Raw genomic sequence first — 224,400 nt, 5'->3', positions numbered from 1 at the left:
CGGCTCGTCGCGCAGCGACGGCCACCCCCCTTCCACCAGAGGGGATCGCGGGTCCTGGCGGGGTGAGCTGCAAGGCGGAGGAGGGCGCGATACCAGCGGTATCGCAACCGACGACAACGCCGCAGATCACCCCGCCAGGGCCCGCGATCATGCGTCGAAGCGGTAGCCGAGGCCGCGGACAGTAACCAAAAGCACCGGCTCCTTCGGTGTCTTCTCGATTTTGGAGCGGATGCGTTTCACGTGGACGTCGAGCGTCTTCGTGTCGCCGAAGTAGTCGCTGCCCCAGACCCGGTCGATGAGTTGGCCGCGGGTGAGGACACGGCCGGCGTTGCGGAGCAGCATTTCGAGGAGCTCGAACTCCTTGAGCGGCATCGGGGTTTCGGTGCCGTCGACTTCAACCGTGTGGCGTTCGATGTCCATGCGGACGGGGCCGGCGACGACGATCCGTTCCTCTCCGGGTTCTTCCGTGCGGCGGCGGAGGACGGCGCGGATGCGGGCGAGCAGCTCGCGGGTCGAGTAGGGCTTGGTGACGTAGTCGTCCGCGCCGAGTTCGAGGCCGACGACGATGTCCACTTCGGAGTCCTTCGCGGTGACCATGATGATCGGGACGGAGGAGCGGGTGCGGATCTCGCGGCAGACCTCCGTGCCGGGCATGCCGGGCAGCATGAGGTCGAGGAGGATCAGGTCGTAGTCGCCGTCGTCGAAGGCCGCGACGGCGCGGTTGCCGTCCTCGGCGACCGTGACGTCGTAGCCCTCGCGTTCGAGCAGGTAGCTGAGGGGCTCGCTGAGGGCGCTCTCGTCCTCGACGAGCAGGATGCTGGTCACGCGTGTTCTCCTATCGGGGCGGCCGCCGCGAGGGGCGTTCTGGTCGGGTCTGTTTCGGGGAGTCGGATAGTGAAGGTGGAGCCGCGTCCGGGCTTGGACCAGACGCGGACATCTCCTCCGTGGTTCTGCACAGCGTGCTTGACGATGCTGAGCCCCAGGCCGGTGCCGCCCGTGTGGCGAGAGCGGGCCTGGTCGACGCGGTAGAAGCGCTCGAAGACGCGGTCGAGGTCCTCCTCAGGAATGCCTATGCCCTGGTCGGTGACGGCGATCTCGACGACGCCGCCGGTTGAACGCACGCCGATTCCCACCCGGGAGCCGGCGGGCGAGTACTGAATGGCGTTCGCGAGGAGGTTGTGCAGCGCCGAGACGAGCATCTTCTCCTGACCGACGACGTATGCCTTCTTCATTCCGCCCTTGACCAGGGTGACGTTGTGCGACTCCGCCAGCACATGGGTGGTCTCGAGCGCCGCGGTCACGATGTCGTCGACGCGGAGGACGTCGGCCGAACCGGCCACGTCGGCGGCCTGGAGGCGGGAGAGCTCGATGATCTCCCGGGTGATCTTCGCGAGGCGGTGCGACTCCTGGGTCAGCCGGTGGGCGAAGCGGCGCACCTGCTGGGGGTCCTCGGCGGCGGAGTCGAGGGCTTCGGCGAGCAGGCCGACCGCGCCGATCGGGGTTTTCAGCTCGTGGGAGATGTTGGCGACGAAGTCGCGTCGAACGGCCTCGAGTCGGCGTGCCTCAGTGTGGTCCTCGGCGATGACGAGGACGTAGCGGGAGCCGAGGCGGGTCGCGTGCACGACGAGGGTCACGGCGGCGTCGGACAGGGGGCTGGTGACGAGCTCCAGGTCCTGGACGATGTCGTCGCCGAAGCGACGGACGCGGTCGACGATAGCGACGAGGTCCGGGTGCAGCAGAGTGTCCTGCGAGACGAGGCCGAGGGCGAGCGCCCGGGTTGAGGCTTTGAGCACGTTGTGCGACGGATCCGTCACGAATGCGGGCGAGCCGACGGCGTCGATGATCGCCTCGATCCCCTCGGGGAGCCCGACCGTGATCACGTCCTGCGCGATGCGGCCTTGACGGGCGGCGAGGGTGAGCACGGTCGTCAGAAGAATCCCGATCGCGACACCGAGAACGAGCGACAGAACCACGATCAAGCCCGAATCCACGGACCCAGGCTAACCATCCACCGGCCGTCCCCTTACCGGGCACCTGCCGATCCTCCGGGGGTCGAGTACTGTTCAAGCGCCCGGCACCGTCCGTTAACCTGCCGTGGTCATCATGACTGCGCCTGCGCCTACCGAGTGCAGTCGCAGCGGCGTGCGAGGTGCTCGCCGCAGATCCGGCGCCGTCGTCCTCGTCGCCGTAGAGAGGGTCGAACACAGATGCGCGAAGTTTTCCAGCAGGAGCTGGCCGAGGTCCAGGAACGACTCGTCGAGATCTCCGGGCTCGTCGAGATCGCCATCGAGAAGGCGACGCAGGCGTTCAACCACTCCGATGTGACCCTCGCCGAGGAGGTCATCGCGAGCGACGCGCGCATCGACGAGCTGGCCATCAGCCTGGACGAGCTCGCCATCGACATCCTCGCCCGGCAGAACCCGGTTGCACGCGACCTGCGGATCGTCGTCTCGGCGCTGCGGATCAGCGCGTCGCTCGAGCGGATGGGCGACATCGCCGAGCACATCGCTCAGCTCTCGCGCTACCGCTTCCCGGACAAGGTGGTCCCAAAGAGCCTGCGCCCGACCTTCGTCGAGATGGGCCGGCTCGACGTGGTCGTTGCGCACAAGCTGACGGAGCTGCTGCGCTCGCAGGACCCCCGCATTGCGGAGGAGATCCGCGACGAGGACGACAAGATCGACGAACTACACGTCAGCGTCTTCGACAAGGTGCTCAGCGAGGCATGGAAGGGCCAGGCCGCCGACACCGTGGACGCGACTCTCGCCAGCCGCTACCACGAACGCTTCGCCGACCACGCCGTGTCGATCGCGAAGAAGGTCCAGTACCTGATCTCGGGCGACTGGGGCTGAGTTCGCCTGCCTGAACTTCGGCTCGTGAAAAGGGCTTCGGCTCGCAGGAATCATCTGATCCTGCGAGCCGAAGGTGTTTTTGCGAGCCGGAGATTGGGGGACGCGGACGGGGACGGCTACTTCGTGGCGCCCTGGGCGGCGACGGCGGCAGCACCGGCGGCGGCGGCCTCGGGGTCGAGGTAGCGCGCTTCGCCGACCGGCTCGAAGTTCTCGTCGAGCGTGTAGACGAGCGGGATCCCCGTCGGGATGTTGAGCTGGGCGATGTCCGAGTCCGAAATGCCGTCGAGAGTCTTCACCAGGGCGCGGAGCGAGTTGCCGTGCGCGGTGATCATGACGGTCTTGCCCGAGGCGAGGTCCGGCTTGATCTCGGACTCCCAGTAGGGCAGCATCCGCTCGATCACGAGCTTGAGCGACTCGGTGCGCGGCAGGGCGTCACCGAGCTCGGCGTAGCGCTCATCGTGCGCCTGCGAGTACTGGTCGTCGTCGGCGATCGGCGGCGGCGGGACGTCGAAGGAGCGGCGCCAGGTCTGGAACTGCTCGGCGCCGTACTCGGCGAGGGTCTGCGCCTTGTCCTTGCCCTGCAGCGCACCGTAGTGGCGCTCGTTGAGGCGCCAGGAACGCTTGACATCGATCCACAGACGGTCGGCGACCTCGAGGGCAATGTTCGCGGTCTGGATCGCACGGGTCTGACGCGAGGTGTAGACGATATCGGGGTGCAGACCCGCCTCGATCAGCAGCTCGCCGGCACGGGTCGCCTCCGCGACTCCCTGCTCGGTCAGCCGTACGTCGACCCAGCCGGTGAACAGGTTTTTCTGATTCCACTCGCTGTTGCCGTGGCGCACGAGGATGAGGGTGTAGGTCTCGGACATGCGTCCAGCTTAGAGGCGGCCCCCTCGCCGGCGAATACGCTGAAGGGCATGCCCATCGGAGCCGTCACCCGCGGAACGACGGGCACGAACCGCCTCCGCCGAGTCGACCGCCGGCTCGCCGAACTCCCCGTCCTGCAGAGCTCCCCCACGCCGCTCGTCGTCGACCTCGGCTTTGGTGCCAGCGCGGTCACCACCCTCGAGCTGCACCGACGCCTGGTCAGCACGGTGCCGGACGTGGAGGTGCTCGGCCTCGAGATCGAGCCGGCCCGTGTCGACACCGCCCGAAAGCAGCTCGCCCGGGTCCGGGAGGGAGGCACGGCCTTCCCCGCCGACGCGCGGGTGCACTTCGAGCGCGGCGGGTTCGAGGTCCCCCTGCCCGCGGGCCGGCGCGCGAGCATCATCCGCGCCTTCAACGTGCTGCGGCAGTATGACGAGGACGCGGTGGCCGCCGCCTGGGAAACGATGACCGTCAGGCTGCAGCCGGACGGCGTGCTGGTCGAGGGCACCTGCGACGAGATCGGGCGCATCTGCACCTGGATCGAGATCGGCCGGGAGGGTCCTCGCTCGCTGACCCTGTCACTCCGGCTCGCAGCGATCCCCTCGCCGATGACGGCAGCCGAGCGTCTGCCCAAGGCGCTCATCCACCGCAACGTCGCCGGCGAGGGGGTGCACGCCTTCCTCTCGGCTCTCGAGCGCGCGTGGACCCTCCACGCGCCGCTCGGTGTCTACGGTCCGAGTCAGCGTTGGATCGCGGCGATCCGCGATCTGCGCCGAGACTGGCCGATCCTCGACGGCCCGCGGCGCTGGCGCCTGGGTGAAGTGACGGTCGCCTGGGAGGCGGTCGCCCCCTCCTCCTGAACGCTAGGCGAGCGGCGGCAGTGCAGCGCGGGCCTCGGCCGGATCGGTGCCCGACGCTATGAGCAGGTCGACGACGAGCGGGCGGAGCAGGACCAGCACCGTCTTCTCGGCGAGCCGCGCCTCCGGGATCAACCGTTGAGGGTCGAGCGTGGTCGCGAGCAGCACGAGGTCTTGACGTGCGAGGGCGAGCAGTGACGGATCAGCGATTGCTCGGCCGAGCAGGGCGATGCCCGGTGCACACGCGGCGACCGCTCCGGCAAGCGCCGGCCGCGGGGCGGTATCGCCGACGAGGAAGTCGGTGCGGCGCGCGACGATGCGCAGATTCCGGGTCGCCAGATCGAGCGCGGCGAGCATGGTGGCCTGCCGGGCGAGCTCGCCGCGGTGCCGGCGAACGAACGGCGAGATCCGCGCGACCCCGATCGCCGAGTCGAGTGCTGCGGCCCAGCCGTCGATCAGGGGCTGCGTCCCTCGGACCCGGTCCAGGGCGACGGCGGAGGCGGAGGAGTCGCCCCGTCGGAGCGCGTCGGCCAGCTCCTCGACGGTGCGGCTGAGTGCGCTCATCAACCGGTGCGCCTCCGCCCGCGCCGTGCGCAGGGGCGGGCGGGGCACGATCGCCGTGCAGAGCAGCGCTGCGAGCCCGCCGATCAGGCCGTCGACACTGCGGGTGAACACTCCGCCATCCGGCTCGGGGAGGATCATCACCAGCATCGCCTGGGTGCCGGCGGCGACCGCGAACCCCGGCGAGGGCGAGAGCGCGCGTCCGAGGGTAAAGACAATGGCGAGCACCACCGCGAGCTGCCAGATCCCGCTCCCCCATACGAGCAGCAGGACCTCGCTCGCGGTAATACCGATCACCATCCCCGTCGCGGTCTCGGCCACCTGCTTGGGCCTCGTGTCGCGGGCCATGCCCAGGCTCGAGATCGTGACGGTCAGCGCCAGGACGGGCGAGGGATGCCCGAGCAGAACGTGCGCGACGGAGTAGGCGAGGGTCGCCGCGACCACGATCTGCAGCACCGCGGGCAGCGAGGCACCCGCGCGGGCGAGAGCCCGGGCCGGATTCAACCCGGGGGTGCGGAGGAGCGCGCGAAGCCGGCCGGCCGCTCGGCCCCGCTCGGCGGGTCCTGCGGCCACCATGCCGCGACCTACCTGGTCGTCGCCCCGAGGCGGGGCAGACGGGGCACGCCGGCCTCCGCTCCGGCGCCGGGTGGGACCACGACCTCCTGAGCCGCGGCGACCCGGGTCTCCCCCACGAGCACCGTCAGCTCGAGGTCGACGGGGACGCTCCGCTTGACGAGGGCGAGGGCGATGGGCCCGTCCTCGTAATGCCAGGCGCTGGAGGTGACGGTGCCGACCTCGACCGGCTCACCGCCCTTCACGGCCGTGACGACGTCTCCGTGCGCAGGCAACACCGAATCGGAGCCGTCGAGCTGCAGCAGCACCAGGCGGCGAGGCGGGTGGCCGAGGTTGTGCACCTTCGCCACCGTCTCCTGGCCCCGGTAGCAGCCCTTGGCGAGGTGCACGCTGGAACGGAGGAGGTCGAGCTCGTGCGGGATGGACCGCTCGTCGACCTCGGTCGCGTGGCGCGGACGCCAGGCGGCGATGCGCAGGGCCTCGAGGGCGTCCACTCCGGCGAGTGAGACCCCGGTGTCGGCGGCCGCGCCGAGTTGGTCGAGTGACGCCCTCGGCACCAGCACCTCACGGAGCGTCCACGCCGCTCCCGGGTGCTCGGCGGTGAGCGCGTACTGCCACCCTCCCGGCTGGACCTGCGACCACGGGTCGCTCCAGACGAGGGGAGTCTCGGCCAGGGACAGCGCGAGCGCGAGAGCCGTGCCGTCGCCGAGCGCCGCGAGTGTCGCGTACTCCGCGGTGCGATCGGCGACCTCGACGCGCAGCATGAAGCGCATCCGGTCGAGCCAGGCTGCCAGGCCCGCGGTCTCGTCGCGGTCGAGCAGAAGCCAGGCGGTCTCCCCGTCGTCGACGAGGCGGATGACGTGCTCGATTCGGCCCGTCGGATCGAGCAGAAGGGTTTCGGCGCTGGCGCGGGGGGCCAGGCGGGAGACGGCTTGGCTGGTGAGCGAGTCGATCCAGGTCAAACGGTCCGGGCCGGTGACCGTCACGACTCCGCGGCCGGAGAGATCGACGAGGGCGGTGCCGGCCGCGAAAGCCCGCTGTTCCCGGAAGGGCTCGCCGTAGTGGGCGGCGACCCCGGGTTCGGCGGCGCTGGTCGTGGCCACGGCGCCCGCGGCCGCGAGGAGCGGGGAGAAGGCGTCAGTCGACACGGGCGAGCCGTCCGGAGGAGTGGGTCCGCAGACCCTGCCCGAGGGCGGCGATGTCCCACGCCCAGAGCAGGTGATCATCGACCAGGCCGTAGAGCCGGGTCGCCGCGGCGTAGTCCTTCGCGGCGGCCGTGCGCATTACCGCATCGGTCGCCAGGTCGATCCGCGGCCCCTTGACCTGGCCGAGGTAGAGCTCGCTCACTCCGTCCGGGTGCACGAGCGAGACCTCGATGTCGAAGCCGCCGGCGGCGTTGCGCAGCGTCTCGACCGACTCCGCGTCCGGGAAGGCGGGAGCGCCGCGGCCGGGCAGCATCGCCGGGCCGGCGTCCGCGTCGGTGAGCGCGCGGCTGAGGCGCCAGTAGCCCATCTCGCTGACCAGAGGACGAGGCGCCTCGTCGGCGCCGTCCTCGATCAGCCAGGTGTACGAGCTGTAGTTGAGGTAGGGCAGCCCGTCGTAGCTGAAGCTGATGCGGTGGCCGAATTCGGCCTGCACGGAGTCGCCGCCGACGGCGTAATCGAGGACGCCGGAGCCCTCCCAGACACCGAGCAGCCAGGAGAGCGGGACGAGCTCGGGCGGGAGGCCCGATGGAAGCGAGATCACTCCGGCTCCGGGGCGGCTAGCTCTGGCCGCGGTAGAGCTTGTACACGATTACGCCGGAGACCCACGCGATGGCGAGGGAGGCGAGCCCGAGCAGACCGAGATAGAAGAGTTCCAGGGCGAGAAGCATGACTCCACCCTACCCGCCGGGTCCGACACCGGGGCGGGAGAGAGCGAGTGCCAGGCGGGCAGGAGGTGTTCAGGCGGGCAGGAGGAGAGCGATCCCGCTCGCAACCGCGATGAGGGCCATCGCCCCGACGATGCTCGTCATCGCGCGCAGCAGGTACCCCTCGGCGCGGGCCACGGCCAGCTGCACGGCGAAGGTCGCGAGCACACAGCCACCGAAGGTCAGCGCGAGCCAGAGCTGACGGGACTCCGCAGCGGAGACGGTCAACGTGACCGCGGAGCCCAGGAGCGCGAGCACCCAGACGACCCCGATGCCCACCCGATCCCTGCCCATCCCTCAATTGTGCCCCAGGGGGCCGCCTCTTCCAGCCCGCCGCTAGTATGGCGGGCAGACCAGTTCTGGAGGATCAGTGGCGCAGTTGTTGATACTGACCTCGGCGGGAGGCGCCGAGGTGCTCCCCGCGCTGGGGCTCCTCAGCCACCGGACCCGGCAGATCCCCGCGGAACCAGCCCAGCTCGTGAATGCTCCGAGCTGCGATCTGATCCTGGTCGACGCGCGGCAGGACCTCGCCAGCGCGAAGTCGCTCTGCAAGATCCTCACCACGACGGGCATCACCGTCCCCCTCATCCTGATCCTCACCGAGGGCGGTCTTACCGCGGTCTCGGCCGACTGGGGCGTCAACGACGTCATCCTTGACTCGGCCGGCCCCGCCGAGGTCGACGCCCGCATCCGCCTGGTGATCGGCCGCCTGGCGCAGGAGCAGTCGACCTCGCGCATCCAGGCCTCCGGCGTCGTGATCGACGAGGCCAGCTACTCCGCCAAAGTGCACGGGCGCCCGCTCGACCTCACCTTCAAGGAGTTCGAGCTCCTCCGCTTCTTCGCCACGCACCCCTCGCGCGTCTTCACCCGCGAGCAGCTGCTGAGCGAGGTCTGGGGCTACGACTACTTCGGTGGCACCCGCACGGTCGACGTGCACGTGCGCCGACTGCGCGCGAAGCTCGGCGATCTGGAGTCGCTGATCGGCACGGTCCGCAACGTCGGATACCGCTTCAACGTGTACGAAGAGGACAATGAGCGAGTCGCTCAACCTGTCCGTTGAGGACCTGGCCGATCCCGCCGTCTCGGCCGGCCTGCAGCACCTGATCGGCCGCGCCGCCTGGTTCGACCACCAGCCCCCGTTCAGCGATCAGACCCTCGTCGATGCCCGGACCGGCTCGCGCACTCTGCTCGTGGGCCTGCGCGCCGACGTGGTGGTGGCGGCCGCGATCCTCGGGCAAGGCGAGCTGGAGTTCGTCGTCGATCCGGAGTGGCGCGGGGTGGGCTTCGGTACCGCGACCCTCGAGCAGGTGCTCGCGAGCGGCCGCACCGGCCTGCTCGCGTGGGCGCACGGCGACCATCCGGTCGCCCGCGCGCTGGCGGCCTCGCACGGATTCGCTGCGGTGCGCACTCTCCTGCACCTTGAACTCGAGCCGCTCGCTGCACCAAAGGTCCGGGTCCCCGAGGGCGTCGTCCTCGCCGACGCGCGCGACCTCGATCCGGCCGAGTGGGTCGCTCTGAACGCGCGGGTCTTCGCCGCCCACCCTGAGCAGGGGCGGCTGACGGAGCAGGACCTGGCGGCCCGGCGCGCGGAGCCCTGGTTCGACGAGGGCGACTTCCTGCTGCTGCGCGATGCGGACGGGTCGCTGATCGGCTACGACTGGCTCAAGATCGAGCCCGGGTCCACGACCGGCGAGATCTACGTGCTGGGAGTCGCTCCGGAGGCGGCCGGCCGTGGACTCGGTCGCACGCTGCTCTCCGCGGGACTCGCGCGGATGCTGGAACGGGGCTGCACAACGGCAGACCTCTACGTCGAGGCCGAGAACCGCTCGGCGGTGGCGCTCTACCGCTCGCTCGGGTTCACGGATGCCTCCGTCGACGTGCAGTACCTGCAGCGGGCCGCGCCCGTGCGCTGAACCGGTGTGCGGAGCAAACACTCCTCCACAGGCCCTCCCCGGCCGTCGTTCATCCGGCATTCACGGCCCGCGGCGCGCAGTGGGCGGACGCGATGCCAGGATGGTCGCATGGACGGCGACAACCTGCTTCTCGAAGACGGCCTGAGCGATGACCTCGACGACGACTTCGACGACGAGGAGGAGCACTCGGACCCGCTCCTTCCCGACAATCGCTACCTCGACCGCGAGCTGAGCTGGCTCGCGTTCAACCAGCGTGTGCTCGAGCTGGCCGAGGACCCGCTGGTGCCGGCGCTCGAGCGGGCCAACTTCCTCGCGATCTTCTCGTCGAACCTCGACGAGTTCTTCATGGTCCGCGTCGCCGGCCTCAAGCGCCGCATCCTGACGGGTCTGGCCCTGCCGACCAACATCGGCCGCGTCCCCGTCGACGTACTGACCGACATCTCCGAGAAGGCGCATCTGCTTCAGCAGCGCCATTCCCGGGCGTTCAAGGAACTCGTCGAGCCCGCGCTGCGCGAGGGCGGCATCGACCTCGTCCGCTGGGACGAGCTGAGCGATGCCGAGCGGACGGTGCTCGACGACTACTTCTCGGCGCAGGTGTTCCCGGTGTTGATGCCCCTCGCGGTCGACCCGGCTCACCCGTTCCCCTACATCTCCGGCCTGTCGCTCAACCTCTCGGTGCGTGTTCGCAATCCCAAGACGCAGAAGGTCGAGTTCGCACGCCTCAAGGTTCCGCAGATGCTCCCGCGCTTCGTGCGGATCGCGGGGGTCGCGGCGCCGGGCGAGCCGATGCGGTTCATCTCCCTCGAGGACCTGATCGCCAACCAGCTGGACGACCTGTTCCCCGGCATGGAGATCCTCGACCACCACGTGTTCCGGGTGACCCGCAACGAGGACGTCGAGGTCGACGAGGACGAGACCGAGAACCTCATCAAGGCCCTCGAGAAAGAGCTGCTGCGTCGCCGGTTCGGCCCGCCCATCCGCCTCGAGGTGACCGACGACATGGACGACGAGACGCTGGGCCTGCTGGTGCGCGAGCTCGACATCACGACCCAGGAGGTCTACAAGCTCCCGGCTCCTCTCGATCTCAGCGGGCTCTTCAGCCTGCAGAAGATCGATCGGCCCGATCTGAAGTACCCCAACCACGTTCCGACGACGGCGGTGCAGCTCTCGCCGAGTGAGCCGAACCAGCGCCAGGACGTCTTCAAGGCCGTGTCGCGCGGTGACGTGCTGCTGCACCACCCCTATGAGTCCTTCGCGACCAGCGTGCAGTCCTTCCTCGAGCAAGCGGCCGCGGATCCGGACGTCCTCGCGATCAAGCAGACGCTGTACCGCACCTCGGGCGACTCCCCCATCGTGGAGGCGCTGATCGACGCGGCCGAGTCCGGCAAGCAGGTGCTCGCGCTGGTCGAGATCAAGGCGCGCTTCGACGAGCAGGCCAACATTTCGTGGGCGCGCAAGCTCGAGAAGGCGGGCGTGCACGTGGTCTACGGGCTCGTCGGGCTGAAGACGCACTGCAAGCTCGCGCTCGTCATCCGCCAGGAGAAGGGCGGGGTGCTCCGCCACTACTCCCACATCGGCACCGGCAACTACAACCCGAAGACCTCGCGCATCTACGAGGACCTCGGCCTGCTCACCGCCGACCCGGAGGTCGGCAAGGACCTCACCCGCCTGTTCAACGAGCTCTCGGGCTACGCGATCGAGAAGAAGTTCAAGCGTCTGCTCGTCGCGCCGCGGCACCTGCGCAAGGGGCTGCTGAAGCGGATCGCGGTCGAGACCGAGCACGCGCGCGCCGGGCGGCCCTCGGGCATCCGAATCAAGGTGAACTCGATCGTCGACGAGGCAGTGATCGACGCGCTCTACCGCGCCAGCCAGGCCGGCGTGCCGGTCGACGTCTGGGTCCGCGGCATCTGTGGCCTCAAGCCTGGGCAGGAGGGGCTCTCCGAGACCATCCGTGTGCGCTCGATCCTCGGCCGCTATCTGGAGCACTCCCGGATCTTCAGCTTCGTCAACGGCGGCGAGCCCGATGTCTTCATCGGCAGCGCCGACATGATGCACCGCAACCTCGACCGCCGCGTCGAGGCGCTGGTGCGGATCGTCGAGCCGGCGCACCTCAGCGAGATCGACGACATGTTCGAGCGGGCGATGGACGAGCGGACCGCCTCCTGGTGGCTCGGCTCGGACGGCGACTGGACGCGGCACCACCTGGACGCGGACGGCGCTCCGCTCGCCGACCTGCAGAACCAGCTGATGCAGCACATCAGCCATCGCAAGCGTGCGGCGACACGCTCCGCCAACCGGGCCTCCAGCCGCTGACACCGTGACGGCAACCGTCTACGCAGCAGGAGCGGTGTGCTGGCGGATCATCGAGGGTCGGCCGCACGTCCTCGTGATCCACCGGCCGCACCGCCGGGACGTGAGTCTTCCCAAGGGCAAGGTCGACGCGGGCGAGTCCCTCCCCGAGACGGCGGTGCGCGAGATCCGCGAAGAGACCGGCCTCACCGTGGCGCTCGGAGTACCGCTCGGCTGCACCGAGTACACGCTGCCGAGCGGGCGCCCGAAGGTGGTCTACTACTGGGCCGCGCAGGTGACCGAGAAGGCGGTCCTCGCCTCGGACTTCCTCCCCAATGACGAGGTCGAGGCGCTCGAGTGGGTCACCCTCAAGCGGGCGCGGACCTACCTCACCTATCCCCACGACGTCACGATCGTCGACGAGTTCGCCCGGATCGCCGCGAGCGGAGCACTCGAGACCTTCGCGATCCTGGTGCTGCGGCACGCGAAGGCCGTGCCCGCCTCATCGTGGGACGGGCGCGACTCCACTCGCCGCCTCACCGGGCGCGGCCGGATCGAGGCGGCTGCGGTCGCCCGGGCCCTCGCCGCCTGGCGGCCGCGCCGACTCGTCTCCAGCACCGCCAAACGCTGCCGGTCGACCATCGCCCCTCTCTCCGCTCTCGTGAAGAAACCGGTCACATTGCGCGACGACCTGAGCCAGGAGTCGCACGAGCACGGCACCGCCGATCTCCGGGCCCTTGTCGGCAAACGGGTCCGCGCGCGCCGCACCGCCGTGCTGTGCAGCCATCGGCCCGTCCTTCCCGAGATCCTGCGCGAGATCGCCCTCGCCACGGCGACTCCGCTCGGCGCCTACCTCGACGAGGCGGCCGCGCTGCCCACGGGCGGCTTCGCCGTCGTGCACCTCGCGACCAGCCACCCCGGCTCCGGCATCATCGCGATCGAGATGCACACGCCGCTGGGCTGACTCGCTCGGCCGGGCCGCGCTCGACGCTCCGCACCGGAGCCGCCGTCCCGTCACTCCGCGCTGCGTGACGCAGCCCCGTTCACCGCGCGTTCACCGAGCGGACGGTGCTAAGACACGACGTCTCCGTACTCTCGCTCGCGGGCTGCACCAGGCCCTGTTCTGTTGTCCACGCTTTCCTACCCCGAAAGGGATACTTGTGAGATTCTCGCGTCTCGGCCAGGCGGCCGTCGTCGCCGCCGTCGCAGCGATCACGCTGACCTCCTGCGCTGCCAACGAGGCACCGGCCGCAGGCGGCGGCTCCGGCTCCGGCTCCGCCACAACCTCCACGCTCTCAGGCACTATCACCGGCATCGGCTCGTCCGCTCAGGGCACCGCGCAGACCACCTGGGCCGCCGCGTTCCAGACCGCGAACCCCGACGTGACTGTCAACTACGACCCGCAGGGTTCAGGCGCCGGCCGGACCAACTTCATCAACGGCGCCGCTGACTACGCCGGCTCCGACTCCGCGCTCAAGGACGAGGAGCTCGCGGGCACCTTCGCCGCCTGCGCCCCCGACACCAAGGGAATCGACCTCCCGGTATACATCTCGCCGATTGCGGTCATCTTCAACGTGGAGGGTGTCGACGAGCTCAAGCTCGACGCGGCCACCATCGCAGGAATTTTCAAGGGCACCATCACGTCCTGGGACGCCCCGGAGATCAAGGCCCTGAACCCCGACGCGACCCTCCCGTCGGCGACCATCACCTCCGTGCACCGCTCGGACGACTCGGGCACAACACAGAACTTCACCGACTACCTCGCGGCCACCGCGAAGGACGTCTGGGACGCTCCTGCCGCCCAGACCTTCCCGTACTCCAGCGGTGACGGCGCCAAGGGCACCTCAGGTGTCGTCGACGCGGTCAAGAACGGGACCAACACGATCGGCTACGCCGACGAGTCCGGCGCCAAGGGCATGGACATGGCACAGCTGAAGGTGGGCAACGCGTTCTCGACCATCTCGGCCGACGGCGCCGCGGCAGTCGTCGCCGCCTCCCCCATCGCGGAGGGCCGCGAGGACAACGACCTCGCGATCACGATCGACCGCACCGGCACCGAGGCAGACGCCTGGCCGCTGGTTCTGGTCAGCTACCTCCTCGTCTGCCAGGAGTACGCGGACGCCGACAAGGGCGAGGTCGTCAAGGCCTACGCCGCCTACGTCGCGAGTGAGGACGGCCAGAAGGCCGCCGCCACTCAGGCCGGTTCCGCTCCTCTGAGTTCGGAGCTCGCCGGCACGGTCGCCACCGCGATCGAGTCGATCAAGTAATTCCACTGGCAGGGCCCGTCTCGCAGCACGATCCGCGGGACGGGCCCCGCCTGTGCCGGGCTCGACCCACCCGGACGCTCCCCTTCGCGCCTTAGCATCTCCCTGTGCGCCCCGCCGAATCACCTCGTCTGAAGAGAGTCCCCTGGAATGGCAACTGAGACCGTCGTCCGCCCGAAGGCGAAGGTGCGTGTCGGAGATCGGATCTTCTCGATCTCGACCGTCGCCGCCGGCTCCCTCATCCTCCTCGTCCTCGCAGCCGTCGCGATCTTCCTCATCGCGCAGTCGATCCCCGCGTTCACTGCGCCTGCCGACAGCCTCCCGGGCGACGCGACGAGCTTCTGGGCCTATGTCGGTCCCCTGGTCTTCGGCACAGTGTGGTCGGCGGTGATCGCCCTGGTGATCGCTCTGCCGCTCTCGATCGCGATCGCCCTGTTCATCTCGCACTACGCACCGCGCCGCGTGGCGATGGCCCTCGGCTACGTGGTCGACCTCCTCGCCGCCGTCCCCTCGGTGGTCTTCGGCCTCTGGGGCGCGACCGTGCTGGCTCCGATGGTGCAGCCGTTCTACCTCTTCCTGAACGTGAACATCGGCTGGTTCCCGCTCTTCGGTGGCCAGGCCTCGGGCACCGGCAAGACGATCCTCACCGCCTCCGTCGTGCTGGCCGTGATGGTCATCCCGATTATCACGGCGGTGTGCCGCGAGATCTTCCTCCAGGCCCCCCGCCTGCACGAAGAAGCGGCGCTCGCGCTCGGCGCGACTCGCTGGGAGATGATCCGGATGGCCGTCCTCCCCTTCGGCGCCCCGGGCATCGTCTCGGCGGCCATGCTCGGCCTCGGCCGGGCCCTGGGCGAGACGCTCGCCGTCGCGATGGTGCTCTCGCCCGCGACGGTCGTCTCCTTCCTCCTGCTCACCTCGCAGAACTCCAACACCATCGCCGCGAACATCGCGCTGCAGTTCCCGGAGGCGAGCGGAGTCGGCGTGAACGTGCTCGTCGCCTCCGGCCTGATCCTCTTCGTCATCACCCTCGTCGTGAACTCGGTCGCGCGGTTCATCGTCAACCGCCGCAAGGCCTTCTCGGGAGCCAACTGATGTCCGCCGCCACCACCTCGATGCCCTTCTCGCTGCAGGCGGGCAAGCTGCCCAAGGGCACCCCCTGGATGCTGCTTGTCGGCAGCTGGGTCGTCTTCGCCGCCGTCTTCCTGGTCCTCCAGGCCGCGGGGACGATGAACGATTTCAGTCTCGTCGGCGCGATCTTCTGGGGCACCGTCCTCTTCGACATCGCCATCTACGTGGTCTCGCGTCTCGTCGAGGGCGGCCGCAAGGCGATCGACCGCCTGGTGACCTCACTGGTCGCGACGGCCTTCATCATCGCGCTGCTCCCGCTGATCTCTCTGCTGTACACGGTCGTCTCCAACGGAGTCGCGCGCTTCGACCCACTGTTCTTCTCCTCCTCGATGCGCAACGTGATCGACGCAGGCGGCGGCGCCCTGCATGCGATCATCGGCACACTCGAGATCACGGCGATGGCCGCCCTGATCTCGGTGCCGATCGGCCTGCTCACCTCGATCTATCTCGTCGAGTACGGGCGCGGTCACCTCGCCCGCGCGATCACCTTCTTCGTCGACGTCATGACGGGCATCCCCTCCATCGTCGCGGGCCTGTTCGCCTACGCGCTCTTCGCGCTCGTCCTCGGCCCCGGCGTGCGGATGGGCTTCGCCGGCTCGATCGCCCTCGCCGTACTGATGATCCCCGTGGTCGTCCGCTCGTCGGAGGAGATGCTGAAGCTGGTTCCGAATGAGCTGCGCGAGGCCTCCTACGCGCTCGGCGTGCCGAAGTGGCTGACCATCGTCAAGATCGTGCTGCCGACCTCCATCGCCGGCATCACGACGGGCATCACCCTGGCGATCGCCCGCGTGATCGGCGAGACCGCGCCGCTGCTGATCGTCGCCGGCTTCACCGCCTCGATGAACTACGACCTCTTCAGCGAGCGGATGATGACCCTCCCGGTCTTCGTCTACACGCAGTACGCGAACCAGGGCCCCGACGCCGAGGCGTTCCTCAACCGCGCCTGGACCGGCGCGCTCGCTCTCATCCTGATCGTCATGGCACTGAACCTGATCGCCCGCCTGATCGCGAAGATTTTCGCCCCCAAGCTCGGCCGCTGACACCCACCACTCGGCTCCGGCCGGAATCCCCGAAGGAAGCAATGTCCAAGCGCATCGAGGTCAACGACCTCAACGTCTACTACAGCCAGTTCCTCGCGGTGGAGGGCGTCTCGCTCGCCATCGAGCCCCGCACGGTGACGGCCTTCATCGGCCCCTCCGGCTGCGGCAAATCCACCTTCCTGCGCACGCTCAACCGGATGCACGAGGTCATCCCCGGCGCGCACGTCGAGGGCGAGGTGCTGATCGACGGCAACAACCTCTACGGCCCGGGTGTGGACCCGGTGCAGGTCCGCCGCCAGGTCGGCATGGTCTTCCAGCGCCCGAACCCGTTCCCGACGATGTCCATCCGCGACAACGTGCTGGCCGGCGTCAAGCTCAACAACCGCCGCATCTCGAAGTCGGACGCGGATGCGCTCGTCGAGCGCTCGCTTCAGGGCGCGAACCTCTGGAACGAGGTGAAGGATCGATTGGACAAGCCCGGCTCCGGTCTCTCCGGCGGGCAGCAGCAGCGCCTGTGCATCGCTCGCGCGATTGCCGTCTCCCCTGATGTCCTGCTGATGGACGAGCCCTGCTCCGCCCTGGACCCGATCTCGACGCTTGCGATCGAGGACCTGATCGAGGAGCTCAAGAACGACTACACGATCGTGATCGTGACCCACAACATGCAGCAGGCTTCGCGCGTCTCCGACCGCACCGCGTTCTTCACCATTGCGGGCACCGGCAAGCCGGGCAAGCTGATCGAGTACGACGACACGGCGACGATGTTCTCCCGCCCCTCCGTCCAGGCGACGGAGGACTACGTCTCGGGGCGCTTCGGCTGATCCGCCGCACCGCCGACGAGCCGGATCCCTCCGGGTGCGGCTCGCCCCCAGGAACACGAAGAGCCGCACCCCGCGAAGGAGTGCGGCTCTTCTCGTCCTGATCGTCAGGCGATGTCGATATCGATCGCCAATATCGGGTCGGTGGTCGGAGTCGGCGATCCGCCGACGTCCTCGACTGTCACCGCGACCACTCCAGACTCGGTGAGGCTGCCCTCGAGCGGGGCGACCGTGCTCCCCGCTCCCCCGTCGAATGTGCCCGCAGCGACCGGACCGGATGAGCCGATGTACCAGAGCTCGTACGTCTTGTCCTTCGGCAGCGGAGCCAAATCGTCCACCACGAGGGCGGAACGGCCGAGCGAACTCGACCAGACCACCGTGGCCCGCTCACCGGTGGCGACCGTTCCCGTCGTCTCCTGCGCGTCGGGGGCCCTGCGGATCTGCTCGAGAGCCGACAGCTGCTGGGTCTGGCCGGGGCCGGAGGAGAGCAGGGGCGGGAGGGTCACCCCGCCGACCACAAGCACCGCGGCAGCTGCTGCCGCCGAGAGGTAGATCGCGGGCCGACCGAACCAGCGGCTCTGGGCCCGATTCGAGGCGCTGCCGCCGCTCTCCCCGCGAGCCGTCGGAGTACTCCGCTCGCCACCGCCGGCGACCGGGATCGCGCGCGGCGTGGCGGGCACCTCGTGGTCGTCGTCCGGCTCCTGGAGGGGCAGTTGCGGGGTCACGGCGATGAGCGCCATCAGGTCGGCCTTGAAGCCCGGCGAGGGCTCCACGGCGGGTGCGTTGGCGACGAGCGCCTCCGCCACCTCGGCGAACGCGTCGGCCTCGCCGCGCGCCTCCGGGTGCTCGGACAGGAAGCGCCCGTAGCGCTCCTGCTCCTCGGGCGTCAGGATGCCCAGTGCGTGACCCGCCGCGAGATCACGCGGGTCATCCGTCCCCTCAGGGAGTCGCACATCGTTCACAGGGCCACCCCCATTTCTTCTCGAAGTCTGATCATTCCGTCGCGCAGGCGTGTCTTGACGGTTCCCACGGGGCACTGCAGGATCCCCGCGATCTCGCTGTGCGAGTAACCGCCGTAGTAAGCGAGCTGCAGCGCCTGCCGCTGAAGCTCCGTCAGGCGGCCCAAGGCGGCCGCGACCTTCTCGTGCTCGAGGGACACCTCCGCCTGCTCGGAGACCTGGTCGTAGTCGCGTCCCAGGTCTCGGATTCCGATGCGCATGTCCCGGTCGCGGCCCGCCTGGGCCGCGCGAACCCGATCGATGGCCCTGCGGTGTGCCATCGTGAGGATCCAGGTCGTTGCGCTTCCTTTATTCGGAGCGAAACGTGCAGCGGTTTGCCAGATCTCGAGGAAGACCTCCTGGGCCACCTCCTCGGACTGGGAGCGGTCGACGAGGACGCGGGTGATCAGTCCGAGGACCCGGCCGGCCATCTGGTCGTAGAGCTCGGAGAAGGCGACCTGCTCTCCTCCGGCGATGCGCTCGAGAAGGACAGCCGCCTCCGCTGTGGTGTCATCCGTCATAAGCCCCGCCTCGCCCGCGCCCGGGCAGAAAGATTCCGCGTCATCCAGAAGGCTGTCACGGCGAGACCTGCTACGACGACCGACACCTCGATCGGATGCGTCACGAATCGGACATCCAGCGCCACGGTGCCCACCGGCACCAGGGCCGGATCACCCAGCCGAGGCGCCAGCCAGAGGGAGATGACGGCGACGGCCGCCGCGGTGATGCCCGGGTAGCTCCGCGGGCGGATGAGGACCCAGAGCCCCGCGAGCACGTCGAGACCCGCAAGGACGCGCATCACGGTGCCCTGCGAGAGGGAGACTCCGGCGGCGAACTGCGCCCCCTCGGCAGCATCGACGCTCGGGGCCGCGAGGAAGTAGAGCGCGGCGACCACGAGCAGGCCGGCCCCCGCCCAGACGCGCGCGCCGATCCGGAGAGCCCTGCTGTTCGTCATTCCGCTGGCGCCTGTCTGTGTCATTCCGCTGACGCCTGTCTGTGGGGACTCGGTCGAGGATGTCTCCTCCTGGGCCCTCACCTCGCGCACCGCGGCCGCGATGCGAGCAGAAGAGGGGCCGGACCGCAGAAACGCCTCTCGGCGCGAGGCCGCTCGAAGCGGCTATAAGTGGAGCCCGGGGTTACTGCGATCCGGCCATGCTGAGTCTATCAAAGGCCTCCGCGGAGCCGGCGAACCGCGGTCGCAGCGGAGGAACGCCGGGTGCGCGTCACTCCAGGGAGTCGCTGCGCCACAGCCGCGCGCAGCTCACGAGTTCGGACGCCGTGGTCGAGAGACGTAGAGCCCGCGTGGTCAGCTCGCTCGCGCGGACTGCGTTCACGGGCTCCAGGTCATCGGCGACGGAGACGGCTCCGGAGGCGCTCACCCGGCAGAACGCAGCAGCGCGGTCCAGCGCCACCGCGAAGTCGCCGTCGAAGACGCCGCGAAGAATGCGGTCGGCCAGCTCGGTGATCTCGGCCGGCCCTGTGGGGGTGCTCGCTCCCGCGACGACCGGGTCGATGGTGGCCGAGAGCTCGACTCCGCGCTGATAGAGGAAGCTTGTGCTCTCCGGGTCCTGCCGGATCACCAGCCGGAGCAGGTACAGCCGCCAGAGCGCACCCGGAAGACTCACAGCACTCGATCGCGCCCAGAGTTCGGCGAGCGCGTCGATGCCGTTGTGGTCGGTGTACTCGACCAGGCGGTCGATGATCACCGGGTCGGGGTCGTTGCGGACGCGGCTCAGCAGCGCGACAGCGGTCTCGTGGGCGACGCGGCTGATCTGCGCCGGGTCCTCTCCTCCCTGGAACGCCTCGAAGACGTGGGAGGGGAACTTCGTCGGCTTGTGGAAGCCGTCTGTCATGGCGCCGCCTTCCGCGGTCGTGGGCGCACGTGCTCTCAGGCTCGCGCTTCGATGGGGTCCGAGGAGGGTAACGTCCGCGCCTGGGCGGGTATGCCCGCTCCGGGGAGGTCCTCGGGCCGCTACCCTGGAGCACGCGGGCCTCTAGCTCAGTTGGCAGAGCAGCGGACTTTTAATCCGCGGGTCGTCGGTTCGAGCCCGACGGGGCCCACCACCCGATGATGTGGTCGCGCATTCCGGACGCGCGTTCCAGACCGTGCTAAGGCTCAGCCAGGCCGAGCCAGTACCTTGGGAGGAGTGCTGACTTTTCTCCGCGGTCTCCTGCGGCGGCCGCGGCTGTGCGAGGCGTGCCGTCTTCGGCCCGCTCGTCTTCGCGACCCGTTCTGCTCGACGGACTGCGCGAGGACCTACTACCTCTACCTCTGACGCGCTCTGTGCGCTCGTTGGTCATTCGTGGCAGAGCGACCACACGACGTCCGGGTAGTCGCGGACCTTCTCACCGACGAGGAGGCGCCAGCGGCCCTCCTGATGCTCGAGCAGGCGACCGGTGACCACCTCCGAGAGCCAGTCGGAGTCGAGTCGGTACCAGCGGACCAGGCGGACGGTCGTGGCGGTGTGCGAGACGCGAGTCGTCATCGCGGGGTCCCTTCTCGAGGAGGCAGGGAGGGCCGGGTCGCGGCGAGACGTTCGAGCATCGAACGGGTGGTGATCCGAACCGGAGCGACTGTCATTGCCGACCGGCCCGGAGTGCGGCGGGCATCCGGCCTACCGGATGCCAGGAACTCTCGACGACCGCGCGGACACTGTCTGTCCCGGCGGTGGTCACAGCGGACGGGTGGTCGGCAAGCGGCTCGCCCATCGACGCAGCAGCGGGTCGAGCGGGATGCGGTCGTGGCGCGCCGGCGGGAGCGGAGGCACCTCCCGTGACTCCGGCGCAGTCGTTCGCGCGGGCCGACGGTGCCGGAGTCACTGAGCCGTTGGAAGAACAGACTCACCCGCCGACCCTGTGCCCCGGACGGGGCGCGATGGAGGACTGGTACTCAGCCTCCGAGCGCGTGCTACGGGGCGCTGCCGGCTCCACCCGGAGTGATGACCGACTCGCCGCCCTTGCCCCCGCACCAGTAACACAGGTATCGGCGGGCAGGAGGCGCGTCCGGCGATCTTTGAATTGTCCGAGACGACCTGAAATTCTCTTGAAACTAACGAATTGCGGCCTCGGCCGTGGGAGATTAACCATCGCCATCAAGAAGGGCGACACAGCGATACTGAACCCCGCTCAACAATGATAGGAGAAGTAATTTGAGAATCAGTGCGAGAGCTCGTGTAGCTCTTGGCGTCGTAGGCTGTTGCCTTCTGACGACCGTGCTTTCTCCCGCGACGGCGGCCCAAGCGGACGAGCCCGTCTGCGACTTTTCGATGTCCACATCCAAGTACTCCTGCTCAGGCAGCTCCGCGGTACGAAAGCCGACGGACGTCATCGGGGCGCGGATCTTCAGTGGGGAGGGTTTTCAGGGCAGAGAACTGACGATCTGGGTGCCGACACAGTGCCCCAAGGACAATCGGGTGAACTGGTTCCTGGTCCTGGGTGACGAGCTGAAGATGCACGTCGGTTCCGTTCAGGGCTGGGCGGACTGCTGGGTCTGGTTGTACCGCAGAGACGGGTCACGCGAAGGCCCGTTCCGCTCCGACGTCCCTGATGTGTCCCAAGATGGAGGCGACCAGGCCGTCCGGGTCGGGCTGAGCTGATGATGAAACGACTTCTACGAACATTCCTGGTCATCGTTCTCGCCGTGCCGGCGACCCTCGTGGTCGCCCCATCGGCGAGCGCAGACGGCGGGCCGTCCAGCGCGGAGCTCCTCGAGCTCTGCAATAGGGGCGTACCTGATTCCTGCGTCTTCCACTCGAGCCGCCTTGAGACCGTCGATGACGAGCCACGCGTGGCCGGGTCGGACACGAATTGCACCGCCTTCGAATCGACTCGAGTGATTCGTTTCGACGCCGTCAGCGGAACAACCAACAGCTGGGGCGTCGACGTGAATGCCGGAACAAAACTCGGCGCAGCGTTCGAGGCAGGATTATCGGGCTCGATCCAACATCAATGGTTGTGGAGCGACGGCACCGGCGACGAGGTCAGACAGGATGTCGGACCGCACTCGGCTGTGAGAATCTGGGCCTCGAAGGAATCCACCCGAGTGACCGGTACGTGGGAAATTCACTTCGGCTACCGCTATCAAGGCCACTACATCCGGTATGTCAACGGTTTTGTCACGGGGCAAGTCGCCGGCCAGGGCTGGGACTTCCGCAGTGAGCAGACACCGGCTAAGTGCTAAGGCCGCGGTGGGCTGCACGTCGTCCGTGGCAATGACCACGCGCGACTGAGAACGATGGTCTGGTGGCGCGTCCTCTCTAGGACGCGTCACCGGACCATTACTCACTCACCGGAAACTCCCAGGGAATCAGTCGTGACCATTGCTGCCGTCGCCGCGGCCCGTGGCGGACTGCAGACGATCGATGTGCTCGGAGGCCTGGGCCTTGGTGAGATCGGCGGGGAGGGTCTCGCCCGCTTCGCGCGCAAGGGTGTCGAGGTAGCTGCGCTGCGGGCCGGTCATCGGCTCATCGCCGGTCACCCAGTCGGACGGGTCTTTGCTGGCGCTGGTGTCGCTGCCGTCGTCGGCACGTGCGCCGAGGACATCGCCCTCGGTTTTGACATCGGGGTCGGTGGTGTTGTCATCGCTCATGCTGCGACGGTACGCCCGACCACCGACACCGACGAGGGCTTGCGGAGCGGCCCCCTGCACTCCGGTTCACGCGACGAGCAGCGCGTGCGCGAGGGTGAAGATGACCAGGCCGGCCAGGGAGCCGACAACGGTGCCGTTGATTCGAATGAACTGGAGGTCCTTGCCAACCTGCAGCTCGAGCTTCTCGGACGTCTCGCGCGGGTCCCAGCGGTGGATCGTGTCGCCGATGATGCTGGCGATGTCGGTGCGGTAGCGGTCGACGAGGTTCGCCGCGACGGATCCGATCCAGGCATCGACGGTTGCGGCGAGGCCGGCATCGGTCGAGAGACGCCGGCCGAGGTCGACCACGATGGACTCGATGCTGCCGCGGAGCGGGCTCGCCGGGTCGTCCATCGCACCGAGGAGAGAGGCCTTCGTCGCCTCCCAGGCGTCGCCGGCGAGTTCGCGCACGCGCGGGCTGTCGAACGCGCGGTTCTTGATCTCCTCGACACGGGCGATCAGATCGGGATCGGTGCCCAGATCCTCCGCCAGCGTGGCGAGGTAGCCGTCGATGGCGATCCGCAACGGGTGGCCCTGCTCGTCGCGTACCGCTGCGATGAAGACGAGGGCCTCGTGATACAGCCGCTCGTCCACCGCTCGACTGACCGCGGACGGCAACCAGCTCGGCAGGCGTCCGCTGACCATCCGGGTGAAGCTCTGCGGGTTCGCGGCGAGCCAGGCCTCCGCTTGCTCGACCAGCGTGTCGACAAGGCGCCGGTGGTGCCCGGCCTCGACCACACTGCCCACCAGCGAGCCCAGCGGCGGCCCCCACTGCGGGTCGAGAAGGTGGCGTCGCGCGAGCGCTTCGATCACGCGCTGCACGTCGGAGTCGTCCAGCAGCGCGATCGCGGACCGGACGGCGGCCGCGCTCTCGCCACCGACCCGCTGCGCGTTCTCGGGCTCGGCAAGCCAGAGCCCCGCCCGTCGGGCGACCCCGAAGGAGTCGAGCTTCTCGCGCACGATGGCGCCGCGGAGGAAGTTCTCCTCGACGAACTGCGCGAGGCTCGCGCCGATCTCATCCTTCTTGGTCGGGATGATCGCGGTGTGCGGAATCGGTAGTCCGAGCGGACGGCGGAACAGCGCCGTCACGGCAAACCAGTCGGCGAGCGCGCCGACCATTCCGCCCTCGCTCGCGGCCCGCACCCACTGCAGCCACGGATACCGGTCCTGAAGGGCGAACGAGACGGCGAACACGACAGCCATCACCACGAGCAGGCCCGTAGCGAGCCGTTTCATCCGGACCAGGGCGACGCGCTTGGCCTCGTCGTCGCGCCCGACCGCCGCGAGGGTGGTCATGATGCGGTGGGGAACCCCTCGTGGCGGATGCCCCACGCGAGCGTCCACTCCTCGCCCGGCTCGAGCCAGCGCAGGCCTTGCCCGCTGGTGAACGCCTCGGCAGGAGCGGTCATCGGCTCGACCGCGATCGCTGTCTTCACGTCGTCGCCGTCCGGGAAGATCCGGGTGATGAAGACCTGGATGAAGTTGTGCGCGGCGTCGGCCCAGAGGAGCACGCGGCGCCCGTCGGCGGCGCGCAGCCCGTGCACGCTCTCGCCGTCGACCACGCGGACATCGGCCCAGGCGTCGTCGAGCTCGAGGTCGCCGATGCGACGGCCCGAGCGGAGATCCCACTCGGTGCCCTCGACCGGGCTCTGGCCGGTGGGGATGAGGCGCTCGTCGACCTCGATGTGTACCGCCGCGTCGACGGTGATCTCGAGCTCGTCGGTGGGGACGTCGCCGATGGCGAGGAAGGGGTGCGTGCCGATCGCGACCGGCGCCTCGTCGGCTCCGACGTTGATGACACGGTGGACGACCTTCAAGCCATCGGCCTGCAGCTCGTAGCGGACCGACGTCTCGAGGTGGAACGGGTAGCCCGCCTGCGGCACGACCGGCGCGGCCAGCTCGACGAAGGAGGGCCCCTGATCGACCAGGCGGTAGGGAACGCTGACCAGCAGGCCGTGGATGGCGTTGTGATACTTCGGCTCGGTGATGGCGAGCTGGAGCGTCTCGCCGCGGTGGTGCCAGCGCCCGTCCTTCACCCGATTGGGCCAGGGCACCAGCACAGTGCCCGAGCCGAACGGCGGAACAGTGCTCTCCGGGTAGGAGGCGGTGATCTCCACTGCGTCGACGGAGAGGTGGCGCAACGCCGCGGCCACCTCCGTCACGACGGCGTGCAGGGTGCGTCCCTCGGCAGTGAGGTCGAGCGAGAACTGGCGCCCGGTGGCGGGAGCGGGGGTGAAGTCGGCCATTCCTCGATCCTACGGACTGACGCGCTGCCCGAGCGCGCGGCAGCGGGTGACTGCGAGCCCCGCCTCCTCCAGGGCGGCGACAAGCCCGTCGGCGGCGGCGGCTCCGGTGAGCAGGCGGTCGAACTCGTCGGCGGACGCGACCCGGCCGAGATCGACGACGCCGAGCTTGGAGGAGTCGGCAACCACGATCCGCCGGGTCGCCGCGTGCAGCATCCGGCGCTTCAGAGCGGCCTCGGGCAGGTTGACGTTGGTGACGCCGGCCTCGGGGTGAACACCGGTGCAGCCGATGAAGGCAACATCGGCGCGGATGCGCTCGAGCATCTCGGAGGCGAGCGGTTCGACCAGCGAGTGCTGAAGCGGGCGCAGGGTGCCCCCGGTGACGACAACAGTGAAGCGGGGGATGGCCGGTTCGAGCGCCAGCGCGGTGGAGAGCCCGTTGGTGATCACGGTGACGTCGCGCAGGTCATCCCGCTCCACGAGCGCGCGCGCAATGGCGAGCGGAGTCGTGCCCACGTCGAGCACGATGCTCTGCCCGGAGGAGACGGAGGCGGCGGCCTCGCGCCCGATTGCGGCCTTTTCGTCGGACGCGGCGCTCAAGCCCTCCTCGAGCGAGCGCTCGCCGGAGCGAGCGGGTACCGGGATCGCTCCTCCGCGCACGCGCTGCAGGACGCCCTGGCCCGCGAGCACCGCGAGATCGGAGCGGACGGTGACGACAGAGACGCCCAGCAGATCGGCCATCTGAGCGACCGCGACGAAGCCCGAGTTCTCGGCGGTCAGCCGCAACCGCAGCCGGCGCTCGATCGCCGACGTCGACTCCTGCTCGCCGTCTCTCCTCATCCGCTCATCGTGCCGCGACCGGGAGGACTTGTCAAAGAGAAAATCACCTTTCTTTTTCGAAGGTTCGGCCCTAGTGTGGCTCCTGTCATGAACGAAGCGATCACTCTCTCCGGCGGCGTCGTCAAGCGCCCGCACACGCTGGCCGACGGCCGCGAACTCCTCTACTTCGACGACGCCGACACGACGCTCCCCCCGGAGCGCGCCGCCGACGCCCGCCACCTCGACCCGCGCCCCGCCACCGCGAAGATGCGCCAGGACGTGCTGACCGGCGAGTGGGTGTCGATCGCCGCCTCGCGCCAGAACCGCGTGTTTCTCCCCCCTGCCGAACTCGACCCGCTCGCCCCCGCCTCACCGACGAACCCGTCCGAGGTGCCCAGCCACTACGACGTGGCCGTGTTCGAGAACCGCTCCCCCTCCTTCGGCCCGCTCGTCGAGGACGCGAACGCGCCCGCCTCGCTCGAGGACCTCCGCGCCCTGGGGCTCGGTCGGACTTTGACCAGCGTCGGTCGCTGCGAGGTCGTCTGCTTCAGCCCCGAGCACGAGGGCTCATTCGCCACGCTGAGCGCCTCCCGCGCCCGAACCGTCGTCGAGGCCTGGGCCGACCGCGTGGGTGCCCTCTCGGCCCTGCCCGGCGTGCAGCAGGTCTTCCCGTTCGAGAATCGCGGCGAGGCGATCGGAGTCACGCTGCACCACCCTCACGGCCAGATCTACTCCTACCCCTACGTCACCCCCCGCACGACCCGCCTGCTCGCCTCGCTCGACAGCTACGGCCCTTCGATGTTCGCCGACGTCCTCGCCTTCGAGCAGGCCGGGGAGCGGGTCCTGATCCGCGGCGAGCATGTCACTGCGTTCGTGCCGTTCGCCGCGCGCTGGCCCGTCGAGATCCACCTGCTGCCGCACCGCCACGTTCCCGACCTGGCCGCGACGACCGCGGAGGAGCGCGACGAGCTCGCGACGATCTATCAGCGCCTGCTCCGCGGCATCGACGCGCTCTACGACACCCCGACTCCCTACATCGCCGCCTGGCACCAGGCGCCGGTACACGAGCGCCGCGACGAGGTTCGCTTGATGCTCCAGATCACCTCGCCCCGCCGGGCGGAGACGAAGCTCAAGTACCTCGCGGGCAGCGAAGCGGCGATGGGCGCCTGGATCGGCGACATCCCCCCCGAGACGAGCGCCGCGAACCTCCGCGCAGCCATCGAGCGGGCCGACGCCGCCGTTCTCGAGGCCGGGCTCGCCAGGTACCCCGACGCCGCTCTGCCGACCGCCGCGCACGCAGACGGCTCCCTACCCGATGGCGCCACCACCGCCGCCGCCATCGCCGGCACCGTCGCCGAGGAAAACCGATGACCGCCGCTCCCGCGTCCCTCACCGCCGTCGCCGAGAGCGCGGCCGCCGCGTTCCAGCGCAGCTACGGGCGCGTCGCCGCGGGGGTCTGGGCAGGCCCCGGCCGCGTCAACCTGATCGGCGAGCACACCGACTACAACGACGGCTTCGTGTTCCCCTTCGCGATCGACCGCGCCACGGCGGTGGCCGTCGCCCCGCGGGAGGACCGCAGGATCCGGATCAGCAGTGCCTTCTCCCCCGGGATCGTCGAGGTCGCTCTCGACGAGCTCGGCCCCGGCGCCGTCACCGGCTGGTCGGCGTACCCGCTCGGCGTGGTCTGGGCGCTCACCGAGTACGGCGTCGACCTCGGTTCCCACGCGGGCTTCGACGCGTACGTCGACTCCGACGTGCCGGTCGGCGCGGGGCTCTCGAGCTCGGCCGCGCTGATGTGCGCCATGGCCGTCGCCCTCGACGAACTCTGGGGTCTCGGCTTCGACCTCGCCACGATGGCTCGCGTCGGCCGCCGAGCCGAAAACGTCGCGGTCGGCGCTCCCACCGGGATCATGGACGAGTCGGCGTCCCTCTTCGGGAAGCGCGACGCCGCGGTGTTCCTGGACTGCCGCAGCCTCGACACCGAGGTCATCCCGCTGGGTTTCGAGGAGGCGGGACTCGTCCTGCTCGTCGTCGACACCCGCGTCGAGCATGCGCATGCCACCGGCGGCTACGCCGAGCGGCGCGCCTCCTGCGAGCTCGGCGCTGCGGCGCTCGGGGTGCCGTCGCTGCGCGAGCTGTCGATCCACGATCTGCCGCGTGCCGAGGAACTCCTCGACGATGTCACCTTCCGTCGCGTGAGGCACGTGGTGACCGAGGACACTCGCGTCCTCGAGACCGTCCGCACGCTGCGCGAGCACGGCCCGAGGGCGATCGGCGACCTGCTCGACGCCGGCCACGTCTCCCTCCGCGACGACTTCGAGATCTCGGTTCCCGAGCTCGACACCGCCGTCGAGGCCGCCCGCGGCGCCGGAGCGATCGGTGCGCGGATGACCGGCGGCGGCTTCGGCGGCTCGGCCATCGCGCTTACTCCGGTCGAGAAGGAGGAGCAGGTCCGCGGCGCCGTCCTCGCCGCCTTCGCCCAGAAGGGCTTCGCGACGCCTGAACTGTTCCTGGTCACGGCCGCCGACGGCGCGGGCCGGGTGCTCTGACGGATGATCCGGAAACGCCCTCCGTGGCCGAGCATCACACAGGGCGTCTCTCCTCCTGAGGGCGCTACTGCCGCGCATCCGGCGGGACGACCGCGCGCGCCTCGCCCCCGGTGACCCGCACGAACTCGTCGAAGCTCGTCGGGTAGACCGTCTGCGGGTGCCCGGCCGCCGCCCAGACCGCCGGAGAGGAGGCCAACGCCGTGTCGACCACCGTCCGGAGCGGCGCAGGATGACCGACCGGCGCGACTCCCCCGATGACCTGACCGGTCGCCGCTCTCACGTCACTGGCAGAGGCACGACCGATCACTCCGCCCAGCTGCTCGCCCAGCCACTCGGTCTCGACGCGGTGGCCGCCGCTGGTCAGCACCAGCGACGGCGCACCGTCGAGCAGGAACACGAGCGAGTTCGCGATCTGACCGACCTCGACGTCCAGCGCCGCGGCTGCCAGCGCGGCCGTCGACGCGGCCTCGTCGAGCCAGCGCACGCACAGCTGCACGCCGCGCCGGTCGAGATCGGCGAGGACGCGGTCGACGGCCGGGTGGCTCCGACCGCTCATGCCGCTGAGGCTAGCCCCAGGACCGCACTCACTTCTCGAACGTGGCGGCGTCGATCACGAAGCGATACCGCACGTCCGAGGCGAGCACGCGCTCGTAGGCCTCGTTGATCTGCGAGGCCGATACAACCTCGACGTCGCTCGCGATGCCCTTTTCCGCGCAGAAATCGAGCATCTCCTGGGTCTCGCGAATGCCTCCGATGCCGGAGCCCGCGAAGGAGCGACGGGCGCCGAACAGGGTGAAGACGTGCAGAGGGAGCGCCTCTGCCGGGGCGCCGACGTTGACCATCGTCCCGTTGCGGCGGAGGAGTCCCAGGTAGGCGTCGAGATCCAGCGGGGCGCTGACCGTGTTGATGATCAGGTCGAAGGTGTTCGCGAGGTCGGTGAAGGTCGCCTCGTCCTTTGTCGCGTAGTAGTGGTCGGCGCCCAGGCGCAGGCCGTCCTCCTTCTTGCTGAGGGTCTGCGAGAGCACGGTGACCTCGGCGCCCATTGCGTGAGCGAACTTCACGGCCATATGGCCGAGGCCACCGAGTCCGACCACGGCGACGCGCTTGCCCGGGCCCGCCCCCCAGTGCGAGAGCGGCGAGTAGGTGGTGATGCCCGCGCACAGCAGAGGCGCGGCGGCCTCGTAGGGAATCGACTCCGGCACGCGGAGCACGAAGTCTTCGACGACCACGACGTGGGTCGAGTACCCGCCCTGCGTGACGGTTCCGTCGCGGTCGACGGAGGCGTAGGTGCCGGTGTTGCCCCTGAGGCAGTACTGCTCCTCGCCGGCGAGGCAGTTCTCGCACTCGCGGCAGGAGTTCACCATGCAGCCGACACCGACGCGGTCGCCCACCGAGTGCTTGGTGACCTCGGAGCCGACCTCGGCGACGACGCCGACGATCTCGTGGCCGACGGTCAGTGGGTACTGGACCTGTCCCCAGTCGCCTCGGACAGTGTGGATGTCGGAGTGGCAGATACCGGAGTAGGCGATCTCGATCAGCACGTCATTCGGTCCGACGTCGCGGCGCTCGATGGTCGTGGGGACGAGCGGCTCGGTCGCAGAGGGGGCGGCGTAAGCGGTGACGGTGAGCATGGATTCTCCTCGTGGGGCGGGGCGCGCTCCGAGGACGTGTCCGACGGGGTGGGGGACGCGAGAGCGCCGACCTACGCTACCGGGAGGCGACCGGGCATCTCCCCCAAACGCGGGTCGGCGCAGGGCGCTCAGCGCAGGGCTCGCTCCGCGGCAGTCACCACGTTGTGGATGAGCATCGCGCGGGTCATCGGGCCGACACCGCCGGGAACGGGCGAGAGCCAGCCCGCGACCTCCGCCACCGACGGAGCGACGTCGCCGGTCAGCTTCGCGCGCCCCGTCTCCGGGTTCTCGACCCGGGTGATGCCCACATCCAGGACCGCGGCACCGGGCTTCACCCAGTCGGCCTGGATCAATCCGGGCACACCGACGGCAGCCACGACGATATCGGCGCGGCGTACCTCCGCGGCGAGGTCGGCGGTGCGGGAGTGGGTCAGGGTCACCGTGGCGTCCACACCCTTCCGTGTGAGCAAAAGGCCGAGCGGACGGCCGACGGTGAGGCCGCGGCCGACGACGACGACGTGCTTGCCCGAGGTAGGGATGCCGTGGCGCTGCAGCATCTCCACGATCCCGTTCGGCGTGCAGGGCAGCGGACTGTCCAGTTCGCCCTCGACGCCGAGAACAAGCCGCCCGAGGTTGGTGGGATGCAGGCCGTCGGCATCTTTGTCCGGATCCATCAGCTCGAGCATCGAGTTCTCGTCGATGCCCCTGGGCAGCGGCAGCTGGATGATGTACCCGGTCACGGCCGCCGACTCGTTCAGCCGCCGGATGGCGGCGCGGATATCCTCCGCCGACGCGGTCGCGGGCAGGTCCACGCGGATCGACTCGATCCCCACCTCCGCGCAATCGCGGTGCTTGCCGGCGACGTACGAGCGCGAGGCCGGGTCGTCCCCCACCAGGAGCGTGCCCAGCCCGGGCACGACACCCCGCTCGCGCAGAGCGGCGACCCGCTCGGCGATCTCCGTTTTGACCGCCGTCGCCGTCGCGACGCCGTCGAGTACCTGTGCCGTCATCTCGGACTCCTCGTTCGGGGCGCGGCGGAGAGGGGGCGACGCCCCGCCTCCGCCGTGCGAGTGGTGTAGCGGGTCGACTACAGCCCGGGGTAGAGCGGGAAGTCGTCGGTGAGGCGGGCGACGCGGCCGCGCAGCGCCTCGAGGTCGGCCGAGGGCTTGAGCGCCTCGGCGATGACGTCGGCGACCTCGCCGAACTCCGTGTCGCCGAAGCCGCGGGTGGCGAGCGCCGGGGTGCCGATGCGCAGACCCGAGGTCACCATCGGCGGGCGGGGGTCGAACGGCACGGCATTGCGGTTGACGGTGATACCGACCTCGTGGAGGCGGTCCTCGGCCTGCTTGCCGTCCAGCGGCGAATCGCGCAGGTCCGCGAGGACGAGGTGCACGTCAGTGCCCCCGGTGAGAACGTCGATGCCCTCGGCCTTCGAGTCGGCCGCCGTGAGGCGCTCGGCGAGGATCTGCGCGCCGCGGATGGTGCGCGCCTGGCGGTCGGCGAACTCCGGCTCGCCTGCGAGCTTGAATGCTGTCGCCTTCGCGGCGATCACGTGCATCAGCGGTCCGCCCTGCTGACCGGGGAAGACGGCCGAGTTCAGCTTCTTGGCGTACTCCTGCTTGGCGAGGATGAGGCCCGAGCGCGGGCCGGCCAGCGTCTTGTGGACGGTGGTCGTCACGACGTCGGCGTGGGGCACCGGGGAGGGATGCAGGCCTGCGGCCACCAGACCGGCGAAGTGGGCCATGTCGACCCAGAGCTTCGCGCCGACCTCGTCCGCGATGGCGCGGAACGCCTCGAAGTCGAGCTGGCGGGGGTAGGCGGACCAGCCGGCGATGAGCACCTGCGGGCGGACCTCCAGGGCCTTCTCGCGCACCGCGTCCATGTCGATCCGGAAGGTCGTCGGATCGACGCCGTACGCGGTCGCGTTGTAGAGCTTGCCCGAGAAGTTGAGCTTCATGCCGTGAGTCAGATGCCCGCCGTGCGCCAGCTCGAGGCCGAGGATGGTGTCGCCGGGCTGAACCAGAGCGGCGAGTGCCGCCGCGTTGGCGGACGCGCCGGAGTGGGGCTGGACGTTGGCGAACTCGGCGCCGAAAAGCGCCTTGGCCCGGTCGATCGCGAGCTGCTCGGCGACGTCGACGTACTCGCAGCCGCCGTAGTAACGGCGGCCGGGGTAGCCCTCCGCGTACTTGTTCGTCAGGACGGAGCCCTGGGATTCGAGGACCGCGCGCGGCACGAAGTTCTCGCTCGCGATCATCTCGAGGTAGCTGCGCTGGCGATCGAGCTCCTGCTGAAGCACGGCGGCGATCTCGGGGTCGACCACCGAGACGGGCTCGTCGAACGAGGCGGCGACGCCGGGGCGCGCGGAGGCGGGGGATGAGGACACGGACGCTCCTTGGCTGGGAAACGGAAGGGGCCCGGCAGGTCGCGGCGGCGCGACACGGCTCGTTCGGGCGACCCGATCTACGGTATCCGTTCCAGCCCAGGCGTGCGGCGGGAAAAGTGTCCGGGACGCTGCCCCGGAGGAGGTGCCGCTCCCTGATGGTCACCCATCCAAACGCCAGTCGCGGCGCGCCCACTCTAGCAAGCGAGACGGGTGGCGCGGGAGCCGTGCCACCCAGCGACGGCACGTCGCCGCCGTGCGACGATCGCTCGGGCAGCTCCGGCGCGGGGCTGGTGAGGGGGCGTGGCTGTGGGTCTTCGACGCGGCTCCGAGAGCGTCGATGGTCTGGGCGATCCCGAACTGCTCGCGCTCGTGCGCAGCGGACGCACCGACGCCGTCTCCGAGCTGTGGCGCCGTCATTCCGGCGCCGGACGTACGGTCGCCCGTGCCTGGTCGAGCAGCTCGGACCCCGATGACCTGGTCTCGGAGGCGTTCCTTCGCGTGCTGCGGGTGGTCGAGGGCGGAGGCGGCCCCGAGGGCGCCTTCCGCCCTTACTTCTTCACCGCGATCCGCAACGTCGCCGGCTCCTGGGCGCGCCGGAGCCGGCGGGAGCGACCGTTCGACGAGGACGACCATTCCCTCCTCGCTGCCGGCCCGGACCCGGAGGAGCGCGCACTCGCGGCGCTGGAGCGCGATCTCGGCGCCCGCGCATTCCGGGCGCTGCCGGCGCGCTGGCAGGAGGTGCTCTGGTACACGGAGGTCGAGGGCCTGGCTCCCGCCGACGCCGCGCCGCTGCTCGGTCTCCGTCCCAACGCGGTCGCGGCGCTCGGGATGCGCGCGCGGGAGGGCCTGCGGGCGGCCTGGATCCGAGAGCACGTCCTCGACTCCTCCGCAACCGGCGAATGCGAGTGGGTACTGGAGCGAGCGGGGGCGCACGCTCGCGGCAGGCTGCCCGCTCGGGACAGGCTGCGCCTGAACGGCCACCTGACCGAGTGCCTTTCCTGCCGCGAGGCACTGGCCGAAGCCGAGCACGCAAGCCGACGACTCGCGACGGTGCTGCTGCCGCTCGTCGCGGGGTTGAGCGGGGCCGCGGCGTGGGGTGCTGCGGGCGGCGCGTCGGCGTCAAGCGGAGCCTCGGCGTCCGGCGCCAGTGCGCTGCGGAGCGGCGTCCAGGCGTCGCGGGCCGGGAGTGGAGCGGGCGTGGTTGTCACCGTGGCCGTCGTGGCGGGGCTCGCGATCGCAGGAGTCGGCGGGGGCGCAGTGCTGCTGTCCGCAGGGACGGTCCAGTCGGTCGTTGCGTCGGAGGAGGCGCTCCCGCAGGAGGCGCTTCCCCAGGAGGCGCTCCCCCACAAGGAGGACCACGAGACGGGACGCACCCCGAATCCGGAATCGACCCTCGAGGCGGCCACCGCACCCAGCGCGAGCACCGACGGGCAGGAGCCCGAGCGGGTCGCATCGTCCGATGCAGCCGGAGGGACGGACAGCACGCAGAACCGGAGCAGAGCAGTTGAGGCCGACCGGCCCGGCACCGCTCCGCCAGCGGACGCCGAGGCGACGCCGAACAGCAGCTCTTTCGCAGCTGTTTCGGCTCCGCGCACCGGCGATCGCGCACCGCAGGAGGAGACCACGGCCGTCCCCGCTCCCTCCGGCGGACCGGCGCCGGCACCCGTCGCCTCCGAGCGGAACGGCACTGCGACGTCGACAGCGACGCCCGCACCGGGATCGATACCGGCGCCCGCACCCGCACCCGCACCTGCGCCGGACCCGACCCCAGCACCCGCACCCGCACCTGCACCTGCACCTGCACCGGCACCTGCACCCGAACCGGCACCTGCACCGGCACCCGAACCGGCACCTGCGCCGGACCCGACTCCGACGCCCGAACCAGCACCGGAACCGGCACCGGCACCGGCACCGGACCCAGCACCAGCACCGGAGCCGGACCCCGCACCCGCACCCGCACCCGAGACGGCGACCCCTGCGCCCGAGCCGGCGACGACTCCCGCGCCGTCGGCTCCGACTCCGGCTGCTGATGCGCCGACCGCCGCCGCGCCCACTCTCGTGCTCGACACCGACGGCCGGCTCCTCCCCGACGCCGCGGGAACCGCTGAGCCCGGAGCCACGGTCCTCCTCGTCGATGCAGCCGACGACCGCCGCTACGGTGCGGCCACGGCCGACGCCACCGGCCGCTGGACCGCCACCGCCCTACCCCTCCCCCTCGGCAGGACGACCGTACTCGCCCGCTCCGCGTCCGGAGCGAGCGCACCGGCGAGCGTCGATCTGCGCGCACCGACGCTCATCGCTCCGGACTCGGCGAGCGCCGGCGACGTCCGCGTGCTCGTCCTCGCCGACTCGGACGCCGACGGACTGGAGCTCCTGGTCGACGGCGAGCCGGTGCAGGCCCTCGCTCCCGGAGCCCCCGTCCTCACCACGACCATCGACCTACCCGCAGGGACGCACGTGGTGGGCGTCCGATACTCCGCTCCGGGCGGCCGCGTCGGAGCCATCGCCACCAGCGCCGTGACGGTCGAGTGAGCGGCGCGGACCGGCCCACCCGCCCCCGTTATCCTGGGCGGATGCAGCCCGAACCCGCCGCGCCCGCGACCCACCTGCCCGCCCCAGCGGGCACCCCGTCGACGGGCAGCGACGCCGCCTGGGCCGGCGACCGGTCCGCGGGTAACCACTGGACCCTCACCTTCGCGTGCCCGGACCAGCCCGGCATCGTGCACGCCGTGTCCGGAGCCGTCGTCCAGGCCCGCGGCAACATCACCGAGAGCCAGCAGTTCTCGAGTGCCGACACCGGCCGCTTCTTCATGCGCCTGCAGGTGGAGTCGCCGATCACCCGCGAGGAGTTCGCCGCGGCACTACTGCCGATCACCGAGCACTACGGGATGACCTGGCGCCTCGACGTCGTCGGTCGGCCGCTGCGCACCCTCGTGCTTGCCTCCACCGCCGCGCACTGCGTCAACGACCTGCTCTTTCGTCAGCGCGCCGGGCAGCTCGCGGTGGAGATCCCGCTGATCCTGTCCAATCACGGGAGCCTGCGCGACCTCGCCGAGTTCTATGGCGTGCCGTTCGAGTCCCGCCCCGTCGTCTCGCCGCAGACCAAGCGCGAGTTCGAGGCGCGCGTGCTCGCGGTCGTCGAGGAGCACGACGTCGAGCTCGTGGTCCTGGCGCGCTACATGCAGATCCTCTCGCCCGAGCTCTGCGCCAGCCTCGCCGGGCGGGCCATCAACATCCATCACTCGTTCCTGCCGGGCTTCAAGGGCGCCAATCCTTACAAGCAGGCGCACGCCCGCGGAGTCAAGCTGATCGGTGCGACGGCCCACTTCGTCACCAGCGACCTCGACGAAGGGCCGATCATCGAGCAGAACGTGGTGCGCGTGGACCACTCGCACTCGGTGGCGCAGCTCGTCGCGATCGGCCAGGACGAGGAGAGCCGCACGCTCACGCAGGCGGTCAAGTGGTTCACGGAGGATCGGGTACTGCTCGACGGCGCCCGCACGATCATCTTCCGCTGACCTCCGGCCGTTAGCATGGTCGGCGTGAATCGAGCAGGAGCGGACGCCGAGACCAGGGTCGGGCCGAACGCGATCCTCCGCTTCCTCCTGGAGCTCGTCGCCCTGGTGACCTTCGCCATCTGGGGCTTCTCCTCGTGGGACCTGCCGTGGAGCATCGTCGTCGGCCTCGGCGCACCCGTGCTCGCCGCACTGATCTGGGCGCTCTTCCTGTCGCCGCGTGCGGTCCTCGCGATCGACGTCTACGGCCGTTCGCTGATCGAGCTGCTGGTGATGGGCGCCGCCGCGGTGGCGTGGCTGGACCTCGGGCACCCGGTCGTCGCGATCGTGTTCGGCAGCGCGGCGGTCGTCTCCGGTGTCATCGCGGGGCGCCGCTCCCTCTGAGGACCGCGCAGCCCTGGTCGGGAGCAGGGGTCGTCTCGGGCTCTCGCTCGCGCCGCCGCTCCGCCCTCGCCCCCGCACGACGCCCGACACCCGATACAGGACCCACGACGCACAGCGAACGGCCGCCCCCACCGCTCCGGGAGGAGCAGGGGGACGGCCGTTCGCGGCAATCGCGGAGGGCTACTCCGCGGCGGCCACCTCATGCCGCGCCAGGGCACGGCGTCGGAGGCCGATGAGCACAGCACCCGCACCGACGAGGGCGAGAGCAACGGCTCCGAGGAGACCGCCGTCGAAGCCCGTCGATGCAAGGCCGCCACCACCGTGTTCGGGCGCGCCCGGTTCGGTGGGCTCCCCCGGAGCGACGATCGGGCCGACCGCCGGTGGCATCGTCGGCTCCGAGGGGCCCTCGGGCTCCGGAGCGGCGGTCGGCGTCGGAGTGGGCGAGACCGCCTCGGCGACGTCGACGCTCACGAGCGTCGAGAGTCCTGATCCGGCATACACGACGCGGCCGAGGTAGCGGGCCGGGCCGGCCAGGTTCGACCACGAGACGGCGTAGGCCGTCGGCTCGCCCTGCACCGCATCGATCACGGCCGGATCGGTGCTGAGCGATCCGAGTCCGTTCTCCGGAGTGATGACGAAGCTGCGGAAATCGAACGTCGAGGTCGAGGACCCGGGAGCGGTCGAGTAGACATCGGCCTGGACCGTGTACTCGCCCGGGGCGGGGTCGGCGATGTCGACGCGCTCGTCGGCCGTACCGGTCGCCGAGGTGAAGACCTTCTTCGTGCTCAGGCTCGTGACGGTCAGGTCGAGGTCGGCCGTATCGTCGACCGAGTCGAGGTCGAAGCGGGCGAATTCGGCGCCCTCGGGCACCACCACGGTGGTCGTCAGCGACTTCCCCTTGGGGAGGGACGCCGAGTGCCCGTCGGTGGCTGTCGCATCCTCGGCGAGGACGCCCTGCGTGAGGCCGCTCGCAGCCAGCGGCAGCGGACCCGTGATGCCGGGCGCGATCGTCACCGAGCCGGTGCCGGTGGAGCCGGTGCCGGACACCTCGTACGGCGCGTCCAGCAGGACCGGGCGCACCGCGATCGGGCTACGGACGTCGTGCTCCGCGCTCGCCCAGGTCAGATAGCCGGTGGCGAACTGACTGAGCGGTGCCGACCCGGTGGTGAAGGACACCGTGTACTGCGCCGTCTGGCCCGCACCCGTGAAGGAGAGGGTCGAGGGCGAGACGACGGCGTCGACCCCGGCGAGGCCGTCGACCGAGGCGGTGTACGTGCCCGCGCCGGTCGAGGTCACCGTGCGAGTGACGGTCTGCGCGCCCGCCAGGGAACCGATCGCGATCGAGGCCTGGTTGAGGTCGGACGGGTCGATCGCCGTGATGCCGTTGATCGCGTCGTTCGGTGTGAAGGAGTAGCCCGCGCCCTTGAGGTACGCGATCCAGTCCGCCGTCCCGCTGTCGTAGATCAGGCCGGGGTCCAGGAATGCGGCCGGGTCGACGTGTCCGGCACCCTGCGCGAAGACGTCCTTGGACACAGCTCCGGACTGGTCGACGCTGTCATACGCGGAGGTCATCATCGCCGACTTCACCGCGGACGGCGAGGCCTTGGGTGTCGCTCCGAGGATCAGCGCGCCGAGTCCGGCGACGTGCGGCGACGACATCGATGTGCCCGACTCGAACGCGAAGGCGGGGTCATCGCCCTGGGCGTTCAAGCTGTCGGCCAGGATCCCGACGCCGGGCGCCGTGAGGTCGGGCTTGAGCACGTCGGAGCCGTCCGCCTCCGCCGGTCCGCGCGACGAGAAGCCGGCGACCTGAGGGACGGGGATGACAGCGCCGGACGCGTTGCCCTCGGAGAGGTTCACCGTCGCACCGGCGGTGCCGGCGTAGGCGGTGATGGCCTGGTAGGCCTGCGAGTCGATCTGGATGCTCGGGACCGAGTGGTCATCGACGTGCAGAGCGTTCGGGGTCGGGTTGAGCAGCAGCATGCCGATGCCGCCGGCCCGCTCGACCTCGACCGACTTCGACAGGCGCGCGGTGACACCCGCCGTGCAGGCGACTACCTTGCCCTTCACTTTGTCGGGGTCGAGCGTGCCGCTCTCGCAAAGAGTGGGGTTCTCGGTGCCGGGCCGGACGACATCGGCGCTGGTGACCAGCGGTCCGGTGACGTCGTCGTGGACCGAGATGGATCCTCCGACGAACTTCTGGCCGTCACCGAGGGTGGCGGTCGCGGTGTAGGTCGGGATGGAGGATGCGGCGACCGTGGTGTACCAGGGCGACGCGTGGTCGAGGGTGGAGGCGCCCGCACCGGCATTGCCGGCCGAGGCCGCGACGAACACACCCGCGGCGGCGGCGTTGAGGAACGCCTCGTCGATCGTGGTCAGGGTCGAGATGGCCGCGCCGCCGCCGATCGAGAAGTTGATGACATCGACGCCGTCCTTGGTCGCGGCGTCGATGGCGGCGAGGATGCCCGACCCGGAGCAGAAGTCGTCGTCGTTGGGTCCGTTCCAGCAGACCTTGTAGGCGGCGACCTTCGCGGCCGGCGCGACGCCGGAAATCCGCCCGTAGTCGTAGCCGTCGACGCTGGCCTCGACGCCGTTGTTGCCGGCGGCAGTGCTCGCAGTGTGCGAGCCGTGTCCGCCGCCGTCGCGCGGGGAGCGATACTCGGGGTGGTCCTTCGAGCCGACCTTCTCGTCCCCGAGGAACCAGCGGGCGCTGATCAGCTTCTGGTTGCACTCGTCGCCGTTCCACTGCTCGGAGGCGGGAAGCCCCGGCGAGCAGGAGCCGACGAAGGTTCCGCCGTCCGACTTCACGAAGGAGGTGGTGGTGCCGTCCGTCGAGGGGGCCGCTCCGGGCGAGGTCGCCAGGGGCGGGCCCGCGAAGGAGGGGTTCTCGGGTGCGATGCCGGAGTCGATGACGCCGACGACGACGCCTGCGCCCGCCTTGTCGACGCCGCCCAGCTTCTGCCAGACGCCGTTCTCGCCCTCGAGGCCGAGGAAATCGGTCGAGCGCTGCTGTCCGGTGTCGGGCACCGGGATGCCGGCGGCGGTCTCGGCGGGCGGCGCCGTCTGCGCGGCACGATCGAGCTTCAGATTCTCGACCTTGCGGACCTGAGCGACGTCGCGGCGGCTCGCGAGCTCGCCCGCCTGCTCGCCGGAGAGGCTCGCCGAGAAGCCGTTGAGGGCGACGGTGTAGTGGTAGCCGATGGCAGCGTCGACCGCGGAGGCCACATCCTGCTGGCGTTGCTCGAGGTGAGCGGAGTAGTCCTCCACTGGTGCGGAGGCGGCCTGCAGCTGCGCGCCCTCCGCGGGGGCGGTGCGGGCGAAGCGGGCGTCCGTGCCCTGGTAGGTAGCCGCGGAGGGCTCGACCAGGGTGACGACGTAATCGCCGTCATCGAAGCTCTGGCCGGTGGAGAGCCCGCCGACGAGTGATGCGGTTCCGGCGAGAGGGGCGGCGCTGGCGCCGGTGCTGGCGAAGGCCGCCGTCGCGGCGACTCCAAGGACGGCGAAGCCCGCGAGGATGCGCCTTCCAGCGCGGCGGACGGGTGGACGATGGGACAGGTGGATCGGCAAACGATGTCCTTACTCACAGTCGCTGGAAACCGGATCGGTTTCCACGCAGAACCGACCCTACGAACTCAATTGCCCAGCTTTGTTACGAGTAGGTAACGAAGTGACCGATTCGGGGACATCGCAACTTGGCACTCTCCCGGGTGGAGTGCTAAATTTTGTGGTGTTGAGCCGGATCGGCTCAACTCTTGAAACTCTTCGTTGCACGACCGAATGGAGTGATCTCAATGGCTCTCACCTACGACCCCGCCCGCGAACTCGACCGCCTTGCCAGCGCGCTCCTCGGCTCCGGCCAGGGGCCCCGCCGGATGCCGATCGACCTCTACCGCGACGGCGACCACTACGTCCTCACCGCCGACCTGCCCGGCATCGACCCGGGTTCGGTCGACGTCGACGTCGACGGTCAGCTCCTGACCATCCGCGCTCAGCGCACCGTCGCGAGCGCTGACGACGTCACCTGGATCACCCGCGAGCGCCAATCGGCAACGTTCGTCCGCCAGCTGAGCCTCGGCCAGGGCGTCGACACCGAGCGCATCGCGGCGTCCTACGACAACGGCGTGCTCTCGGTGACGATCCCCGTCAGCGAGAAGGCGCGCCCGCGCCGCATCGAAGTCGTCTCGAGCGCCCGCCCCGAGCAGGTGCGGATCGGCGAGGCGAGCGCCGAGTAGCAGACATCATTCGGGGGCCCGTGCGCGTCAGAGCGCGCGGGCCCTCCTCGTGCCCGCAGGCCCTACGCTGGCCGGATGCGCGCCCCATCCTTCGACACCGCTGTCGGTGTCCTGCTCCCCCGTGATCTGCCCGCCGCCGAGGTGCTCGACTACGCCCGCCGCGCCGAGGAGCTCGGGTTCGACGAACTCTGGCTCGTCGAGGACCTCGGCTTCCGCGGCGGTATCGCCCAGGCCGGCGCCGTTCTCGCGGCGACCGAGAGGATCGTCGTCGGCATCGGCATCCTGCCCGCAGCCGTCCGCACCGCTGCCTTCACCGCGATGGAGCTCGGCACCCTCGCCGAACTGTTCCCCGGCCGGATCCACGCCGGCATCGGTCACGGCATGCCGCAGTGGATGCGCGGCATCGGCGTCTGGCCGCAGAGCCCGCTCACTCTGCTCGAGGAGCAGTTCGACGCGATCCGCTCGCTGCTCAGCGGCGAGCGGACCACTCGGTCCGGTCGCTACGTCCACGTGGACGACCTCGCGCTGGAGTCACCGCCCGCTGTGGTGCCACCGCTGCTCGCCGGCGTCCGCGGGCCGAAGTCGCTCGCGCTGGCGGGCCGGATCGCCGACGGGGCCGTCTTGGCCGAGCCCGTCACTCCGGAGTATCTGGCGGTGGCCCGCCACCACCTCGGCACCGCCGGTCGGATCGTCGCCTACTCCGTCGCCGCCGTGGATGACGACCCCGCCGCCGCCCGCGACGCGGTGCGGCCAGGACTGGAGTGGATCGGCGAGCCCGACTGGGCTCCGCACATCGAGCCGCTCCCCTTCGCCGACGAGTTCGCACGGCTGCGCGCGAGAAGCATCGATCGAGCCGCCTTTGTCCGCGACCTGCCCGAGGCCTGGCTGGACCAGCTGTCCGTCGTGGGCGCCCCCGATGACGCCCGGCGACGCATCGCCCAGCTGCACGATGCGGGAGCGTCGAGCGTGGTGCTGATGCCGTCCGGTCCGGATCCGCTGCGCGCGATGCAGCAGCTCGCCCGAGCACTCTGAGGTGCCCGCGCCCCGAGACCTGACTGCGGCGACGTGCCCGGCTCGCTGGATCCGTGCGAGCCGGGCACTCTCGTGAGAACCGGCGGTCAGGCCGACATGCGCACCTTCAGGTTCTCGTCGAGGGTCGCGAGGAACTCCTCGGTCGTCTGCCAGCCCTGCTCGGGGCCGACGAGCAGGGCGAGGTCCTTCGTCATCTTTCCGGACTCGACCGTCGTGATGACCACGTCCTCGAGCGTGAGCGAGAAGTCGATGAGCTCCTGGTTGCCGTCCAGCGTGCCGCGGTGCGCGAGGCCGCGCGTCCAGGCGTAGATCGAGGCGATCGGGTTGGTCGAGGTGGGCTTTCCCGCCTGGTGCTGGCGATAGTGGCGCGTGACCGTGCCGTGCGCCGCCTCCGCCTCGACGACGCTTCCGTCGGGAGTGGAGAGCACCGAGGTCATCAGGCCGAGCGATCCGAAGCCCTGGGCGACGGTGTCGGACTGGACGTCGCCGTCGTAGTTCTTGCAGGCCCAGACGTAGCCGCCCTCCCACTTCATGGCCGAGGCGACCATGTCGTCGATGAGGCGGTGCTCGTACGTGAGACCGGCGGCGTCGAAGCGCTCCTTGAACTCGGTCTCGAAGATCTCCTCGAAGATGTCCTTGAAGCGCCCGTCGTAGGCCTTGAGGATCGTGTTCTTGGTCGAGAGGTAGACCGGGTAGTTGCGCGAGAGGCCGTAGTTCAGGGACGAGCGAGCGAAGTCGCGGATCGAGGCGTCCTGGTTGTACTGGACCTGCGCGATGCCGTCGTCGGGGGCCTTGTAGACCTCGAACTTCATCGGCTCGGAGCCGTCCTCGGGCGTGAACTCGACGGTGAGCGTGCCCTTGCCCTTGAAGACGAAGTCGGTGGCGCGGTACTGGTCGCCGAATGCGTGGCGCCCGATGATGATCGGCTTGTTCCAGCCCGGAACCAGGCGCGGAATGTTCGAGATGATGATCGGCTCGCGGAAGATCACGCCGCCGAGAATGTTGCGGATCGTGCCGTTGGGCGACTTCCACATCTTCTTCAGGCCGAACTCCTCGACGCGGGCCTCATCGGGCGTGATGGTCGCGCACTTCACGCCGACCCCGTGCTTCTGGATGGCGTGCGCCGCGTCGATCGTGACCTGGTCGTCCGTCTCGTCGCGGTGCTCGATGCCGAGGTCGTAGTACTCGAGGTTCACATCGAGGTACGGGTGGATGAGGGTGTCCTTGATCTTCTGCCAGATGATGCGTGTCATCTCGTCGCCGTCGAGCTCGACGACTGTTCCCTCAACCTTGATCTTGGACATTGCTCTCCCATGATGTCGATGACCCCGCACCTGTGCGGGACGTGCGGCTCTGCACCGCTCCGGATGGCCTCCGCCAGCCTACCCGAGGCTCCAACTGTCTCGATGTCGAGACACTTCTCCGCCATCGGCTCAGGGAACTACATGCGTCGCCCGCCAGGAGGATGCCCCCCATGCGGCCCGCCGCTACAGTGACGGCATGAGTGACCTTCGCTTGGAAGAGCTGTCCGCCTCGAACATCTCCGCCGTGAACGGGCTGAGCCTCAAACCCGGCCAGGAGCAGTTCATCGCGCCGGTCTCCTACTCCGCCGCCGCCGCTGTGATCGACCCCGGCGCCTCCTGGCAACGCGCCGTGATGGACGGCGACGAGCTGGTCGGCTTCATCCACGCGCACTTCGATCCGGAGGCGGCGGAGGAGTTCCGCAGCTGCATCTGGCGCATCAACATCGACGCCGCGAAGCAGGGCCGCGGCGTCGGCACGTTCGCCGTCCGCGCCACCGCCGAGGAGGCCCGCGCCCGCGGCTTCGGCACCCTCACCGTGATCTGGGAGTCGGGCGAGGACGGCCCGGAGCAGTTCTTCCGCTGGATCGGCTTCGAGGTGGTCGGCGAGACGCAGTACGGCGAGAACATCGGGGCGCTGACGCTCTGAGTGATCAGGTCGACGCAGATCGGCCGGAGTTCATCGCGGCAGTTCTGGGCGTCGTCGAGTCGATCCCGCCCGGGCACGTGATGGCGTACGGCGAGATCGCCGCGGTGCTCGGCAGTCGAGCGGCGCGGGTCGTCGGCATGGTGATGGCGCACTACGGCTCGGACGTCGCATGGTGGCGTGTCGTGCGCTCGGGCGGTGCGCCACCACGAGGACACGAGGAGCGGGCTCGCCACGAGTACGAGCGCGAGGGCACGCCTCTGGTCGTCACTCCGGGCGGCTACCGCGTCGACATGCGCGCCGGCCGCTGGCGTCCCTGACTCGTCCGGCACGCGGGGCCGCCGCCCGCCGCCGTCCGCCGCCGTCCGCTGTGCAGGGGACCGTCCGATGTGCAGGAAACCGTCCGATCCGCAGCAAGCCGTCCGATTCGCAGGAAGCCGTCCGATCCGCAGGAAACCGTCCGATTCGCAGGGGATCCGCCTCTCGTCGGCTCATTCTCGCGGCAGGATCGCCCTCTTCACGAGGATCCCCTGCACATCGCACGCGTCCCTGCACATCGCACGCACGCACGTCAGCGCGCCGCGCCTCACACGAGGGAGTCGCGCCAGGCCGCGTGCAGGGTGGCGAAGCGGCCGTCGCCGGCGATGAGCGCCTCCGGAGCGCCGTCCTCGACGATGCGGCCGTGCTCCATCACCAGCACGCGGTCGGCGATCGCGACCGTCGAGAGGCGGTGCGCGATGATCACCGCGGTGCGGTCGGCCAGCAGCGTCTGGAGCCCCTGCTGCACCAGGCGCTCGCTCGGGATGTCGAGCGATGAGGTCGCTTCGTCGAGGATCAGCACGGCGGGATCCGCCAAGAACGCGCGCGCGAACGAGATCAGCTGCCGCTGCCCCGCCGAGACGCGGCCCCCTCGCTTGTTCACGTCCGTGTCGTAGCCGTCCGGTAGCGCCTGGATGAACTCGTGCGCGCCCACAGCCTGCGCCGCGCGCACGATCTCGTCGTAGGACGCGGTCGGCCGACCGATCGCGATGTTGTCGGCGACCGACCCGGAGAAGAGGTACGCCTCCTGCGTCACCATCACGATCGCGCGCCGCAGGTCCTTCGGATGCAGCTGCCGCAGATCCACGCCGTCGAGGGTCACCACGCCGTCGCTCGGGTCGTAGAAGCGCGAGATCAGCTTGGCGAGCGTCGTCTTGCCGGCACCCGTCGATCCGACAAGCGCGATGGTCTGCCCCGCGGGGATGTCGAGATCGAAGCGCGGCAGCACCTCGCGGTCGGCGGTGTAGGCGAAGCGGACGCCCTCGAAGCCGAGCCTGCCGCGCGCCTGGCGCAGATCGATCGGGCGGGTCGGATCCGGGACGCTCGGCTCCTCGGCCAGCACGCCCGAGATCTTCTCGAGCGCGGCCGCCGCCGATTGGTAGGAGTTGTAGAACATCGCCATCTCCTGCACCGGGTCGAAGAAGCGCCGGGTGTAGAGCAGGACCGCCAGCAGCGCGCCGATCTCGAGCCCGCCGTCGAGCACGCGGACGCCGCCGATGAACAACACCACGGCGACCGTGATGTTGCCGATCAGCACGAGCCCGGGATCGAAGGTGCCGAAGACGCCGAAGACGCGCTTGTATGCGAGCCGGTACTGCTCGACGACTCCCCCGAACACCGTCTCGTTGCGCTTCTGAGTACGGAACGTCTGCACCGCGCGGATGCCGGTCATCGACTCCACGAACTGCACGATCAGCCGCGACGAGGCGACTCGGGTGCCGCGGAACAGCGCCTGCGAGCGCTTCTGGAACCAGCGGGTCAGCAGCGCGAGCGGTACGAGGGCGCAGGCGAGCACGATGCCGCTCACTCCGTCGAGCGAGACGAGCGCGATCGCGACGAAGCCCATGTAGAGCGCGCCCTGCACCAACTGGTTGATTCCGGAGTCGAGCAGCTCACGGATGGAGTCCAGGTCGCTGGTCTGCCGCGAGATGATTCGGCCGGAGGTGTAGTTCTCGTGGAACTCCAGGCTCAGCTTCTGCGTGTGCAGGAAGACGCGCTTGCGCAGGTCGATCAGGATCGCTTGGCTGACCCGCGCCGACAGCACCGTGTACCAGGCGACCAGGAGCGCGCCGATCAGCCCGGTCAGGATGTAGGCGCCGACGGTCACGGCCAGCGGAACGGCGTTCCCCGCGAGCACCGCGGGCAAGCCGTTGTCGATGCCCGCGGCGATCAGCGCTGGACCCGCGACCTGCGCCGCCGTCGCGACGACCACGACGACCGCCGTCAGCACCAGTCTGAGCCGCAGCGGCCGCAGCAGCGACCCGAGGAGCCGCAGCGAACGTCGGCGCAGCGACGCCGACTCCGCGCGCGAGAGGTCGTCGCGCTCCTCGGAGGAACCGAGCGTGCTCATGATCGCGTCTCCTGGCGGGTCGTCGCGGGGCGGGAGCCGATGCGCTCGATCCCCGCGGGCCGGGTCAGCTCGTCCTCCTCGAGGCTCGAAATGACGAAGCGGTAGTGCGGGCTGCTCGCGAGCAGCTCGCTGTGGGTGCCGACCGCGGTGATGCGCCCCTCTTCGATCAGCGCCACACGGTCGGCGAGCGCCACCGTCGACGGACGGTGCGCGACGATGATCGCGGTGGTGTCGCCGAGCACCCGGCGCAGGCCCGCCTCGACCCGCGCCTCCGTGTCGACGTCGAGCGCCGAGAGCGGGTCGTCGAGCACGAGCACGGCCGGGCGGGCGGCGACGGCCCGGGCGAGGGCCAGGCGCTGGCGCTGGCCGCCGGAGAGACTCATCCCCTCCTCGCCGACCGTCGTGTCCAGGCCGTCGGGGAGCCGGTGCACGAAGTCCGCCTGCGCGATCTCGAGCGCCTCGAGCAGCTCCTCCTCGCTCGCCTCGGGGCGGCCGAGCAGGACGTTCTCGCGCACGCTGGTGGAGAAGAGCGTCGCGTCCTCGAACGCCATGCCGATGTGCGTGCGCAGCTCCTCCCGCCGGAGCCGGCGGATGTCTACTCCGTCGAGCTCGATCGCTCCGCCGGTCACGTCGTAGAGCCGCGGGAGCAGCGCGGTGAGCGTGGTCTTCCCGGAGCCGGTGATGCCGACCAGCGCCATCGTCTCGCCGGGCTCCACCTCGAGGTCGACCCCGTCGAGCAGATCCCGGTAGCGCTCGGGCGCGTCCTGGTAGCGGAAGTGGACGTCGCGGAAGCGCACGCGACCGCGCGGGTCGGCGATCGTCTCGGGCTCCTCCGGGTCGGTGATCGTGTTCCGGCTGTCCATGACCTCGAAGTAGCGGTCGACAGCAGTGCGGGTGTCGAAGGTCATCGAGAGCAGGAACCCGATCGACTCGACCGGCCAGCGCAGTACGGTCGCGGTGGCGAAGAAGGCGAAGAGCTCGCCGACGCTCAGCTGGCCGTCCGCGGCGAGCCAGACCCCGCCGAGCAGGCAGAGTGCGAAGGCGATGTCCGGCACCAGCAGCAGGACGAGCCAAATCCCGGCGATGGCGCGGGCCTTGTCGATCTCGGTACCGCGGAGCTTCTCGGCCTGCCCGGCGAAGTTCTCGAGCGCGTGCTGGTGGCGCCCGAACGCCTTCAACACACGGATGCCGTGCACCGACTGCTCGACGGTCGTCGCCAGATCGCCGGCCTGGTCCTGGCTGCGGCGCGCGATGCTCGAGTAGCGCTTCTCGAAGGCGAATCCGTAGATCCAGACCGGGATCGAGCACACGACGAAGAGCGCGCCGAGGATCGGGTTCCAGTAGACGAGGACGCCAAAGCCGACGACGATCGTCACCGCGTTGACCACGAGCAGCACGAAGCCGAAGGCGATCCACCGGCGGATGAGGCTGAGATCGCTCATCGCCCGCGAGAGCAGCTGACCGCTCTGCCAGCGATCATGGAACGACACCGGCAGGTCTTGGAGGCGGCTGTAGAGGGCCGAGCGCAGGCGCGCCTCGATGCGCGTGCTGGGGGTGAGGACCATCCGGCGCCGCAGCGCGATAGCACCGGCCTCGACGACGCCGAGCACCAGGATGATGGTGACGGGGCCGATCAGCGGGCCGAGGTCGCCGGAGCCGGCGGCCGTCGCTCCGTCGCCCAGCGGACCGTCGACGAGCTGCTGCAGGACGAGCGGGATGGCCAGCGACACCAGGCTCGCCACGAGAGCGACCCCGATGCCGCTCACCAGGCGGGGCAGGGCATCACCGACGAAGGGTACGAGGCGCAGCAGCGTCCGCCGGGTGCTGGGGCGCTTCTGCTCGGCGGCGCCGGGTGACGGGAGGACGGGTGCGGACACGGTGCAGTGCTTTCGGGACGAGGACGGAGCCTTCCCCGAGCCGGGAGGAGTGGGGAGACAGGAATGCCACCGGGACGGGGGCCCGGGCAGCCTTGAAGGCTATACCCGGACGACGTGTCCCGTCCAGCGGCCGTCGCGCACTCGCGCCCGCTCGCCTCCGCCGTCAGCGCACGAGAACCGAGAGGCAGGTCACGCAGCCCTCGAGCTTTTCGAACTCCGAGATGTCGACGGTGAGCACGCGGTAGCCGAGGCTCCTCAGCAGCTCGGCACTGCGCGGAGCGGAGGCAGCCATCAGCAGGGTGTCGTCGTCGAGGACGACCACGTGGGCGCCGGGCTCCTCCGGCATCGGCAGGAAGGAGGGGAACAGGCGGGGCTCGTCGACGGCCGGCTCCCAGCCGATGACGGTGCCGTCGGGCAGGGCGGTCACGGCGCTCTTGAGGTGCAGCACCGTGGAGAGCGGTACCGCAACGACGTCGTACCCGCGAGGGCGCAGGATCGCGCGCAGCTGGGCTACTCCGGCCGCGTCGGTGCGGCGTCCACGGCCGACGTAGACAGTCGAGCCGACTGTGAGGACGTCGCCGCCGTCGAGCGTCCCCGGCTCCTCGATCCGGTCGACGGTGAGGCCGAGGGCGCGGACCGCCTCTTCCGCACCGGCGGCCTCACCGCGGCGGGACTCCGCTCCGGAGCGAGCGATCACGGCGTGGTCGCCGAAGGCGATGACGGCGTCCTCGAGGAACACGGAGTCGGCGAGGTCGGGCGCGGGCGCGGCTTCGACGCTCTCCCAGCCCGCCCGCTCGAGCAGGTCGACGTACGCCTCCCACTGCTGCTGCGCGCGCTGCTGATCGACGGGGACGCGCTCGAGGTGCGTGAGTTCGCCGGCCGAGAGGTCGGCGGCCGGTGCGCGAACCAGCGCGATGCGGCGAGCGGAGGCGGCACCCGGGGCTTCGTCGGTGCGGACGCGGAGCCAGAGAGCGCGTCCAACGGTCGCCGCCGAGACGATGAAGGCCAGGAGGAAGACAAGGTTGAGTCCGGCGAAGGTCTGGAAGATCGACACCCACACCGCGCCGGTGACAGGGTCACCGGTGGCGCTGGCCTGCACGAGCGTGCCGAACACGGCGCCGACCACGCCCGCGACGAGCCCGGTGAGGGCCGCGAGCCAGGCGCGGCCGAGGGTTCCGGCGATCGCCAGTGCGAGCACGACGACGAAGCCGAGCACGCTGGAGAGCAGGAAGTAGGCGTTCACCTGTGGGATCGACCCCGGCTGGAGCTGATTGCCGATGAAGTAGGCGAGCAGGTTCGCGAGGTGCGCGACCAGGGCGGTGGCCGCGGCGGCGAGCAGCGCGAAGAGGAGGCGGCGCCCTGTCGCGGGCGTCCGGTCGGTGGCGCGAGTGGTCACGGCGGTCACGGGCGGGCGGTCGGGCGTCGAATCGGAATGCACCCGCCGACCCTACGCGCGCAGCCCGCACCCCACCTGTCGAACCCCTTGCATCCCCCTATGAGACCGGCCGGTCGCCTCTCTACCCCCGCCCACAAGCCGAACTGCGCCACGCCGCGCAAGGAGCGGCGTGGAAGACCAGCCCCAACGGGCGCGCCCGCCCGTCACTCAGTGAAAGAAGTGCCGCTCCCCCGTCGTGTACATCGTGATGCCTGCGCGGGTGGCCGCGTCGATGACCTCGGCGTCGCGGACCGATCCTCCAGGCTGGACGACCGCTTTCACACCGGCGGCGAGGAGCACGTCGAGGCCGTCGGCGAAGGGGAAGAACGCGTCGGAGGCGGCGACGGAGCCGACTGCGCGCTCGCCGGCACGGGTCACGGCGAGGTGACAGGAGTCGACGCGGTTCACCTGCCCCATGCCGACGCCGACGGAGGCGCCGGCATGGGCGAGCAGGATCGCGTTCGACTTGACCGCGCGGCAGGCCTTCCACGCGAATTCGAGGTCGAGCATCGTGTCGGCGTCGGCCGGCTCGCCGGCGACGAGCTGCCAGCCGGAGCTAACCTCGCCGGGCCCGCCGACGAAACGGTCCGGCTCCTGAAGCAGCAGGCCGCCCGAGATCTGCTTGAACTCGCGTTCGACGGGGGCGTAGAAGTCGGGGAGTTGCAGTAGGCGCAGGTTCTTCTTGGTCTTCAGCACCTCGAGTGCCTCCGGCTCGAATCCGGGGGCGACGAGCACCTCGGTGAAGATCTCCCTCACCGTCTCGGCCATCGCGAGCGTGACGGGCCGGTTCGCGGCGATCACGCCTCCGAAGGCCGAGACCGGGTCGCACTCGTGGGCGCGGCGGTGGGCGGAGGCGATGGGGTCGATGGCCTTCGCGCTCGCGATCGCGATGCCGCAGGGGTTCGCGTGCTTGATGATGGCGACGGCGGGCAGCACGAAGTCGTAGGCCGCGCGGACGGCAGCGTCGGCATCGACGTAGTTGTTGTAGGACATCTCCTTGCCGTGCAGCTGCGTCGCCTGCGCGATGCCGGTGCCGTCGGGTGAGACGTAGAGCGCCGCCGTCTGGTGCGAGTTTTCGCCGTAGCGGAGCACCTGCTGGAGGGTCCCGCGGATCTCGACGGATCCCTCGACACCCTCGTCCGCCTCCCGCCCGGCGAACCAGGCGGCGACGGCACTGTCGTAGGAGGCGGTGTGCGCGAAGGCGCGGGCCGCGAGGGTGCGGCGGGCGGCGAGGGTCGTGCCGCCCACGGCGAGAGCGGCGACGATGCCGGAGTAGTCGGCCGGGTTGACGGCGATCGCGACGTTCGCGTGATTCTTGGCGGAGGCGCGCACAAGGGCGGGGCCGCCGATGTCGATGTTCTCGACGACGGTCGCCGCGTCGGCCCCACCGGCGACGGTCTCGCGGAACGGATACAGGTTGACCACGACCAGCTCGAAGGCGGCGATGTCCAGCTCCTGCAGCTGCTCCCGGTGCGAGGCTAGGCGCAAGTCGGCGAGGATGCCCGCGTGCACGGCCGGGTGCAGCGTCTTCACGCGGCCGTCGAGCGATTCCGGGAACCCGGTGACGGCCGAGACGTCGGTGACCTTGTGTCCGGCGTCGCGGAGGGAAGCGGCCGTCGAGCCCGTGGAGACGAGCTCGACGCCGGCCGCGGCGAGGGCCGCTCCGAGCTCGAGCAGTCCGGTTTTGTCGCTGACCGAGATCAGTGCCCGGCGGACGGGAACCAGGTCGCGGTCGTCGTAGCTGCTGGGGTCGTGGGCGGTGATGCTCATGCGCGGGCGAGTTCCTCGAGGTCGACGGTTCCGTGGGCGATGTCGAGCACCGTCTGCACCAGCAGGCGTCGCTCGATGGTCTTGATGCGCTCGTGCAGCTCGGCCTCGCTCTCGCCGGGGAGCACGGCGAGGCTCTCCTGGGCGATGATCGGGCCGGTGTCGACTCCGGTGTCGATGACGTGCACGGTGACGCCCGTCTCGGTCGCACCGGCGGCGAGTGCGTCGCGGACAGCGTGGGCGCCGGGGTAGAGCGGCAGGAGGGCGGGGTGCGTGTTGATCATCCACGGGCTGAGCGAGTCGACCACCACGGGGGGCAGGATCCGCATGAAACCTGCGCAGACGACGAGGTCGGGCTCCCACTCCTGGATGTGCTCGAGCAGGGCGGCGCCCCACTCGTCGCGCGAGGCGAAGTCGCTCGGCGCCACGATGAAGGAGGGCGTGCCGCGCTCGTCGGCGTGCCGGAAGCCCGCGGCGTCGGTGTCGCTTCCGACGGCGACGATGCGGGCCGGGAAGTCCTCCTCGCCCGTGGCATCCAGGAGGGCGCGGAGGTTCGATCCGCCGCCGGAGAGGAGCACGACCAACTTGAGCACTGCGCAATTCTAGGTGTACTGGCCGGGGAGGTTGGGGGACGTGTGACGACGCGCTGTCGTCGGCGAGACGGGATGAGGGCCTCCCGGTCGAGAGCCGAGCTGCTACGGCGTCGCCCCTGATCGGGAGGTCGTCCCACGCTCGCGCCGCTCGCGCGCCTGGACAACGCTGACGCAGCGGCCGGTCGTCTCTCGGCGTGCCGCGATGACGTCCGCCAGCATCCTCGACGAGCGTAGTAATGTGCCTCTCGTTCGCATCGATCTCGTACTGCGGACCGCGCGGCTTCGGTGACTGCCTTCCGCTTGAGTGCACCGTCGCCTCGGTTGCCGTGAAACTGTGCACGGCGGTAATCGGTCAGCAATCGTCGCGTCCGTGGTTCGATCAGCGGTGAGTCCGTGCGTGATCACCCTGCGCATTGCGATGCGTCTGCGAGTGTAGTGAAGGCAGTCGAAGGAGTATGTGTATGACGAACATGTCGACAAAACCCCGATCGAGGCTTGCGCGGCTGTCCTCGGCAGCCGTGCTGGTGGTCGCGCTGTGCATAGGTTTCGTGGCTGTGAATGCTGATGCCGCGCAGAGCGCCGACGATGTCAGGCCCACCGTGGGGCTGGTCAATGAGGATCTGGCCTCCGAGTTCAATGGCGATCAGTATACGTTCGGCACGTCATTCGTCGACCGGATCTCGAAGGATTCCGAGTACAACTGGATCGTGCTTTCCCGCTCCGTCGCTGAGAAGGCGTACACCGATGGCTCTGTGGATGCGATCTTGTACATTCCTCAGTCGTTCTCGCGCGACATCCTGACCCTTCAGGATACGACCCCCATGAAAGCGACAGTCGAGTACAAGCTTAAACCGCAAGCGGACAAGCGAGCGGATCAGCTGCTGGACGGCAGGATCGTCGCGATCGTGAATGGGTTCAACGAGAGCGTCATCAAGATGTACTACGCCTCCTTAGCGGATAACCTCGCCGAGGCTGACGGGCACATGCACGGGACCCTCAGCAATCAGGAAGCACTCGTTGCGGCTCTGACCGCCGATGTACAGAAACCATTTTCGGGCACGATTCCCAATATCGAGAACTTTGAGCGTTATTCATAAGGTTGTTTACCAGCCGAGTCGGTAGAGTTCGAGTTTTGTGATGGTGCGGATGATGGCGGTGAGTTCGCTGAGGCGTCCGTTGAGCTGCCCAACGTTTCCTGGACCAGTTGAATAGTTGTCTACGCGGCGAGGTTCTCGGTGATCCATGCCTGCTCGGCTTCGTTCGGGGTCCGATAGTCAAGCCCCGAGTGAAGTCGTTGTTGATTGTAACGCAGTTCGATGAGGCTTATGCAAAATACGATTGATCGAGATGGATTTGCGCGTGTCGGTCACGAATAACACCGGCTAATCCGCTTTGATTGAAGAGCAGCCTTTAACAGAAACTCTTCGCAAAGGAACCAGCCGGTGCGCACACAGTCTACTACGGGAATGACGGCCGAGCACTACGCGATCCTCGCCGAACGGATCGAGAACGAGTTCATGTGGCGTCGGCGGCGAGGACGTCCGCGCAGACTTTCCCTCGAGGGAGCATTGCGGGTCACTCTTCTCTATTATCGCCAGAATGTGACCGAGCAGTTGATCGCTGATGTGGTCGGTGTCAGTCAGTCGACCGTGTCGCGAACGATCGCGTCGGTTGAGGCGATGCTCAATGTCGTGATAGACGACGAGCAACCGGACGTCGAGGCCGCGCTCCGCGGGACAACGGCCGTCATCGACGGCACGCTCCTGCCGTGCTGGTCCTGGTCGGACGCGCCAGAGCTGTACTCCGGGAAACACATGACCACGGGGCACAACTGCCAGGTCCTCGCCGATCTCTCCGGTCGGTTGATCCACATTTCGGATCCGATCGCGGGCAAGCATCACGATGCCCACGCGTTTCGAGAAACCGGGTTGGCCGACACCGTTAACCTCTCGAACACGCTGGCCGACAAAGGCTATCAAGGCACCGGAATGGTCACACCAATAAAGAAGAGGCCAAGCGAAGAACATCTGCCAAATTACGCCAAACACCACAATCGCTTCGTGAACACCCACCGCTACGTGATCGAGAGAACAATTGCTAGCATCAAGACCTGGCGGATATTCCACACCGACTACCGGCGGCCACTGCGCACCTTCCGAGATGCCTTCAACGCCGTCCGCGGACTCATCTTTTTCACTCGGCAAAAAACCAATTTTGCATAAGCCTCGATGTACCGTGTCACGTCGCGGATCGCTTTCTCTCTTGTCGGATATTGAGTGCGATTGCAGCGCTCGTTCTTCAGTGTTCCGTTGAATGATTCGGCCCACGCGTTGTCCCAGCAGACTCCCGTCCGGCCCATCGATTGTCTGATGTCGAGCTTCTTCGCGAGTTTCCCGAAGTCGGCGGAGGTGTAAACGGAGCCGCGGTCGCTGTGGAAGATCGTTTTCGCGGCCCGGTTCGGCTGGTTCCTTGCCGCCATTTCGAGAGCTTCGCTGACGAGTTCGGTACGCATGTGGTCGGCGAGGGCGTACCCGACGACCTTCTTTGAATAGCAGTCGAGGACGGTCGCGAGGTAGACCCATCCTTCCCAGGTGCGGATATAGGTGATATCACCGACCCATTTGCAGCCGGGTCGGTTTGTGGTGAAGTCCCGCTTGACGAGGTCGGGGATGTCAGTCGGATCGCCTGGGGTCGTGGTCACCGGCCGCCAGGGCTTGGGCTGGCAGGGTTCCAGTCCTGCTGCGCGCATGAGCCGGCGGACGGTCTCGTGGGCGACTGGACGGCCCCACCGCGCCAGCTGCGCGGTGATGCGGCGGTAGCCGTAGGTGCCATCGGAGGCCTGAAAGGCTGTTCGGATGAGTTCGGTGATACCTATACGCCATTCAGCGGTTGCGGAGGTCTTGCGATCGCGCCATTCGTAATAGCTAGATCGATTGACGCCGACCGCCTGGCACAGTCCGCGGATTGATAGCGTGCGGCTGGGGTCGCGTTCTTCGCGGCGAATGAGTTCGAGCTTGGCGGCTAGCGGAACTTCTTCGCGAAGAACGCGGATGCTTTTCCCAAAAACAGGTTTTCCTCTTCGAGTTCGCGGACCCGCCGTTCGAGTTCCTTTATTCGCGCCCTGTCCTGAACGGTCAGTTCTTCTTCGCCGCCGGCACTGCTTCGGCGATGCGCAGCCACCCAATTAGTGAGGGTCTGCGGAACCAGTCCGAGCTCTCGAGCGACGTCCGCGACGGATCGCGACCTATCAATCACCTCGCGCACTGCCTCCGCGCGGAACTCCGGAGAATACTTCCCACGGGAACTGGACATCCCGGGCCTTCCTTTCGGTCATCGCGGTAATCCTACCAATTCCGCGGTGGTCCAGAAAGAATGGGGCACCTCACGTGGTAGCCGGTGGCGATGATTTTCCAGTTCTTGAAGTGGGCGATGCACCTCTCGACTGCGGATCGGGTTCTGGAGATTTCCCGGTTCGATTTCTTGGTGTTGTCGTCGAGGGTGGTGCCGTGGGGTCGTTTGCGGGGAGTGGTCGCGGTGGTGCCGATGTAGCCCGGGTCGGCGATCCAGTCCGTGTCATCGAGGATCGGCTCCCAGCCGCAGAGCGCGAGAGCGACACGATCATGTCGGGCGCCGGCGACAGGGTCTGACGCGGCGAGGAGGCCGCCGTCCAGATCTGCGGCGATCTGCACATTGAGGCCTTGTCGGTGCCGCTTCCCGGAGTAATTCGACCGACCCGTTTTCGCGCGGTTCCCGGTGGGAACGTCTGTCCCATCGACCAGGACGAGACGGCCTCGGACAGCTTCTTCCAGGGAAATCCCTGAGAAGCAGCAGGCTTGCTCGATCAGCGGAACGACGCGCCGGTAGATCCGCGAGACGGTGGCGTGGGAGACGCCGTGCAGATCCGCGACGGCGGCTTGGTTCAGGTTCTGTCGCAACAGCAGCAAAGTCAGGATGACCTGCTCCCGCAGGTTGAGAAGCGCGGGACGGCCAGGCAACGATGGACGCCCGGACAGGACCTGAAATAGCCGAGCCACCAACTCCGTCACCTGCCCAGAGGTCAAACCTGTAGTAGAATCATAGCGCATCGACTTCTCGCTTCAAGAATGGCGTGTAGGAACTTCCATTCTCTCCCGCGAGAAGTCGATGTCTTCACAGCGACACGCGCGAAACAAACCTTATGAATAACGCTCTTAGAGCGTTATTCATAAGGTCTGATTCGGGCGTGTCGCTCCGAGGCATCGGCTTCCCATTCGGGAGAATAGAAGTTCCAAAGCTCGCTATTTTCGGAACGGGAAGCCGATGCGGTACGACTCTACTACAGGCCTGGATGCGGAGCAATTGACGGAGCTGATCTGTCGGATATGGCAGATTGTCGCGGGGAGGGGTGAGATTTCGGGACGCCCGGTGCTGCTGAACATTCGCGAGCAGGTCGTTATGACTCTGATCTTATTGCGGCAGAACGTGAACCAAGCGACTATCGCGGATATGTGGCTCTTCGCAGTTGAGGGTGTAGCCGTACGAGTGTGGGGTCGGCGCGTCGTGGCCGGGAGTGGGGTCGAGGTCTTCCGATGATGGAGGTTCCTACGCCAGCCATCAGAAAGACCTCGACGTGTCTCACGCTACCTTCGACGACCCTGATCTCACGACCTTCTGCCGCCTGGACGAGCTCGGCCTTCGTGTTGTCGGGCAGCATCTTGCGCCCGATCGGGCGGTGCTGGAATGTCGGGTTGTTGACCCTGATCCGTGGTGCGTGAAGTGTGGTGCGGAGGGCGTGCCTCGGGACACGGTGACGCGGCGTCTCGCGCACGAACCGTTCGGTTGGCGACCCACGACCCTGTTGGTCCGGGTGCGCCGCTACGCATGCACGGGCTGCGGCCGGATCTGGCGACAAGACATCACGAAGGCCGCGCAGCCGCGGGCGAAGCTCTCCCGCCGCGGCGTGCGGTGGGCGCTGGAAGGCCTCGTCGTTGGGCACCTCACCGTCGCCCGTGTCGCGGCCGGCCTCGGGGTGTCGTGGCATACCGCGAACGCGGCTGTTCTCGCCGAGGGGAAACGGGTCCTGATCGATGACCCGACCCGGTTCGAGGGCGTGACCACGATCGGTGTCGACGAGCACGTCTGGCGCCACACGCGCCGCGGAGACAAGTACGTCACGGTGATCATCGATCTCACTCCGATCCGCGCGAAAACTGGGCCTGCCAGGCTGTTGGACATGGTCGAGGGGCGCTCGAAGGCCGTGTTCAAGCAGTGGCTCGCCGACCGACCCGACACCTGGCGGGCGAGGGTCGAGGTCGTCGCGATGGACGGGTTCACCGGGTTCAAGACCGCGACCGCGGAAGAACTGCCCGACGCGGTTCCGGTGATGGACCCGTTCCACGTCATCCGCCTCGCCGGCGACGCCCTGGACCGCTGCCGGCAACGCGTCCAACAACAGTCGACGGGGCACCGCGGCCGTTCCAGAGACCCGCTCTACTCGGCACGCCGGACCCTGCACACCGGCGCCGACCTCCTCACGGACAAGCAACACGCCCGCCTCAAGACGGTGTTCGCGGTCGACGAGCACGTCGAGGTCGAGGCGACCTGGGGCATCTATCAACGCATGATCGCCGCCTACCGCGACCCGGATCGGACCGCCGGGAAGACGGCGATGCAAGCGCTGATCGACTCGATCAGCGGCAAGGTCCCACGAGCCCTGAAAGAGCTGGTCACCCTCGGCCGCACGATGAACGCCCGCGCCGCCGACATCCTCGCTTACTTCGACCGCCCCGGCACATCGAACGGCCCCACCGAAGCGATCAACGGCCGCCTCGAACACCTCCGAGGGTCCGCCCTCGGCTTCCGCAACCTCACCAACTACATCGCCCGCAGCCTGCTCGAAACTGGCGGCTTCAGACCCCGACTACACCCTCAATTACGATGAGCCGGATATGTTCGGTGTGTCGCAGCCCACGATTTCTCGCGCATATCGGCGGATCGTCCCGCTGATCGAGCAGGCCTGCTGTTTGTCGGGGGTGTGTTTAAAGACGGCTATCCAGGGCCGAGTGGTCCTGGTCGACGGCACCGATGTTCCCACCGGGAACCGCGCCGTGACGGGGAGAGCGAACTACTCCGGGAAGCGACACCGTCAAGGGCTGATGTGATGTCTCAGGACATGGGTGACGGTTGTGTCTCGGGACATGGGTGACGGTTGGTGTCTCGGGACATCGGTGACGGTGTGTGGGTGGCCATGAAGCCGCGGGGTTTGCCGTTGCCGATGTAGCGGGTGCCTTTGGGGGGTCGGGGGAAGGTCCCGAGGTGGGTGCCGTGGGCGTCGGTGACGGTGATGGCGTCGAGGTTCCAGGTGACGTGGACGGTCGTTCTGGCGTGGGCTTTGCCGATTTTGACGTGGGTGCTGGCCACTCCGATGACGCCGTTCGCGGTGACGGTTCTGGTCGCGGTTCCCGAGGTGTTCGTGAGCGGCTGGGGAAGGTCGGGGGCGGGAGCGGGTCGGGGCGGTTCGATGGGGTCGGTCGCGTTCCATGCCTGTTGCGGGGTGATCCGGCCGGGAAGGGCTTGGTGTCCGCGCTGGGTGTTGTAGATGTCATCGAACTCATCGACCTGCGTCTGTAGCTGGTCGAGGGTTGCGGCGAGGGGCTGTTTGTCGAGCCAACGGAACAGGGTCTGGTGGAAGCGTTCGTTCTTGCCCTGCGTGGTTGGTTTCCCGGGTTTCCCGGTGATCGCTTCGACGCCCAGCGCGGTGACGTAGTCGACGAGTTGGCCGCGGACGCCGCGCCGGGTCGGGTTCAGCGCGGCACCGTTATCGGAGAGGAGTTTCCGGGGTACTCCGCGCGCAGCGATCCCTTTGCGGACCACGGCCAGCGCGCCTTCCGTGGTTTCACCGGACGCGACGTGGGAGGCGACAGCGACGCGAGAGTGGTCATCGATGAGTTGGAAGATCACACACGTCCGGCCGCCCGTGAGCGCGTATTGGGTGGCGTCGAGTTGCCAGAGGCAGTTCGGCGCCGGATACACGAATCGGCGATACGCGAGCGTGTCTGATGGTGTGTGTAAGGAGTGGGCCTCCTGATGGAAGGAATGACTCTGTTGGCTATCGATAGGGTGTCACGTGAAGCGCGGCGCAGGACCCAGGAGGCGGGCGCTGCGCGTTTGGTCGAGTCGGGCGTGATGGATGACCTGTTCGCGAAGATCGACGCGGGCGAGATCGAGTTGGAGGGCGCTGGAGGGCTGATCCAGCAGCTGATCAAGTCCGGGCTCGAGCGGGGGTTGCAGACGGAGCTGACCGAGCACGTCGGATACGAGAAGGGCGACCCGGACGCGGCGTTTCACGAGAACTCCCGGAACGGGTCGTTCCCGAAGACCGTCGCCACGAACGTCGGCGACGTTGAGCTGCGGATCCCGCGGGATCGCAAGGGAACGTTCACGCCTCGGCTGGTCCCGACGGGCAGCCGGCGGTTGTCGCAGTTGGACGAGATGATCGTGTCGCTGTATGCCGGTGGGATGACTGTCCGCGATATCGAGCATCACCTCGCCGCGACGGTGGGCACGGAGCTCTCGCGCGAGACGATCTCGAAGATCGTCGATGAGATCTCCGACGAGGTCCTCGCCTGGCAGTCGCGGCCGTTGGAGGCGTTCTATCCGGTGATCTACCTCGACGCTCTGATCGTGAAGGTCCGCGACGGCGGGCACGTGCGCAACAAGGCCGCGCACCTCGCGGTCGGCGTTGACATGGACGGCATCAAGCATGTTCTCGGGATCTGGGTCCAGCAGGCCGAGGGCGCGAAGTTCTGGGCGTCGGTCTGCGCGGAACTCGCGAACCGCGGCGTCCGTGACGTGCTCATCGTCTGCTGCGACGGGCTGACGGGGTTCCCGGAAGCGATCGAGGCGACCTGGCCGGACTCGATGGTCCAGACCTGCGTCGTGCACCTGATCCGCAATGCCGTGCGGTTCGTCGCCTACGGGCAGCGCAAGGCCGTCGCCGCCGCATTGAAGCCGGTCTATCAAGCGCCGACCGCGGACGCCGCCAGGACCGCGCTGGAGGCGTTCACGACGTCAGAGCTGGGGCGCGCGAACCCGCACGCGGCAGCGGTGTTCGAGAGCGCGTGGGAGCGGTTCACGCCGTTCCTCGCGTTCCCGCCCGAGGTGCGCCGGGTGATCTATACGACCAACGCGATCGAGTCGCTGAACTTCCAGCTGCGCAAAGTCACGAAGAACCGCGGACACTTCCCCAACGACGCGGCCGTGATCAAGCTGCTCTGGCTCGCGATCTGCGACATCGAAGACAAACGCGCCCGCGACCGAGCCCGCGACCGAGGACGCCCCGCCGCCGAACGTCGAGCTGAGGGACGCCTCGTCGAAGGACAAGTCGTCACGAATTGGAAGAAGGCTCTCGAGCAGCTCTCGATCGCGTTTCCCGAACGAATCCACCGCTACCTCTAAACCCCCGAGGACCACGCACTTACACACACAACTTGACAGGCTCCGATACGCGGATCGGGGCTTCTTCTTCGGCTCGGGCACGATCACTCCGGCCGCCTGGAACGCTCGCGCGAGGGCTGCCCGCGACGGCGCTGCAAGACCCAGCTGCACCATCCGGTCGTGGACGCTGATCGGACCGTGGTCCAGCCCTGACTGCTCCAGCGATGCCCGCACGCGAATCGCTTGCTCGATCACAGCTTCCCCTGTTCTCGTGGGCGATGTCCGGGGTCGACGCGAGCGCGGGGCGAGCGCCTGGACCGGGCCCTCGTCCCGAGCATGCGCGCGGATCGCGTAAAACGATTTCCGGCTGATCCCGCACTCCGCGCAGAACGCTGTCACCGCGCCCCGCGGAGCGTCCTGTGGCCACTGAACGATAGCGAGACGAACGGACGAGGAGATCGGGGTGACAGCAGCCATCCCACGATCACGACCGAAAGAACCGTCACCACCAAATCCGCCAAACCGTCACCGATGTCCTGAGACAGAACCGTCACCCATGTCCCGAGACTTCACACCGTCAAGGGCTGAACGTGCAAGTTGCCTCGGACGTGAACGGTAACTTGCTTTGCGTGTCCGATCCGACCCCCGGCGCTCGGCACGACCGAGCGACCATCAGCCTGTGTGGATGGGAACCGATTCTCGATAATGCCGAGTGGATAGCGGACCCAGCGTACGTCGGAACCACCGCAGTCACTCCCCGGAAAAAATTTCACCACGGACAACATGATGACAACACACGTACAGCCAACCGATACATCTCCTCCATCCGTTCGGCGGTCGAAAGATGCATCGCGCACTGGAAGAACTGGAAAATCCTCAAGACCGGCTATCGCGGACGTCTTACAGAACTTCCCAACCTCATTCGCACCGTCACCCGCCTCGAACTTTACCGACTCGGCTGGTAAACACTTATGAATAACGCTCTTAGTTATCAATGCTGCGTTCTTTTCCCCCTCATCCACGTCGAATGATTCGCTAGTCGAGCTTGGGTATTCCTGCCCAACCCATGAAAGTAATTCCGACTGGTCAAATCCGACACAAAAGCCATTGCGACCTGAATAGAGGCGCCACAGGTTGAGGCTTTGATCCGATCGAGAAAAGCTGGACACAAAAGTGCGATCTTCGTGGTACTGTGCGGTCGGATTTGGATCGACGAAACTTGTCTTTAGTAGCGTTAGTGCACTTTCTACTTGTTCTTTGTGGTCGCAATATTGCAATGCCTGCTCCATCTCATCGACAAGCGCATTTGCGGCGTATGAGACTTCGGTAGGGTCATTCAGATAATTTGAGCCCGTCGCCCATACCTCTCTGTTCTTGATGATTCCCACTAGTGCGTTGGCGTTTGTGTAGTGGTAAAGTGTCGATGCGTCTGTATCCTTATTTTCGTGGTTCACGCTTTGTTGTCCTCTTGATCATTTGGCGAACTGCGTCGGACGTGGCTGGCTCCGATGAAATAGGCGGCACTCAAATTGGCGAGTGCGCGATGCTGCTTACGACACGGCGACCGTAGCGGCAGTCGTGCCAAGCAAGATCAATGCGATCCCGAGGGCGATGATTGCCGCGTTCGCAAGACCGTACTTCCAGCGAGCCACCTGCGCATTCGCATGTGCTTGGCGAGCAATGTCGTCAGTCAGCAGCTGCGAGTCTCCCGTTAGCGCTTGTAAAGACGCGCTGTATGAGCTGCCGTCGTTCTTACCGAAGTGCTTCGCGATATTCTCGAAGTAGAGCAGGCTCTTAATAGAGGTCTCTTGTTGAGACCGTTTCCCACGAATGAGTTGTAGACGCGGCAATAATGCCAAGAGCGCCACTAGCGCGGCAATGGCCAGCGCTACGCCGCACCCTGCTTCGATGATCACCAGCCATATTTCTGGCTCATGCTGTCCAATCGCGAGGTTATAGAGGACGCCGCTTGAGACCCCGGTTGCTGCGAGTGTCGCCGCTGTCTTGGCCTCAGCGTGCCTGATCCAGTCATTCACGAGTTGAAGAGTTTTCCACGCATGTTCAGGCTGCGGCTCATTGGGTTCGGTGTCGTCTGTCGACGTCCAAGTGAGTTTCGCTTGCTGATTTGCCCGTCGGTGCCTCATCAGCGGCGTCGAAGTCCGAAGCGGCGATTCCGCAGATCAATCCGCTCTGTCTGCGCTTTCGCCCGAACTGCGTCTGCAAACTTCTGATTGTGGAGCGTCACCTTTGCTTCATTTGCGTCGTCACGACTCTTTTTCCCGGCAATAATCGCATTTACGTATTCTTCGCCATGCACCGTGCACCAGGTCGAGCCCAGACGTCGTCCGTAGCGCTCATTGTTCGTTTCAGGAATCTTCTCGATAGTCGTGTCGCTCCAGAGCGAGGCTCTCGGCCCATCGCCGCAAGGACAGCTCAGCGCAAGGTAATCGTTGTTCTCGACGCGGTCCCAAACGGACCCTGCGACGATCAGCTCGTGGCGGTCGGCTTGTTGGGCGGCTTTGGTGGCAAAATTGACTGGCGTGCCGGCCCATACAGGTTCTTGTTCTGACTCGTTTCGAGGTGTGCCTACGCGTTTCACAAGGACCCGTCCGCTCGCTACTCCGACCTTGAAGCCGGTCGGATGCTCGTCAGCATGGGCGGGCCATTTCTTCTCCAGGCGCGTTACTAGATGACGCTCGCTGAAGGTCTTAACGGTAATGGCAGCGCACATCGCCCGTTCCAGGGGCTGCGGGCCCCAGAATAGCGCGAAAGCCCCGTCGCCCTGGATCGCAATGAAATCCGCTTTGAACCGGTTATAGATACTGACGGTCCCGCCGGTTGCTGCTTGATAAGTGCTCGCGGTGGATGCGGCGTGTTTGCCTGTCCCAAGATGGGTCGAGTTCTTGAGGTCAGACACCACTGCGACCACGTCTGGGATCTGGATCCACTTCCGAGCCTTAACGGGCAGCTCGGATACGTCGAATCCATCCGACCACTCTTTCACGGCTGGCTTCGAGGCAAACTCCTCGCGCGTTACATCGTCAAGTTCGTCCATCAGTGCGTCTAGTTGAAAATCATCGGCCATGTTTTCCCCAATCCTCTCGATCGATTATAGGGCCGACCTCCGACACTGGGTGGTGTCCCGCGGACTGCACGTGGGTCCTTGATGAAGCTTCTGACCAGGACGGACGCCAACTGCTACCCAGGTCCGGCAGCGTCTGGCCGAGGAACTGACCATGTTTCCACCGAGAGTACCTTCGAACCTTGAGGCTTATGCAAAATCCCCTCGCACACCCAGCGAACGAGCCTCTGACCAGGGCTTTTGTGAAGCCCTACCCGAATTTTGCATAAGCCTCTGTATAAGCCTCGATGAGCGACAACTTCATGCGGGACTCAATGATCGAACGTCGAACGAAGCCGAGCAGGCAAGGACACCAAGAACCTCGCCGCACGACCAACTCCTGGTCCAAGAAACGTTGCGCAGCTCACCGTATGACGTACACAGCGAACGTGATGCGGCGGGCCTTGGCGGCTTTTGCCTCCTGCGAGGTCGGCGCACAAACCTGTTCCCACTGACCATGACGGTGTCGCTAAGAGATCGCCGTTGCGCTCGACCGCGTCAGGCTCGCGCGGTGCGACCGGCGGCGATCCCGACCCCGGCCGCAAGTGCCAGTTCGAGAGCCGCGACAGCCCCGACCACCAGCGGATCCGGCCCGACCTGCGCGAGCCGCCCCGGCCCTGCGGCCCCCGCCGAGAACCAGGCCAGTAGCCCGAGCAGCAGCCCGCCCACCACTCCACTGCCGGCGGCAGCCGCGGCGCCCCAGCGCAGCAGTGATCGGCCGTCGAGCGCCTCGAGCACGGCGCGACGCATGCGCCAGCCGGCGGCGAAGCCAGCCAGCACCGGCACGAGCAGACCAAGGAACCCGAGGGCCACATCGCCCTGCGGCAGCGCCGCGAGCACCGGGATCGACGGGATCGGTCCGAGCAGCGTGCCCGCCGGGCTCACGGCGGAGCCCGTTCCCAGCGCGAAACCTGGCCCGATCAGCCAGCTCGCGGCCCAGATCACGAGGTTGGGGACGAATGCCACTTGCCCCAGCGTCAGCGTGAACCCGCCGAGCGCCTCGCCGCCCAGTGCCTCGTACAGCGCGACGATGGCGGTGTAATTCGCGACCACAAGCACCGCGACCAGAACAGCCGCTGCGCCGATCACACCCGCGGCGGCCAGAGCACCGCCGCGCAGCGACGCGAGTATCAGGCCGGGTGCGGGCTCGGGGAGGCGGTGCAGAGACTCCGTGACGAACTCGCTGATCCGGTCCCCCTCGCCACTGCCTGCGGAGTGCAGCATCGCTCCGGTGAGTACGCCGAGCGCAAAGACCAGAGGCGGAAGCACCGTCCCTTGCACGGGGTCCACGGTTGCCGCGGAGTCCGAGGAGCTGAGCACGACGAGGAGCGCGAGGAAGAGGTAAGTACCGATCGCAACGAGGATTCCGATGGCGCGGAACGGCGACTCCTGCGCCCGCCTGCCCGTGCGCACGCCGAGGAACACGGTGAGCAGCGAAAAGGCCAGCGGTGCGATGGTCACGGCGAAGCGCTCCGTGCCCCCCGGCAGCCCCAGGGCTAGGGCGGAGTCGGGAGCCAGGCCCGCCTGCAGGTCGGCGCCATGACCGAGTAGCCAGACGTCGGCGGCGATGCGCCAGAACACGCCCCAGTCGACCGCAGTGTCGTACTGCACGGCCCAGAGGAGGGTGAGCGGGACAAGCGGAATCGCGATGCCGATCAGCGCCGAGAGCGCGGCGTCGAAGGCGGCGAGGAGGGCAACGGTGATCCGGTTCATGGGCCTGTCGAGCCTAGCGGCGCCTCACTCCGAGCCCGGTCAGAGGCGCGCCGCCCGGATGCCCTGTCCCCTCGTGTCGAGACGTGACAAGCGCCAGGGACCGACCGAGCGGGCGGGACGCGCAGACGGACGAGATCCCTTGCCGCGGCAGGCGATCTCGTCCGTTCGAGCGTCTCTCGCGACATTTCACGAGAGACGGAAGGTCCTACAGCGCCGCGTAGACCTCGCGGAGCAGGGCAGCCGTCTCGGACGGCGTCTTGCCGACCTTCACGCCCGCGGCCTCGAGGGCCTCCTTCTTGGCCTGCGCGGTTCCGGCCGAGCCGGAAACAATCGCGCCGGCGTGGCCCATCGTCTTGCCCTCGGGGGCGGTGAAGCCCGCGACGTAGCCGACGACCGGCTTCGTGACGTTCCCCCTGATGAAGTCCGCGGCGCGCTCCTCAGCATCGCCGCCGATCTCGCCGATCATCACGATCGCCTTCGTCTCCGGGTCGGCCTCGAACGCGGCGAGTGCGTCGATGTGCGTCGTGCCGATGACCGGGTCGCCGCCGATTCCGATGGCGGTCGAGAAGCCGAGATCGCGCAACTCGTACATCATCTGGTAAGTCAGGGTGCCCGACTTCGAGACGAGGCCGATCGGGCCCTTGCCGGTGATCGTCGCGGGGGTGATGCCCACGAGCGACTCGCCCGGCGTGATGATGCCGGGGCAGTTCGGGCCGATGATCCGGGTCTTGCCGCCCTTCTCCTGCGCGTACGCCCAGAACTCCGCGGAGTCCTGCACCGGGATGCCCTCGGTGATGACGACGAGGAGGCCGATCTCGGCGTCGATCGCCTCGATGACGGCGTCCTTCGAGAAGGCGGGCGGGACGAACGCGATGGAGACGTCGGCGCCGGTAGCCGCCATCGCCTCCTTCACGGTGCCGAAGACGGGGAGTTCGACATCGCCGTGGGTGACGGTCGTGCCGGCCTTGCGGGCGTTGACGCCGCCGACGACATTGGTACCGGCCTTGAGCATCAGTGCGGTGTGCTTGGTGCCCTCGCCCCCGGTGATGCCCTGGACGATGACCGTGGAGTCCTTGGTGAGGAAGATCGACATGCTTGTTCTCTGATTCCTTGAGTCGTCGGGTCCGTTACGCGGCGGCGAGTGCGGCGGCCTTGTCGGCGCCCTCGTCCATCGTCGCGGCGAGCGTGATGAGGGGGTTGGCAGCGGCCTGGAGGATCGCGCGGCCCTCCTCGACCTTGTTGCCGTCGAGGCGGACGACGAGCGGCTTGGTAGCCGAATCGCCGAGGATCTCGAGCGCCTGGAGGATGCCGTGGGCGACCGCGTCGCACGCGGTGATGCCACCGAAGACGTTGACGAAGACGCTCTTGACCTGCTCATCACCGAGGATCACGTCGAGGCCGTTCGCCATCACCTGAGCGGAGGCTCCACCGCCGATGTCGAGGAAGTTGGCAGGCTTCACGCCGTTGTGCTCCTCGCCGGCGTAGGCGACGACGTCGAGGGTGGACATGACGAGGCCTGCGCCGTTGCCGATGATGCCGACCTCACCGTCGAGCTTCACGTAGTTGAGATCGTTCGCCTTGGCCTTGGCCTCGAGCGGGTCGGCGGCGTCCTTGTCTTCGAGCGCGGCGTGCTCGGCGTGGCGGAAGCCGGCGTTCTCGTCGAGCGAGACCTTGCCATCGAGCGCAACGATGTCGCCCTCCTCGGTCAGCACGAGCGGGTTCACCTCGACGAGCGTGGCGTCCTCGCCGGTGTACACGTCGTACAGCTTCACCAGGACGGGGGCGACCTTGGCGATCAGCTCCTCCGGGAACTTCGCCGCGCGAGCGATCTCCTCAGCCTTGGCCGCATCGATGCCCTGGCCGGGGACGACCTCGACGCGTGCGAGCGCGTCCGGGCGCTCGACGGCGAGCTGCTCGATCTCCATCCCGCCCTCGTAGGAGGTGAGCGAGAGGTAGGAGCGGTTGGCCCGGTCCAGCAGCACCGAGAAGTAGAACTCGCGGTCGATCCGTGCACCGCCGGCGACCATGACGCGCTTCACCACGTGGCCCTTGATGTCCAGGCCGAGGATCGACTGCGCCGCAGAGAACGCGTCCTCGGGGGTCTTCGCGACCTTCACGCCGCCCGCCTTGCCGCGGCCGCCGATCTTCACCTGCGCCTTGACGACGGTGACGCCGCCCAGCTTCTCCGCTGCGGCGCGCACCTCCTCCGGCGTGTCGGCGACGATGCCCGGGAGCACGGGGACGCCGTACTTCTCGAACAGATCACGGGCCTGGTATTCGAAGAGATCCACGCTGCATTCCCATTCCGCGCCGAGCGCGCTTGCGTTTCGAGTTCGAGGTGGCCCGGACGACGCCGGAGTCTCGGCACTGTCCCTGGGCCGCCCTGAGTCTACTCCGCACCCGCCGGACGCTCCCCGTGCCGCTGCTCGGTGCCGGCCGCACGCCCGCCGAGCGCGGCCGCCGCCGCTGCGCCCTGCTGCGGCCGCGTAGCGTGGTCGCATGTCGTCGGTCTCAAGCACCCCGGACGTCTTCCGCGAGGGCGTGTTCCTGGTGGCGGGCGCGCGGGCGATCCTGCTCCAGATCGCGCACCCTGCCGTCGGCCAGGGAGTCGCCGACCACTCCGACTTCGTACGGCGTGCGGCACAGCGCTTGCACGGCACCCTCTCGTTCCTCTACGTCCTGCACTACGGCACGGCGGAGGACGTGCGCGCCGTCCGCCGCCGGGTCAACCGGGCACACGTCCCCGTCCGCGGACCCGGCTACACCGCGTTCGATCCGGAGCTGCAGCGCTGGGTCGCTGCGACCCTCACCCAGTCGATGCTGCAGCTGTACGAGGGCGCGTTCGGCGCGCTCACCGAGGAGCAGGCGGACGACATCGTGCGCCGCTCCGTCGTTGTCGGCGCGGCCCTGCAGATGCCCGAGGAGCTCTGGCCCGACTCCCGCGCCGCCTTCGACGCCTACTGGCGGCGCGAGCTGGGACGGCTCGAGGTCACGCCGGCCGCCCGCCGCGTCGCCCGCGACCTGCTCGGACCGGGCATCGCCGCCTGGTACCTGCGCCCGCTCGGCCCCTACCTCCGCCTGATGACCGCCGGGCTGCTGCCCGCCGAACTGCGCGAGCCGTTCGGTTTCCACTGGAGCGCGCGACAGGAGGCGCGGTTCGAGCGGGCGCTCGCGCGCACCTTCGCCGTCTACCGCCGCCTCCCCGCGGCCGTCCGCACAGCGCCGAGTCGCTACTACCTCGCCCAGGTCCGCCGCGACGCTCAGAAGCCGGCTACGACCTCCCAGCCCGCGTAGGCCGCGATCTCCAGTCCGAGCGCCTGCGCCGCCGCTCGCGCCTCGTCGACCCCGCGCTCATCGCGCACATCCACCGTGATCGGCACGCTGTCCCCGAACCCCGCGATCTCGACCCGCGCACTCGTCGGACCGCTGTAGAGAGGCACGTGCGCGTCCGCCGTCCGCGCTCCGACCACGCGCGACCCGGTCGCCTCCGCGATCACCGCCAGAGCGAACGGAGCGGTCACGACGGCGTTCGTATACAGCGTCACCTCACCGCGCATCCGCGCCTCCCGTCGTCCGACCCGCGGAGCCGGGCCGCAACACTTCGACTGTAGGCAGCGGCGGGCACCGTCCGCACCCCCTTCCGCCCGGCGCCCGGATGCGTGGTCCCCGCTCGCGCGCGCTGACCATCAGGTCGCATGGCTCGACGCGGCCCCTCGGCAGATCTACGGTGGAGCACCCGGCATCCGCCGTGGCGGTCAACGACGACTGGAGCCCCGATGAGCAGCACCGAACCCCGCACGGCCGAGGCCCCCGCCGCTCCCCCACCGCCGGCCGCCGGCATCGGCACCCTCTCCGTCGCGGCGATCCTCGCGGAGGCGGCACGGCGCACCCCCGACACGATCGCCGTCCGCGCTGGCAGCCAGGCCGTCGACTACGCGACTCTCTGGCGGCAGACCCGCGCCTATGCCGGAGCGCTGCGCGCTCGAGGGATCGGCCCGGGCGACCGCGTGGCGCTGCTGATCCCGAACGTCCCGGATTTTCCGCGCGGCTATTTCGCGGTGCTCGCGCTCGGCGCCGTGGTGGTCCCCGTGCACGCTCTGCTCAAGCACGACGAAATCGCCTATGTCCTTCGCGACTCCGGAGCCGCCGCGCTGATCTGCGCGGCCCCTCTGCTCGCCGAGGGCGCCGCGGGAGCGGATCTCGCCGGGGTGCCCGTGCTGAGCGTGATGGTGCCCGACGGCGCCGACTCACTCCCGCCGCGCCTGGAGGACCTCGCCGCCGCCGCGACCGCGATCGACGGCTACGTGCCCCGCTCCCCCTCCGACACGGCGACAATCCTCTACACCAGCGGCACCACCGGTCGCCCGAAGGGGGCGGAGGGGACGCACGTCGCGATCGTCTCGCAGTCGGACGTGCTTCTGATGAACACCTTCGACCTGCACCGCGGCGACGTGGTGCTGGGCGCGCTGCCGCTGTTCCACACTTTCGGGCAGGTCTGCGCGATGAACACGGCCTTCCGCACCGCCGCGACCGTCGTACTGGTGCCGAAGTTCGACGGTGATGCCGCGCTCGAGGCGATGATCGCCCACAGCTGCACAGTGTTCGAGGGGGTACCCACGATGTATGTCGCCCTGCTCGACGCGGCGACCCGACGCACGGACCGGCCGCCGCTGCGCTACGCGGTCTCGGGAGGCGCGGCTCTGCCCGTCGCCGTGATCGAGCGGTTCCGCGAGGTGTTCGGCGTCGAGATCTATGAGGGCTACGGGCTCACCGAGACGTCCCCGGTCGCCACCTTCAACCACGTCGGGGTTCCGCCCCGGGCGGGCACCGTCGGCACACCGATCTGGGGCGTCGAGGTCGAGGTCGCCCGGCCCGACGTCGCCGACCGCATCGAGCTGCTCCCGCGCGGCGAGCTCGGCGAGATCGTGGTCCGCGGTCACAACCTGATGAAGGGCTACCTCGGCAATCCGGCGGCTACCGCGGAGGCTGTCGTCGACGGCTGGTTCCGCACTGGTGACCTGGGCACGAAGGACGACGAGGACTACGTCCGCATCCTGGACCGGACGAAGGACATGATCATCCGCAACGGCTACAACGTGTACCCGCGGGAGGTCGAGGAAGTGCTGATCGGGCACCCGGCTGTGCAGAACGCAGCGGTCTTCGGCATCCCGGACGAGCGTCACGGCCAGGAGGTGATGGCCGCGGTGATCCTCGCCCCGACCGCGACCGCCACGGCCGAGGAGCTGATTGCCCACGCGAATGAGCACCTCGCGGCGTTCAAGTTCCCGCGCCGCATCGAGTTCGTCGACGCGCTCCCCCTGGGCCCGAGCGGCAAGGTCCTCAAGCGCGACCTCGTCGCCCGCTACACCGGCTGACCCTCCCCGCGAGATGCCACTTGAGTACGCCCGGCACGGCGTGTCGCGCACGTAAGTGGCATCTCGCGGGGCTGCCGAGGGAGGGGAGGGCGGGGGTTAGGCGAGGAGGGACCAGACGGTCCAGGCAAGGAGGGTGCCGACGGCGGCACCGGCCAGCACCTGGGCGGGGGTGTGCGCGTCGAGGTGCACTCGCGACCAGAGCACCCAGAGCACGATCGGCACGCTGATCAGCAGGGAGAGCGGGCCGTAGCCGATCAGTACGACGACGGCGCAGGTCGCGACGACCGCCGCGTGCCCGGACAGCTTCCACACGAGATTGACCAGGCCGACGGCGAGCACCACCGCCACTGTCACCACGCCGAACGTCGTCACCGCCACGGGAGCGCCGAGCAGCGCGAGAAGCACCAGCCCGACCGCGATCGAGACCAGCGCCAGTCCGATCGGCAGCGCCCGCTCGCGCCGGTCCGGGATGTGGTGGTCGCCGTGGATCCGCCCGCTGCGCAGCAACAGTCGGATGAACAGGTAGGGCACCGCCCCCACGAAGAGCGCCGCCAGCGCGCCCCACGCGACCCCGAGCAGAGGGGGATCCGCGACCCGCGCCCCGACCACGACCGGCACGATGACCGCGAGGACCGCCGGTGAGAACGCCTCCGTCGCGAACCGCGCCGCCGCGGTGCCGCCCACCACCGGGCTAGATCTTCTCGATCGGCGCGACTTTGATCAGCAGCTTCTTCGCCCCGACCTGATCGAAGAGCACGTGCGCGACTCGCTTCGAGCCCTCGCCGGTCACCGCATTCACACGCCCCTCGCCGAAGTCGGTGTGCCGGATGCGGTCGCCGGCGATCAGCTCGAGGTCGCCGTTGTCGCGCACCATTCCCGTGATCCGGTTGGGGAATTCGCCCTTCGCCTTCGGAGCCGCGGCGAGCGCCTCCCGAAACTCCGTATTCGAGCGCGACCGGCCAAAACCGGGCCGTTGCGCATTGAGCGCCCGGGGTTGAGTGCCGCCCCGCGAGGTCGCCGCGCCCGGCGACTGCCGCCACTGGATCAGCTCCCCGGGGATCTCGTGCAGGAACCGGCTCGGCATCGCGACCGAGGTCTCGCCGTACTGGGCGCGAGTCATCGCGAGTGAGAGAAAGAGCCGCTTGCGGGCACGGGTGATGCCCACGTAGAACAGCCGCCGCTCCTCCGCCGGGCCGCCCGGCTCGTTGGCCGAGATGCGGTGCGGCAGGAGGTCCTCCTCGATACCGGTGAGGAACACGGCGTCGTACTCGAGGCCCTTGGCCGTGTGCAGGGTCATCAGGGAGACGGTACCGGAGTCGTCGTCGAGCTCGTCGGCCGCGGCGACCAGGGAGACCTCGGTGAGGAAGTCGACCAGTCCGCCGTCGGGGTTGTTGCGCGCGAACTCCCTGGTGACCGCGATCAGCTCGTCGACATTCTCGGCGCGCGCCTCGTCCTGCGGGTCGCGGCTCGCGCGGAGCATATCGAGGTATCCGCTGCGGGTGAGTAGCGCCGTCAGCACCTCGTGCACCTTCGCCTCGCCGCCCTCCCGGGCGGGGTCGAGCATCAGCGCGCACTCGTCGAGGAGAGTCGCGAGATCCACGATCGCCTTCGTCACCTTCGGGCCCATCCCGAGCGAGCCGGCGTTGCGCATCGCCTCGCGCAGGGTCACCGCGTTGGTGTCGGCGAACGACTGCAACTGCGCCTGGGTCGCCGGGCCGATGCCGCGCTTCGGGGTGTTCATAATGCGCCGCAACGCAAGAACATCGGCCGGGTTCGCGACGGCGATCAGATACGCCAGCGCGTCCTTGATCTCGGCACGCTCGTAGAACTTGGTTCCGCCGAGGATCCGGTACGGCAGTGCCGAGCGGATGAAGATCTCCTCGAGCGCCCGGGTCTGAGCGTTGGTGCGGTAGAAGACCGCGATCTCGTCATAGCCCGTGCCCGCCGCGTGCAGGCGTGCAATTTCGTCGACGACGAACTGCGCCTCGTCGTGACCGGAGTACCCGGTGTAACCGACGATCTTCTCGCCGTCGCCGCTGGAGGACCACAGGTTCTTCGCCCGTCGGTCGAAATTGTTCGAGATGACGGCGTTCGCGGCCGAGAGGATGTTCTGCGTCGAGCGGTAGTTCTGCTCGAGCAGGATCACGCGGCAGCCCGGGAAGTCGCGCTCGAATTCGACGATGTTGCGGATATCGGCCCCGCGGAACGCGTAGATCGATTGGTCGGAGTCGCCGACGACGGTCAGCGAGGCCCCCGGGATCGAGCCGTCGGCCGTGACCGGGCCCCGATAGGGCCGGTCGAACCGGGCCGCCGAGATGGTCGCCGGCGGAACGGGACGGGTGAGCTCGTGGATCAGCGAGTACTGGGCATGGTTCGTGTCCTGATACTCATCGACCAGCACGTGCCGGAAGCGGCGCTGGTACTTCGCGGCGACGTGCGGAAAAGCCCGGAAGAGGTAGACCGTCTGCGCGATCAGGTCGTCGAAGTCGAAGGCATTCGCTCCTTCGAGCGCCCGAGAGTAGGCCCGGAAGACCTGGAGAAACATCTCTTCATTCGGGTCGCTGAGGTTCGCCGTCCGCGCGTAGGAGTCGACGTCGGCCAGCTCGTTCTTGAGCTTCGAGATCTTCGCGGAAGCGCTCGCCACGGTGATCCCGAGCGAGTCGGCCTCCAGGTCTTTCACGATGCGCTTGAGCAGCGCCCGCTGATCTCCCGAGTCGTAGATCGTGAACGAACCGGTCATGCCGAAGTTCTCGGCCTCGCGGCGCAGGATCCGCACGCACGCGGAGTGGAACGTCGAAATCCACATTCCCTCGGCGCTCTGCCCCACCAGCTTCTCGACGCGCTCGCGCATCTCGGCCGCGGCCTTGTTGGTGAAGGTGATCGCGAGGATCTGACTCGGCCACGCCTCGCTGTTGCCCAGGAGGCTCGCGATGCGCCGCGTCAGCACGCTGGTCTTGCCCGACCCCGCCCCCGCGACGATCAGTAGGGCGTCCCCGCGGTACTCGACCGCCTCGCGCTGCTGGGGGTTCAGCCCTGCAACCAACTGCTCGTGCGCCGGGTCGACGCGGGGCGCCTCCGCGGGGCCGCCGGGGGGACCGACGATGACCGGGGTGGCGCGGGAGTCGCTCGGATCGAAGAGAAAGCTCATGTCCCTCCGAGTGTAGATCGCCCCTCCGACACCGGGACCGGGTCAGGCGCTCCGCGGCCGCGGCACGGACGAGGTGAGCGCCCCGCCGACATCCAGACCGCGCCAGGCAAGCGAGAAGCCGAACACGGCGAGCGTCGAGGTCGATACCGCCAGCAGCTGCAGCAGGGCGAAGGCGGTGAGGTCTTTCGTGTCATCCGGGTAGTACTGGATGCCCTGCACCGCGAGCGCCGCGAGCAGCACCACCACGACCACCGAGCACGCCAGGAGCAACCGGTTCACGCCGCGTCGCGGGTGCTTGCGCGGCGCCCGGCCCACTTGGGCACGCGTCGTCAGCCATGCGCAGGCCACGGAGGCGGACGCGAGCGCGACGAGGTCGGCCCCCAGGACATCGCTCGCCCGATGCCAGGACGCGGCCATCGTCAGATTGCCGACCAGCACGACGACCGCTCCGCCCAGCGCGAGCACGACGGTGCGAGCCCGGCCCGGCACCACCATCGCCAGGGCGAAGACGACCGAGACCGCCGCTGCGGTGTGCCCGCTGGGGAAGCTGCCGCCGGTGTACCAGGCGTCGGTGTCGACCAGCTCGGGCCGCTCGAGCACCACGTTCTTCAGCAGCTGAGTGAGACCGGCGGTGACCACGATGGAGCCGACGGACGCGACAGCCAGCGCGGGCCGCCGCCGGATCAGCGCGATCGCCGCGACGAGCAGCGCGCCGACGACCATCGAGAGGGGAGTGACGTCGGCCAGGGCTCCCGCCGCGGTGCCGGTGGCCCGGCCGAACACGAGATCGGCCCCGCGGAGCCCCGAGTTCTCTACGCCCTGGCCCTGCGGAGTGAGGACGGCGAGCCAGTAGACAGCGGCGACACCGATTGCGGCGAGGACGCCGGTGGTGATCCAGCGGCGGGTGATGCGGTCACGGGTGGACACGGGCCTCCTCTCGAACGGGAGTTGCGGGCATAGTGTCTCGATGATGTCAGCGCAGGCTCCGCATCCGCCCGTCGCGCGCCGGAGGTCCCGCGATTCACGCCGCGCGTGCGCTCAGCCGCGGCGCCGGCGCTCCAGCTCGGCGGCTCGCGCCTCGATCGCGAGGTCGGGCTGATCGGCGAAGACGCCGTCGACTCCGCAGCGGAGGATCATCGCGAATTCCTCCTGCCAGGCACCGAACTCCGCCGGATCCTTTCCGCGACGGTGCACTTTCTCGAGGAAGCGGTTCTCGGCGCGCAGGGTCCAGCAGTAGACCTCGAGCCCGGCGTCGTGGGCGTCCGCGACCAGCCGACCCGCCCCGGTGGCCCGTCCGGCCGCGTCACGGGAGAAAAGCATCTTCTTATCGACGCTGATTCCGTCGACGACACCGACGAGAGTGCGCAGCCCCGCCGGTGTGGTGAAGGCGGAGTAGGGAGTCGCCGCGGCGCCGTGGGCGGCGACCAGGTCGGGCGGGGCTCCTCGCGACTCGAGCAGGTAGACGCGGCGGGTGCCGACTCCGCTCACCGCGAGCCGCTCCAGCACGCTCTTCTCGAAGCTCTCGATCGTGAGCCGCGGATCGCGCGGACCCCAGCCCGCCGCAGCGAGCTCCTCGCGCACCAGCACGTCGAGCGGCAACCCGATCCCCGCGAAGTAGGTCGCGTGCTTGATCTCGGCCACGAGCCCCGGCGGCGCGAGTGGATCATCCTCGGCCGCCCGGTCCAGAAGCGCCAGCAGCTCGCTGAAGCGCAGCAGGGGGAACTGCCCGTCGAAGGTGGCGCTGGAGGGGCGCACCGCAGGCAGCCGCTCGCGGGCGCGCAGCACCGAGAGCTCGTCCCAGGTGAAGTCTTCGGTGAACCAGCCAGTCAGCTTGCGGCCGTCGATCCACTTGGTGGTGCGCCGCGAGGCGAACTCCAGGCGCCGCTCCACGTCGGTCGTGCCCGAGATCTCGTTCTCGTGCCGGAGGAGCAGAACGCCGTCGCGAGTGGCCACGAGATCGGGCTCGAGCGCGTCGGCGCCGAGCGCGAGCGCCAGCTCGTAGGCGGAGCGGGTGTGCTCGGGGCGGTAGCCGCTCGCGCCTCGGTGACCGATGACGAGCGGGGACGGGCGCGCGGGCATGCGGGCATCCTACGGGCGGCCTGATACGTCTCGCAGCGGAGTCGAGGTCCGCTCGAAGAGAACAGCCAGACTCTGAGAGGCGCTCTCAGATAAGGTGGTGGCCATCGTCGCGGTTCTTTCGGGAACGAGCGGCGCACCCCGCACCCACAGCGACTCAGATCCGCGAGTTCCTTCGGAGACCAGCGCACCTGAGAGAAGAGGAACCATGGCAAGCAACAACCCGGCCTTCGGACGCCCGGAGTTCAGCAACCGCGGCTACGCCGGCCGCGTGCAGGACCTCCCGGACGTCTTTCCCGGCACCCTCGACCAGATGTACAGCCGTCCGGCCGCCGGGTCGGTCGAGACCGATCGGATGACCGTCGAAGACACCCTCGCGAAGACGGCGCTCGCCTTCGTCGTGCTCCTCGCGGGTGCCGCCGTCGGCTGGTTCGTCCCGCAGCTGATGCTCCCGGCCGTGCTCGTCGCACTGGTCCTGGGCATCGTGAACGCGTTCAAGAAGATTCCGTCGCCCGCACTGATCCTCGGCTACGCCGCGACCCAGGGCATCGGCGTCGGAGCGATCTCCCGCTTCTTCGAGACCAGGTACGAGGGAGCGGTCGTCCAGGCCCTCCTGGCCACCGTCATCGTGATCGGCGTCACCCTGGCGCTGTTCATGAACGGCAAGATCCGCACCTCGCCGAAGCTCAACAAGATCTTCTTCATCGGCATGATCAGCTACGCGGTCTTCTCGCTGGTCAATCTGGGCTTGGGCCTCTTCGGCGTCGGCGGTGGCTTCGGTCTGCGCACCGGCTTCATCGGCATCGTGATCGGCCTGATCGCCGTCGCGCTCGCCACCTACTCGCTCGTGATGGACTTCGAGTTCATCCAGCAGGGGGTGCGCAACCGCCTCCCCCGCATCTACGGATGGACCGGCGCCTACGGCATCCTTGTCACCGTCGTGTGGATGTACCTGGAGCTGCTGCGCCTCATCGCAATCTTCCGCGAGTAGCACGGCCCAGCATGTCCGACGGGCGCTCGACCTCTGGGTCGGGCGCCCGTCGTCGTCTGCGCTCCCCCGTCCGGCTCGCCGCCGCTCGACGTACTCTGCCCGCAGGCCTGGCACGATGGAGTAATGAGTGTCGCCGTCGGCTCCCGCGTCGTCGGCCTCGACGCCGCGCGCGGGCTGGCCGTACTCGGGATGTTCGCCGCCCATCTCGCACCGGTCGAGACCGAGATGCTCTGGAACGGACGCAGCTCGGTCCTCTTCGCCGTGCTCGCCGGAGTGTCGATCGGGTTGATGACCGCAGGCGCCGGACGGTCCCTGCGGCCCTGGCACGACACCGGATCGATCCTGCTCCGCGGGCTGTACCTCCTCGTCCTCGGCATCGCCCTCACGATGCTTGGAACGCCCATCGCGGTGATCCTGCCGCACTACGGAGTGATGTTCCTCGTCGCCGCGCTCCTCCTCTTCCTGCCCCGGGCGCTTCTAGCCGTGCTGGTCGCGGTGGCCGCGATCGCCGGGCCTCTCGCGGTCGATGCGCTGACCAGCGCCGGCGGCTCGTGGCTCTCGACGCTCTCGCCCGACGAGGCCCTCCTGGCCGCGCAGCCTCTGACCTGGCTCACCCAGTACTACCCGGTCCCGTCATGGCTGGCCTACGTGGTCCTGGGCCTCTTGATCGCGCGCTGCGACATCCGCTCTGCGACCACCCAGCGCTGGGTGGTCGTCGGCGGTGCCGTCTCGGTCGTGCTCGGCTACGGCGGCGGGCTGCTGCTCGGCGGTCCGGAGACAGTGGAGGCGCATGCGAGCACCACGGCCGAGCTGCTCGGCGCGGGCGGAGTCGCCTGCGTCGCCATCGGCGCGCTGACGGCCCTCCTGCAGCGGCTACCCCTCCTGGCCCGGGCCGCGACTCCGCTCACCGCCGTCGGCGCCATGCCGCTGACGATCTACTCGCTGCAGCTCGTCGCGCTGGCGGTCTACCTGGTGCCCTACGAGCCGTTCGACTTCGAGACGTGGCGCAGCTGGCCGCTGCTCGGAGTGTTCGCCATCGGCTCCCTCGCCGCCGCGCTCGTGTGGCGGCGCTTCGTGGGGCAGGGTCCGCTGGAGTGGCTGCTCGCGCGCGCGTCGCTGCTGCCGCGGGGTCAGCGCCCGGCGCTGAGTTAGGGTGGCCGGATGATCACGCGTCGCGAGGCCGCTCAGCGCCTCGACATCCCGCTCGAGATGGCGACGCGGCACGGCATCCCCATCCGCCTGTCGGAGGAGGAGTTCGCCGCCCTCGAACAGGATCCACCGCCCTGGCTGGTGCAGTCGCGAACGAATCGCACGGGCCGGCGTCCGGTGTGGGTGACGCTCGACTGCACCGTCTGCGGCCGCTCCGAGGCCGCCCGCCCGAAGAAGTGGTGGCCTGAGTTCACCTTCCTCGTCTGCGAGGACCACTCGTCGGCCTCCTGGCCGCACCACCCCGAAGGCCACCGCCGCGACGAGTACGACGGCATCGGCACCCGCTTCATCGGAGTCCTCGACACCCCCGCGTAGCCCTCCCCTCCCGGGTCGACACCGTGCGCCCCACCGCACGATTCGCAGGACACCGCACGATTCGCAGGACTCTGCGCGATTCGCAGGTCTCTGCACGTTTCGCAGGACACCGCACGATTCGCAGGATCGGCTCATTCCTCGGAGCACTTTTCGCCGCAGGATCCGCCTCCGCGGCCGAATCCCCTGCAAATCCCACCCGCGCCGGTCAAGGAGCGCCCCACGCACCCAAGTCCCCCTCCCGCCGACCCCCCGCGGGGCTACTCCCACTCGATGGTGCCGGGCGGCTTGGACGTCACGTCCAGCACGACCCGGTTCACTCCGCTCACCTCGTTGGTGATGCGGTTGGAGATGCGGGCGAGTAGGTCGTAGGGCAGGCGAGTCCAGTCGGCGGTCATCGCGTCCTCGGAGGAGACGGGGCGCAGCACGATCGGGTGACCGTAGGTGCGGCCGTCGCCCTGGACGCCGACGGAGCGGACATCCGCGAGGAGGACGACCGGGCACTGCCAGATCTCGGAGTCGAGACCGGCGGCGGTGAGTTCGGCGCGGACGATTGCGTCGGCGTCCTGAAGCAGGTCGAGCCGCTCCTGGGTGACCTCGCCGACGATGCGGATGCCGAGTCCCGGGCCGGGGAACGGCTGGCGTCCGACGATCGCCTCGGGGAGGCCGAGCTCTCGGCCGATGGCGCGGACCTCGTCCTTGAACAGAGTGCGCAGCGGTTCGACGAGCGCGAACTGCAGGTCCTCCGGGAGTCCGCCGACGTTGTGGTGCGACTTGATGTTGGCGGTACCGGTGCCGCCGCCGGACTCGACGACGTCGGGGTAGAGCGTGCCCTGCACGAGGAAGTCGATCGATTCGCCCTCACCCTTCGCCTCCAGCACGAGCGCTTCGGCAGCCGCCTCGAACGTGCGGATGAATTCGCGTCCGATGATCTTGCGTTTCTGCTCCGGGTCGCTGACGCCGGCGAGCGCGTCGAGGAACTGCTCGCGCGCGTCGACGGTGACCAGGCGGACACCGGTCGCGGCGACGTAGTCCTCCTCGACCTGGCGGCGCTCGTCCTTGCGGAGGAGGCCGTGGTCGACGAACACGCACGTCAACTGGTCGCCGATCGCGCGGTGCACGATCGCAGCAGCGACAGCGGAGTCGACCCCGCCGGAGAGACCGCAGATCACGCGGCCGGTGCCGACCTGCTCGCGGATCACGGCGACCTGGTCGTCGATCACGTTCGACGAGTTCCAGTCGGCGGGGATACCCGCGGCACGGTGCAGGAAGTTCTCGATCACGGCCTGGCCGTAGGCGGAGTGCTTGACCTCCGGGTGCCACTGCACACCGTAGAGGCGCCGCTCGTCGTTGCCGAAAGCGGCGACCGGGGTGGAGGTGGTGGAGGCGAGGACCTCGAACCCCTCGGGCGCCTGAGCGACCGAGTCGCCGTGGCTCATCCACACCGTCTGGTCAGCGGGCTGCTCCCCGAGGAGCACGCCGCCCTCGGTCGAGATCGCGGCGTCCGTCGCTCCGTATTCGCGCAGCCCGGTGTTAGCGACCTCGCCGCCGAGCGTCTTCGCCATCACCTGGAAGCCGTAGCAGATGCCCAGGACGGGAACGCCGAGATCGAAGATGGCCGGGTCGAGCTGGGGAGCGCCCTCTTCGTACACGCTCGAGGGCCCTCCGGAGAGGATGATGCCGACCGGAGACTTCGCCGCAATCTCGGCGGCCGTGGCGTTCGACGGCACGATCTCGGAGTAGACGTTCGCCTCGCGGACACGGCGGGCGATGAGCTGGGCGTACTGGGCGCCGAAGTCGACGACGAGGACGGGTTGCGCGGCGAGATGCGGCTGGGGAGCGGTGGGCTGCTCGCTAATGGGGGGCCTCCACGGAGTCGGACGGGGTCTTCGGGTCGGTGCCGGCGCTTCGGCGCTCGAGGTACTGCTCGACCTCGCGGGCGATGCGGGTCTCGACGAAGAAGGAGAGCGTCGGCACCACGCCGCCGAAAGCGATGAGTACGAAGCGGGCGAACGGCCAGCGCATCAGGCTCCACAGGCGGAAGTCGGCGAAGAGGTAGACGACATAGAACCAGCCGTGCGCGATCAGGATGCCGGTGGAGACGTTCGCGCCGGTGCCGCTCGACGCGTACTCGCCCCCGGGAACCTCGTACATCGGCGCGACGTGCAGCACGCCCTGCTGGCCGAACGCGAACAGCTCGAGGTGGAAGACGTACTTCAGGAGCATCTCGGCGCAGAGCAGGAGCAGCATCACGCCGGTGATGATCGAGGTCACCCGGTAGAAGCGCAGCGCGCTGCGGATAGCAGGGAACTGCGCAGGCTTGGGCTCGAGGGGCATGGCGACCAGTTTACGGTGCGGGGGCGGGCGCCTCGGCCCGAGCGCGCTCCTCGGCATCGAGCGCCTCCTCAGCCTCACGCTCCCAGGCGTCCTTGACCAGGCGGAACCAGAGGTAGAGGGCGAAGCCGGCGAACACGACCCACTCGATCGCGTAGAAGACGTTGAGCCAGTTCAGCGAGACGTCGCTGACCCGCGCCGGGGAGTCGATGGCCTCCAGGCCCGCGACTGGCTCGTTGACGACGACGTAGCCCTGGTAGACGTCCCGCGGCGGGTCCGGCCAGCGGTTCACGAGCGCGGGGATCGAGAGCGCGGTGAGCGTCATCGGATCACGGCCCTCGGCCGGCGCTTCCGCGGCCTCGTTCGCGACGAGGCGGCCGGAGAAGGAGGAGGGCGCCTGCTCGCGTCCGCTGTTCAGCGCGTCCGCGACGGACTGCGCCTGCGCCTGGTCCCGGGTCCAGCCGTACGCGAGCACCAGATCGGCTTCAGCGGTCCGGGTACGGGCGATCACCCACCAGCCGGGCTCCTCGCCGTTGAGGCGGCCACCGAGGATCTCAGCCCCGCCCGGCACGAACGCGGAGGAACCCTCCACGCGCTGGCCGTCGGCGGTGGCCGTGATCGAGCGGGAGGGGGTCGCGACCTCCAGAAGCGGAAGGGTCGTCTCCGATGCTCCGGAGTCCGGCGCGGCGGCCTCGACCGCACGCCCGACCTGCCACTGGCCCAGCCCGGCGAAGAGCCCGGCGATCAGGAGCGCGAGCAGCAGCGCGGCGATCCAGCGCGGGCGCCTGGCCACCTGCCAGAGCGTGCTCTGCGTCATTCGTCCCTCGTCCGACCTCGATCCGCCCGGTGTCCCGCGGGCCCCAGGAAGCCTAACCCGTGGGAGTGGGAGCCCCGTGGATCAGTAGTCCGGCTCCCGGGGGCGGCGGGGGCGGGAATCGTCGGCACCGTCGGACTGCTGCATCGCCTGGTCGATCAGGGCCTGCCGCATCGGATCGGGGAACTCGTCATCGAGCTCATCCGGCTCCGCGGGGCGTCTCGGAGCAGCGGAGGCCTCCTCGGCGGCGGCGACTGCGGGCGCGGCCATCGCGGCCTCCACGAGCGCGAAGTCCTCGTCGTCCATCGCCGATGTCGCCGCCGGTGCCGCGCGGTGCCTCCTGCGCGAGAGCAGCGCGCCGATGCTCTCGGAGCGTGAGGCCAGGATCGGGCCCACGATCGCCATGATCAGCACGTACAGGCCCGCGAAGGGTTGAATCCGCTCGTCGAGCCCTGCCGAGAGCGACAGCGTCGCGAGGATGAGCGCGAACTCACCGCGGTTGTGCAGGATGAACGCCGCATTCAATCCCGCCCGCGGCCCGAGCTTGTTCAGCCACGCGACGAACTGCCCGGCGCCGAGATTCAGCACGATCGTCATCACCGCGGCGATCAGCACCGGGACGACCACGCTCGGGAAGGCGCCCGGGTCGAGCCCCAGCCCGAAGTTGACGAAGAAGAAGGCGCCGAAGACATCGCGCAGCGGGATCGCGATGTGCTCGACGCGGGAGCGGAACCGCGTCGCTCCGATCACGAGGCCGATCAGGAACGCGCCGATCGCGTCCGTCACCCCGAGGACCTCGCCGATACCACCGAAAAGAAGGGCGAGGCCGAAGAACAGGATGGTGAACAGCTCGTCGTCGCGGGTGCGGAACACGCGCGAGACGACCTTCCCGCCCCAGCGGGCGACCGAGAACATCACGACGAGGAACGCGAACGCGATGAACAGCTTCAGCACGACCGGCCACGGCTCGGTCTCGCCCGAGAGCACGACGGACACGATCGCCAGGTACACCGCGATGAAGATGTCCTCGACCACGGTGACGCCCAGGATCATCGGCGTCTCGGGGTTCGCGAGGCGCTTGAGCTCGATCAACAGCTTGGTGACGATCGCACTCGAACTCGTGGCCGTGATGCCGGCGATGACCAGCGCCTCGCGACTCCCCCAGCCCAGTGCGAACCCGAAGCCGAGGCCGACAGCCATGTTGACCGCGATGTACGAACCGCCGGAGAGGATCAGCCGCCCGGCGTTGCCGAAGAACTCGTCCTGGTCGAACTCGAGGCCGAGAGTGAACAGCAGCAGGATCAGGCCGAAGACCGCAGTGAGTTCGATGTAGCTCGACTCGAAGTCGAGCGGAAAGAGGTGGAAGTTCGGACTCGCAAGGAGCCCGACGACCATATAGATCGGGATGGCCGGAAGTCCGATCGTCCTCCCCAGACGGCCCAGGACGTAGGCGACGACAAACAGGAGGCCGAGGACGATGAGGTCTTCGCCGTGGTGCATCCTCAGGCTCCGGGCGGGGCGTCGACCGTCTTGGCGAAGCTGCCGGTGCGGAAGAAGGCGAACGCCTTGGCGACCTTCTCGGGGCTGCCCGCGACCACGAGGGTGTCGCCCGGGAAGACGCGGAAGTCGGGGGCCGGCGCCGGGTTCGCGGCGTCCCCGCGGACGACGGCGACGACGGTGAGGCCGACGATCCCGCGGTCGGCGGGCTTGCCGAGCTGCTGACCGGCGATGTGGTCGTCGTAGTCGACGGTGAACCAGTCGATCGAGAGGCCGGGGATCTGGTCGAGCGCGGTCAGCGACTCCGTGATCTGCGTGCCGCCGAGCAGCTCGGCGAGCGTGTGCGCCTCGTCGTCGCTCAAGCGGAGCGACACCTTGGCACCGTCCTGGTCCCCCTCGGCGAAGGTGATCAAGTCGCTGTGCCCGGAGCGGTGCGCGATGACGCCGACCTTGCCACCGTCCGCGGTCAGGAACGTGTGCAGCACCCCGACACCGGGCAGTTTGACCCTGCGGACCTCGACCATGCGTGCTCCCTCCGCGCCGTGCGGCGCTCCCACTCGGGACTCCCAGCTTAGGCGCGCGTGCCTCCCTCCTGCCGAGGGAACCCCGACCCGTCCAGGGAGCCCGCTGATTGTGGCTGCCTCGGCGGTCCGGGGTTCCCTCGCTATCCACAGGGGGCGGGGGAGTTTCCACAGATTGAGGGGAGGGAGGTGACGGGGGCGGGAGGAAGGGGAGAGTGGGGGGATGAGTGCGGTGGAGATCTTCCGGGACGAGGGGTGCGGCCGGTCGGACGAGTTCGTGCGGCTACGCCGCGGGGTGTACGTGCGGGCGGACGAGTGGGCGAAAGCCTCGGTGGACGAGCGGCAGCGGGCGCGGATCGACGCAGTGGCCGCGACCTGGAGCGCGCCCTTCTTCCTCCGCGAGTCGGCTGCGGCAGTGTGGGGGCTCCCTCTGGTCGAACCACTCGCGGCGACCGTCCACGTCGAGGGAGCGACGGACGTCGGCAGCCGGACGCGGAACGGCGTCGCGGAGCATCGGAGCGCGCGTCTGCCCTCACTCGCACTGATCGACGGACTCGCCGTCTCCGACCTCGCGCAGACCGTCTTCGATCTGGCGCGGTTCTCCTCCTTCCGGCGCGCCGTCGTCGCGGCCGATCACGCCCTCCGCCTCGTCGACGACGACGGCTCGCCCCTGCTCAGACGAGAAGAGCTCCTGCGTCGGCACGCCGAGCTGCCGCCCGGTTCCCGGGGCCGCACGACGAGCGCCGCGGTGATCGCCTTCGCCGATCCCGCCTCTGAGACGCCGCTGGAGTCGATCAGCCGAGTGGCGATGCACCGTGGCGGATTACCCGCACCAGTCCTGCAACATCCTGTGCGCGACCATGATGGGCTCGCCGGAGTCGTCGACTTCTCCTTCGAGGAGGCGGAGGTGGTCGGCGAAGCGGACGGGGACCACAAATACTCCGACCCAGCGTTCCTCCGGGGTCGCTCCCCCGAGCAGGTGCTGCTGGCGGAGAAGCGCCGGGAGGATCGACTCCGCGCTCGCGTTCACGGCCTCGTTCGCTGGGGCTGGCGTGAGGCCTACGACACCCGCCCCCTGCTCGTCCGACTGGCCCGCGCTGGGGTGCGCCGCGTCGAGGGAACCTCCGGCCGTCGAGGGAACCCGCCGTTCGTGGCGGCCTCGACTGTGATGTCTCAGGACATGGGTGACGGTTGTGTCTCGGGACATGGGTGACGGTTGGTGTCTCGGGACATCGGTGACGGTGTGTGGGTGGCCATGAAGCCGCGGGGTTTGCCGTTGCCGATGTAGCGGGTGCCTTTGGGGGGTCGGGGGAAGGTCCCGAGGTGGGTGCCGTGGGCGTCGGTGACGGTGATGGCGTCGAGGTTCCAGGTGACGTGGACGGTCGTTCTGGCGTGGGCTTTGCCGATTTTGACGTGGGTGCTGGCCACTCCGATGACGCCGTTCGCGGTGACGGTTCTGGTCGCGGTTCCCGAGGTGTTCGTGAGCGGCTGGGGAAGGTCGGGGGCGGGAGCGGGTCGGGGCGGTTCGATGGGGTCGGTCGCGTTCCATGCCTGTTGCGGGGTGATCCGGCCGGGAAGGGCTTGGTGTCCGCGCTGGGTGTTGTAGATGTCATCGAACTCATCGACCTGCGTCTGTAGCTGGTCGAGGGTTGCGGCGAGGGGCTGTTTGTCGAGCCAACGGAACAGGGTCTGGTGGAAGCGTTCGTTCTTGCCCTGCGTGGTTGGTTTCCCGGGTTTCCCGGTGATCGCTTCGACGCCCAGCGCGGTGACGTAGTCGACGAGTTGGCCGCGGACGCCGCGCCGGGTCGGGTTCAGCGCGGCACCGTTATCGGAGAGGAGTTTCCGGGGTACTCCGCGCGCAGCGATCCCTTTGCGGACCACGGCCAGCGCGCCTTCCGTGGTTTCACCGGACGCGACGTGGGAGGCGACAGCGACGCGAGAGTGGTCATCGATGAGTTGGAAGATCACACACGTCCGGCCGCCCGTGAGCGCGTATTGGGTGGCGTCGAGTTGCCAGAGGCAGTTCGGCGCCGGATACACGAATCGGCGATACGCGGATCGGGGCTTCTTCTTCGGCTCGGGCACGATGAGCCTGTCAAGTTGTGTGTGTAAGTGCGTGGTCCTCGGGGGTTTAGAGGTAGCGGTGGATTCGTTCGGGAAACGCGATCGAGAGCTGCTCGAGAGCCTTCTTCCAATTCGTGACGACTTGTCCTTCGACGAGGCGTCCCTCAGCTCGACGTTCGGCGGCGGGGCGTCCTCGGTCGCGGGCTCGGTCGCGGGCGCGTTTGTCTTCGATGTCGCAGATCGCGAGCCAGAGCAGCTTGATCACGGCCGCGTCGTTGGGGAAGTGTCCGCGGTTCTTCGTGACTTTGCGCAGCTGGAAGGAGCCTGTCAAGTTGTGTGTGTAAGTGCGTGGTCCTCGGGGGTTTAGAGGTAGCGGTGGATTCGTTCGGGAAACGCGATCGAGAGCTGCTCGAGAGCCTTCTTCCAATTCGTGACGACTTGTCCTTCGACGAGGCGTCCCTCAGCTCGACGTTCGGCGGCGGGGCGTCCTCGGTCGCGGGCTCGGTCGCGGGCGCGTTTGTCTTCGATGTCGCAGATCGCGAGCCAGAGCAGCTTGATCACGGCCGCGTCGTTGGGGAAGTGTCCGCGGTTCTTCGTGACTTTGCGCAGCTGGAAGTTCAGCGACTCGATCGCGTTGGTCGTATAGATCACCCGGCGCACCTCGGGCGGGAACGCGAGGAACGGCGTGAACCGCTCCCACGCGCTCTCGAACACCGCTGCCGCGTGCGGGTTCGCGCGCCCCAGCTCTGACGTCGTGAACGCCTCCAGCGCGGTCCTGGCGGCGTCCGCGGTCGGCGCTTGATAGACCGGCTTCAATGCGGCGGCGACGGCCTTGCGCTGCCCGTAGGCGACGAACCGCACGGCATTGCGGATCAGGTGCACGACGCAGGTCTGGACCATCGAGTCCGGCCAGGTCGCCTCGATCGCTTCCGGGAACCCCGTCAGCCCGTCGCAGCAGACGATGAGCACGTCACGGACGCCGCGGTTCGCGAGTTCCGCGCAGACCGACGCCCAGAACTTCGCGCCCTCGGCCTGCTGGACCCAGATCCCGAGAACATGCTTGATGCCGTCCATGTCAACGCCGACCGCGAGGTGCGCGGCCTTGTTGCGCACGTGCCCGCCGTCGCGGACCTTCACGATCAGAGCGTCGAGGTAGATCACCGGATAGAACGCCTCCAACGGCCGCGACTGCCAGGCGAGGACCTCGTCGGAGATCTCATCGACGATCTTCGAGATCGTCTCGCGCGAGAGCTCCGTGCCCACCGTCGCGGCGAGGTGATGCTCGATATCGCGGACAGTCATCCCACCGGCATACAGCGACACGATCATCTCGTCCAACTGCGACAACCGCCGGCTGCCCGTCGGGACCAGCCGAGGCGTGAACGTTCCCTTGCGATCCCGCGGGATCCGCAGCTCAACGTCGCCGACGTTCGTGGCGACGGTCTTCGGGAACGACCCGTTCCGGGAGTTCTCGTGAAACGCCGCGTCCGGGTCGCCCTTCTCGTATCCGACGTGCTCGGTCAGCTCCGTCTGCAACCCCCGCTCGAGCCCGGACTTGATCAGCTGCTGGATCAGCCCTCCAGCGCCCTCCAACTCGATCTCGCCCGCGTCGATCTTCGCGAACAGGTCATCCATCACGCCCGACTCGACCAAACGCGCAGCGCCCGCCTCCTGGGTCCTGCGCCGCGCTTCACGTGACACCCTATCGATAGCCAACAGAGTCATTCCTTCCATCAGGAGGCCCACTCCTTACACACACCATCAGACACGCTCGCTGGAAGTTCAGCGACTCGATCGCGTTGGTCGTATAGATCACCCGGCGCACCTCGGGCGGGAACGCGAGGAACGGCGTGAACCGCTCCCACGCGCTCTCGAACACCGCTGCCGCGTGCGGGTTCGCGCGCCCCAGCTCTGACGTCGTGAACGCCTCCAGCGCGGTCCTGGCGGCGTCCGCGGTCGGCGCTTGATAGACCGGCTTCAATGCGGCGGCGACGGCCTTGCGCTGCCCGTAGGCGACGAACCGCACGGCATTGCGGATCAGGTGCACGACGCAGGTCTGGACCATCGAGTCCGGCCAGGTCGCCTCGATCGCTTCCGGGAACCCCGTCAGCCCGTCGCAGCAGACGATGAGCACGTCACGGACGCCGCGGTTCGCGAGTTCCGCGCAGACCGACGCCCAGAACTTCGCGCCCTCGGCCTGCTGGACCCAGATCCCGAGAACATGCTTGATGCCGTCCATGTCAACGCCGACCGCGAGGTGCGCGGCCTTGTTGCGCACGTGCCCGCCGTCGCGGACCTTCACGATCAGAGCGTCGAGGTAGATCACCGGATAGAACGCCTCCAACGGCCGCGACTGCCAGGCGAGGACCTCGTCGGAGATCTCATCGACGATCTTCGAGATCGTCTCGCGCGAGAGCTCCGTGCCCACCGTCGCGGCGAGGTGATGCTCGATATCGCGGACAGTCATCCCACCGGCATACAGCGACACGATCATCTCGTCCAACTGCGACAACCGCCGGCTGCCCGTCGGGACCAGCCGAGGCGTGAACGTTCCCTTGCGATCCCGCGGGATCCGCAGCTCAACGTCGCCGACGTTCGTGGCGACGGTCTTCGGGAACGACCCGTTCCGGGAGTTCTCGTGAAACGCCGCGTCCGGGTCGCCCTTCTCGTATCCGACGTGCTCGGTCAGCTCCGTCTGCAACCCCCGCTCGAGCCCGGACTTGATCAGCTGCTGGATCAGCCCTCCAGCGCCCTCCAACTCGATCTCGCCCGCGTCGATCTTCGCGAACAGGTCATCCATCACGCCCGACTCGACCAAACGCGCAGCGCCCGCCTCCTGGGTCCTGCGCCGCGCTTCACGTGACACCCTATCGATAGCCAACAGAGTCATTCCTTCCATCAGGAGGCCCACTCCTTACACACACCATCAGACACGCTCGGCACGATCACTCCGGCCGCCTGGAACGCTCGCGCGAGGGCTGCCCGCGACGGCGCTGCAAGACCCAGCTGCACCATCCGGTCGTGGACGCTGATCGGACCGTGGTCCAGCCCTGACTGCTCCAGCGATGCCCGCACGCGAATCGCTTGCTCGATCACAGCTTCCCCTGTTCTCGTGGGCGATGTCCGGGGTCGACGCGAGCGCGGGGCGAGCGCCTGGACCGGGCCCTCGTCCCGAGCATGCGCGCGGATCGCGTAAAACGATTTCCGGCTGATCCCGCACTCCGCGCAGAACGCTGTCACCGCGCCCCGCGGAGCGTCCTGTGGCCACTGAACGATAGCGAGACGAACGGACGAGGAGATCGGGGTGACAGCAGCCATCCCACGATCACGACCGAAAGAACCGTCACCACCAAATCCGCCAAACCGTCACCGATGTCCTGAGACAGAACCGTCACCCATGTCCCGAGACTTCACACGTGGCGGCCTCGACGGTCCGGGGTTCCCTCGCTCGGTGAGCGTCAGCTGGGCTGGTAGGGGGCTACGACGACCTCGACGCGCTGGAACTCCTTCAGGTCGGAGTAGCCGGTGGTTGCCATCGAGCGGCGGAGGGCACCGATCAGGTTCGCGGTGCCGTCCGCGCCGGTGGCGGGGCCGTAGAGGACCTGCTCGAGGGTGCCGACGGTGCCGACCTCGACGCGGCGGCCGCGCGGGAGCTGCGGGTGGTGCGCCTCCGCTCCCCAGTGCCAGCCCCCGCCGGGAGCGTCGGTCGCGCGGGCGAGTGCGGAGCCGAGCATGACGGCGTCAGCTCCCACCGCGACCGCCTTCACGATGTCACCGGAGGTGCCGAGGCCGCCGTCCGCGATGACATGCACGTAGCGTCCGCCCGACTCGTCGAGGTAGTCGCGGCGAGCGCCGGCGACGTCGGCGACCGCGGTCGCCATGGGAGCTTGAATGCCGAGAGTGGTGCGGGTCGTGGACGCGGCACCGCCCCCGAAGCCGACCAAGACGCCCGCCGCCCCGGTGCGCATCAGGTGCAGGGCCGCAGTGTAGGTGGACGCACCGCCGACGATGACGGGCACGTCCAGCTCGTAGATGAACTTCTTGAGATTCAACGGCTCCGTGTCGCGCGAGACGTGTTCGGCCGAGACGGTCGTGCCACGGATGACGAACACGTCGACACCGGCGTCGACGACGCTCTGGTGCAGCTCCGCGGTCCGCTGCGGTGACAGCGCTCCGGCGACGGTGACGCCCGCCGCACGAATCTCGGCCAGACGCGCGGTAACCAGCTCGGGGCGAATGGGTGCGGAGTAGATTTCCTGCATCCGCTGCGTCGCCGACTCAGCGGGCAGCTGCCGGATCTCCGCGAGCAGCGGCTCCGGGTCCTCGTACCGCGTCCACAGGCCCTCAAGGTCGAGGACGCCCAGAGCCCCCAAGCGCCCGAGCCGGATCGCCGTCGCCGGCGACACCACCGAATCCATCGGCGCCGCGAGAATCGGTGTCGCGAACTGGTACGCGTCGATCGACCACTTCACCGACACGACCTCGGGGTCACGCGTGCGCCGGCTCGGGACGACGGCGATGTCGTCGAAGGCGTAAGCGCGGCGGGCGCGCTTGGCGCGCCCGATCTCGATCTCCATGACGCGCAGTTTACCTGTGGCTCGCTCCTCGCTCCGCTCGTCGCTCGCCCGCCGTCGGCCCGGGCGAGCGGTTCCGTCCCACAGAGCGGGGTGCGCCCGCGCCACGACGATCCGCTCACACGCGGATCGCCGGTCACCGCTCCGATGTGCCTATTGTGGCTCGCTCCTCGCTCGCCCGCGGTCGGCCCGGGCGAGCGGTTCCATCCCACAGAGCGGGGTGCGCCCGCGCCACGACGATCCGCTCGCACGCAAATCGCCGGTCACCGCTCCTCCCCTGCAGGAGGACTGCCGTGTCGCCCCGTTCACAAGGCGGCGGACACGGCCCACCCGCAGTCGCGGCGGCGCCCCCGCGCCGCTCGCGCTGCCGTCCCCGGCCGCCAGCCAAAGACCGACGCTCGCCCCCGGAGGGAGGCGGTGGGTCGGGATCGCGGCCCCTCCGGCGTGGTGGGCGTAGGGGCCGAAGGCCCCTCGGGCAGAGGGGCCGCGATCCCGACCCGCCGCCGGCCCCCACCAGACCCCACCAGACCCCTCAGCGCCGGTAGTTCGGCGCCTCTACCACCATCTGCACGTCGTGCGGGTGCGACTCCTTGAGCCCCGCCGCCGTGATCCGGACGAACTTTCCGCGCGCCTTCAGCTCGGGGATGGTGCGCGCTCCGACGTAGAACATCGACTGGCGCAGTCCCCCGGCGAGCTGGTACGCCACGTTGGCGAGCGGGCCGCGGTAGGGCACCTGGCCCTCGATGCCCTCGGCGATCAGCTTGTCGTCGGTGGGGACGTCGGACTGGAAGTAGCGGTCCTTCGAGTAGGAGGTGCGCTCGCCGCGGGTCTGCAACGCGCCGAGGGAACCCATGCCGCGGTAGGTCTTGAACTGCTTCCCATTCTGGAACACGAGGTCGCCGGGGCTCTCCTCGCAGCCCGCGAGGAGCGAGCCGAGCATGACGGTGTCGGCGCCGGCGACGAGCGCCTTCGCGATGTCGCCGGAGTACTGGAGGCCGCCGTCGGCGATCACCGGGACTCCGGACTCGCGTGCGGCGAGGGACGCCTCGTAGACCGCGGTGACCTGCGGCACGCCGACGCCGGCGACGACGCGGGTGGTGCAGATCGAGCCGGGTCCGACTCCGACCTTGATGGCGTCGGCACCCGCGTCGACGAGGGCCTGAGCGCCGGAACGAGTGGCGACGTTGCCGCCGATGACATCGACGCCGGCGAACGCGGAGTCGGACTTGAGGCGCCGGATGATGTCGAGCACGCCTGCGGAGTCACCGTTCGCGGTGTCGACGACGATCACGTCGACTCCCGCATCGAGCAGAGCGGTCGCGCGCTGCCAGGCGTCACCGAAGAAGCCGATCGCGGCGCCGACCCGGAGGCGGCCCTCGTCGTCCTTCGTGGCGTTGGGGTACTGCTCCGACTTGTCGAAGTCCTTGACCGTGATGAGGCCGGCGAGCTTGCCCTGCGCGTCGACGAGGGGCAGCTTCTCGATCTTGTGCTGCGCGAAGAGCGCGATGACCTCGCTGTCGGGGATGCCGACGCGTCCGGTGATCAGGCCGGAGCTGGTCATCACGTCGCGCACGAGCGTGGTCGCCTTCTCGAACGGTGACACGAAGCGCATGTCGCGGTTGGTGATGATGCCCACCAGGACGCCGGTCGAGTCGACGACGGGGAGGCCGCTGATCCGGTACTGCCCGCAGAGCTCGTCAACCTGGGCGACGGTGGCGTCCGGAGTCGTCGTGACAGGGTTCGAGACCATGCCCGACTCGCTGCGCTTCACGCGATCGACCTGGTCAGCCTGATCGGCGATGGAGAGATTGCGGTGCAGGACGCCGAGACCGCCCTGACGCGCCATCGCAATCGCCATGCGCGCCTCAGTGACGGTATCCATCGCCGCCGAGAGCAGCGGAGTCGCCACGCTGATGCGCGTGGTGAGCCGGGAGGCGGTGTCCGCCTCGCTCGGGATGACGTCGGTGTGCCCGGGAAGGAGCATGACGTCGTCGTAGGTGAGTCCGAGGAATCCGAAGGGATCCGGCTGGTCCATCAATGCCCCTTTAGCAGGTCGAGTGCGGGAGCCCGGAGAGGGACGGGGGTCCCTCCCGAGCACCACGGTTGTTCGATCTTAAGCGCCGCGCGACCCGCGCTCCTCACTCACCGGAGGGCCCGAGGGGACACGCTCGGACGCTGGAGCGCTCTCCTGTCCCTCATAATGTCGTCACGCGTACGTGCGGACGGTGAAACACCGCCGACACATGCGGAACGTATGGTCAACCAACGTTGTTTGACGACGGCGATTCGGGCGTGCCCGGAGACCCCATCCGTCTGTGCACCCTGACGAGAGGTAGACGTCTTGCTCACAGCCAGCCGTTCGACGCGCCGCCAGCGCTCGACGACCCTGCATCCGACGGACCGGGAGGCTCCCCGTGGATAGGAGACGCCAGAGGCTCCGCGACCGGCTACTGGCCCTGGGCCTGCTCGCCGCGACCCTGACCGGGATCGCCGCGGCGGCCCCCGCCGCACTCGCCGCCACTACCGCCGACCAGTCGATCATCGCCTGGGTCCGCGTGCAGGGGACGAACGAGAACCTGGCGGGGGTGAGCGTCGAGATCGGCGGCGACGCCTCCGCGACCGTGACCACCGGCGAGGACGGCCGGGCCACGTTCCCCCTCGACGCTGCTGGGACCTACACCGTGACCGTGGATGAGGAGACCCTGCCCGCCGACAAGGGCTACCCCGCCGCGGGTCAGAACCCGAAGCAGGTGAAGATTGTCGCCTCGCAGAACCAGATCGTGAATTTCATCGTCTCGACCGCCAACCCGAAGGGCACCGGGGCGAGCGTCCCCGTGCCGACGGATTCCGCCGCTCCGACGAGCCCCGCAACCGAGGGTACGACCGGGAACGACGCGACGAACCCCGACGGGACCTCCAACGCCGTGAACCAGCCGGTGTCGGCCGACACCTTCTGGATTATCTTCTGGCCCAAGGTCGTCACCGGCCTGATCTTCGGACTCCTGATCGCTCTCGCGGCGATCGGAGCCTCCCTGATCTACGGCGTGACCGGGCTGAACAATTTCGCGCACGGCGAGCTGGTCACCTTCGGTGCTCTGATGGCATACCTTCTCTCCGGTGTCTTCGGTCTCCCGGCGCTGCTGGCCATTCCGATCGCGGTGATCCTCGGCGGGGCCTTCGGCTTCGTTCAGGACGGACTGCTCTGGAAGCCGCTGCGGAAAAAGGGCATCCAGCTCATTCCGCTGATGATCGTGACCATCGGCCTCTCGCTCGCGCTGCGCTACGTGTTCGTGTTCTTCTTCGGGGCCGACCGCCTCTCGTTGCCCAACAGCACCGCCCCGTTCTTCACGGTGCCGGAGCTGGGGATCAGCCTGAAGTTCACCGACATCGTGGGAGCTGTCATCGGCGTCGTCTGCATCGTCGGAGTCGCTTACGTCCTTACGAAGACGAAGATCGGCAAAGCGATGCGAGCGGTTTCGGACAACCGGGCCCTCGCCTCCGCCTCGGGTATCAACGTGGAGCGCGTCATCCGCGTCGTCTGGGTGATGTCGGGGGCTCTCGCTGCACTGGCGGGCGTGTACATCGGCTACTACCAGTCGCTGCGCTGGGATACCGGAGCGTCGATCCTGCTGCTGATCTTCGCGGCGATCACGCTCGGCGGACTCGGCTCCGCCTACGGAGCGCTGGTCGGCTCGCTCATCATCGGTCTGATGATGAACATCTCGACGATCTGGATCCCGGAGAACCTCAAGTACGTGGCTCCTCTCATCCTCATGATCATCATCCTTCTGGTCAGGCCGCAGGGAATCCTGGGCCGCAAGGAACGGATCGGCTAGGACACCATGAACCTCAACTTCATCTGGCTGGCGATCGGGCAGATCGTCGATCCCACCGTCGCCGCGTACGCGCTGGCGACCATCGGCCTGGTCATCCACTTCGGATTCACGGGGCTGCTCAACTTCGGACAGGCCGGCTTCATGGCGGTGGGCGGATACGCCTTCGCCATCACCTCGGTGAAATTCGAATGGCCCGTCTGGGGCTCCTTCCTCGCGACGATCGTTGCGGCGACCGTCTTCGCCCTCATTCTCGGAATCCCGACGCTCCGGCTCCGGGCCGACTACCTCTCGATCGTGACGATTGCGGCGGCGGAGATCATCCGGCTCTCGGTCAAGACACCCGAGTTCTCGGCGATCACCGGAGGCTCCGAGGGCATCAACGGCGCGGCGAAGGCGTTCAACGACCTCAACCCGCTGCCGGAGGGCCGGTGGGGTATTGGCGTTCTCACGTACAGCCAGGACCAGTGGTGGGTGCGGATCGTCGGCTGGGGCCTCGTGCTCCTGGCCTGCCTCCTGGTCTTCCTCCTGATGCGCAGCCCCTGGGGTCGCGTCATCAAGGGAATTCGCGAGGATGAGGACGCGGTGCGCTCGCTCGGCAAGAACGTCTTCTCGTACAAGATCCAGGCGCTCATTCTGGGCGGAGTGCTGGGCGGTCTCGCCGGAGCGCTGTTCATCCTCCCCCGCTCCCTGCAACCCGACAATTACGGTACCCAGCTCACGTTCTTCCTTTACACGATCATGCTGCTGGGCGGCGCCGCGACGGTCTTCGGACCCGTCGTCGGCTCGATCATCTTCTGGGTCGTCCTCGGTCTGACCGACGGACTCCTCACGCTCGGGATCGACACCGGGGTCCTCAACAACGACCTCATCCGCCTCACTACCGTGCAGACCGGACCCATCCGGTTCGTCGTAGTGGGGGTAGCCCTCATGCTCCTGGTGATCTTCAGACCCCAGGGGATCTTCGGCAAGAAGAAGGATCTGCACTTTGCCTAAGACGCCGGTCTCGGACATCACCGAGGAAACAATCGTCCCCGGGGTCAAGAAGAAGGACCCCATTGTCGTCGCCGACAACGTCAGCCGCCGCTTCGGCGGTCTGACTGCGGTCGACGTCGCCCACCTCGAGATCCCCCGCGGATCCATCACCGCCCTGATCGGCCCGAACGGGGCCGGCAAGACCACGTTCTTCAACCTGCTGACGGGCTTCGACAAGCCCAACACCGGCAAGTGGAACTTCAAGGGGAAGAACCTCGCCAACGTCCCGGCCTACCGTGTGTCGCGGATGGGCATGGTGCGCACCTTCCAGCTCACCAAGGCGCTGGGCGGCATGACGGTACTCGAGAACATGCTGCTCGGCGCGAAGGGGCAGAAGGGCGAGAACATCTTCACCTCGCTCATCCGCCCGCTGTGGTCGAAGGAGGAGGACTCGATCGAGCAGCGCGCGATCCGCCTGCTCGAGAAGTTCAAGCTCGACACCAAGCGGGACGATTATGCGTCGAGCCTGTCGGGCGGCCAGAAAAAGCTGCTCGAGATGGCGCGCGCGCTGATGTCGGAGCCCGAACTGGTCATGCTGGACGAGCCGATGGCTGGCGTGAATCCGGCGCTGACCCAGTCGCTCCTGGGCCACATCGTGAACCTGAAAGACGAGGGCATGACCGTGCTCTTCGTTGAGCACGACATGCACATGGTCAACACGATCGCCGACTGGGTGATCGTGATGGCCGAGGGCAAGGTCGTCGCCGAGGGTCCGCCCTCCTCTGTGATGAACGACCCGGCTGTGATCGACGCCTACCTGGGTGCTCACCACGACACCGACCTCGGCACGATCGAGGGCCAACTCGAGATCGCTGAGGAGATGGACTCCGACCTCGTCCGTCAGGACGTGGAGCGGCGAGCGGAGCAGGCAGGTATTGCGACGCCGGGCCACGACACTCCGACAGTCGGATCGGCGTCCGCACCGACATCCGTCGCCCCGACGACGGACTCTCCCACTGTCGAATTCGAGAAGGACGAGAAATGACCGCCGATACGACGACTCCGAACACCCTCGAGACGCATGATCTGCATGCCGGCTACGTCCCGGGAGTCAACATTCTGAACGGTTCGAACGTCTATGTGAAGCGCGGAGAGCTCGTCGGCATCATCGGCCCGAACGGCGCGGGGAAGTCGACGCTGCTGAAGGCGATGTTCGGCCTCGTGAACATTCGCCAGGGCACCGTTCTGCTCAACGGCGAGGACATCACCGGGCAGAAGGCCGACAAGCTCGTGTCCAAGGGCGTCGGGTTCGTGCCGCAGAACAACAACGTCTTCCCGTCGCTCACCATCGAGGAGAACCTCGAGATGGGCATGTACCAGAAGCCGAAGCTGTACAAGGAGCGGCTCGAATTCGTCACCGAGCTCTTCCCCGAGCTCAGCAAGCGGCTCAAGCAGCGCTCGGGGTCGCTGTCGGGCGGTGAGCGCCAGATGGTGGCGATGTCGCGCGCGCTGATGATGGATCCGTCGATGCTGCTGCTCGACGAGCCCAGCGCCGGTCTGTCGCCGATGCGGCAGGACGAGACCTTCGTCAACGTGCAGCGGATCAACCGCGCCGGCGTCTCGATCATGATTGTCGAGCAGAACGCCCGGCGAGCACTGCAGATCTGCGACCGCGGCTACGTCCTCGACCAGGGCCGCGACGCCTACGAGGGTGCAGGCCGGGAGCTGATGAACGACCCGAAGGTCATCGAACTCTACCTGGGCACGCTCGCGACGACCAACGAGGTCACCACGAGTACGCCGACCGTCGGCGGCTGACCCTCGCCGCCCCCGCCGCGAAGGGCCCGTCGTCTTCGGACGGCGGGCCCTTCGCGGTTCCGGAGGCGGGACCGTCGAGGGAGGCGGATCCGGAGGGAGGCGGGGCGGAGGACCGAGAAGTGTTTCGAGACGGGTAGGACAGCGAGAGTCTCTCCGCAGCCGTACCCCCCGCTAGAGGGACGGGAAATTGCTCCTCCTGCCGTAGTTTTAGGGACACGGGAACGGCCTGCGAGGGAACGCTCCGATCCCTGTCTCTCACCGCTCGGGGCTGTGACCGGCCGCCGAACTCCTCCCCCGCGGCGCGATGCGCGTCGCCTTGTCCGTCTCGTCCGACTCGAAGGAGCCGACCATGAAGAGCTACACCCCCGCCCCCGTCGAACTCGGAGCCGGCTTCGGCACGGGCGCGGTCGGCGACTACGAGCGCTGGCGTGTCGTCGGCGTCTACGCCCAGGTCGTCATCGCCGAGACCACCGGAGGCAAGCGTCGCAACTACAGCCGCTCCTTCGTCACCTACCGTCTCGCGCAGGAGGCGGAGCTGATCCACGCCTCCTGAGTGCGGTTCACGCCGCGTCGAGAGCCGCGGCCGACCAACGGCGAACCTGTCTCAACGAGGTAGGGCGTGGGTCACCGTGGGCCGCGAGTGTCCCGATCTGGCCCCAGTCGCTCCCGGCCGCGCGACGTCCCAGCCCGCCCGGACAGACCGTCGGAACGCCGATGGCCCGTCGCACAGGTCACCCGGCCGCTAGTCGTGTCGCGGTGTCGCCGCTGAGACCATCCGAGGAACGAGCGGTGCGGCGACCAGCGGTGCGATCGCGATCACGATCCACGCCAGCGGCCATGACCCGAGCGCCAGCAGCAGTGGAATCAGCAGGGGCGTCACAAAGGCTCCGGTGAAGGCTGTCGTGTTCTCCAGGCCCAGGGCTGCGCCCGCGCGACTGGTCCCCGCCATGACTGCCATCTCCGTGTAGGCAACCCCGTGCCAGGAATTCGCGAGGATTCCCGCGAGGACGAGCGAGAGCGCCACGACCACCGTCGGCGCCCACAACAGGCTCACCACAGCGAGCAGAGAGACGCCCGTGAGCACTCCAATGACCTTGACGAATCGTCGCCGGTTTCCCTTCCGGTCCGTATATCTGCCGGACCAGACCCGGAGCACTGCCCCGCCGACTTGGACGGCCAGGATGGTCGCGCTGATGACGATGAGGTCGGCGTGCTTGACATCGTGGAGATAGATTCCGGCGAAGCCGAGGATTGCGATCTGCGGCATGGTCAGGAGGGCGCTCGCCAACGCGAGCCTCCAGCAGTCCCAGCGCACCAGGGGAGAGCGCCCCTGCGCAACCTCGCCAGCGACGACCGGCCCGTCCTGGCCCGGTTCCTCCCGCGGCTCTCGGAGCCACCGAGCAGTGGCGATGGCCGTGGCCAGGCAGAATGCAGCGAGCACCAGGAACACAGCCCGGAACCCCGAGAACGCCGCCAACCACGGCAGGAGCGCCGCGCCGATCGCGCCGCCGGCCGGGATCGCAGTCTGCCGCACACTCATCGCGAATCCTCGCTGGCCGTCTGTGAACCAGAGCATGACAGCCCGACCGGAGGAGGAATTCACGCTTCCGCCCAACAGCCCGACAAGCAGCAGACACGCGGCGAGGAGCCAGACGGACGGAATGTTCGTGTCCGACGGTACGACGAAAACGGCCATCGCGACGAAGACCAGACCAGTCGAGATCAGTCCGATGAGAAGGACCCGCCGGTCTCCGAACATATCGGTGAACAGGCCCCAGACGATCTCGGAGGCAGCTACTCCGAGCAGGATTGCTGCGAGCACGACGCCGAGTTCGTCGGTCGTGAGGTGGTAGGCGGTGCGCAGGAGAGTACCGGTCACCGGGATACCGGCGAAGGCCGCTGCGAAGCTCGCCTGAGCCGCCACCCCGACGCCCAGAACGACCCACCGATGCCGTGGGCCTGAAGGTCGGATGGAGTCCGTGGTGCGAGATGCAGAAAAGTTGGGCAAAGTCGGTCCTCTCGTGATCGTGCAGTAGAAGGGCGATGGGACGCTAGAGCGGCTGGACCGCCTTCTCCCACACCACAAGCGCTAGGCAGCCGAGCGGGCTGCGGGGTGTGTGGACGCTGTCCGGGGACAGGCTGAGGAGGCTTCCCGCCGGATGTCTGCCTGCCTCGGTCTCCAGTTCGCCACTCACGACATAGATCAACTCGTGGCCAGTGTGCCGGTGGGTCTTCGCCGTCGCCCCCGGCAGGTACCGCACAACTGCCGCCGCGCTTCCCCCGGTCTCCGCTGCGGTGTACAGGCGGTGGATCTCAACGCCTGACCGGCCGTCGGACGTCAGAGGTTCGAAGGTGAGCGCGGACTCCCCGAACCCACCGTTCGCGAGAGTACGGAAAAGGACGGGAACAGAGTGTTCCGATTGATTGAGCATCTGATTCCTTCTTGTCTGGATCGTGACCTGAAACGAGGGAGAACTTTTCTGCCGCTCCCCTACCGCTCTGACGTTCCGTCGCCGACCCGCCCCGGGGTCCCATCAATCCATCGGGCTGCATGACGGTCAGCAGCTGCCTGGTCCCGGAAAGCATAGGTCTTGAGCAACCAGCGCTGACGGGCTCGCTCAGCGTCGTGAATCTCCATCTTGTCCCGGCAGTGCAGTCCGTCTTGATTGGCGAAGGTAAAAAGGTCGCCCGTCTCGATACGGTGACGAGTCTTGGGCGCGTGGACCATCGCATTCTTCAGCGCGAGGAGCGCATCCTTGGCTCGTTCTGGAGCGGTGGGGATGGTTGTCGTACTGGTATCCAGGTAACGAAAACTGTGGTCGTTCTCGAGGATGGAGTGCTCCTCAGAGGTGCTCAGTGCACCATTATTGTCGCGGGAGAAGACGTCATACGGAGTGATGAAGAGCGGCTCCCTCAGAGTCGCCTGCATGTCAGCCGACAGATTCGCTAGAAGATCCCGTCCGTCGATGAATCCCGTGTAGATGAAATCACCCTCGGGTGAGCGCATCCCGAGCAGTGTGATGAAGTCGGCGCGGACCGGATGAGCAGTACGCTCGTTGTGATAGACGAGCTCGCTGTCGCTGAAGCCCGTCTGCATGCCGCTGTACTTCTCGATCGCTACAACATCGACGAAGAACGCTCCATTGAACCGAGATCCGTACGAGAGCAAAGGAGTCTGCACGAGAATCCCGAACAGGGCCATGAACGCTTCTGCCACGAACGTCGTCTTCTTTGCGACCTTATCCGCAACCGGGTCCTTGGAATCGAGTTCGGGAAGGTCCGCGTCGAGTGGGCAGCCACGGATCACGTGGGCTTGATCGCCACCATTCGCCCGCTCCCGTCGGATCCGGTCGCACAGCTCGACGAAGTAATTCGGAACCAGACCGCGCTCGATGACGCGTCCCACCTCGTTCATGAAGGTGCGGTGGTCCTCGTACGGACTCGTGCGTACTGCCGCGAAGAGCTCCTGGAGGCCTTCACGCTGCTCACTGGTAAAAGTGAAAATCGGTGTCATCGTATTCCGCTCTGAGTGATGGAGGTGGGACTCGGAGTGGCAGAGCCGAACTCCGAGGCTAGTCTCGCCTTGACGACGGACATGTCTTCGCAATCTCCCTTCCGATTCACGATATGTGATCGGTAGAGATCCTGTAGGGCGTGATCATCGACCTCTATCTGCAGTTCGCTGAGGAGACGCCGCAACACGCCGGTCCCTGAATGCCGTCCGATGAACATTCCCCGCTCTCGCCCGAAGTGCGAGGGTTGCACGAATTCGTAGGTCGCCGGGTTCCGCAGCATCCCTTGCTGGTGCATCCCGGCCGCGGTGCTGAACGCGTAGGTGCCGAAGATGGCCTTGTTTCGAGGCTCGTCCAGCGAGATGAGATCACGGAGGAGCGTGTACACCTCGTACATGCGCTCGAGGTTCACATCGCTGTACAACCCCGTCGCCTCTTGCTTGTACGCGAGTAGAGCAGCAATCTCCTCCAGCGCAGTGTTGCCAGCACGTTCCCCTACGCCTCCGAGAGTCACCTGCACCTCGTCGGCTCCGGCCAGAATCCCCGCAAGCGCGTTGGCTGTCGACAGCCCCAAATCCTCATGGCAATGAGTCGCGATCATCACCGACTGCGGCACCCATGACCGGAACCTCGAAATGAGGTGTCCATACTCCCCGGGCAGCAAAGCCCCGGCGGTGTCTGCGACAACGAGCGTATGAGCACCGGCGTCAACCGAACGCTCAGCCAGCTCTCGAAGCAGTGAGTCCGGTCCTCGGCTCGCGTCCTCGATTCCGACCGAGACATTGGAGATGCCCAGAGATCGCGCGTGTTCGATGCAGCCGATGACCTCCCGAATCCCCTCCGCTCGGGATATCCGGCGCTTGTGCTCGAGGTGGATATCGCTCCCAGTAGCCGCGATCTGGATCTGATGTCGAGCAGTTCCGCCCGCGCTGACGGCAGTTGTGATGTCGGACGGCACAGCCCGACAAAAGCTCGTGAACTCCGCTTTCACCAGCTGACGGGAGATGAGGTGTGTGGCTTCGTAGTCGCTGGCCGACGATGCGGGAAACCCTGTCTCGATCCGATCGACGCCGAGACCCTCGATAGCGAGCGCCAGCTGCACCTTCGCCGCCGGATCCATCGCATTTCCCGGGGCTTGCTCACCATCACGGAGAGTCGTATCGAAGAATTTCACCCTCCGCACAGTCACGACCTCCCCATCTCGGTGATGGCGCGCGAACGTGAGAGATCGCTGTCGAGCCCGTTCCGACGCTCGACAAGCGCACGGTCTATTCGCCTGATTCCGTCGATGATCGCCTCGGAGGGCCCGGCCAGCGAGAGACGCACGTGCACACCGACTTCTGGTCCGAACGCGTCTCCAGGGACAACGGCTACCCGAGCGGTCTCCAGTAGCCAGTGCGCACATTCCGTCGAACTACTGAAGCCGACCTCCTCCACGTCCGGATACAAATAAAATCCTCCCTCGGGCAGTGGACAACGGACTCCCGGAATCCGGTTCAGACGATTGACGGCATCGAATTGCCGCCGCGCGTACTCCTCTCGCATGGCCTCGATCTCATGCTGCGGCCCCTCAAGAGCCGCAACGCCGCCGACCTGCACGAAAGTGCCTGCGCTCCCGACGGAATGCTGATGGGCTTTCACCACCTCCGCTATAACGGCTTCGGGCCCAGCAACGTAGCCCAGTCTCCATCCCGTCATCGCAAAGGTCTTTGAGAAACCATTCACAGTCAGCACTCGGTCGGCGTAGCCGGAAACCGATGCCGCACTCACATGCTCGTGCGGTTCGAACACGAGCCGCTCATAGATCTCATCCACGATGACGAGGAGATCGTGTCGCCGCGCAAACGACCCGATCGTCTCCACTTCCTCCCTGGTCAAGACGTGCCCTGTCGGGTTGTTCGGCGTGTTGACGAGCAGCACCCGAGAACGGGGAGTCACCACCTTCTCGAGGGCATCCGATGTCAGCCGATACTCTGTCGCCTTGTCGAGCGGCAGAAAGACGGGTACGCCGTTAAGAAGTCGAACCATCGACGCATAGCTGACCCAGCTGGGCGTCGGTATGATCACCTCGTCTCCCGGATCGATGAGCGCCATCAGAGAGACGAACAGGGCGTGTTTTGCCGAGGGCGTGACGATGATCTCCGAATCGGCACGCACGATGACACCGTTGTCGTCCGCCAACTTCCGAGAAATCGCGGTCAGGAGGTCTGGGAGTCCACGACTGGGTGCATAGTGCGTTCGCGCTTCCCGCAGTGCTTCGATAGCAGCGCTCACGACGTGAGTCGGGCTGTCGAAGCTTGGCTCACCGGCACCGAGGTCGATCACAGAGATGCCCTGAGCACGAAGCGCGTTCACGCGCTCCATCAGCGCGATGGTCGGTGACTCCGGGATCCGGTGGAAGCGTGAGGCCGTGCGGGCATTCATTTCTGGCGTCCTCTTCCCAGCGCTTCCGAGACCGTCGAGATCGATGCCGACCGACGGATCACGCGAATGGCGGCATTATGCATGTCGTCGCTATCGGCTGCGGTCGCGTCTTCAAGAACTTGCACTTGGAAGCCTCTATCGTGACCATCCTTCGCCGCGGCGAGAACGACCATATCCGTCGCGACACCAGCAAGAAGGAGCGTCTTCACGGCGAGCGACCTCAGTAGGACCTCAAGAGCGGTTCCGTAGAAGGGACTGATGCGATGCTTCACAACGACGGGTTCTGAGCGGATGTTGGCCACCCTGTCGTGCAAGCGCGTTCCCCAACTCCCGAGCAGCAACCGCTCATCCGCTCGGGCGCCACTGAAAACAGGTGATTCGCTTGGCCACTCCGGATACCCCTCGGAGAAGCCCACTACCACGTGGATGACAGGGATGTTCAGCTCTCGCGCTCGTGCGAGGCCAGCAGCGGCGTTCTCAAGCACCTCCCGGGCGCTGACCTGGTCGGCGTAGCCCTCGCGGCCGTACTTTCCGTCCTCATGCACGATCTCGTTAATGAAATCGAGCATCAGAAGTGCACGCGAGCCCATCCACTCACCCCATTTCGCCGCAGCCGAACCGAACGCCGATACTCGACCACGAGAGGCAGCCGAATCCAAGCACTATGAGAACCGGGCATGGTGTTGTTCCTCAGCCTCATACTCTGCCGACATCGGCCGCGCGTGACATATCGTCATCAAGAGAGTCGGCACGTGCGTCTGCTCTTGTGCGTGAGCGAAGGGGACTGCGTGAGCGACGAGGGAGGAAGTGTGGCACAGCATTCAGCCGCGCCGATGGCGCCGCCCTTTCGAGTGGTCATTGTCGGCAGCGGGCCCCGAGGGCTGAGCGTTCTCGAGAGGGTCGCGGCTCGGGCGCTCATCGACCCGCCAGAAGGTCGGATCGAGATCGACCTCATCGACTCCGTAGCCGTAGGGACGGGTCGCGTGTGGAAAGTCGATCAGCCGAAGTGCTTCTTGATGAACACGCCGGCTGGCGAAGTCTCGGCGTTTTCGGGTCGACCCGATGGTGGCCCGCCACGCCCCGGTGCCGGGCCGTCCCTCGCCGAATGGCTGGACCTCTCTCAACCAGGAGCATCGCACGACCTCACGTACGCTCCGCGCGCAGCCCACGGCGAGTACATGCAGTTCGTTCTCACGGCGATCGAGAGGCACTTACCAGACACCGTCGGGCTGCGACGCCTAAAGGACGAGGTGACCGACCTCGAATCCTGTGGTTCGGGGTACGCCGTCTCCCTGAGGAGCGGAACGCGACTTCGAGCGGATCGAGTCGTGTTGACGACGGGACACGGTCGTCCTACTCCGACCGGCGATCATCGGACTTACTCCGCCTACGCAGACACCCGCACTCCCGTGAGATATTTTCGCGGGGACTCCCCTGCTGACATGCCGCTGGCCAGCATCCCGCCCGGCTCCACGGTCGGCGTCATCGGTCTGGGCCTGACCTTTTACGACGTCATGGCGGCACTCACGGAGGGGCGAGGTGGCCGGTTCCACGTCACCGACGACGGAAGCTACGACTACATTCCGAGTGGCGACGAACCCGTACTTGTGGCTGGTTCGCGGAGTTCTCTGCCCGTCCTCGGACGCGGAAAGAACCAGAAGGACGCCGACTTCCGATACAGTCCGCGGCTCTTCCGCCCGGAGAAGGTCCTGTCCAGGTCGTCGACGCCGCTCTCCTTCACCAAGGATGTCTGGCCGTGGCTCCACGCCGAAATGCAGCTCGTCTACTACGAAACAGCGATCCGGCGAGACGCGGGGGCAGACGCAGCACGGTCTTTCGTGTCGAGCACGGTCGCAACGCTGGACGTCGACGATACCTCTCGAATCTCCCGATTCGCGGAGCGCTTCGGAATCGCCGACCTTCCGCCCCTCGACCTGGATCTGCTGACACGACCTTTCAGTGGTCGGCAGTTCCCCACTTCCGAGGCCTTCACCTCGGCCCTGACCCGAGTGATCCGGTCAGACATCTCGCACAGCGTGCAGGGGAACGTCGACTCGCCACTGAAAGCGGCACTCGAGGTTCTGCGAGATTCTCGCGCAAGTATTCGAGAGTTGGTAGATTTCGGTGGCCTGACTCCACGTTCCCACCGAGATGAGTTCTTGGCATGGTTCGCTCCTCGCGCATCTTTTCTCGCCGCCGGTCCGCCGGTGCACCGAGTGCGGCAGGTACTCGCGCTCATCGAGGCGGGAAGCCTCACGATCGTGGGGCCGGACGTTCGTGTTCGTGTGAGCAAGGACTCACCGGGTTTCGTCATGGATTCACCTCACGTGTGCAGTCCCCCCTCGCGCGTGTCCATGTTGATCGACGCACGAATTCCGACTCCGAACGTCTCATCAGACACATCGACGCTCACCCGATCGCTCCTCTCGCGCGGCGTGATCACGAGCTTCATCAACTGTGCGGGGAGCGACTCGTTCGATACAGGAGGAGTCGCGGTCTCACGATCGCCTTACCATCCCATCGGGTCGACGGGCTCAGCCGACCGCGGCATCTACGTCCTCGGCATTCCGACCGAACACACTCGGTGGTTCATGCAGGCCGGAAGCAGTCGACCCGGTTTCTGGACGGACTTCGTTCGGGACGCGGACGCCATCGCGGCGGACGTGCTCGGGGCCGCCCTGGCGACGACTACGACATCCGTCAGCACCACGGAATCATCGGTGGGAGATGAACTGCATGCCGCGAACACTGGCTGAGAAGATCTGGGACTCCCACGTCGTTCGGACGAGCGAGGGTGGTGAGAGCCTGCTCTACGTCGATCTCCACCTGCTCCACGAGGTGAACACGCCACAAGCCTTCGATCGGCTACGGAGTGCTGGGCGCCGGGTCCGACGACCGGACTTGACCCTGGGTACAGAGGACCACAACACGCCGACGATGGACATCCGAAGACGCATCGCCGACCCATCGGGGCGTCGTCAATCCGAGTTGATGCGCAGTAATTGCGCGCAGTTCGGAATCCCGCTTCATCGGCTCGGAGACGATCGACAAGGAATCGTCCACGTCATTGCTCCCGAACAAGGGCTGGTTCGTCCCGGAATGACCATCGTCTGCTGCGACTCGCACACAACGACGCTCGGCGCGTTCGGGGCGCTGGCGTTCGGCATCGGTGCAAGCCAGGTGGAGCACGTGCTGGCCACTCAGACATTGCCGATGCGCCCGCTCAAGCACATGGCGGTGAATGTTGACGGCGCGTTGGGCGACGGCGTTTCCGCGAAGGACCTGGTGCTGGCGCTCATCGCACAGATCGGGACTGCCGGTGGTCAAGGTCACTCCATCGAGTATCGGGGAAAGGCGATTGAGCAGATGTCGATGGAGTCCCGCATGACACTCTGCAACATGTCTGTCGAAGCAGGATCTCGAGCGGGACTCATTGCACCGGACGAGACCACCTTCCGCTATCTCCGCTCCCGCGTCGATCTGACCGACGCGCAGTGGACTGCGGAGCGGGAGCATTGGCGAACACTGACAACCGATCCCGGCGCGATCTTCGACGCAGAGGTGAGTATCGACGCCGCGGCGATCACCCCGTTCGTGTCCTGGGGGACGAACCCATCGCAGAGTGTGGCTTTAGACGCCGTCGTTCCGGCACCCGAAGACTTTTCGAGCGAGTCGGAGCGAAGTGCAGCGCGGCAGGCGCTGGACTACATGAAGCTTCGGCCGGGTACTCGACTGCGCGACGTCACCATCGACACGGTGTTCCTCGGGTCGTGCACGAACGGACGGATCGAAGACTTGCGAGCCGCTGCCCGAGTGCTCTCGGGACGCCGCGTCTCCAGCGCTGTCACCATGATCATCGTTGCCGGCTCGGCGTCGGTTCGGCGGCAGGCGGAGACGGAGGGGTTGGCCGACGTCTTCGAGAGGGCGGGTGCGGATTTCCGGGCGGGAGCAGGCTGCTCTCTGTGCGCGGCGTTGAACGAAGATCGACTCGCATCGGGACAGCGTGCCGCTTCGACCACCAATCGAAACTTTGAGGGCCGGCAGGGTAAGGGATCCCGAACACATCTCGTCTCGCCAGCTGTAGCGGCTGCCACTGCGATCATGGGCCGACTGGCGATGCCGAGTGACCTCGGGAAGGCAGGATCACAGTGACGTCGACTCCCTTCATCGTTCACCGCGGGACGGCGGTCCCTCTCCGACGCACCGATGTGGATACCGATCAAATCATCCCCGCTCGATTCTGCACCAGGACAACTCGGGACGGACATGCCGATGCGCTCTTCGCCGACTGGCGCGACACGAGGGATTTCGTCCTCAATGATCCACGGTACTCCTCAGCATCGATCCTGATTGCGGGGCGAGACTTCGGCACTGGGTCGTCACGCGAGTACGCAGTGTGGGCGCTTCAGGACTACGGATTCCGGGTGATCATGGCTCCTCGCTTCGGCGACATCTTCCGAGGAAACGCGCTCGCCGATGGCTTGCTCGCCATCGAACTGAGCGCACACCACATCGAAGCGCTGTGGGATGCCGTCGAAGACGACCCCGATACGACACTTGAGGTGGATCTGGACCGACAATGCGTGAAGGTCGACGGTGACGTCATCCTGTTCGACATCGACGCGGACTCGAGACGTCGCCTCGTGCTGGGCCAGGACCAGATCGACTCCACGCTTCAGCACGAGGACGCGATCTCACAGTTCGAGGAGTCACGGCGAACAGGGCTACCCAACACGCTGGTGTAGTTCTCGGCGGTTCTAGACCGCCAGTGCCTGATCCTGAGAAGCCATGCGAGCGACGCAGGCGAATGCGCTCGTGAGGACTCTCTCCACTTCCGGATGCTCTCGTCCGCGGGCGCTCGATGCCACACGCTGACAATGAGCTTTCGCAGGCAGGAGCTGCATGGCCTGCAACCCCGGGGCGGAGGTCGGTAGAGCAATCCCGGGCAGCAGCGTGATCCCGCGTCCCATCGCGACCAGAGTCAGCAGCGTCGACAGGTCATCGACACGCAACTCGACAGAGGACGTCCCGCCCTGACGGCGCAGGAACTCCACCGTCTCGTCCTCGCTCGTCCCACCGACCATCAGGAGCCGCTCGCCGTCGAGATCGCGTACAGTCACGAAGGGTCGCGCTGCAAGGCGATGACGGGCTGGTACGACGACGTGGATCGCGTCTGACACTAGAAGGTCTGCGGTCTCGCCGAGCCCGGCGAGGGTGGCGATGCCGACGTCCACCACGCTGTCCCTCAGCCACTCCTCGACCTGAGCGCAGGGTCCTACGCGGATGTCGAGACGGATGTCGCGGCGAGGCCGAATCTCTTCGACCAGCCGTGGCAGGAGGCGCCGAGAGAAACTCCGGCTCACTCCGATCCGGAACGGGCGCGGCTCGGTGGAGGTGACGGATCCGATACTCGCGATCTCCTGGGCGTACTGCACGATCAGTCGCGCTCTCTCGAGCACGTCGCGCCCGGACGACGTCAGTGTCGCTCTGCCGTATTCGCGGTCCAACAGGACGAGCCCCAGCTCTCCCTCCAACGCGGCGATCGAACGGCTGATGGCCGACTGGGTGACACCCATGATGCGAGCAGCTGCGGTGAAGGTCCCCTCGTCGACGACGGAGATGAGTGCAACGCACTGAGAGAGCTTCACGGTGCCTCAGCTACTGATCGCGCCCGGGCTACGGAGCGCGCCCGGCGAGGACCCTCCCCCCGGCTGATCACCGCTGCCCAGGGAGCGTGATCGAGCTGCTCGACAGGGTCCGCCGAGTGACCTCGTCCGCTCCCGGCAGGGGCTGCGAGGTGGGGAGCTGCAATGCGTGGCGCTGCGCCCACAGCGATGGTCTTCGTCACGATATCCAGCTTCCACAGCTCCGAGAGGAATACGAGCGGGTCTCCGATCTCGATCTCGCGGCGATCCTTCCGCGTCGGCGGGCCGCGAGGCCGTTGTCCTCTAACCGCGCACGAGATCCGTCACTGCCGCCCCACTCCACCGGTCGCCGTTCCGGAATGTGCCCCTCCGCACGCGGGCTGCCCGGATGCGGAACGCCGCCGTAGCCGGGCGAGGCACCTGGTGAAGAGACGATGTCGAGAAGACAGGAGGTTTGCTCATGAGAGTTTTGTAGCAGGTCACGGAGTAGCCGTCAATGTCGTCGCGCGGCCTGAGGCTGGTCGACACGCCGTGCTGCGGCCATCACGACAGCGCGGGATGGTCGCGGCAGGGAACCTCCTCCGTCGCGCCGCCGCACGGCACCGAGGCCGCTCGTCTGCGGCCTGCGTCGCGAACGACAACGGGGCCCGGTCCGACGACCGAGCCCCTCAGGAAGCGGCACGAGCCGCGTCACCGCGTCGTCAGTTCAGCGAACCCTCGACGGTCTCTTCGAAGGAGGTGGTGTTACCTGCACCGTACTTGTAGATCGAGACCGAAGCCTCGCTGGTGTCACCGTTGTCGTCAAACGAGATCGGACCGGACAGGCCGTCGTAGTCGACGTCCTCGCCGTCGGCAATCAGCGTCGCGCAGTCCGCGAAGCTGGTGCACGTCGTGCCACCCTCGGAGACCGACTTGAGATTGTCGCGGATCGTCGCACCATCGGTTGCCTTGCCCTGGAGCGAGGCGAGCGCGGTGAGGACGGTTGCGTCGTACGACTCGGGCGCGTAGCTGAACACGCTCAGCGCGTCATTGCCCTGCGACTCGACGAGCGACTGCAGGGTGGACTGGAAGTCGTCGGACGCCTGGACGCCGGGGTTGGTGAACTGCGCGCCGGCGATGTCGACGTTGGTGTCGGATTCGCCGATGACGCCGTAGTTGCCGTCGGTTCCGTACAGCTTCGAGAAGTCGAAGCCCTTGGCCGAGAGCTGCTCGGCGATGGTCTTGATCTCATCGAACGAGATGACGACCAGAGCGTCGGGGTTCGGAGCGAGGACCGAGGTCAGCGCCGAGTTGAAGTCGGTCGACGCGGGCTCGAAGATCTCCTCGGCCGCGACGGCCGCGCCGCCCGCCTCGAGGGTCTCCTTGATGTTCTTCTCGAGGCCAGTGCCGTACGCGTCATTCATGTACAGGATCGAGACGTTGGTCTTGCCGTCGCCGAGGATCTTGTTGCCGAGGATGCGCCCCTGAAGCACGTCCGAGGGAGCGGTGCGCCAGTAGTAGCCATCGTCGTCGTAGGTAGTGAAGTCCGGCGAGGTGTTGGCCGGCGAGATCTGGACGACGCCCGCCTGGGTCACTTGGTCGATGAAGGTCTTCGAGACGCCCGAGGACGCCGCGCCGATGATCGCCGAGACGTTGTCGGCGATCAGCGAGGTCGCGGACTGGGTCGCGATGTCGGTCGTGGTGTCGCCCGAGTCCTTCTGCTCCGCCTCGATCGTGATGCCGGCCTTGGCGGCGTTGATGTCGACAACAGCCTGGTCGACGCCCGCGATCTCGGGCGGGCCGAGGACGGCAAGAGTGCCGGTCTGCGGGAGGATCGTGCCGATCTTCAGGGACAGGTCGCCCGAACCGCTGTCGCCGCCCGATCCGCTGTCGCCACCGCTGGCGCAGCCAGCGAGGACGAGAGCGCTGGCGCCCAGAATGGCGACGCCGCCGAGGGTTGCCCGGAGGGACCGCGCGCGGGCCGAGCCGGCCTTCGCGTAAACGCCCATGTTGCTCCTTGAAAGGTGTGTGTCAGTGGGAGCGGCGCCGGTGGCAACCGCTCGGCCAACCTAACCTTAGAAGCAGCCGTGAACAATACAGGGATGTTACCAATACGTTTCGCGACCGGATCGTTACCTTTCCGCTGTCGCACCGCGTCAGGACGACGCGTTCCGCAGATCAGACAGCGGAACGGCGCCGCCTGCGCTCGGCAGCGACGAGATCGCCTGAGAAGATCGCCAGGGCCGCCCACACCAGCGCGAAGCCGATCCAGCGCTCCAGCGGCATCTCCTCGTGCAGCACGAACGCGCCGACCAGGAATTGCAGGAACGGCGTCAGATACTGCACGAAACCGACGATCGAGAGCGGCAGCCGGCGGGCGGCGCCGGCGAACAGGAGCAGCGGGACGGCCGTGACGACGCCGGCGGAGGCGAGGATCAGCGCATGCCCGGTCCCCTCGGTCGTCAGGGTGAGCCCGACCGTGGATCCGACCACGATGAGTTGGACGATGGCGAGCGGAGTCAGCCAGAGGGTCTCGAGCGTCAGGCCGCCGACGGCATCCACCGTGCCGCCCACCCGGCTCTTCACCAGGCCGTAGAAGCCGAAAGAGAAGGCGAGGGCGAGGGAGATCCAGGGGAATGATCCGTAGCCCACCGCAATGACGAGCACGGCCACCGCGCTGACGCCCATTGCAACCCACTGCAACGGACGGAGGCGCTCGCGCAGCACCAGCACGCCCAACAGCACCGTCACCAGCGGATTCATGAAGTAGCCCAGCGCCGCCTCGATCACGTGGCCTGTGGTCGTGGCAATCACGTAGACCTGCCAGTTGATGTAGATCAGCACGCCGGCGATCGCCATCACTCCGAGCATGCGGGGGCGGCGCACCACAGCGCCGAAGGAGCGCCAGCCGCGGAGCACCGTGAGCAGGATCGCACAGAAGACGAGCGAGAAGAGCACGCGGAAGGCGACGATCTCGAACGGGGACGCCGGCGCCATCGCAATGAAGTACAGGGGCATCGCGCCCCACAGCAGGTAGGCCGAGAAGGCGAAGATCAGGCCGGTGCCGGACATCGGGCTCGAGTCCTTCGTGGCCGCAGGCGCCTCCACTGCCTCGCCGACGGGCGCACCCGTGGTCGACGAGGCGGACTCGGCAGTGGGGTGGGAGCTGGACACTCCCCCGATGCTACGCAGGCACAGGGTGGCCGAACGGCGCTGCACCCGTCGGATCAGGCCACTGGTCGCGAGGAGGACCGGGAACGACGCAGAGGCCCGCCGACCGAGGTCGACGGGCCCCTGCGGGGGTGCTGATTAGCGGACGACGACCGCGAGGACGTCGCGGGCGGAGAGGACCAGGAGGTCATCGCCACCGAACTTGACCTCGGTTCCGCCGTACTTGGAGTAGATCACCTTGTCGCCGACGGCGACGTCGAGCGGCACGCGGTTGCCGTTGTCGTCGATGCGACCCGGCCCGACGGCGACGACTTCGCCCTCCTGCGGCTTCTCCTTGGCGGTATCGGGGATGACGAGACCGGAAGCGGTCACCTGCTCCGCCTCGACCTGCTTGATAACGATGCGATCTTCGAGCGGCTTGATGGACACCGACACGGTTGACCTCTTTCTTGACGACGATGTGGGCGGAACGCGGTTCTGGCACACACGCTCCGAGAGTGCTAGATCCATCGTAGGGGCTTCGCTGGCACTCGTGCAATCAGAGTGCCAAGCAGGGCGCCGGATCGGCCACAGGGCGTGGCCTAGCATGGCCGGATGCAACGCGATGAGCTGGTCGAGCTCCTCTCCCCCGAGGGCCTGCGGCTCCTGGGCTCCCTCGACGGCTACCGGTCGGACGACCTGGTGCGGGCCGTCGCCCGCCTGCGCGCGGCCGGCCACTCCCCCGTCCTCGTCTCCGCGGTGCTGACACAGGCGCGGCTGCGGCAGAAGGCGGAGGCGAAGTTCGGCGAGTTCGCCCGCTCCATGCTCTTCACCGATGCCGGGCTGGAGCAGGCGACCCGCCTGCGCGTCGCCGCCCTGCACGCTGGCCGCTTCGTTGCCGCGGGAGCGACGCGCATCGCCGACCTCGGCAGCGGTATCGGCGGCGACGCCCTCGCGATGGCCGCCATCGACCTAGCGGTCACCGCAGTCGAGGCCGACGAGGTGACGGCGACCCTCGCCAGTTTCAATCTCGCCCCGTTCCCCGCAGCGCGGGCCGTGCACGCGACGGCCGAGGCCTTCGACCTCGACGGTTTCGACGCTGTCTACCTCGATCCGGCCCGGCGCACGGCCGGCCATCGCGAGACCCGCCGACTCGAGAATCCGGACGACTACTCCCCCTCGCTGCAGTTCGCGTTCGGCCTCGCCGAGCACCGCCCGGTGGGCGTGAAAGTGGGTCCCGGCTTCGACCGTGAGCGCCTACCCCGCGATGCGGAGGCGCAGTGGGTCTCGGTGGAGGGCGAGCTGGTCGAGACGGGACTGTGGTTCGGCGCACTTGCCCGGCCGGGCGTGGGCCGCTCCGCGCTCCTGCTCGGCTCGGCCGGGTCGGCAGAGCTCACCGCGACCGGCGACAGCGAGGACGAGGAGGTCGGCGAGCTCGGCGGCTACATCCACGAGCCGGACGGCTCCGCCATCCGCGCGCGGCTGCTGGGTGACCTCGCCCGCGCGAGCGGCTCGCGGATGCTCTCACCCGGCATCGCCTACTTGACCGGCGACGAAGCGGCCGTCTCACCCTTTCTCCGCAGCTTCCGCGTCCTCGCCGAGCTGCCCTTGGACGAGCGCACTCTGTCGAAGGAGCTGCGCTCGCGCGGCATCGGCGTGCTCGACATCAAGAAGCGCGGGGTCGACGTCGATCCGGCCCGCTTCCGCAAACGCCTGGGCCTCGCGGGACGGACCAGCGCCGTGCTGATCCTGACGCGGATCGCCGGGCGCCACCGCGCCCTCCTCGCGGAGCGCGTGGAGCGCCCCACCTCCGGTCAGTAGTCGGAGTTCCCGGCGGCGACCGCTACCACGACGAACACGATCGTGATCGCGAGGAAGATCAATGAGAGGACAATGCCGGCGAACCCGGTGATGATCGCGGTCAGCGCGAATCCGCGGGCACCCGGCTCGCGACGGCGTCCGAGGAAGCCGAGTACGACGGCCGGAGCCGACAGCAGGAAACCGAGGCCCCAGGCGAAAATCGTGATGACCAGGCCGACGATGCCCAGGATCATCCCGACCAGGCTCAGCGTGCGCGGGACGACCGGTGCCGGCTCGTACGCGGACGGGTAGCGGGGCGGCGCGTCGGCGGCGGGGCCCGGCGCGGACGGCGGCGGCGAGCCGTAGGCCTGCGGCGCGGAGTCGGCGAGCGGCCGCGCCGCACGCGAGGGCGGAGCGGGCGGGACCGGGGGGATGGGCGGGACCGGGACGGAGCTGTGCGGGTCGTCGGAGCCGGGGCTGGGACGGGTGCTGTCGTCGCTCATGGCGCGAGTCTAGCCAGCGCCCGAGCGAGCGGCGGGGGACGTTCGCCGGATCAGGCGGGCAGGTACCCGCCGTCGCGCAAGTCGCCGACGAAGGCGGTCCAGGCGATCGACGCGATCACAGCAAGGATGAGCGCGAGGTAGCCGAGCACGAAGCCGGCGACGGCCAGGCCTCTGCCCCGCTGGCCGGAGCGCCCGGCCTGGGCGAAACCGACGTGACCCAGCACGATCGCGGCCGGGGCCAGGCCCAGGAGAGCACAGACCAGCGCAGCGATCGCCAGCGCGTTCATCGGCGGCCGGTGGGACGGGAGTCCCGGGTAGGGGTCGGCGGCAGCCGGTGGCGGCGGGGAGGCCGCCGACGGCTCGCCGAGAGGAGGCGGGAACGGCGCGGGCGGCGGTGTGGGCGCGGTGTCGTCGGTCACGGTGTCCTCCTGGCGGTGCTGGTGCCCCCGGGGCCGGTCGATCAGTACCCGGTGGCGGGAATCGTCGCCGCGATCGAGAAGAACACGACGAACGCGATGATGGAGATGATGATGGCGGCGAAGCCAATGATGACGGCAGCGAGAGCGAGGCCACGCCCCTTCTCCCCGGTGCGCTTGATCTGCGACAGGGCGATGAAGCCCAGCACGATACCGACGAGGGAGACGAAGAACGAGGCGATGAAGCCGACGACCGCCAGGATGTTGTAGCGATCGGACGCGGGCGTGTACGGAGTGGTCATGGGATCCCCCAGGGTCAGGAATGAGCGGACGCGGCCCAGAGTGGCAGTGGTGTGCTCCGCCTGTCAAAACGCTGGGACGTTGCTTGCGCAGGTGGGTCACCGCTCAGGCGTGCTCTCAGCGGACCTGGATCTCGGTCACCGGAAGGGTCGAGTCGGCACCGAAGCCGAGCCCCGACGGCGGATGGCCTGCCTCGATCAACTGCGCCGCCAGGGCAGCGATCATCGCTCCGTTGTCGGTGCAGAGCGAGAGCGCCGGGATCCGCAGGGTCACTCCCGCCGCCGCGCAGCGCTCCTCCGCCAGCGCCCGGACCCGCGCGTTGGCGACGACGCCACCGCCGAGCAGGAGGCGCGGCACGCCCCGGTCGCGGCACACGGCGAGCGCCTTCGTGAGCAGGACGTCCGCGACCGCCTCGCGGAAACTCGCCGCGACGTCGGCCACGGGCACCTCCTCCCCCGCGTCCTGGCGCTTCTCGACCCAGCGGGCGACCGCCGTCTTGAGCCCGGAGAACGAGAAGTCGTAGCGATGACGCTCCAGATCCTTCGGCAGGCTGAGCCCGCGGGGGAAGCGGATGGCCCTCGGGTCACCACCGGCCGCGACCCGGTCGATCTGCGGACCGCCCGGGTAGGGCAGGCCAAGCACGCGCGCCACCTTGTCGAAGGCCTCGCCCGCCGCATCGTCGATGGTCTCGCCGAGGAGCTCGACGTCCGAAACCAGATCGCGCACGTGCAGGAGCGAGGTGTGCCCGCCCGAGACCAGCAGCGCGATCGTGGGCACCTCGACCGGGCTGCCCTCGCTCCCATCGGCGCGGAGCACGTCGGCTCCAACATGACCGACGAGATGATTCACCGCGTAGAGCGGCAGACCGAGCGAGACGGCGAGCGCCTTCGCGGCTCCGACGCCGACCATCAGGGCGCCCGAGAGGCCCGGTCCGCTGGTGACCGCGATCGCGTCGAGGTCGGTGAGCGCGACCCCGGCCTCGGCGAGCGCGGCGTGCAGCGCGGGCTCGAGCGCCTCCAGGTGCGCGCGGGCGGCGACCTCCGGCACGACGCCGCCGTAGCGGGCGTGCTCTTCCATCGAGGAGGCGATCGTGTTGGCGAGCAGGGTTGTGCCGCGGACGATGCCGATGCCGGTCTCGTCGCAGCTGGTCTCGATCCCGAGGACGAGGGGTCCGGTGCTCACAGGGTCTCCTGGGTGACGGCGAGGGGCAGGCGCATCACGATCGCGTCCACTCCGTCGGGCTGGTAGTAACCCGGGCGGACGCCGATCTCCTCGAAGGCCTCCGAGCGGTAGAGGGTCTGAGCGGCGGGGTTGTCGGCCCGGACCTCGAGGAAGACCTCGCGGGCACCGCGCTCGCGGGCCGCGTCGAGCAGCGCACGGAGCAGGCGGCGGCCGAGCCCGGTGCGGCGCACGGAGGCGATGACCGCGATGGTCTGCACGTCGCCCTCGTGGGCGCCGACGGGGCAGAGGAGCCCGGCGTAGCCGACCACCTCGCCGTCGCGCTCGGCGACCAGGTACCGCGTGTGGCGGCTCCGGATCTCCTCCGCCATCATCCCGCGCGACCAGGCGTCGCCGGTGAATTCCGACTCCTCGATCGCCATGACGGCGTCGAGGTCGTCCGCCTGCGCTTCGCGGAGTACGGCCTCGCTCATGCGCTCACCCGCTTGGGGCCAGCCGACAGCGTGACGTCCGGCGAGCGGAGGTAGAGGGGCTCGTCGGCGGCGCCGGTGCGGCCTGCCGCGCGCAGCCGAGCGGCGACGACTCCGAGATCGGCGGCCGAGACCGACTCGGCCTCCAGGCGCGGAAGCTCCGGATGCGGGAGGGCGGGCGGCTTGTCCAGCCCGGGACCGGCGAGGCGGACGGGGAGGCCCTGCTCGTCGAGACCGTCGTAGGCACTCCAGTACAGCTCGCGGCGGCGGGCATCGGTCACGACGAGGAACCCGGCGGCGCGACCCTCCCTCAGCGCGGCGAGCGCGATCGCATCGTGCGAGACCACGGGGAGGGTGGGCACACCACGGCCGAGCGCGAAGGCGCGGGCGGCGGCGATCCCGACCCGGAGGCCGGTGAAAGGGCCCGGACCCATGCCGACCGCGACAGCATCGATCTCGCCCGGCGCGACTCCGGCCGCCTCGAGCGCCTCCTGGATCAGGCGGCCGATGACCTCGGCGTGACGCATCGTGTCGACTTCGGTGCGCTCGGAGCGCACCTGGCCCGCGGCGTCGACGACGGCGACGGAGGTTCCGGAGGAGGTGTCGATCGCGAGGAGCACGCGTCCAGGGTACCCGCGGGCTCAGCTCCAGCCGGTGCCGCGGAAGCGGACGGTGCGCGGCTCCACCGGCTCCTCGCCCTCCTCGCCCTCCTCAACCTCTTCGGCGTCGGAGCCTGCGGTCGGCCGCTCGATGACCACGTCGAGCCACGACTCCGCGACGCCGTCGAGCATCCCGGCACCCCACTCCACCACGACGACCGAGTGCGCCAGGTCGAGATCGAGGTCGTCGAGCTCGACCGGCGAGCCGACGCGGTAGGCGTCCACGTGCACGAGCGGCGGCCCGCCGTGCAGCGATGGGTGGGTGCGGGCGATCACGAAGGTGGGGCTGGTCACCGGCCCGCGCACGCCCAGGCCGTCGCCCAGTCCCCGGGTGAACGTGGTCTTGCCCGCCCCGAGCGGACCTGTCAGCACCAGCAGATCGCCGGCGCGCAGCACCCGGCCGAGCTCCCGGCCGAGCTCCGCCATTGCCTCCGGATCCGCGACCTGGACGGTCCGGTCCGCAAACCGAGTGCGCTCAGGCACGGCCGTCCGCCGCGGGCAGCAGCCGCCGCTGGACACGCGGCCCGAGCCGGGTGACCAGCTCGTAGTTGATGGTGCCGCACCAGCGCGCCCACTCGTCGACCGAGGGGACACCGGTGCTCGGGTCGCCCCAGAGCGTCACCGGGTCGCCCGACGCGACCGACGCGTCGCCCACGTCGACGACGAACTGGTCCATCGCCACGCGCCCCGCGATTCGGTGGCGGCGGCCGCCGATCGCGACCTCGGCCACGCCGGAGGCACTCCGCGGGATGCCGTCGGCGTAACCGAACGGCACAAGCGCGAGCGTCGTCTCGCCCTCAGTACGCCAGGTGTAGTCGTAGCTGACACCGGTCCCGTGAGGCACGCGGCGGACGCCTGCGATCCGGCCCTGCAGTGTCATCGCCGGGACGAGCCCGAGCTGGAGGGAGGTCTCGTCCTCGAACGGCGAGAGCCCGTAGAGCCCGATGCCGGTGCGCACCATGTCAAGCCGCAGCTCCGGGATCCGCAGTGCCGCCGCGGTCGCCGCGAGATGGACGACCGGCGCCTGCACGCCGTGCGCGTCGAGGAGCGCTTCGGCGCGACGAAGCAGCACGAGCTGCGCGAGGTCGTCCTCGCGGGAGGAGTTCGAGAGGTGCGAGAACAGCCCGGTGAGGTGCAGGGTGCCGCGCGCGCTGTAGCGGGCGAGCGCGTCCGCCAGCCGCGGCCACTCCTGCTCCGGAGCGCCGTTGCGGCTGAGGCCGGTGTCGACCTTGAGCTGCACGGCGGCGCGCACACCGCGGTCCTCGGCGGCCTGCGCGAGGGCGTCGAGCTGATCCACGGAGGAGACGGCGACGTCGATCGAGTGCTCGAGCGCCGCGTCGAAGTCCTCGCCGGGGTCGTGCAGCCAGCAGAGCAGCGGAGCGACGATGCCGGCCTCGCGCAGGGCGACGGCCTCGCGCAGCTCCGCGGTGCCCAGCGCATCCGCTCCTCCGTCGAGCGCCGCCTGCGCCGCCGCGACGGCGCCGTGCCCGTAGCCGTTCGCCTTGACCACCGCCATCAGGCGACGGGCGCCGGAGACCTGGCGCAGGCGTGCGGCGTTGGCGGCCATCGCGTCGACGTCGATCAGCGCCTCGCGGTACGACAGCGGCGTCCTCATGATTCGGCCACCCTCACGACTCGGCCACCACGAACGCGCATGCCACGCCCGCGTCGTGTGTCATCGAGAGGTGCAGCCGGGTGATCCCGCGCGCATCGGCGGCCGCGCGGGCCGGGCCGTGCAGAGCGAAGGAGGGATTACCGTGCTCGTCGCGCTCGATGACCATGTCGTGCCAGCGCGCGCCTGCGGAGTCGCCGAGCGCCTTGATCAGCGCCTCCTTCGCGGCGAAGCGGCCGGCCAACGACGCGACGGGGAGCGGGCGTTCGCTCTCGGCGAACAAGCGATCGCGGAGGCGGGGCGTGCGCGCCAACGAGCGCTCAAAGCGCGCAAGGTCCACGACGTCCACTCCGATCCCCACGATCACAGCGCGATCACTCGACCGTGACCGACTTGGCGAGGTTGCGCGGCTGGTCGACGTCGAGCCCCTTAGCACTCGCGAGCTCCATCGCGAACATCTGCAGCGGAGTGACGGCGAGCAGCGGCTCGAACAGCGGGTCGGCGAGCGGGATCGGCACGACCTCGTCGGCGATCTGGATCGCGGCTGTGTCGCCCTGCTCGGCGATCGCGATGACGCGGGCGCCGCGGGCCTTGATCTCCTGGATGTTCGAGATCACCTTGCGCTGCAGCTCATACGATTCGCTCGGGCTCGGCACGATCACAAAGACGACCTGGCCCGGCTCGATCAGCGCGATCGGCCCGTGCTTGAGCTCGCCCGCCGCGAAGCCCTCGGCGTGGATGTAAGCGAGCTCCTTGAGCTTCAGCGCACCCTCGAGCGCCACCGGGTAGCCGACGTGGCGGCCGAGGAACAGCACCGCGCGGGTGTCGGCCATCCAGCCGGCCAGCTGGGCGATGTCGTCGGAGGCGTCGAGCACCCGGGACAGCTTCTCCGGGATCGCCGCGAGCTGGGCCGCCTGCGAGGCGACAACCTCGGCGGAGGCGGCGCCGCGCACTGTGGCCAGGTGCAGTCCGAAGAGGTAGAGCGCCGCGATCTGGGCGACGAAGGCCTTGGTCGACGCGACCGCCACCTCCGGACCCGCGTGCGTGTAGAGCACCGCGTCCGACTCGCGCGGGATCGTCGCGCCCTGGGTGTTGCAGACCGAGAGAGTCTTCGCTCCGTGCTCACGGGCGTACTTGACCGCCATCAGCGTGTCCATCGTCTCGCCGGACTGGCTGATCGAGATGACGAGGGTGCGCGAGGAGAGCACCGGGTCGCGGTAGCGGAACTCGTGACTGAGCTCGACCTCGACGGGGACGCGGGCCCACTTCTCGATCGCGTACTTCGCCACCATGCCGGAGTAGGCGGCCGTCCCGCAGGCGATGACGGTGATGCGGTCGATCTCGGTGAGTACCGGGTCGAGCGCCTCCAGCTCGGGCAGCGTGATCGCGCCGTCATGGATGCGCCCTCGGAGCGTGTTCGCGACGGCCTCGGGGCCCTCGGTGATCTCCTTGGCCATGAAGCTCGACCAGCCGCCCTTCTCGGACGCGGAGGCGTCCCAGGCGATCTCGAACGGCTCGGTCTCGACCGAGTTGCCGAAGAAGTCGGTCACCGTGACGAGCTCGGGGGTGATGGTGACGATCTGGTCCTGCCCGATCGCGACCGCGCGACGGGTGAACTCGACGAAGGCAGCGACATCCGAGCCGAGGAAGTTCTCGCCGTCGCCCAGGCCGATCACGAGCGGAGAGTTGCGCCGCGCGCCGACGACGACGCCGGGCTGGTCTCTGTGGAGGGCGAGCAGCGTGAACGCGCCCTCCAGGTGCGCGACCACGGCCTGGAACGCGAGGACGAGGTCACCGGTGCGGCGGTATTCGCGGGCGATCAGGTGGGCGGCGACCTCCGTGTCGGTCTCGCTCTCGAAGACCGCGCCCTCGGCGAGCAGCTCCTCCTTGAGCGGCTGGAAGTTCTCGATGATGCCGTTGTGGATGACGGCCAGCTTGCCCTCGTCCGCGAGGTGCGGATGCGCGTTGTGGTCGGTCGGACCGCCGTGCGTCGCCCAGCGGGTGTGACCAATGCCCGTGGTGCCCTCGGCCAGGGGGTGCGCCTCGAGGTCATCGACCAGGACGCTGAGTTTGCCCGAGCGCTTGCGGCTGTCGAGCCGTCCGTCGGCGTCGATCACGGCCACGCCGGCCGAGTCGTAGCCGCGGTACTCCAGACGCTTCAAGCCCCCGAGCAGCACGGCCAGGCTGTCGCGCTCACCGACGTATCCAACGATTCCACACATGGGCTCGATTCTAAGCGGGGCGGAGGCGCCTCCCGCGGTGTCCGGCGCGCGGCGGGGCGGACGCTAGGGTAGGTCCTCATGCCGTCGTCTCCTCGCGATCCCGCACACGACGCGCACCCCTCCCCCTTCGTCGAGATCGTCCGCTCGGACTGGGCCGAGCTCGCCCGCAGCACCGAGCTGCCGCTCACCGAGACCGAGGTCGTGCAGCTGCGGGGGCTGGGCGACCGGTTGAGCCTCGCGGAGGTCGCCGAGGTCTACCTGCCGCTCTCCCGCCTCCTCACCCTCTACGCCGGAGGGGCTCGTCAGCTGCATCGCGCGACGAGCACATTTCTCGGGGAGCGCGCGCGGCCGACTCCGTTCGTGATCGGCGTCGCCGGCTCGGTCGCCGTCGGCAAGTCGACGATCGCGCGCCTGCTGCGCGAGCTGCTCGCCCGCTGGGAGGACACGCCGCGCGTCGAGCTGGTGACCACCGACGGCTTCCTCCTCCCCAACCGCGAACTCGAGCGCCGAGGCCTGATGAGCCGCAAGGGCTTCCCGGAGTCGTACGACCGGCGGGCGCTGCTGCGCTTCGTCTCGGAGGTGAAGGGCGGCGCGGCGGAGGTGCGCGCGCCGTTTTACTCGCACCTCTTTTACGACATCGTCCCCGACGCCGAGATCGTCGTGCGGCGCCCCGATGTGCTGATCGTCGAAGGTTTGAACGTGCTGCAGCCGCCCGCGCCGGGTCATGGGCTCGCGGTGAGCGATCTGTTCGACTTCACCGTCTACGTCGACGCCCGCACCAGCGACATCGCGCGCTGGTACGAGGAGCGCTTCCTCACCCTGCAGCAGGGTGCCTTCGCGAATCCGAACTCCTACTTCCACCGCTACGCGGCGCTGACCCCCGACGAGGCGCGGGAGCGGGCTCGGAGCATCTGGACCGCGATCAACGAGCCGAACCTGGTGCAGAACGTGCGCCCGACCCGCTCCCGCGCGAGCCTCGTCCTGCGCAAGCAGGCGGACCACACCGTCTCCTCCGTCCTCCTCCGCAAAATCTGACCCGCCCCCAGTGCGCGACCTGTTCGGCTCGCAGAATCACCGTCGGCTCGTCGGATTACCCGTATTTCGCGAGCCGAACCCGTTTCAACGAGCCGAAGGTCTCGTATCCCGGGACGCGGGCCGCAGAATGGCGGGCGGGCCGGCGTTCTAGACAGCGGAACGCAGCTGCGTGAGGACGACCGCCGCGAGCGACTCCGCGAGGCGGTCCGCCGTCTCCTGGGTCTTCGCCTCGACCATCACGCGCACCATCCGCTCGGTGCCGGAGGGGCGCAGCAGCACCCGTCCATCGCTGCCCAGCTCGGTCTCGGCGTCGGCCACGGCGGAGGCGATGACCGCGTCGTCCCGGACGCCCTCGCGATCCACTCCGCGCACGTTGATCAGCGTCTGCGGGAAGACGGCCATCACGGCCGCGAGGTCGGCGATCGTGCGTCCGGTCCGGGCCATCTCGGCCGCGAGCTGAAGCCCGGTGAGCACTCCGTCGCCGGTGGTGGCGTAGCGGCTCATGATGACGTGGCCGGACTGCTCTCCACCGAGCGAATATCCGCCGTCGTTCATCGCTTCGAGCACGTAGCGGTCGCCGACCGCGGTGTCGATGACGCGGATGCCGGCGTCGCGCATGGCGAGCTTCAAGCCGAGGTTGCTCATCACCGTGGCGACGAGGACATTGTCGCGGAGCGCGTCGCGCCGGGCCAGGGCGGTCGCGAGGATAGCCATGATCTGGTCGCCGTCGACGATGCGGCCCTGGGCGTCCACCGCGAGGCAGCGATCGGCGTCGCCGTCGTGCGCGATGCCGAGATCGGCGCCAGCCCCGCGGACGGCGTCGGCGACGGTGTCGAGGTGGGTGGAGCCCACTCCGTCGTTGATGTTGAGGCCGTCGGGGTCGTTGCCGATCACCGTGACGGTGGCGCCGGCGTCCGTGAACACCTGCGGCGAGATGCCGGCGGCAGCGCCGTGTGCGCAGTCGATGACGACGTGCAGGCCGTCCAGCCGGGTGCCCTCGAGGGAGCCGAGCAGGTGGAGGACGTAGCGGTCCTCGGCGTCGGAGAAGCGGGTGATGCGGCCGACGTCGGCTCCGGTCGGAGTGAGCGGGGGGACGCCGAGGGCCGCCTCGATGCGGTTCTCGAGCTCGTCCGGAAGCTTGCGTCCGCCGGCGGCGAAGAACTTGATGCCGTTGTCCGCGGCGGGGTTATGCGACGCCGAGATCATCACGCCGAAGTCGGCGTTCTCGTCGGCAATGAGGTAGGCGGTGGCGGGCGTCGGGATGACGCCGGCGTCGAGCACGTCGACACCCGCGCTCGCGAGACCCGCCGCGACCGCGGCTCCGATGAAGTGGCCGGAGATGCGGGGGTCGCGGGCGAGCACGGCGACGGGTCGACGGCCCTCGGCCCGGGCGGCCGCACCGAGTACACGGGCGGCCGCCTGGGCGAGGCCGAGAGCCAGGTCGGCCGTGACCTCGCGATTCGCAAGGCCACGGACGCCATCTGTTCCGAACAGGCGCGGCATGGTGCGCAGTCCCTTCTCGAGCTGCTGGTCGTGCGGCCCGGGGGCCGCGGCGACTAGCGCTTCGAGAACTGGGACGCCTTGCGGGCCTTCTTGAGACCGGCCTTCTTGCGCTCGATGACGCGGGCGTCGCGGGTCAGGAAGCCCGCCTTCTTCAGGGTCGCGCGGTTGTTCTCGCGGTCGATCTCGTTCAGCGCACGGGCGATGGCAAGACGGAGGGCGCCGGCCTGGCCGGAGGGGCCACCGCCGGTGATCTTGGCGACCACATCGTAGGAGCCGACGAGGTCGAGCACCGTGAAGGGGTCAGTGATCAGCTGCTGGTGCAGCTTGTTGGGGAAGTACTCCGCGAATTCGCGGGCATTGACGGTCATGCCGCCGTTGCCGGGAACGAGACGCACGCGGGCGATGGCCTGCTTGCGTCGGCCCACGGCTGCGCCGGAGACGTTGAGGACGGCGCGGGGCGTCGTGGACGCCTCGGTGGCCGGGCTTTCGGTGGAGTAGCTCTCGGGAGCCACGTCGATCTGGTCTGCGATCTTCGCCACGGTGTAGGTGATCCTTTGTCTTCGAAGTCTGGGATGTCGGGGAGGGCCGGAGCCTACTGGGCGACCTGGTTGAAGGCGTACGCCTGCGGCTGCTGGGCCGCGTGGGGGTGCTCGGGGCCCGTGTAGACCTTCAGCTTGCGCAGCTGGGCGCGGCCGAGGGAGTTCTTGGGGAGCATGCCGCGGATGGCCTTCTCGACGGCGCGAACCGGGTTCTTCTCGAGAAGCTCGGCGTAGGTGGTGGCCGAGAGGCCGCCCGGGTAGCCGGAGTGGCGGTAGGCCTTCTTCTGCAGGAGCTTCTGGCCCGTGAGGGCGACCTTCTCCGCGTTGACGATGATGACGAAGTCACCCATGTCCATGTGGGGCGCAAAGGTGGCCTTGTGCTTGCCGCGCAGAAGCGCAGCGGCGTGAGTGGCGAGACGGCCGAGCACGACGTCGGACGCGTCGATGACGATCCAGTCGTGCTGGACGTCAGCCGGCTTCGGAGAAAAAGTGCGAGTCACGTGAGTGCTGCTTTCTGGTCGGAGTGAGGTGTTCGTGAATCCCGCTCCGTGGCCGTTCGCCCCGCGAGGGGGCGAACCGAACCGGTGGAGGGCTCAACTTCGGGCGCTCGGTACATGGCCGAAAACACCAAGGGTCGACGTTACAGCAAAGCCTCTGTCCGGCCAAGCACGGATCCGGCGGGCGGCCGGTGCGATGACCACCGGGTCAGCCGATAGCCGCGAGCGCCGACTCCGCGAGCCCCACCAGCGACGCCTGGTCGCCGACGAACGAGCGGAGGGTGACCAGGCGCGTGCCCTCGAGCACGACCACCGTCGCGGCCGGGTCCGTCGACGCATCTCCCGCCCGGTACAGCGCCTGGTCGCCGAGGTCGACCGGCTCGGTGGCACCCGCCTGCTCCTGTTCCACCAGAGAAGCGGCCGTGGCTCCGGAGGACGAACTCAGGGTCAGCGCGGTGGAGTTGCCCGCTATTGTCCACGCGCAGGATCCGGTCAGGGCGGAGTCGGTCACGAAGCCCGGCGGCAGCTCGAGCGCTGCGGTGATCGTGTCCAGCGGCAGGACCGCGGCGCAGTCGAGTGCCTCGTCGACGAGAACGGGAGCGGTCGGCGTCACGGCGGGCTCGGCAGCGGGATCGGTCGTCGCCGTCTGCTCCACGGCGGTCGGTGTGGGAATGTCCACCTGCGCGTCGCGCGGGACGTCGATCGTGGTGGATGAACAACCCGCGAGCAGGAGCACCACCGCGGTGATGGCCAGCGGCCTCGAGTGTCGACGAACAGCCGTGCGCCACTGGATCATTCCGTGTCCTCCCTGTCGGGTCCCTCGGTCTGCACGGTGCGCTTGGCTCGTGTGAGTCGAGCGCGATCGGCCAGCGAGGCGTCCTCAGGGTAGTCGACCTCGCGCAGGATGAGGCCCCGGGCCGGCATCACGGCGAACGCAGTGGTCCGCCGGGCCGCGTCGCGCACCAGCGGCACCGCTCCCCCGTCGAGCTTCCCGGCGCCCACAGCGACGCAGGCACCCACCAGGGCCCGCACCATGCTGTGACAGAAGGCATCGGCGCGCAGGTGCGCGTGCAGGACGCCGTCGGCGTCGCGTTCCCAGCTGAAGTCGAGCAGGCTCCGGATCGTGGTAGCGCCCTCCCTCGCGCGGCAGAAGGAGGCGTAGTCGTGCAGGCCCAGGAGCGAGTGCGCCGCGGCCGCCATCGCATCCAGATCGAGAGAGTCGGTGATCCAGGTCGTGTAGCCGCGCTCGAGCGGATGGCGCATCGAGGTAGCGTCGGCCAGGCGATACTCGTAGCGGCGCCACCGCGCCGAGAACCGCGCGTCGAACCCGTCCGGCGCCTCGGTCACCCGGTGCACCGAGACGTCGGTGTACTGGCCCAGGATCCCGCGGAGGCGCCGCTCCAGGATCGACGCGGGTGGGAGCGGCTGCTCCCCGGGGCTTCGCCGTCCGCCGCTGATGCGGCCCCACTGCTCGGGAGTGAGGTCGACGTGGGCGACCTGGGCACTGGCGTGCACCCCGACGTCGGTGCGCCCCGCGACGGTCACGGTCGGGCGCTCCTCGGAGCGCAGCACCAGCGCGAGCGACTCCTCGAGCACCCCCTGCACAGTGCGCAGGCCGGGCTGCTTGGCCCAGCCGGAGAACTGCGAGCCGTCGTAGGCCAGGTCGAGGCGGACGCGGTGGAGCATCAGATGAGTCTAGGGCGAGGCCGGGAAGCGACTCAGGCGACGGCGAGTGGCACGCCGACGCTCGCCAGAGCCGAGACCGCCCAGTCGACCAGCGTCGCCTGCTCACCGACGGAGGAAACGATCCGCAGCTCCCAGCCACCGGCGAGCACGGCCAGCTCGGACGGAGCGGGCGCGAGGCCCGGCAGCCAGTAGGCGGCCGTTCCGAGGGAGACGGGAACGGCGCCGGCCGCCTCGCCCGCTCCCGTGAACGTCTCCAGGAGCGGACCGCGGTGCAGGGTCAGCACGACGGCGGAGTCGTTGCCGGCCAGGGCGTAGGAGCAGGTGTCGCCCGCGGCGGCGAGCACCACGGAACCCGCAGGCAGGCCGGTGTCCTGCTCGATGGCCGTCGCGGCGAGAGCACCTGCGCAGTCCACGTCCTGCTCCGCCGTCGCCGGCGCGGAGGTCGCGGGCGGGACGTTCGTCGCGCTCGCGCTGACCGCCGAGTCGGGGATGTCGATCACGGCGCCGGACGCGCATCCGCTGACGTCGGCTGCGAGGGCCAGGGCCAGAATCGCCGCGGCGGCCGACGAACGCAGTCGCACAGAAGTCCTCCAAGGGTCGTCGGGGCGGACGCCGGAAACGCCGGCCGTAGCGCCGCCGTGCTCGACGAGCACGGCCGTGCCATCGTAAACGACGATTCGCGCCACTCCGCCCGCCCGGGAACGACGCGAGCCCTCCGTCCTGGCGAGGACGGAGGGCTCGCGACGGCGAACGTGACTACTTGGACGTGCCGGTCTCCTCGACCGGGGCGACCTCGGCGGGAGCGTCCTGCACGGGCGCCTCCTCGACGGTGGTCTCCTCGGCGGTGGTCTCCTCGGCGGTGGCCTCCTCGACGGGCGCCTCATCCACCGGAGCGGACACGGGCGCCGTGGTGGTGCGCGACTTCTTCGCCTTGGGGGTGACGGGCTCGAGGACGAGCTCGATCACGGCCATCGGCGCGTTGTCGCCCTTGCGGGGCCCGATCTTGGTGATGCGGGTGTACCCGCCCTCGCGCTCGGCAACGAGCGGAGCGATCTCGGTGAAGAGCTCGTGGACGACGGACTTGTCGCCGATGGTCGCGAGAACGCGACGGCGGGCGTGCAGGTCGCCGCGCTTGGCGAAGGTGACCAGGCGCTCGGCGAGCGGACGCAGGCGCTTGGCCTTCGTCTCGGTCGTCTTGATGCTCTTGTGCGTGAACAGGGCCGCGGCCAGGTTCGCGAGGAGCAGACGCTCGTGTGCGGGACCGCCTCCGAGGCGGGGGCCCTTGGTGGGCTTGGGCATGGGTTTACTCCAGTACTAAAGGGGTGTCAGCAGGTCGGACGCGAGGAGCCGGAGGCTCCGGGGCGGAGGACCTAGATGCTCTCGTCGTCGTAGCTGTAGAAGTGGGCGCCGTCGAACCCGGGGACCGAGTCCTTGAGCGACAGGCCGAGCTCCGTCAGCTTCTCCTTGACCTCATCCACCGACTTCTGACCGAAGTTGCGGATGTTCATGAGCTGCGTCTCCGAGAGGGCGACGAGCTCATTGACGTTGTTGATGCCCTCGCGCTTGAGGCAGTTGTAGCTGCGCACCGAGAGGTCGAGGTCCTCGATGGGCATCGACAGCTCAGTCGAAAGGACCGCGTCGACCGGCGCGGGGCCGATCTCGATGCCCTCGGCCGCGTTGTTCAGCTCGCGGGCGAGACCGAACAGCTCGGTCAGCGTGCGACCGGCGGAGGCGATGGCGTCGCGCGGCGAGATCGCCGGCTTCGTCTCCACGTCGACGACCAGGCGATCGAAGTCGGTGCGCTCGCCGGCGCGGGTGGCCTCGACACGGTAGGTGACCTTCAGCACGGGCGAGTAGATCGAGTCGACCGGGATCTGGCCGGCCTCGGAGAACTCGCTACGGTTCTGAGTCGCTGAGACGTAGCCCCGGCCGCGCTCGATCGTGAGCTCCAGCTCGAACTTCGCCTTGTCGTTCAACGTGGCGATGACGAGTTCCGGGTTGTGGATCTCGACACCGGCCGGAGCCGAGATGTCCGCGGCGGTGACCTGGCCGGCGCCCTGCTTGCGCAGGTAGGCGGTGATCGGCTCGTCGTGCTCGGAGGAAACGACGAGTCCCTTGATATTCAGGATGATCTCGGTGACGTCCTCGCGGACGCCCGGGACGGTCGTGAACTCGTGCAGGACTCCGTCGATCCGGATGCTGGTGACAGCGGCGCCGGGGATGGAGGACAGCAGGGTGCGACGCATCGAGTTGCCGAGCGTGTAGCCGAAGCCGGGCTCGAGGGGCTCGATGACGAAGCGGGAACGGAACTCCGAGATGTTCTCCTCGGTGAGCGTCGGACGCTGTGCGATAAGCACTGATGATTCCTTTCGATCACGTGTCCGCTATATGACACGTGCGTTTGCGAGGTGTGGAGTTGTGAAAGAAATGCGGGATCCGCCGGCCGACCCCACTCGCCGCCCGGAGGCGGTCCGTGCGGCCGACCGACGGCTGCGAGTGCTGCTTAGACGCGACGACGCTTCGGGGGGCGGCAGCCGTTATGCGCCTGCGGGGTGACGTCGTTGATCGACCCGACCTCGAGGCCTGCGGCCTGGAGCGAGCGGATCGCGGTCTCACGACCCGAGCCCGGGCCCTTCACGAAGACGTCCACCTTCTTCATGCCGTGCTCCTGAGCCTGGCGCGCGGCCGACTCGGCGGCGAGCTGAGCCGCGAACGGCGTCGACTTGCGCGAGCCCTTGAAGCCGACTCCACCGGACGAGGCCCAGCTGATGACAGCCCCGGAGGGGTCGGTGATCGAGACGATGGTGTTGTTGAACGTCGACTTGATGTGGGCCTGGCCCACAGCGATGTTCTTCTTCTCCTTGCGGCGCGGCTTGCGCGCGGCCGACTTGGGGGTAGCCAATTCTGTATCTCCTCTAGGTCCGTGTCGCCCGCGTTACTTGCGGCCGGCCTTCTTCTTGCCGGCGACGGTGCGCTTGGGTCCCTTGCGGGTGCGCGCGTTCGTCTTGGTGCGCTGTCCACGGACCGGGAGGCCGCGACGGTGGCGCAGGCCCTCGTACGAGCCGATCTCGACCTTGCGGCGGATGTCGGCGGCGACCTCGCGGCGGAGGTCTCCCTCCACCTTGTAGTTGCCCTCGATGTAGTCGCGGAGCGAGACGAGCTGGTCGTCGCTGAGGTCCTTGACGCGGATGTTGCCGTCGATCCCGGTGTCGCTCAGGGTCTTCAGCGCGCGAGTGCGGCCGACACCGTAGATGTAGGTCAGTGCGACCTCCACGCGCTTCTCGCGCGGGATGTCTACTCCTGCCAGACGTGCCATTGTGGCTTCTCCTGTGAGTGAGTGGAGGTGTGAAGCAGCACCGGTGCCTCGGCCTCCGACCGAAGGTGTCCTCGCCGTCCACCCCGGCCGAGCCGGGGTGCTGCGCGATTTCTGGTGCTGCAGGTGTATTCAGTTGTGCAGTGGGGGCGGCGTACCGCCCCTCCGCTCCCTCGCGGAAGCAGCGGGGTTAGCCCTGGCGCTGCTTGTGGCGGGGGTTGCTGCTGCAGATGACCATCACGTTGCCGTGGCGGCGGATGATCTTGCAGTGATCGCAGATGCGCTTGACGCTGGGGTTGACCTTCATTGTTTCTGTCCTTGATATCGCTGGCGTCGTGCTCCCGGTGGATACCGGGGCCGTTCCTTACAGGACACGCACGTCGCGAACGTCAGCGGAGCGAACGCCTACTTGTACCGGTAGACGATCCTGCCGCGGGTCAGGTCGTAAGGGCTCAGCTCCACGATCACGCGGTCCTCGGGGAGGATCCGGATGTAGTGCTGACGCATCTTGCCCGAGATGTGGGCGAGAACTTTGTGTCCGTTGGTCAGCTCCACGCGGAACATCGCGTTGGGGAGCGCCTCGACAACCGCACCTTCGATTTCGATGACACCGTCTTTTTTGGCCATAGCCTCACTGTCGTTCGGAAGTAGTGTGTGTACTGGTCGTGCGAATGTTTCCGCGACGATCCACCACCGGGCGAGAGCCCGGATCGGGGTCCGCGGGCATGCCGAAGCACGCGCAAAACACCAAGGGTCGATACTACGCGAATCCCCGCCGCTCCGCCACCTCGGGCGTGTCGCGCCGCTCCTGCGCAGACGCCGACACTTCGCCAGGGCGCGCCTCCACGCGCCCCCCGTCCGCGCCGACGCCGCGCCCGTGCCGAGCGACGCCTGCGCCGCCGCCTAGGCTGTCTCCGTCGAGCCGGAGGGAGAGCACATGGCGCGCACGACGAGGTCCACAACCGGGAACCGGCGCTGGTACTCGCACCCAGTGGTGACGATCCTGGCCGCGATCGTGCTGATCGCGCTGGTGCAGACCTTCCTCGTGAAGGTCTACACGGTGCCGACCGGCTCGATGGAGAACACTCTCCAGGGCGGCGGCTTCTTCGGCGACCGCATCCTGGTCGACCGCACCCTCGCACTCCAGGGCGGTCCGCAGGAGGGGCAGATCGTCGTGTTCTCCCGCGACGCCGAGTGGGGAGCGAGCGACGAGGCCGGCAGCCCCCTCTCCGAGGTCGTGAAAACCTTCGGCGATGTCACCAGCATCGGCCCCTCGCACGAGGAGTTCCTCGTGAAGCGGCTGATCGCCGAGGGAGGCCACACGGTCTCCTGCTGTGACGCCGAAGGCCACGTGCTGGTCGACGGGAAGCCGCTCGACGAGTCCTACGTCTTCGAGGATTTTCCTTTCGCTCCCGGCACCCTCGACTGCACGACGAGCCCGGCGTCGCAGCGCTGCTTCACCGAGTACACCGTCCCCGAGGGCTCATTGTTCGTCCTCGGTGATCACCGCTCCAACTCGAACGACTCGCTGGGGGCCTGCCGCACGTCGCTCGGCCCCATCGACTCCTGCGTGAAGACGGTGCCGCTCGACCGGGTTGCCGGACGCGTCTTCGCCGTTGCCTGGCCGCTCACCCGCTGGCATCTCTTCTAGGTGACGTTCCTCGTCAGATGAGGCCTAGAGAGGAGGCCTCACTCAGCGGAGGAGGCCTCACTCAGCGGTCGGGCACGGAGTTGTGGCAGTGGTGAGCGCAGGAGGTCTCCGCCGCACCGGCGACCTCCTGCGCTCGTCGGTCGGTTCAGCCCCGCACGACCGCGACGACCTGCTCGAAGAGCGGGTGCTCCGCAGCAAGTCCCGTGACGTCGGCGACGAACTCCTCCGGCGAGAGCGCGGCCAGCTTCTCGTGCAGCTCCACGCTCTGCGGGTCCTCCGGCACGTCGAACCGCAGCGCTGCGCCGATCGCCGTCAACAGTCCGTGAGGGACCCGCCCGCGCTCCGCGAGTTCGGCGGCAGGCCCGATGAAACGCTCGTGCCGCGAGAGCTTCCGCAGCGGCTGGCGCCCCACCCGGTCGACGGTGTCGGTCAGGTAAGGGTTCGCGAAGCGCTTCAGGGTCTTCTCGAGGTAGGCCTGCTGCTCCTCGTCACTGAAGCCGTGCTTCGCCACGATCAGCGCCTTCGTGTCCTCGAGCGCCGCTTTCACCGCGTCGTGCACCTCCGGCAGAGCGAGCGCGTCAGAGAGCTTGTGCGCCCCCGCCGCGAAGCCGACGTAGGCGGCCGTCGCGTGCCCGGTGTTGACCGTGAAGAGCTTGCGCTCGATGAAGGGCTCCAGGTCGTCGACATAGGTCGCGCCCGGCAGCTCCGGCTCAGCACCCTCGAACGGCGTGCGGTCGATGACCCACTCGAAGAAGCTCTCGACCGTCACGTCCAGGCCCTGACCCGCATCCTGGTTCGGCACGATCCGGTCGACTGCCGTGTCGGCGAAGACGGCACGGGTGCGCAAGCGCTCCCACTCGTCGGCGCCGAGGTTCGCGGCGACCTCGGTCTGGAGCAGGCGGGTCGCGTTGATCGCGTTCTCGCACGCCATCACGGCGACGCGCGGCGCCGACTCGTCCCGCGCAGCGAGGCCCTTCGCGATCACGGGAGCGACGAAGCGGAGGATGTTCGGGCCGACGGCGGTCGTGACGATGTCGGCGGCCGCGATCTCGCGGATAAGCGCCTCCTCCTCGGCGGCCGAGTCGATGGCGCGGAAGCGGTCGACGACGTGGGTGGCTGCCTCCTCCCCCACCTCGTGCACCTCGTAGCTGTCGGCAGCAGCGAGGCGCCCGATCAGGTCCGAGTTGACGTCGGCGAAGACGATCTCGTAGCCGGCGCCGTGCAGGATCAGGCCGACGAAACCGCGCCCGATGTTGCCCGCACCGAAGTGGATAGCGGTGGGCATCAGGAGTTGACCTCGCCGAGCAGGCTATAGAGCGACTGCGCGTCGGGGGCATCGAGGAGCTTCTGCACCTCGTCCTCCTCCGAGAAGATGATCGCGATCTTGGAGAGGATCTCGAGGTGCTCGTTGTCGACGCCGGCGATGCCGACGACGAAGCGCACCTCGTTGCCGTCCCAGTCGATCGGCTGCGCATAGCGCACGAACGAGAGGGCGGAGGAGCGGATTTCGTCCTTCGCATCGTTGGTGCCGTGCGGGATGGCGAGCAGGTTGCCCATGTAGGTGGAGACGGTCGCCTCGCGGACGAGCATGGCCTCGTAGTAGGCGGGGGTGACGGCGCCGACGCCGACCAGCATGTCGGCGGCTTCCTTGATGGCGGCCTCCTTCGTGGTTGCGGTGCCGGAGGCGTCGATCTGTCCGATGGTGAGCACGTCGCTCATGGGGTGCGTCCTTCCGTGGAGGTGCTGACAGCGAGGGAACCCGCAGGGGCGAGCGGAGCGTATCCGCTCTGTCGCACCCTACGGGCTCCCTCCGAGTTGGTGGCGTACTACTTGCCGTGCTGCTCCGCGACCAGCGAGACGACCTCGTCGTACTTCGGGCTGTTCATGAAGTTGTCGACGGAGACGTGGATCGCGCCCGGGGTGCGCTGGCGGGCGCGCTCCGTGAGCTCGGCCTGAGTGATGACCAGGTCCACGTCGTCCTCGAGAGCGGCGATCGCCTTGTTGGTGACCGTGACGTCCTCGTAGCCCGCCTTCTTCATTTTGTTCCGCAGCACGGAGGCACCCATCGCGGAGGAGCCCATTCCGGCGTCGCAGGCGAAAACGATGCTGCGGACCTGGGTCGCAGTGGCCGTGGCCCCCGCGGTCGAGGCGCCGGAGGAGTCCTGCGGGGCGTTCGCGCCGCGAGCGTTGATGAGCGAGCCGACGGCGCTCTCCTTGCCCTTGTTGGCCTCGTTCGCGGCGACCGCGGCGGCGAGCTTGTCGTCGCCCTCCTCCTCCGCGGTGAGGTCGCGCTTGCGGCCGGCCCGGATGATGACCGAGGCCACCAGGAAGGACACGGCGGTCGCGAGAATCACCGAGAGGATCACGCCGAGGAAGCTGTCGTTCGCAGTCTGCAACAGCACCGCGATGATCGAGCCGGGCGAGGCGGGGGCACGCAGGCCGGAGTTGAACGCGACGTTCGTCGCGACACCGGTGGCACCGCCGAGGATGACGGCCGCGAGCAGGGCCGGCTTCATCAGCACGTACGGGAAGTAGATCTCGTGGATGCCGCCGATGAAGTGGATGATCGCTGCGCCGGGAGCCGAGGCGCGTGCGGCGCCCACACCGAAGAACGCGAAGGCCAGGAGCACGCCCATGCCGGGGCCGGGGTTGGCCTCGAGGAGGAAGAGGTAGGACTTGCCCGCCTCCTCCGCCTGCTGCACACCGAGCGGGGTGAGAATGCCGTGGTTGATGGCGTTGTTGAGGAAGAGGATCTTCGCCGGCTCGATGAAGAGCGAGGTCAGCGGGAGCAGGCCCGCGTTGACCAAGAACTCCACGCCCGCTCCGAGCGCGGTCGAGAGGCCGACGACGAGCGGAGCGACGCCTGCGAAGGCGAGCAGCGCGAGGATCAGGCCGAGGATTCCGGCGGAGAAGTTGTTGACCAGCATCTCGAAGCCGGGCTTGATCTTGCCGTCCCAGATCGAGTCGACCTTCTTCATCAGCCACGCCGACAGCGGGCCCATGATCATGGCGCCGATGAACATCGGGATGCCGGCGCCGACGATGACGCCCATGGTCGCGATCGTGCCGACCACGCCTCCGCGGGCGCCGTACACCATCCGGCCACCGGTGTTCGCGATGAGCAGCGGAAGGAGGTAGGTGATCATCGGGGCGACGAGGCCGGTGTTGACCACGTCGGGGTCTGTGCTCCAGCCGCCGAACTGCTGGACCCAGGTGGCGTCGATACCGAGCAGCGGGAGCCATCCGGTCTGGATGAAGAGGGCCGTGATGAAGCCCCAGGCGATGAAGGCCGCGATGTTCGGCATGACCATTCCCGAGAGGAAGGTGCCGAAGCGCTGGACGTGGACGCGCGCTCCACCGCGCGTCGACGTCGCTGACGTCGTTGTCATGTGGTGTTTCTCCGATTTCTAGGGGTGGGCGACCGGGACGCTCCTGAGGCGGCCCGGCTCCCGAATGGCGGGGTGGTGCAGGGGGGTGGGTCTGGTGATCCGCGGTCAGGAAGCGGCGATCGCCTCGGTGACCGCGGAGCGGGCGTCGGCGGCGCTGTCGGCCGCGAGAGCGAGCTCCGCGTACCGTTTCGCGTCGTCGAAGGTGTGCTCGGCCAGCTCAGCTCGGACGTCGGCGAGGGCCGACGGCGACATCGAGAGGGTCGTCGCGCCGAGGCCGACGAGGACCACAGCGAGCAGCGGGTCGGCGGCGGCCTCGCCGCAGATTCCGACGGGCTTGCCCAGTGCCGCTCCCGCGCGGCCGACTTCGCCGACGAGGCGGAGGACGGCCGGGTGCCACGGGTCCTGGAACGCCGAGACCGTGCCGAGCATGCGGTCGGCGGCGAGCGTGTACTGCGTCAGGTCGTTGGTGCCGATCGAGGCGAAATCGGCGACTCCGAGGATCCGGTCGGCGAGCAGAGCGGAGGAGGGCACCTCCACCATCACGCCGGCGGTGCGGATGCCGAGTTCCCGCGCCATCGAGGTGAAGTAACGGGTCTCATCGACGGTCGCGACCATCGGCGCCATCACCCAGAGATCAGCATCGGTCGCGGCGTCGGCCTGAGCCAGCGCGGTGAGCTGGTCGCGGAGAATCTGCTCGCTAGCGCGCAGTGCGCGCAGTCCGCGGAGCCCGAGCGCCGGATTCTCCTCGTGGTCGTCGTTGAGGAAGCTGAGCGGTTTGTCGGCGCCCGCATCGAGGGCGCGGACGACCACTTTGCGACCCGGGAACGCCGCGAGCAGGCGCGTGTACTGCTCCGCCTGCTCAGCGACCGTCGGTGCCTGCTTCGCGTCGAGGAAGAGGAACTCGGTGCGGAAGAGGCCCACCCCTTCCGCTCCCAGCTCGACGGCGTTCTCGGCGCCGTCGGCCGAGCCGAGGTTCGCGAGCAGCGGCACGGCGTGGCCGTCCGCCAGCGCCCCCGGGACGACCGGGGCGGCGAGCATCTCGGCGCGCTCGGCAATCGAGGACTTCGCCGCGCCGATCTCGGCGTCGGAGGGGTTCACGGTCACGACGCCGGAGGTGGCGTCGAGGATGACGAGCTGGCCGTCGCGCAGGTCAAGAGCGCCGGTGGTGCCGACGATGGCGGTGATCGACTTCTCGCGGGCGAGGATCGCCGTGTGCGAGGTGGGGCCGCCGTCGCTGGTGATCAGGCCGAGCACCTTGTCCAGGTCGAGCAGGGCCGTGTCGGCCGGAGCGAGGTCGCGGGCGACGAGCACGAACGGCTCGTCGGACTCCGGAACACCGGGAGCGGCGACCCCGCGCAAGTGCGCGACGACGCGCTGCGAGACGTCGTCGAGATCGGTCGCGCGCTCGGCCATGTAGCCGCCCATCGCGACGAGCAGATCACGGAAACCGGCGAAGGCCTCGTGCACCGCGCGCTCCGCAGTCTTCCCGCCGGCGATCCGCGCCTTGACGTCGTCCGCGAGGGACGGGTCCTCGGCCATCAGCGCCTGGGCATCGAGCACATCCTTTGCCGAACCGCCGGCGCGCTCGCCGCGGTGCCGAATGGTCGCAGCGGTGGCGGAGAGCGAGGAGACGGCGCGCTCCTCCTCCTGCGCGACGCTGCGGGTGCTGGCGGTGTCCTCGGGCTCGGGAAGCGGCTCCGGCATGCGCAGGACCGGCCCGAGGGCCAACCCGCGCCCCACTCCGGTGCCCTGAAGTTTGGCAGAGGCGTAAGCGGTCTGAGGAGTGGACAGCGTCATGGGTGCTCGTTCCTGTCGTGCGGCGCTCGGGCGGGAGGAGGGGGTGGGAGGGGAGGGCGGTGGGGGCGGGGGGCGAGGGTGGGGGGTGGGGGTGGGGGCTCAGTGGTGCGGTTTAGCAGGGACGGGGTGCGACCCATTGAGGGTCGCCGGTGCGTTGTCGGGGCTGCCGTGGCTGCCGGCGCCGTGTGCGCCGGGGCTGCCGCCTTTCGCGACGCTCTGCGTCGCGCAGGGCTGCCGCCTTGCGCGACGCTGTGCGCGACGCTACGCGGCGCGCACACCGTCACGCATCGTGATCCGTGGTGAGGAAGGTCGCGAGCTCGTCCAGGACGGCCTGCTCGTTCTCGCCCTCGACGCTCACGGTGAGCTCGTCGCCGTGCTCGATGCCGAGCGAGATGATCCCGAGGATCGACGCGGCGTTGACCGGAGTCGCGTCGCCCTTCGCGATCAAGACTTTCTGACCCGATTTGGCCGCTGCCTGGCTGAACAGCGAGGCGGGGCGGGCGTGAAGGCCCTTCGACGATGCAACCTGCACGGTGCGCTCGACCATGAACGTTTCTCCTTGATCCTGCAGTCGCGACTGCATCAGTGGTGCCCGGAGTCGGGCTCGCCCGGGCGGACCGGGCGGGTGGAGGAGTCCGTGTCCGCACCTGCGACGACCGCGCGAGCGGCGAAGAGGACGGGCAGGGTCTCGAGCACGGCATCGGCACCGTGCGCTCCGAAGACATCCGGAGGGAGGAGAGCGGCCGCGGCTCCCATGAGCTCCGCGCGCTGGCGGAGCCCGTCGAACTGCGACTCGAGGTGCGGCCCCACGAGGAGGACGTCCGCCTCGGGGAGCGAGTGCTCGAGACCGGTGAGGGTCTCGGAGCGGAACTCAGCACCCATGCCGCGCTCCTTGGCGCCCGCTCGCAGCCGGTGGGCCAGGAACGTGCTCGATGCGCCTGCACCGCAGACGATCAGGATTCTTCGCACCTCGTTCGCCTCCTCGCGTCCGGGTCGTGACCCATCCAAGCATCCCGAAAGAGGTACGGCACGCTCCAGCAGAAAATCTTCCGCGGGGGCGGAAAGCCGCCCCGACCGCCCGCGGCGCGGGGGCTCCCTGGCGCGTCGCCGTGATGATTGACTGGCGGAACGCACGATTCGCCGCCCGCGTCCTGCGAGCCCGCGGGCAGGTCGTGGCACGTGCTGGCCCCGACCTGAACCGTACGCCTGGAGCCTGATGCCTGATAACCGCGACCGACTGCTGGAGTACCTCTCCCGCGCCGACGGCTGGGTGACGGCACACGAGCTCGCCGACCGGCTCGGCGTGACCACGCGCAGCGTCCGCAGCTACGTCACCGCGGTGAAGGCGCAGGCCGCGCCCCTGGAGCCGGTCGAGTCCTCGGCGAACGGCTACCGGCTGGCCCGTGAGGCGTACGCGGCGTATCTGGAGGCGCAGCGCAACCGCGACATCGAGCCCGACACTCCGCGCGACCGGCTCTACAGCATCGTCCGCCGCCTGGTCGACTCGGACGGGGGCCTGGACGTCTCCGCCCTCGCCGCTGCGCTCTCCGTGAGCGAGTCGACCGTCGACGCCGACCTCCGCCGGGTGAAAACACTCGCCGACGAGGCGGGCCTCTCGCTGGTCCGCCGTGGCCCGTCGGTCCGCCTGGAGGGCAGCGAGGAGGCGCACCGACGCCTGATCTCGCGCCTGTTCCGCGACGAGAGCGCGCAGGGCGTCTTCACGCTCGACGACGTGCAGCGGGAGTTCGCCTCCCCCGGCCTGGGTGCCTTCACAACCGAGCTTCTGGCCGAGCTCGACAGTCGCGGCTACTACATCAACGACTACGGAGTGAACAGCGTCCTCCTGCACATCGCGATCGCCGTCGACCGGGTCGCCCGCGGCATCCGCGACCCCGCCGGCGCCCGGCCCTCCCCCGCGATCCACGGCGAGCTCGCCGAGCTCTTGGCCGAGCTGGTGGAGCGGCACTTCGCCACGCGCCTGACCGACGCCGAGCTCGCGCAGCTCGCGATCCTGATGACCACACGCGTAGCGACTCCGGGCCACAATGAACCGGTCGCCGCCGTGGTCGAGAACTACCTCGACCCCGGGGACCTGACCGTCGTCCGCGACCTCGTGGCCGAGGTGAACCGCGAATACCTGGTCGATCTCGACGACGAGGGCTTCATCGTCCGCCTCGCCCTGCACGTGCGGAACCTGGTCGCGCGCGCCTCCGAGGGCGGCTACTCCCGCAATCCGCTCACCCGCTCCATCAAGACCAGTTATCCGATGACGTACGAGATCGCCGTGTTCCTGGCGAGCGGACTGCAGCGACGGCGCGGGATCGCGGTGAACGAGGACGAGATCGCCTACATCGCCCTGCACGTCGGCTCCTTCCTCGAGCGGGTGTCGCGGCGCGAGGAGCGGTTGTCCTGCGTGATCGTGTGCCCTAGCTACTACGACCTCGCGCACATGCTCCGGCTGCGCGTCGAGCGCTCACTCGGTACCGAGGTCGAGGTCCGCTCCCTGATCACCCGGAGCGACGTCGAGTGGGGCCGGCTCACCGCCGACCTCGTGATCACCACGATCGACGAGCGCCCTTCCTCCGACGATGTGGTGCTCGTGCAGCCGTTCCTCACCGATCACGATGTGGAGGCAGTGCGCCGTGCGATCGCCCGCGTGCGCCGGCATCGCCGCCGCGCGCAGATCAAGGACGAGCTGCTGCACTTCTTCGATGAGTCGCTGTTCTTCCGCAACGTGCACGCCCGCGACGAAGCGGCGATGATTCGGATGCTGGGCGGGCGGATGGTCGCCGACGGCATCATCGACGAGGACTACGTCGACGGCGCCATCGAGCGGGAACGGATGAGTTCGACCGCCTTCACCGACAATCTCGCCGTGCCGCACGCGATGGCGATGAGCGCCCGCCGGACCTCCATCGCGATCGTGATCAACGACACGGCGATGGAGTGGGGCGAGCAGCGTGTGAACGTCATCGCGATGATCGCGTTCGCCTCGGCCGGCCGCAGCACATTCCAGTCGGTGTTCGACCAGTTCGTCGAGGTGTTCGCCGACCGGGCGGAGGTGCAGCGCCTGATCCGCCGCTCCACCGACTTCGGCGGCTTCATTGAGGAGCTGGTGCGGGTGATCGACAGCTAGCCGACTCCACTCCTGATCTGGACGGAGGTGTCGCGAGGGTGAACTCCTGCTCCCCGTCGCTCTAGGCGACGGGCGTGGGCACGATCCCGTAGGGGGCGAGGCCGGCCGCGCCGCCGTCGGCGAGTGTGGTGACCCAGATACCGTCGCGGTGCACGGCGACCGAGTGCTCCCAGTGGGCGGCCGTGCTGCCGTCCTCGGTCGCGACGGTCCACTCGTCCTCCCGGACGACGGTCTCGGCGCTGCCGGCGGTCACCATCGGCTCGATCGCGACGACGAGGCCCGGCTTCACCTCGGGTCCGCGCTGGCGCACCCGGTAGTTGAACACCGGCGGCGCCTCGTGCATCGTGCGGCCGATGCCGTGGCCGATGTAGTCGGTGAGGATGCCGTAGACGCGGCCCGAGCGTTCGGCCTCGTCCTCGATGTACTCCTCGATCGCCGCGCCCACCTCGTTGAGGTGCCGGGCGGAGGCGAGGGCGGCGATGCCGCGCCACAGCGATCCCTCGGTGACCCGCGAGAGCTCGGCGCGCGCGGCGACCTCCTCAGGACGGGTCGGATCGGGCAGCACGAGCGTCATCGCCGAGTCGCCGTTCCAGCCGTCGATCTCGGCACCGCTGTCGATCGAGACGATGTCGCCCGGTTCGAGGACGCGCCCGCCGGGGATCCCGTGGACCACCTCGTCGTTCACCGACGCGCAGATCGTGTGCCGATAGCCCGGGACGAGCTGGAAATTCGAGTGGCCGCCGTGCTCGAGGATCGCGGCCTCCGCGACCGCGTCGAGTTCGAGCGTGGTCACGCCCGGCCGGATCGCGACGCGCACTGCCTCCAGTGAGGCCGCGGTGGCCAGGCCTGGCGCGAGCATCGCCCGCAGCTGCGCGGGCGTTTTGTACAGGGAGGAACGCAGTGCCACGGCTCAGGCGGCCGGCGAATCGAGACGGCTCACCCGGTGGCCCTCGAGCGCGACGACGATCCGCTCGGTCACCTCATCGACCGGGCCGAGACCGTCGACCACGACGACGAGCCCGCGAGCGGCGTAGACATCGATCAGGGGCGCCGTCTGCTCCTCGTAGAGCGCAAGACGGCGACGGATGACGTCCTCCGTGTCGTCGCTGCGGCCCTGCTCGAGCGAGCGCTTGAGCAGGCGGCCGACGACCTCGTCGGGGTCGGCCGTGAGCTGGACAACCGCGTCGAGTCGGTTGTCGTCGGCGGCCAGGATGCGGTCGAGCTCGTCGACCTGTTCCGTCGTGCGCGGGTAGCCGTCGAGCAGGAAGCCCGTTGACGCGTCCGCCTCCTGCAGGCGGTCGTGCACGATCGCGTTGGTGAGCTCGTCCGGGACGTAGCGGCCGGCGTCGAGGTAGGCCTTCGCCTGGAGCCCGAGCTCCGTCTCGTTCGCGACGTTGGCGCGGAAGATGTCGCCGGTCGAGATCGCCGGCACCTTCAGGATGTCGCTCAGCCGAGCGGCCTGGGTCCCCTTGCCTGCACCGGGCGGGCCGATCAGCAGGAGACGGAAGCCGATCGGGTGCGACGTCATCGGAGGAGTCCTTCGTAGTGGCGCTGCTGCAGCTGGGAGTCGATTTGCTTCACCGTCTCCAGGCCGACTCCGACGATGATCAGGATGGACGTTCCGCCGAAGGGGAAGTTCTGGTTGGCGCCGACGAGCGCCAGCGCCACGAGGGGCACGAGCGCGATCAGGCCCAGATAGACCGATCCGGGCAGTGTCACGCGAGTGAGCACGTAGTTCAGGTACTCGGCGGTCGGGCGGCCGGCGCGGATGCCGGGGATGAAGCCGCCGTAGCGCTTCATGTTGTCGGCGACCTCGTCCGGGTTGAAGGTGATCGCGACGTAGAAATACGTGAATCCGACGATCAGGAGGAAGTACAGCGCCATGTAGAGCGGGTGGTCGCCCTTGGTGAGGTAGTTCGTGATCCAGGTGACCCAGACCGGCGCCTCCTGACCCGCGGCGGGCTGGTTGAACTGCGCGATCAGCGCGGGCAGGTACAGCAGCGACGAGGCGAAGATGACGGGCACGACGCCGGCCATGTTGACCTTGATCGGGATGTACGTGTTGTTGCCGCCGTAGGTGCGCCTGCCGACCATCCGCTTGGCGTACTGCACGGGGATCCGCCGCTGCGACTGCTCCACGAAGACCACAGCGACCACGAGCACGAGGCCCACGCCGAGAACGAGGAGGAAGGTCTCGAAGCCGCGGGACTGCGCGATCGACCAGAGCGAGGTGGGGAACTGGGCGGCGATCGAGGTGAAGATCAGCAGCGACATGCCGTTGCCGATGCCGCGCTCGGTGATGAGCTCGCCCATCCACATGATGATGCCGGTGCCCGCGGTCATCGTGACGACCATGAGCAGGATGGAGTACCACTCGTCGGTGATGATGAGCGCCGAGCACTCCGGCACACCGGAGTTGCCGAAGAGCGCACCCGAGCGGGCGACGGTGATCAGCGTCGTCGACTGGAGGACACCGAGCGCGATGGTGAGGTAGCGCGTGTACTGGGTGAGCTTGCCCTGACCGGACTGCCCCTCCTTGTACAGCGTCTCGAAGTGCGGAATGACCACGCGTAGCAGCTGCACGATGATCGACGCCGTGATGTACGGCATGATCCCGAGCGCGAAGATCGACAGCTGGAGCAGGGCTCCACCGCTGAACAGGTTCACGAGTTCGTAAAGACCCGAGGTGCCCTGGTTGCCGGCGAGACAGGCCTGCACGGCGCTGAAGCTGACGAACGGAGCAGGGATGAAGGATCCCAGCCGGAAGATCGCCACGATCGCGAGGGTGAAGCCGATCTTGCGGCGGAGGTCGGGGGTGCGGAAGATCCGCGCAACGGCGCCAAACACTACCTAAGGTCTCCTGCTCAATTCTGTGGTGCGGGATACAGGTCGAGCTTGCCACGCGCTCCCGGAGGGAGTCGGCGTGGCAAGCTCGACCGACAAGCTGCTGGTGCTACTTGATGGATCCGCCCGCAGCGACGATCTTCTGCTCCGCAGAGCTGGAGACCTTGTCGACCGCGACGTTCAGCTTAACCGCAATGTCGCCGTCCCCGAGAACTTTGACCTTCTCGTTCTTGCGCACGGCACCCTTGGCGACCAGGTCGCCGATGGTGACGTCACCCCCCTGGGGGTAGAGCGCCGAGAGAGCGGACAGGTTGACGACCTGGTACTCGACCCGGAACGGGTTCTTGAAGCCGCGGAGCTTCGGGGTGCGCATGTGCAGCGGCATCTGCCCGCCCTCGAAGCCGATGCGCACCGTGTAACGGGCCTTGCTGCCCTTGGTGCCGCGTCCCGCGGTCTTGCCCTTGGAGCCCTCACCGCGACCCACACGGGTCTTGGCCTTCTTGGCTCCGGCAGCGGGGCGGAGGTGGTGGACCTTGAGCACGTGCTCCCTGGTCGCCGGCGCCGCCGCGCCCTTCGTGGTGGACGTCGGCGCGGAAGTCGTGGACTCCGCGGCGGCGTTGTTCGTCTCAGCCATTAGTCAATCTCCTCGACCTTCACCAGGTGGGCGACGGTCTTCACGTATCCACGGTTCTGGGCGTTGTCCTCGCGGACCACGCTCTGACCGATCTTCCTGAGGCCGAGCGAGCGCAGCGTATCGCGCTGGTACTGCTTCTCGCTGACCTTCGACTTGATCTGGGTCACCTTGAGCTGAGCCATCAGGAACCTGCCTTCGCGGTGGACGCGGCGGCGAGGGCGTCGGCCTCGGCACGGACGAGACGGGCCGGCGCGACCTGATCGAAGTCGAGACCACGACGAGCGGCGACGGCGCGCGGCTCCTCGAGCTGCTGAAGAGCCTCGACGGTCGCGTGGACGATGTTGATGGTGTTCGACGAGCCGAGCGACTTGCTCAGGACGTCGTGGATGCCGGCGCACTCGAGGACGGCACGCACGGGACCACCGGCGATGACGCCGGTACCCGCGGCGGCGGGGCGCAGGAGCACCACACCGGCGGCGGCCTCACCCTGCACGGGGTGCGGGATCGTCAAGCCGACGCGGGGAACGCGGAAGAAGTTCTTCTTCGCCTCCTCGACGCCCTTGGAGATGGCGGTCGGGACCTCGCGGGCCTTGCCGTAGCCGACGCCCACCAGTCCGTTGCCGTCTCCGACGACCACGAGTGCGGTGAAGCTGAAACGACGACCGCCCTTGACGACCTTCGACACGCGGTTGATGGTCACCACGCGCTCGAGGAACTGGCTCTTCTCGGAGTCACGGCCACCACGGTCGCGGCCTCCCTGGTTGCGGTCGCGGCCGCCGCGGCGGGGCTCACGAGCCTCCTGCTGCGGCTGCGTGGACGCAGCGGTCTCGACGGGGGCCTCCGACACAGCGGCGACCTCGGGTTCCTTGTTCTCTGCGGCGCTCACAGGTTGAGCCCTGCCTCTCGTGCTCCATCGGCGATCGCGGCAACGCGACCGGCGTACTTGTTGCCTCCGCGGTCGAAGACGACCGCCTCGACACCGGCGTTCTTGGCGCGCTCGGCGACGAGCTCGCCGACCTTGCGGGCCTTGGCGGTCTTGTCACCGTCGAACACGCGCAGGTCGGCCTCGAGGGTCGACGCCGACACGAGGGTGCGGCCCTGCGCGTCGTCGACGATCTGCACGAAGACGTGGCGGGCCGAGCGATTGACGACGAGGCGGGGGCGCTCGGCGGATCCGACGACCTTCTTGCGCAGACGGTCGTGACGACGACCGCGCGCAGCGGACTTGCTCTTTCCTCTGGTTCCGAGTCCCATGATCACTTACCGCTCTTTCCGGCCTTGCGGCGAACGACCTCGCCGGCGTAGCGCACGCCCTTGCCCTTGTAGGGCTCGGGCTTGCGGATCTTACGAATGTTGGCGGCTACCTCACCGACGGCCTGCTTCGAGATGCCGTGCACGGTGAGCTTGTTGTTGCCCTCGACCGTGAACGAGATGCCCGCGGGCGGGGTGACGACGACCGGGTGCGAGAAGCCGAGCGCGAACTCGATGTCCGAGCCCTTCGCCAGCACGCGGTAACCGGTTCCCACGACCTCGAGGCCCTTGGAGTAGCCCTGCGTGACACCGATGATGTCGTTGGCGATGAGCGTGCGGGTGAGGCCGTGGAGCGAACGCGACTCGCGCTCGTCGTCGGGACGCGAGACCAGCACCTGGCCGTTCTCGACGGAGACCTCGATGGGGCTGGCGACCGGCACGGTCAGCTCGCCCTTGGGGCCCTTGACGGTCACAGCGGATCCGGCGACGGAGACGTCGACGCCCGCCGGGATCTCGATGGGGAGTCTTCCAATACGCGACATGAGGGGTTACCACACGTAGGCGAGGACTTCCCCACCCACGCCCTTCTTCTCGGCCTGGCGGTCGGTCAGCAGACCGCTCGAGGTGGACAGGATGGCGACGCCGAGGCCACCGAGCACGGTGGGGATCTCGGCCGACTTCGCGTACACGCGCAGTCCGGGCTTCGAGACCCGCTTGATGCCGGCGATCGAGCGCTCGCGGTTGGGGCCGTACTTGAGGGAGATGGAGAGCGTCGTGCCGACGCGCGCCTCCTCGACCTTCCAGTCGGCGATGTAGCCCTCGGTCTTGAGGATCTCGGCGATGTTCGCCTTGAGCTTCGAGCCCGGGAGAGTGATGGAGTCGTGGTGCGCGGAGTTCGCGTTACGGATTCTGGTCAGCAGATCTGCGACCGGATCAGTCATGGTCATGGCTGATGGTGCCTTTCTCGCCTGGTTTCGGCACCCTTTACAAGAGTGACGACCTGTGGTGCGGGACGGCGCCGACGACGTCGACGCCCATGCGGCCGCGCGAACGCAGGCCAACGAGCCATGATACATGGCCGAGGTCCTGCGGTCGAGGGCCGATCGTGCACGGAGTCCGCGGGCTTCGCGCTGCAGCCGGGCGGAGTGACCCGCGCCGGCCGCGGACGCACGACGAGGCCGGAGGGCGGTTCTCACCGCCCCCCGGCCTCGAGGCTTATTGCTTACGCGTTGTCCGAGGACTTGAACGGGAAGCCCAGCTGCTTGAGCAGCGCGCGACCTTCATCGTCGGTCTTGGCGGTGGTCACGACGGTCACGTCGAAGCCGCGGACGCGGTCGATGCGGTCCTGGTCGATCTCGTGAAAGATCGACTGTTCCGTGATGCCGAAGGTGTAGTTACCGTTGCCGTCGAACTGGCGGTCCGAGAGACCGCGGAAGTCGCGGATGCGCGGCAGCGCGACCGAGAGCAGACGGTCCAGGAACTCCCACGCGCGGTCGCCGCGGAGGGTGACGTGCGCGCCGATCGCCTGGCCCTCGCGCAGCTTGAACTGCGCGATGGACTTGCGGGCCTTGGTGACCTGAGGCTTCTGGCCGGTGATCGCGGTGAGGTCCTTGATGGCGCCGTCGATGATCTTGCCATCGCGGGCCGCCTCACCCACGCCGGTGTTGACGACGACCTTGACCAGGCCGGGGACCTGGTGGACGTTGCCGAAACCGAACTGCTCCTTGAGAGCGGGGATGATGTCGGCCTGGTACTTGGCCTTGAGCCGCGGCTGAACCTTCGCAGCCACTGCGGTGGTGTCAGTCATTACAGTTCCTCACCCGACGCCTTCGCGTAGCGCACGCGAACGGTCTTGGTCACGCCGTCCTTGGTAACGGCCACGTTGCGGTGGCCGACCCGGGTCGGCTTCTTGGTCTTCGGGTCGACGAGCGCGACGTTGGAGATGTGGATCGAAGCCTCGACGGTCTCGATGCCGCCCTCCTTCGAGCCGCGCTGCGACTGGCCGACGCGGGTGTGCTTCTTCACGAAGTTCACGCCCTGGACGACGACGCGGTTGCGCTCGACCAGCACCTCGAGGACGGTGCCCTGCTTGCCGCGGTCTCCGCCGCGGGCCTGGGTCGCTCCCGAGATGACCTGAACGAGGTCACCCTTTTTGATCTTGGCCATGACTAGATAACCTCCGGTGCCAGCGAGACGATCTTCATGAACTTCTTGTCGCGGAGTTCGCGACCGACCGGCCCGAAGATGCGGGTGCCACGGGGGTCCCCGTCGTTCTTGAGGATGACGGCCGCGTTCTCGTCGAACTTGATGTACGAGCCGTCGGGGCGACGGGTCTGCTTGACGGTACGGACGATGACGGCCTTGACCACATCGCCCTTCTTGACGTTGCCACCGGGGATCGCGTCCTTAACGGTGGCGACGATGATGTCACCGAGACCGGCGTAGCGGCGGCCGGAGCCACCGAGAACGCGGATCGTGAGGAGTTCCTTGGCGCCGGTGTTATCGGCGACCTTCACTCGGGATTCTTGCTGAAGCATGTGTCTCTCCTGCTAACTCAAGTAGGCCGCGGCCTACTTGGCCTTCTCGAGGATCTCGACCAGGCGCCAGCGCTTGGAGGCGCTGAGGGGACGGGTCTCGCTGATGACGACGAGGTCGCCGATTCCCGCGGTGTTCAGCTCGTCGTGAGCCTTGACCTTCGAGGTCCGGCGGATGACCTTGCCGTAGAGCGGGTGCTTGACGCGGTCCTCGACCTCGACGGTGATGGTCTTGTCCATCTTGTCGCTGGTGACGTAGCCGCGGCGGGTCTTGCGGTAGCCGCGAGCGCCCTCCTGCTTGACGTCGTGGGCGGCCGACTCGTGGCCGGCGGTGTCACTGACGGTTGCCATTACTTGGCCTCCTCGGTCGGCTCGGTCGCCTCGACCTCGGCCTTGACGGCCTTCTTGGTCTTGGGCTTCTTCTCCGCCTTGGCCGGGGCCTCGACGGGTGCAGGGGTGGCGCGGATGCCCAGCTCGCGCTCACGGATGACCGTGTAGATGCGGGCAATGTCGCGCTTGACCGCACGCAGGCGGCCGGTCGTGTCCAGCTGGCCGGTGGCCGACTGGAAGCGGAGGTTGAACAGCTCTTCCTTGGCCTTCTTCAGCTCCGTGACGAGACGCTCGTCCTCGAAGGTGTCGAGCTCGGCGGGGGCGAGCTCCTTGGATCCGATCGCCATTACGCGTCTCCCTCCTCGCGCTTGATGATGCGTGCCTTGAGGGGCAGCTTGTGGATGGCACGGGTCATGGCCTCACGAGCGAGCTGCTCGTCGACGCCGGCGACCTCGAAGAGGACGCGACCCGGCTTGACGTTCGCGACCCACCACTCCGGCGAACCCTTACCGGAACCCATGCGGGTCTCGGCGGGCTTCTTGGTCAGCGGACGGTCGGGATAGATGTTGATCCACACCTTTCCGCCGCGCTTGATATGACGCGTCATCGCGATACGAGCGGACTCGATCTGACGGTTGGTCACGTAGGCGGGGGTGAGGGCCTGAATGCCGAACTCACCGAATGACACCTTGGTGCCACCGGTGGCCTGGCCGGTGCGGCCCGGGTGGTGCTGCTTGCGGTACTTGACTCGACGCGGAATCAACATGGTTATGCCTCAACTCCTGCTGCGACGGGCGCCTCGCTCTGCTGGCGGGGTGCACGGCGCGGACGGTCGCTGCGCTCGGGGCGCGACGACTTGCTGTTCGCCTGCTCGCGGGCGAGCTCCTTGTTGGTGATGTCGCCCTTGTAGATCCAGACCTTCACTCCGATACGGCCGAAGGTGGTCTTCGCCTCGTAGAAGCCGTAGTCGATGTTCGCGCGGAGGGTGTGCAGCGGTACGCGTCCCTCGCGGTAGAACTCCGAACGGCTCATCTCGGCGCCGCCGAGGCGGCCGGAGACCTGGATGCGGACGCCCTTGGCGCCGGCGCGCTGGGCGCCCTGCAGGCCCTTCCGCATCGCGCGGCGGAAGGCCACACGGGCGGAGAGCTGCTCCGCGATGCCCTGGGCGACCAGCTGCGCCTCGGCCTCGGGGTTCTTGACCTCGAGGATGTTGAGCTGAATCTGCTTGCCCGTGAGCTTCTCGAGGTCCGCGCGGATGCGCTCGGCCTCGGCGCCGCGGCGACCGATCACGATGCCCGGGCGGGCGGTGTGAATGTCGACGCGGACGCGGTCACGGGTGCGCTCGATCTCGATGCGGGCGACGCCCGCACGATCGAGCTGCGTGGCGAGGAGTCGGCGGATCTTGACGTCCTCAGCGAGGTAGTCGCTGTACCGCTGGCCCTTCTTGGTGCTGTCGGAGAACCAGCGCGACACGTGGTCGGTGGTGATTCCCAGACGGAAACCGTAGGGGTTTACTTTCTGACCCATTACTTGGTCCCCTCCTCAGGAGTGGCCAGCACGACGGTGATGTGGCTGGTGCGCTTGTTGATGCGGAAGGCACGACCCTGAGCACGGGGCTGGAATCGCTTGAGGGTGGTTCCCTCATCGACGAAGGCGCGGGACACGAACAGGTCCTGGTCGTCGAGGTACTCGTTCGAGGCATCGGCCTTGACACGAGCGTTGGCCATCGCCGAGGCGACGAGCTTGTAGACGGGCTCCGACGCGCCCTGCGGCGCGAACTTCAGGATGGCCAGTGCCTCCTGAGCCTGCTTGCCGCGGATCAGGTTCACGACACGGCGAGCCTTCTGGGGGGTGACGCGGATGTGTCGCACGCGTGCGATCGACTCCACCATTTCTCTCCTCCTTCTCGTCGCCGCGTTAGCGACGACGGCCCTTCTTGTCGTCCTTCTCGTGACCGCGGAAGGTCCGAGTGGGGGCGAACTCGCCGAGCTTGTGGCCGACCATGGTCTCGGTCACGAACACGGGGATGTGCTTGCGACCGTCGTGGACCGCAATGGTGTGTCCCAGCATCGCCGGGATGATCATCGAGCGGCGCGACCAGGTCTTGATGACGTTCTTGTTGCCGGCTTCGTTGGCCGTGAACACCTTGCGAAGCAGGTGGTCGTCAACGAAGGGGCCCTTCTTGAGACTGCGAGGCATCTTCTACGCGTTCCTTCTCTGCTTCCGAAGCTACTTGCGCTTCTTGCCGGCGGTGCGGCGGCGAACGATGAGCTTGTCGCTCTCCTTGTTGGGGCGACGGGTGCGTCCCTCGGACTGACCCCACGGGCTGACCGGGTGGCGACCACCGGAGGTCTTGCCCTCTCCACCACCGTGCGGGTGGTCGACGGGGTTCATCGCGACACCGCGGACCGTCGGGCGCACGCCCTTCCAGCGCATACGGCCGGCCTTGCCCCAGTTGATGTTCGACTGCTCGGCGTTGCCGACCTCGCCGATCGTGGCGCGGCAGCGCGCGTCGACGTTGCGGATCTCGCCGGACGGCAGGCGCAGCTGCGCGTAGGGGCCGTCCTTGGCGACGAGGCGCACCGAGGTGCCGGCCGAGCGGGCGAGCTTGGCGCCGCCTCCCGGCTTGATCTCGATGGCGTGGATGACCGTACCGGTCGGGATGTTGCGCAGCGGCAGGTTGTTGCCGGGCTTGATGTCGGCGCCGGCGCCCGACTCCACGACGTCGCCCTGCGAGAGCTTGTTCGGGGCCAGGATGTAGCGCTTCGTGCCGTCCACGAAGTGGAGCAGCGCGATGCGCGCCGTGCGGTTGGGGTCGTACTCGATGTGAGCGACCTTGGCGTTGACGCCGTCCTTGTCGTTGCGACGGAAGTCGATCAGACGGTACTGGCGCTTGTGGCCACCACCGATGTGTCGCGTCGTGATGCGGCCGGAGTTGTTGCGGCCACCGGTCTTGGACAGCGGGCGCAGGAGCGACTTCTCGGGCGTCGAGCGGGTGATCTCGGCGAAGTCGGCAACGCTGGAGCCGCGGCGACCGGGGGTCGTGGGCTTGTACTTACGAATAGCCATTGTCTGTTTCCTCTACGCTTCTTCGGCTCAGCCGACGCTCGTGAAGATGTCGATGGAGCCGGACTTCAGCGTGACGATCGCGCGCTTGGTGTCCTTGCGCTTGCCGGTGCCGAACTTCGTGCGGCGGGTCTTGCCCTGACGGTTGAGCGTGTTGATCGACGCGACCTCGACGCCGAAGATCTTCTCGATGGCGAGCTTGATCTCGGTCTTGTTCGAGCGCGGGTCGACCACGAAGGTGTACTTGCCCTCGTCGATCAGGCCGTAGGACTTCTCCGACACCACCGGGGAGATGATGACGTCGCGGGGGTCCTTGTTGAACGCGGCGGACTGGCTCATGCGTTCACCTCTTCCTTGTTGGACTCGGCTCCGTTGGACTCGACGCCCGACTTGGCCGCGATGAACGCGTCGAGCGCGCCCTTCGAGAACACGATGTCGTCGGAGACGAGCACGTCGTACGCGTTGAGCTGGTCGGCCGGCAGGATGTGCACGAACGGCACATTGCGGAGCGAGAGCTCGGCGATGTAGTCGTCACGCTCGAGCACCACGAGGACGTTGCGCGACACCGAGAGGGCGTCGAGCAGCACGAGGGCATCCTTGGTCTTCGGGGTGTCACCGAGGGCGAGGGACTCGACCACGTGAACGCGGGAACCGCGGGCGCGGTCGGAGAGAGCGCCGAGCAGGGCAGCGGCGATCATCTTCTTGGGGGTCCGCTGCGCGTAGCTGCGCGGGGTCGGTCCGTGGACCACGCCACCGCCGGTCATATGCGGGGCGCGGATCGAGCCCTGACGAGCGCGACCGGTTCCCTTCTGCTTGAACGGCTTGCGTCCGGCTCCGGAGACCTCACCGCGGTTCTTCGTCTTGTGGGTTCCCTGGCGCGCCGCAGCGAGCTGGGCCACGACGACCTGGTGGATCAGCGGGATGTTGGTCTGGACGTCGAAGAGCGCGGCGGGGAGCTCGAACGAGCCCGCCTTCTGGCCCTTGACGTCGATGATGTCGACAGAGGTAGCCATGGAACTACGCTCCCTTCACGGCGTTGCGAACGAACACGAGGCGACCGCGGGCACCGGGGACGGCGCCCTTGACGAGCAGCAGACCCTTCTCGGCGTCGACGGAGTGCACCTTGAGGTTGAGCACGGTGACGCGCTCGCCACCCATGCGACCGGCCATGCGCATGCCCTTGAACACGCGGCTGGGGGTCGAGGAGGCACCGATGGAGCCGGGCTTGCGGTGGTTGCGGTGCGAACCGTGCGACGCCGAGACGCCCTTGAAGTTGTGACGCTTCATCACACCGGCGAAGCCCTTGCCCTTGCTGGTGCCGACGACGTCGACCTTGGTGCCGGCCTCGAAGACGGCGTCCACGGTCAGCTCCTGGCCGGCCGAGTAGGAGCTCGCATCCGAGGTGCGGACCTCGGTGAGGTGGCGGCGGGGGGTGACGCCCGCGGCGTCGAAGTGACCGGCGGCGGGCTTGTTCACCTTGCGCGGGTCGATCGCACCGGCGGCGAGCTGGACGGCGGTGTAGCCGTCCTTCTCCTCCGTGCGGACCTGGGTCACGACGTTGGGGCTGATCTCGATGACGGTGACCGGCACGAGCTTGTTGCTCTCGTCCCAGACCTGGGTCATTCCGAGCTTGGTGCCGAGGAGGCCCTTGCTGGTCTTCAGCGTGGGGGAAACAGTGACAGACATGGTGGCACTCCTCCTTAGAGCTTGATCTCGATGTTGACGTCGGCCGGCAGGTCGAGGCGCATGAGCGAGTCGACGGCCTTGGGCGTCGGGTCGATGATGTCGATGAGGCGCTTGTGGGTGCGCATCTCGAAGTGCTCGCGGCTGTCCTTGTACTTGTGGGGCGAACGGATCACGCAGACCACGTTCTTCTCGGTCGGCAGCGGCACGGGGCCGACGACCGTTGCACCGGCACGGGTGACCGTGTCGACGATCTTGCGCGCCGACGTGTCGATGACCTCGTGGTCGTACGACTTCAGTCGGATGCGGATCTTCTGTCCCGCCATGTGTGATCTCTCACTCTCTTGTTATTGCGTCGTACGCGACTCCCCCGGCCGGAACCGGACTCGTCTCGCATTGGACGCGCTCGCGAAGGAACTCCGGTGACCCGGAAACGTGCAACCAGTGTTCTTCTGTCAAAAGCACCGCATCCGGGGCGCTCCGATCGACGTGCAGAACGCACGACGCACGGAGAACCCGTTGAGATGTCGGTTGTTGTCGTTCTGCTACCCGCCGCCTCGACGTCGCACCCGCGAGGCCGCCCTCTCGGGTCGAGCCTCCGCGATGCGGTCTCGGCACTGCCTGGCAGTGTCCCCCTCTCAGCGACAAGCCGCAGGAGAAGGAATTGTGAACTAGGAGAGTCTCCCACACATCATCAGACCCTGCAACCCGGGCGTGTCGCACCGGAGGCCTCCGCCGCGGCTACTCGAAGAGGAGCGCTCTGACTGCGGTCTCGGCGGAGGCGAGACGCGACGGATCGATGGTCTCGCCGGCCCGGAAGTGGTCCAGCAGACGCGGATCGACATAGCTCGCGCGGGCCACGGTGGGCGTGTTCCCGAGCACCTCGGACGCGTCGCGCATCGCCTGGGCGATCGCGGAGGTGCGGGCGCGCTGGGTCGTCTGCGGCCCGGACTTCGCCAGACTGATCGCGGCCGCCACGGTGCCGTGGAGTGTGCGGAAGTCCTTCGCCGTGAAGTCGTCGCCCGCTCGCTCCCGCACGTAGTCGTTGATCTCGGGCGCCGAGAGCGGCCGCCACTCCCGGCCGTCCTTCCAGGCCAGCAGCCGAGCGTTGGGCCCCCTGCGTTTGAGAGCCCGGACGACGCGCGAAAGGTCGTGGTCGAGGATCTCGCTCGTCCAGGCCTGGTGGCTCTTGCCGGGGAAGGCGAGCGCTACCCGGTCGCCGTGGGTGCTCGCGTGCGAGCAGAGCAGAGTCGAGAGGCCGATGCTGCCGTGCTCCTTCGCGTACCGCTCACTGCCGACGCGGAGGGAGCCGGTGTCCAGCATCCTGAAGGCCGTCGCGAGCGCACGGTCACGGCTCGGCCCGTCCGAGCGCAGGGCGACGGTCACCGCTCGTCGCGCGCCCGGAAGCGCCTCAGCGAGCCGGAGCGCCCGGTCGAACTTGATCCGATCCTTCTGCTCGCGCCAGGTCGGGTGGTAGATGTACTGCCGCCGGCCGGCGGAGTCGACGCCCGTGGCCTGGATGTGGCCGTTCGGGTACGGCGCGATCCAGACGTCCTTCCAGGCCGGCGGAATGCCGAGGGCGTCGAAGCGGGCTCGAAGCTCCTGGTCGGCGACCGTCGCGCCCTTCGGCTCGCGGTAGCTGAAGCCGGAGCCCGCGCGCACCCGGGTGTAGCCGCGTCCGCTCGAGTCGGTCCTGCGGAGTCGTTGCGCGCGAGTGTCAGCCATCGACTCGACGATAGGACGGCGGATCGGGTGCCCGCACCCGCTTGACGCTGGGCGGGAGCACTCGCCTCGCGCCGCTACTCGTCGCCGACCCGTTTGTCGGCCTCGCGCTTGAGATCCTCAATGCGGTCGTCGTAGGTGCCCTTGGTGAGGCGGCTCGCGATCTCGCTGGTCTTCTCGAGCACCTGATCCGAGACCTGCTCCGCCTTCTCGCTGTGCAGGGCGTCCTGCGTCTTCTGACTGTTCAGCAGTTCGCCGGCCTGACGTCCGAGCTTCCCGAGATCCACGATGATGCCTCCTTGTCGACGCGCACAGGGCGGCGCGCGCCTCAGTGTGGCGGCCACTCCTGGGGGAACGGTGCGGGCGCGCCGGTCAGCGGGCCAGCGCGATCACCCGTGCTGCGGCGTCCGCCAGCGCCCGCCCGTAGGAGGGACCGTGGCCCGCAGCGTGGACGGCGAGCGGGTGCAGCTGGTGGAGGGGGATCCGCTCCTCGACTCCGGCGGCGAGCGGATGCTGCTCGTGGTAGCCCTCAAGGACGGCGTCGAGGTGCGCGGTACCGAACAGGGCCAGCATCGCCAGGTCGGTCTCGCGATGGCCGCCGTGGGCAGCGGGGTCGATCAGCACTGCGCCGATCACAGCACCCTCACCCGACCACAGCACATTGCCGGTCCAGAGGTCGCCGTGGATCCGGGCGGGTGCGGATCCGTCGTCGAAGACCCCGCTCGTCACGAACTCCAGTGCGCGCTCGACGGTCGACGCGTCCGTGGCGGAGAGATTCCCGGCGTCCACCGCCGGACCGAGGAACGGCCGCACGCGTTGCTCCGCCCAGAAGCGCCCCCAGGAGGAATCGGGCCGACACGTCATGGCGCGCCGCCCGATGTAGGCGGGCCCGCTCCAGCCGGTGGGCGGGGCTCCGAATGCCGGCGCTCCCGCCTCGTGCGTGCGCGCCAGCGCCGCCCCGAACTCCCGGGCTGCCGACCGTGTGGGCCGGACGGAGCGGATCTGCTCCAGTTCGATCCGCCCGGGCGACACCGTGAGCACCGGGACGCAGGCCACTCCCCCGGCCGCCGCGCGCAGCCAGTCGAGGCCGGCCGCCTCCCACTCGAAGAACTGCGGGCGGGCACGCGGGTCGCTCTTCACGAAGGGCATGCACCCACGCTAGCCGCGCCTCACCCCGGAAACGAAGAGAGGGGCCGCCCGCACGAAGCGGACGACCCCTCTCGCGAGATCGGTAGGACGGACCTACTTGACGATCTTGGTGACCGTACCGGCACCCACGGTGCGTCCACCCTCACGGATGGCGAAGCCGAGGCCCTCCTCCATGGCGATCGGCTGGATCAGCGCGACCGTCATGTCGGTGGTGTCGCCGGGCATGACCATCTCGGTGCCCTCGGGCAGCGTGATGACGCCGGTGACGTCGGTGGTGCGGAAGTAGAACTGCGGGCGGTAGTTCGCGTAGAACGGGTTGTGACGCCCACCCTCATCCTTGGACAGGATGTACGCGGTGCCCTCGAAGTCCGTGTGCGGCGTGACCGAACCCGGCTTGACGACGACCTGGCCGCGCTCGACATCCTCGCGCTTGGTGCCGCGCAGGAGCAGACCGCAGTTCTCGCCGGCCCAGGCCTCGTCGAGCTGCTTGTGGAACATCTCGATTCCGGTGACCGTGGTCTTCTGCGTCGGACGGATGCCGACGATCTCGACCTCGGAGTTCAGAGCGAGGGTGCCGCGCTCCGCACGGCCGGTGACGACGGTTCCACGACCGGTGATCGTGAAGACGTCCTCGATCGGCATGAGGAACGGCTTGTCCTTATCGCGCACCGGGTCCGGAATGGACTCGTCAACCGCGTCCATCAGGTCGAGGATCGACTGGGTCCAGGTGTCGTCGCCCTCGAGAGCCTTGAGGCCGGAGACGCGGACGACGGGAGCGTCGTCGCCGGGGAAGCCCTGCGACGAGAGGAGCTCGCGGACCTCGAGCTCGACGAGCTCCAGGATCTCCTCGTCGTCCACCATGTCGGCCTTGTTCAGCGCGACGAGGAGGTAGGGGACGCCGACCTGCTTGGCGAGGAGGACGTGCTCACGGGTCTGAGCCATCGGGCCATCGGTGGCGGCGACCACGAGGATCGCGCCGTCCATCTGAGCCGCGCCGGTGATCATGTTCTTGATGTAGTCGGCGTGACCGGGGGCGTCGACGTGCGCGTAGTGGCGCTTCGGCGTCTCGTACTCGACGTGCGAGATGTTGATCGTGATGCCGCGCTGGCGCTCCTCGGGAGCGGAGTCGATCGATGCGAAGTCACGCTGGACGTTGGTCGCGGACGGGAACTTGTCCGCCAGAACCTTCGAGATCGCCGCGGTGAGAGTGGTCTTTCCGTGGTCGACGTGACCGATGGTTCCGATGTTGACGTGCGGCTTGGTCCGCTCGAACTTGGCCTTAGCCACTGTGGGTCCTCCTCAGGACTTAGGTGCAAGCATCCGCATCCGGAAGCCGCACGGGGGCGGCACGAGGACAGGAGGACTTGCGGGGGTTTCGTGTACGTATGTTACCGGCAGTGGTCGTGCGACCGTCCCGCTGCGACAGGGGGCGCGCTGCGCTCGGCAGCAAACCCGCACGACACTACCAGGCCGCCGCCGTTCGAGGGAACGGCGGCGACCCAGGGGCGGCGCTACTCGCCCTTGTTCTTCTGGACGATCTCCTCAGCCACGGCCTTGGGGACCTCGGCGTAGGTCTCGAAGGTCATCGAGTAGACGGCGCGGCCCGAGGTCTTCGAGCGCAGGTCGCCGATGTAGCCGAACATCTCGGACAGCGGGACATTGGCCCGGATGACCTTGATGCCGGTGGCGTCCTCCATCGACTGGATCATTCCGCGACGCGAGTTGATGTCGCCGATGACGTCGCCCATGTACTCCTCGGGAGTACGGACTTCGACGGCCATAAGCGGCTCGAGGAGGACCGGCTGCGCCTTGCGTGAAGCCTCCTTGAACGCGATCGAGCCGGCGATCTTGAACGCCATTTCGGAGGAATCGACGTCGTGCGCCGCTCCATCGACCAGGGTCGCCTTCACGCCGACCATCGGATAGCCGGCGAGCACGCCGACCTGCATGGCGTCGCGGATGCCCGCGTCGACCGAGGGAATGTACTCGCGCGGAACGCGGCCACCCGTGACGCCGTTGACGAACTCGTAGGTCTTATCGGCATCGACTGCCATCGGCTCGATGGTGATCTGCACCTTCGCGAACTGGCCGGAGCCACCCGTCTGCTTCTTGTGGGTGTAGTCGTACTTCTCGACGGTGCGGCGAATCGTCTCGCGGTACGCCACCTGGGGCTTTCCGACGTTCGCCTCGACGTTGAACTCGCGCTTCATACGGTCGACCAGGATGTCGAGGTGCAGCTCGCCCATTCCCTTGATGACCGTCTGACCGGTCTCCTGGTTCTGCTCGGTGCGGAAGGTGGGGTCCTCCTCCGCGAGCTTCTGGATCGCGGTTCCGAGCTTCTCCTGGTCGGCCTTCGTCTTGGGCTCGATGGCGACCTCGATGACGGGCTCCGGGAAGGTCATCGACTCGAGCACGACCTGCGCCTGCGGGTCGCTCAGGGTGTCACCGGTGGTGGTGTCCTTCAAACCGATGACGGCGTAGATGTGGCCGGCGGTGACCGAGTCGACCGGGTTCTCCTTGTTGGAGTGCATCTGGAAGATCTTGCCGATGCGCTCCTTCTTGCCCTTGGTCGAGTTGATGACCTGGGCGCCGGAGTCGAGCTTGCCCGAGTAGACACGGACGTAGGTGAGGCGGCCGAAGAACGGGTGCACGGCGACCTTGAACGCGAGCGCGGAGAAGGGCTCGGTCGAGTCGGCGTGGCGCATGATGACCTTCTCCTCGTCGCGGACGTCGTGCGCCTCGATGGCGGGGACGTCGAGCGGGGAGGGGAGGTAGTCCACGACCGCGTCGAGCATCGGCTGGACGCCGCGGTTCTTGAACGCGGAGCCGCAGAGCACCGGGTAGATCTCGGAGTTGACGGTCATCTTGCGGATGGCGCCCTTGATCTCCGCAACGGTGAGTTCCTCGCCGCCGAAATACTTCTCGAGCAGCTCGTCGGAGGTCTCCGCGACGGTTTCGAGGAGCTTCTCGCGGTACTCCGCCGCCTTATCGGCGAGGTCGGCCGGGATCTCCTCGATCTCGTACTTGGCGCCCAACGCGACGTCTCCCTTGGAGTCGCCGCGCCAGGTGAGCGCGCGCATCTCGACCAGGTCGACGACGCCCTCGAAGGTGCTCTCGGCGCCGATGGGCAGCTGGATGACCAGCGGCTTCGCACCGAGGCGGTTCACGATGGTGTCGACGGTGTAGTAGAAGTCGGCGCCGAGCTTGTCCATCTTGTTGACGAAGCAGATGCGGGGGACGTCGTACTTGTCGGCCTGACGCCACACGGTCTCGGATTGGGGCTCGACGCCCTCCTTACCGTCGAAGACGGCGACAGCGCCGTCGAGGACGCGGAGCGAGCGCTCGACCTCGACCGTGAAGTCGACGTGACCGGGGGTGTCGATGATGTTGATCTGGTTCTTGTTCCAGAAGCAGGTAGTTGCGGCAGAGGTGATCGTGATGCCGCGCTCCTGCTCCTGCGCCATCCAGTCCATCGTCGCGGCGCCGTCGTGGACCTCGCCGATCTTGTGCGTGATACCCGTGTAGAACAGGATGCGCTCGGTGGTGGTGGTCTTGCCGGCATCGATGTGGGCCATGATGCCGATGTTGCGGACCTTGTTCAGGTCGGTGAGCACATCTTGTGCCACGGAGTTCCTCCGATAGGTGATGGAGCCAGCGCACCGGGTTCATGGCCGAATGGCTGGGATTCTGGTGGTGGCGGATCGCCCGGTCGCGGGGATCGGGCGATCCACCGCCGGGACCGGGCCCGCAGCGCGGACGCTGTGGGCCCGGCGGTAACGGTCGCCCGAGGGCGACCGCGGGTGCGCTACCAGCGGTAGTGCGCGAAGGCCTTGTTCGACTCGGCCATCTTGTGGGTGTCCTCGCGACGCTTCACAGCGGCGCCCAGACCGTTCGACGCGTCGAGGATCTCGTTCATCAGACGCTCGGTCATCGTCTTCTCGCGACGGGCCTTCGCGTAGCTGGTGAGCCAGCGCAGCGCGAGGGTGTTCGCGCGATGCGGCTTGACCTCGACCGGGACCTGGTAGGTCGAGCCGCCAACGCGGCGGCTACGGACCTCGAGGGTCGGACGGACGTTGTCGAGAGCCTTCTTGAGGGTGACGACGGCGTCCTGGCCGTTCTTGCCGGCGACGCCCTCGAGGGCACCGTAGACGATGCGCTCGGCGAGACCCTTCTTGCCGTCCAGGAGGATCTTGTTGACGAGCTGGCTGACGATGGGAGCGCCGTAGACGGGGTCTGCGACGACGGGGCGCTTGGGAGCTGGGCCCTTACGAGGCATTACTTCTTCTCCATCTTCGCGCCGTACCGGCTGCGAGCCTGCTTGCGGTTCTTGACGGCCTGGGTGTCCAGGGCGCCGCGAACGATCTTGTAGCGGACACCGGGGAGGTCCTTGACGCGACCGCCGCGCACGAGCACCATCGAGTGCTCCTGCAGGTTGTGGCCCTCGCCGGGGATGTAGGCGGTGACCTCGGTGCCGTTGGAGAGCTTCACGCGGGCCACCTTGCGGAGGGCCGAGTTCGGCTTCTTGGGCGTGGTCGTGTAGACGCGCGTGCAGACGCCGCGCTGCTGGGGGTTGGCCTTCAGGGCGGGCGCCTTGGTCTTGGTGACCTTCGGCGTGCGTCCCTTACGGACCAACTGCTGAATCGTTGGCACTGGTTCTGCTCCTTGGATGCTGCACGGTGACAGCGGATCGATGGTCGACATTCGGCCCTCCCGTCTCCGGGAACGGCCGAGTTCATCTGGACCCGACGCACCCCGCGGCCCCGCGAGCGGGACCGGGGAGGGTGAGGGGTATGCCGTGGGGGCCGCCCGATCGGACGAACCCGCGGATCCTTGCGGACCCGGTAGAGCGAGGTGCGGCGACCGCGTCGACCCGGAGGCATGACACAAGCGCACGGCACAGCGCACACCCGGAGAATATTACGGGGAGTGACGGGGCCGGTCAACCGAGCGGCGTTCGCCCTGGGAGAGCGCGCGACGCCGCTCCGCCCGGCCGACACGATCACTCCCGCTCGTCGCCCTCCCAGCCCCAGTGCGGGCTGTGGCCGCCCGCGTCGCGGCGAGCCAGGAGCAGGAGGAACACGAGCTGCACCGCCGCCGCGAGCACGCCGGTCGCGAGCGCGAAAGGGGTGGGCGCGTGATCCAGCACCCAGCCGAGGATGTCGCCCGGCTCCTGCCGGCCGAGGCCGTAGAGCGCGCCGCCGGTGAGCAGGAAGAGCAGGGAGACGACGACCCCGGTCAGCAGCGATGGGCCGAGCACTCGGTGAACGGCGGGGCGCGCGGCGAGGGTCATCATCGCGACCAGCACGGCGAGGACGCAGACCGCCACCGACACCGGCCCCAGCAGCGGGCCAGCATCGCGCTCGGGCACGACGTCCTGATCGAGCAGGAGGCTGAGCACCCCGAACGCGCAGACGACCAGGGCGAGGTAGAGGAACGCGGCGAAGGCGGCCAGCGCGAGGCCGTAGCCCAGCCCGGCGCTGCGGCCCTGTTCCTGGCCCGTCACGACGGATCGGCCGCTTCCCGCTCGGCGTTGCGGCGCTTGACGCCCCTGGCCCGCCCGGAGATGGCGGCGCCCCCCCAGACGCTCGCTTCCCGGCCGAGCACCGCCGCGGCGAGCACGGCGGCCAGGACAGCGGGGTCGCGGACGTACTCGAGCGCGAGGGTACGGTCGACCGGCAGCGAGAGCGGCCCGACGGCGCTCCAGCCGCCGGCGAGCGCGGCCGCCGCCGTGAGGAGGGCGACCAGGAACCCGCCGAGGACGTAAGCCCACCAGCCCGCGCGGTTCACGACCAGCACGATCAGGGCGAGTCCGACGAAGAACGCCGCGACCGGCGCGAGAAAAAGCGTGGTCGGCGCCGTCTCGAGCGCGAGCGCCACCGGATCCCCAGCTGCGCGGCCGACGAGGAGGCGGATCGCGGTGAGCGCCACCAGGTAGAGGGCGGCGAAGACCGCCGTGGTCAGCAGCGCGAGGGCGAGACCGGCCAGGCGGTTGCCCGAGCGGCGGACAGGTTCGGGCTCGGCCTCGACCGGGCCGAGGGCACTCGGCGCCTCGGCAGTAGCGGCCGGTGGGGACGGTTCGAGCGTCGGCTGACGCTCGGTCTCGGGTTCGGGCCAGACGTACTCGCGGGTCGGCTGGGGTCCGGTTCCGCCGGACGTCTCGGTCGCGGAGGGGATCCGCGTGGTCTCGGCGTCGCTGCTCCAGTTCACCCGGACAGCATAGGCACGGGTCGCGCCACTTCCGGTGCGCCGCGCGGCTCCCGTCGATGGGGGGCGGACCTAGTCGAGCGGATGGAGGAGACGGTGCAGGAACTGCCGGGTCCGCGGCTCGCGCGGCTCCCGCAGAATCTGCGCGGGAGCGCCGCGTTCGACGACGACGCCGTCGGCCATGAAGACGACCTCCGAGGCCACCTGCCGGGCGAATTCGAGTTCGTGCGTGACCACGAGCATCGTCCAGCCCTCTCCCGCCAGCTCTCGCATCAGCGAGAGCACGTCGCCGACCAGCTCCGGGTCCAGCGCCGAGGTCGGCTCATCGAAGAGGAGGAGCTCGGGCCGCAGCGCGAGCGCCCGCACGATGCCGACGCGCTGCTGCTGCCCGCCGGAGAGCTCGAACGGGTAGGCGCTCCCCCGGCCGCCGAGGCCGACGCGCTCGAGCAGCAGCTCCGCCTCCGGGACCACCTCGGATGCGGAGCGGCGCTGCACTCGCAGCGGCCCCTCCGTGACGTTCTGCAGGACCGTCAGATGAGGGAAAAGGTTGAAATGTTGAAAGACCATCGCGGAGTGATTGCGCAGACCGGTGAGCGCCTTGCGTCCGACACCGCGATCGAAGGTGAGCACGCTGCCGTCCGCGAGTTCGACGACTCCGCCGTCCGGCACCTCGAGGCTGTTCAGCGAGCGCAGGACGGTGGTCTTACCCGAGCCGGACGGACCGATGAGAGCGACGACCTCGCCTCGGCGGACCTCTAGGTCGATCCCACGGAGCACCTCCACGCCGCCGAAGGACTTGCGCAGGCCCCGGGCCGTGACCACGGGCCGAGCGTCGGTCGGGGAGTCAACGGGCGACATAGCGGTCCAATCGCTTTTCGAGCAGACCCTGGCCGCTGGAGAGCACCAGGCAGATGAGCCAGTAGATCAGGGCGGCCTCGACGTAGAGCAGCATGAACTCGCTGGACGCAGTCGCGATCTTCTGCGCCTGCCGGAAGAGCTCGGTCACCAGGATCAGCGAGGCCAGCGAGGTGTCCTTCACCAGGGAGATGAAGGTGTTCGACAGCGGCGGCACCGAGACCCGCGCGGCCTGCGGCAGGATGATCCGCCGCAGGGAGAGCGCGCGGCTCATGCCGATGGTGTGCGCCGCCTCCCACTGCCCCTTCGGGACGCTCAGGATCGCCGCTCGAATCACCTCGGCCGCGTAGCCTCCCACGTTCAGGGCGAAGGCGATCGTGGCGCTGGGCCACGGGTCGATCTTGAGGCCGAGGCTCGGCAGGCCGTAAAAGATCACGAACAGCTGCACCAGGAGGGGTGTGCCACGGATGACCGAGATGTAGGCGCGGGCGGTCCAGGAGAGGATCCGCACCCGCGAGAGCCGCATCAGGGCGACCGCCAGCGCGAGCACGAGCCCGATCGCGAAGCTCACCACCGCGAGCGGGATCGTCCCGACGATGCCCCCGGAGAGGATCGGCCAGAACGACCGGAGGACAAGATCCATAGATTCTCTCCTTCGCGGAGCAGCCCCGCGGTCGGCTCGGTCGGGTGGTGGCATCGGAGGCGGACCGAGTCCGCCTCCTTCGGAATGCTGGCATGCCCGGGCACGATTGCGCCCGGCGCGTCGGCCTCCGGCGCAGTGCATTCCCTCACCGCGAGGCCGAACCCGCGCGAGGCGGCTCCTCCCGGTGCAGAAGGAGCCGCCGCGGCGGACTACTGGGAGACGTCGGCTCCGAAGTAGCGCTCGGAGAGGGAGACGAGGGTGCCGTCCGCGCGCAGTTCGTCGAGGGCGGAGTCGACGGCGGCGACGAGGTCATCGGATCCCCGAGGGAAGGCGAAACCGCTCGCGGAGGTGTCGGCGGTCGTGACGGCGACCTTGAGTCCGGCGGCCTGGTCGGGGTAGGTCGTGGACCAGTCGAGCCAGGTGAGGCGGTCGTTCACCGTCGCGTCGACGCGTCCCTGCTCGACGAGGGCGATGGCCTGGGCCCAGCCCTCGACGCCCTCGACCTGCGCGCCGTTCTGCTGCGCGACGGTGTACCAGTTGCTCGAGAGCGATTGGGCGGTGGTCTTGCCGGAGAGGCCGGCGAGATCGGTGATGGACGTGTCGCTCGCAGGCACGATCACGACGCCGGGGCTGACGGAGTACGGCTCGGAGAAGTCGTACTTCGCCTTGCGGTCATCGTTGATCGCGACCTGGTTGGCGATCACGTCGAAGCGCCCACCCTCCAGGCCCGCGAAAATCGCGTCCCACTGCGTCTCCTGGAACTCGGGCTCCACGCCCAGCTTCTCGGCGACCGCGGTGACCACGTCGATGTCGTAACCGGTCAGCGCACCGGTGCCGCCATCGGCGTGGAAGGAGAAGGGCGGGTAGGTGCCCTCGGTGCCGATGGTGAGCTTTCCGGAGTCTTTGACCTCGGCGAGGGTCAGGCCGTCGCTCGCGGAGGTCGTGCCCGCGCCGCTCGAGCCCGAGACCACGTCGTCGGTCGAGGCGGGCGCGCAGCCGGCGAGGACCAGGGCGGCGGCGGCAGCAGCAGTGCCGAACAGGACGCGCAGAGAGGTACGGGCGGAAAGGGTCACGGTGTTGTCCTTCGGTGAATCACGGAGTCGTGGCGGTCGCGGTGCGCGGGGTGCGGCGCGGGGATCGACGACGGGACGGGACGTCCAGGAGGGGACCGCGGCGAAGCGGACCCACTCGCACAGACGATAACCGGGGAAGGGGTCGGCTATTCCCGGATGTCGCCCCGTGACGCCGAGTGCGCGGCGAGGAACCGCTCCGTCCCCGCGACCTCGTCGTCGGTGAGGCCCGCCGCCGAGTCCGGTCGGATCAGATGGAAGGGGGTGCTCTGCTCGCGCGCCCAGAGGTAGGCGTCCTCGCGGAGGTTGTCGTCGATCCAGACCACCGCGTCGATCGGGCCGCGTTCGGCGGCCGACTCGAGCCAGGCCGCGACCGGCTGAAGCTTGCCCGTCTGCCCGGGGAATCGCGGATCGCGAGGGAGCCCGCCGTCGAAGACGATCGCCTCCGTGCCGCCCGGCAACCCGAGATCCTCAGCGAGGACCGAGGTCAGGCGGGGCGGCCACGTCGTGGCCCAGACGATCGTGCCGACCGCGGCGAGCCGGGCGACGAGCGCCTCCCGCTCCGGCTCGAGTTCGAGCCGGTGCGAGCCCGCCGCGCGATCGCTGCGGACGGAGGGATTCAGGACGCCATCGACGTCGAGCAGGATCAAGGCGACCATGCCTGTCACCGTACCGGCGCCAGGGCGGATCGCGCGAGGAGCGCTAGCGTGACGGCATGCCGCCGAGCCTCGTACTGCCGGATGGCCGCGTCGCCGAGCTGAGGCCCGACCCGGTGCGGCCGGAGGCACTGCTGCTCACGGTCGACGGCATCGAGCAGTCGCTGATCGACCCAGGGGATCCTCGATCACTGCACCTCGAGTACCTCGCCCGCCTCGGCGCGGTCGTGGACGCGGCTGCGGCTGCGGGTGAGCCGCTGCGCGTGCTGCACCTCGGTGCCGGCGCGCTGGCACTGGCGCGCTACGTCGCGGTGACACGGCCCGGCTCCGAGCAGCTCGCGGTCGAGAGCGCGGAGGGACTGGTCGAATTCGTGCTCGCCCACGCCCCGCTCCCCCGCGACGCCCGCGTGCGGGTCGTGACAGCGAACGCCTCCGGAGCACTGCCCACCTGGAAGGCCGACCTCGTCGTGCTCGACGTCTACGACGGCGACGAGATCCCGGAGGCCTTCTACTCGCCGGCCGTGCTCGCTCCGCTCACCGCGCGAGTAGGATCCGCGGGACTGCTCGCGGTCAACGTCGCCGACGACGCCGACCACCGCAGGCTCACGCGCCTGCGCCGGGTCGTACGGGAGCTGCTCCCCGTCACCACCGCGGTCGGCGCCACCGCGTTCATCGAGGGGCGCAGCGACGGGAACGCGATTCTCCTGGCCTCACGCTCGGCGCTCGCTCGCGGCGTCGCTGCCCGCCTGCTGCTCGACGGCCCGCACCCGGTCTCCGCCGCGACGGATGGCGACGTCGTGGTCGCCGATGTGACGGTAGAAGTCGACCCGTGAGTCGAGTGTGACCCCGGTCTCGAGGTACTTGGCGCGGATCCGCTTGATGTAGGTGCGGACGGTGTGCTCGGCGACGTTGAGATCGACGGCGACGGTCCTGACCGCGGCTCCGGCCCCGTAGGCGCGCATCACCCGGCTCTCCTGCGGGCTCAGCACCGGGCGGCGCACCTCCCGGCCGTGCACGAGCCGGTGCCGGGCCGTGTCCGAGATCCAGGTGCGGCCGGAAGCGACCGAGACGACAGCGGCGGCGAGCTCGCTCGGGTCGTCTCCCTTCCAGACGTAGGCGGCTCTCTCGCGCCGCAGCACAGCCCGCACCGGCTCGAGCGAGTCGGAGGAGGAGAGGACGACGAGGCCGACCGTGCGCTCCGCGGCGCGCTCCATCGCGGCGGCCACCTCCTCGCCGGGCACGCCGTCGAGGTCGAGGACCGCGATCCGGTCCACGCCCTCTTCGTCGTGCGAGAACTGCGGCAGCAGCTGCGCGAGCAGCGCCTGGAGCGCGGCGCGCTCGATCGCTGGTCCGTCTGCGACGTCCAGCGTGAACCGATCGAATCCGGTCACGGAGGTCCCCTTGCAGGGGCAGGTTCGGGTCCGCCCCGGCTGCACCGTAGCGGGCATGGCACTCAGCGCGCAGCTGATGAGACATTTCGTTTCAGTGGGAGGAGACCCCCAGACCGTTCCGAATCGGCTCATGGACCGCCTGAAGGGCGCCTCGGGGCTCCCGGCACCGGATAGTGTCCCTCAGCATGGACGACAGCTCAGGAGGCGCCGCACGGGCCCGGAGGATACCCGCGGAGCAGGTCCGCAACCGCATGATCACCACGGCCCGCGAGGTCGTCTCGACCCACGGCCTCACCGTGAGCTTCGCGCACCTGCCGATGGAGGAGTACATCCGCCTCGCGGAGGTGCCGCGCAGCTCCGTCTACCGCATCTGGAGCACCCGCGAGGAGTTCGTCGCGGACCTCATCGGCGAAATCTTCGTGCGCGACCGCTACGCCGAGGGCGCCGAACTCGAGACCCGACAGGAGACGCGCGAGGTCCGCAAACGCTTCTCCCACCTGCTCGTGACCGCCGCCGGACGCCGACAGGTCGGCTGGGAGATGATCCGGATCGGCGCTCGCGCGAACGCGGAGTCACTCCGCCGATCCGCTGACTGGTCCTCCTACAACGCCCTCCTCGCCTGCACCTTCTCGATGGAGGCCGGGCCCGCGCGCGATGCCGTCCAGGCGACGGCGAAGCGGATCGAGGGCATGCTGACCCGCCGGATGCGGGACTTCTACGAGGAGTTCCTCGAGTTGATCGGCGCCTCACTGCGCCCCGGATTCACCACGCTCCAGCTCGCTCACCTCACGGCGACCGTGATCGACGGGCTCGCGCACCGCGGCCGCCTCCTGGACGATGACCTCGACGCCGCCGTGACGGCCCCCGGCCTCGACGGAGAGCCGGTCGAGTGGATGCTCGCGGCCTGGACGATCCGCTCGATCGTCGACGGGATGCTGGAGCCGGTCGCGGAGGACTGAGCGCACGCGGATCCCCGGATCAGTCGTCCGTTTCGGTGAACCCGTCGATCAGCATCAACACCGAGACGACGGCGAGCGAGGGGCCGTCGGGGTCGGCGGGGTCGAGGGGGCCGGTCACCAGCTCCGGCGCGGCGATGCGGGCAATGCAGAGACCCTCCACGAGGGCAGAGACGGCGGAGGCGAGTGCCGCGTGGCTGCGGCCCGGGCGCAGCCGCAGCCCTGCCTCGTCGAGGGTATGCTGGTAGTACTTCGCCATGTTGTCGATGAAGTGGAGCTGACGGACGCGCAGCGCCGAGCGGATGGCGGTCCTCGCCGGCTCCTCGTGCGAGTCGGCCGCGCCGGCGAGGGCGATGAAGTTGCGCCAGTGCTGTGCTGAGAAAACGTTGTCGACGTTCGCATCGACGGCCACCCGCACGGAGGCGACCAGGGCCTCGCGACGCTGCTCCGGCGTGAGCTCCGCGACGAGGTGGCGATGCAGGTAGGAGTCCCCGGCGGCCAGCGACGGCTGGTCGAGCCTAGTCGCGAGTACCCGCTCGGGAATGGCGCCGATCAGCTCGTCGTAGAACGACTTCCGGGTCGGCCAGATCCGATACACCGTGCTGCGCGGCACCCCGGCCGAGCGGATGACGTCTTCGAGCGACAGGTGGCCGACTCCGACGCGCAGACCCTCGGTCCGCACGACTGCGAGGGCCGCGTCGAGCAGGCGGATGCGGACCTGCTCGCGGGTGAGACGCGGCGTACGCGTCGTCTCCGGCGTCGCCGGGGGCTCGTCACTCATGGGGCCTCCGCTGGGATGTGCGGAGACCTCTCCGACATCTGGTGTCCAGCAGAGCGTACCCGTTCCGCGGGCAGCGGGTGAGAGCGGGGCGGGGACGGGCGCGGCCCGCGCATGCGGCTCGGGTACCGCGCGGACCGCGCTGCCTGTCCCCCCAGGCGGACGCCCCCAGCGACCGGTCCGACCGTATGATGCGCGACATTCGTCCGTCAAACGTCGCGACACCATGTCTCCTCGCTGTCCGCGACCCGCCTCAGGACGCTCACAAGGAGCGCCGCCGCGACTCCTCCGCCACCGGGAACAGATGCGCGGTCGCCCGCGCCTTTGTCGCGCGCGGGACGGCCAGCTCCCGGGCGATGACATCGGAGACGACGCCCGTGGCGTGCTCGACGAGGTCGACGTTGCGGGTCAGACGCGCGTGATGGCACGGGCTCGCGTCCACATCGACCACGAGCTTGGCGAAGCGCAGGGCGTTGCCCAGGCGTGCGAACGGCGTGAGCTCGGCGACCACCGACGGAGCATCCGCCGCAGCCAGATAGGTGTAGCGGCAGGTCGAGACCACGGAGTCGTCGACCCCGGCTGTCGCCGATCCGGTCGCGACCATGATGTCGCCGAGGCCGACCGGCGCGCTGGCCCGGCCGAGCGCTACAGCCGCGGTGACCTGGATGTCGCCGACCAGCGCCGTCACATGCACGCCGGCCGGCCAGGGCGGCAGGGAGCCGAGCTCGGACGATCCGGTGCGCAGGCCCTTGCCCGCGGCGGAGGCGAGAGCGTCGATCAAGGGCACTCCCGTGCACTCCCCCGCGTACTCGGCGTTCTCTGAAACGGCGGCACCGCAGGAGGCGAGCATCGCCGAGAGGCTCAGTCGGCTCGGCGGGTCGAGCCCGGCGATCACGGCGGGACTCACCCGACCGGACTCATCGACCATCCGGCCCAGACGCTCAGCGACATCGGAACCGGTATTGGGTGTCCCGAAGGTGAGCACCGACGAGACCATCGATGACACGGCCGTGCCGTCGACCGTGCTGCTCAGCGCCTGACGTGCGGCGAGACCGCCCATCGAATGCGCAACCACAATGGCACGCTGGCCGGTCGCCGACACCAGACAGGCGATCGAGGAGGCAAGAGCATCGCTGATCCCGGGGTCGGTGACCCAACGGGCGGCAAGGCGACGATAGTCGAAGGTGTAAACGGCGGCGCCCTCGATCTGTTGGAACCGGCCGAGGAGCGAAGGCTCGGGAGCGTCGAGAGCGGTCGCTGAGTCCGACGAGACCATGTCGACCAGGTGCGAGAAGACGCCAGTGCGGCTCGCGTCGTGGGTCGCTGTGCCGAGCCAGCCGTGCAGCAGCACGATCGGCACGACAGCCCTGACGGAGCGCGGCTCGACGTCGTCACCCGCGAGCACCGGCGCGAGCTGCGCCGCTCCGCAGGACGTCGGGACGACGGCCTCCGCCGCCTCGGCGCGCCCACTGGGCACGATGAGCGCGCCGACCACCGCAACCAGGGCGGCCAGCACGACGATCACGACTCTCATCCGCGCAGTCCTTCGAGTGCCGCGGCCAGGACGGGGATCGGGACGAACTCGACCCGGCGAGCACCCCTCGAGTCAATCATTCCCACCGCGGGCAGAACGTCCGCAGGCGCGAACCGCCGGCACCCCCCGTGCGGGTGTGGCCGGCCCGGGAACGACGAAGGCCCCGCCGGTGTCCCGACGGGGCCTTCGATCGTTCAGCTCACGTGAGTCAGCTGTAGTTGCCCGGCTCGTAGCCGTCGCTCGAGAACGAGTCGAAGTCGACGAACGAGAGGTCGGCGTCGCTGAAGGCGGCGTCGTCGGCGAAGATGCGGTTGGGGTACCGCTCCGCCTTCGCCTCCTCGGTCGCTTCGACCGACACGTTCCGGTACTTGGGCAGACCGGTTCCCGCCGGGATCAGCTTTCCGATGATCACGTTCTCCTTCAGGCCCAGCAGCGGGTCGCGCTTGCCCTCCATCGCCGCCTGCGTCAGAACACGGGTGGTCTCCTGGAAGGACGCGGCCGACAACCAGGACTCGGTCGCGAGCGAGGCCTTGGTGATACCCATAACCTCCTGGCGTGCGGACGCGGTCCGCTTGCCCTCGGTCAGAGCCGCACGGTTGACCTCGCTGTACCGCGAGCGGTCGACGAGCTCGCCCGGCAGCAGCTCCGTGTCGCCGTGGTCGACCACGGTGACCTTCCGGAGCATCTGGCGCACGATGACCTCGATGTGCTTGTCGTGGATCGGCACACCCTGCGAACGGTAGACGCCCTGAACGCCGCCCACCAGGTGCTTCTGGACCTCGCGGACGCCCAGCACGCGCAGGACCTCCTTGGGGTCGACCGTTCCGACGTGCAACTGCTGCCCGAGGGTGACCGACTGGCCGTCCTCGACGAGCAGCTGCGAGCGCTTGAGCACCGGATAGATGACCGCCTCGTCGCCGTTGTCCGGCTGGAGGATGACGCGGCGGGCCCGGTCGGTGTCCTCGATCGTGATGCGACCGGCGGCCTCCGCGATGGGTGACGCACCCTTGGGGGTACGGGCCTCGAAGAGTTCCTGCACGCGGGGAAGACCCTGCGTGATGTCGTCGGCCGAGGCCGAGCCACCGGTGTGGAAGGTGCGCATGGTGAGCTGGGTGCCGGGCTCGCCGATCGACTGGGCCGCGATGATACCGACGGCCTCGCCGATGTCGACGAGCTTGCCGGTGGCGAGCGAACGGCCGTAGCAGGCCGCGCAGACGCCGACGGCGGACTCACAGGTCAGGACGGAGCGCACCTTGATGTGGCGGACACCTGCTCCGACCAGCTTCTCGATCAGAACATCGCCCACGTCCTCGCCGGCCTCGGCGACGCGCTCGCCCGCCTCGTTCGACGCCGGGGTGGCGAGCGAACGGGCGTAGACCGAGTTCTCGACGTTCGAGTCCTTGATCCAGGCGCCGGTGGCGTCCTGGAGCATGATCGGCAGCTCGAGACCCTTCGTGGTGCCGCAGTCGTCCTCACGGATGATGACGTCCTGCGAGACGTCGACGAGTCGACGCGTCAGGTACCCCGAGTCCGCGGTGCGCAGCGCGGTGTCGGCCAGACCCTTGCGGGCACCGTGCGTGGCGATGAAGTACTCGGCGACCGACAGGCCCTCGCGGTAGGAGGAGATGATCGGACGGGCGATGATCTCGCCCTTCGGGTTGTTCACCAGGCCTCGCATGCCGGCGATGTTGCGCACCTGCAGCCAGTTTCCACGGGCACCGGAGGTGACCATGCGGTTGATGGTGTTGTCCGTCGGGAAGTTCGCGCGCATGGCCGTGGCGACCTCGTCGGTCGCCTCGGTCCAGATCTTCACGAGCTCCTGGCGGCGCTCGGCCTGGGTGGTCAGACCCTTGTCGTACTCGGACTCGACCTTCGCGGCCTTCTTCTCGTAGCCCGCGATGATCTCGGGCTTCGACGGAGGCGTGAGGATGTCCGACAGTGCGACGGTCACGCCGGACCGAGTGGCCCAGTAGAAGCCGGCGTCCTTGATCCGGTCGAGGGAGGCGGCGACCTCCACCTTCGGGTAGCGCTCCGCGAGGTCGTTCACGATCCCGGAGATGGTCGTCTTGTCGGCGACCTGCTCGAAGTAGGGGTAGTCGACCGGCAGCGCCTCGTTGAAGAGGGCGCGACCGAGTGTGGTCTCGAGCAGCACCGGCGCAGTGACCTTGCCCTTGTCGTCGAGCTCCACGCCCTCGGGTGCCTGACCCTGCCCGAAGAAGACGTCCGACATGCGGATCTTCACCTTCGAGTTCAGGTGCAGCGAGCCCTGGTCCTTCGCGAGGATCGCCTCGGACACGGAGGAGAATGCACGTCCCTCACCGGCGGCACCCTCGCGGATGGTCGTCAGGTGGTGGAGGCCGATGATCATGTCCTGCGTGGGCAGGGTGACCGGACGGCCGTCCGAGGGCTTGAGGATGTTGTTCGACGCCAGCATCAGGATGCGGGCCTCGGCCTGGGCCTCGACGGACAGCGGCAGGTGGACGGCCATCTGGTCGCCGTCGAAGTCCGCGTTGAACGCGGCGCACACGAGCGGGTGCAGCTGAATCGCCTTGCCCTCGACCAGCTGGGGCTCGAAGGCCTGGATGCCGAGTCGGTGCAGCGTGGGCGCACGGTTCAGCAGGACGGGGCGCTCGCGGATGATCTCCTCGAGCACGTCCCACACCTGCGGGCGCGATCGCTCCACCATGCGCTTGGCGGCCTTGATGTTCTGAGCGTGCGAGAGGTCGATCAGGCGCTTGATCACGAACGGCTTGAACAGCTCCAGCGCCATCTGCTTGGGCAGACCGCACTGGTGCAGCTTGAGCTGCGGGCCGACGATGATGACCGAGCGGCCCGAGTAGTCGACGCGCTTGCCCAGCAGGTTCTGGCGGAATCGACCCTGCTTTCCCTTGAGCATGTCGCTCAGGGACTTGAGGGCGCGGTTACCGGTACCGGTGACGGGGCGGCCGCGACGACCGTTGTCGAAGAGAGCGTCGACCGCCTCCTGCAGCATGCGCTTTTCGTTGTTCACGATGATCTCGGGGGCACCGAGGTCGAGCAGGCGGCGGAGACGGTTGTTGCGGTTGATCACACGACGGTAGAGGTCGTTCAGGTCGCTGGTCGCGAACCGGCCTCCGTCGAGCTGCACCATCGGGCGCAGCTCCGGCGGGATGACCGGGACGACGTCGAGGACCATCGCAGCCGGCGAGTTGCCGGTGGCGAGGAACGAGTTGACGACGCGCAGGCGCTTGATGGCGCGGATCTTCTTCTGACCCTTGCCCTCGGCGATCTGCAGGTGCAGCGTCTCGGCCTCGGCCTGGAGGTCGAACTGCTCGAGGCGCTTCTTGATCGCCTCGGCGCCCATGTAGGCCTCGAAGTAGACGCCGTAGCGGTCGACGAGCTCGTTGAAGACGGCGTCCTCGGGCTTGAGGTCGCCGACCTTGAGGGTGCGGAACTGCTCCCACACGCTCTCGAGCCGCGCAATGTCCTCGTCGAAGGACTTGCGGATCTGGCCCATCTCTTTCTCGGCGCCGTCCTTGGTGCGGCGCTTCTGGTCGCTCTTCGCGCCCTCCGCCTCCAGGGCGGCGAGATCGGTCTCCAGGCGCGCCAGGCGGTCCGCGATGCGGGAGTCGCGCTGGTCCGAGAGGGTCTTGATCTCGAGCCGGAGCTCGTTCTCGAGGCCGGGCATGTCGGCGTGACGGCCGTCGTCGTCCACGTCGATGATCATGTACGCCGCGAAGTAGATGACCTTCTCGAGGTCCTTCGGCGCCATGTCCAGCAGGTATCCCAGGCGCGAGGGGACGCCCTTGAAGTACCAGATGTGAGTGACGGGAGCGGCGAGCTCGATGTGGCCCATCCGCTCGCGACGAACCGAGGACTTGGTGACCTCGACGCCGCAGCGCTCGCAGACGATGCCTTTGAAGCGGACTCGCTTGTACTTGCCGCAGGAGCACTCCCAGTCGCGGGAAGGTCCGAAGATCTGCTCGCCGAACAGACCGTCCTTCTCGGGCTTGAGGGTGCGGTAGTTGATGGTCTCGGGCTTCTTCACTTCACCGTGCGACCAGCGACGGATGTCATCGGCCGTCGCGAGGCCGATGCGCAGCTCATCGAAAGTGGTTACGTCGAGCAATGTTTTCTCCTTGTCGGAAAACAGGGTGTCTCGTCAGAGACGGGAGTCGTCGGAGGCTGGCGCGGATCAGATGTCGTCGACCGAGGACGACTCGAACCGGGAGGAGATGTTGATCCCGAGCTCTTCCGCGGCGCGGTAGACCTCGTCATCGGTGTCGCGCAGGCTGACCGCGGTGCCGTCGGCCGAGAGGACCTCGACGTTCAGGCACAGCGACTGCATCTCCTTGATGAGGACCTTGAAGGACTCCGGGATGCCCGGCTCCTGGATGTTCTCACCCTTGACGATGGCCTCGTACACCTTCACGCGGCCGAGGATGTCGTCCGACTTGATGGTGAGGAGTTCCTGGAGGGCGTAAGCCGCTCCGTAGGCCTCGAGGGCCCACACCTCCATCTCGCCGAATCGCTGTCCACCGAACTGCGCCTTACCACCGAGCGGCTGCTGGGTGATCATCGAGTACGGGCCCGTCGAGCGCGCGTGGATCTTGTCGTCGACGAGGTGGTGCAGCTTCAGGATGTACATGTAGCCGACCGAGACCGGGTCCGGGAAAGGCTCCCCGGAGCGGCCGTCGAACAGCTGCGTCTTGCCGGACGAGCCGATCAGGCGCTCGCCGTCGCGGGTCGGAGTGGTGGAGTCGAGGAGCCCGGCGAGCTCCTCCTCCGCCGCACCGTCGAAGACCGGGGTCGCGACCTTGGTGCCGGGCGCCGCCTCGCGAGCGTGCTCGGGCAGGCGCGCGGCCCACTCGGGCTGGCCGTCGACCTTCCAGCCCTGCTTCGCAATCCACCCCAGGTGGATCTCGAGAACCTGGCCGAAGTTCATCCGGCCGGGGACGCCGAGCGGGTTGAGGACGATGTCGACCGGAGTGCCGTCGGCGAGGAAGGGCATGTCCTCGACCGGCAGGATCTTCGAGATGACGCCCTTGTTGCCGTGGCGACCGGCGAGCTTGTCACCCTCGGTGATCTTGCGCTTCTGGGCGATGTAGACGACCACGCGCTGGTTGACGCCCGAGCCGAGCTCGTCGTCGCCGTCCTGCGCGTCGAACACCTTGACGCCGATGATCGTTCCCTGCTCGCCGTGGGGCACCTTCAGCGATGTGTCGCGGACCTCGCGGCTCTTCTCGTTGAAGATCGCGCGGAGCAGGCGCTCCTCGGCCGAGAGCTCGGTCTCGCCCTTGGGCGTGACCTTGCCGACGAGGATGTCGCCGGGGCGGACCTCGGCGCCGATGCGGATGATGCCGCGCTCGTCCAGGTCGGCCAGGAGCTCCGGGCTGACGTTGGGGAGGTCGCGGGTGATCTCCTCCTTGCCGAGCTTGGTGTCGCGGGCGTCGACCTCGTACTCCTCGATGTGGATCGAGGAGAGGACGTCGTCCTTGACCAGGTTCTGGCTGAGGATGATCGCGTCCTCGAAGTTGTGACCCTCCCACGGCATGAACGCGACGAGCAGGTTCTTGCCGAGCGCGAGTTCACCGTTCTCGGTCGCGGGACCGTCGGCGACGACCTCGCCGACCTCGAGGCGCTCGCCGGCCGAGACGACCACGCGGTTGTTGTACGAGGTGCCCTGGTTGGAGCGGTCGAACTTGCGGAGGAAGTAGGTCTGCGTTCCGCCCTCGTCCAGCTGGACGGTGACGGAGTCGGCGGAGACCTCCTGGACGACACCGGCCTTGTCGGCGGTGATGACGTCTCCGGCGTCGATGGCCGCGAAGCCCTCCATGCCGGTTCCGACGACGGGCGACTCGCTGCGCAGCAGCGGGACGGCCTGACGCTGCATGTTCGCGCCCATGAGCGCACGGTTCGCGTCGTCGTGCTCGAGGAACGGGATCAGCGAGGTCGCGACCGACACCATCTGACGCGGCGAGACATCCATGTAGTGGACGCGCTCGGCATCGACGAGTTCGACCTCTCCGCCCTTGGGGCGGACCAGGACCTTGCCCTCCGCGAAGCGGAAGTCGGGCGTGAGGGGGGCGTTCGCCTGGGCGACCAGGTACTCGTCCTCCTCGGACGCGGTGAGGTAGTCGATCTGCGACGTGACCGTGCCGTCGACGACCTTGCGGTACGGGGTCTCGATGAAGCCGAACGAGTTGATGCGCGCGAAGGACGCGAGCGATCCGATCAGGCCGATGTTCGGGCCTTCCGGGGTCTCGATCGGGCACATGCGGCCGTAGTGCGAGGGGTGGACGTCACGGACCTCGACGCCGGCGCGCTCACGAGAGAGACCGCCGGGGCCCAGCGCCGACAGGCGGCGCTTGTGGGTCAGACCCGCGAGCGGGTTGTTCTGGTCCATGAACTGCGAGAGCTGGCTCGTTCCGAAGAACTCCTTGATCGCCGCGACGACCGGGCGCACGTTGATCAGGGTCTGCGGAGTGATCGCCTCGATGTCCTGCGTGGTCATGCGCTCGCGGACGACGCGCTCCATGCGGGACAGTCCCGTGCGGACCTGGTTCTGGATCAGCTCGCCGACCGCGCGAATGCGGCGGTTGCCGAAGTGATCGATGTCGTCGACGTCCAGACGCAGCTCGACCGACTCGCCGTCGCGCACGCCGGGGAGGGCGGTGCGGCCGTCGTGCAGGGCGACCAGGTACTTGATGGTCGCGATGATGTCCTCGACCGTGAGCACCGAGTCGGACAGCGCCTTGTCGATACCGAGCTTGCGGTTGATCTTGTAGCGGCCGACCTTCGCGAGGTCGTAGCGCTTGGAGTTGAAGTAGAAGTTGTCCAGCAGCGCACGGGCGGCCTCGGCCGCGACCTGCTCGCCCGGACGGAGCTTGCGGTAGATGTCGCGGAGCGCGTCCTCCTTGGTGAGGATGTTGTCCTTCTCGAGGGTCAGCTCGATCGACTCGTAGCCGGCGAACTGCTCGAGGATCTCCTCGCTCGTCAGGCCCAGAGCCTTGAGGAACACGGTGACCGACTGCTTGCGCTTGCGGTCGATGCGCACGCCCACCTGGTCGCGCTTGTCGATCTCGAACTCGAGCCAGGCCCCGCGGCTCGGGATGACACGTGCCGAGTAGATATCCTTATCGGACGTCTTCTCCTGCTGGCGCTCGAAGTAGACGCCGGGGCTGCGCACGAGCTGCGACACGACGACACGCTCGGTGCCGTTGATGATGAACGTGCCCTTCTCGGTCATCAGGGGGAAGTCGCCCATGAAGACCGTCTGAGTCTTGATCTCACCGGTGAGGTGATTCATGAACTCGGCCTCGACGTACAGCGGAGCAGCGTAGGTCTTGCCGCGCTCCTTGCACTCCTCGATCGTGTACTTCTCGGGCTCGAGGTACGGGTTCGCGAAGCTCAGCTGCATCGTCTCGCTGAGGTCCTCGATCGGGGAGATCTCCTCGAAGATCTCGTCGAGGCCGGAGTTGGCAGGGAGATCCTCCCGGCCGGCGGCCTTCGCCTCGGCGACGCGCGTCTTCCACGCCTCCGAGCCGACGAGCCAGTCGAAGCTCTCGGTCTGCAGCGCGAGCAGATCCGGAACGGTCAGGGTGTCGCTGATCTTGGCGAACGAGAGACGCGAAGCTCCGCGTCCGTTCTTGGGTGAGGTGGTGGTCGCGGTGGACGCAGCAGCCAAGGAAGGAACCTCCGTAGACCCTCGCGGGTCTCAATCTGTGGGATGTGTGGAGTGGGCTCCCGCCGGAGCGGGCCGACACCCTTCCCGCACGCCGTGCGGACCGAGGCGACTCGGTCTTCGGGGCGGGTGAGAGTATGGCAACGGCAACCACCATCTGATGCCGGATTCCGGTGACCTGCCGACCGCGATATGAGGGCATGGGTACTCGGGAGCGCAAAGTACGACTATAGCCGCACCACGCCACGCCGCGCAAGGACGAATGCTTGCGCCGCCTCCCAGGGTCCGGTATAGGAGCAGAGGGCAGGGTCCGGTATAGGAGCAGAGGGAACCCGGCATCCACGGCCGATCGGGCAGCCCCAGCGCCGTGCTCCCGCCCGCTCCCGCGGCAGACTGGTCGGATGCAGGAACGCACCGGCCGCCGACGTGGAGACGACTCCGAACACCCCCGCGCGGTGCTCGACAGCGGCTTCGTCGCGCAGATCGAGCCCGACCGCCACTCGCTCGAGGCCGCGACGCTGGTGGTCGACGGCACTCCGCAGTCGCACGTCGACCTCGCCGACCCGGCGCACCTCTCCTTCGAGTATGTCCGCCGGATCGGGCACGCGATCGACCTGGCCGCTCCCGAGGGCGACAGCATCACCGCCCTGCACCTCGGCGCCGGCGCGCTGACCCTCCCGCGCTACGTCGCCGCCACACGCCCGGGATCCAGGCAGCAGGTGATCGAGATCGAGGGCGCCCTGGTCGAGCTGGTGCGCGAGGCGCTGCCACTCCCCCGCGCGGCGCAGATCCGCATTCGGCAGGGCGACGCCCGCGCGGTGCTCGGGAAGCTGCCGCCCGGGCTGCGCGGGACGGTCGACGTGGTCGTGGTCGACATCTTCTCGGGGGCGCGCACCCCGGCGCACGTGACGAGCGCGGAGTTCTACGCCGCGATCGCGCCGCTGCTCGCACCCGGCGGGCTGATCGCAGTGAACGTCGCCGACGGCGGAGCCCTCGCCTTCGCCCGCGCGCAGGCGGCGACGCTCGCCTCCGTCTTCGCGTACACGGCGATCATGACGGACACGCAGATGCTCAAGGCCAAGCGCTTCGGGAATGTGGTGATGCTCGCCTCGGCCGACCCGCTGCCGGTCGACACCCTGCCGCGGCGACTCGCCGCCGACCCCGCCCCCGCCAAGCTCGTGCAGGGGCGCGAGCTCGAGAACTTCGTCGCCGGAGCGCTCGTCGTCACGGACGAGACGGCCACGCCGTCGCCGCTACCGGCGCGGAGCATCTTCCAGGTGCGCAGGGGCTGAGCCCGGCCGCGCGTCGGGGCGGCGCTCACGGACCCGCCGGTACACTCGACGCCGGGGTCAGCGACCCCGACCATCCTCCCGTTCCGCCGCGCGCGCCGATCCGGACCCGCACTCCACGAGGAAGCATCGCCCTGAGCATCATCATCCGCCACGACCCCGCGACCCTCCGCGAGGAGATCGACGTTGACGCCGCCCAGGAGCGCCTGGAGGAGGTCGGCGCGCTGCGCAGCCTCGCCGCGCTCACCGAGAAGGCGGAGCTTCTGCGCCTGCTCGGGCGCGTCGACGAGGCGTGGGACCTCGCGAACGAGGCCGTTCGCCGCACCCGCTTCTCCGGCGACCGCGCCGAGCTACTCACGGCCCGCGTGCGCCGCGCGCGCCTGATGCAGCTGCGCGGCCGCACCGACGAAGCGCTCTCGGAGCTCGCGCTCTGCGTGGAAGAGGCGCGCACGCACGAGTGGCACCTCGAGCACTCCTTCGCGCTCAAGCACCGCGGCCTCACCTTCTTCGAGCTCGGCGAGTACGGCCGAGCGATGCGCGACTTCGACGCCGCGACCGCCCTCGGCGAGCGCGTGGGTGTCCCCGAGGAGGAACTCGAAGTCGCGCGCCTCGGGTTCGCCGCCGCCTCCGAATTCCAGGACGAGTCCGACCGCGGCCCCCGCACCGACGGCGCCGTCCGCGGCCGCCGCCGCGCCGACGGCGACGAGTCCTAGGCAGCGCCACCGGTGGCCGACCTCGAGGACGTGGCCCGCTGGGCCGACGCGCTGATCGAGAAGCACCTCGATCCCTCCTGGGGCTTCGCGTTCGACCATGCGCGAACGCGCGCCGGAGCGTGCCACTGGACGCGTCGCCGGATCACCGTTTCGCGTCATCTCGCCGCGCGATGGAGCGATGACGAGGTGCAGCAGACTCTCCTGCACGAGGTCGCGCACGCACTCGCCGGGCCCGACGCCGGGCACGGGCCCGCGTGGCGGTCGATCGCGGCGCGGCTGGGCTACACGGGCTCGCGCACCCACAGCAACCCGACCGCGGACGAGCTCGCCCCGTGGGTCGGCAGCTGCCCGGGCGGCCACCTGTTCTACCGTCACCGCCGCCCGACCCGGGCCCTGGCCTGCGGGCGTTGCGCGCGCAGGTTCGAGCCGGCGAACGCGATCCAGTGGCGCCGCCGTCCGGTCCCCGCGTCGTGAGCGCAGCGCAGGCCTCCGGCGGAGGGCGGACGCCGGTGACCGGTCAGTGGCTCCTCGAGGACGACGGCCGGCGCTGGTGGTTCGACTCCGGGAGCCTCGCCCTCGACTTCGCCACGACCGGAGCGCGGGAAGCGGCCGGGCACCTCGACTCCGACTCGGCCCTGGCCGCCTGGCTCGCCGAGCGGTTCGAGGCGGTCGGACCCGAGAGCGCAGACGCGCGTCTGGACGACGCTCTCATGCTGCGGGACGCGATAGCGCGGCTCGCCGTCGCGGCGGAAGCGGGACGTCGACTCGATCCGCGCGACGTCGACGTGGTCAATCTCTTCGCGGCGACGCCCGACATCCCACCGGTGCTCAGCGGAGGATCGCGGCAGGCGGGGCGGCTGCGCGCGGCCGGACGGCAGGCGCTCGCGTCGATCGCCCGCGGGGCCGTGGTGCTGCTGGGACCGGCCGAGACCACACGGCTCCGGCGCTGTGCGGCTCCGGAGTGTCGGATGCTCTACCTCGACACGTCCCGAGCGGGTTCGCGCCGCTGGTGCTCGATGCAGCGCTGCGGGAACCGGGCGAAGGTCCGGGCCTACCGGGCGCGCGCGGCGTCCTCCTCGTGAGGGGGCGCGGTGGCGGGCGAGCGATGGACGGGGTACGGCTGACGGGGGCGGCGACGGAGGGGCCGCCGCGGCACCGGTGCAGGCGCCGCGGCGAGACGAGTCAGTCGGAGACGCGGACCGATCGGTCGAAGGCGACGTAGCGCGAGAAGTCCTTCCCGACGCGGTCGAACGCGGTCGGGTACGGGTGCGGGTACGACCAGGCCTTGTCCTTCTCAAGGCCGTCGCCGGTCTGCACCGAGAAGTACTGGCACTCTCCCTTCCACGGGCAGGTATAGGGAGTGGGGCTCTCGACGAGCACACCCTCGGCGATGCTCGACGGCGGGAAGTACCAGTTGCCCTCGATCGAGATCAGGTCGGAGTCGGGGGCGTCGGCGAGGACGATGTCGTTGAGGACGGCTTTCATGCGGGCCAGCTTTCGGTCGGGTGCCAGGGGCGGAGGGACCGCCTCCGCGGAACGCTACGCCGGGGGCGGCGCGGTGGTCGAGGCGGAGGAGCGGATCCGCGGGGGCTTGCGCGGCGGGCGAAAGCGCGTGCGATGTGCAGGAGGCCGTGCCTTTCGCAGGACTCCGTTCGGTCCGCAGGACTCCGTGCCATCCGCAGGACTCCGTGCCATCCGCAGGACTCCGTTCGGTCCGCAGGACTCCGTGCCATCCGCAGGACTCCGTGCCATCCGCAGGACTCCGTGCCATCCGCAGGAGTTCGATATGCAGGAAGGCGTGCCATCCGCAGGAGTTCGATATGCAGGAAGGCGTGCCATCCGCAGGAGTTCGGTGCGCGGAAGTGGTGCGATGTGCAGGGGATCTGAGCCCGGAGGCCGGTCCAGCCGCGCAAAACCGACGGCGAGGGGTGGATCCCCTGCAGATCGGACGCAGTCCTGCAGATCGGACGCAGTCCTGCACATCGGAGGCAGTCCTGCATATCGGATGGGGTCCTGCAGATCGGACGGGGCGCAGGCAGGGCGCCGCACCGCCCGGGTCGGTGGTGCGTCAGTGCACGATCGACACCTCGTCGACGGTATCGACGCGCGCCGCCGCGCGGACCTCCTCCGCCCGCCCCCCGGCGACGAGCTGCCGGCCGGACTCGGACGCTGTGAGCAGGTGTGCGCAGGCCCGCCGTAGCCCCTCGTACGAGGCGCAGACCACGGCAGCCTCCGGTGAGACGTGGTCGATGCCGAGGCCGATCAGCGCATCGACGACGGCGCCGGCTGCGAGCTGGTCCTCCATCGCGAACCGTGTCGCTCCGCTCGCGTCGACGTCACCGACGGCGATCACGTTCACGCTGGTGCGGCCGCCGTTCTCGTGCTGGCGCTCCAGAATCCACCGAGCGACGGCGGAGCGATCGACCAGACCCGCACGGACGATCCGGCCCTCGACTCCGCCGAGATCGGGCCCGTTCCCTCCGGGCAGGACCCCGTCCCCTCCGGGCAGAGCATCGACGAGGACCGTGACGTGGGCGGGGGCGAGCACGCGGAGGGCCCGCGCGCCCCATTCGAAGCGGATCTGATAGTTCGACTGGTCGATGGCGGAGGGAGCGGGAGCGATCACCCTGCCACGCTAGCGAGCGGCGGACACGCATACACGCCTCAGGCTTCGTGCGCACCCGGTTCCCGCGCAGCGTCGGGCGGAGGAGGATGGCACATGTGAAGGTGATGCTCAAGCACGTGCTCGACACCGACGCCGACTCCGCCTGGCGCGCCCTGCAGAGTCCGGCCGTGTTCCGGGAGGTGATGTCCCCGCTCCTGACCGCCGCGTCGCTGGACGAGGGCGGCTTCCGGCCGACCTGGGGTCTGGGCTCGCACGAGGTCGCGATGGACGCCCTCGGCATCGTGCCGATGGGAGCACAGGCGATCGACCTCTCCTACCGTCGCGTGCCCGCGATGCCCGACGTCCGAATCCTGCGCGACAGCGGTGGGCCGCTGTCCGGCTCGCTCCGCCTGATCACCGCGTGGGACCACCGGATGGCCGTGGCCCCGCTCCCCGATGGGCGCACGCTGTTCCGCGACCGCCTGGAGTTCTCGGCCGGTCTCGCCTCGGCCGCGCTCTGGCCGTCGATGTGGGCGTTCTGGCAGTGGCGCGGCATCCGCATCCGCTCCCTCGCCCCGTCCTGGCGCCACGATCTCGGCGCCGACACCCGCCCGCGCGGGGAGTCCGCAGCATGAGCCCCGACGGTGTCGCCGAGGAGGAGACGGAGCTCTCCCGCTCCGAGCTCCTGCGCCTCCAGTGGCCCTCCACGGAGGAGGACGACCAGGGCGACGACGGCGTGTCGCCGCGCCGCCGCCTTACTACCGCTGTGGAGGTGTCGGACTGGCGGCGCCACGTTCAGGCCCTCTACGCGGAGGTGCGCCGGCTCTCGAACGTCGACCTGCTTGCAGCGCACGCGTCGTGGATCCGCGGGCGCAACGCGCTCTTCGCGCAGCACCCCTCCACTCCGCTCCTGCCGGCCGACCGGGCGCACTTCCGCTCGCTGCCGATCGCACCCTACGACGCGGCGTGGCGATTCGATCTCGAGGTCACCCCCGCCGAGGAGTCGCGGCGAATGGTCGTGGAGACCGGCACCGACGGCACCGTGCCCTTCGAGCTGGTCGGCACCGTCGACGTCCCCGCCGTGGGCAGCCTCGACGTCTGGCGGCTCGCGTCCTACGGCGGAGGGCTGTTCCTGCCGGTCAAGGACGCGCTGGCGGGGACTCCGGGCGGCACGTACGGCGGCGGCCGCTACCTCCTGGACACGGTGAAGGGCGCCGACCTCGGGCCCGGTGCCGCCCCCGGAACGCTCGTGATCGACTTCAACTTCGCCTACAACCCCTCCTGCGCCTACGACCCGGCCTGGGCCTGCCCGCTCGCACAGGCGGGGAACACGCTCTCCGTCGAGGTGCCGGTCGGCGAGCGCTACCGGGGCTGACGCCGAGCCTGGACGTGCTCGGAGGGACGGCCGATAGCCTCCCGGCGGCGCCACCGCGCCGGAAAGCAGGAAATCCGCATGCCCCGTCCCGTCCTCCTCGTCACCGGAACCTCCACCGGCATCGGCCGCGCCACCGCGATCGAAGCCGCACGCGCGGGCTGGCGGGTGGTCGCGACGGTGCGCGATGTGGAGCGGGCCGAGGGGCTACTGGCTGCCGCCGACGCCGCGCGGGTCGAGTTCGACCTGCGGGAGCTCGACGTGACCGACGCCGACTCCGTCGCCGCCTGCCTCCGCGGCGTCGAAAAGGAGCTCGGCGGCCTCGACGCCCTCGTGAACAACGCCGGCGCCGGGCACCTCGGCACCCTCGAGCTGGAGGACCCGGAGGAGCTGCGCCGCGTGATGGAGGTCACCTTCTTCGGCACCGTCGCGGTGACCCGCGCCGCGCTACCGATGCTGCGCTCGTCCCGCGGCCGGATTGTGACCGTCTCGAGCGTCGGAGGCGCGATCGGCCAGCCGTTCAACGAGGACTACTGTGCGGCGAAGTTCGCGGTCGAAGGCTTCTTCGAGGCGCTCGCTCCCGTCGCCGCGTCCGTCGGCGTCCACGTCTCGCTGATCGAGCCAGGAGCCGTCCGCAGCAGCTTCGTCGAGAACCTCGGTCTCGACGCAGGCGCGATGCTCGCCCAGGCCGGCCCCTACGCCCCGGCCTTCAGCGCCTACCTCGACCGCGTCGCGTCCTCCTTCTCCTCGACCCACGCGCAGGACCCCTCCGATGTCGCCGCCGTCATTGTGAAGACCCTGCGCGACCCGGAGCCGCCGTTCCGCGTGCAGACGTCGGACTGGGCGGAGGCCTTCGTCGGCACGAAGCTGAGCGACCGGGACGGCTCCCGGGTGCAGAGCGCGATGCGCGGGTGGATCGGCATCCACTAGGGTAGGAGGGTGCGAGCGCAGCGACTGCGCTCCCCCGCGTCGTAGAACGCCCCTTGTCCCCTAGGACTCTGACCGTCGAGGATCCGTCCCGACCATCTGGCGCACGTGCATGAGGCCCCGGCCGCGCGCACCGAAACGTACGGCGAACGGATGTGACCACCGTCACCTTCGCCCGAACGCCGATCCTCGCGCCCCGGCCACCGCCTGCGCGACTACCGATCGGCATGATGCCCCCGAAAGGCACCACTCCATGTCGAACACCCCCTCCTCCTTCAGCGCCCTCGGCGTGCCGGCCCCCCTCGTGGCCGCGCTCACCGCGAGCGGCATCACCGAGCCCTTCCCCATTCAGGTCGACACGCTGCCCGATACCCTTGGCGGACGCGACGTCCTCGGCCGCGGCAAGACCGGCTCGGGCAAGACTCTCGCCTTCTCCATCCCGATGATCGCCCGCCTCGGTGGCTCTCTCGCCGGCGGACGCCGCCGCCCCGGCCGCCCGCTCGGGCTGATCCTCGCGCCGACCCGCGAGCTGGCCACCCAGATCACGGCCGCCATGCAGCCCCTCGCCGAGGCCTACGGCATCGTCACCACCACGATCTTCGGAGGCGTGTCGCAGCAGCGCCAGGTCGCCGCGCTGAAGCAGGGCGTCGACATCGTCGTGGCCTGCCCCGGCCGCCTCGAGGACCTGATGAAGCAGGGCTTCGTCACCCTCGACGCCGTGGAGATCACCGTCCTCGACGAGGCCGACCACATGGCCGACCTGGGCTTCCTGCCCGTCGTCACCCGGATCCTCGACAAGACCCCCCGCGGCGGACAGCGCCTGCTGTTCTCGGCGACGCTCGACAACGGCGTGGACAAGCTGGTGAAGAAGTACCTGCAGAACGAGGTGCTGCACTCGGTCGACGAGGCCAACTCGCCCGTCGCGCTGATGACCCACCACGTCTTCGAGGTCGACGGTCTCGACGCCAAGAACGCGCTCGTGAAGACTCTCGCCTCCGGCACCGGCCGCCGCATTCTGTTCATGCGCACCAAGCACCACGCGAAGAAGCTCGCGAAGCAGCTCACCGGTCAGGGCATCCCCGCTGTCGACCTGCACGGCAACCTCTCGCAGGTCGCCCGCGACCGCAACCTCGCCGCATTCGGCGCAGGGACCGTCAAGGTGCTCGTGGCCACCGACGTCGCCGCCCGTGGCGTGCACGTCGACGACGTCGAGCTCGTGATCCACGTCGACCCGCCGATGGAGCACAAGGCGTACCTGCACCGCTCCGGCCGCACCGCGCGCGCCGGTAGCGAGGGCGACGTCGTCACCGTCGTGCTGCCTACGCAGCGCAGCGATGTGAAGACTCTCCTGCGCAAGGCCGCGATCCAGGTCGCACCTCAGCAGGTGACCGCGGACTCCGCCGCCGTCGCGAAGCTCGTCGGCGACATCGCGCCGTACGTCACTCCCACCGCCGTCGTCGAGCCCGCTCGCGGCCAGTCGCAGGGCGGACGCTCGCAGGGCGCCAACGCGCAGCGCAAGCGCGCGGCACGCACGGAGGGCACTGCCGCACCCCGCGGCGGACGCTCGACGGGTGGAGCGACCAGCGGAGGCGACCGCCCCCGCCGCGACCGCACCGCCGCAGAGGGACCCGCCGGTGGCGGCGCCCGCGGAGGACGCAGCCGTTCGGCCGCCGGCGCCCCCTCGACCTCGGGCGGCTCGCGCTCGTTCTACAGCACCGCGACCGGCGGAGCATCCTCGGCCGCGCCCGCTCGCGAGTCCGCGGGCGGCGCGCGCCGCGGTGGGCGTCGCGCGCAGGGCTGAACCATTGTGCGCCCCGCGCAGCAGTGCACCGCGGTCGGGTTCCCGACGGGGTGCGTTCCGCAGGGCGGGGCGCGGACGGCTACGCCGACCCGCTGGCACGCGGATCAGCGGTTCGCCTCGCGGTGAGTGGCTGGTCCGGGGGCCGGGCGATCAGTGATCGCTCTCCAGCGTTCGTGCTCCTCTGGGCGAGAGCCCTCACGAAGGGTCTCCGTCACAACGAAGGCTGCAAACACCTAGAGCCCTGTGAACGAGCGATTACCCCACTCTGAGCCTTCATTGTGCAGGGCCGCGCGCGACGGCGAATCCGTCCAGGCGGTCGCGGGACGCTCCATTCGGCCCACCGTCTCAGGACGCCGACCGCGGCGCGCAAGAAGGCCGCTCCGCGCCGCTAAGAGAGACGACCGACCGAGGCCAACGCGGCGCGGAGCAGCGCGCCGCGCCCGCCCTCCATCTCGGCGGAGATCGCGTCCGAGCACGCCTCGTCGGGGGTCATCCAGGTGAGTTCGAGGGCGTCCTGGCGGGGGTCGCAGGTGCCGGTGACCGGGACGACGTAGGCGAGCGAGACCGCGTGCTGGCGGTCGTCGGTGAACGGGCCCATGCCGGGCATGGGGAAGTACTCGGCGACGTGGAAGGGCAGCGGGCTCGCGGGGAGGAGGGGGAAGGCCATCGGGCCGAGGTCCTTCTCGAGGTGGCGGAACAGCGCGTCGCGCAGCGTCTCTCCGTACATCACGCGGCCCGAGACGATCGTGCGGGTGATCTGGCCGGAGGGGGTCGCGCGCAGCAGCACGCCGACCTCGGTGACCTGCCCGAGTCCGTCGACGCGGACCGGCACCGCCTCCACGTACAGCAGCGGCAGCCTCCGGCGGATGTCGGCGAGTTCATCGTCGGACAGCCACCCGGAGTTCGGGTCAGGGGTGCGCACGCTCATGGTGCCATTCTTACCCGTCGCGGCTGGTCGCCCGACCGGCGCGGGCGGATCCTGCGCTCAGAGGGATGATGGTGCGATGGGAATCGACGCGAACGCGGTGCTGTGGTCCTCCTCCGAGCGCGACGGCGGAGGGCGGCCCCTCCTGGTGCTGCTGCACGGCTACGGCTCGCACGAGGGCGATCTGTTCTCGCTCGGCGCCTACCTGCCGCTGGAGCCGGTGCTCGCCTCCCTCCGGGCGCCCCTGGTGGTGGGGGGCGGGGCGAACGCGTGGTGGCCACTCCGCCTGCCGCTCCTGCCGGATGCGCCGCACGCCGATCCGGAGGCGGTCGACGCTGCGGCCGGCGGTGTGATCGAGTGGCTGGACGCGCTGGAACACACGGGGCCGGTCGGACTGCTGGGCTTCTCGCAGGGCGCGGCGCTCGCGGTGCAGCTGCTGCGGCGCGCGCCGGGGCGCTTCGCCTTCGCGGTGGCCCTGTCCGGATTCGTCGCGCCGCTGCCGGAGGGCGACGACGCGGACGAGCGGCTCGCGCGCGAGCGTCCACCGGTGTTCTGGGGCCGCGGCACCCTCGACACCGTCATCCCGGAGGAACTCGTGCGGGACGCCGCCGCGTGGTTCCCGACGCACACGGCGCTCGACGCCCGCGTGTACGAGGGGGTGGCGCACGGCGTGGGCCAGGCAGAACTCGCCGATATCAGCACCTTCGTGCGGCTCGGCTTCGCCTGAGCGAGGGGCTCGCGCGCGTCAAGGGCTCGCCCTCGGACGGCTGCCACGGCAATGTCGGTGGTGGCAGGGAGGATGGGACCATGCCGGATGTCCTCGAGCGCTTCTCCCCCGCCACGCGGGCGTGGTTCCAGGGCGCGTTCCCGGCACCGACCTCGGCGCAGGAGGGCGCCTGGTCGGCCATCTCGAGCGGTGCGCACGCTCTCGTGGTCGCGCCGACCGGCTCCGGCAAGACCCTCTCGGCCTTCCTCTGGGCGATCGATCGGCTCGTGCAGAGCCCGCCGCCGGAGGATGCGCAGCACCGCACGCGCGTGCTCTATGTGTCGCCGCTGAAGGCGCTCGGAGTCGATGTCGAACGCAACCTCCGGTCTCCGCTGGTCGGGGTCACGCAGACGGCGCTGCGGCTGAGCGCCGAGGGGATCGGCAGTGCGCCCACCGCGGTCACGGTCGGCGTCCGCTCCGGGGACACGCCGGCCGCCGAGCGGCGCGTGCTGCAGAAGACCCCGCCGGACATCCTGATCACCACGCCCGAGTCGCTCTACCTCATGCTCACCTCGGCGGCCCGTGAGTCGCTGCGCGGGGTCGAGACCGTGATCGTCGATGAGGTGCACGCGGTCGCCTCGACCAAGCGCGGGGCGCACCTCGCCGTCTCACTCGAGCGCCTCGATGCCCTACTGCCGCAGCCCGTGCAACGGATCGGCCTCTCCGCGACGGTGCGCCCGCGCGAGGAGGTGGCCCGGTTCCTCGCCGGTCGCTCGCCCGTCGCGATCGTGGCTCCCGCCTCCGAGAAGCAGTGGGACCTCAGCGTCATCGTCCCGGTCGAGGACATGTCCGAGCTGGGAACGGCGGCTCCGCAGGACGGCTCGACGATGGGGGCCACCGGCCCGCAGAGCGGATCGATCTGGCCGCACGTCGAGGAGTCGATCGTCGATCGGGTGCTCGCGCATACCTCCTCCATCGTCTTCGCGAACTCCCGCCGTCTCGCCGAGCGGCTGACCGCCCGGCTCAACGAGATCCACGCGGAGCGACGCGAACTCGCGGCGGAGCGGGCGCGCGAGGCGGGTGAGCCCGTCGCGGTGGGGGCGCTGCAGGCCGAGATCTCCTCCTCCGCTCGACGCGCCCCCGCCCAGGCGATGGGCGCGGCCGGAGGCACGAGCGGGACCGGGCAGTCCGCTCTCGACGACGAACCGCTGCTGGCCCGTGCGCACCACGGTTCGGTGAGCAAGGAGCAGCGGGCGATCATCGAGGACGACCTCAAGTCGGGCCGGCTGCGCTGCGTGGTCGCGACGTCGAGCCTCGAGCTCGGGATCGACATGGGCGCGGTCGACCTCGTCGTGCAGGTCGAGACGCCGCCCTCGGTCGCGAGCGCCCTGCAGCGCGTGGGCCGGGCCGGCCACCAGGTCGGCGAGGTCTCGCGGGGATCGTTCTACCCCAAGCACCGCGCCGATCTCCTGCACTCGGCCGTCACGACCGAGCGGATGCGTTCCGGGCTGATCGAGGCCATCGCCGTGCCGGCGAACCCGCTCGACATCCTCGCGCAGCAGACCGTCGCCGCCACCGCCCTCGAGAGCCTCGATGTGGACGAGTGGTTCGACACGGTCCGCCGCAGCGCGCCCTTCGTCTCGTTGCCCCGCTCCGCGTACGAGGCGACCCTCGACCTGCTCTCCGGCCGCTACCCCTCCGACCAGTTCGCGGAGCTGCGTCCCCGCCTGGTCTGGGACCGCGATGCGAACACGCTCACAGGCCGCCCCGGCGCCCAGCGCCTCGCCGTCACCAGCGGCGGCACGATCCCCGACCGCGGCCTTTTCGGCGTCTTCATGGTCGGCGAGCCCGGCTCCACCGGCAATCGCGTCGGCGAGCTCGACGAGGAGATGGTGTACGAGTCCCGAGTGGGCGACGTCTTCGCCCTCGGAGCGACGAGCTGGCGCATTCAAGAGATCACCTACGACCGGGTGATCGTGACGCCCGCGTTCGGCGAGCCGGGGCGCCTCCCGTTCTGGAAGGGCGACTCGCAGGGGCGCCCCGCCGAGTTGGGTGAGGCGATTGGCGCCTTCACCCGCGAGGTGGGCGCCGCCGCGCCCGAGACGGCCCGTGAGCGCTGCACGGCCGCGGGGCTCGACGAGTACGCGACGAACAACCTCCTGTCCTTCCTCGACGAGCAGCGCCTGGCCACCGGGCAGATCCCGGATGACCGCACGCTGGTGCTCGAGCGCTTCCGCGATGAACTGGGCGATTGGAGGCTGGTGCTGCACTCCCCGTACGGCATGCAGGTCCACTCCCCCTGGGCCCTCGCCATCGGCGCCCGTGTGCGCGAGCGGCACGGCGTCGACGGGGCGGCGATGGCCGGCGACGACGGCATCGTGGTGCGAATCCCCGACACCGAGTCGGAGCCGCCCGGCGCCGAGCTGTTCCTGTTCGAGCGCGAGGAGCTGGAGCAGCTCGTCACCAGCGAAGTCGGCGGATCCGCCCTCTTCGCCGCCCGGTTCCGCGAGTGCGCGGCGCGGGCGCTCCTGCTCCCGCGGTACAACCCCGGCAAGCGCTCCCCGCTGTGGCAGCAGCGGCAGCGGGCGGCCCAGCTGCTTGACGTGGCGCGCACCTACCCGACGTTCCCGATCATCCTCGAGACCGTCCGCGAGTGTCTCCAGGACGTCTATGACCTGCCCGCCCTGCTGCGCCTCGCCGCGCGCCTGGACGGGCGCGAGCTGCGGATCCTCGAGGTCGAAACGCCCACGGCCAGCCCGTTCGCGCGATCGATGCTCTTCGGCTACGTCGCGGCGTTCATGTACGAGGGCGACAGTCCGCTGGCCGAGCGCCGGGCCGCTGCGCTGTCCGTCGACGCGACGCTCCTGGGCGAGCTGCTCGGTCGCGCCGAGCTGCGCGAACTGCTCGACCCGGCCGTCCTGTCGCAGATCGAGCGCGAGTTGCAGCGAATCGAGCCGGAGCGGCGGCTGCGCGGGCTTGAGGGAGCGGCCGACCTGCTGCGGCTCCTCGGCCCGCTGACGCTCGATGAGCTCGGCGAGCGGCTGGTCGACGAGGCGGTCGCCTCAGCCGACGTCGCGAAGGCGTCGCCGATCGAGCGCGACGTGCTCGACGCTCACGTCGCTGCACTCGTGAAGGCAAAGCGCGTCCTGCCTGTCGGCCTCGCTGGCGAACAGCGCTACGCGGCAATGGAAGACGCCTCCCGGCTCCGCGACGCGCTCGGCGTGCCGCTGCCGATCGGCGTTCCCGTCGCCTTCATCGACCCGGTCCGCGATCCGCTCGGCGATCTGGTCGCCCGGTACGCCCGCACCCACGGCCCGTTCACCGCCGCTGCGGTCGCCACCCGGCTCGGCCTGGGCGTCGCGGTCGTCACCGACACCCTGCGCCGCCTCTCCGGTGAGCGCCGTGTCTCCGAGGGCGAGTTCCGGCCGACCGGCACCGGCACCGAGTGGTGCGACGCCGAGGTACTGCGGCGCCTGCGCAGCCGCTCGCTCGCCGCGCTGCGCAAGGAGGTCGAGCCGGTCAATGCCGCGGCCTACGCCCGCTTCCTCCCCGCCTGGCAGCACGTCGGCGGCTCCCTCCGCGGGATCGACGGCGTCGCCTCCGTAATCGACCAGCTCGCGGGAGCACCCATCCCCGCCTCGGCCTGGGAGTCGCTGATCCTGCCGGCGCGCGTCCGCGACTACTCCCCCGCGATGCTCGATGAGCTCACCGCCACAGGTGAGGTCCTCTGGGCCGGCGCCGGCACCCTCCCCGGCAATGACGGCTGGGTGAGCCTGCACCTCGCCGACACGGCTGGGCTGACCCTGCCCGTCCCGGCCGTCGAGGCCGTGACGCTGACCGAGCTGCAGCAGGAGATCGTCGGCGTGCTCGGCTCGGGCGGCGGCTACTTCTTCCGCCAGCTCTCCGACGCGGTCGGTTCGACCGACGACTCCGGCCTGGTCGATGCCCTGTGGGAGCTGGTCTGGGCGGGGCTGGTGACCAACGACACCCTCGCCCCGCTCCGCACGCTCGTCGGCTCGACCGGAGGCGCCCACCGCCAGCCACGCGCTCCCGCCCGCGCCCGCGCCCCCCGGGGCCGGATGACCGCGCGGCCCACGATGGCGACCCGGGTCGGACCGCCGACCGCTGGGGGTCGCTGGTCGATCGTCCCGCTCGCGGAGTCGGACGCGACGATCCGCGGACACGCGCTCGGTGAGATCCTGCTCGAGCGCTACGGGATCGTCACCCGCGGCTCCGTGCAGGCCGAGGGCGTCCTCGGCGGGTTCGCCCTCGCCTACAAGGTGCTCAGCGGATTCGAACAGCAGGGTCGTGCCCGGCGCGGCTACTTCATCGAGAAGCTGGGCGCCGCACAGTTCGGCACCGCCGGGAGCGTCGACCGGCTTCGCACGTTCGCACCGCAGGACGAGGCCCAGGAGCGCTCACGACCGGTCCTCGCCCTCGCCGCGACCGACCCCGCCAATCCGTTCGGCGCGGCGCTGCTGTGGCCCCAGGGAGAGGGCCACCGCCCCGGGCGCAAGGCCGGCGCACTCGTCGCCGTGGTCGACGGAGCGCTCGCGGTCTACCTCGAGCGCGGCGGCAAGACCGCCCTCACCTTCACCCGTGACGAGTCGGCCCTCGCCGACGCGGCCGGCGCGCTCTCGCAGCTGGTCCGCTCCCGCGGCGTCGAGAAGCTGACCGTCGAGAAGGTCGACGGCGTCTTCGCGCTCGGCACACCCTTCGGCGACGCCCTCGTCGCCGCGGGCTTCGTCGCGAATCCGCGCGGCCTGAGGATGCGCTCGTGAGCGCCGAGAAAAGCCGCCGTGCCCGAGGGTGACACCGTCTACCGGTCCGCGCACAACCTTGCCGAGGCGCTCGACGGCGAGGTCCTGACCCGATGCGACGTCCGCGTGCCGACGTACGCGACGGTCGACCTCACGGGCGAGACGATCGACGCGGTCGTCTCCCGTGGCAAGCACCTGCTGATGCGGGTCGGGGACGCACTGATCCACTCCCACCTCAAGATGGAGGGCAGCTGGCACCTCTACGCCCGCGGCGGAGGCGAGCGACCGACGTGGCACCGGCCCGCGTTCCAGGCCCGGATCGTCCTCGAAACCGAGGACTGGCAGGCGGTCGGCTTCGACCTCGGGCTCCTCGAGATCGTGCCGCGCGCGGCCGAGGAGGACGTGGTCGGCTACCTCGGCCCCGACCTGCTCGGCGCCGACTGGGACCCGGACGAGGCCCTGCGCCGCCTCTCCGCCGACCCGGTGCGCCCGATCGGTCTCGCCCTGCTCGACCAGCGGATCATGGCCGGTCTCGGCAACGTCTACCGGGCGGAGCTGTGCTTCTTGCGCGGCGTGCTGCCCACGCGCCCCGTCGCCGAGAGCGGGGACCTCGTGCGCACCATCGCCCTCGCGAAGCGGCTGATCACCGTCAATCGGGAGCGGATCGAGCGCACCACGACCGGCAACCTGCGCCCGGGCCAGCAGCTGTGGGTCTACGGACGCGACCGGAGGCCGTGCCGACGCTGCGGCACTCCGATCGCGCGCGGCGAGCTCGGCGATGACGAGTTGCAGCTGCGGGTCACCTACTGGTGCCCGCACTGCCAGAGGTGATCCGCTACTCCTCGACTGCCGAGCGGCGCCCGGGGACGTGCTTCTCGTGGACTCCGACGTCCGTCAGGCGCTCGATGCGGTCGACGTGGCGGCCCGGCTCACCGGCATCGGCCACGATCCAACTGCCGACCAGCAGGAACGCGTCCCGACCACCGGCCGTCAGCGGGCCCGTGATGGTGAACGATCCGAGCGCCGGAGTCGAGAAGGCCACGCGCACCGGGTCCCCGTGTTCGAGGCCCGCTGCCGAGCGCTCGCCGCCGACCTCGTCGGCGTCCGGTGCCAACGCAATGCTCTGGATCTCGGTGCCGGTCCCGAGGAAGACGTCGGCGACGACGAGTTCGCCGCCGACCGCCTGACGGACGACCCCCTCGATCCCGTAGAGGCCGTAGCGCGGCGAGCGGACAAGGACCCGGACCGAGTCGCCGATCGCGATCTCGGCGAGCGCGCCGCGGATCGAGGCGACATCCCTCCGCGCAGGAGGGGCGGACAGAGCGTCGAGGATCGGGCTGGACATCCGATCAGGGTAGCCGCTCCGGGAGCGGGCCCGCCCGAGAGCGTGGCCGCTCCGGCACGCCCCCGGAAACACCGAAAGCCCCGCGTGAGCAGGGCCTTCGGACGGAGCGGAGTCGGTGGGATTTGAACCCACGGAACCCAATAAAGGGCTCTCCACCTTAGCAGGGTGGTGCACTCGACCGGACTATGCGACGACTCCTGAGCGCCCGCTGGCGGACGCACGACGACCATCATAACCGCACCCGCGAGGGCCCCGCGACACGGGCGCACGCCTCCGCGCCGGACTGGGGCGACGGCCCCGGAAGCCGTGCTGCTACTGGTCCGAGAGCGTGCGGCCGATCGTGCAAGTCTCCTGCTGCGCGGTCTGGCCGGAGACATCGCTCGGGAGGGTGACCGGCCCGTCGGGCGCGGTCGTCGCGGGAGCCTGGGGCGTCGCGGCGGGCACCTGGGTCGCGGTGGGCGCCGGATCGGTCGACTGCGAGCCGCCGCCGGTCGTACCGCTCAGGGCGATCGGCTGGTCCGCGAGGAGCGCGGCGTTCAGCGCCGCCGCCGCATCCCCACTCGGATACACGCCGTTGCCGTCGACGTACGTTGGGTACTGCACGAAGACCACCTTCGCGAGATCGACGTCCTTCACGGCCAGGCCGATCGACACCAGGGTGTTCACGTTCTCGAGCGAGGTCGAGAGCTGCATATTCGAGACGGCCGCCTTCGCGAGGCCGTAGAGATTGACCGGATTCGACAGGGTCGACGCGCTCTTCACCTTGCGCACGAGGGACGAGAGGTAGACCTGCTGGCTCGAGATGCGGGTGAGGTCGCTGCCATCGCCGACTCCGTGGCGAGTACGCAGGAACGCCAGCGCCTCGGCACCGACGAGGGTGTGGGTGCCCGCGTCGAGGTTCAGGCCCGTGTACTCGTCCTGGATCGGCGTCGCCACGCAGACGTCGACTCCGCCCACGGCGTTGGACATTTCGATGACACCCTCGAACTGGATCAGGGCCGCGTAGGGGATCTGCAGCCCGGTCAGCTGCTCCACCGTCTTCACGGTGCAGGCCAGCCCGCCCGCTTCGAGCGAGGTGTTGATCTTCGCCGAGTCCACGGCGCCCGAGACGGCTCCGGTCTTCGGGTCGGTGCAGGAGGGGATCGGGACGTACAGGTCCCGAGGGAAACTGACTACCTCGACGGTGGAGTGGTCGGCCGAGATGTGCATGAGCATAGTGACGTCGTTGAGGTTCTCGGCCCGGTCGCCGAAAGCGCCCGCCGCCGACCCGTCCGCACTGTCGCTGCCGGCGAGCAGGATGTTGACGCCGCCCTGGATCGCCCCGATCTCGGGGACCGTGCCGCCGCCCGCGCCGAGGTCGACGGAGGGACGCGCGCTGCCGGCGATCAGCGAGGCGGCGATGGCCACGATGCAGACGGCGCTGAGCAGGCCCACACCCGCGCAGGCCGCGAGGACCCGTACGGCGAAACGCACTCCGCTCTGCCGTCGCAGGCGGCCGTGCCGTGCTGCGGTGGTCCGGGTGGACGCGCGTTCGCTCATCGGGTCGTACTCTCTCTCGGCTGCAGGACGCGGGTCGTCCCGGAGTCAGCGCACGAGGTGGAGCGCAGCTGTGCCGCCGCCCGCCCTCGCCTCAGCCGAAGAATCCGACCGAGCAGGTCTGCTGGTCGGCACTTTGGCCGGTCACCGAGTCTGGCAGGGCAACCTTGGATCCGCCCTCGGGAGTCACTGCAGGAGCGCCCGGTGTCGCCTCCGCTGTCGCGAGCGGGTCGGCGGTCGCCGGTCCGGACGGAGCAGCGGTGCCGTCGGGAGCGGCTGCCTCGCCCTCCACGGTCGCGCCGGCGCCCGTCCCGCCGGTGATCGCGATCGGCTGATCGGTCTGCAGCGCGTTCGCCAGGACGTCGCCCGCGGCGCGGTCCGGCTCCACTCCGCTCGGGGTCGCCCCGGTCGGATACTGCGCGAAGACCACGTCCGCGAGGTCGACGTCCTTCAGTGCCAGCCCCATCTGGACCATCGTGTTCACGTTGTCGAGCCCGGTCGAGAGCGTCATGTTGCCCAGCGCCGCCTTCGCGAGCCCATAGAGCGCGACCGGGTTGAGGAGGGTGTCCGCGCTCTTGATCTGGCGCACCAGCGCCGAGAGGAACACCTGCTGGTTGCTGATACGGGTGAGGTCGCTGCCGTTGCCGATGCCGTGGCGGCTGCGGAGGAACTGCAGTGCGGCCATCCCCTTGAGCGAGTGCACGCCCGGCTCAAGGTAGGTGTTGGTGTAGGGGTCGGCGATCTCGGTCGCGACGCAGACATCGACTCCGCCGACTGCGTTCGACATTTCGATCACGCCGTTGAACTGGACGACCGCTCCGTAGTCGACCCGAACGCCCATCAGATCCTCGACGACACCCGCCACGCAGCCGAGGCTGACGTCCTTGCCCATCGCCTCATTGATCTTGGTGTCGTATCGAGCAGGGATTGTCTCGCCCGTCACCGCGTTCGCACACTCGGGGATGTCGACGTACATGTCGCGGGGGAAGCTCACCACGGTGGCGTTGCTGTGGTCGGCCGAGACGTGCATCAGCATGTTGACGTCGTTGAGGACACTCGTCTCCTCAGCGGGGTCTCCGTAAGCCTCGCCCTGGCCCTTGCGCGAGTCGCTGCCGACGACGAGGACGTTGAAACCGCCCTCCAGCGCGCCGATCTCCGGAGCACCTTCGGCCTGAACGCTGGACCCGCCGGCGCCCGGGTGCAGGTCGACCGAGGGCTGCACGGACCCCACGAGCAGGCTCGCCGCGAGCGCGACCACCGACACCGAGGCGACCAGGCCGACGCCGCCGACCAGAGCGGCTCCCTTCACCAGGGTCCGCCCGAGAGTGTGCCGTTTCTGGCGGCCGTGGCGGACGAAGGGCCGAGGCGCACGCGGAGTGTCGCGAGTCTGTGTCGTAGGGCCCGTGCGGCGCATCCGTCTCCCGGTGTCGAGGCGTCAGTGGTGCGAAAGTGAGGCCCTAGTATCGAGCGCGGGCATCCCGCAATCCTATACAGAGGGGTGGCGCGATCCGAAGGGAAGGCGGCGGGCCTCCGTCCCCACGCGCCAGGCGGGGCTCCTCGGCTCGCTCGTGCCGGTCGCCGATGCGCCTGCGCCGAGCGCTAAAGTTCGACTGCCGGATCCGGGAGGGGTGAGCGGATCGGCTCGAGTCGACGTCGGCGGATCAGCACCACCCCGCAAAGGACGCGAGATGAACGACCAGCCCGCTCCGGAGAACGCTCACGAGGGCATGCGAGAAGACGGACCCCGCCGCGGACGATGGGTCGGCCTCGTGGTCGGCGCGGTCGCGGCCGCGGTTGTCCTCGTCGGCGCCGGGGTGCTGATCGGCTCGACCCTCGACCCTGGTGCCGGCGCCGCAGGGGCGGGAGTGACCGCCTCTCCGGCTCCGACTGGCCGCGCATCTACGGGCCCGACGACCGCCGCACCGCAGGAGGCTGCTCCGGAATCGATCCCGGCCTCAACGCCGACACCTCCGGACGTGCCCGGGCCGACGCCGAGCACGGCCGACGGCGGCGTGGCCTCGTGGATCATCGGCTTCGACGGAGTGGGGCCCCTCACCCTCGGCGCCGCGCTCCCGGAGGCTACCGCCGCCCTGGACGCGACGGGCCTCGCTCCCATCGAAGACGGGGAGTGCCCCTCCGACCATCGCAACCTGCCCGGCGACGGGAACGCCTGGATCCAGGTCGACGCGGACCCGTCCGGCTCGACGGTGGCCCTCGTCAGCGTGTGGGACCCGGCGGCCGACGGCGGCGTGCAAGCACCGGGCACCCTCCCCGCGACGGCGGAGGGGATCACCATCGGCTCCTCGGCGGCCGAGCTCCGTACTGCCTACCCCGAGCTCACGACCTGGCAGACCCTGTCCGACGAGCCCGGCTACGCGATCGACGACGACCGGGGACGGCGGATCTGGTTCCGGGTCGACGGCGCCTCCGACGTCGTGCAGGCGGTCTCCGTGTCGCAGAGCGACCGGTTCCCGGTCGGAGGCTGCGGCGTCTAGACGGGCGTGCCGGCCGGCACGCGGCCGGCCGGGCGGCGACACGGCTGTAAAGCGGAGGGCGTGGGATTCGAACCCACGAGACATCTCTGCCCACCAGTTATCGAGTCAGGTCAGCGGGCCGAAGTTCGCCCCGAGATGACAGTGCGATCCGCAGAACGGCGCGGATGTCGTCCCTTCCCGTCTCGGCCAATCTCGGGCCATACCCGCTCGTAATGGCACGCGCATGGCACGATCGGCGCCAGCAACTCGGGCCCCACCCTCGTGGAACACAAAAACGCCCCCTCGCCGTTCCCGAAGGAGTGGCGAGAGGGCGCCTTGAAGTTCTGTCCAGCGATTCAGGGATTTCGGTACAGCATGTCGTGGTTGCAGTTGTTCCGAAGAACGATCCGCCCCTCGTCCCAGTGGAAGGTGACGCGGTTACCGTTGTCGACGTATGCCTCGAAGACCGCTTCCTTCAAGCCCTTCATCTTGTGGGTGTGAAGGCCAGGGTGACGAGGGTTCTCCGCGAGCTGCCGGATGCACTCCTCGACCGCCTCGCGCATGTGCTTCGGCTTCTTGCCAAGGACCTTCTTGAAGTTCGGCGTAACGCGGAAAGCGTGGCTCACTCGTCGGGCTCGTTCAGCCAGGCGATCAGGTCCTCCGCGGACTCGAAGTCCTGGTACTCACCGCTACGCAGTTCACGGAGTGCGATGCCTTCCTCGCGCTGCCACGCAGCAGTCCAGTAGTAGCCCTGGCTTCCGTGGGTGTCGACGGCCTTGTTCGTGGCAGCTCGCACACTCATCCCGAGCTTGGAGCCAGAAGACATCGCTCCTGACGCGAACGGACCGCGCGCGGCGTCCTGCGTGGGGTAGAGGTCCGAGAACTTTGCGCTCGCGGGCGAGTAGGTGATAGCGGACGCCGAGATCGCGACGGCGGTCGCTGCCTTCAAAGCGAAGGTGTTCATGGTTGTTCTTCAGTCTCCGGCTCGCTGGGCGGCTCGGTCAGGTTCAGGTAGTTGCTGATGACGTAATACAGCTCGATCATCCGCTCCCGCGAGCACACAAGCGACACGATCGGCTCCACCTTCAGCACTCGTTCGGCGTCAGACATTCCCGCTGCGGCGCTCTCGTCGGGAACGTACGGCGGTGCAACGTGCCCGAACGTCAGGTAGGCGCCATCGTTCTGGCGGTCAAGCACGGGCACACCCGGCTGGATGAGGATCTGGTTCCAGTACGTCGGCGCCATACCCTGCCGCGCCGACCAGTCGATGGAGAACGGGACGACGGCCTCGTCTTCAGTGTCGGACATGACCGCCACCATACGCGACCTCTCCGTCGAGCAGCGGTCGGGTGTCGCGGGCCGACCATGCCCGTTAGGGTGCCGCGGCGAACGAGGTCGGCGTCCCTTCGTCGCCGACGAAGACCGGAGCCTCACGGACGGTCACGACCAATCTCCCGCGGTCAGATCCAGTGGCAGTGGCGGAAGGCGACGACGGCCCTCGACCCCAGGCAGTTCCACCAGCACGACATCCGGCACGCCGGGCTCACCGCGGCAGCCCAGGCGGGGGCGACTCTGCGCGAGCTGATGGACCGCGCGGGGCACCGGACGGCGAAGGCGGCGATTCTCCACCAGCACGTCGGCGCCGAGCGCGGACAGGTCATCGCGGCGGGCATTGACGCGGTCCTCGCGGGTGGTTCTGACACCCGCTATGGCACGCAGATGGCACGATCCGACGAGGACGAGCTTCCGCTCCTGCCACTGCTCGCCGAGTGATCGATCCTCCGACCAGGGCTTTTTACTGGCGGAGGGCGTGGGATTCGAACCCACGAGACATCTCTGCCCACCAGTTTTCAAGACTGGCTCCATCGGCCGCTCGGACAGCCCTCCTCGCCGCTCCCGCAGGAGCGACACCCGATAGTAACCGCCTGGCGGGGGCCACCGGGCGAGTCGGAGGTGGACGGCGCGCGCCGGGCTCCGTCGCAACGAAGGCCGTGAGCCCCGATCGGCGGCAGTAACGGCTCCTGCCGCCCCACAGCCTTCGTTGCGCAGCGCCCCGGCCTCAGCGCAGCGCCGAGAGCGCCACCGCCACGCCGTCCTGGTGCACAGACGGGATCACGGCGGACGCCACGGCGCGCACCTCGTCGGGCGCCTGGCCCATCGCGAGGCCCGAACCCTCGGCGGCGGCCCAGGTGAGCATCTCGATGTCGTTGCGGCCGTCGCCCAGCGCGACCACGTCGCTCCGCTCGATGCCCAGCTGTTCGCGAACGACCTCGAGCGCGGTGGACTTGTTGACGCCGTGCGGGGCGAGGTCGAGCCAGGCGGTCCAGCCGATCGCGTAGCTGACCTGGTGCAGACCCATCTCCTCGATCAGGGCCGCGAAGGCGTCGATGCCGGTCTCGGGCGAGATGACGACCACGCGGGTGCACAGCCGGCCGAGCAGATCCTCGAAGGGGACGCGGGCCGTCTCGGCGCCCATCACGGCGCCGCCGGGGAACGCTTCGGTGGAGAAGAAGGCGCCGTCCGCGTCCTCGATGGCGTAGTGCGCGGCGGGAAGGGAGCGGCGGATCGTCTCGAGGACATCCGACGGGTCGAAGGTCTCCACGGCCTCGGGGACGTACGTGCCGGAGGCGTCACGGCGGAGAGTCACGGCTCCGTTGCAGCAGATCACGAACTCGGGTGAGATGCCCAGCCGCTCGACGACGGGCAGGGTCGCAACGGGAGAGCGCCCAGTGGCGAGCATGACCTCGTCGCCCTGCGCGGCCACGCGGGTGATCGCGTCCGTCACCGCGCGGGTGATGGTGCCGTCCTCGTGCATGACGGTGCCGTCGATGTCGAGGGCGACGAGGCGGCGGCCGGAGGAGCGCGTGCTCACGAGACGGGCTCGAGCACCTCGAGGCCACCGAGGTGGGGCCGCAGCGACTCGGGGACGAACACCGAGCCGTCGGCCCGCTGGTGGGTTTCGAGGAGCGCGACGATCCAGCGGGTGGTCGCCAGGGTGCCGTTGAGCGTCGCGACCGGAGCTGTCTTGCCCGATTCGGTGCGGTAGCGGGTGTCGAGGCGGCGGGCCTGGAAGGTGGTGCAGTTGGAGGTGGAGGTCAGCTCGCGGTAGGTCTCCTGCGTGGGCACCCAGGCCTCGACGTCGAATTTGCGCGCGGCGCTCTGACCGAGATCGCCGGCCGCCGTGTCGATGACGCGGTAGTGCAGCCCGAGGCTCTGCAGGATGTCCTCCTGGTACGAGAGCAGGCGAGCGTGCTCCGCCTCCGCCTCCTCGGGGAGGGTGTAGACGAACATCTCGAGCTTGCTGAACTGGTGCACGCGGATGATGCCGCGAGTGTCGCGTCCGCCCGAGCCGGCCTCGCGGCGGTAGCAGGTGCTCCAACCCGCGTAGCGCTTCGCGCCACGGGAGAGGTCGAGGATCTCGTCCGCGTGGTATCCGGCGAGGGCGACCTCGCTGGTGCCGGTGAGGTACAGGTCATCGTCGCGGAGGCGGTACACCTCGTCGTCGTGCTCGCCGAGGAAGCCGGTGCCGTCCATGATCTCCGGGCGCACCAGCGTGGGCGTGATCAGCGGCGTGAAGCCTGCGGCGAGCGCCTTCTCGAGCCCGAGGTTCATCAGGGCGATCTCGAGGCGGGCGACGAGGCCCTTGAGGAAGTAGAAGCGCGCGCCGCTGACCTTGGCTCCGCGCTGCATGTCGATGCCGTCCAACAGCTCGCCCAGCTCGAGGTGATCGCGCGGGATGAAGTCGAAAATCGGGCGCTCGCCGACGGTCTTCACGAGCTCGAACGAGTCCTCGCCGCCCGCGGGGACGCCGTCGATGATCGGGTTGGCGATTCGCTTCACCAGCACGGTGAAGGCGTCGTCGGCATCCGAGGCCTCCTGCTGCGCCTGCTTGGCGGCGGCGGCGAGGCGCTGCGCTTGGGCGACCAGGGCCGCCTTCTCGTCCTTCGGCGCCTGGGCGACGGTCTTGCCGAAGGCGTTCTGCTCGGCACGCAGCCGCTCCGCCTCGGTGATCGCCGCACGGCGCGCCCGGTCGGCCTCGAGCGCGTCGTCGACCAGGTCGACGGAGTCGCCGCGCGCCTGCTGCGAGCGCTTGAGGATATCCGGGTTCTCGCGCAGAAGTACGGGATCAATCACCCCAGCAGTGTAGAGGAGGGCCGTGACGGGCCGCCTCCCGAGTGAACACCCCGGCTCGGCTGAGCATCGACCGCGAGGAGACATCCGATCGCATCGACGGCTGCGAATGTGTGACGTCCCCCCGAGAACGCCCCCCCGTTCGACATCCCGCTCCCCCGAAGGCTCTCCCATGCACGCCACCCCCCTGCTCGACGCGACCCCCGGCATCGTCCTGGAGCGCGACGGTTCCGTCGCCCGGATCACCCTCAACCGCCCCGACGCCCTGAATGCGATCGACCTCGGCACCGCGCGCCTGCTGCTGCGCACCGTGGCCGACCTCGACGCGGAGTGCTCCGTCATCGTGATCGCGGCGGCCGGCCGCGCCTTCTGCACGGGCGGCGACATCTCGGCGATCATGGGCTCCGAGCACCCCGATCACTACCTGCGCGACGTCGCGACCACCACCGCCCAGGTGATCCGCCTGCTCGAGGACAGCCGCGCCGTCGTCGTCTGCGCGATCGACGGCATGGTCGCGGGCGCCGGTATCGCCTTCGCCCTCGCGGCGGACATCGTGATCGCGACACCCGCGGCCCTCTTCCTCAGCGCGTACGGAGACGTCGGGTTCGTTCCCGACGTCGGAGTCACCGCGGCGCTCCCCCGCGTCGTGGGTCGCCGCCGCGCCCTCGACTTCGTGCTCTCGGGCCGCCCGGTCCGCGCCGTCGAGGCGCTGGAGTGGCAGCTGGTCACCGAGGTCGTGCCGCGCGCCGACCTCGCCGGCCGCGTCGACGAGCGGGTGCGCGCGCTGGCCGCGAAGCCGGCGCACGTCGCGGCCGCCGCCCGCCGCCTCCTGCGCACGGACCCACTCGACCGCGCCGAGCGGGTCGTCGAGGAGACGGACATCCTGGTGGAGTTCCTGGCCGTGCCGGCGACGCGCACGCTTTTGGACGCCGAGCACGAGCGCCAGACGCGCCGGGCCGCCCGCGCGACCGCGTCGGTCTGACCCGGCGAGCGCCGGCCCCAGGCTCCGGGGCACAGCCGGACCCCGGCAGCGGCGTGCGCCTCACCGGGCGGCCGCCCGCGATCTCGGCTACGGTGGTCTGCGCGAAGGGGAGTAGTTCCCACCGTCCGCCTGCGCGGACGACGAGGCGCGTCGACATGCTGGTCCGGGACGATCCGGGCCCGGCGCGCCACCCCGGTTCCGGCCGGGGCGAACGAGACCTTCGGTCAGTCGACACACGTCCTGACCGCCCCTCTCGTGCGGGTCGGCGGGCCTACCCCGGGAGACCGCATGGCGAGCACCACCCCCAGCCCGACGCAGGTGCGCCGTTGGCGCCGCTACCTCGCCGACGAGCTCGCGGAGGCGTCCGTCTACCGCGACCTGGCCGGCCGCCGCACCGGCGAGGAGCGCGAGATCCTGCTCGCGCTGGCCGAGGCCGAGGGCCGGCACGAGGACCACTGGCGCGAGTTGCTCGGCCCCGCCGCGGAGCCCGCGCCCCGCGCCGACCTGCGCACCCGCTTCCTCGGCCTTCTGACCCGGCGCTTCGGCTCCGTCTTCGTGCTCGCGCTGATCCAGCGCGCCGAGGCCCGCTCGCCCTACGCCGACGACGACGACGCGACGGAGGCGATGGCCGCCGACGAGCGGATCCACGGCGAGGTCGTCCGCGGTCTCGCCGAGCGCGGCCGCAACCGCCTCTCCGGCACCTTCCGCGCGGCCGTCTTCGGCGCGAACGACGGCCTGGTCTCCAACCTCGCGCTCGTGCTGGGAGTCGGGGCGAGCGGAGTCGCGACGAGCGTCGTCCTGCTGACCGGCATCGCGGGCCTGCTGGCCGGCGCGCTCTCGATGGGCGCGGGCGAGTTCGTCTCGGTGCGCTCGCAGCGCGAGCTGCTCTCGGCCTCGAGCCCCGACCTCGATGCGAACCGCGTCGTCCCCGACCTGGACGTGGACGCGAACGAACTCGCCCTGGTCTACCGCGCGCGGGGGATGACGCAGGAGCAGGCGGACGCGCGCGCCGCCTCCGTCTTCACCGGCCTGCGCGGCGGCGCAGTCACCTCACCGATCACGCTCGGCGGCCCGGCGGGCGACCCGGACGTGGATGAGCACGAGTCGGTCGGTACGGGCATGGGCGCGGGGCTCTCGAGCTTCTGCTTCTTCGCCTCGGGGGCGATCATCCCGGTGCTGCCCTACCTGCTCGGCTTGACCGGGTTCGGCGCCGTCCTCGTCGCGTGCCTCCTGGTCGGGATCGCCCTGCTCGCCACCGGTGCCGTTGTCGGGCTGCTCTCGGGTGCTCCGCCCCTGGCCCGCGCGCTGCGCCAGCTCGGCATCGGCTACGGCGCCGCGCTGGTCACCTACCTGCTGGGCCTGCTCTTCGGCGCGACCGGAGTGTGAGTGCCGGCCTCGAGTAGCTGCGCGGCCTCGCCCGACACCTCCGCCCGGGGGCGCACGACGACGCCGCGCCAGCGCAGCGCGGCCACTCCGACCGCGAGGAGCAGCGACGCCGGCAGGCAGCCCAGCAGCGGGATGCAGGAGTAGTAGAGGAGCTGCCGCTGGATCCACGCCGGCGAGGGCACGTCGGAGTCGCCGTAGTACGGCGGGGGCGGTGAGGAGTAGCCCGTGTAGAGCAGCGCGAGGCCGATCGCGGATCCTGCGAGACCGGCGAGCAGGAGCACGAGCAGCCACGGGTTGCGCAGGAGCGGAGCCTCGCGGGCGGGCTCCGCTGGCGCCTGCTGGCCGGGGTCTTCCGGTTCCGGCAGGGGTACGGAGGCGGTTTCTGCGCCGATGCGGTGGGAGCGGCGGCCCGCGGCGGCTCCCGCGATGTCGGGCAGGGGCAGGATGCGCCGCGGGACCGCCGACGAGTCGGGGCGGACCAGGCGCGGGGGCGCAGAGGCCGAATCGGGAGCGACGGCCGCACCGGGAGGAGACCCGGCGGTGGCCGCACCCGTGCCGGGCCTCGCGAAGGCGCGCTCGTCACCGCGCAGCCGGTCCACTCCGCCGGAGAATCCGCGCTGGAAGGCCGGGTCGTACCGCGGATCGACCTGCTCGCCGTCGTCAGTCATCGTCGCGATCCGTCATCGTCGTCTCCGGTCATCGTCGACCTCCGGCTTGTGGGAGAGGATCCCGTGCAGCCACTCGCGGGCCTCGAGGAACACGTCGTCGTCGTAGCGTCGCACGGAGGTGACGGGGCGGCGGTCAGCGCGCGGGTACGAACCGAGGAAGATCACCTTCGGGCTGAAGCGCCGCAGACCCATCAGCGCGTCGGCGACCCGCTCGTCCTGCACATGGCCGTCGAGGTCGATCACGAACCGGTACCGGCCCAGCGCATCGCCGATCGGCCGCGACTGGATCATGCTCAGGTTCACCCCGCGGGTCGCGAACTGCTCCAGCATGTCCAGCAGCGCACCCGGTTGGTCGGCCGGGAGCTCGGCGATCACGCTCGTCTTATCGGCACCCGTGGGCTCGGGCAGCGCGTGAGAGCGCGAGACGTGCACGAAGCGGGTCACGGCGTTCAGGTTGTCGCCGATCCGCTCGGCGAGCACCGCCACGTCGTGGTGCGTGAGGATGCCGGGCGGAGCGATCGCCGCCTGCGCGGGCGACCCGCTCAGCAGGTCGACGGTGGCCTGGACGTTGCTCGACGCGGGCAGGTGCTCGTGGCTGGGGATCTCCCGGTCCAGCCACACCCGGCACTGCCCGTAGGCGACCGGATGCGCGGCGACCGTGCGCACGTCCTCGAGCCGCGTTTCCGGGCGACCGACCAGGATGAATGACACCGGCACCAGGTATTCGCCGACGATGCGCAGCCCCGGGATCCGCGCCAGCGCGTCCTGCGCGGCCGTCACTCCGCCCTCCACCGAATTCTCGATCGCGATGACCGCGCCGTCGCTGCGACCGGTGACCAGATCGCTCAGCGCCTCGCCCACGTTCGCGACGCTGCGCCACAGCTGCCCGCGCGCCTCCGGAACCTGCGCGAGGGCCGCCTCCGTGAACGTGCCGCTGGGTCCGAGATAGCTGTACGTACGGGACTCGGGGACACTGTCGGGCATGGCGCAAGCCTAGCCAGCCGCGGTACCCCTGGAAGCGGCCGTACTGCCACTATGGACGGCATGACCGCTCAAGCAGGGAAGCCGGCGCAGGCCTCCGATCTCATCGACGTCGAGGCCCTCGTCAGGGCGTACTACGAGAAGAAACCGGATGTCGCCGACCCGGCGCAGAAGGTGGTCTTCGGCACCTCCGGCCACCGCGGCTCCGCGTTCGACACGGCCTTCAACGAGGACCACATCGCCGCCGTCACGCAGGCGATCGTCGAGTACCGGACCGAGCAGGGCATCACCGGTCCGCTCTTCATCGGCGCCGACACTCACGCGCTCTCGCGTCCGGCGCTGACCACCGCGCTCGAGGTGCTGGTGGGCAATCAGGTGCGCGTGCTGGTCGATGAGTTCGACGACTTCGTGCCGACCCCCGCGCTCAGCCATGCGATTCTCCGCTACAACAACGACCCTGCCCACACCGACCGCGCGGACGGCATCGTGGTCACCCCCTCGCACAATCCGCCCCGCGACGGCGGCTTCAAGTACAACCCGCCGCACGGCGGACCGGCCGACTCCGACGCGACGACGTGGATCGCGAACCGCGCCAACGAACTCATCGCCGACGGCAACCGCGGCGTGACCTCGGCCGAGCCCTCCGCGGTCGAAACCTACGACTACCGCACGCACTACGTCGCAGACCTGGCGACCATCATCGACCTCGACGCGATCGAAAAGGCGGGCGTGCGGATCGGGGCCGACCCGCTCGGCGGCGCCTCGGTGCACTACTGGCAGCTGATCGCCGAGATGTACGAGCTCGACCTGACCGTCGTCAACGGCGAGGTCGACCCAGCCTGGGGCTTCATGACCCTCGACTGGGACGGCAAGATCCGGATGGACCCGTCCTCCCCCAGCGCGATGGCCTCGGTGGTCGCGCGCGCCGGCGACTTCGACATCCTCACCGGCAATGATGCGGACGCCGACCGCCACGGCATCGTCACCCCCGACGGCGGGCTGATGAACCCCAACCACTACCTCGCCGTCGCGATCGACTACCTCTACCGCCACCGCACGGGCTGGCGCGAGGACGCGGCGATCGGCAAGACGCTGGTCTCCTCCTCGATCATCGATCGGGTTGCCGAGTCGCTGGGCCGTCGGCTCTGGGAAGTCCCGGTGGGCTTCAAGTGGTTCGTTCCCGGGCTGGTCGACGGCTCGGTCGGCTTCGGCGGCGAGGAGTCGGCTGGCGCGTCCTTCCTCCGCTTCGACGGCACCGTCTGGACCACGGACAAGGACGGCATCCTGTTGGCGCTGCTCGCCTCGGAGATCGTCGCTGTCACGGGGAAGAGCCCGTCGGCGCTGTACCGCGAGCTGACCGAGCGCTTCGGCGACCCCGTCTACGAGCGCGTGGACGCGGTGGCGACGAAGGCGCAGAAGGCCGCGCTCGGCAAGCTCGACGGCGACGCAATCGCGGCGACGACGCTCGCCGGGTCCGAGATCACGGCGAAGCTCTCGAAGGCGCCCGGCAACGGCGCGGCCGTCGGAGGAGTCAAGGTCGTCACCGAGGACGCGTGGTTCGCCGCGCGCCCCTCCGGCACGGAAGACGTCTACAAGATCTACGCCGAGAGCTTCCGCGGCCTCGACCACCTGCACGAGGTCCAGGCCGAGGCGCGCACGATCGTCGACGCCGCGCTCAACTCCTAGCTCACCGCACTCTCCGCCCACGGAGTGCCGCGCGGACGAGGGCGACGACAGCGGGGAGGTCGGGGAGGTCGTCGGCGGTGAGCTCGATGACGTGCCAACCCGCGGCGCGGAGGCGTCCCATCCGCGCGCGGTCGCGACGCCAGCGGCCTTTCTCGACGCGGTGGTAGTCGCCGTGGTACTCGATCACGATGCGGGCCCAGGCGATGCAGAGGTCGACGCGGGCGAGGAACACGCCCGCCCGGTCGCGGATCTCGACGTTCGCCTCGACACCGGCGATCCCGGCGAGGACCAGTGCGACGCGCACCAGCGACTCGGGACGCGACTCCGCCCGCCCGTCGAGCAGGGGCAGCGCCCGCCGCAGAGCGCGCAGGCCGCGCCGACTCGGGTAGTGATCGACGGCTGCCGCGAGTCCCAGCGCATCGACGAGTCGGGCATGCAGGAAAAAGTCGCCGACCGCAACGAGATCGGCGAGCGGGAGCATTGTGCCCAGGTCGCACCAGGTCCGCTCGGGTCTGGTCAGCCGGCCGCGGCGGCCGGCGAGGACGTCCCCGGGCCCGAGGCGGAGGGAGCGCCCCGCGAGCCCGGCGGCGTGTGGTGCCCGCGCCGGTGCCTCGACGGCGACGTCGATGGTCGTCCGCTTCTCCCAGCGAAGGTCGAGGGGCGCGCCCCAGAGCAGCGCCGCAGTGGGCCCGCAGACGAAGGCGTGCTCGCCGAGACGGAGGAGGAGCGCTGCGCATCGGTCGACCAGCGCCGTGGCGGGCACGACCGACCGCATCCCGTACACCGGGGCGTCGATCCTGCGCATCGCCGCCCGCGACAGCCCCGCCGCGGACCCCTCCGCCACCCTGAACACGCCGTCCCTCACGCGCCCATGCTGACCTGCCCGTCCCCTCCCCCGCTCGCCCTCTCCACAGCCCTGCGCTCAGTTGCCCGAGAAGGCTCGTTCTCGGGAGGGAGAACGAGCCTTCTCGGGCAACTCAGCGCCGCGGGGGTGGAGGGGGCTACCAGCGGGGGTGGATGGTGGGGCGGAAGTGGGTGTCGTAGAGGGCGTTGACGGCCTCCATGAAGGCGGGGCCGAGGGGGGCGGCGGAGGCGGCGTTGGCGCGGGCCTGCTCGGGCGAGCGGGCTCCGGGGATCACCGAGGTGACGCCCTCCTGCTGGATGACCCAGGCCAGAGCAGCGGCCGCAGGGGCGAGGCCGTGGTCGTCGGCCAGGCGCGAGAACTCCTGCGCCGCCTCCACGCCGGTTGCGAAGTCGACGCCAGAGAAGGTCTCGCCGACGTCGAAGGCGGAGCCGTCGCGGTTGTAGCTGCGGTGGTCCTCCGGAGCGAAGGTGGTCTCGGTCGTGTACCGGCCGCTGAGCAGGCCGGAGGCGAGCGGGACGCGGGCGAGGATGCCGACGCCGGCCTCGCGGGCGGCGGGCAACACCTCGTCGAGCGGCTTCAGGCGGAACGCATTCAGGATGATCTGGACGCTCGCGACGTTCGGGCGGGCGATCGCGGTGAGCGCCTCCTCCGTGCGCTCGACCGAGACGCCGTAGGCCGCGATCGCGCCCTCGGCCACGAGGGTGTCCAACGCGTCGTAGACCGCGTCGTCGGAGTAGACGGAGGTGGGCGGGCAGTGCAGCTGCACCAGGTCGAGGGTGTCGACGCGGAGGTTCGCGCGCGAGCGGTCGGTCCAGGCGCGGAAGTTCTCGAGCACGTAATTCGCGGGGATCTGCTCGGCGCGACGGCCCATCTTCGTGGCGACGACGACCTTCGCGTCCGGATGCGCTGCGCGGTAGGCGCCGATCGTGCGCTCGCTGCGGCCGTCGCCGTACACATCCGCGGTGTCGAAGAGGGTGACCCCCGACTCGACGGCGGCGTCGAGCACGGCGAGCGCGTCGGTCTCGGCGACGTCCCCCCAGTCGGCACCGAGCTGCCAGGTTCCGAGGCCGACGACGGAGACAGGGGCGCCGGTGCGTCCGAGGATTCGAGTGTCCATTGCTCCACCGTAGGTGCCGCCCGGGGAGCGGCGGACCCCCTTGCGCGTGCCCTAACGTCGAGGGCATGTCCCTCCTCGTGCTCGGTAGCGCCAACCTCGATCACGTCCACCGGGTCGCCCGCATCCCTGGGCCGGGAGAGACGGTACTCGCCCTCGACGCGCGCACTTTCCCCGGCGGCAAGGGGCTGAACCAGGCCATCGCGGCGGCCCGCACCGAGCCGGGCACCGTCTTCGTCACGAGCCTCGGCCACGACTCCGCGGGCGACGAGCTCGCCGCAGTCCTCGACGCCGAGCCCCTGGAGCTGCGCGCGCGCCGAGGAGACGTCCGTACCGGCACCGCCCAGATCACCGTCGACGAGCGGGGGGAGAACGCGATCGTCGTCGACTCCGGCGCGAACGCCGCTCTGGTCGGGCTGACCGCGAAGGAGTCGGCGCTCGTCGCGGCGGCCGACGCCGTCCTCCTGCAGCTCGAGATCCCGACCGCGACGGTGACGGAGGCGGCCCGCGCCGCGCGCGCAGGCGGCGCCACGACGATCCTGAACGCCGCTCCGATCGGCCCGCTACCCGAGGAGCTACTGGCGGCGCTGGATGTGCTGATCGTCAACGAGCACGAGGCGCGCGAGCTCGCCGCCGACCGGGGCCTGGGCGGAGACGACGACGACGCACTCGCCGCGGCCCTCACCGCGCTGGTGCCGCTCGTGCTGGTCACACTCGGCTCCGACGGCGTCGTCGTGGCGGTCCGCGGCCGCTCGCCGATTCGCACCCCGGCCTTCCCGGTGGAGGCGGTGGACACCACCGGCGCCGGCGACACCTTCTGCGGCGCGTTCGCGGCCCGCCTCGCGGCGACCGGAGCCGATGAGCCGGAGCACCTGGTCGCCCTCAGCCGCTGGGCGAGCGCGGCCGCTGCGATCTCGGTCACCCGGCACGGGGCTGCGGTCTCCGCGCCGACCGCGGCCGAAACGGAGGCGTTTCTCGCCGAGCGCCGCTGAGCGCTGCCGTCGATCAGTCGACCGCGGCGACCCGCACGCTCACCCGGGGCGATAACTGCGGATGCTCGCGGACGCACCACTCGCGCACCACGGCTCCGATCGCGCGAGCCACATCGGGCGCCGACGCCTCGTCCGTCACACAGAAGTCCACGGCCACCGCCACCTCCTCGCCCGCCACGCGGACCAGCACCGGAGCGGCGAAGGTCCCGCCGCTCGCGGTCCCGAGCGGCCCGACCACGACGCCCGTAGCGCTCAGCACCGCGGCCGCGTGAGCGAGCACGTCGCGCACCTCCGGCCGCGCGGGCACGAGCGCGGCGACACCGTCGAGGGCGCGCAGCTCTGCGGCGAGCGCCGTCACGGGATCAGCGGCCGACGCGGACTCGAGGCCGCTCACGACTCCTCCGGCCCGGGGACGTAGACGTCCTGCACGCGGACGTCGATCCTGACCACCCGCAGCTCGGTCTGGGTCAGCAGCCGCGAGTGCACGCGCTCGCGCACCTGCTGGGCGGCCTCGGCGATCGGGACGCCCCAGAAGACCGAGATCGTCAGATCCACCACGACCTCCGCGCCCGGTTCGGCGACGTCGCCCAACAGGCGGCAGCGGCCCACCAGCACACCGGCGACACTGTCGCCCGCCTCGCGCACCAGTCCGCGGACCGCGCCCTCAGTGATGGTGAGCAAGACGTCGGGCTGGACGCTCGCCAGCGGAATGTCGCGGCCGGCCCGCGCCTCGCGGCGCACCTGGGTCAGGATCGAGCCGAACCAGCTCTCGTGCGGAGCGGGCAGGCGCGCGGCGTCGTCGTCGATGAGCGCGCTGGAGAGAGCGCGCACCCGCTGGAGGGCGCGGAGCGTACGGCGGTGCTCGGGCGATTCCTCGATGACAGGGTCGTACGGCGAGCGCCCTCGGTCGAGGTAGTCGCTCAGCTCGTCGATGCCGATGCCGTCGCCCTCCTGGTCGGGCGCGGTCGGCAGCACGACATCGTGCTCCACCGCGCTCTCCTGCCCGTCGCCGGGACCCTGGTCCGCGTTCATCGCGTCTGCTCCCTCATCGCCAGTCCTCCATCGCCACGACCAGCGACTCGCGCGCGCGAGCGAGCTTGCCCCGCACGGCGGTCACCGTGAGACCGAGGTGATCGGCGATCTCGTGGTACGACTCTCCGCCGACCTCGCGCAGCAGCCAGCACTGTCGCTGCGACTCCGGCAGCTCAGAGAGGGCGTGCGCGAGCGCCCGCATGGCGCCGCTCTGCTCGGCGGCCTCGAAGGGGCCGGGCTCTCGCGACGCCGGGTGCTCCACGGCGTCGACGTCGTCGGTGGGGCGGCGCTGGCGCAGCAGGTCGACGCTGGCGCGGCTGACGATCCGCATCATCCAACTGCGCACGCTCGCCGGCTCCTTGAGCTGAGGCAGCTGCTCCCAGACCGTCATCAGGGCGTTCTGCACCGCGTCGGACGCGTCAGCCTGCGAGCCGGTGAACCGCCAGGCGTAGGCACGCAGGATCGACTGGTGCCGCTTGACGAGCACCTCGAAGGCGCGGACGTCGCCCTCGGCGGAACGCTCAGCGAGCAGCGCATCGCTCGCCGCTTCCAGTCCGGGCACGGCGCCTCCTCCCTGCTCTTGCAGCCTCGGGCCACTCTCAGGTGACGCTCAGAAAAAAGGTGATTCGACACCGTGACGAACGGCCTCCGGGCTCCGTCCCACCTATGAAAGCACAGCCCGAGCGGAATCCCGCCGGACTGAGAACCTCGGTTTGCCCCGTAGCGGCGGCCGCAGAGACGGTCAGGAGACACCATGAGCGACACCACGCGCACCCCCTCCACCCCCCGCGTCGACAAGGCGTCGGTCGATAAGACCTCCGTCGGCAAGACGTCGGTCGACACGGTCACGAGCCTCGGCGGCTCGCAGACCTCTGGTACCGCCCAGGGCACCACGGTCATCGACGACAGCGTCGTGGCCAAGGTCGCCGGCATCGCCGCCCGCCAGGTTCCCGGCGTCTTCGCCCTCGGTAACAACGCCGCCCGTGCCTTCGGCGCGATCCGCCAGGTCGTCGGAGGCGCCGACCACGCGCAGGGCGTCAGCGTCGAGGTCGGCGAGACCCAGGTCGCGGCCGACGTCACGATCGTCGTCGAGTACCCGGTTCCGATGCAGAAGGTGGCCGACTCCGTCCGCTCCGCTGTCTCCGAGGCCATCACCGAGCTGGTCGGCATGGCCGTCGCCGAGATCAACGTCGCGATCGTCGACGTGCACATCCCGGGCGAGGACAAGGACGACGAGGCCGCCGAGAGCCGCGTCCGATGAGCGACGTCCAGCGCCCCGCACCCGGTGGCCGCAGTACCGTCCTCGGCGTCGTGGTCGGCGCGGTCCTCGCCTTCGCGGCCCTGATGTTCGGCTTCTGGGGCTTCGTCCTCACCGCCGTCTTCATGGCACTGGGCATCGTGATCGCTCGCATCGCCGACGGCTCCCTCGACGTGCGCAGCCTCGTGGACGTGTTCCGCGGCCGCACTACCTCCCGCTAGGAGCCGCCGTGACCGCTCTCGACACGCCTTCCGCATCGCCGGTGGCGGGCACCGTCACCATCACCGTCCGCTCCATCGAGCGCGCGGCCGTCGCGATCGCGCACGAGGAGCTGGGCGTGGAAGTCTCGGCCATCCGCGTCCGCCTCTCGGACGATCACGGCGGCCTCGCGCTCGCGGTGACCGCCCCGGTCGTCCTCGAGTCCGGTGCCGTTCCCGCGGGCGGATCACTGCTCGAGCGCCTGCACGGCGACCGCGCCCGTATCGCCTCCCGGATGGAGGCACTGACCGGGCGCACCGTCAGCCGGATCGACATCCGGGTCACCGGCACCCGCACCCGGAGCACGAGGAGAGTCGTATGAGCCCGTCGGCCCCCACCACCCGCTACCGCCGCTACCTCCGCCGCGAGACCCATCGGTCTCGTTCGGCCGCGCAGATCGTCGTCCTGGTGCTGATCGCCCTGGTCGCCGCCTACGTCGGCACGGAGGCGGTTCTCGCCGTCCTCGGCGCCAGTGCTCTGCTCGCCACTCCCTCGGCGCTGCTCGGCGGGATCGTCGGAGTCGCGTCTCTTGCGAACACCGCTCTCATCGGGCTCGCGGTCGGCGCGGGCGTCCTCGCCCTCGTCCTGCTGGTGCTCGCGCTGGCGCCCGGCTCGCGTGCGCGCCACACCGTCGACAACGACCGCCTCGCCGTGGTCGTGGACGACGGCGTGATCGCCTCCGCGCTCGCCCGCACCGCCCGTACGGCCGCTCACTCCCGTCGCGAGGACACTCGCGCCTCGCTCGGTCGCCGCACGGCACTGGTCGACGTGACCCCCGCCTCGGGTATCGCCGTCGACCGCGATGCGGTGCAGAGTGCTGTCGACGACGAGCTCGGCCGCATCGCCGCCTCGCCCACCCCGCGCGCCACCGTCCGCATCTCGACGTCCGGGAGGATCTGATGACCACGAGCAACCGCTTCGTCAACCGCCTCGTCCTCTTCGTCGTGGGCCTCGTGCTCGCGGCCGTCAGCGTGGGGGCCGTCCTGATCGCCGTCGCGCAGCCGGTCCGTGACTCGATGCTCTCCTTCGCAGACGGCCAGGGCGCCGACCTGGTCTCGCGCCTCTCGCCAGAACAGGGCACCGCGTGGAGCGATGCGGCGGTCCTCTGGCCGCTCTACGCCATCGTCGGGATCTGCCTGCTCGGCATCGTCCTGGCGCTCGTGATGGCCTTCGCCCACGGCCGCGGCCGCACCACGACGGTCCTCCGCGAGGAGGCCGAGGACGGGCCTGCCGGCGGGATCGAGATTGCGACCGGCTTCGCCGAGGACGTGCTCGAGAACGCTCTCGCCGGACGCACCGAATTGCTCGATGTCACGGTCGCGGCCTACCGGCACGGCTCGGACACCGCGCTCAAGGTCCGGGTCCTCCCCCGCGCCGGGGTCTCGCCGCGGACCGTCGTCGACGCGGTGCATCACGAGGTGATCGCCCTCGACACCCTGCTGGGTGCTCGCCTGCCGGTTCTGCTCGAGATCGCGTCCAGCGCCCGGGCCGGGTTCTCGAAGGAGGATCGGGTCGCCTGACCCGCCACGCTCGTCGGTACCCACCGGCGGGCGATCATACGGAACAGACGCAGCCCTTGACGGGTGCAGACGACACGAATCGCAGCCGTGAATCGTGTCGGCAAGGCCAGGGAGGCCGTCGGCAAGCTGACCCACAGCGAAGGGGCCGTCACCGCATCAGCGGAGGCGGCCCCTTCGCTGTCACCGCATCAGATTCCCCAGAACGTGATCCGGGCGGCGGAGGCCGAGTCGATGCTCTGGTCGTAGTTGTCGGCGGTGTGCGAGGAGTAGAGGATCGTGTCGCCGTCGACTCTCGTCACAACGCCGGTGTGGTCCCAGTCGCCCGAGCCGTTCCAGTCGAACTGGACGATGTCGCCCGGCTTCACCAGGTTCCGCTCCGAGTTCGAGATCGGCGTCGCGCGCTCGGGATGCGCCTCGAGATAGGCGTGGAACGCGGTGGAGGACGCCCAGGCCGAGCTGTAACCGCGGGAGGAGGAGTAGCTCCACTCGCCGTCCATCTCCCAGCCGCGGGCGATCAGCGACTGCGAGGCGAAGTTGACGCAGTCGTTGCCCGGGATCACGCCGTACTGGGCTGAGTTGTCGTCGCTCCAGTAGGTACGGAGGTAATCGAGCTGGGAGGCGAGGCGGCTCGCGTCGAGCGCGGCCTGCGCGTTCGCAGCCTCGATCGCCGGGTCGGGCGTGTAGGCGAAGGTGATCGCCGAAGCGACGACCTTCGTGCTGGCGAGCACGCCGATCGCGGCGGAGCCGGACGCGGCGGCGGGCCCGGCGGCGGCGGGCCCGGCAGTGGCGCTCGCGGTCGGAGCGGCGAGGTCGGTCGAGGCCTGCGCCGTGGTACCCGCCGCGGAATCCGACGTGTCGACGGCAGGCTGCACCGCATCGGCGGGGGCGCCGTCGACGGTGACCGCGGCGGCGGAGTCGGTGACCGCGTCGAAGGTGATCGGGTGGCCGTCGGCGTCGAAGAAGGCAACCGGGACCTCGCCCGTCGCCTCGCCGTCCGCAGGCGGAGCCGTGACCGTGATCTGGTCTCGGTTCTCCACGGCCACACTGCCCTCGGCGTCGCCGAACCGAACCGTGGCGACCGCGTCGAGGTTCGCTCCCTCGAGCGTGACGCTGGTGCCGCCCGCGACGGTGCCGGAAGTGGTCGAGACGGAGCTGAGCACGACCCGCGCGGAGGCGGTGGTCGCGGGGAGCACGGCGACGCCGGCCGCCGTCGGGGGAGCGGACGCCGACGCGGACCCCGACTCAGCGGAGGAGCCTGCGCCGACCGTGAGGCTCAGGCTCGAGGCGACGGCCACGACGACGAGGCCGCCGGAGACGGCGAGCACCATCGTGCGCGGAGAGGGGCGAAAGGGGCGGACGAAGGAGGCGCCGCGGCGGGCGGACGCGGTGCGAGTCCGGTGCCCCTCAGCCTCGTGGCGGTCGCGGCGGGAGGCGAAGGACGCCTCGCCGGCGAGCTGCGGCCGGGCCGGGGCCGAGGGTCGCGCGGCGGTGGCGAGAGCAGCGGCGGGGCGGAGGCGACCCTCGCGCTCGCGCAGGTCACGACGGGTGAGCGGCGCTGCGGGGGTCTCGGGGTGGTCGGCGGGCAGGGCGGAGCGGGTGGAACGAGGGGGCACAGAGAGATCTCACGGTTCGGCGGCCCAGCGGGGGGACCGGGCTCGGGAGCAGGGGAAGCGGTGATGTCACCAGGCGGGGTGGGCGACCGGTATGACCAGCCTCCGAAATCGCTCCGAGTAACAGTACGGTAACGAGCGGCGCGTGTCACGCCCGGTCGTGTCCGTCTGTCACCACGAGACCGGCTAGGACGTGGTCCCCGGCGCGTAATCGGGCGCATCCGGAAGGCCGAAAGCTCGCTCGAGCGTCTCGATACCGGAGTCGTGCAGGTAGCCGGCGAGCGGGGTGCCGACATAGCGCAGGTGGTACGGCTCCGACTCGTACCCCGTGATCGAGGTGGTGTCCGGCTTGTACCGCACCAGGAAGCCGAACCGGTGCGCGTTCGCGCCGACCCACTGTCCCTCCGCAGTGTCACCCCAGCAGATCTCGAGCGCGCACTCTCCCGATGCTCCGACCACGTCCACCGCCCAGCCCGTCTGGTGCTCGCTGTGCCCCGGGCGCGCGCTGGTGGCATCCGCTCCCGCTTGCCCGCGCGAGGACACCCAGCCCGCGTAGACACGGACCTGCGTGTCGTAGGAGCGGTAGGCGCTCTGCACGGCGAGCGAGAGGCCCGCCTCACTTCTGGCCGCAGTGAAGAGCGAGACGAGGGCGTCGGCCGTGGCCTGGCGCATCGGCTGGCGGTTGACGTAAGGCACGTCGGGGAAGGCCAGGTCGGCCGGGACGTAGTCGACAGGCGAGAGTGTCCGGAGCTTGTTGACGACGACCCAGGTGCTCGCCGGATCATCGACGGACTGCGCGCCGAGGTCGATCCCCGAGGAGGAGGGTGTCGGGGTCGGCTTCGCAGCGGCGGTGGCCGAGGCGGTCGTCGTAGCGGTGGTGAGGGGCGACGGCGGCACAGGCGTCGACGACGGGGCCGGGGCGCCGTTCCCGATGGCGGCTCCCACGCCCAGCGCAGTCAGGCCCGCCGCCGCGGCGACTCCTCCGATGACTAGGGCTCGGCGGCGGACCGGGCGAGGGCCGGTCGGCTCGTTCTCGTTCAGCGTCATCCTCCGAGCCTAGACAGACCCGGTGTCACGAGCCCGGAGCACAGCGGGCGAAAGCACCGGCGAGCGGATCTGTCTACCCATGCCCCTCCACGTGAGAGGCGCATATCCTCTAAGGATTCACATAAGCGGACCCCTAGCTTGAGTGACAGACACGACTCCGCGTGCGACCGCCCCTTCCGGCCGCACGGCCCCCCGGAGTCGTCGACGAGAGGACACCATGCTCCGACCCCTCACTGCGCCTTCCGTTCCTCTCGCTGCACTCGCACGGACGCTCGAGCTCGGGGGCGACGACGACCTCACGACCGAGATCAGCGGAGTCACACTGATCGCCTCCGATGTCGAACCAGGCGACCTCTTCGTCGCACTGCCCGGCGTGAACCGTCACGGCACCGACTTCGTCAAGCAGGCCGCCTCGCGCGGGGCGGCAGCCGTGCTCACCGACGGCGCAGGAGCGGCGTCCGCCCGAGCGACCGGGTTGCCCGTCCTCGTGGTCGACCAGCCGCGCTCGCGACTGGGTGCGATCGCCTCCGCCGTCTACGGCACGGCTGAACGCTCCCCGGTGCTCCTGGGCGTGACCGGCACCAACGGCAAGACGTCGACCGTGCACATGCTCGAGGGGATCCTCCGCCAGCTCGGCGTCGTCCCGGGCTTGAGCTCGACAGCCGAGCGCCACATCGGCGATACGTCGGTGACCAGCGGTCTCACCACGCCGGAGGCCACCGAGCTGCACGCGCTGGTCGCCCGAATGGAGGAGGAGGGCGTCGGCGCCGCAGCAATCGAGGTCAGTGCGCAGGCCCTCACTCGGCACCGCGTCGACGGCGTCGTCTTCGACGTCGCGGGGTTCACCAACCTCAGCCACGACCATCTCGACGACTACGGCGACATGGACACCTACTTCGGCGAAAAGGCGCAGCTCTTCCGGCCCGATCGGGCCCGCCGCGCCGTCGTCTCGCTCGACTCCCCCGCTGGTGCCCGCCTCTGCGAGGTCGCCGGCGTGCCGATCACCACGATCACCTCCGTCCCCGGCGTGGACGCCGACTGGATCGTGACCGTGCTCGAGCAGCAGTTCGGCCGCACCCGGTTCCGGCTCGAGAACCGCGAGGGCCGCGCGATCACGACGTCCGTCCCGATCATCGGCGTGCACATGGCGGCCAATGCCGGTCTCGCCATCGCGATGCTGATCGAAGCCGGCTGGCCAATCGGTGAGATCCGTGCCGCCCTGCACCGCGACGGCGGAGTGGACGCCTCCCTTCCCGGACGCACCGAGCGCGTCTCGGGCGAGCGCGGTCCCACGGTGTACGTCGACTTCGGCCACAGCGCCGACGCCTTCGCGCGCACACTCGAAGCGGTTCGCGAGGTCACCCCGGGTCGCGTGATCATGGTCTTCGGGGCGGACGGCGATCGTGATGCGCTCAAGCGTCCCGCGATGGCCGAGGCCGCGGTCCTGGGCAGCGACGCGCTGGTGATCACCGATCACCACCCGCGCTTCGAGGACCCGGCCTCAATCCGTCGAACCCTCGTCGACGCCGCCCGCGCTGCCCGCCCCGATGCCGAGCTCCACGAGGTCGACGACCCCAAGCGCGCCATCCGCGTCGCCGTCTCCCTGGCGCACGAGGGCGACGCCATCCTCTGGGCCGGTCCCGGGCACCAGAACTACCGCGACATCCTCGGTGTCCGCACCCCCTACTCCGCGCGAGCGGAGGCGCGTGCTGCGCTGCGCGAGGCCGGCTGGGCGGACGAGGCGGTCCCGGCCACGGCGTGACCCGCGACTCCGGCGGACCTGAGATACTGCTCAGGTTGATGGGACCCCCTGTCGCAAACTTCACACGCGATGTAACTTTGCGCAGCACGCAACGTTTGCGGCGGATTGCCGTGCCTGGACGCGTCCGCCAGACAAGGGGACCACCGTGGCCGACTCCGCCTCCGCTCCATCCGCCGCGACCGCGACGCCCTCCGGCGCCGTGATGTCGCACCGCCAGATCCTGTTCGTCATCTTCGGCCTGATGGCCGGGATGTTCCTTTCTTCGCTCGACCAGACGATCGTCGGCACCTCGATGCGCACCATCGCGGACGACCTCGACGGCCTCTCGCAGCAGGCGTGGGTGACCACTGCCTACCTGATCGTCTCGACGATCGCGACGCCCATCTACGGCAAGCTCTCCGACATCTTCGGCCGCCGGCCGCTCTACCTGATCGCGATCGTCCTGTTCCTGATCGGTTCGACTCTCGCGGGCTTCTCGACCTCGATGCTCGGCCTCGCCGGCTTCCGCGCCGTGCAGGGCCTCGGCGCCGGCGGATTGATGTCGCTCGCGCTCACCGTGATGGGCGACATCCTCCCCCCGCGCGAGCGCGCTAAGTATCAGGGCTACTTCCTCGCCGTCTTCGGCATCTCGAGCGTCGTCGGCCCCCTCATCGGCGGCCTGCTCGCCGGCACTCCCGAAATCCTCTTCATCACCGGGTGGCGCTGGGTCTTCCTGATCAACCTGCCGATCGGCGCCGTGGCGCTGTTCATCGTGGTCCGCTTCCTGCACCTCCCCAAGCCCGCCGGCAAGCGCTCGGTGCGGATCGACTGGTGGGGCGCCTCGCTCGTGGTCATCGCCGCCGGCCCGCTGCTGTTGATCGCGGAGCAGGGCCGGGAGTGGGGCTGGGGCTCGCCGATCGCCTGGGTCTGCTACCTCGTCGGCGCGCTGGGTATCGTCGGCTTCATCGCGGCCGAGCGGCTGATGGGCGACGACGCGCTGATCCCGCTCAAGCTCTTCCGCTCGCCCACCTTCTCGATGGCGACCGTGCTGGGCGTCCTGGTCGGCTTCGGCATGTTCGGCGGCATGATGGCGATCCCGCTGTACCTGCAGCTGGTCAATGGTGCCACGCCGACCGAGTCCGGCTTCCTGATGCTGCCGATGATCCTTGGCTTGATGATCGCCTCGATCGTCTCGGGGCAGATCATCTCGCGTACCGGCCGTTACCGGGCCTTCCCGATCGTCGGCACCTTCCTGATGTCGGCCGCGTTCCTCTACTTCAGCTTCGTGACGATCGACAAGCCCGTGATCTTCATGATGGGCGGGATGCTGCTGCTGGGCCTGGGGCTCGGGCAGATGATGCAGACCCTTACCCTGGCCTCGCAGAACTCGGTCGACGTGGCGAACATGGGAGTCGCGACCAGCGCCTCGACGTTCTTCCGACAGATCGGCGGCACGCTGGGCACCGCCGTCATCTTCTCGGTGCTGTTCAGCCGCATCCCCGAGACCATCGCCGCAGCGTTCAGGAACCCGGTGCTCTCGGCCGACCTGCAGCGGGCGGCCACCGACCCGGCCGTCGTCGCGGACCCGGCCAACGCCGGCATCCTGAAGCTGCTCCAGTCGCAGGACACCGCGGCGATCGGCTCCGCTCTCGACGGAGACACCTCGTTCCTGAACACGGCGGACCGCGCCCTCTCCGCCCCGTTCCTGACCGGGTTCAACGACGCGACGGTGACCGTCTTCCAGGTCGCGCTGGGCGTCGTCCTGCTGGCCTTCGTGCTCTCGTGGTTCCTCAAGACCCCGCCGCTGCGGGCGAAGTCGGCCATGCAGGAGGCGCACGACCAGGCCGCCGAGGACAGCGCTGAGGAGCTGCGGCGCACCGATCCGCAGCTCGCCGCGCGCGCCGGTGCCGACCTGGCCGCGGGCAGCATCGAGCCGGACGTCCGAACGGATTCTGTCCCGACCGCCGGGCCGCGGGACGGGCACGGCGACCACCGCGGCTGAGCGTGCGGCGCCGACCGGTCGCCGCGCCTGGGTCCCCCTCCGAGGCATCGCCTTCGCCGCTCGGACACCGCGCTCATCGCGGTGTCCGGGCTCCTGGGCGGTGCCTCGCCGTCGTCCGGACCGAGATGTCTCAGGTTCCGGCGCGAGAGAGCGCTCCATCGGGGCCCTAGGATGGTCGAACCGCTGCCGAAGGAGTCCGCCATGAGCGCCGCCCCCACCCCCTCCCCCGTGACCCCGAATCTCTCGGAGCAGATCACGCGGGCCGACCGGCTCGCCACTCGCGACTGGCCCGCCGGCTTCCTCTGGGGATCCGCGACCGCTGCCGCCCAGGTCGAGGGCGCCGGGCACGAGGGCGGCAAGGAGGACAGCATCTGGGACGCGTTCTCGCGCGTGCCCGGAGCCGTCGCGAAGGGAGACACTCCCGAGGTCGCGGTCGACCACTACCACCGGATGCCCGCCGACGTGCAGCTGATGAAGGAGCTTGGGCTGGGGTCCTACCGCTTCTCGGTCAGCTGGTCGCGGGTGAAGCCCGGCGACCGCGCCGTGAACCCCGAGGGCCTCGACTTCTACTCCCGCCTGGTCGACGAGCTGCTCGGCGCCGGTGTGCTGCCGTGGCTGACCCTCTACCACTGGGACCTCCCGCAGGCCGTCGAGGAGACCGGCGGCTGGGCGAACCGCGACACCGCCGAGCGCTTCCGGGACTACGCCGAGGCTGTCTACGAGAGCCTCGGCGACCGGGTGCAGCACTGGACCACGTTCAACGAGCCGTTCTGCTCGACCCTGCTCTCGTACGGAGCAGGCGTGCACGCTCCCGGCGTCGTCTCGCAGCAGAAGGCCCTCGCCGCCGTCCACCACACGCACCTCGCCCACGGGCTGGCCGTCTCGACGCTCCGGCAGCTCGGCGCGCAGAACCTGGGCATCACGCTCAACCTCTCGAACGCCGTCCCCGACGACCCCGAGGACGAGGCCGACCTCGACGCCGCGCGCCGCTTCGACGCGCTCCAGAACCGCATCTTCCTCGACCCGCTGCTGCGCGGCGAGTACCCCGAGGACCTGCTCGAGGACGTCGCCGGGCTCGGCCTCGACGAGCTGATCGTGGACGGGGACCTCGACCTCATCTCGCTCCCGCTCGACTTCCTCGGCGTGAACCACTACCACGACGACAACGTCTCGGCCCACCCGCTGCCGGCCGGCGCCGAGGACTTCGCGCAGGCGACCGACCGCGAGGTCGGCTCCCCCTGGGTCGGCTCCGAGTTCATCACCTTCCCCTCGCGCGGGTTGCCGCGCACCGCGATGGACTGGGAGGTGAACCCGGACGGGCTGCGCTACCTGCTGACCCGCCTGGGCCTGGAGTACGAGAACCTTCCTCCGCTCTACGTGACCGAGAACGGCGCCGCTTACGATGATGTCGTGCTCGAGAACCGCGTCCCCGACGTGGACCGCACACAGTACGTGCTCGATCACGTCGAGAAGGTCGCCGACGCGATCGACCAGGGCGCCGACGTCCGCGGCTACTTCGTCTGGTCGCTCCTGGACAATTACGAGTGGGCGTGGGGCTACGAGAAGCGCTTCGGCATCGTGCGCGTCGACTACGGAACGCAGGAGCGGATCGTGAAGGACTCGGGCCTGGTCTACTCCCGACTGCTCGGCGGCAGCGCCGCGGCGACCCTCGGCTGACCCGTGAGTGAGGCGACGGGCATCCGCAGCGGGGGCCGCTCTCCCACCCTCGAGATGGTCGCGGCGCGGGCCGGAGTCTCGCGCGCGACCGTGTCGCGGGTGGTCAACGGGGCCCCGCAGGTCGCGGCCGAGATCGTAGCCGCCGTCCAGAAAGCCATCGGTGAGCTCGACTACGTGCCCAACCGCGCGGCCCGGATGCTCGCCTCGCGGCGCACGCAGTCGATCGCGCTGATCGTGCCGGAGTCGACAGCCCGAGTCTTCGCGGATCCGTTCTTCGCCGCGATCGTGCAGGGCGCCGCGATGCGCCTGGCCGACACCGACTACACGCTCTCGATGCTGATCGCCTCCGAGACCGACGGCGAGAAGACGCGGCGCTACCTCCTGGGCGGCAATGTCGACGGCGCGCTCGTGGTCTCGCACCACTCGGGCGACCACTCCTACGCGGCACTCTCGGGCACGCTGCCGATCGTCTTCGGCGGGCGGCCGCTTTCGCCGGAGGAGCGCGGTTCCTACTTCGTGGACGTCGACAACGTCGAGGGCGCGGCCGTCGCCACAGCCCACCTGATCGAGCGCGGCCGGCGCAGGATCGCGACCATCGCGGGACCCGCTGATATGCCGCCCGGCGTGGATCGCCTGATCGGTTGGCGCGGCGCCCTGACCGACGCGGGCCTTGCCGACGACCTCGTCGAGTGGGGCGATTTCTCGCCCGCCAGCGGCACCGAGGCGATGCGCCGCCTCCTCGCCCGCGACCCCGACCTCGACGGCGTCTTCGCCGCAAACGACCAGATGGCGGTCGGCGCGTACGCCGCGCTGCGCGAAGCCGGACGACGGATCGCCGAGGACGTGTCGGTCGTCGGCTTCGACGACGACCTCTTTGCGCGAAACGCCGTGCCCGCGCTGACGACGGTGCGTCAGATCCCCGACGAACTCGGCGCCCGCATGATCGAGCTGCTGACCGCCCGGATCGAGGGCCTTCCCGTGGAGCACCGCACGCTGATGCCGACGACGCTCGTGGTGCGCGCGAGCAGCTGAGCCCTGCCCGCGAGACTCCAGAAGTTGTCGCAGTCGGCGTCGAGTGCGACAACTTCTGCGCTCTCGCGGGGACCGGTCGGTGGGGAGCGTCACGGTCGCCAGCCGTGGGCGTCGAGGGCAGCACGCAGCTCGGCGATTGTCCGAGCCCGGCCGCGAGCCAGACCCTCCGCGCGGACGACCACGACGATCCAGCCCGCGAGATGCAGGGCGAGGAGCCGCTCGCGGTCGCGGGAGAACTGCGCGTCGTCCGTCCGGTGCTGGCCGCCGTCGTACTCCGCCACAACCTTCCACCGTCTGAAGACCAGGTCGCCGATCGCCAGCAGGCGGCCATCGACTCTGATCTCGGCGTTCACCTCGGGCGCCGGCAGTCCCGCCTCCTGCACGAGCGCGCGAAGCAGCGTCTCCTTCCGCGAGGCGGCCCCCGTCGACGCGAGCTGCAGCGCCACCGTCAGCCCGCGTCGGCCTCGGCCGCCATGACCGGCCAGGCGGTCCTGCAGCTCCAGAAGCGTCACGAAGGGCCGAAGCTCGCCTCGGCGCGGAAACCGCGGTTCGAAGAGAAGGTGATCGGTGGCGGCGAGCAGATCACGCGCAGACAGCAGCGAACCGAGGGCGATCCACGTCGACGCCGCTCCCGTGACCGGGAGACCGTGCCGCTGCACTCTGTCGGTCTCCGCGAGGGTATGACCGATCACGCCCCGAGTCCTCGGGGGCCGGTGCGGTCTCGTCGCAGCGACGTGGATCGGATCGTCCTCTTCTGGTCGCGCCGGGAGCGGCACGCCCCACGCTTCGGCAGCGGTCAGGTGGGAGAAGAGCTGCCAGGGCCGAAGCCGGGGCAGGTAGGCGACGGCTCGTTCGAGATGCGTGACCGGCATCACGCGGGTGCGCACTCCGTGGAACGGGCTGGCCAGGGTAGGAGCGCGCAGCTGCGCATCCGTCGCCCCTGCGCGGAGCGCCGCGCGCCGGGTGAAAGCTCCGAGATCAGTACTGGACATGCCGCCACTCTGGCGCTCACGCGCCTCCCCCGGCGCCCGCACTCCACCATCAGTGGACGATCCGCCGATCCCGCCCCTGTGGAGGAGCGTTGCCCGCCGCCACTGTCCAAAAGTTGTCGCACTCGGCGCCGAGTGCGACAACTTTTGGACAGTGGGCGGAGGCCGCGCAAGGGCGGGGCCGAGCCCGCGTCAGAGGAAGAGGGGGGCCGGGGAGAGAGTGGCGAAGCGGCGGCGCATGACGGCGACCGCATCCGCGTGCTCGTCGACGAGGACGAAGCGGCGGCCCAGGGCGTGGGCGACCGCCCCGGTCGTACCCGAGCCGGCGAAGAAGTCGAGAACGGCGTCGCCCTCGCGGCTGGAGGCCTGCACAATGCGGCGGAGGATCCCCTCCGGCTTCTGCGTCGGGTAGCCGGTCTTCTCGCGGCCGGTCGGCGAGACGATGGTGTGCCACCAGACATCGGTCGGTCGCTTGCCGCGCTCGGCCTTCTCGGGGGTGACCAGACCGGGGGCCATGTACGGCTCACGGTCCACGGCCGCGGAGTCGAAGTGGTAGCCGCGTGAATCCTTCACGTAGACGAGGATCGTGTCGTGCTTGGTCGGCCAGCGGCGGGTGGCCTTCGCCCCGTAGTCGTACGCCCAGATGATCTCGTTCAGGAAGCACTCGCGGCCGAAGAGCGCGTCGAGCAGCACTTTGGCGTAGTGCGCCTCGCGGTAGTCGAGGTGGAGGTAGAGCGTGCCGTCATCGGCCAGGAGGCGCCATGCCTCGGCCAGCCGAGGCTCGAGGAACGACCAGTAGTCGTCGAAGTGGTCGTCGTAGCGGAGCAGGTCGCCGCGGATCCGCTCGTAGCTGCGCCCCTTGAAGCCGGCGATCGTGCCGGTGGCGGAGCGGAGGGAGGTGGTCGAGGTCCGCACCTGCGCCCGGCCGGTGTTGAACGGCGGGTCGAGGTAGACGAGGGTGAAGGCCCCGTCGGCGAGCTGCGGGAGGACCTCGAGGTTGTCGGCGTGGAACACTGCGCTCCGTGATTCCGGGACGCTGTCCGCGATCTGGATGGTCCTGGGCATCCGGCAATTGTGCCAGTGCGCGCGCGGCCGACGACACGCTCCGCGCGTCGCGGGCACTCGGCGGGGCACCGGGATGCTCCGGCGTAGAGTGGCGCGATGATCTCCGAGGTGCGCCACGACGAGGACTCGTCCCGCTACACGCTCTGGCTCGACGGTGAGAACGTCGGAGTGGTCGACTACGCCGTCCGCGGCCGCGACGTGGTGTTCCTGCACACCGAGATCGCTCCTGAGCACCGCCACGAGGGGCTCGGC

General features: G+C 69.1%; 225 protein-coding genes, 3 tRNA genes, 6 pseudogenes and 1 riboswitch (1 of these 235 running past the window's edge). Of the genes and pseudogenes, 75 read left to right on the top strand and 159 right to left on the bottom strand.

Annotated features, from left to right (window positions below; translation table 11 throughout):
• Window positions 1-147: 147 nt before the first annotated feature.
• Together A6122_RS03745 and A6122_RS03740 are read right to left on the bottom strand one after the other, a co-directional pair.
• Window positions 148-825: a response regulator transcription factor gene (locus A6122_RS03745; RefSeq protein ID WP_068251792.1), complete on the bottom strand. Its 678-nt coding sequence runs from the start codon at window positions 823-825 to the stop codon at window positions 148-150.
• Window positions 822-1,991: a sensor histidine kinase gene (locus tag A6122_RS03740; RefSeq protein WP_068251787.1), complete on the bottom strand. Its 1,170-nt coding sequence runs from the start codon at window positions 1,989-1,991 to the stop codon at window positions 822-824. Before A6122_RS03740 ends, A6122_RS03745 begins: the two co-directional genes overlap by 4 nt.
• Window positions 1,992-2,207: 216 nt before the next feature.
• Between A6122_RS03740 and phoU the strand changes: the two genes are divergently transcribed.
• Window positions 2,208-2,849 carry a phosphate signaling complex protein PhoU gene (gene phoU / locus A6122_RS03735; protein WP_068251784.1) on the top strand — a complete coding sequence of 214 codons (642 nt, stop codon included), beginning with the start codon at window positions 2,208-2,210 and terminating at the stop codon, window positions 2,847-2,849.
• A 116-nt stretch (window positions 2,850-2,965) separates the two neighbouring features.
• Here phoU and A6122_RS03730 read toward each other — a convergent pair whose 3' ends face one another.
• Window positions 2,966-3,718 (bottom strand): phosphoglyceromutase, encoded by a 753-nt coding sequence (locus A6122_RS03730; protein ID WP_068251782.1) that lies wholly within the window; start codon window positions 3,716-3,718, stop codon window positions 2,966-2,968.
• 48 nt (window positions 3,719-3,766) lie between these two features.
• Here A6122_RS03730 and A6122_RS03725 point away from each other — a divergent pair, with 48 nt between their 5' ends.
• Window positions 3,767-4,576: a class I SAM-dependent methyltransferase gene (locus tag A6122_RS03725; protein ID WP_068251780.1), complete on the top strand. Its 810-nt coding sequence runs from the start codon at window positions 3,767-3,769 to the stop codon at window positions 4,574-4,576.
• 3 nt (window positions 4,577-4,579) lie between these two features.
• Here the strand turns inward: A6122_RS03725 and A6122_RS03720 are convergent, their stop codons facing one another.
• From A6122_RS03720 to A6122_RS03705, 4 genes are all read right to left on the bottom strand, one after another.
• The gene (locus tag A6122_RS03720) at window positions 4,580-5,710 is read right to left on the bottom strand and encodes an FUSC family protein (protein ID WP_068251779.1); all 1,131 of its coding nucleotides are present in this window, start codon (window positions 5,708-5,710) and stop codon (window positions 4,580-4,582) included.
• A gap of 8 nt (window positions 5,711-5,718) precedes the next feature.
• The gene (gene ygfZ, locus A6122_RS03715; protein WP_068251778.1) at window positions 5,719-6,855 is read right to left on the bottom strand and encodes a CAF17-like 4Fe-4S cluster assembly/insertion protein YgfZ; all 1,137 of its coding nucleotides are present in this window, start codon (window positions 6,853-6,855) and stop codon (window positions 5,719-5,721) included.
• Entirely contained in the window at window positions 6,845-7,453 is a 609-nt protein-coding gene (locus A6122_RS03710; protein ID WP_068251777.1) for a nitrobindin family protein, read from the bottom strand. Before A6122_RS03710 ends, ygfZ begins: the two co-directional genes overlap by 11 nt.
• Before the next feature lie 196 nt (window positions 7,454-7,649).
• Window positions 7,650-7,910: a hypothetical protein gene (locus tag A6122_RS03705; protein ID WP_068251775.1), complete on the bottom strand. Its 261-nt coding sequence runs from the start codon at window positions 7,908-7,910 to the stop codon at window positions 7,650-7,652.
• A 76-nt stretch (window positions 7,911-7,986) separates the two neighbouring features.
• Between A6122_RS03705 and A6122_RS03700 the strand changes: the two genes are divergently transcribed.
• From A6122_RS03700 to pstB, 8 genes are all read left to right on the top strand, one after another.
• Window positions 7,987-8,676 carry a winged helix-turn-helix domain-containing protein gene (locus A6122_RS03700; protein WP_068251774.1) on the top strand — a complete coding sequence of 230 codons (690 nt, stop codon included), beginning with the start codon at window positions 7,987-7,989 and terminating at the stop codon, window positions 8,674-8,676.
• Window positions 8,648-9,529 (top strand): mycothiol synthase, encoded by an 882-nt coding sequence (mshD, locus tag A6122_RS03695; RefSeq protein ID WP_068251770.1) that lies wholly within the window; start codon window positions 8,648-8,650, stop codon window positions 9,527-9,529. The genes A6122_RS03700 and mshD overlap by 29 nt, the downstream gene beginning before the upstream one ends.
• 108 nt (window positions 9,530-9,637) lie before the next feature.
• Window positions 9,638-11,842, top strand: coding sequence for an RNA degradosome polyphosphate kinase (locus A6122_RS03690; RefSeq protein ID WP_068251766.1), 2,205 nt, complete (start codon window positions 9,638-9,640; stop codon window positions 11,840-11,842).
• Between the two features lie 4 nt (window positions 11,843-11,846).
• A complete protein-coding gene (locus A6122_RS03685; RefSeq protein ID WP_068251763.1) occupies window positions 11,847-12,782 on the top strand; it encodes an NUDIX hydrolase in 936 nt (311 codons plus the stop codon).
• A 196-nt stretch (window positions 12,783-12,978) separates the two neighbouring features.
• A complete protein-coding gene (gene pstS, locus A6122_RS03680) occupies window positions 12,979-14,085 on the top strand; it encodes a phosphate ABC transporter substrate-binding protein PstS (RefSeq protein ID WP_068251761.1) in 1,107 nt (368 codons plus the stop codon).
• Between the two features lie 147 nt (window positions 14,086-14,232).
• Window positions 14,233-15,174, top strand: coding sequence for a phosphate ABC transporter permease subunit PstC (pstC, locus tag A6122_RS03675; RefSeq protein WP_068251758.1), 942 nt, complete (start codon window positions 14,233-14,235; stop codon window positions 15,172-15,174).
• On the top strand, window positions 15,174-16,250 hold the full coding sequence (gene pstA, locus A6122_RS03670) for a phosphate ABC transporter permease PstA (RefSeq protein ID WP_068251756.1): 1,077 nt from the start codon (window positions 15,174-15,176) through the stop codon (window positions 16,248-16,250). Before pstC ends, pstA begins: the two co-directional genes overlap by 1 nt.
• Before the next feature lie 41 nt (window positions 16,251-16,291).
• Entirely contained in the window at window positions 16,292-17,071 is a 780-nt protein-coding gene (gene pstB, locus A6122_RS03665; RefSeq protein WP_068251753.1) for a phosphate ABC transporter ATP-binding protein PstB, read from the top strand.
• 104 nt (window positions 17,072-17,175) lie between these two features.
• Here the strand turns inward: pstB and A6122_RS03660 are convergent, their stop codons facing one another.
• From A6122_RS03660 to A6122_RS03645, 4 genes are all read right to left on the bottom strand, one after another.
• Window positions 17,176-18,030: an anti-sigma factor gene (locus A6122_RS03660; RefSeq protein ID WP_084415794.1), complete on the bottom strand. Its 855-nt coding sequence runs from the start codon at window positions 18,028-18,030 to the stop codon at window positions 17,176-17,178.
• Window positions 18,027-18,587 (bottom strand): ECF RNA polymerase sigma factor SigK, encoded by a 561-nt coding sequence (gene sigK / locus A6122_RS03655; protein WP_068251750.1) that lies wholly within the window; start codon window positions 18,585-18,587, stop codon window positions 18,027-18,029. Before sigK ends, A6122_RS03660 begins: the two co-directional genes overlap by 4 nt.
• Entirely contained in the window at window positions 18,584-19,021 is a 438-nt protein-coding gene (locus A6122_RS03650; protein WP_068251746.1) for a hypothetical protein, read from the bottom strand. The genes sigK and A6122_RS03650 overlap by 4 nt, the downstream gene beginning before the upstream one ends.
• A gap of 268 nt (window positions 19,022-19,289) precedes the next feature.
• Window positions 19,290-19,919 (bottom strand): DNA-directed RNA polymerase subunit beta, encoded by a 630-nt coding sequence (locus A6122_RS03645; protein WP_068251744.1) that lies wholly within the window; start codon window positions 19,917-19,919, stop codon window positions 19,290-19,292.
• A gap of 135 nt (window positions 19,920-20,054) precedes the next feature.
• Here A6122_RS03645 and A6122_RS03640 point away from each other — a divergent pair.
• Window positions 20,055-20,130: transfer RNA gene (locus A6122_RS03640), tRNA-Lys, on the top strand.
• Between the two features lie 233 nt (window positions 20,131-20,363).
• Here the strand turns inward: A6122_RS03640 and A6122_RS03635 are convergent.
• Window positions 20,364-20,552, bottom strand: a complete 189-nt coding sequence (locus tag A6122_RS03635; RefSeq protein ID WP_068251741.1) for a hypothetical protein — start codon at window positions 20,550-20,552, stop codon at window positions 20,364-20,366.
• A 927-nt stretch (window positions 20,553-21,479) separates the two neighbouring features.
• Between A6122_RS03635 and A6122_RS16385 the strand changes: the two genes are divergently transcribed.
• Together A6122_RS16385 and A6122_RS16380 are read left to right on the top strand one after the other, a co-directional pair.
• Window positions 21,480-21,662 carry a hypothetical protein gene (locus A6122_RS16385; RefSeq protein ID WP_104259018.1) on the top strand — a complete coding sequence of 61 codons (183 nt, stop codon included), beginning with the start codon at window positions 21,480-21,482 and terminating at the stop codon, window positions 21,660-21,662.
• A gap of 236 nt (window positions 21,663-21,898) precedes the next feature.
• Window positions 21,899-22,246: a hypothetical protein gene (locus A6122_RS16380; RefSeq protein WP_146085067.1), complete on the top strand. Its 348-nt coding sequence runs from the start codon at window positions 21,899-21,901 to the stop codon at window positions 22,244-22,246.
• 126 nt (window positions 22,247-22,372) lie between these two features.
• On the opposite strand, the gene A6122_RS03620 is transcribed toward A6122_RS16380, so the two are convergent.
• The 4 genes from A6122_RS03620 to A6122_RS03605 form a co-directional block, all read right to left on the bottom strand.
• Window positions 22,373-22,654 carry a DUF3072 domain-containing protein gene (locus A6122_RS03620; protein ID WP_068256952.1) on the bottom strand — a complete coding sequence of 94 codons (282 nt, stop codon included), beginning with the start codon at window positions 22,652-22,654 and terminating at the stop codon, window positions 22,373-22,375.
• Between the two features lie 66 nt (window positions 22,655-22,720).
• Window positions 22,721-23,989: a DUF445 domain-containing protein gene (locus A6122_RS03615; protein ID WP_068251735.1), complete on the bottom strand. Its 1,269-nt coding sequence runs from the start codon at window positions 23,987-23,989 to the stop codon at window positions 22,721-22,723.
• Entirely contained in the window at window positions 23,986-24,939 is a 954-nt protein-coding gene (locus A6122_RS03610) for an aldose 1-epimerase family protein (RefSeq protein ID WP_068251732.1), read from the bottom strand. Before A6122_RS03610 ends, A6122_RS03615 begins: the two co-directional genes overlap by 4 nt.
• A 9-nt stretch (window positions 24,940-24,948) precedes the next feature.
• Complete coding sequence (locus tag A6122_RS03605; RefSeq protein WP_084415792.1) at window positions 24,949-25,776, bottom strand: DeoR/GlpR family DNA-binding transcription regulator; 828 nt, start codon at window positions 25,774-25,776, stop codon at window positions 24,949-24,951.
• A gap of 87 nt (window positions 25,777-25,863) precedes the next feature.
• On the opposite strand from A6122_RS03605, the gene galT reads away from it, so the two are divergent.
• The gene (galT, locus tag A6122_RS03600) at window positions 25,864-27,126 is read left to right on the top strand and encodes a galactose-1-phosphate uridylyltransferase (RefSeq protein ID WP_084415791.1); all 1,263 of its coding nucleotides are present in this window, start codon (window positions 25,864-25,866) and stop codon (window positions 27,124-27,126) included.
• Window positions 27,123-28,304 (top strand): galactokinase, encoded by a 1,182-nt coding sequence (galK, locus tag A6122_RS03595; RefSeq protein WP_068251729.1) that lies wholly within the window; start codon window positions 27,123-27,125, stop codon window positions 28,302-28,304. The genes galT and galK overlap by 4 nt, the downstream gene beginning before the upstream one ends.
• A 64-nt stretch (window positions 28,305-28,368) precedes the next feature.
• Here galK and A6122_RS03590 read toward each other — a convergent pair whose 3' ends face one another.
• The 4 genes from A6122_RS03590 to glyA form a co-directional block, all read right to left on the bottom strand.
• The gene (locus A6122_RS03590) at window positions 28,369-28,860 is read right to left on the bottom strand and encodes a YbaK/EbsC family protein (RefSeq protein WP_068251726.1); all 492 of its coding nucleotides are present in this window, start codon (window positions 28,858-28,860) and stop codon (window positions 28,369-28,371) included.
• Window positions 28,861-28,888: 28 nt separating this feature from the next.
• Window positions 28,889-29,935: an NAD(P)-dependent alcohol dehydrogenase gene (locus A6122_RS03585; RefSeq protein WP_068251723.1), complete on the bottom strand. Its 1,047-nt coding sequence runs from the start codon at window positions 29,933-29,935 to the stop codon at window positions 28,889-28,891.
• 128 nt (window positions 29,936-30,063) lie between these two features.
• On the bottom strand, window positions 30,064-30,945 hold the full coding sequence (locus tag A6122_RS03580; protein ID WP_068251721.1) for a bifunctional methylenetetrahydrofolate dehydrogenase/methenyltetrahydrofolate cyclohydrolase: 882 nt from the start codon (window positions 30,943-30,945) through the stop codon (window positions 30,064-30,066).
• 77 nt (window positions 30,946-31,022) lie between these two features.
• The gene (gene glyA / locus A6122_RS03575; protein ID WP_068251718.1) at window positions 31,023-32,318 is read right to left on the bottom strand and encodes a serine hydroxymethyltransferase; all 1,296 of its coding nucleotides are present in this window, start codon (window positions 32,316-32,318) and stop codon (window positions 31,023-31,025) included.
• 87 nt (window positions 32,319-32,405) lie between these two features.
• Window positions 32,406-32,510, bottom strand: a riboswitch (ZMP/ZTP riboswitch).
• A gap of 114 nt (window positions 32,511-32,624) precedes the next feature.
• Between glyA and A6122_RS17500 the strand changes: the two genes are divergently transcribed.
• From A6122_RS17500 to A6122_RS03560, 3 genes are read left to right on the top strand one after another with little or no spacing between them, the layout of a single operon-like run.
• Window positions 32,625-34,850 (top strand): sigma-70 family RNA polymerase sigma factor, encoded by a 2,226-nt coding sequence (locus tag A6122_RS17500; RefSeq protein ID WP_167542339.1) that lies wholly within the window; start codon window positions 32,625-32,627, stop codon window positions 34,848-34,850.
• Window positions 34,851-34,891: 41 nt separating this feature from the next.
• Window positions 34,892-35,836: a formyltetrahydrofolate deformylase gene (gene purU / locus A6122_RS03565; RefSeq protein ID WP_084415790.1), complete on the top strand. Its 945-nt coding sequence runs from the start codon at window positions 34,892-34,894 to the stop codon at window positions 35,834-35,836.
• Window positions 35,837-35,860: 24 nt separating this feature from the next.
• On the top strand, window positions 35,861-36,217 hold the full coding sequence (locus tag A6122_RS03560) for a YrdB family protein (protein WP_237358227.1): 357 nt from the start codon (window positions 35,861-35,863) through the stop codon (window positions 36,215-36,217).
• Between the two features lie 180 nt (window positions 36,218-36,397).
• Here A6122_RS03560 and A6122_RS03555 read toward each other — a convergent pair whose 3' ends face one another.
• Window positions 36,398-39,784 carry a S8 family serine peptidase gene (locus tag A6122_RS03555; protein WP_068251709.1) on the bottom strand — a complete coding sequence of 1,129 codons (3,387 nt, stop codon included), beginning with the start codon at window positions 39,782-39,784 and terminating at the stop codon, window positions 36,398-36,400.
• 224 nt (window positions 39,785-40,008) lie between these two features.
• On the opposite strand from A6122_RS03555, the gene A6122_RS03550 reads away from it, so the two are divergent.
• Window positions 40,009-40,449 (top strand): Hsp20/alpha crystallin family protein, encoded by a 441-nt coding sequence (locus A6122_RS03550; RefSeq protein WP_068251706.1) that lies wholly within the window; start codon window positions 40,009-40,011, stop codon window positions 40,447-40,449.
• A gap of 75 nt (window positions 40,450-40,524) precedes the next feature.
• Window positions 40,525-41,481 (top strand): LLM class flavin-dependent oxidoreductase, encoded by a 957-nt coding sequence (locus tag A6122_RS03545; protein WP_068251704.1) that lies wholly within the window; start codon window positions 40,525-40,527, stop codon window positions 41,479-41,481.
• Between the two features lie 86 nt (window positions 41,482-41,567).
• Here the strand turns inward: A6122_RS03545 and A6122_RS03540 are convergent, their stop codons facing one another.
• Window positions 41,568-42,785 (bottom strand): NADP-dependent isocitrate dehydrogenase, encoded by a 1,218-nt coding sequence (locus A6122_RS03540; RefSeq protein ID WP_068251701.1) that lies wholly within the window; start codon window positions 42,783-42,785, stop codon window positions 41,568-41,570.
• A 196-nt stretch (window positions 42,786-42,981) separates the two neighbouring features.
• On the opposite strand from A6122_RS03540, the gene A6122_RS03535 reads away from it, so the two are divergent.
• Entirely contained in the window at window positions 42,982-43,431 is a 450-nt protein-coding gene (locus A6122_RS03535) for a GNAT family N-acetyltransferase (protein ID WP_068251698.1), read from the top strand.
• The gene (locus tag A6122_RS03530) at window positions 43,326-43,748 is read left to right on the top strand and encodes an MGMT family protein (protein WP_308471239.1); all 423 of its coding nucleotides are present in this window, start codon (window positions 43,326-43,328) and stop codon (window positions 43,746-43,748) included. Before A6122_RS03535 ends, A6122_RS03530 begins: the two co-directional genes overlap by 106 nt.
• 266 nt (window positions 43,749-44,014) lie before the next feature.
• Here the strand turns inward: A6122_RS03530 and A6122_RS03525 are convergent, their stop codons facing one another.
• From A6122_RS03525 to purN, 5 genes are all read right to left on the bottom strand, one after another.
• On the bottom strand, window positions 44,015-45,817 hold the full coding sequence (locus A6122_RS03525) for an ABC transporter ATP-binding protein (protein ID WP_068251692.1): 1,803 nt from the start codon (window positions 45,815-45,817) through the stop codon (window positions 44,015-44,017).
• On the bottom strand, window positions 45,814-47,694 hold the full coding sequence (locus tag A6122_RS03520) for an ABC transporter ATP-binding protein (RefSeq protein WP_084415789.1): 1,881 nt from the start codon (window positions 47,692-47,694) through the stop codon (window positions 45,814-45,816). The genes A6122_RS03525 and A6122_RS03520 overlap by 4 nt, the downstream gene beginning before the upstream one ends.
• Window positions 47,695-47,857: 163 nt before the next feature.
• The gene (gene ddaH / locus A6122_RS17515; protein ID WP_269465687.1) at window positions 47,858-49,132 is read right to left on the bottom strand and encodes a dimethylargininase; all 1,275 of its coding nucleotides are present in this window, start codon (window positions 49,130-49,132) and stop codon (window positions 47,858-47,860) included.
• 165 nt (window positions 49,133-49,297) lie between these two features.
• Entirely contained in the window at window positions 49,298-50,899 is a 1,602-nt protein-coding gene (gene purH, locus A6122_RS03510; protein WP_068251690.1) for a bifunctional phosphoribosylaminoimidazolecarboxamide formyltransferase/IMP cyclohydrolase, read from the bottom strand.
• A complete protein-coding gene (gene purN / locus A6122_RS03505) occupies window positions 50,896-51,489 on the bottom strand; it encodes a phosphoribosylglycinamide formyltransferase (protein WP_068251687.1) in 594 nt (197 codons plus the stop codon). Before purN ends, purH begins: the two co-directional genes overlap by 4 nt.
• A gap of 461 nt (window positions 51,490-51,950) precedes the next feature.
• Here purN and esaA point away from each other — a divergent pair, with 461 nt between their 5' ends.
• Window positions 51,951-52,586, top strand: a complete 636-nt coding sequence (gene esaA, locus A6122_RS03500) for a type VII secretion protein EsaA (RefSeq protein ID WP_068251684.1) — start codon at window positions 51,951-51,953, stop codon at window positions 52,584-52,586.
• A 6-nt stretch (window positions 52,587-52,592) separates the two neighbouring features.
• Here esaA and A6122_RS16375 read toward each other — a convergent pair whose 3' ends face one another.
• The gene (locus A6122_RS16375; RefSeq protein WP_157593781.1) at window positions 52,593-52,733 is read right to left on the bottom strand and encodes a hypothetical protein; all 141 of its coding nucleotides are present in this window, start codon (window positions 52,731-52,733) and stop codon (window positions 52,593-52,595) included.
• A gap of 222 nt (window positions 52,734-52,955) precedes the next feature.
• Here A6122_RS16375 and A6122_RS03495 point away from each other — a divergent pair, with 222 nt between their 5' ends.
• Window positions 52,956-53,711 carry a transposase family protein gene (locus tag A6122_RS03495; RefSeq protein ID WP_084415693.1) on the top strand — a complete coding sequence of 252 codons (756 nt, stop codon included), beginning with the start codon at window positions 52,956-52,958 and terminating at the stop codon, window positions 53,709-53,711.
• On the opposite strand, the gene A6122_RS16915 is transcribed toward A6122_RS03495, so the two are convergent.
• The 3 genes from A6122_RS16915 to A6122_RS15515 are packed head-to-tail and all read right to left on the bottom strand — an operon-like array spanning window position 53,621 to window position 55,574.
• The gene (locus A6122_RS16915; protein ID WP_237358308.1) at window positions 53,621-54,454 is read right to left on the bottom strand and encodes an IS3 family transposase; all 834 of its coding nucleotides are present in this window, start codon (window positions 54,452-54,454) and stop codon (window positions 53,621-53,623) included. The genes A6122_RS03495 and A6122_RS16915 overlap by 91 nt on opposite strands.
• Window positions 54,455-54,510: 56 nt before the next feature.
• Window positions 54,511-54,801 carry a transposase gene (locus tag A6122_RS15520; protein ID WP_084415695.1) on the bottom strand — a complete coding sequence of 97 codons (291 nt, stop codon included), beginning with the start codon at window positions 54,799-54,801 and terminating at the stop codon, window positions 54,511-54,513.
• A 32-nt stretch (window positions 54,802-54,833) separates the two neighbouring features.
• On the bottom strand, window positions 54,834-55,574 hold the full coding sequence (locus A6122_RS15515; RefSeq protein WP_084415787.1) for a transposase family protein: 741 nt from the start codon (window positions 55,572-55,574) through the stop codon (window positions 54,834-54,836).
• A gap of 214 nt (window positions 55,575-55,788) precedes the next feature.
• On the opposite strand from A6122_RS15515, the gene A6122_RS03490 reads away from it, so the two are divergent.
• Genes A6122_RS03490 through A6122_RS16365 form a run of 3 tightly spaced genes read left to right on the top strand, consistent with a single transcriptional unit; the run spans window position 55,789 to window position 57,629 of the window.
• Complete coding sequence (locus tag A6122_RS03490) at window positions 55,789-56,061, top strand: hypothetical protein (protein WP_068251681.1); 273 nt, start codon at window positions 55,789-55,791, stop codon at window positions 56,059-56,061.
• Window positions 56,062-56,098: 37 nt separating this feature from the next.
• Complete coding sequence (locus tag A6122_RS03485) at window positions 56,099-57,409, top strand: ISL3 family transposase (protein ID WP_068250249.1); 1,311 nt, start codon at window positions 56,099-56,101, stop codon at window positions 57,407-57,409.
• 7 nt (window positions 57,410-57,416) lie between these two features.
• On the top strand, window positions 57,417-57,629 hold the full coding sequence (locus A6122_RS16365; RefSeq protein ID WP_157593779.1) for a hypothetical protein: 213 nt from the start codon (window positions 57,417-57,419) through the stop codon (window positions 57,627-57,629).
• A 4-nt stretch (window positions 57,630-57,633) separates the two neighbouring features.
• Here A6122_RS16365 and A6122_RS03480 read toward each other — a convergent pair.
• Window positions 57,634-58,515: pseudogene (locus A6122_RS03480) on the bottom strand (integrase core domain-containing protein); the annotation flags it as partial.
• A gap of 138 nt (window positions 58,516-58,653) precedes the next feature.
• On the opposite strand from A6122_RS03480, the gene A6122_RS03475 reads away from it, so the two are divergent.
• Entirely contained in the window at window positions 58,654-59,925 is a 1,272-nt protein-coding gene (locus A6122_RS03475; protein WP_418320007.1) for an IS256 family transposase, read from the top strand.
• Window positions 59,926-60,198: 273 nt separating this feature from the next.
• Here A6122_RS03475 and A6122_RS17665 read toward each other — a convergent pair.
• A pseudogene (locus tag A6122_RS17665) lies at window positions 60,199-60,381 on the bottom strand (IS481 family transposase); the annotation flags it as partial.
• Window positions 60,382-60,416: 35 nt separating this feature from the next.
• Between A6122_RS17665 and A6122_RS15510 the strand changes: the two are divergent.
• Complete coding sequence (locus A6122_RS15510; RefSeq protein ID WP_084415786.1) at window positions 60,417-60,869, top strand: transposase family protein; 453 nt, start codon at window positions 60,417-60,419, stop codon at window positions 60,867-60,869.
• Window positions 60,870-61,454: 585 nt separating this feature from the next.
• Here the strand turns inward: A6122_RS15510 and A6122_RS03470 are convergent.
• The 5 genes from A6122_RS03470 to sucC form a co-directional block, all read right to left on the bottom strand.
• Entirely contained in the window at window positions 61,455-62,048 is a 594-nt protein-coding gene (locus A6122_RS03470; protein WP_472511575.1) for a Pycsar system effector family protein, read from the bottom strand.
• Window positions 62,048-62,989 (bottom strand): hypothetical protein, encoded by a 942-nt coding sequence (locus tag A6122_RS16360; protein WP_146085065.1) that lies wholly within the window; start codon window positions 62,987-62,989, stop codon window positions 62,048-62,050. Before A6122_RS16360 ends, A6122_RS03470 begins: the two co-directional genes overlap by 1 nt.
• Before the next feature lie 534 nt (window positions 62,990-63,523).
• Window positions 63,524-64,738, bottom strand: coding sequence for a cell division protein PerM (locus A6122_RS03465; RefSeq protein WP_068251675.1), 1,215 nt, complete (start codon window positions 64,736-64,738; stop codon window positions 63,524-63,526).
• Between the two features lie 205 nt (window positions 64,739-64,943).
• The gene (gene sucD / locus A6122_RS03460) at window positions 64,944-65,831 is read right to left on the bottom strand and encodes a succinate--CoA ligase subunit alpha (RefSeq protein ID WP_068251673.1); all 888 of its coding nucleotides are present in this window, start codon (window positions 65,829-65,831) and stop codon (window positions 64,944-64,946) included.
• Window positions 65,832-65,865: 34 nt separating this feature from the next.
• A complete protein-coding gene (gene sucC, locus A6122_RS03455; RefSeq protein ID WP_068251670.1) occupies window positions 65,866-67,029 on the bottom strand; it encodes an ADP-forming succinate--CoA ligase subunit beta in 1,164 nt (387 codons plus the stop codon).
• Between the two features lie 208 nt (window positions 67,030-67,237).
• Here sucC and A6122_RS03450 point away from each other — a divergent pair, with 208 nt between their 5' ends.
• Window positions 67,238-68,032: an oxygenase MpaB family protein gene (locus A6122_RS03450; RefSeq protein WP_068251666.1), complete on the top strand. Its 795-nt coding sequence runs from the start codon at window positions 67,238-67,240 to the stop codon at window positions 68,030-68,032.
• Here the strand turns inward: A6122_RS03450 and A6122_RS03445 are convergent.
• The gene (locus A6122_RS03445; protein WP_068251663.1) at window positions 67,999-68,295 is read right to left on the bottom strand and encodes a Rossmann-fold NAD(P)-binding domain-containing protein; all 297 of its coding nucleotides are present in this window, start codon (window positions 68,293-68,295) and stop codon (window positions 67,999-68,001) included. The genes A6122_RS03450 and A6122_RS03445 overlap by 34 nt on opposite strands.
• A gap of 219 nt (window positions 68,296-68,514) precedes the next feature.
• Here A6122_RS03445 and A6122_RS03440 point away from each other — a divergent pair, with 219 nt between their 5' ends.
• Window positions 68,515-70,113 carry a long-chain-fatty-acid--CoA ligase gene (locus A6122_RS03440; RefSeq protein ID WP_068251661.1) on the top strand — a complete coding sequence of 533 codons (1,599 nt, stop codon included), beginning with the start codon at window positions 68,515-68,517 and terminating at the stop codon, window positions 70,111-70,113.
• 96 nt (window positions 70,114-70,209) lie between these two features.
• Here A6122_RS03440 and A6122_RS03435 read toward each other — a convergent pair whose 3' ends face one another.
• The 4 genes from A6122_RS03435 to A6122_RS03420 all read right to left on the bottom strand — a co-directional run bounded on the left by A6122_RS03435 (window position 70,210) and on the right by A6122_RS03420 (window position 75,340).
• On the bottom strand, window positions 70,210-70,800 hold the full coding sequence (locus tag A6122_RS03435) for a phosphatase PAP2 family protein (RefSeq protein ID WP_068251657.1): 591 nt from the start codon (window positions 70,798-70,800) through the stop codon (window positions 70,210-70,212).
• 4 nt (window positions 70,801-70,804) lie between these two features.
• On the bottom strand, window positions 70,805-73,261 hold the full coding sequence (locus A6122_RS03430; RefSeq protein ID WP_068251654.1) for an ATP-dependent helicase: 2,457 nt from the start codon (window positions 73,259-73,261) through the stop codon (window positions 70,805-70,807).
• A 42-nt stretch (window positions 73,262-73,303) separates the two neighbouring features.
• The gene (locus A6122_RS03425; protein WP_068251652.1) at window positions 73,304-74,188 is read right to left on the bottom strand and encodes a phosphatase PAP2 family protein; all 885 of its coding nucleotides are present in this window, start codon (window positions 74,186-74,188) and stop codon (window positions 73,304-73,306) included.
• Between the two features lie 111 nt (window positions 74,189-74,299).
• The gene (locus A6122_RS03420; protein ID WP_068251651.1) at window positions 74,300-75,340 is read right to left on the bottom strand and encodes a glycerophosphodiester phosphodiesterase family protein; all 1,041 of its coding nucleotides are present in this window, start codon (window positions 75,338-75,340) and stop codon (window positions 74,300-74,302) included.
• A 205-nt stretch (window positions 75,341-75,545) separates the two neighbouring features.
• On the opposite strand from A6122_RS03420, the gene A6122_RS03415 reads away from it, so the two are divergent.
• From A6122_RS03415 to A6122_RS03405, 3 genes are all read left to right on the top strand, one after another.
• Window positions 75,546-76,328 (top strand): Bax inhibitor-1/YccA family protein, encoded by a 783-nt coding sequence (locus A6122_RS03415; protein WP_068251650.1) that lies wholly within the window; start codon window positions 75,546-75,548, stop codon window positions 76,326-76,328.
• Between the two features lie 123 nt (window positions 76,329-76,451).
• Entirely contained in the window at window positions 76,452-77,480 is a 1,029-nt protein-coding gene (locus A6122_RS03410; RefSeq protein ID WP_068251649.1) for a DUF418 domain-containing protein, read from the top strand.
• Between the two features lie 9 nt (window positions 77,481-77,489).
• Window positions 77,490-77,852 carry a hypothetical protein gene (locus tag A6122_RS03405; RefSeq protein ID WP_068251647.1) on the top strand — a complete coding sequence of 121 codons (363 nt, stop codon included), beginning with the start codon at window positions 77,490-77,492 and terminating at the stop codon, window positions 77,850-77,852.
• 257 nt (window positions 77,853-78,109) lie between these two features.
• Here the strand turns inward: A6122_RS03405 and guaA are convergent, their stop codons facing one another.
• From guaA to A6122_RS03380, 5 genes are all read right to left on the bottom strand, one after another.
• The gene (gene guaA, locus A6122_RS03400) at window positions 78,110-79,708 is read right to left on the bottom strand and encodes a glutamine-hydrolyzing GMP synthase (protein ID WP_068251645.1); all 1,599 of its coding nucleotides are present in this window, start codon (window positions 79,706-79,708) and stop codon (window positions 78,110-78,112) included.
• A complete protein-coding gene (locus A6122_RS03395; protein ID WP_068256941.1) occupies window positions 79,704-80,186 on the bottom strand; it encodes a DUF3817 domain-containing protein in 483 nt (160 codons plus the stop codon). The genes guaA and A6122_RS03395 overlap by 5 nt, the downstream gene beginning before the upstream one ends.
• 10 nt (window positions 80,187-80,196) lie before the next feature.
• On the bottom strand, window positions 80,197-81,000 hold the full coding sequence (locus A6122_RS03390) for an SURF1 family cytochrome oxidase biogenesis protein (RefSeq protein ID WP_068251643.1): 804 nt from the start codon (window positions 80,998-81,000) through the stop codon (window positions 80,197-80,199).
• Between the two features lie 81 nt (window positions 81,001-81,081).
• Window positions 81,082-82,497, bottom strand: coding sequence for a cation:proton antiporter (locus tag A6122_RS03385; RefSeq protein WP_068251641.1), 1,416 nt, complete (start codon window positions 82,495-82,497; stop codon window positions 81,082-81,084).
• Window positions 82,498-82,499: 2 nt separating this feature from the next.
• Window positions 82,500-83,018, bottom strand: coding sequence for a cation:proton antiporter regulatory subunit (locus A6122_RS03380; protein ID WP_068256939.1), 519 nt, complete (start codon window positions 83,016-83,018; stop codon window positions 82,500-82,502).
• 220 nt (window positions 83,019-83,238) lie between these two features.
• On the opposite strand from A6122_RS03380, the gene A6122_RS03375 reads away from it, so the two are divergent.
• Window positions 83,239-84,228, top strand: a complete 990-nt coding sequence (locus A6122_RS03375; protein ID WP_068251638.1) for a hypothetical protein — start codon at window positions 83,239-83,241, stop codon at window positions 84,226-84,228.
• On the opposite strand, the pseudogene A6122_RS17660 reads toward A6122_RS03375, so the two are convergent.
• The 8 genes and pseudogenes from A6122_RS17660 to guaB form a co-directional block, all read right to left on the bottom strand.
• A pseudogene (locus A6122_RS17660) lies at window positions 84,189-85,094 on the bottom strand (integrase core domain-containing protein); the annotation flags it as partial. The gene A6122_RS03375 and the pseudogene A6122_RS17660 overlap by 40 nt on opposite strands.
• A gap of 52 nt (window positions 85,095-85,146) precedes the next feature.
• A pseudogene (locus tag A6122_RS03365) lies at window positions 85,147-85,422 on the bottom strand (IS256 family transposase); the annotation flags it as partial.
• A 20-nt stretch (window positions 85,423-85,442) separates the two neighbouring features.
• Entirely contained in the window at window positions 85,443-86,714 is a 1,272-nt protein-coding gene (locus A6122_RS03360) for an IS256 family transposase (protein WP_418320007.1), read from the bottom strand.
• Window positions 86,715-86,853: 139 nt separating this feature from the next.
• Window positions 86,854-87,879, bottom strand: a pseudogene (locus A6122_RS03355) (IS256 family transposase); the annotation flags it as partial.
• Window positions 87,880-87,977: 98 nt separating this feature from the next.
• Window positions 87,978-88,175: a hypothetical protein gene (locus tag A6122_RS17825; protein WP_068251629.1), complete on the bottom strand. Its 198-nt coding sequence runs from the start codon at window positions 88,173-88,175 to the stop codon at window positions 87,978-87,980.
• 39 nt (window positions 88,176-88,214) lie between these two features.
• Window positions 88,215-88,397: pseudogene (locus A6122_RS17820) on the bottom strand (IS481 family transposase); the annotation flags it as partial.
• Between the two features lie 140 nt (window positions 88,398-88,537).
• A complete protein-coding gene (locus A6122_RS03345) occupies window positions 88,538-89,656 on the bottom strand; it encodes a GuaB3 family IMP dehydrogenase-related protein (protein ID WP_068251625.1) in 1,119 nt (372 codons plus the stop codon).
• 529 nt (window positions 89,657-90,185) lie between these two features.
• Window positions 90,186-91,688, bottom strand: coding sequence for an IMP dehydrogenase (gene guaB, locus A6122_RS03340; RefSeq protein ID WP_068251623.1), 1,503 nt, complete (start codon window positions 91,686-91,688; stop codon window positions 90,186-90,188).
• A gap of 379 nt (window positions 91,689-92,067) precedes the next feature.
• Here guaB and A6122_RS03335 point away from each other — a divergent pair, with 379 nt between their 5' ends.
• From A6122_RS03335 to A6122_RS03315, 5 genes are all read left to right on the top strand, one after another.
• The gene (locus tag A6122_RS03335) at window positions 92,068-93,489 is read left to right on the top strand and encodes an ABC transporter permease subunit (protein WP_084415784.1); all 1,422 of its coding nucleotides are present in this window, start codon (window positions 92,068-92,070) and stop codon (window positions 93,487-93,489) included.
• A 6-nt stretch (window positions 93,490-93,495) separates the two neighbouring features.
• A complete protein-coding gene (locus A6122_RS03330; protein ID WP_068251617.1) occupies window positions 93,496-94,482 on the top strand; it encodes a branched-chain amino acid ABC transporter permease in 987 nt (328 codons plus the stop codon).
• A complete protein-coding gene (locus A6122_RS03325) occupies window positions 94,475-95,506 on the top strand; it encodes an ABC transporter ATP-binding protein (protein ID WP_084415783.1) in 1,032 nt (343 codons plus the stop codon). The genes A6122_RS03330 and A6122_RS03325 overlap by 8 nt, the downstream gene beginning before the upstream one ends.
• The gene (locus A6122_RS03320; RefSeq protein WP_068251614.1) at window positions 95,503-96,279 is read left to right on the top strand and encodes an ABC transporter ATP-binding protein; all 777 of its coding nucleotides are present in this window, start codon (window positions 95,503-95,505) and stop codon (window positions 96,277-96,279) included. Before A6122_RS03325 ends, A6122_RS03320 begins: the two co-directional genes overlap by 4 nt.
• A gap of 349 nt (window positions 96,280-96,628) precedes the next feature.
• Entirely contained in the window at window positions 96,629-96,832 is a 204-nt protein-coding gene (locus A6122_RS03315; RefSeq protein WP_146076770.1) for a hypothetical protein, read from the top strand.
• 189 nt (window positions 96,833-97,021) lie between these two features.
• On the opposite strand, the gene A6122_RS03310 is transcribed toward A6122_RS03315, so the two are convergent.
• From A6122_RS03310 to A6122_RS03285, 6 genes are all read right to left on the bottom strand, one after another.
• Window positions 97,022-98,203 (bottom strand): MFS transporter, encoded by a 1,182-nt coding sequence (locus A6122_RS03310; protein ID WP_257722311.1) that lies wholly within the window; start codon window positions 98,201-98,203, stop codon window positions 97,022-97,024.
• Window positions 98,204-98,330: 127 nt separating this feature from the next.
• Window positions 98,331-98,711 carry a cupin domain-containing protein gene (locus A6122_RS17655; RefSeq protein WP_068251605.1) on the bottom strand — a complete coding sequence of 127 codons (381 nt, stop codon included), beginning with the start codon at window positions 98,709-98,711 and terminating at the stop codon, window positions 98,331-98,333.
• Window positions 98,712-98,770: 59 nt separating this feature from the next.
• Complete coding sequence (locus tag A6122_RS03300) at window positions 98,771-99,793, bottom strand: TauD/TfdA family dioxygenase (protein WP_068251602.1); 1,023 nt, start codon at window positions 99,791-99,793, stop codon at window positions 98,771-98,773.
• A complete protein-coding gene (locus A6122_RS03295; protein WP_167542313.1) occupies window positions 99,790-100,965 on the bottom strand; it encodes a LeuA family protein in 1,176 nt (391 codons plus the stop codon). The genes A6122_RS03300 and A6122_RS03295 overlap by 4 nt, the downstream gene beginning before the upstream one ends.
• An 11-nt stretch (window positions 100,966-100,976) precedes the next feature.
• Window positions 100,977-102,215 (bottom strand): pyridoxal phosphate-dependent aminotransferase, encoded by a 1,239-nt coding sequence (locus A6122_RS03290; protein ID WP_068251596.1) that lies wholly within the window; start codon window positions 102,213-102,215, stop codon window positions 100,977-100,979.
• Complete coding sequence (locus tag A6122_RS03285) at window positions 102,212-102,784, bottom strand: cysteine hydrolase family protein (protein WP_167542337.1); 573 nt, start codon at window positions 102,782-102,784, stop codon at window positions 102,212-102,214. The genes A6122_RS03290 and A6122_RS03285 overlap by 4 nt, the downstream gene beginning before the upstream one ends.
• Before the next feature lie 219 nt (window positions 102,785-103,003).
• On the opposite strand from A6122_RS03285, the gene A6122_RS03280 reads away from it, so the two are divergent.
• The 3 genes from A6122_RS03280 to leuD are packed head-to-tail and all read left to right on the top strand — an operon-like array spanning window position 103,004 to window position 106,960.
• On the top strand, window positions 103,004-104,971 hold the full coding sequence (locus A6122_RS03280) for an FAD/NAD(P)-binding protein (RefSeq protein ID WP_167542336.1): 1,968 nt from the start codon (window positions 103,004-103,006) through the stop codon (window positions 104,969-104,971).
• Window positions 104,952-106,367, top strand: coding sequence for a 3-isopropylmalate dehydratase large subunit (gene leuC / locus A6122_RS03275; protein WP_068251588.1), 1,416 nt, complete (start codon window positions 104,952-104,954; stop codon window positions 106,365-106,367). Before A6122_RS03280 ends, leuC begins: the two co-directional genes overlap by 20 nt.
• A complete protein-coding gene (gene leuD / locus A6122_RS03270) occupies window positions 106,364-106,960 on the top strand; it encodes a 3-isopropylmalate dehydratase small subunit (protein ID WP_068251584.1) in 597 nt (198 codons plus the stop codon). Before leuC ends, leuD begins: the two co-directional genes overlap by 4 nt.
• Before the next feature lie 12 nt (window positions 106,961-106,972).
• Here the strand turns inward: leuD and A6122_RS03265 are convergent, their stop codons facing one another.
• From A6122_RS03265 to groES, 4 genes are all read right to left on the bottom strand, one after another.
• On the bottom strand, window positions 106,973-107,863 hold the full coding sequence (locus tag A6122_RS03265; protein ID WP_068251581.1) for a LysR family transcriptional regulator: 891 nt from the start codon (window positions 107,861-107,863) through the stop codon (window positions 106,973-106,975).
• A gap of 698 nt (window positions 107,864-108,561) precedes the next feature.
• A complete protein-coding gene (locus tag A6122_RS03260; protein WP_068251578.1) occupies window positions 108,562-109,848 on the bottom strand; it encodes an ABC transporter substrate-binding protein in 1,287 nt (428 codons plus the stop codon).
• 169 nt (window positions 109,849-110,017) lie between these two features.
• The gene (rarD, locus tag A6122_RS03255; protein WP_068251576.1) at window positions 110,018-110,911 is read right to left on the bottom strand and encodes an EamA family transporter RarD; all 894 of its coding nucleotides are present in this window, start codon (window positions 110,909-110,911) and stop codon (window positions 110,018-110,020) included.
• A 237-nt stretch (window positions 110,912-111,148) separates the two neighbouring features.
• Window positions 111,149-111,445: a co-chaperone GroES gene (groES, locus tag A6122_RS03250; RefSeq protein ID WP_068251574.1), complete on the bottom strand. Its 297-nt coding sequence runs from the start codon at window positions 111,443-111,445 to the stop codon at window positions 111,149-111,151.
• 159 nt (window positions 111,446-111,604) lie between these two features.
• On the opposite strand from groES, the gene A6122_RS03245 reads away from it, so the two are divergent.
• Window positions 111,605-112,810 carry a class I SAM-dependent methyltransferase gene (locus A6122_RS03245; protein ID WP_068251571.1) on the top strand — a complete coding sequence of 402 codons (1,206 nt, stop codon included), beginning with the start codon at window positions 111,605-111,607 and terminating at the stop codon, window positions 112,808-112,810.
• On the opposite strand, the gene A6122_RS03240 is transcribed toward A6122_RS03245, so the two are convergent.
• The 10 genes from A6122_RS03240 to glmS all read right to left on the bottom strand — a co-directional run bounded on the left by A6122_RS03240 (window position 112,804) and on the right by glmS (window position 120,150).
• Window positions 112,804-113,292, bottom strand: a complete 489-nt coding sequence (locus A6122_RS03240; RefSeq protein ID WP_068251568.1) for a DUF4190 domain-containing protein — start codon at window positions 113,290-113,292, stop codon at window positions 112,804-112,806. The genes A6122_RS03245 and A6122_RS03240 overlap by 7 nt on opposite strands.
• 50 nt (window positions 113,293-113,342) lie before the next feature.
• Window positions 113,343-113,711 carry a DUF4190 domain-containing protein gene (locus tag A6122_RS17100; protein ID WP_068251564.1) on the bottom strand — a complete coding sequence of 123 codons (369 nt, stop codon included), beginning with the start codon at window positions 113,709-113,711 and terminating at the stop codon, window positions 113,343-113,345.
• Between the two features lie 41 nt (window positions 113,712-113,752).
• The gene (locus A6122_RS03230) at window positions 113,753-114,010 is read right to left on the bottom strand and encodes a DUF4190 domain-containing protein (RefSeq protein ID WP_068251561.1); all 258 of its coding nucleotides are present in this window, start codon (window positions 114,008-114,010) and stop codon (window positions 113,753-113,755) included.
• A gap of 115 nt (window positions 114,011-114,125) precedes the next feature.
• Window positions 114,126-115,190 (bottom strand): tRNA (adenosine(37)-N6)-threonylcarbamoyltransferase complex transferase subunit TsaD, encoded by a 1,065-nt coding sequence (gene tsaD, locus A6122_RS03225; protein WP_068251558.1) that lies wholly within the window; start codon window positions 115,188-115,190, stop codon window positions 114,126-114,128.
• Complete coding sequence (gene rimI / locus A6122_RS03220) at window positions 115,187-115,660, bottom strand: ribosomal protein S18-alanine N-acetyltransferase (protein WP_068251555.1); 474 nt, start codon at window positions 115,658-115,660, stop codon at window positions 115,187-115,189. The genes tsaD and rimI overlap by 4 nt, the downstream gene beginning before the upstream one ends.
• Window positions 115,657-116,277, bottom strand: a complete 621-nt coding sequence (gene tsaB, locus A6122_RS03215) for a tRNA (adenosine(37)-N6)-threonylcarbamoyltransferase complex dimerization subunit type 1 TsaB (protein WP_068251553.1) — start codon at window positions 116,275-116,277, stop codon at window positions 115,657-115,659. Before tsaB ends, rimI begins: the two co-directional genes overlap by 4 nt.
• 21 nt (window positions 116,278-116,298) lie before the next feature.
• Complete coding sequence (gene tsaE / locus A6122_RS03210) at window positions 116,299-116,742, bottom strand: tRNA (adenosine(37)-N6)-threonylcarbamoyltransferase complex ATPase subunit type 1 TsaE (protein WP_068251550.1); 444 nt, start codon at window positions 116,740-116,742, stop codon at window positions 116,299-116,301.
• A 49-nt stretch (window positions 116,743-116,791) separates the two neighbouring features.
• Window positions 116,792-117,931, bottom strand: a complete 1,140-nt coding sequence (gene alr, locus A6122_RS03205) for an alanine racemase (protein ID WP_068251547.1) — start codon at window positions 117,929-117,931, stop codon at window positions 116,792-116,794.
• Window positions 117,932-117,944: 13 nt separating this feature from the next.
• The gene (locus tag A6122_RS03200; RefSeq protein ID WP_068251544.1) at window positions 117,945-118,295 is read right to left on the bottom strand and encodes a holo-ACP synthase; all 351 of its coding nucleotides are present in this window, start codon (window positions 118,293-118,295) and stop codon (window positions 117,945-117,947) included.
• A gap of 7 nt (window positions 118,296-118,302) precedes the next feature.
• Window positions 118,303-120,150, bottom strand: coding sequence for a glutamine--fructose-6-phosphate transaminase (isomerizing) (glmS, locus tag A6122_RS03195; RefSeq protein ID WP_068251541.1), 1,848 nt, complete (start codon window positions 120,148-120,150; stop codon window positions 118,303-118,305).
• Window positions 120,151-120,228: 78 nt separating this feature from the next.
• On the opposite strand from glmS, the gene coaA reads away from it, so the two are divergent.
• Window positions 120,229-121,185: a type I pantothenate kinase gene (gene coaA, locus A6122_RS03190; RefSeq protein WP_068251538.1), complete on the top strand. Its 957-nt coding sequence runs from the start codon at window positions 120,229-120,231 to the stop codon at window positions 121,183-121,185.
• A 147-nt stretch (window positions 121,186-121,332) separates the two neighbouring features.
• Here the strand turns inward: coaA and glmM are convergent, their stop codons facing one another.
• The 12 genes from glmM to infA all read right to left on the bottom strand — a co-directional run bounded on the left by glmM (window position 121,333) and on the right by infA (window position 129,350).
• Window positions 121,333-122,688, bottom strand: a complete 1,356-nt coding sequence (gene glmM / locus A6122_RS03185; protein WP_068251535.1) for a phosphoglucosamine mutase — start codon at window positions 122,686-122,688, stop codon at window positions 121,333-121,335.
• A 53-nt stretch (window positions 122,689-122,741) separates the two neighbouring features.
• Complete coding sequence (rpsI, locus tag A6122_RS03180; RefSeq protein WP_068251532.1) at window positions 122,742-123,227, bottom strand: 30S ribosomal protein S9; 486 nt, start codon at window positions 123,225-123,227, stop codon at window positions 122,742-122,744.
• 53 nt (window positions 123,228-123,280) lie between these two features.
• Window positions 123,281-123,727: a 50S ribosomal protein L13 gene (gene rplM / locus A6122_RS03175; protein ID WP_068251530.1), complete on the bottom strand. Its 447-nt coding sequence runs from the start codon at window positions 123,725-123,727 to the stop codon at window positions 123,281-123,283.
• 205 nt (window positions 123,728-123,932) lie between these two features.
• Window positions 123,933-124,520 carry a hypothetical protein gene (locus A6122_RS03170; RefSeq protein WP_068251527.1) on the bottom strand — a complete coding sequence of 196 codons (588 nt, stop codon included), beginning with the start codon at window positions 124,518-124,520 and terminating at the stop codon, window positions 123,933-123,935.
• The gene (locus tag A6122_RS03165; protein WP_068251524.1) at window positions 124,517-125,410 is read right to left on the bottom strand and encodes a tRNA pseudouridine synthase A; all 894 of its coding nucleotides are present in this window, start codon (window positions 125,408-125,410) and stop codon (window positions 124,517-124,519) included. The genes A6122_RS03170 and A6122_RS03165 overlap by 4 nt, the downstream gene beginning before the upstream one ends.
• Window positions 125,411-125,442: 32 nt before the next feature.
• Entirely contained in the window at window positions 125,443-125,991 is a 549-nt protein-coding gene (locus A6122_RS03160) for a hypothetical protein (protein ID WP_146076783.1), read from the bottom strand.
• Window positions 125,992-126,166: 175 nt separating this feature from the next.
• The gene (gene rplQ / locus A6122_RS03155) at window positions 126,167-126,709 is read right to left on the bottom strand and encodes a 50S ribosomal protein L17 (RefSeq protein WP_068251518.1); all 543 of its coding nucleotides are present in this window, start codon (window positions 126,707-126,709) and stop codon (window positions 126,167-126,169) included.
• A gap of 71 nt (window positions 126,710-126,780) precedes the next feature.
• The gene (locus A6122_RS03150) at window positions 126,781-127,767 is read right to left on the bottom strand and encodes a DNA-directed RNA polymerase subunit alpha (protein ID WP_068251515.1); all 987 of its coding nucleotides are present in this window, start codon (window positions 127,765-127,767) and stop codon (window positions 126,781-126,783) included.
• 146 nt (window positions 127,768-127,913) lie between these two features.
• On the bottom strand, window positions 127,914-128,312 hold the full coding sequence (gene rpsK / locus A6122_RS03145) for a 30S ribosomal protein S11 (protein ID WP_055787170.1): 399 nt from the start codon (window positions 128,310-128,312) through the stop codon (window positions 127,914-127,916).
• 33 nt (window positions 128,313-128,345) lie between these two features.
• Complete coding sequence (gene rpsM / locus A6122_RS03140) at window positions 128,346-128,726, bottom strand: 30S ribosomal protein S13 (RefSeq protein ID WP_068251511.1); 381 nt, start codon at window positions 128,724-128,726, stop codon at window positions 128,346-128,348.
• A 187-nt stretch (window positions 128,727-128,913) separates the two neighbouring features.
• Complete coding sequence (gene rpmJ / locus A6122_RS03135) at window positions 128,914-129,030, bottom strand: 50S ribosomal protein L36 (RefSeq protein WP_055787164.1); 117 nt, start codon at window positions 129,028-129,030, stop codon at window positions 128,914-128,916.
• A 98-nt stretch (window positions 129,031-129,128) separates the two neighbouring features.
• A complete protein-coding gene (gene infA / locus A6122_RS03130) occupies window positions 129,129-129,350 on the bottom strand; it encodes a translation initiation factor IF-1 (protein WP_022883252.1) in 222 nt (73 codons plus the stop codon).
• A 310-nt stretch (window positions 129,351-129,660) separates the two neighbouring features.
• Between infA and lepB the strand changes: the two genes are divergently transcribed.
• Complete coding sequence (gene lepB, locus A6122_RS03125) at window positions 129,661-130,374, top strand: signal peptidase I (RefSeq protein WP_068251508.1); 714 nt, start codon at window positions 129,661-129,663, stop codon at window positions 130,372-130,374.
• 145 nt (window positions 130,375-130,519) lie between these two features.
• Here lepB and A6122_RS03120 read toward each other — a convergent pair whose 3' ends face one another.
• The 6 genes from A6122_RS03120 to A6122_RS16910 all read right to left on the bottom strand — a co-directional run bounded on the left by A6122_RS03120 (window position 130,520) and on the right by A6122_RS16910 (window position 136,529).
• Window positions 130,520-131,659 carry a mannitol-1-phosphate 5-dehydrogenase gene (locus A6122_RS03120; protein WP_068251506.1) on the bottom strand — a complete coding sequence of 380 codons (1,140 nt, stop codon included), beginning with the start codon at window positions 131,657-131,659 and terminating at the stop codon, window positions 130,520-130,522.
• Window positions 131,659-132,093 carry a PTS mannitol transporter subunit IIA gene (locus tag A6122_RS03115; protein ID WP_068251503.1) on the bottom strand — a complete coding sequence of 145 codons (435 nt, stop codon included), beginning with the start codon at window positions 132,091-132,093 and terminating at the stop codon, window positions 131,659-131,661. Before A6122_RS03115 ends, A6122_RS03120 begins: the two co-directional genes overlap by 1 nt.
• A 107-nt stretch (window positions 132,094-132,200) precedes the next feature.
• Complete coding sequence (locus A6122_RS03110) at window positions 132,201-133,763, bottom strand: PTS mannitol transporter subunit IIBC (protein WP_068251500.1); 1,563 nt, start codon at window positions 133,761-133,763, stop codon at window positions 132,201-132,203.
• Window positions 133,764-133,868: 105 nt separating this feature from the next.
• Window positions 133,869-135,467, bottom strand: a complete 1,599-nt coding sequence (ptsP, locus tag A6122_RS03105) for a phosphoenolpyruvate--protein phosphotransferase (RefSeq protein ID WP_068256936.1) — start codon at window positions 135,465-135,467, stop codon at window positions 133,869-133,871.
• A 373-nt stretch (window positions 135,468-135,840) separates the two neighbouring features.
• Window positions 135,841-136,107 carry an HPr family phosphocarrier protein gene (locus A6122_RS03100; protein WP_068251497.1) on the bottom strand — a complete coding sequence of 89 codons (267 nt, stop codon included), beginning with the start codon at window positions 136,105-136,107 and terminating at the stop codon, window positions 135,841-135,843.
• Window positions 136,108-136,142: 35 nt separating this feature from the next.
• Window positions 136,143-136,529, bottom strand: a complete 387-nt coding sequence (locus A6122_RS16910) for a PTS sugar transporter subunit IIB (RefSeq protein ID WP_167542335.1) — start codon at window positions 136,527-136,529, stop codon at window positions 136,143-136,145.
• Window positions 136,530-136,776: 247 nt separating this feature from the next.
• On the opposite strand from A6122_RS16910, the gene A6122_RS03090 reads away from it, so the two are divergent.
• Window positions 136,777-138,696 (top strand): BglG family transcription antiterminator, encoded by a 1,920-nt coding sequence (locus A6122_RS03090; protein ID WP_068251491.1) that lies wholly within the window; start codon window positions 136,777-136,779, stop codon window positions 138,694-138,696.
• Window positions 138,697-138,757: 61 nt separating this feature from the next.
• Here the strand turns inward: A6122_RS03090 and map are convergent, their stop codons facing one another.
• The 37 genes from map to A6122_RS15495 form a co-directional block, all read right to left on the bottom strand.
• On the bottom strand, window positions 138,758-139,603 hold the full coding sequence (gene map / locus A6122_RS03085; protein WP_084415778.1) for a type I methionyl aminopeptidase: 846 nt from the start codon (window positions 139,601-139,603) through the stop codon (window positions 138,758-138,760).
• A 3-nt stretch (window positions 139,604-139,606) separates the two neighbouring features.
• Window positions 139,607-140,224, bottom strand: coding sequence for an adenylate kinase (locus tag A6122_RS03080; protein ID WP_068251488.1), 618 nt, complete (start codon window positions 140,222-140,224; stop codon window positions 139,607-139,609).
• Window positions 140,221-141,543 carry a preprotein translocase subunit SecY gene (gene secY, locus A6122_RS03075; RefSeq protein ID WP_068251486.1) on the bottom strand — a complete coding sequence of 441 codons (1,323 nt, stop codon included), beginning with the start codon at window positions 141,541-141,543 and terminating at the stop codon, window positions 140,221-140,223. The genes A6122_RS03080 and secY overlap by 4 nt, the downstream gene beginning before the upstream one ends.
• Before the next feature lie 106 nt (window positions 141,544-141,649).
• Window positions 141,650-142,174 carry a 50S ribosomal protein L15 gene (gene rplO, locus A6122_RS03070; RefSeq protein WP_084415777.1) on the bottom strand — a complete coding sequence of 175 codons (525 nt, stop codon included), beginning with the start codon at window positions 142,172-142,174 and terminating at the stop codon, window positions 141,650-141,652.
• The gene (gene rpmD, locus A6122_RS03065) at window positions 142,174-142,356 is read right to left on the bottom strand and encodes a 50S ribosomal protein L30 (RefSeq protein WP_181024623.1); all 183 of its coding nucleotides are present in this window, start codon (window positions 142,354-142,356) and stop codon (window positions 142,174-142,176) included. Before rpmD ends, rplO begins: the two co-directional genes overlap by 1 nt.
• Window positions 142,356-143,060, bottom strand: coding sequence for a 30S ribosomal protein S5 (gene rpsE, locus A6122_RS03060; protein WP_068251483.1), 705 nt, complete (start codon window positions 143,058-143,060; stop codon window positions 142,356-142,358). The genes rpmD and rpsE overlap by 1 nt, the downstream gene beginning before the upstream one ends.
• Window positions 143,057-143,428, bottom strand: coding sequence for a 50S ribosomal protein L18 (gene rplR, locus A6122_RS03055; RefSeq protein ID WP_068256930.1), 372 nt, complete (start codon window positions 143,426-143,428; stop codon window positions 143,057-143,059). The genes rpsE and rplR overlap by 4 nt, the downstream gene beginning before the upstream one ends.
• Before the next feature lie 2 nt (window positions 143,429-143,430).
• On the bottom strand, window positions 143,431-143,967 hold the full coding sequence (gene rplF / locus A6122_RS03050; RefSeq protein ID WP_068251480.1) for a 50S ribosomal protein L6: 537 nt from the start codon (window positions 143,965-143,967) through the stop codon (window positions 143,431-143,433).
• Between the two features lie 6 nt (window positions 143,968-143,973).
• Window positions 143,974-144,372 carry a 30S ribosomal protein S8 gene (gene rpsH / locus A6122_RS03045; RefSeq protein WP_068209423.1) on the bottom strand — a complete coding sequence of 133 codons (399 nt, stop codon included), beginning with the start codon at window positions 144,370-144,372 and terminating at the stop codon, window positions 143,974-143,976.
• 275 nt (window positions 144,373-144,647) lie between these two features.
• A complete protein-coding gene (gene rplE / locus A6122_RS03040) occupies window positions 144,648-145,232 on the bottom strand; it encodes a 50S ribosomal protein L5 (protein WP_068251477.1) in 585 nt (194 codons plus the stop codon).
• A complete protein-coding gene (gene rplX / locus A6122_RS03035) occupies window positions 145,232-145,591 on the bottom strand; it encodes a 50S ribosomal protein L24 (protein WP_068251474.1) in 360 nt (119 codons plus the stop codon). The genes rplE and rplX overlap by 1 nt, the downstream gene beginning before the upstream one ends.
• 2 nt (window positions 145,592-145,593) lie before the next feature.
• Window positions 145,594-145,962 carry a 50S ribosomal protein L14 gene (gene rplN, locus A6122_RS03030; protein ID WP_055787095.1) on the bottom strand — a complete coding sequence of 123 codons (369 nt, stop codon included), beginning with the start codon at window positions 145,960-145,962 and terminating at the stop codon, window positions 145,594-145,596.
• A 33-nt stretch (window positions 145,963-145,995) separates the two neighbouring features.
• The gene (rpsQ, locus tag A6122_RS03025; RefSeq protein WP_068251471.1) at window positions 145,996-146,310 is read right to left on the bottom strand and encodes a 30S ribosomal protein S17; all 315 of its coding nucleotides are present in this window, start codon (window positions 146,308-146,310) and stop codon (window positions 145,996-145,998) included.
• Window positions 146,310-146,636: a 50S ribosomal protein L29 gene (gene rpmC, locus A6122_RS03020; RefSeq protein ID WP_068251468.1), complete on the bottom strand. Its 327-nt coding sequence runs from the start codon at window positions 146,634-146,636 to the stop codon at window positions 146,310-146,312. Before rpmC ends, rpsQ begins: the two co-directional genes overlap by 1 nt.
• Window positions 146,636-147,055 (bottom strand): 50S ribosomal protein L16, encoded by a 420-nt coding sequence (rplP, locus tag A6122_RS03015; protein WP_068251465.1) that lies wholly within the window; start codon window positions 147,053-147,055, stop codon window positions 146,636-146,638. The genes rpmC and rplP overlap by 1 nt, the downstream gene beginning before the upstream one ends.
• Window positions 147,056-147,057: 2 nt before the next feature.
• A complete protein-coding gene (gene rpsC, locus A6122_RS03010; protein ID WP_068209439.1) occupies window positions 147,058-147,816 on the bottom strand; it encodes a 30S ribosomal protein S3 in 759 nt (252 codons plus the stop codon).
• Window positions 147,816-148,181, bottom strand: coding sequence for a 50S ribosomal protein L22 (gene rplV / locus A6122_RS03005; protein WP_082480979.1), 366 nt, complete (start codon window positions 148,179-148,181; stop codon window positions 147,816-147,818). The genes rpsC and rplV overlap by 1 nt, the downstream gene beginning before the upstream one ends.
• A gap of 25 nt (window positions 148,182-148,206) precedes the next feature.
• A complete protein-coding gene (rpsS, locus tag A6122_RS03000; RefSeq protein WP_055787078.1) occupies window positions 148,207-148,488 on the bottom strand; it encodes a 30S ribosomal protein S19 in 282 nt (93 codons plus the stop codon).
• Between the two features lie 30 nt (window positions 148,489-148,518).
• The gene (rplB, locus tag A6122_RS02995) at window positions 148,519-149,358 is read right to left on the bottom strand and encodes a 50S ribosomal protein L2 (protein WP_068251462.1); all 840 of its coding nucleotides are present in this window, start codon (window positions 149,356-149,358) and stop codon (window positions 148,519-148,521) included.
• 27 nt (window positions 149,359-149,385) lie between these two features.
• The gene (gene rplW, locus A6122_RS02990; protein WP_068209445.1) at window positions 149,386-149,694 is read right to left on the bottom strand and encodes a 50S ribosomal protein L23; all 309 of its coding nucleotides are present in this window, start codon (window positions 149,692-149,694) and stop codon (window positions 149,386-149,388) included.
• Window positions 149,691-150,368 carry a 50S ribosomal protein L4 gene (gene rplD, locus A6122_RS02985; RefSeq protein ID WP_068251459.1) on the bottom strand — a complete coding sequence of 226 codons (678 nt, stop codon included), beginning with the start codon at window positions 150,366-150,368 and terminating at the stop codon, window positions 149,691-149,693. Before rplD ends, rplW begins: the two co-directional genes overlap by 4 nt.
• Window positions 150,369-150,372: 4 nt before the next feature.
• Window positions 150,373-151,041: a 50S ribosomal protein L3 gene (rplC, locus tag A6122_RS02980; RefSeq protein WP_068251456.1), complete on the bottom strand. Its 669-nt coding sequence runs from the start codon at window positions 151,039-151,041 to the stop codon at window positions 150,373-150,375.
• Window positions 151,042-151,055: 14 nt separating this feature from the next.
• Window positions 151,056-151,364, bottom strand: coding sequence for a 30S ribosomal protein S10 (gene rpsJ / locus A6122_RS02975; protein WP_005050520.1), 309 nt, complete (start codon window positions 151,362-151,364; stop codon window positions 151,056-151,058).
• Window positions 151,365-151,779: 415 nt separating this feature from the next.
• Window positions 151,780-152,763: a DNA topoisomerase IB gene (locus A6122_RS02970; protein WP_068251454.1), complete on the bottom strand. Its 984-nt coding sequence runs from the start codon at window positions 152,761-152,763 to the stop codon at window positions 151,780-151,782.
• Between the two features lie 74 nt (window positions 152,764-152,837).
• Window positions 152,838-153,047 carry an Rv0909 family putative TA system antitoxin gene (locus tag A6122_RS02965; protein ID WP_084415776.1) on the bottom strand — a complete coding sequence of 70 codons (210 nt, stop codon included), beginning with the start codon at window positions 153,045-153,047 and terminating at the stop codon, window positions 152,838-152,840.
• A gap of 85 nt (window positions 153,048-153,132) precedes the next feature.
• Window positions 153,133-153,909: a fructosamine kinase family protein gene (locus A6122_RS02960; protein WP_068251451.1), complete on the bottom strand. Its 777-nt coding sequence runs from the start codon at window positions 153,907-153,909 to the stop codon at window positions 153,133-153,135.
• Window positions 153,910-154,002: 93 nt separating this feature from the next.
• Complete coding sequence (gene tuf / locus A6122_RS02955; RefSeq protein ID WP_068251449.1) at window positions 154,003-155,196, bottom strand: elongation factor Tu; 1,194 nt, start codon at window positions 155,194-155,196, stop codon at window positions 154,003-154,005.
• Window positions 155,197-155,420: 224 nt separating this feature from the next.
• Entirely contained in the window at window positions 155,421-157,535 is a 2,115-nt protein-coding gene (gene fusA, locus A6122_RS02950; RefSeq protein WP_068251446.1) for an elongation factor G, read from the bottom strand.
• Between the two features lie 179 nt (window positions 157,536-157,714).
• The gene (rpsG, locus tag A6122_RS02945) at window positions 157,715-158,185 is read right to left on the bottom strand and encodes a 30S ribosomal protein S7 (protein WP_068251443.1); all 471 of its coding nucleotides are present in this window, start codon (window positions 158,183-158,185) and stop codon (window positions 157,715-157,717) included.
• Entirely contained in the window at window positions 158,185-158,559 is a 375-nt protein-coding gene (rpsL, locus tag A6122_RS02940; protein WP_011186743.1) for a 30S ribosomal protein S12, read from the bottom strand. The genes rpsG and rpsL overlap by 1 nt, the downstream gene beginning before the upstream one ends.
• 349 nt (window positions 158,560-158,908) lie before the next feature.
• Window positions 158,909-159,412: a DUF6121 family protein gene (locus A6122_RS02935; protein WP_068251440.1), complete on the bottom strand. Its 504-nt coding sequence runs from the start codon at window positions 159,410-159,412 to the stop codon at window positions 158,909-158,911.
• Window positions 159,409-160,116, bottom strand: coding sequence for a hypothetical protein (locus tag A6122_RS02930; protein ID WP_068251438.1), 708 nt, complete (start codon window positions 160,114-160,116; stop codon window positions 159,409-159,411). Before A6122_RS02930 ends, A6122_RS02935 begins: the two co-directional genes overlap by 4 nt.
• Before the next feature lie 69 nt (window positions 160,117-160,185).
• Window positions 160,186-160,971, bottom strand: coding sequence for an amino acid ABC transporter ATP-binding protein (locus tag A6122_RS02925; protein WP_068251435.1), 786 nt, complete (start codon window positions 160,969-160,971; stop codon window positions 160,186-160,188).
• Window positions 160,958-161,611, bottom strand: a complete 654-nt coding sequence (locus A6122_RS02920; RefSeq protein ID WP_084415775.1) for an amino acid ABC transporter permease — start codon at window positions 161,609-161,611, stop codon at window positions 160,958-160,960. Before A6122_RS02920 ends, A6122_RS02925 begins: the two co-directional genes overlap by 14 nt.
• A 209-nt stretch (window positions 161,612-161,820) precedes the next feature.
• Window positions 161,821-162,684: an amino acid ABC transporter substrate-binding protein gene (locus A6122_RS02915; protein ID WP_068251429.1), complete on the bottom strand. Its 864-nt coding sequence runs from the start codon at window positions 162,682-162,684 to the stop codon at window positions 161,821-161,823.
• A gap of 146 nt (window positions 162,685-162,830) precedes the next feature.
• Window positions 162,831-163,340, bottom strand: coding sequence for an HAD domain-containing protein (locus A6122_RS02910; RefSeq protein WP_068251426.1), 510 nt, complete (start codon window positions 163,338-163,340; stop codon window positions 162,831-162,833).
• Between the two features lie 707 nt (window positions 163,341-164,047).
• Window positions 164,048-164,728, bottom strand: a complete 681-nt coding sequence (locus A6122_RS15495) for a LuxR C-terminal-related transcriptional regulator (protein ID WP_104258970.1) — start codon at window positions 164,726-164,728, stop codon at window positions 164,048-164,050.
• A gap of 185 nt (window positions 164,729-164,913) precedes the next feature.
• Between A6122_RS15495 and A6122_RS02900 the strand changes: the two genes are divergently transcribed.
• Complete coding sequence (locus tag A6122_RS02900) at window positions 164,914-165,687, top strand: hypothetical protein (protein WP_146076692.1); 774 nt, start codon at window positions 164,914-164,916, stop codon at window positions 165,685-165,687.
• Window positions 165,688-165,706: 19 nt separating this feature from the next.
• Here the strand turns inward: A6122_RS02900 and A6122_RS02895 are convergent, their stop codons facing one another.
• From A6122_RS02895 to rpoB, 4 genes are all read right to left on the bottom strand, one after another.
• Window positions 165,707-166,465, bottom strand: coding sequence for a TetR/AcrR family transcriptional regulator (locus A6122_RS02895; protein ID WP_068251418.1), 759 nt, complete (start codon window positions 166,463-166,465; stop codon window positions 165,707-165,709).
• A gap of 259 nt (window positions 166,466-166,724) precedes the next feature.
• A complete protein-coding gene (locus tag A6122_RS02890) occupies window positions 166,725-167,996 on the bottom strand; it encodes an esterase/lipase family protein (protein WP_068251416.1) in 1,272 nt (423 codons plus the stop codon).
• 208 nt (window positions 167,997-168,204) lie between these two features.
• Complete coding sequence (locus A6122_RS02885) at window positions 168,205-172,104, bottom strand: DNA-directed RNA polymerase subunit beta' (RefSeq protein WP_068251413.1); 3,900 nt, start codon at window positions 172,102-172,104, stop codon at window positions 168,205-168,207.
• Window positions 172,105-172,170: 66 nt separating this feature from the next.
• Window positions 172,171-175,662: a DNA-directed RNA polymerase subunit beta gene (rpoB, locus tag A6122_RS02880; RefSeq protein ID WP_068251410.1), complete on the bottom strand. Its 3,492-nt coding sequence runs from the start codon at window positions 175,660-175,662 to the stop codon at window positions 172,171-172,173.
• 398 nt (window positions 175,663-176,060) lie between these two features.
• Here rpoB and A6122_RS02875 point away from each other — a divergent pair, with 398 nt between their 5' ends.
• The 4 genes from A6122_RS02875 (at window position 176,061) to A6122_RS02860 (ending at window position 178,743) form a co-directional block, all read left to right on the top strand.
• Window positions 176,061-176,951 (top strand): spermidine synthase, encoded by an 891-nt coding sequence (locus A6122_RS02875; protein WP_068251407.1) that lies wholly within the window; start codon window positions 176,061-176,063, stop codon window positions 176,949-176,951.
• A gap of 362 nt (window positions 176,952-177,313) precedes the next feature.
• The gene (locus tag A6122_RS17095; RefSeq protein ID WP_068251404.1) at window positions 177,314-177,661 is read left to right on the top strand and encodes a hypothetical protein; all 348 of its coding nucleotides are present in this window, start codon (window positions 177,314-177,316) and stop codon (window positions 177,659-177,661) included.
• Between the two features lie 12 nt (window positions 177,662-177,673).
• A complete protein-coding gene (locus A6122_RS02865) occupies window positions 177,674-178,135 on the top strand; it encodes a SprT-like domain-containing protein (protein ID WP_068251401.1) in 462 nt (153 codons plus the stop codon).
• Window positions 178,132-178,743, top strand: coding sequence for a CGNR zinc finger domain-containing protein (locus A6122_RS02860; protein WP_237358225.1), 612 nt, complete (start codon window positions 178,132-178,134; stop codon window positions 178,741-178,743). Before A6122_RS02865 ends, A6122_RS02860 begins: the two co-directional genes overlap by 4 nt.
• A gap of 100 nt (window positions 178,744-178,843) precedes the next feature.
• Here the strand turns inward: A6122_RS02860 and A6122_RS02855 are convergent, their stop codons facing one another.
• Both A6122_RS02855 and A6122_RS02850 read right to left on the bottom strand, forming a co-directional pair.
• The gene (locus A6122_RS02855) at window positions 178,844-179,146 is read right to left on the bottom strand and encodes a DUF427 domain-containing protein (RefSeq protein WP_068251398.1); all 303 of its coding nucleotides are present in this window, start codon (window positions 179,144-179,146) and stop codon (window positions 178,844-178,846) included.
• Window positions 179,147-179,729: 583 nt separating this feature from the next.
• Window positions 179,730-180,287 carry a 2-phosphosulfolactate phosphatase gene (locus tag A6122_RS02850; protein ID WP_068251395.1) on the bottom strand — a complete coding sequence of 186 codons (558 nt, stop codon included), beginning with the start codon at window positions 180,285-180,287 and terminating at the stop codon, window positions 179,730-179,732.
• Window positions 180,288-180,373: 86 nt separating this feature from the next.
• Here A6122_RS02850 and A6122_RS02845 point away from each other — a divergent pair, with 86 nt between their 5' ends.
• The 4 genes from A6122_RS02845 (at window position 180,374) to A6122_RS02830 (ending at window position 184,366) form a co-directional block, all read left to right on the top strand.
• Window positions 180,374-180,901, top strand: coding sequence for a hypothetical protein (locus A6122_RS02845; RefSeq protein ID WP_104258964.1), 528 nt, complete (start codon window positions 180,374-180,376; stop codon window positions 180,899-180,901).
• Window positions 180,898-181,641 (top strand): DUF1684 domain-containing protein, encoded by a 744-nt coding sequence (locus A6122_RS02840; RefSeq protein ID WP_084415772.1) that lies wholly within the window; start codon window positions 180,898-180,900, stop codon window positions 181,639-181,641. Before A6122_RS02845 ends, A6122_RS02840 begins: the two co-directional genes overlap by 4 nt.
• 78 nt (window positions 181,642-181,719) lie before the next feature.
• On the top strand, window positions 181,720-182,568 hold the full coding sequence (locus tag A6122_RS02835) for an SDR family oxidoreductase (protein ID WP_068251389.1): 849 nt from the start codon (window positions 181,720-181,722) through the stop codon (window positions 182,566-182,568).
• A gap of 250 nt (window positions 182,569-182,818) precedes the next feature.
• Window positions 182,819-184,366 carry a DEAD/DEAH box helicase gene (locus A6122_RS02830; RefSeq protein ID WP_068251387.1) on the top strand — a complete coding sequence of 516 codons (1,548 nt, stop codon included), beginning with the start codon at window positions 182,819-182,821 and terminating at the stop codon, window positions 184,364-184,366.
• A 388-nt stretch (window positions 184,367-184,754) separates the two neighbouring features.
• Here A6122_RS02830 and A6122_RS02825 read toward each other — a convergent pair whose 3' ends face one another.
• The gene (locus tag A6122_RS02825) at window positions 184,755-185,294 is read right to left on the bottom strand and encodes an NUDIX hydrolase family protein (RefSeq protein ID WP_068251385.1); all 540 of its coding nucleotides are present in this window, start codon (window positions 185,292-185,294) and stop codon (window positions 184,755-184,757) included.
• A 76-nt stretch (window positions 185,295-185,370) separates the two neighbouring features.
• Between A6122_RS02825 and A6122_RS02820 the strand changes: the two genes are divergently transcribed.
• From A6122_RS02820 to A6122_RS02810, 3 genes are all read left to right on the top strand, one after another.
• Entirely contained in the window at window positions 185,371-186,018 is a 648-nt protein-coding gene (locus A6122_RS02820) for an alpha/beta hydrolase (RefSeq protein ID WP_068251382.1), read from the top strand.
• Window positions 186,019-186,098: 80 nt separating this feature from the next.
• Window positions 186,099-190,778, top strand: a complete 4,680-nt coding sequence (locus tag A6122_RS02815) for an ATP-dependent helicase (protein WP_068251379.1) — start codon at window positions 186,099-186,101, stop codon at window positions 190,776-190,778.
• An 18-nt stretch (window positions 190,779-190,796) separates the two neighbouring features.
• On the top strand, window positions 190,797-191,588 hold the full coding sequence (locus A6122_RS02810) for a DNA-formamidopyrimidine glycosylase family protein (protein WP_068251376.1): 792 nt from the start codon (window positions 190,797-190,799) through the stop codon (window positions 191,586-191,588).
• A gap of 4 nt (window positions 191,589-191,592) precedes the next feature.
• On the opposite strand, the gene A6122_RS02805 is transcribed toward A6122_RS02810, so the two are convergent.
• The 4 genes from A6122_RS02805 to A6122_RS02790 all read right to left on the bottom strand — a co-directional run bounded on the left by A6122_RS02805 (window position 191,593) and on the right by A6122_RS02790 (window position 194,947).
• The gene (locus A6122_RS02805; RefSeq protein ID WP_237358224.1) at window positions 191,593-192,102 is read right to left on the bottom strand and encodes a hypothetical protein; all 510 of its coding nucleotides are present in this window, start codon (window positions 192,100-192,102) and stop codon (window positions 191,593-191,595) included.
• A gap of 107 nt (window positions 192,103-192,209) precedes the next feature.
• Window positions 192,210-192,300, bottom strand: a tRNA-Ser gene (locus A6122_RS02800).
• Window positions 192,301-192,414: 114 nt separating this feature from the next.
• Window positions 192,415-193,641, bottom strand: a complete 1,227-nt coding sequence (locus A6122_RS02795) for an LCP family protein (RefSeq protein WP_068251373.1) — start codon at window positions 193,639-193,641, stop codon at window positions 192,415-192,417.
• 91 nt (window positions 193,642-193,732) lie between these two features.
• Window positions 193,733-194,947, bottom strand: coding sequence for an LCP family protein (locus A6122_RS02790; RefSeq protein ID WP_237358223.1), 1,215 nt, complete (start codon window positions 194,945-194,947; stop codon window positions 193,733-193,735).
• Window positions 194,948-195,326: 379 nt separating this feature from the next.
• Here A6122_RS02790 and A6122_RS02785 point away from each other — a divergent pair, with 379 nt between their 5' ends.
• Entirely contained in the window at window positions 195,327-196,133 is an 807-nt protein-coding gene (locus A6122_RS02785; RefSeq protein ID WP_068251367.1) for a hypothetical protein, read from the top strand.
• A gap of 335 nt (window positions 196,134-196,468) precedes the next feature.
• Here A6122_RS02785 and A6122_RS02780 read toward each other — a convergent pair whose 3' ends face one another.
• From A6122_RS02780 to A6122_RS02770, 3 genes are read right to left on the bottom strand one after another with little or no spacing between them, the layout of a single operon-like run.
• Window positions 196,469-196,738 (bottom strand): hypothetical protein, encoded by a 270-nt coding sequence (locus A6122_RS02780; RefSeq protein WP_084415771.1) that lies wholly within the window; start codon window positions 196,736-196,738, stop codon window positions 196,469-196,471.
• Entirely contained in the window at window positions 196,735-197,076 is a 342-nt protein-coding gene (locus tag A6122_RS02775) for a hypothetical protein (protein WP_068251364.1), read from the bottom strand. Before A6122_RS02775 ends, A6122_RS02780 begins: the two co-directional genes overlap by 4 nt.
• Window positions 197,073-197,420: a hypothetical protein gene (locus tag A6122_RS02770; protein WP_146077274.1), complete on the bottom strand. Its 348-nt coding sequence runs from the start codon at window positions 197,418-197,420 to the stop codon at window positions 197,073-197,075. The genes A6122_RS02775 and A6122_RS02770 overlap by 4 nt, the downstream gene beginning before the upstream one ends.
• A 276-nt stretch (window positions 197,421-197,696) precedes the next feature.
• On the opposite strand from A6122_RS02770, the gene A6122_RS16905 reads away from it, so the two are divergent.
• Window positions 197,697-197,885 (top strand): hypothetical protein, encoded by a 189-nt coding sequence (locus tag A6122_RS16905; RefSeq protein ID WP_068251359.1) that lies wholly within the window; start codon window positions 197,697-197,699, stop codon window positions 197,883-197,885.
• A gap of 26 nt (window positions 197,886-197,911) precedes the next feature.
• Here A6122_RS16905 and A6122_RS02760 read toward each other — a convergent pair.
• The 3 genes from A6122_RS02760 to serS form a co-directional block, all read right to left on the bottom strand.
• Window positions 197,912-197,999, bottom strand: a tRNA-Ser gene (locus A6122_RS02760).
• 172 nt (window positions 198,000-198,171) lie between these two features.
• A complete protein-coding gene (locus A6122_RS02755; RefSeq protein WP_084415770.1) occupies window positions 198,172-198,984 on the bottom strand; it encodes an HAD family hydrolase in 813 nt (270 codons plus the stop codon).
• Window positions 198,981-200,246 carry a serine--tRNA ligase gene (gene serS, locus A6122_RS02750; RefSeq protein ID WP_068251357.1) on the bottom strand — a complete coding sequence of 422 codons (1,266 nt, stop codon included), beginning with the start codon at window positions 200,244-200,246 and terminating at the stop codon, window positions 198,981-198,983. The genes A6122_RS02755 and serS overlap by 4 nt, the downstream gene beginning before the upstream one ends.
• Before the next feature lie 169 nt (window positions 200,247-200,415).
• Between serS and A6122_RS02745 the strand changes: the two genes are divergently transcribed.
• Window positions 200,416-201,225, top strand: a complete 810-nt coding sequence (locus tag A6122_RS02745; RefSeq protein WP_068251355.1) for an enoyl-CoA hydratase/isomerase family protein — start codon at window positions 200,416-200,418, stop codon at window positions 201,223-201,225.
• A gap of 288 nt (window positions 201,226-201,513) precedes the next feature.
• Window positions 201,514-202,611 carry a VIT1/CCC1 transporter family protein gene (locus A6122_RS02740; RefSeq protein WP_068251353.1) on the top strand — a complete coding sequence of 366 codons (1,098 nt, stop codon included), beginning with the start codon at window positions 201,514-201,516 and terminating at the stop codon, window positions 202,609-202,611.
• On the opposite strand, the gene A6122_RS02735 is transcribed toward A6122_RS02740, so the two are convergent.
• Together A6122_RS02735 and pheA are read right to left on the bottom strand one after the other, a co-directional pair.
• Window positions 202,572-203,279 carry a hypothetical protein gene (locus A6122_RS02735; protein ID WP_068251350.1) on the bottom strand — a complete coding sequence of 236 codons (708 nt, stop codon included), beginning with the start codon at window positions 203,277-203,279 and terminating at the stop codon, window positions 202,572-202,574. The genes A6122_RS02740 and A6122_RS02735 overlap by 40 nt on opposite strands.
• Window positions 203,280-203,291: 12 nt before the next feature.
• Window positions 203,292-204,263, bottom strand: coding sequence for a prephenate dehydratase (pheA, locus tag A6122_RS02730; protein ID WP_068251347.1), 972 nt, complete (start codon window positions 204,261-204,263; stop codon window positions 203,292-203,294).
• A 60-nt stretch (window positions 204,264-204,323) separates the two neighbouring features.
• Here pheA and pgm point away from each other — a divergent pair, with 60 nt between their 5' ends.
• The gene (gene pgm, locus A6122_RS02725; RefSeq protein WP_068256912.1) at window positions 204,324-205,946 is read left to right on the top strand and encodes a phosphoglucomutase (alpha-D-glucose-1,6-bisphosphate-dependent); all 1,623 of its coding nucleotides are present in this window, start codon (window positions 204,324-204,326) and stop codon (window positions 205,944-205,946) included.
• Between the two features lies 1 nt (window position 205,947).
• Here pgm and A6122_RS02720 read toward each other — a convergent pair whose 3' ends face one another.
• On the bottom strand, window positions 205,948-206,811 hold the full coding sequence (locus A6122_RS02720) for an endonuclease domain-containing protein (RefSeq protein WP_146085064.1): 864 nt from the start codon (window positions 206,809-206,811) through the stop codon (window positions 205,948-205,950).
• Window positions 206,812-206,947: 136 nt separating this feature from the next.
• Entirely contained in the window at window positions 206,948-207,928 is a 981-nt protein-coding gene (locus A6122_RS02715; RefSeq protein WP_068251341.1) for an aldo/keto reductase, read from the bottom strand.
• A 65-nt stretch (window positions 207,929-207,993) separates the two neighbouring features.
• Here A6122_RS02715 and A6122_RS02710 point away from each other — a divergent pair, with 65 nt between their 5' ends.
• On the top strand, window positions 207,994-208,917 hold the full coding sequence (locus A6122_RS02710; protein ID WP_068251337.1) for a ribokinase: 924 nt from the start codon (window positions 207,994-207,996) through the stop codon (window positions 208,915-208,917).
• Window positions 208,918-208,930: 13 nt separating this feature from the next.
• On the opposite strand, the gene A6122_RS02705 is transcribed toward A6122_RS02710, so the two are convergent.
• Genes A6122_RS02705 through A6122_RS02695 form a run of 3 tightly spaced genes read right to left on the bottom strand, consistent with a single transcriptional unit; the run spans window position 208,931 to window position 210,511 of the window.
• Window positions 208,931-209,311 carry a hypothetical protein gene (locus A6122_RS02705; RefSeq protein WP_068251334.1) on the bottom strand — a complete coding sequence of 127 codons (381 nt, stop codon included), beginning with the start codon at window positions 209,309-209,311 and terminating at the stop codon, window positions 208,931-208,933.
• On the bottom strand, window positions 209,308-209,949 hold the full coding sequence (locus A6122_RS02700) for an Asp23/Gls24 family envelope stress response protein (protein WP_084415768.1): 642 nt from the start codon (window positions 209,947-209,949) through the stop codon (window positions 209,308-209,310). Before A6122_RS02700 ends, A6122_RS02705 begins: the two co-directional genes overlap by 4 nt.
• A 13-nt stretch (window positions 209,950-209,962) precedes the next feature.
• Entirely contained in the window at window positions 209,963-210,511 is a 549-nt protein-coding gene (locus A6122_RS02695) for an RNA polymerase sigma factor (RefSeq protein ID WP_068251331.1), read from the bottom strand.
• Between the two features lie 192 nt (window positions 210,512-210,703).
• Here A6122_RS02695 and A6122_RS02690 point away from each other — a divergent pair, with 192 nt between their 5' ends.
• The 5 genes from A6122_RS02690 to A6122_RS02670 are packed head-to-tail and all read left to right on the top strand — an operon-like array spanning window position 210,704 to window position 212,985.
• Window positions 210,704-211,210 carry an Asp23/Gls24 family envelope stress response protein gene (locus A6122_RS02690; protein ID WP_068251328.1) on the top strand — a complete coding sequence of 169 codons (507 nt, stop codon included), beginning with the start codon at window positions 210,704-210,706 and terminating at the stop codon, window positions 211,208-211,210.
• Window positions 211,207-211,428: a DUF2273 domain-containing protein gene (locus A6122_RS02685; protein WP_068251326.1), complete on the top strand. Its 222-nt coding sequence runs from the start codon at window positions 211,207-211,209 to the stop codon at window positions 211,426-211,428. Before A6122_RS02690 ends, A6122_RS02685 begins: the two co-directional genes overlap by 4 nt.
• Before the next feature lie 8 nt (window positions 211,429-211,436).
• The gene (locus A6122_RS02680; RefSeq protein ID WP_068251323.1) at window positions 211,437-211,787 is read left to right on the top strand and encodes a hypothetical protein; all 351 of its coding nucleotides are present in this window, start codon (window positions 211,437-211,439) and stop codon (window positions 211,785-211,787) included.
• The gene (locus A6122_RS02675; protein ID WP_068251320.1) at window positions 211,784-212,365 is read left to right on the top strand and encodes a DUF6286 domain-containing protein; all 582 of its coding nucleotides are present in this window, start codon (window positions 211,784-211,786) and stop codon (window positions 212,363-212,365) included. The genes A6122_RS02680 and A6122_RS02675 overlap by 4 nt, the downstream gene beginning before the upstream one ends.
• Window positions 212,365-212,985 carry a hypothetical protein gene (locus A6122_RS02670; RefSeq protein ID WP_068251317.1) on the top strand — a complete coding sequence of 207 codons (621 nt, stop codon included), beginning with the start codon at window positions 212,365-212,367 and terminating at the stop codon, window positions 212,983-212,985. Before A6122_RS02675 ends, A6122_RS02670 begins: the two co-directional genes overlap by 1 nt.
• Before the next feature lie 188 nt (window positions 212,986-213,173).
• Here A6122_RS02670 and A6122_RS02665 read toward each other — a convergent pair whose 3' ends face one another.
• Together A6122_RS02665 and A6122_RS02660 are read right to left on the bottom strand one after the other, a co-directional pair.
• Window positions 213,174-214,598 (bottom strand): amidase domain-containing protein, encoded by a 1,425-nt coding sequence (locus A6122_RS02665; protein ID WP_068251313.1) that lies wholly within the window; start codon window positions 214,596-214,598, stop codon window positions 213,174-213,176.
• 183 nt (window positions 214,599-214,781) lie between these two features.
• The gene (locus A6122_RS02660) at window positions 214,782-215,642 is read right to left on the bottom strand and encodes a M15 family metallopeptidase (RefSeq protein WP_084415767.1); all 861 of its coding nucleotides are present in this window, start codon (window positions 215,640-215,642) and stop codon (window positions 214,782-214,784) included.
• A gap of 217 nt (window positions 215,643-215,859) precedes the next feature.
• Here A6122_RS02660 and A6122_RS02655 point away from each other — a divergent pair, with 217 nt between their 5' ends.
• From A6122_RS02655 to A6122_RS02640, 4 genes are all read left to right on the top strand, one after another.
• A complete protein-coding gene (locus tag A6122_RS02655; RefSeq protein ID WP_068251309.1) occupies window positions 215,860-217,404 on the top strand; it encodes a Mur ligase family protein in 1,545 nt (514 codons plus the stop codon).
• 202 nt (window positions 217,405-217,606) lie between these two features.
• On the top strand, window positions 217,607-219,385 hold the full coding sequence (locus tag A6122_RS02650; RefSeq protein WP_084416146.1) for an MDR family MFS transporter: 1,779 nt from the start codon (window positions 217,607-217,609) through the stop codon (window positions 219,383-219,385).
• A gap of 201 nt (window positions 219,386-219,586) precedes the next feature.
• Window positions 219,587-221,062, top strand: a complete 1,476-nt coding sequence (locus A6122_RS02645) for a GH1 family beta-glucosidase (RefSeq protein WP_084415766.1) — start codon at window positions 219,587-219,589, stop codon at window positions 221,060-221,062.
• Window positions 221,063-221,116: 54 nt separating this feature from the next.
• Window positions 221,117-222,094, top strand: a complete 978-nt coding sequence (locus A6122_RS02640) for a LacI family DNA-binding transcriptional regulator (protein WP_068251303.1) — start codon at window positions 221,117-221,119, stop codon at window positions 222,092-222,094.
• An 89-nt stretch (window positions 222,095-222,183) separates the two neighbouring features.
• Here A6122_RS02640 and A6122_RS02635 read toward each other — a convergent pair whose 3' ends face one another.
• Together A6122_RS02635 and A6122_RS02630 are read right to left on the bottom strand one after the other, a co-directional pair.
• Window positions 222,184-223,086 (bottom strand): hypothetical protein, encoded by a 903-nt coding sequence (locus A6122_RS02635; protein ID WP_068251300.1) that lies wholly within the window; start codon window positions 223,084-223,086, stop codon window positions 222,184-222,186.
• A gap of 189 nt (window positions 223,087-223,275) precedes the next feature.
• Window positions 223,276-224,148 carry a DNA-methyltransferase gene (locus A6122_RS02630; RefSeq protein ID WP_068251297.1) on the bottom strand — a complete coding sequence of 291 codons (873 nt, stop codon included), beginning with the start codon at window positions 224,146-224,148 and terminating at the stop codon, window positions 223,276-223,278.
• A gap of 96 nt (window positions 224,149-224,244) precedes the next feature.
• On the opposite strand from A6122_RS02630, the gene A6122_RS02625 reads away from it, so the two are divergent.
• Window positions 224,245-224,400, top strand: partial view of a GNAT family N-acetyltransferase gene (locus A6122_RS02625; protein WP_068251295.1) — the 5' portion only. The gene runs 129 nt beyond the window's last position; the window shows 156 of its 285 coding nt (coding positions 1-156); its start codon is at window positions 224,245-224,247; the stop codon falls past the right edge of the window.

It is taken from the genome of Rathayibacter tritici, from assembly GCF_001641005.1.
Taxonomy (GTDB): domain Bacteria; phylum Actinomycetota; class Actinomycetes; order Actinomycetales; family Microbacteriaceae; genus Rathayibacter; species Rathayibacter tritici.
Note: the sequence above shows the minus strand (reverse complement) of the source record. Positions and strands in the feature narration are given on the sequence as shown.

Coding starts and splice junctions, on each gene's coding strand:
- rpsH (WP_068209423.1), bottom strand. CDS start 144,372: ATGACCATGACTGATCCGGTCGCAGATCTGCTGACCAGAATCCGTAAC.
- A6122_RS02805 (WP_237358224.1), bottom strand. CDS start 192,102: ATGTCCAGCCCGATCCTCGACGCTCTGTCCGCCCCTCCTGCGCGGAGG.
- rpsG (WP_068251443.1), bottom strand. CDS start 158,185: ATGCCTCGTAAGGGCCCAGCTCCCAAGCGCCCCGTCGTCGCAGACCCC.
- A6122_RS03475 (WP_418320007.1), top strand. CDS start 58,654: ATGGATGACCTGTTCGCGAAGATCGACGCGGGCGAGATCGAGTTGGAG.
- sigK (WP_068251750.1), bottom strand. CDS start 18,587: ATGACGGATGACACCACAGCGGAGGCGGCTGTCCTTCTCGAGCGCATC.
- A6122_RS02710 (WP_068251337.1), top strand. CDS start 207,994: ATGTCCCTCCTCGTGCTCGGTAGCGCCAACCTCGATCACGTCCACCGG.
- rpsM (WP_068251511.1), bottom strand. CDS start 128,726: ATGGCACGTCTGGCAGGAGTAGACATCCCGCGCGAGAAGCGCGTGGAG.
- purU (WP_084415790.1), top strand. CDS start 34,892: ATGCAGCCCGAACCCGCCGCGCCCGCGACCCACCTGCCCGCCCCAGCG.
- A6122_RS03110 (WP_068251500.1), bottom strand. CDS start 133,763: ATGACAACGACGTCAGCGACGTCGACGCGCGGTGGAGCGCGCGTCCAC.
- A6122_RS03430 (WP_068251654.1), bottom strand. CDS start 73,261: ATGAGCTTTCTCTTCGATCCGAGCGACTCCCGCGCCACCCCGGTCATC.
- A6122_RS03315 (WP_146076770.1), top strand. CDS start 96,629: ATGAAGAGCTACACCCCCGCCCCCGTCGAACTCGGAGCCGGCTTCGGC.
- pgm (WP_068256912.1), top strand. CDS start 204,324: ATGACCGCTCAAGCAGGGAAGCCGGCGCAGGCCTCCGATCTCATCGAC.
- A6122_RS02925 (WP_068251435.1), bottom strand. CDS start 160,971: ATGTCGCCCGTTGACTCCCCGACCGACGCTCGGCCCGTGGTCACGGCC.
- A6122_RS03420 (WP_068251651.1), bottom strand. CDS start 75,340: ATGCCCGCGCGCCCGTCCCCGCTCGTCATCGGTCACCGAGGCGCGAGC.
- rarD (WP_068251576.1), bottom strand. CDS start 110,911: ATGTCCGGCACCGGCCTGATCTTCGCCTTCTCGGCCTACCTGCTGTGG.
- A6122_RS03405 (WP_068251647.1), top strand. CDS start 77,490: ATGATCACGCGTCGCGAGGCCGCTCAGCGCCTCGACATCCCGCTCGAG.
- A6122_RS02740 (WP_068251353.1), top strand. CDS start 201,514: ATGGCGAGCACCACCCCCAGCCCGACGCAGGTGCGCCGTTGGCGCCGC.
- pheA (WP_068251347.1), bottom strand. CDS start 204,263: ATGCCCGACAGTGTCCCCGAGTCCCGTACGTACAGCTATCTCGGACCC.
- A6122_RS03495 (WP_084415693.1), top strand. CDS start 52,956: ATGACGGCCGAGCACTACGCGATCCTCGCCGAACGGATCGAGAACGAG.
- A6122_RS02770 (WP_146077274.1), bottom strand. CDS start 197,420: ATGTCCGACACTGAAGACGAGGCCGTCGTCCCGTTCTCCATCGACTGG.
- sucD (WP_068251673.1), bottom strand. CDS start 65,831: ATGTCGATCTTCCTCACCAAGGACTCCACGGTCATCGTCCAGGGCATC.
- tsaE (WP_068251550.1), bottom strand. CDS start 116,742: ATGGCGGAGCTCGGCCGGGAGCTCGGCCGGGTGCTGCGCGCCGGCGAT.
- A6122_RS03380 (WP_068256939.1), bottom strand. CDS start 83,018: ATGGTCGAGGTCCGCAGGGTCAAACTGCCCGGTGTCGGGGTGCTGCAC.
- A6122_RS02795 (WP_068251373.1), bottom strand. CDS start 193,641: ATGAGCGAACGCGCGTCCACCCGGACCACCGCAGCACGGCACGGCCGC.
- A6122_RS02735 (WP_068251350.1), bottom strand. CDS start 203,279: ATGACTGACGACGGCGAGCAGGTCGATCCGCGGTACGACCCGGCCTTC.
- A6122_RS03395 (WP_068256941.1), bottom strand. CDS start 80,186: ATGCCCCTCGAGCCCAAGCCTGCGCAGTTCCCTGCTATCCGCAGCGCG.
- A6122_RS03540 (WP_068251701.1), bottom strand. CDS start 42,785: ATGTCCAAGATCAAGGTTGAGGGAACAGTCGTCGAGCTCGACGGCGAC.
- A6122_RS02715 (WP_068251341.1), bottom strand. CDS start 207,928: ATGGACACTCGAATCCTCGGACGCACCGGCGCCCCTGTCTCCGTCGTC.
- A6122_RS03300 (WP_068251602.1), bottom strand. CDS start 99,793: ATGACACCGATTTTCACTTTTACCAGTGAGCAGCGTGAAGGCCTCCAG.
- A6122_RS16905 (WP_068251359.1), top strand. CDS start 197,697: ATGGACCGCGCGGGGCACCGGACGGCGAAGGCGGCGATTCTCCACCAG.
- A6122_RS03385 (WP_068251641.1), bottom strand. CDS start 82,497: ATGCACCACGGCGAAGACCTCATCGTCCTCGGCCTCCTGTTTGTCGTC.
- A6122_RS02970 (WP_068251454.1), bottom strand. CDS start 152,763: ATGGCTGACACTCGCGCGCAACGACTCCGCAGGACCGACTCGAGCGGA.
- A6122_RS03610 (WP_068251732.1), bottom strand. CDS start 24,939: ATGGCCGACTTCACCCCCGCTCCCGCCACCGGGCGCCAGTTCTCGCTC.
- A6122_RS02650 (WP_084416146.1), top strand. CDS start 217,607: ATGTCGCACCGCCAGATCCTGTTCGTCATCTTCGGCCTGATGGCCGGG.
- A6122_RS02960 (WP_068251451.1), bottom strand. CDS start 153,909: ATGCCCTTCGTGAAGAGCGACCCGCGTGCCCGCCCGCAGTTCTTCGAG.
- A6122_RS03465 (WP_068251675.1), bottom strand. CDS start 64,738: ATGAACCGGATCACCGTTGCCCTCCTCGCCGCCTTCGACGCCGCGCTC.
- A6122_RS03245 (WP_068251571.1), top strand. CDS start 111,605: ATGCAACGCGATGAGCTGGTCGAGCTCCTCTCCCCCGAGGGCCTGCGG.
- A6122_RS03725 (WP_068251780.1), top strand. CDS start 3,767: ATGCCCATCGGAGCCGTCACCCGCGGAACGACGGGCACGAACCGCCTC.
- A6122_RS02875 (WP_068251407.1), top strand. CDS start 176,061: ATGCAGGAACGCACCGGCCGCCGACGTGGAGACGACTCCGAACACCCC.
- pstC (WP_068251758.1), top strand. CDS start 14,233: ATGGCAACTGAGACCGTCGTCCGCCCGAAGGCGAAGGTGCGTGTCGGA.
- A6122_RS03100 (WP_068251497.1), bottom strand. CDS start 136,107: ATGGTCGAGCGCACCGTGCAGGTTGCATCGTCGAAGGGCCTTCACGCC.
- A6122_RS03230 (WP_068251561.1), bottom strand. CDS start 114,010: ATGACCACTCCGTACACGCCCGCGTCCGATCGCTACAACATCCTGGCG.
- A6122_RS03170 (WP_068251527.1), bottom strand. CDS start 124,520: ATGATCCAGTGGCGCACGGCTGTTCGTCGACACTCGAGGCCGCTGGCC.
- A6122_RS03705 (WP_068251775.1), bottom strand. CDS start 7,910: ATGGGCAGGGATCGGGTGGGCATCGGGGTCGTCTGGGTGCTCGCGCTC.
- A6122_RS03720 (WP_068251779.1), bottom strand. CDS start 5,710: ATGGTGGCCGCAGGACCCGCCGAGCGGGGCCGAGCGGCCGGCCGGCTT.
- phoU (WP_068251784.1), top strand. CDS start 2,208: ATGCGCGAAGTTTTCCAGCAGGAGCTGGCCGAGGTCCAGGAACGACTC.
- rpsQ (WP_068251471.1), bottom strand. CDS start 146,310: ATGGCAACCGTCAGTGACACCGCCGGCCACGAGTCGGCCGCCCACGAC.
- leuC (WP_068251588.1), top strand. CDS start 104,952: ATGCCGCGAACACTGGCTGAGAAGATCTGGGACTCCCACGTCGTTCGG.
- A6122_RS03165 (WP_068251524.1), bottom strand. CDS start 125,410: ATGCTCCACCGCGTCCGCCTCGACCTGGCCTACGACGGCTCGCAGTTC.
- A6122_RS03450 (WP_068251666.1), top strand. CDS start 67,238: ATGTCGTCGGTCTCAAGCACCCCGGACGTCTTCCGCGAGGGCGTGTTC.
- pstA (WP_068251756.1), top strand. CDS start 15,174: ATGTCCGCCGCCACCACCTCGATGCCCTTCTCGCTGCAGGCGGGCAAG.
- A6122_RS03120 (WP_068251506.1), bottom strand. CDS start 131,659: ATGCCCACCGCTATCCACTTCGGTGCGGGCAACATCGGGCGCGGTTTC.
- rplN (WP_055787095.1), bottom strand. CDS start 145,962: ATGCTTCAGCAAGAATCCCGAGTGAAGGTCGCCGATAACACCGGCGCC.
- A6122_RS02835 (WP_068251389.1), top strand. CDS start 181,720: ATGCCCCGTCCCGTCCTCCTCGTCACCGGAACCTCCACCGGCATCGGC.
- A6122_RS03080 (WP_068251488.1), bottom strand. CDS start 140,224: ATGACGTCGCACCCGATCGGCTTCCGTCTCCTGCTGATCGGCCCGCCC.
- coaA (WP_068251538.1), top strand. CDS start 120,229: ATGCCGTCGTCTCCTCGCGATCCCGCACACGACGCGCACCCCTCCCCC.
- A6122_RS02630 (WP_068251297.1), bottom strand. CDS start 224,148: ATGCCCAGGACCATCCAGATCGCGGACAGCGTCCCGGAATCACGGAGC.
- A6122_RS02690 (WP_068251328.1), top strand. CDS start 210,704: ATGAGCGACACCACGCGCACCCCCTCCACCCCCCGCGTCGACAAGGCG.
- rplD (WP_068251459.1), bottom strand. CDS start 150,368: ATGGCTACCTCTGTCGACATCATCGACGTCAAGGGCCAGAAGGCGGGC.
- rplB (WP_068251462.1), bottom strand. CDS start 149,358: ATGGCTATTCGTAAGTACAAGCCCACGACCCCCGGTCGCCGCGGCTCC.
- A6122_RS02785 (WP_068251367.1), top strand. CDS start 195,327: ATGAACGACCAGCCCGCTCCGGAGAACGCTCACGAGGGCATGCGAGAA.
- rplE (WP_068251477.1), bottom strand. CDS start 145,232: ATGACTGACACCACCGCAGTGGCTGCGAAGGTTCAGCCGCGGCTCAAG.
- A6122_RS03535 (WP_068251698.1), top strand. CDS start 42,982: ATGAGTGACCTTCGCTTGGAAGAGCTGTCCGCCTCGAACATCTCCGCC.
- A6122_RS02855 (WP_068251398.1), bottom strand. CDS start 179,146: ATGAAAGCCGTCCTCAACGACATCGTCCTCGCCGACGCCCCCGACTCC.
- A6122_RS03320 (WP_068251614.1), top strand. CDS start 95,503: ATGACCGCCGATACGACGACTCCGAACACCCTCGAGACGCATGATCTG.
- ptsP (WP_068256936.1), bottom strand. CDS start 135,467: ATGCCGGAGCCGCTTCCCGAGCCCGAGGACACCGCCAGCACCCGCAGC.
- A6122_RS03635 (WP_068251741.1), bottom strand. CDS start 20,552: ATGACGACTCGCGTCTCGCACACCGCCACGACCGTCCGCCTGGTCCGC.
- A6122_RS03330 (WP_068251617.1), top strand. CDS start 93,496: ATGAACCTCAACTTCATCTGGCTGGCGATCGGGCAGATCGTCGATCCC.
- guaB (WP_068251623.1), bottom strand. CDS start 91,688: ATGGACCAGCCGGATCCCTTCGGATTCCTCGGACTCACCTACGACGAC.
- A6122_RS02675 (WP_068251320.1), top strand. CDS start 211,784: ATGAGCCCGTCGGCCCCCACCACCCGCTACCGCCGCTACCTCCGCCGC.
- A6122_RS03390 (WP_068251643.1), bottom strand. CDS start 81,000: ATGACGCAGAGCACGCTCTGGCAGGTGGCCAGGCGCCCGCGCTGGATC.
- A6122_RS02900 (WP_146076692.1), top strand. CDS start 164,914: ATGGACGACAGCTCAGGAGGCGCCGCACGGGCCCGGAGGATACCCGCG.
- A6122_RS15515 (WP_084415787.1), bottom strand. CDS start 55,574: ATGCGCTATGATTCTACTACAGGTTTGACCTCTGGGCAGGTGACGGAG.
- A6122_RS02830 (WP_068251387.1), top strand. CDS start 182,819: ATGTCGAACACCCCCTCCTCCTTCAGCGCCCTCGGCGTGCCGGCCCCC.
- rpsJ (WP_005050520.1), bottom strand. CDS start 151,364: ATGGCGGGACAGAAGATCCGCATCCGACTGAAGTCGTACGACCACGAG.
- rplR (WP_068256930.1), bottom strand. CDS start 143,428: ATGGGACTCGGAACCAGAGGAAAGAGCAAGTCCGCTGCGCGCGGTCGT.
- A6122_RS02815 (WP_068251379.1), top strand. CDS start 186,099: ATGCCGGATGTCCTCGAGCGCTTCTCCCCCGCCACGCGGGCGTGGTTC.
- A6122_RS03260 (WP_068251578.1), bottom strand. CDS start 109,848: ATGGGCGTTTACGCGAAGGCCGGCTCGGCCCGCGCGCGGTCCCTCCGG.
- A6122_RS03115 (WP_068251503.1), bottom strand. CDS start 132,093: ATGAGCGACGTGCTCACCATCGGACAGATCGACGCCTCCGGCACCGCA.
- A6122_RS03470 (WP_472511575.1), bottom strand. CDS start 62,048: ATGAGGCACCGACGGGCAAATCAGCAAGCGAAACTCACTTGGACGTCG.
- A6122_RS02920 (WP_084415775.1), bottom strand. CDS start 161,611: ATGGATCTTGTCCTCCGGTCGTTCTGGCCGATCCTCTCCGGGGGCATC.
- A6122_RS03645 (WP_068251744.1), bottom strand. CDS start 19,919: ATGACAGACGGCTTCCACAAGCCGACGAAGTTCCCCTCCCACGTCTTC.
- A6122_RS03090 (WP_068251491.1), top strand. CDS start 136,777: ATGCCTGATAACCGCGACCGACTGCTGGAGTACCTCTCCCGCGCCGAC.
- A6122_RS02825 (WP_068251385.1), bottom strand. CDS start 185,294: ATGAGCGTGCGCACCCCTGACCCGAACTCCGGGTGGCTGTCCGACGAT.
- A6122_RS02910 (WP_068251426.1), bottom strand. CDS start 163,340: ATGGTCGCCTTGATCCTGCTCGACGTCGATGGCGTCCTGAATCCCTCC.
- rplV (WP_082480979.1), bottom strand. CDS start 148,181: ATGGTGGAGTCGATCGCACGCGTGCGACACATCCGCGTCACCCCCCAG.
- A6122_RS03650 (WP_068251746.1), bottom strand. CDS start 19,021: ATGACGAACAGCAGGGCTCTCCGGATCGGCGCGCGCGTCTGGGCGGGG.
- A6122_RS16375 (WP_157593781.1), bottom strand. CDS start 52,733: ATGGATCACCGAGAACCTCGCCGCGTAGACAACTATTCAACTGGTCCA.
- A6122_RS03375 (WP_068251638.1), top strand. CDS start 83,239: ATGAGTGCGGTGGAGATCTTCCGGGACGAGGGGTGCGGCCGGTCGGAC.
- A6122_RS03490 (WP_068251681.1), top strand. CDS start 55,789: ATGCGGTACGACTCTACTACAGGCCTGGATGCGGAGCAATTGACGGAG.
- A6122_RS02670 (WP_068251317.1), top strand. CDS start 212,365: ATGACCACGAGCAACCGCTTCGTCAACCGCCTCGTCCTCTTCGTCGTG.
- rimI (WP_068251555.1), bottom strand. CDS start 115,660: ATGAGCGAGGCCGTACTCCGCGAAGCGCAGGCGGACGACCTCGACGCC.
- A6122_RS02640 (WP_068251303.1), top strand. CDS start 221,117: ATGGTCGCGGCGCGGGCCGGAGTCTCGCGCGCGACCGTGTCGCGGGTG.
- rplX (WP_068251474.1), bottom strand. CDS start 145,591: ATGGCCAAGATCAAAAAGGGTGACCTCGTTCAGGTCATCTCGGGAGCG.
- A6122_RS02645 (WP_084415766.1), top strand. CDS start 219,587: ATGAGCGCCGCCCCCACCCCCTCCCCCGTGACCCCGAATCTCTCGGAG.
- A6122_RS16365 (WP_157593779.1), top strand. CDS start 57,417: ATGTTCGGTGTGTCGCAGCCCACGATTTCTCGCGCATATCGGCGGATC.
- A6122_RS03290 (WP_068251596.1), bottom strand. CDS start 102,215: ATGAATGCCCGCACGGCCTCACGCTTCCACCGGATCCCGGAGTCACCG.
- rpmD (WP_181024623.1), bottom strand. CDS start 142,356: ATGGCTCAGCTCAAGGTGACCCAGATCAAGTCGAAGGTCAGCGAGAAG.
- A6122_RS15520 (WP_084415695.1), bottom strand. CDS start 54,801: ATGTCCAGTTCCCGTGGGAAGTATTCTCCGGAGTTCCGCGCGGAGGCA.
- A6122_RS17655 (WP_068251605.1), bottom strand. CDS start 98,711: ATGCTCAATCAATCGGAACACTCTGTTCCCGTCCTTTTCCGTACTCTC.
- A6122_RS03285 (WP_167542337.1), bottom strand. CDS start 102,784: ATGCTCGATTTCATTAACGAGATCGTGCATGAGGACGGAAAGTACGGC.
- A6122_RS02745 (WP_068251355.1), top strand. CDS start 200,416: ATGCACGCCACCCCCCTGCTCGACGCGACCCCCGGCATCGTCCTGGAG.
- A6122_RS03620 (WP_068256952.1), bottom strand. CDS start 22,654: ATGAGCGATGACAACACCACCGACCCCGATGTCAAAACCGAGGGCGAT.
- esaA (WP_068251684.1), top strand. CDS start 51,951: ATGACGAACATGTCGACAAAACCCCGATCGAGGCTTGCGCGGCTGTCC.
- A6122_RS03690 (WP_068251766.1), top strand. CDS start 9,638: ATGGACGGCGACAACCTGCTTCTCGAAGACGGCCTGAGCGATGACCTC.
- infA (WP_022883252.1), bottom strand. CDS start 129,350: ATGGCCAAAAAAGACGGTGTCATCGAAATCGAAGGTGCGGTTGTCGAG.
- A6122_RS02660 (WP_084415767.1), bottom strand. CDS start 215,642: ATGACGCTGAACGAGAACGAGCCGACCGGCCCTCGCCCGGTCCGCCGC.
- A6122_RS02820 (WP_068251382.1), top strand. CDS start 185,371: ATGGGAATCGACGCGAACGCGGTGCTGTGGTCCTCCTCCGAGCGCGAC.
- rpmJ (WP_055787164.1), bottom strand. CDS start 129,030: ATGAAGGTCAACCCCAGCGTCAAGCGCATCTGCGATCACTGCAAGATC.
- rplP (WP_068251465.1), bottom strand. CDS start 147,055: ATGTTGATTCCGCGTCGAGTCAAGTACCGCAAGCAGCACCACCCGGGC.
- A6122_RS03730 (WP_068251782.1), bottom strand. CDS start 3,718: ATGTCCGAGACCTACACCCTCATCCTCGTGCGCCACGGCAACAGCGAG.
- rpsC (WP_068209439.1), bottom strand. CDS start 147,816: ATGGGTCAGAAAGTAAACCCCTACGGTTTCCGTCTGGGAATCACCACC.
- purH (WP_068251690.1), bottom strand. CDS start 50,899: ATGAGCATCACCGCCCACGACCCCAGCAGCTACGACGACCGCGACCTG.
- A6122_RS02845 (WP_104258964.1), top strand. CDS start 180,374: ATGGCACATGTGAAGGTGATGCTCAAGCACGTGCTCGACACCGACGCC.
- A6122_RS03580 (WP_068251721.1), bottom strand. CDS start 30,945: ATGACGGCACAGGTACTCGACGGCGTCGCGACGGCGACGGCGGTCAAA.
- A6122_RS03550 (WP_068251706.1), top strand. CDS start 40,009: ATGGCTCTCACCTACGACCCCGCCCGCGAACTCGACCGCCTTGCCAGC.
- lepB (WP_068251508.1), top strand. CDS start 129,661: ATGGCGCGCACGACGAGGTCCACAACCGGGAACCGGCGCTGGTACTCG.
- rplW (WP_068209445.1), bottom strand. CDS start 149,694: ATGAGCCAGTCCGCCGCGTTCAACAAGGACCCCCGCGACGTCATCATC.
- A6122_RS03440 (WP_068251661.1), top strand. CDS start 68,515: ATGAGCAGCACCGAACCCCGCACGGCCGAGGCCCCCGCCGCTCCCCCA.
- A6122_RS03415 (WP_068251650.1), top strand. CDS start 75,546: ATGGCAAGCAACAACCCGGCCTTCGGACGCCCGGAGTTCAGCAACCGC.
- A6122_RS03590 (WP_068251726.1), bottom strand. CDS start 28,860: ATGAGCGGTCGGAGCCACCCGGCCGTCGACCGCGTCCTCGCCGATCTC.
- mshD (WP_068251770.1), top strand. CDS start 8,648: ATGAGCGAGTCGCTCAACCTGTCCGTTGAGGACCTGGCCGATCCCGCC.
- A6122_RS02890 (WP_068251416.1), bottom strand. CDS start 167,996: ATGAGAGTCGTGATCGTCGTGCTGGCCGCCCTGGTTGCGGTGGTCGGC.
- galT (WP_084415791.1), top strand. CDS start 25,864: ATGAACGAAGCGATCACTCTCTCCGGCGGCGTCGTCAAGCGCCCGCAC.
- pstB (WP_068251753.1), top strand. CDS start 16,292: ATGTCCAAGCGCATCGAGGTCAACGACCTCAACGTCTACTACAGCCAG.
- alr (WP_068251547.1), bottom strand. CDS start 117,931: ATGAGGACGCCGCTGTCGTACCGCGAGGCGCTGATCGACGTCGACGCG.
- A6122_RS02775 (WP_068251364.1), bottom strand. CDS start 197,076: ATGAACACCTTCGCTTTGAAGGCAGCGACCGCCGTCGCGATCTCGGCG.
- glmM (WP_068251535.1), bottom strand. CDS start 122,688: ATGCCGCGCCTGTTCGGAACAGATGGCGTCCGTGGCCTTGCGAATCGC.
- A6122_RS03360 (WP_418320007.1), bottom strand. CDS start 86,714: ATGGATGACCTGTTCGCGAAGATCGACGCGGGCGAGATCGAGTTGGAG.
- A6122_RS03445 (WP_068251663.1), bottom strand. CDS start 68,295: ATGCGCGGTGAGGTGACGCTGTATACGAACGCCGTCGTGACCGCTCCG.
- A6122_RS02840 (WP_084415772.1), top strand. CDS start 180,898: ATGAGCCCCGACGGTGTCGCCGAGGAGGAGACGGAGCTCTCCCGCTCC.
- A6122_RS03525 (WP_068251692.1), bottom strand. CDS start 45,817: ATGAGCACGCTCGGTTCCTCCGAGGAGCGCGACGACCTCTCGCGCGCG.
- A6122_RS03345 (WP_068251625.1), bottom strand. CDS start 89,656: ATGGAGATCGAGATCGGGCGCGCCAAGCGCGCCCGCCGCGCTTACGCC.
- A6122_RS03585 (WP_068251723.1), bottom strand. CDS start 29,935: ATGCTCACCGTCACCGCTTACGCCGCCCCCTCTGCGACCGAGCCGCTC.
- A6122_RS03615 (WP_068251735.1), bottom strand. CDS start 23,989: ATGACCACCCTCGCGGCGGTCGGGCGCGACGACGAGGCCAAGCGCGTC.
- rplQ (WP_068251518.1), bottom strand. CDS start 126,709: ATGCCCAAGCCCACCAAGGGCCCCCGCCTCGGAGGCGGTCCCGCACAC.
- galK (WP_068251729.1), top strand. CDS start 27,123: ATGACCGCCGCTCCCGCGTCCCTCACCGCCGTCGCCGAGAGCGCGGCC.
- rplO (WP_084415777.1), bottom strand. CDS start 142,174: ATGGCTGAGACGAACAACGCCGCCGCGGAGTCCACGACTTCCGCGCCG.
- A6122_RS02655 (WP_068251309.1), top strand. CDS start 215,860: ATGCTCCGACCCCTCACTGCGCCTTCCGTTCCTCTCGCTGCACTCGCA.
- rpmC (WP_068251468.1), bottom strand. CDS start 146,636: ATGGCGATCGGATCCAAGGAGCTCGCCCCCGCCGAGCTCGACACCTTC.
- A6122_RS16360 (WP_146085065.1), bottom strand. CDS start 62,989: ATGGCCGATGATTTTCAACTAGACGCACTGATGGACGAACTTGACGAT.
- glmS (WP_068251541.1), bottom strand. CDS start 120,150: ATGTGTGGAATCGTTGGATACGTCGGTGAGCGCGACAGCCTGGCCGTG.
- A6122_RS03545 (WP_068251704.1), top strand. CDS start 40,525: ATGCGCGCCCCATCCTTCGACACCGCTGTCGGTGTCCTGCTCCCCCGT.
- A6122_RS03410 (WP_068251649.1), top strand. CDS start 76,452: ATGAGTGTCGCCGTCGGCTCCCGCGTCGTCGGCCTCGACGCCGCGCGC.
- A6122_RS02635 (WP_068251300.1), bottom strand. CDS start 223,086: ATGTCCAGTACTGATCTCGGAGCTTTCACCCGGCGCGCGGCGCTCCGC.
- rpsS (WP_055787078.1), bottom strand. CDS start 148,488: ATGCCTCGCAGTCTCAAGAAGGGCCCCTTCGTTGACGACCACCTGCTT.
- rplC (WP_068251456.1), bottom strand. CDS start 151,041: ATGTCTGTCACTGTTTCCCCCACGCTGAAGACCAGCAAGGGCCTCCTC.
- A6122_RS03240 (WP_068251568.1), bottom strand. CDS start 113,292: ATGAGCGACGACAGCACCCGTCCCAGCCCCGGCTCCGACGACCCGCAC.
- A6122_RS02685 (WP_068251326.1), top strand. CDS start 211,207: ATGAGCGACGTCCAGCGCCCCGCACCCGGTGGCCGCAGTACCGTCCTC.
- A6122_RS02700 (WP_084415768.1), bottom strand. CDS start 209,949: ATGAACGCGGACCAGGGTCCCGGCGACGGGCAGGAGAGCGCGGTGGAG.
- rplF (WP_068251480.1), bottom strand. CDS start 143,967: ATGTCGCGTATTGGAAGACTCCCCATCGAGATCCCGGCGGGCGTCGAC.
- A6122_RS02895 (WP_068251418.1), bottom strand. CDS start 166,465: ATGAGTGACGAGCCCCCGGCGACGCCGGAGACGACGCGTACGCCGCGT.
- A6122_RS03605 (WP_084415792.1), bottom strand. CDS start 25,776: ATGAGGAGAGACGGCGAGCAGGAGTCGACGTCGGCGATCGAGCGCCGG.